Here is a 230,686-nt window from a genome sequence, read left to right on the forward strand (position 1 = left end):
CCTTATTTCTTTGCTGCTTTATCCGTTTCCTTGGCCACGACCGGCCGTTCGGCCAGTTTGTGTTCCAGATAGTGGATGTTGGTGCCGCCCTCGATGAAACGGGCGTCGATCATCAGTTCACGGTGCAGCTGGATGTTGGTCTGAATCCCTTCCACCACCATCTCGGACAGGGCGATCTGCATCCGCTTGATCGCCTGCTCACGGGTGGAACCGTAGGAAATCACCTTGCCGACCATCGAATCATAATGCGGCGGTACGAAATAACCGGCGTAGGCATGGGAATCGACCCGGATGCCAGGACCGCCAGGCGCATGCCACGACAGGATCTTGCCTGGCGACGGCGTGAACTTGAACGGGTCTTCGGCATTGATGCGGCATTCGATGGCGTGGCCGGAGAGCTGGATATCGCGCTGGCGGAAGCGCAGTTTTTCACCGGCGGCGATACGGATCTGTTCCTGCACGATGTCGATGCCGGTGATCATTTCGGTGATCGGGTGCTCAACCTGGACCCGGGTGTTCATCTCGATGAAGTAGAACTCGCCGTTTTCATACAGGAATTCAAACGTGCCGGCGCCGCGGTAATCCATCTTGCGGCAAGCTTCGGCGCAACGGTCACCGATTTTTTCGATGACCTTGCGCGGAATGCCTGGCGCCGGCGCTTCTTCGATCACCTTCTGGTGGCGGCGCTGCATGGAGCAATCGCGCTCGCCCAGCCAGACGGCATTCTTGAACTGGTCGGCCAGGATCTGGATTTCCACGTGGCGCGGATTTTCCAGGTACTTCTCCATATACACTTCCGGATTGCCGAACGCGGCGCCGGCTTCGGTCTTGGTCATGGTCACCGCATTGGCCAGCGCCGCTTCTGTGTGCACCACGCGCATGCCGCGTCCGCCGCCGCCGCCGGCCGCCTTGATGATGACCGGGTAGCCGATCTTGCGCGCAATCTTGACGATTTCCTTCGGATCATCCGGCAACGCGCCTTCCGAACCGGGCACGCAGGGCACGCCGGCGCGGATCATGGCTTGTTTGGCCGATACTTTATCGCCCATCAGGCGGATGTTCGCCGGCCGCGGGCCGATGAAAACAAAACCCGACTGTTCAACCCGCTCGGCGAAATCGGCGTTTTCGGACAGGAAGCCGTAACCCGGGTGAATGGCCTCGGCGTCGGTGACTTCAGCTGCGCTGATGATGGCCGGCATGTTGAGGTAGCTCAGGCTGGATGGCGCCGGCCCGATACAGACCGATTCGTCCGCCAGTTTCACATACTTGGCGTCACGGTCTGCCTCGGAATGGACCATGACGGTCTTGATGCCCATTTCACGGCAGGCGCGTTGGATGCGCAAGGCGATTTCGCCGCGGTTGGCGATAAGGATTTTTTCAAACATAGTAATTGGTATATGCGTCGCTAAGAGTTAAGCGTTATCAAGCATTGGGTTGACAATGCGGCCTTGAGACAAAGGCCCGCACTGGCAACCAGAACGGCGGACCCCGGATGAGCGGATGCCGCCGTGCAGGCTACTCGGTAGTTCTCTCGGTACAGATCGCTCGGTACAAATCTATCAACCAATGATGAACAGCGGCTGGCCGAATTCGACCGGCTGGCCGTTTTCCACCAGTATCTTCTTCACTACGCCGGAAGCGTCGGCTTCGATTTCATTGAGCAGCTTCATCGCTTCGATGATGCACAGCGTGCCGCCTTCTTTGATCTCCGAGCCGATTTCGACAAATGCCGGCGAGCCGGGCGCCGACGAGCGGTAGAAGGTGCCGACCATAGGCGATTTGACGATATGGCCTTCCGGCACGGCGGCCACTTCTACCGGCGCCGCGGCAGCCACTGGCGCCGGTGCGGCTACCTGGTATTGGGCTGGGTGCTGTTGTTGCGGTTGCATCATGACAACCTGGTTTTGCTGGGATGCAGACGACTTGACGATACGGACCTTGCTTTCGCCTTCCGTCACTTCCAGCTCTTCGATGTCTGATTCAGCGACGAGGTCGATCAGCGTTTTGAGTTTTCTCAAATCCATATGCAATCCTTCAGAATAAATAATGAAAAGCTATTTTCGTTTTTATGACACGCAATCCGGCGCTGCAAAGGGAGCTGCGAACGCCGAGTTGCTGCAAGAATATCAACTAGAGTTTCTTAATGGCAAAATCAATTGCTGCATGATAGCCGTCCACGCCTAAACCGCAAATGACTCCAACAGCGACATCCGATAAATAGGAATGATGTCGAAACGCTTCTCGCTGGTGGATATTCGAGATGTGGACCTCGACAAAACGGATTGCCACTCCGCTCAATGCGTCGCGCAGGGCGACGCTGGTGTGCGTGAGCCCGCCCGGGTTGATCACAATGGCGTCGACGCCTTCTGCCTTGGCCGCATGGATGCGGTCTATCAGGGCGCCTTCGTGATTGCTTTGGAAGTGCTCAAGCCGGGCCCCAGCAGCAGTTGCCTGGACCCGAGCTGCTTGTTCGATATCGCTCAGCGAGGTCGAACCGTAGACTTCTGGCTCTCTTGTACCCAGCAAATTCAGGTTGGGTCCGTTGAGTAGAAGTATATTTTTTGCCATGGAGATGGTGCTCCGTTTGACGACGATGGCCGCATTTTGCCGTCAAATGACGTTGACTGGCAAGGGGAAATTTGTTTCTGTGAAATTTCAGCCTGGCATTGTTAAATGTTTTTGCAGTAAGTTTTCATCTTATAGCAATGCCAAGTCTTTTCGCAATTCGTCGAATTTGATGCTGCCCAGGTACATTTTTTTCACTGCGCCATCGCGGCCGATCAAGACGGTGAACGGCAGGCCGCCGCTCTGGTTGCCGAACTGCCGCAATAGTGCGGTGGCGCCGGTACCGGCCAGATACAAGGGGTAGGAGATTTTATATTTATCGGCAAATTTTGCGATGTTGTCGGCAGAATCGATGCCGATGCCTACAACCTGGATGTTTTTGGCAGCTATCTCGGTTTGTAGGGCATTCAGTTCCGGCATCTCTTCCACGCAGGGCGCACACCAGGTTGCCCAGAAATTGACGACCAGGGGTTTGCCTTTCCACTGCGACAAGGCGCTGGCCTTGCCGCTGGCGTCAGGCATTTCCTGGGCCAGCAGGGCCGCTACCGCCACGCTTTCCGGCGCAGCCGGGGTATGGCGTTGCATGCCGAAATAAACGCCGATCGCGCAAAATAGGATGGCGATCGGCACAAATATCAATATGTTTCTTTTCATCAATCTTCTTCTTTATCGATCAAGGCGAGTACGGTATTCAGGTCGGCCCTTAATATACGCCCACCGGACGCGGCCCTGATACTACCGCGCAAATCGTCGGTTTCATATAGGGTCAGATGCAGGCCCTCTTTCTTATACATGAAACTCAGGGTTTCTACCGGGTCATTATTACCGCCGGTTTTAAGCGGCGGGCTGCTGGACACTTCGAATTGCACATTCTTGTTAAAAAGGAAAATTTCTACATCTTTGGGGCTGTCGACAAACAAGTGCAAATAGATGTCCGAGTGCTCGCCGGCAGTGCCGTTAAGGACTGCGCCGGTGAGATAGGGATGGAACTGCACCAGTTCGGCCATGATTTCCGCAGCAATCTTGCGTAAATGCAAAAGCCGTGCCGGTTGTGTGCCGGCAAAGAACAATTCGTTATATATACGCACTTCTTCTTCGATCTGCGCGTTATCGGGCAGGAAGTCGCCACGGGTTTTGCCCCCGCCACGTTTGCTGCCGACGCACAGTTCCACCGCCTTGCGTTTGGCGGTGCCGTAGTCGGCGCCATCTTCGGCAATCATGCGGGCCGCCGCTGCGGCAATTTCCGCGCGCAGCTGTTCTAGTTCAGGTGAGAGATTGGATGCCATGAGCGGCATGATAAATCGATTTCCCTGCCGGCGTCTTGCCGCTCTTCGAACACTGAACTAAGCCGAATCCGAAACTGCCGCCGGTTTTCCCGCATTTCACTTTTTCCAGGCGCGGCTACCGGGTGCGGCAGCCGCTCAGGTAAAATCACGGTAATCCTCTTTTCAGCATAGTGAAATTCAAGAATGCATATTCATATCCTTGGCATCTGCGGCACCTTTATGGGCGGTTTGGCGGTGCTGGCCAAACAGGCCGGACATAAAGTCACCGGCTGCGACGCCAATGTATACCCGCCGATGAGCACCCAGCTGGAAGCACAGGGGATCAGCCTGATCCAGGGTTTCGGCGTGGAACAGACGGGCTTGCAGCCGGATTTGTACGTGATCGGCAACGTGGTGGTGCGCGGCAACCCCTTGATGGAAGAAATCCTGAACCGCGGCCTGCCTTATGTCTCCGGGCCGCAATGGATAGGCGAGCACATCCTGCGTGACAAGTGGGTGCTGGCGGTGGCCGGCACCCACGGCAAGACCACCACCTCCGCCATGCTGGCCTGGATCCTGGAAGACGCCGGCTACGATCCGGGTTTCCTGATCGGCGGCGTGCCGATGAACTTCGGCATCTCGGCGCGTTTGTCGGGTAAAGAGGGCGCGGCGCCATCGTCGTTCTTTGTCATTGAAGCCGATGAGTACGACACGGCATTTTTCGATAAGCGCAGCAAATTTGTCCACTACCACGCCAAGACCGCGATCCTGAACAACCTGGAATACGACCACGCCGACATTTTCCCCGACCTGGCGGCGATCGAAACCCAGTTCCATCACCTGGTGCGCACCATTCCGGGCGTCGGCCGGCTGGTCGTCAATGCCCGCGAACCGGCATTGCAGCGGGTGCTGGACCGCGGCTGCTGGAGCGAAAAGGAATTTTTCGGCGGTGACCGGCAAGGCTGGTCACTGAGTACTCAGGACAACGGTCATTTTGAAGTCAGTTTCGATGGCCAGCCGCAGGGCACGGTGCAATGGGGGCTGAGCGGCGAACATAACCGCATGAACGCGCTGGCTGCGATTGCCGCCGCCCGCCATGTCGGCGTGCCGCCGGCCCAGGCCATCGAGACTTTGTCCCGTTTTGAAAATGTGAAGCGCCGCATGGAATTGCGCGGCACGGTGCGCGAAATTGCGGTGTACGACGATTTTGCCCACCATCCGACCGCCATCGCCACCACGGTTGCCGGCCTGCGCAAGAAAGTCGGCGCGGCGCGCATCCTGGCGGTGCTGGAACCGCGCTCCAATACGATGAAGCTGGGCGCCATGAAAGAAGCGCTGCCGGGCAGCCTGGACGAGGCCGACCTGGTGTTCGGCTACGGCGCCAGCGGAACCGGCAAGGATGCGCTGGACTGGGACCTGGCCGCCGCGCTGCAGCCCTTGGGCGCCAAAGCGAGCACTTACCACGAGCTCGACCAGCTGGTGGCGGCGATAGCCAAGGCCGCCAGGCCGGGCGACCAGGTGCTGGTGATGAGCAACGGCGGTTTCGGCGGTGTCCATCAAAAAATCCTTGCGGCCCTGTCTTTGCCTCCGTCGTTCCCCTTGCCTGGTGCACAATGATCCTGTACCTGCACGGCTTCCGCTCGTCGCCGCAATCGTTCAAGGCGCGCTTGCTGGCCGAGCGCATGCAGCAGCTGGGAAGGGCGGCTGAATACCAGTGTCCACAACTGCCCGCATCGCCGGCAGCGGCGATCGCCCTGGCGCAGGATGCCATCAAGGGTTGCGACCCGGCCGCGCTGACCCTGGTCGGTTCCTCGCTTGGCGGTTATTACGCCACCTGGCTGGCCGAGCAGCTCGGCTGCCGCGCGGTGCTGCTGAATCCGGCGGTCAAGCCGCCGCGCGACCTGGAAAAATATGTCGGCGTCAGCACCCAGTACCATTCCGACCAGCCGTTTGAATTCAAGCGCGAGTACATCGCCGAGCTGCAGGCATTGCAGGTCGACCGGATCACCAGGCCGCAGCGTTATTTCCTGATAGCCGCCACCGGCGACGAAGTGCTGGACTGGCAGGAAATGGTCGGCCATTACCCGCAAGCCAGGCAACAGGTGATCCAAGGCAGCGACCACGGCATCAGCGAATTTGCCGAATATGCCGATGCGGTGCTGGCATTTTGCGGAATTGCAGCCGCCCATGGATCGGCACCGGCAGCGGGCACCTGATGCCGCGCTCCCGCACTTACGCCAAATGGCATGACCACGCCAATGGCGTCCATCCCTCCGACAATCTGCGCGACTGGCTGACCGACCGCGTCTCGCTGACCTACAAGCTGATGGCGCACTGCCAGCAGTTCCGGGTCCAGCGCCTGCGCCAGCAGCGTGCGCTGTGCCTGGCGGACGAGTGGCAAAGGATAGAGCTGCCGCGCCGCCTGCAGGTGCAGGAGCGCGATGTCTTGCTGCGCTGCGACGACCGCCCGATGGTGCTGGGACACACGGTAGTGGCGCTGGACGCCACTACCACCGAATGGCCGTTCTTCAGTACACTGGGTGAGCGCTCACTAGGCACCACGCTGTTCGGCGATCCGCTGGTGGCGCGCGGACAGCTGCAGTTTGCCCGCCTCGATCACGATCATCCGCTGGTGCAGCGCATGCGCGCCGCCACCGGCGCCGACGGTTTTGCCTATCCTTTATGGGCCAGGCGTTCGACCTTCCGCCGCAAAACCGGCGTGATGCTGGTGACAGAAGTATTTTTCCCCGAAATCGAACAGCTGCAGAGGGTGCGGCCGGATTCGAAGGCGATGGCATCCCCGGCCGCTTCAGGTTTTTCCCGGCAGATTGTTCCGGCCTATCAACAACATTCATTTGACGCTACAGCACAGCTGGCAGCGGTATCATCAGGAATCCACACGTAAAGTATGCAATGAATCTATTTTTTGAAGAGTCCGGCGACTTTAAAGCAGGTGTTGTACTGTCGCAGCAAGGCGAGGCCTATCAGGTCGAACTGCAGTCGGGCAAACGCAGCAAGGTCAAATCCAAGGATGTGCTGTTGCAATTCACCTCACCGACGCCGCAACAGCTGCTGGAAGAAGCGCAGCAGATCGCGCAAGCGATAGAGCTCGATTTCCTGTGGGAAGTCGCGGGCCAGGAAGAATTCGGCTTTGCCGAGCTGGGCGCGGAATATTTCGGCCATGCGCCGTTGCCGGCTGAAGCTGCGGGTTTGCTGCTGAGCCTGCATACGGCGCCGATCTATTTTTATAAAAAGGGCAAGGGCCGCTACAAGGCAGCGCCGGAAGCTTCGTTGAAGGCCGCCCAGGCCGGCATCGAAAAGAAAAAGCAGCAAGCCTTGGTGCAAGCCGAATACGTTGCGCAGCTGAAGGCCGGACAACTGCCGGAAGCGATGAAGCCGCTGGCGCTGCAGCTGCTGTTCAAGCCGGACAAGAACAGCATCGAATACAAGGCGCTGGAAGCGGCATGCAACGAATTGCAGACATCGCCGCAGCGCCTGATGCTGACGGTAGGCGGCATCGCCTCGCCGAAGCAGTTGCATCTCTCCAAATTCCTGCTGGAATTTTTCCCCAAGGGTTCGGGTTTTCCCAAGATCGTCATTCCAGCGGTAGCGGATTTGCCGCTGGCGCCGGTGCAGGCATTTTCCATTGACGATGTCACTACTACCGAAATCGACGATGCCTTGTCGGTGCAGACGCTGGCAGACGGCAAGGTGCGGGTCGGGATCCATATCGCGGCGCCGGGCCTGGGCATCAAGCGCGGCGATGCGCTGGATGCGATCGCGCGCCAGCGCATGTCGACCGTATATATGCCGGGCGACAAGATCACCATGCTGCCGGACGAACTGGTGGAAGCCTTCACCCTGGCCGAAGGCAAGAACTGCCCGGCGCTGTCCCTGTACGCCACCCTCGATCCCGTCGACTGGAGCGTGGTCAGCACCGAGACCAAGGCGGAACTGGTGCCGATTTCAGCCAACCTGCGCCACAACACGCTGGACGAGCTGGTGACCGAGGACAATCTCGCCAACGACGCCGGCGAGTATCCGCACAAGGCCGACATCGCCTTGTTGTGGAAATGGATACAAGTCCTGGAGCAGGGCCGCATGGCCAAGCGCGAAAGCTTCGGCTTGCGGCCTGAACAGAACAACCGCGTCGATTTCAACTTCTACGTGGAAGACGAGGTAGTCACCATCGCCCGCCGCAAGCGCGGTGCGCCGCTCGACAAGATCGTGGCGGAGCTGATGATCTTCGCCAACAGCAGTTGGGGCAAGCTGATGTCCGACCATGGCGTGCCGGGCATATACCGGGCGCAGGGCGGCGGCAGCGGCGGCTGGGCCGCCAAGATGCAGGTGCGCATGGTGACCCACGCGGCGCCCCATCAGGGGCTGGGAGTCGACCAGTACGCCTGGAGCACCTCGCCCTTGCGCCGGTATACCGACCTGGTCAACCAGTGGCAGATCCTGGCTTGCGTCGAAGGCGGGGTCGCTGCACCGCTGGTAGCGCCATTCAAGCCGCGCGATGCCGACTTGTTCGCCATCGTGTCCGGCTTCGACGCCGCTTATTCCGGTTACGGCGACTTCCAGTCGAACATGGAGCGTTACTGGTGCTTGCGCTGGCTGGGCCAGGAACAGGCGCAGCATGGAACGCGCCAGGTCGAGGCGGCGGTGCTGAAGGATGAGATCCTGCGCCTGGCCGAGATCCCGCTGATCATCAAATTGCCAGGCATGCAACAGCTGGCGCGCGGCACCCAGGTCAAGCTGGACATCCTGCGCTGGGATGAGGTCGAGCTGACGGTCGAGGCGCGCTTGCTGGAAGTCTCTGCGGCGCCTAGCGCAGAGGCCGAGCAGCTGGAGCGGGAGGACGAAGAGGAAATTTCGGAAGAGCTGGATGCGGCAATGGACATGCCGCATGAGACGGTGGACGCGCCATCGGAGGATGCGGCGGGCGATGCGGCCGCCGAGCCTGGGAGCGCCATCGAGGAGATCAAGCCGCTAACGGAATGAACTCTGGCGGCAAGCGGAAGAAAGCAACGGTAAATTTCCCGTAGGCATCTCTCTTTGTCGTAGAATCCCTCTCTCGAATCTTTCTCTCGAATTTTTTCTTTTATAGCGACTTTTAGCTCACGCGTGAAATCCTTTTTCCAAAATCGAATCCTGGTCGGCGCCATTGCGGCGTCGGTATTGGCGCATGCGGGTCTGCTGGCGGTGCGTTTTGCCGCGCCGGAAGCGTTCAGGCTGAAACCTACCGACCCGTTGCTGGAAGTGATCCTGGTCAATGCCAAGCACAATACCAAACCGGTCAAGGCGGAGGCGCTGGCGCAAGCCAACCTGGACGGCGGCGGCAATGCCGATGCCGGCCGCGCCAAGTCGCCGCTGCCCGATATGCGCAAGTCGGAAGACGGCGACAACGTGCAGGCGACCAGGCGCCGGATCGAACAGCTGGAACAGCAGCAGCAGCAGATGCTGGCGCAGATGCGCAAGGAAACGCCGCTGAAGATGCCGGTCATGGACCTCAACGACAAGGCCAGCGACAACACGCCGCAGCCTAGCGGCCGCGACATGGTCGAGAGCGCCAAGGCGATTGCCCGCAAGGAAGCGGAAATCGCCAAGAATATCGACGATTACAACAAGCGGCCGAAAAAGACGCAGATTACGCCGAGCACCCGCGCCGTCGGTTACGCCGCCTATTACAAATCGTTCCAGGACAAGGTTGAAAAACTGGGCACGCTGAATTTCCCGAAAAAGAACGGCCGCAACCTGTATGGACGACTGGTGGTGTACATTCCGATTTACCAGGATGGTTCGTTATACACCAGGGAAGGCGGCCCCCGCGTCGAGCGCAGCTCGGGCAATCCCGAGCTGGATCGCGCCACCTTGAAAATCATTGAGCGCTCCGCCCCGTTCGGACGCTTCCCGGAGAACATGCGCAGCAGCGGCAAAGACGATGTGTGGGAAGTGATCTCCACTTTCGAGTTCACCCGCGAAGGTGTGCTCGAAGCGCAACTGATGGGGGGAGTTAACCAGTGACTGCGCAGATAGCAGCGGCTTATGTCGTGATCGGCAATCCGATTGCGCACAGCAAGTCGCCCGATATCCATGCCCATTTTGCCGCCGAGACCGGCCAAGACATGCGTTATGAGCGCTTGCTGGCGCCGCTCGACGGCTTTGTCGCGACAGTGCAGGAATTCATCGGGCAGGGCGGCCGCGGCGCTAACGTCACCGTGCCGTTCAAGCTGGAAGCATATGCGCTGGCGAACAGCCTGACCGCTCGGGCGCAGGCTGCCGGTGCGGTGAATACCTTGAAATTCGACGGCGGCGACATACTCGGCGATAACACCGATGGCGTCGGCCTGGTCACCGATATCGCGCACAATGCCGGCTTCGACCTGGCGCATAAAAAAATCCTGCTGCTGGGCGCCGGCGGTGCGGCGCGCGGCGTCTTGCTGCCGCTGCTGGAGCGCCAGCCGGCGCAACTGACGATTGCCAACCGCACCGCGGCCAAGGCGCAGCAGCTGGTGCAGCAGTTCCAGCCATACAGCGGCGCCGGCTGCATATTGAGCGCCTGCGGTTTTGCCGAAGCAACGCAGCAGTACGACCTGGTGATCAACGCCACCTCCGCCAGCCTGCAGGCAGAGCTGCCGCCGCTGGCCGCCAGCGTGTTCGGTCCGGCGACGCTGGCCTACGACATGATGTACGGCCCTCAGCCAACCATATTCATGCAGTTTGCCGCCAGCCATGGGGCCCGGGTGCGCGATGGCCTGGGCATGCTGGTAGAGCAGGCGGCCGAATCTTTTTTTATCTGGCGCGGGGTGCGGCCTCGTACCGATGCGGTATTTGCCGCCTTGCGCGCGCAGCTTTAAGCGTTGGTTAAGTTAATTATTTGCAGGGAACCGGGATGAAGTCAGTCGGCACGCTTTTGTTGCGCTTATGTATGCTGCTGATTGCGGCCGTCCTGCTGCTGCAGCTGTATTTTTTCCTGCAGATCGGCTGGTGGGTCGATCACAATCCGAGCTCCACCAGTTTCATGCGGCACCGCTTGTCGGAGTTGCATGAAACCGTGCCCGACGCCCAGCTGCAATTCAAATGGGTGCCGTACGCGCGCATCTCGAATAATCTGAAGCGCGCCATCATCGCTTCGGAAGACGCCAATTTCTCCGAGCATGACGGCGTCGACTGGGATGCCCTGCAACAGGCCTACGAAAAAAACACCAAGAAGGGCAAGGTGGTGCGCGGCGGTTCCACCATCACCCAGCAGCTCGCGAAAAACCTGTTCTTGTCCGGCGAGCGCAGTTACCTGCGCAAAGGGCAGGAGCTGGTCATTACCTACATGCTCGAGTTCTGGATGGACAAGGAACGCATATTCGAAATCTACCTGAACGTGGTGGAGTGGGGCAACGGCGTGTTCGGCGCCGAAGCCGCGGCCCAGCATTATTTCAGGACTTCCGCCAGCAACCTCGGCGCCAGCCAGGCCGCCCGGCTGGCGGTGATGCTGCCGAAGCCGCGTTTCTACGATAAGAATCGCGGTTCGGCTTACCTGTCGCAGCGCACCGGCCTGATTTTACGGCGCATGGGATCGGCTGAATTGCCTTAATATACACACTGTCAGAAGTTGTTCAATTTGCAGCGGATTCCCGTTGTCGGGGCGCAAGAAACAAGCAACTTCCCTGAAAATCAGTCGAGGTAAGCATGATCAATGTATTTGTTTTGCAAAACGGCCGCCTCAACCAGGTCAACATCGAGAGCCATAGCGACCTCGAGAAAGTACAGCCGGTATGGGTCGACCTGACCGAACCGAACGACCAGGAGCGGGCCTGGGTCAAGAGTATCTACGGCGTGACCTTGCCGGGTGAAGACGAGGTTAAGGATATCGAGGCGTCCGCCCGCTATTACGAAGCCGAAAACGGCGACCTGCACCTGCGCACCGATTTCCTGTTCGAAGAAGACGACGGCCCGTCATCGACCGTGACGGTCGCCTTTATCCTGGCGCGCAATATCCTGTTTTCAGTGCATGGGGAAGATTTGCCGGTGTTCCGCCTGGTGCGCATGCGTGCACGCTCGCGGCCGGGCTCTATCGGCGATTACAAGGACGTATTGCTGGACCTGTACCAGACCGATGCCGAGTACTCTGCCGACGCCCTGGAGGGCGTATACAAGCAGCTGGACGAGGTCAGTCAGCGCGTGCTGCAAAAAAAACTGACCGACCAGGCCGCGGCCGAAGCCTTGAGCGCCATGGCGCATGAGGAGGACTTGAACGGCCGCATCCGGCGCAACATGATGGATACGCGCCGCGCGGTGAGTTTCCTAATGCGCGGCCGCCTGCTGAGCGTCGACCAGTTCGAGGATGCGCGGCAGATCCTGCGCGATATCGAATCGCTGGACGGCCACACCGCTTTCCTGTTCGACAAGATCAACTTCCTGATGGATGCGACGGTCGGTTTCATCAACATCAACCAGAACAAGATCATCAAGATCTTCTCGGTAGCTTCGGTGGCGTTCTTGCCGCCGACGCTGATCGCCAGCATCTACGGCATGAATTTCCGTTTCATGCCAGAGTTTGAGTGGCATATGGGCTATCCACTGGCGCTGGTGCTGATGGTGTGCTCGGCAATCACGCCGTTCTGGTATTTCCGCCGGCGCGGCTGGCTGAACTGAGAATGGTTTGAAAAGCGAGGCGGGAAACCGCCTCGCATGCAGGGTTAAACCAGCTGTGCAAATGCGCCGCGCGCTGCGGCGATGGTGGCTTCGATCACTGCATCGTCGTGCTGCGCCGATACAAAACCTGCTTCGAACGCCGATGGGGCCAGGTACACGCCGGCGTCCAGCATGCCATGGAAGAATTTGTTGAACAGCTCCTTGTTGGACGCCATCACTGTCGCATAACTATCCGGCACCGCCGCCGCAAAATACAGGCCGAACATGCCGCCGATGGCGTCGCCGCTGAAGGTGACGCCGGCTTCTTTCGCCGCCGCGCTCAGGCCGTTGACCAGTTTGCCGGTCTGGGTTCCCAGCCTGGTGTAGAAGCCGGGTTCCTGGATCAGCTTGAGGGTGCTCATGCCGGCCGCTACCGCCACCGGGTTGCCGGACAGCGTGCCGGCCTGGTACACCGAACCGAGCGGCGCCATGTGGCTCATCAGGTCGGCGCGGCCGCCGAAGGCCGCCACCGGCAGGCCGCCGCCGATCACCTTGCCGAGCGCGGTGATGTCGGGTTTGATGTCGTACAGCGCTTGCGCGCCGCCCAGCGCCACGCGGAAACCGCACATGACTTCATCGAAAATCAGCACCGTGCCGTACTGCGTGCACAGGCGGCGCATGGTTTGCAGGAATTCCGGGGTGGCGCGCACCAGGTTCATGTTGCCGGCCACCGGCTCGACGATCACGCAGGCGATCTGGTCGCCCATGTCCTTGAAGGCGTCTTCCAGCTGCTGGGCGTTGTTGTAGTCGAGCACCAGGGTGTGCTTGACGAAATCTTCCGGCACCCCGGCCGAAGTCGGATTGCCGAAGGTCAGCAAACCGCTGCCCGCCTTGACCAGCAGCGAATCGGCATGGCCGTGGTAACAGCCTTCGAACTTGACGATCTTGTCGCGGCCGGTGGCGCCGCGCGCCAGGCGCAGCGCGCTCATGGTGGCTTCGGTGCCGCTCGAGACCAGGCGCACCTGCTCTATCGACGGCACCAGCTTGCAGATTTCTTCCGCGATTTCGATTTCACCCTGGGTCGGCGCGCCGAAACTCAGGCCGCGCGCGGCGGCGTCTTGCACTGCCTTGATCACGGTCGGGTGGGCGTGGCCGACAATCGCCGGGCCCCAGGAGCCGATGTAGTCGATATAGCGGCGGTCGTCGGCATCCCAGAAATACGGGCCTTCGGCGCGGGTGATGAAGCGCGGCGTGCCGCCTACCGAACGGAAGGCGCGCACCGGCGAGTTGACGCCGCCGGGAGTGGTCAGCTGGGCACGGGCAAACAGGGTGTCGTTGTTGGAAGTCATGTCTTGTTCGTCGAAAAATAAATGTGGAAAGATGCGGTCGCGCGCCGTGTTTGGCAAATGCACGAAAAAATCAGGAAGCCTCGCCGCCATCCTCTTCACGCCGCTCCAGGCCTTCTTCACGGGCCCAGAAATAACGGTCCGGGATCAGCTTGCCCATGCCCAGCCGTTGCGCGGCGGTGACTGCCGCCAGGGTGAATTCCTGCGCCTCGGATACCGCTTCCGGCACGTCCAGGCCATTGGCCAGCATCGCTGCGATCGCCGCCGACAAGGTGGTGCCGGCGCCGCTGAAAGAGCCGGAAATGCGCGGCCAGTTGTCCTGCCGCACCACGCCTGTGTCATTGAACAAGGTGTTGCCGATTTCGGCGGCCGGGGTCGGCGTGCCGGTCACGAACAGATATTCGCAGCCGAGTTCGATGATGCGCATGGCGTCGAGGCTCATCATGTCCTCGGACGAAGGTTCGCGCCAGGTTTCCGCCAGGCGCGCCAGTTCCACCGCCGACAGCAGCATCACCGTGGTTTGCGGGACCAGCAGTTCGCGGATCGCGGTCAGCAGGTCTTCGCTATCTTGTCCCTGATCTGGCATGGCCGATAAAAAAGGGTCTAGAATCAGCGGGATTTCAGGATAATCGGAGACAATCTCGGCGATCACCGAAACGCTTTCGATGCTGCCGACGGCGCCTACCTTGAAGGCGGCCACCGGCATGTCTTCCAGCAGCACGCGCGCCTGGTCGGCCACCCAGTCGGCGTCGATCTGCTGGGTGTCTTCGATGCGGGCGGTGTCGCCGATCAGGATCGACGTGATGACGGACAGGCCGTGGCAGCCCATGGCCGAAAAAGTGGCCAGGTCAGCCTGGATGCCGGTGGCGCCGACGGGATCGGCAACGCCGAAGGTCAATATAAGTGGAGAAGTTTGGTTTTGCACGGCGGGTAGATTAAGATATCCGACTTTGCATTTTACTTGATTGAAGGATCACCGCTGTGAGCAATAACGAAACTATCAAAACTGAATTCAAAACCTGGATGTGTCTGATTTGCGGCTGGGTCTATGACGAAGAGGCCGGTTTGCCGGAAGAAGGCATCGCTCCCGGCACGCTGTGGGACGATGTCCCGATGAACTGGACCTGCCCGGAATGCGGCGCGCGCAAGGAAGACTTTGAAATGGTTGCTATTTAATAAGCCAAATAGGCCAAATACCATATTTTCATTGCAGGAATATCAAGTTATCGTCTCAAGTTACAAAATAAATTGAACTTTAACGGCTGCCCTTCATAAACATTGTTCTAAGGAATGTCTTTATTTGTTACAGTGACGCCGTAGATTTATTTGGATTGATGAGACGATTTCATGACAACATCACTTGGCGGCGTCAACCTGAAGGTAATGGTGATTGACGATAGCAGCACAATCCGGCGTTCTGCGGAGATTTTCCTGAGCCAGGCTGGGTATCAGGTGGTACTTGCCGAAGACGGCTTCGATGCCTTGGCGAAAGTTAACGATCACAAGCCTGCGCTGATCTTCTGTGACATCCTGATGCCGCGCCTGGATGGTTATCAGACTTGCGCCTTGATCAAGAAGAGCGCCAAATTCCATGCTACGCCGGTGGTCATGTTGTCGTCCAAGGACGGCTTGTTTGACCGTGCGCGCGGCGCCATGGTCGGTTCCGACGAATATCTCACCAAGCCGTTTACCAAAGACAGTCTGCTGAAGGCGGTGCGCCAGCACACGCAGACGGCGGACGGTGCCATCCCGGTTACTGCCTGAAGCAGGATTTAGCAGCAGGCTGACTGATTTACATCATTTGAAGTACGAAGCAATTACGAAGCAAATAAAGGTTGAACATGCCCATACAGAAGATTCTCATTGTCGACGACTCGCCAACCGAGCGTTATGTCCTGACCGATATCCTGGCGAAGGCCGGCTACTCGGTGTCGACCTCCGAAAACGGCGAAGGCATCCTCGACAAGATCAAGGCTGACAAACCGCAACTGATCCTGATGGATGTGGTGATGCCGGGCCAGAACGGCTTCCAGGTGACGCGCTCGATCACGCGCGACGAAGATACCAAGGATATTCCCATCATCATTTGCAGCAGCAAGGGCCTGGAAACCGACCGTATCTGGGGTTTGCGGCAAGGTGCGCGCGACTACCTGGTGAAACCTATCGATCCCAAGGAGCTGCTGGCAAAAATAGCGGCGCTCGGTTAATCGAGCGCTGAATCCAATGTCCCCGGTTTAAATCAAGCTACGCCAAAAGAGCGCCCATTCGATATGACCCAATCAAGCTCGCATCTGCCGGCAGCGGCATCTTCGCCGTCATCGCTACCCGTCAACAAGGTAGCACTCGACGCTGACTCGCGCCGCAGCAGGCTGCGCGAATTCCAGTCGCACTTGCTGGAGCGGATGCAAGCCGCGCGCAGCGGCAGCGAAGCGCAGGAAAGCCAGCTGGGCCTGCTGATCGGGCAGAGCCGGTGGTTGCTGAATTTGCAAGAGGCGGGTGAAATCGTCGCCGTCGACCAGATCTCGCGGGTGCCGCTGACCCACGACTGGTACCTGGGATTGAGCAACGTGCGCGGCACGCTGATCAGCGTGATCGATTTTGCGCGTTTTCAGGGCCATGGAGTGACGCAAATTGACAAAGAGTGCCGGATTGTTGCTTTTGCACCGTCGTTTTCGTTCAACAGCGGCTTGCTGGTTTCGCGCGTCCTGGGCTTGCGCAACGTCGCCCAGATGACCCTTCAAACCCCGGATTCGCTGGACCAGGCAAGCGCCAAACGCTATCTCGACAGCGACTCGCAGCTCTGGACCGAGCTGAGCATGGCCCAGATCTTGCACGACCCCCGTTTTTTACAAGTAGGTTTATGAGTCCCAGGCGCCGTTGCAACAGCAGCGGTGCTCGGTGGCAGCGAATTGGCAATTAGGAGATTCTGTAATGGCATTCAAACTACCGTCTTTATCCAAGGCGGCCAAGGAAGAGCAGGGCGAAGCGGGCGATCGTTTCGTGCAGGAAGCATTGATGCATGATCCGGAGCAGACCGTAATGGAAGAGCGTTTCATGCCTGATCCGTCGCCTGCGGCGTTGTTGACGCCGACCATTGCACCGCAGCCGGCTGCCGTTGTGGCTCCTCCGGCTCCGGCTCCGGCGTTTACCGCCGCTCCACGGGAAGCCATCAAGGAACCCGCCGCTGCGCCGTCTTTCGCCGGTGCCGCTGCCAGCATCGCCAGCCCCGACTCGTCGCCATTGCCGCTGATCGGCAGACTGCCGCAGCAAAAGCAGATTCGTCTGCTGGTGACCGTGCTGGTCGGCGCCTTGCTGCTGACCATCCTGTTCCTGTGGCTGAGCGCCAAGAGTTCGGCGATGAGCTCGACCCAGACCCAGATCGCCGGCGACGCGCTGATGCACTCGCAGCGTATCGGTAAGGCGACGCCGAATGCGATTCAGGGTAACCCTGAAGCGTTCAAGCAGCTGGCCGACAGCCGCAAGGAATTCAACCAGGACCTGAGCATCTTGAGCAAGGGCGGCGACTACAAGGGGCACGATATCGGCACCCCTACCGCCACCATGGATTCCAAGCTGGCCGATGTCAGCAAGGTCTGGTCGAATACCGACAAGGCTGCGGACACCATCCTCAAGCTGCAAAAGGAATTGACCAGCTTCGGCGTGACGCTGCAAAAACTGAACGGCATCTCGCCTAACCTGCTCGACTTGTCGGAACAGATCGCGACGCTGAAAACACAGACTGGCGCTACCCCGCGCGAAATCGCTGCTTCCTCGCAGCTGGTCATGCTGACCCAGCGCCTGGGCCGTAGCGCGAATGAATTCCTGACCTCGGAAGGTGTGAACCCGGAAACCGCGTTCTTGCTGGGCAAGGACACCAATACTTTCCGCGACATCGTCAGCGGCTTCCTGAACGGCAGCGATGTATTGCGCCTGCCGGCCAGCAAGAGCGAAGAAGAGCGCAGCAAGCTGACCGAACTGGAAAAGAGCTTTGCCGAATACCAGGAATCGGTGGCATCGATCCTGGGCAACATGCAGAACTTCGTTTCGGCGAAACAATCGGAACAGCTGATCTTTACCGAGAACGAAAACCTCAAGCAACGCCTGGGCGCCTTGCAAGACACCTATCGCGACGCACAAGACTCGCAAAGCATCTGGTTCTGGCTGATGCTGCTGGCCGCCCTGACTACGCTGCTGGCAGCCGCCGGCATTGCATGGGTCCAGGTGCAGGATGGACGTCACCGTACCCACGAAGCCGACGTGCGCCGGATGGAAGCGGAAGCACAGCGCCTGCAGGCGATCAAGCAGGAAGAAGATGCAAGTAACGCCAACGACCAGAACCAGGCTGCGATTTTGCGTCTGATGAATGAATTGCAGGAAGTGGCGGACGGTGACTTGACGGTGCAGGCGACGGTGTCGGAAGACATTACCGGCGCGATCGCCGACTCGGTCAACTACACGGTGGAAGAGTTGCGCGGGCTGGTCGGCCGGGTTACCGCCACCGCCCAGCAGGTGACGGTTGCGTCGGACCAGGCGCAAAGCATTTCGATCGAACTGCTGGCGGCATCGCAACGGCAGTCGCGCGATATTCAGGAAACCACGCAAGCGGTCCTGGACATGGCGACCCAGATTACCGACGTTTCCAAATCGGCCAGCGAGTCGGCCGAAGTGGCGCGGCAGTCGGTTAGCGCGGCGGAAGAAGGTTCCAAGGCGGTGGAAAACGCGATCTCAGGCATGAATGAAATCCGCGAACACATCCAGGAAACTTCCAAGCGCATCAAGCGGCTGGGTGAATCGTCGCAGGAAATTGGTGAAATCACCGAACTGATTTCCGACATTACCGAACAGACCAACGTGCTGGCGCTGAATGCGGCGATCCAGGCGGCATCCGCCGGCGAAGCCGGACGCGGATTCTCGGTGGTGGCGGAAGAAGTTCAGCGCCTGGCGGAACGTTCCGGCGCGGCGACCAAGCAGATCGGCGCGCTGGTGCGTACGATTCAGACCGACACCCACGATGCGGTGGTGGCGATGGAGCGTTCGACGCAAGGGGTGGTCGAAGGGGCCAAGCTGTCAGATGCTGCCGGCGCGGCCTTGTCGGACATCCGGCGCGTTTCTAACCGGCTGGCGGAACTGATTCAAAGCATTTCTTCCACTACCGAGCAGCAGGCCAACTCGGCAAACGGCGTGGCTACCAACATTCAAAACATTCTTTCAGTGACTGAAAAAACACGGGAAGGTACACGACAGACAGCCTTGTCGATTCGTGAACTGTCCAAGCTGGCAGAAGATTTGAAGAGCTCGGTATCGCGCTTCCGCGTGACCAATTAATGTGTAGCACCGCGCTTGCTGTCCGGCCCGTTGTCATTGAGCCGGGACCGGCAGGCGCGGCGTCCTTGCCCGGGTTTGCGCTGCTGTCGCATGCCTGGGCGATGGATATGCATCGTGGTCGATTCTTTGACCACTCCCTGAATCCATGAGGCAGTCATGACCACCGATTTTTCCAGCACCGCTGCTCAGATACAAGATTCAGCGCGGACGCGCCTTGATACCGGACCGTTGTCATGGGTGATGAGCGAAATCCGCGAGGCGCTGAACCAGTCCGGCGCCGCCCTGGCGCAAGCCGGCGACGTTGCCAGTGACGATTATCTGACAGCTATCCGCCACGCCAAGACTTACCTGCACCAGGCGCACGGCGCGTTGCAGATGGTCGATATCGATGGCGTCACAATCATCACCGAAACGGTTGAAGACATACTCGAACGCGCAGAATCCGGCCATGCCGAGCTGAGCGCGCAACATGTGCAGATTATCGGTAATGCCTACCAGGCGCTGATCGAATACCTGGACGAAGTGCTGGCCGGCGGCAGCCACCAGCCGGTTCGGCTGTTTCCTTATTACCAGGCGCTGCTGGAGATCCGCGGCGCTGAACGCATCCATCCGGCCGACCTGTTTTTCCCTGACCTGACGATTCGTCCCCATTTTCCGGCGGCAGAGCTGGCCGCAGCGGTTGAGGCGGACGTTTACCTGCCATTGCGCAAGCGCTTCGAACGCGCGCTGTTGCCTTTCCTGAAAAGCGCCGACAAGGCGATCGAACTGGAAAACGCCAGCGCCATGCAAGGCGTGGTGACGGAAGTCGAGCAGATGCAGCGCAACCAGCAATCGCGCGCGTTCTGGTGGGTGATGCATGGTTTTGCCGAGGCAGTCGCCAGCGCGCAGATCTCGAACGAGCTTTACGTCAAGCAGCTGTTCGCTCGCATCAACCTGCAGCTGCGGCGCTTGAGCCAGGGTTCGTCGAGCATTTCGGAACGGTTGCTGCGCGATGCCTTGTTTTTTATCGCCGGCATCGAGCAGACATCAAAACTGGCGACACAGATCCGCGTCGCTTACCGCCTCAACGGCCTGGTGCCGGCCGACTACAGCACGCGCCACTACGGCCAGATCAGCCTGGACGCCTTGAGCACCGCCAAGGACCGCCTGGCGCAGGCCAAGAACATGTGGGACCGGCTGGCCAGCGGCGACGCCAGCCCGGCGTCCGCCTTCGAACAGGAAATGCATGGCTTGAGCGAAGCCGGCAGCCGGCTGAATGCGCCGTCGCTGTCCAAGCTGCTGCGTGAACTCAACGGCATTGCCCGCCATGCTGCACATTCGCGGCCGGGCGATGCGATCTGCATGGAGATCGCCACCAGCCTGCTGTTTATTGAAAACACGCTGAACCATATCAGCCGCCTGCCGGAGAATTTTTCCGAGCGCGCCGATGCGATGACGGCGCGCCTGCTGTCGGTCGTGTCCGGCGAGACGCTGGGCAAGCCGGCGCAATGGATCGACGATATCTACCGCGAAGCGCAGCAGCGCCAGACGGTCAAGATGCTGGCTTCCGAAATGCTGTCCAGCCTGCGCCAGGTCGAAAAGATGCTGGATGAATTTTTCAACGATCCGGACCGGCGCGAAGTGCTGGCCCAGATCGAGCAGGTATTGCACCAGATCCAGGGTGCGCTGGCGATCCAGGAGCAGAGCGACGCCATGCGCGTGGTCGAGCATACCCGCAGCACCCTGCAGCGTTTTGCCGCCGAAGGCAGCGACGTGGTGCCGGAGCAGAAAGAGTTCGAACGGATTGCGCAAAACATTGGCGCACTGAGCTTCTTTATTGAAACCCTGCAGCACCAGTCGGATACGCAGAACAACCACTTTACGTTCGATGAAGAAGCTGGGGTGTTCCGCATCAACTTGCTGGAACGGCGCGCCGTGGTTGCCGCTCCTCTGCCTGATCCGGTAGTGCCGTCGTCCGCCGCCGACAGCCATGCGCTTGCCGCCGCCGGCACAGTAACCAGCGACAGCTTGCCGTCCTTGCCTGAACTGGCGACAGTGGAAGAGGAGCTGTTGCAGCACCAGCAGGAATCGGCGGAACTGGCGCTGTCGTTGACCGCGCAGCCGCATGATCCGGAATTGCAGGAAAGGCTGAAAGAGTCGCTGGTGCAGATGCGGGTCGATGCCGCTTTGAGCGACAATCCCGAAGCGACGGACCGGGCCCAGGCCGCCATCGATATTCTCGATCATCCGGATTTCTCGGCACAATCGCTGGCGGGCATTGTCACCGCTATCGTGCCGTTGCACACGGCAGAAGCCGCAGCGCCGCTAGCGCCGGCTGCGGTAAGCGACGAGGAGGCTGATGCCGAACTGCGTGAGATTTTTTTGTCCGAAGCGGACGAGGTCCTGACGAACGCCAGGCTGACCTTGCCGCAATTGCAGCAGCACGACGCCCCGCATAAACAGGAACCCCTGACAGTACTGCGCCGTGCCTTTCATACGCTCAAGGGCAGCGGCCGCATGATCGGCCTGAACGCTTTCGGCGAAGCAGCCTGGAGCGTTGAGCAAGTGTTGAACCTGTGGCTGTCGGAATCGCGCGCAGTGAGCGCCGACCTGAACGCCTTGCTGGATCACGCCGTGACCCAGCTGGATGGCTGGGTCAAAGAGATACAGCAGCACGGCCATTCGCAACAGACGCCTGACGCCCTGGCTGAAATTGCGGCAAGAGTCCGTGAAGGCGGACCGTTTGCCGATCCGGCGGCGCTTGCCTTGGCCGAGACGGAGGAAACGCTGGAATTCGGCGACCTGCCGGAACTGCCGGCGCAGGCCGAAGAAATCCAGCTGACTGACGATGCCCTGGCTTTGTTTGCAGCGGCTTCACACCCTTCGGCTGTCGAAGAAACAAAGTTGCCAGAGATTCAGTTTGAGGAGCCGGCGCCAGCAGTTGCGGAACCCGCAGTTGCCAAGACGGAGCCAGTGGAGGCGCTGGCCAGTGCTGAAGTGATCGCTTTTCCCGGCATGCAGGAAATCCGCCATGACGACAGCACCAAGCAGATCGGCGACCTGACGATCAGCCTGCCGCTTTACAATATTTACCTGGCCGAGACCGACCAGCTGGTACGTCACCTGTCGCACGATTTTGCCGAATGGCGGCATGAGCCTGAACGGCCGGTAATGACGCAGTCGGTTCATGCTGCGCATTCGCTGGCCGGCAGTTCCGCCACGGTCGGTTTCAAGCCTTTGCAGGAAGTGGCGCATGCGCTGGAGATGGCTTTGCAGCGGATGGCGCTGCAGCCAGGCCCTCTGCACGGTGCAGACTACGATACGCTCCAGCTTAGCGTCGAACGGGTCAAATGGATGCTGCAACAGTTCTCGCAAGGCGACATGCCGTATTACGAACCGGCCCTGGTCAGCAGCCTGGATAGTATGTGGCAAGGCCAGGAATCGCGCGCCGCCGAAGTGGAAGAGGTGGCGGAAGCTGTCGACGAGACCATAGCTGTTGCCGATGTGGCGGAGGCGCCGCAACACGTGGCAGACGTCGTGGAACCAGTTGTCGAAAGCCATCTCCATGTGGTCCCGACTATTGCGGAAGAGATAAGTGCGAGCATCCCGGCCGAGGCAAGCGATATACAGCCGATAGCGGCCGTGCCGCAATTGTTCGATTCAGCCAAGGAAGAAATCGATCCTGCGCTGGTGGTGCGGGATGAGCTGGATGCCGACCTGTTACCGGTGTTCCTGGAAGAGGGCAGCGACATGCTGCCGCAAATCGGCAGCGCCTTGCGCAGCTGGCAGCAGCACCCGTCCGACGTCAAGCCGTCGCAAGCCATCCTGCGCCATTTGCATACCATCAAGGGCAGCGCCCGCATGGCCGGCGCGATGGTGCTGGGCCAGCACATGCATGAGATGGAAAGCCATATCGAAGTGATCCTGCAATCGGGCAGCTCTTCGCGGCAGACGATCGACGAGTTGCTGGCGCATTATGACCGCGGCGTGCACATGTTCGAGAACCTGCGCAATCCGCAGGCGCCGCAGCCGGTCGCAGCCGCTGTCGTTGCGCCGGCTCCGGAGGCGCACGACCCGGTCAACCTGCCGAGCGTGATGCCGTCGCTGGCGGCCGGCGTGGCGCCGGTGCCGGCGGTTGCCGCCACCACCGGCCTGGTGTCGCAGGTGCGTGTCAACGCCGAAGTGCTGGACCGGCTGGTGAACCAGGCCGGTGAAGTATCGATTACACGTTCGCGGCTGGAATCCGGCATCGGCACCTTGCAGATATCCTTGTCGGAACTGACCGAGAACGTCGACCGCCTGCGCGGCCAGTTGCGGGAAATCGAAATCCAGGCGGAAGCGCAGATCAGCTCACGCATGACGCTGGCCGGCGAACGCGAATTCGATCCGCTTGAATTCGACCGTTTTACCCGGCTGCAGGAACTGACGCGAATGATGGCGGAGAGCGTCAACGACGTCGCCTCGCTGCAAAAGAACCTGACCAATACAGTAGACGGCGCCAACGCCGACTTGCTGACCCAGCGCCGTTTGACGCGTGACCTGCAACAGGATCTGATGCACGTGCGCATGGTGCAGTTTGCCAGTATCGCCGAGCGCCTGTACCGGCTCACGCGCCAGGTCGCCAAGGAACTGGACAAGCGCGTCAACCTGGACATCCGCGGCGGCAACGTCGAAATCGACCGCAGCGTGCTGGAAAAAATGATTGCGCCGTTCGAGCATCTGCTGCGTAACGCCATCGTGCACGGCATCGAGTCGCGTGAAGCGCGGCGCGCCGCCGGCAAGAACGAAACCGGCGAACTGAAGATTGAAATCCGGCAGGACGGCAATGAAATCCTGATCCAGCTGTCGGATGACGGCCAGGGCTTGAACCTGCAGCGCATCCGCGACAAGGCGCGCACGATCGGCTTGCTGGAAAACGACGAACAGATATCCGACCTGGAAACCACGGACCTGATTTTCCGTCCCGGCTTTTCCACCGCGGCCGATATCACTGAACTGGCCGGCCGCGGCGTCGGCATGGATGTGGTGCGCTCCGAAGCGGCATCGCTGGGCGGCCGTGTCGCCGTCAGCAGCGATTCTGGCCAAGGCACGCATTTCACGATCCACCTGCCGCTGACGCTGGCTGTGACCCAGGTGGTGCTGTTGACCACCGGCGGCAGCACGTATGCGGTGCCGTCGGCACTGGTCGAGCAGGTGCAGCAATTGAAGGTAAAGGCGCTGGCCGCGGCCTACAACGACGGTTCGCTGATCTGGCAGGGGCATAAAGTGCCGCTGCAATATCTGTCGACCTTGCTGGGCGATACCGAGATGGTGCCGGTGGCGCAGCAATATTCGCCTATCATCATCCTGCGCAGCGGCAACGACCGGGTAGCGATACACGTCGACGAAATCGTCGGCAACCGAGAAGTCGTGGTCAAGAATATCGGCCCGCAGCTGTCACGCATGATCGGCATTGCCGGCGCTACCGTGCTGGGTTCGGGCGACATCGTGCTGATCTTGAATCCGGTGCCGGTGGCGATGCGGCAGTTATCCAATGCGGCCCACGAATTGCGGGCGCCGCGGCAATCGCACCTGGCTACCCACGAGACCTTGGGCGCGGTAGCGGAAATGAGCGTCAGCGCCGAATCCGATTTACCGCAAGCAGCCCAGGCAGTGCAGGGCCTGCGCAGCCAGAACGTGGTGATGGTGGTCGACGATTCGCTGACCGTGCGCCGGGTCACCCAACGCTTGCTGTCGCGTGAAGGTTACCAGGTAGTGCTGGCGAAAGACGGTGTCGATGCGCTGGAACAGCTACAGGCGATTACACCTGACGTGATGCTGGTGGATATTGAAATGCCGCGCATGGATGGCTTCGATCTGAGCCGCAACATCCGCAACGACGAACGCACCCGTCATATCCCGATCATCATGATCACCTCGCGTACCGCGGCCAAGCACCGCAGCTATGCGATGGAGCTGGGCGTCAACGAGTACCTGGGCAAGCCGTATCAGGAAGACGAGCTGATCAGCACCATCAAGTCTTTCATCAAGAAAGAAGCCAACACCCTGCAATAACACTTTATGCGCATGCATGGAAGACAGGTCTTCCATGCATGCGCATAATTTCCCTTACTCCGCATTCACTGTCTTCACCACCGCATAACGCTGCAAGGTTGCCTTGCGTGCCTCATCGTGCTGCACCAGCGGGAGCGGATAGTCCTGTCCCAGCCTGATTCCGGCTCGTTCCAGCTCTTGCGCGGGCGCCAGCCAAGGCGCGTGGATATGTCTGTCGCCGAGAGCGGACAATTGCGGCAGGTAGCGGCGGATGAACTTGCCGTCGGCATCGAATTTTTCAGACTGGGTAATGGGATTGAAAATGCGGAAATAGGGTTGCGCATCGCAACCCGACGAAGCAGCCCATTGCCAGCCGCCGTTATTGGCGGCGAGATCGAAATCGTTGAGGCGCTCGGCAAAGTAGCGTTCGCCCCAGCGCCAATCGATGCCGAGATCCTTGATCAGGAACGACGCCGTCACCATGCGCAGGCGATTGTGCATATAGCCGCTCTGATTGAGTTGCAGCATGGCGGCATCGACCAGCGGATAGCCGGTGCGGCCATCGCACCAAGCCAGGAACAGGCTGTGTGCTCGCTCACCGCTTTCCCATCGGATAGCGTCGTATTCCGGCTTGAAAGCAGCTCCTGCTACATGCGGATGATGATGCAGGATCATGAAGTAAAAGTCGCGCCAGATCAGTTCCGACAGCCATATTGCGGCGCCGCCGGCCGCCGCGCCCTGGTGTAGCGCCTGGTAAGCCAGGCGGGCCAGCGTACGAATCGAAATAGTGCCGAAGCGCAGGTGTATTGAAAGATACGATGGTCCCTTGACGGCCGGGAAATCGCGGCTCTGGCCGTATTGTCCTAGACGCGGCATGAAGTCCTCCAGCAGACCGCAGGCGCCAGACATGCCTGGCGCGATCTTCAGCTCTCTCAGGTTGGTTTTCTTGAAGCCTAGCGCGGCCAGGCTGGGTATCTTTTCGGGTGGCGAGGAAGGCGGCGGCGCAAGACGCGCCGCATATTTTTCTATCGGGTAGGGTTTCAGGAAAAACGAGCCATCTGCTGCAGCCAGCCTTTTCATCCAGGCATTCTTGTAGGGCGTGAATACAGAAAACGGCTGGCCGGCCATGGTCAACACTTCCTCGCATTCAAAAATCACCTGGTCCTTGTAACTGTGCCAGGCACGGCCATCGGCGGCCAGTGTTCTGGCGACGCCGGCATCGCGCTGCCGTGCCTGCGGTTCGTAATCGTGGTTGCTGAACACGGCATTGACGCCAAGCTGCCGTGCTAGCGCAGGGATGACATCGTGGGCGGGACCATGGCGCACCAGCAGTCCGCCGCCCAGTTTGCGCAGCTCGAGGTCGAGCTCGGTCACGCTGCCGCGGATGAATTCGACCCGGCGATCGGCGCCTAGGCCGGCATCCAGCAATGGCTGCAGGATATCGGTGTCGAACACGAATACGCAGAATACCGCCGCGCTGTTTTTTAATGCATGGTGCAGGGCCGCATGATCGGACATGCGTAAATCGCGACGAAACCAGACCAGGGATTTCTCAAATTGCGGCATGAGGGCAATGATGTATACAAAAAATGAATGATTGTGAGGCAACGCCGAGGCGGGCTTGCGAGGACTTTACCCGACAAGCAACACTATGCAAAGCGGCTTTAGCGTATTCAAAACTGATAAAATGCGGTCCATGGCCAAGCTAGACACAACTCCAGACGATTCTCCCGCGCGCAAGAGCAGCGCGAAGGCCGGCGCGGATTCCCCGCCCCTGAACCTGACAAATCATTTCCTTATTGCAATGCCTTCCATGCTGGATCCCGTTTTCGGCGGGACCGTGGTGTATTTGTGTGAGCACAATGCCAACGGCGCGCTGGGCGTGGTGATCAATAAGCCGACCGACATGACCATGCAGGTATTGTTCGACCGCATCGATCTGGAGCTTGAAATCAGCCCCGGATTGGGCAGCCTGGAATTCGGCGATCCGATTGCCGAACGGCCCGTGATGTTTGGCGGCCCGGTGCAGGTTGAGCGTGGGTTTGTGTTGCACGCGCCCATCAAGAACTATTCGTCGACCTTGAAAGTGACGGACCAGATTGCCATGACCACCTCCAAAGACGTGCTGGAAGAAGTAGCGCACGGCAGCGGGCCGCAGCGCATCCTGGTCAGCCTGGGCTGTTCGGGGTGGAGCGCCGGCCAGCTGGAAAGCGAGATTGTCCACAACGGCTGGCTGACTGTCGCCGCCGATCCTGCCATCATTTTCGAATTGCCGATTGCCGAGCGGTTTGCCGCCGCGGTCAACCTGTTGGGCATTTCGCCGTATATGCTGACTGCGGAATCCGGACGTGCGTGAGATGCAGGAAGATCTGTGTGGGAGCGGGGCATGACGGGGTTAACGGGTACCGTGCTGGCTTTTGATTTCGGCCTGAAGCGCATCGGCGTGGCGGTCGGCAATACCTTGCTGAAGCAGGCGCAGCCGCTGCAGGTCATCAGCGCTGCCACCAACGACGGCAAGTTTGCTGAAATCTCGGTCCTGATCAAAGAGTGGCAGCCGGTGTTGTGCGTGGTCGGACTGCCCCTGCATCCGGACGGCGCAACGCACGAGATGAGCGTCCGCTGCCAGCGCTTTGCCAACCAACTGCACGGCCGCTACGATGTCGCCACGGTGCTGGTCGATGAACGCTACTCGTCTGCGGTGATCAAGCAGCAGCGTGGAGAAGTGATCGACGACCGGGCCGCGGCGATCATTCTGCAGCAGTATTTTGATGACTTATTTGATGACTTAACCGAATGACTTTGACTTTGCGGTGAAGATGCAATGACTACTATTACTCCCCAATTCGCCCAATTCGATGCCGAAGCGCTGTACCAGGTGCTTGAGGCAAAAGTAAAGGCCGCCCTGGCGCAAGCCGACAATGTCGCTGTCATCGGTATCTACTCAGGCGGTGCCTGGATCGCCGAGCGGCTGGTCGCGGCCTTGAACCTGAATCCGGCAGAGCGCCTGGGATTTATCGATGTCTCGTTCTATCGCGACGACTTTTCCGAAAAGGGCCTGCGCGCCGACATCAAGCCGACCCAGATCCCGTTCGACGTCGACGACGCCACCATCCTGCTGGTGGACGACGTGCTGTACACCGGACGCACCACGCGCGCGGCGATCAACGAACTGTTCGACTACGGCCGTCCCAAGAAAATCATGCTGGCGGCGCTGATCGACCGTGGCGAGCGCGACTTGCCGGTGGCCGCCGATTTCATCGCCGATGCAGTCTCGCTGCAGCCGGGCCAGTCCCTGCAACTTCAACGCGCCGACGACGGCAGCTTCACTCTAATTATCCAATCCAATGCTTAATCCCCAACTCAATAAAAACGGCGAACTGCAACATCTGTTGACTATCGAGGGACTGCCGACTTCCGTCGTCACGCATATTCTGGACACCGCTTCTTCTTTTGTCGGCGTCAGCGACCGCGACGTCAAGAAAGTGCCGCTGATGCGCGGCAAGAGCGTATTCAACCTGTTCTTTGAAAACTCGACCCGCACCAGGACTACCTTCGAGATCGCTTCCAAGCGCCTGTCGGCCGATGTGATCAACCTGAATATCTCCGCCTCCAGCGCCAGCAAGGGCGAATCGCTGCTGGACACGATCGACAACCTGTCGGCCATGCACGCCGACATGTTCGTGGTGCGCCACGCCCAGTCCGGCGCGCCTTACCTGATCGCCAAGCACCTGACCGACACCCGGCAGCACCACGTCCATGTGGTGAACGCCGGCGACGGCCGCCATGCTCACCCGACCCAGGGGTTGCTGGACATGTACACCATCCGTCACTACAAGAAAGATTTCAGCAACCTGACGGTGGCGATTGTCGGCGACATCCTGCACAGCCGCGTGGCCCGTTCCGACATCCACGGACTGACTACCCTGGGCGTGCCGGAAGTGCGCGCCATCGGCCCGCGCACCTTGCTGCCCAGCGGCCTGGAGCAGATGGGCGTGCGCGTCTTCACCGACATGAACGAAGGATTGAAGGGCGTCGACGTGATCATCATGCTGCGCCTGCAGAATGAGCGCATGAGCGGCGCCTTGCTGCCGTCGGCGCAAGAATTCTTCAAGAGCTACGGCCTGACGCCAGAGCGCCTGGCGCTGGCCAAGCCGGATGCGATCGTGATGCATCCGGGGCCGATGAACCGCGGCGTGGAAATCGACTCGGCGGTTGCCGACGGCGCGCAGGCGGTGATCTTGCCGCAGGTGACATTCGGCATCGCGGTGCGGATGGCGGTCATGAGTATCCTGGCCGGGAACTGAAATTGCGTTGCCCGAACCTGAATCCAGCTAATTATTTATAGAATCGCCACCACATTTACAGATGAAACTTCACATCAAAAACGGCCGCCTGATCGACCCCGCAAACAATATCGATGCACAGCAGGATCTGTATATCGCCGCCGGCAAGATCGTCGGCGTCGGCAGCGCGCCGGCTGATTTCTCCGCCAACAAGACGATTGACGCCAGCGGCCTGGTGGTGGCGCCGGGCCTGGTCGACTTGAGCGTGCGCCTGCGCGAGCCCGGTTACGAATACAAGGCCACGCTGGAATCGGAAATGCAGGCAGCCATGCAAGGCGGCGTCACCAGCCTGGTGTGTCCGCCCGATACCGATCCGGTGCTGGACGAACCGGGCCTGGTGGAAATGCTGAAACATCGCGCCAAGAGCCTGAACCAGGCGCATGTCTATCCACTGGGGGCCTTGACGGTCGGCCTCAAGGGCAAGGAGCTGACGGAGATGGCCGAACTGACCGACGCCGGCTGCATCGGCTTCGCCCAGGCGGAAGAGCCGATCCTGGACACCACCGTGCTGCTGCGCGCCATGCAGTACGCCCGCACCTTCGACTACACGGTCTGGCTGCGCCCGCAAGACCCTTACCTCGGCCATGGCGGCATTGCCCACAGCGGCGCGGTTGCTTCGCGGCTCGGCCTGTCGGGTGTGCCGACCATGGCGGAAACAATCCGCCTGCAAACCATTTTCGAACTGGTGCGTGCGACCGGCGCCCGGGTGCATTTGTGCCGCATTTCGTCGGCCCCGGGACTGGAACTGATCCGGGCTGCCAAGAAAGAGGGTTTGCCGATCACTTGCGACGTCGGCGCCCATCATATCCACATGACGGATGTCGATATCGGCTTTTTCGATTCCAACGCCAGGATGACGCCGCCGTTCCGCTCGCAACGCGACCGCGATGCGATCCGGCAGGCGCTGCTGGATGGCACCGTCGACGCCATCTGCTCGGACCACACGCCAGTCGACGACGATGAGAAATTGCTGCCGTTCGGCGAAGCGACGCCCGGCGCCACCGGCCTCGAGCTGCTATTGTCGCTGGCCTTGAAATGGGCCGACGAGTGTGTCGCTCCGGAGCAGCAAGGCCTTAGCCGTGCGCTGGCGAAAATCACCACCGATGCTGCGCGCGTGGCAGGCCTGCCAGCTGGCCAGCTGACCATCGGCAGCGTCGCCGACATTTGCCTGTTCGATCCGGCCGTGCGCTGGAAAGTGGAAGCCAAGGAATTGGCAAGCCAGGGCAAGCACACGCCGTTCCTCGGATACGAACTGTGCGGCAGGGTCAAGACCACGATTGTGGCCGGTCATATAGCATTCGAACGCGCATGAGGCAGCTGCGGTTCGCCGCGCGCCTGGTGCGGGTGCTGCTGCACCTGCTGGTCGGCCTGTGGACTTGCGCCGTGGTGTTTCCGCTGGCCGACAACGCAGGGCGGCAACGGCGCATACGGCTGTGGTCGATCCAGCTGCTGGCGATCTGCCGGGTCCAGGTCACGCTGCGCAATCCGCACAACAGCGTAGCGGCGGCGCGCGCCCTGATCGTCGCCAACCATGTTTCGTGGCTCGATATCTTCGTCATTAACTCGATCCAGACCTGCCAGTTCGTGGCCAAGTCGGATATCCGCGACTGGCCCTTGATCGGCTGGCTGTGCGAAAAGGGCGGCACGATTTTCATCGCACGCGGCAAGCAGCGCGACGTACGGCGCATATTCCAGGGGCTGGTGACGAGCATCGAAGCAGGTGCGCGGGTCGCCTTTTTCCCCGAAGGCACCACGGCGGCGCAGGGTTCCATCCTGCCGTTCCATGCCAACCTGTTCGAGGCCGCGCTCGACGCCAAAGTACCGGTGCAGCCATACGCCTTGCGTTACCTGGATGCACAAGGAGCGCTGCATCCGGCCGCGGATTTTATCGGCGACATGACGTTTGCCGAAAGCATGCTGGCGATCCTGAAAGCCCCACCAATGAAAGCGGAACTGGTCCAGCTGGCGCCTATCGATACGACCGGATCGCACCGCCGCGACCTGGCTGTCCTCGCACATGCCGCGATTGCCGAGGCGTTGGAGATCACGGAAAAAGAAGCGACAGATATCTGATTTATCCCGGCCGCTGCGCTTGCGGGCAGCTGACCTGGAGCAGCAAACGATCGGACAGCCGCACCGCGGTGAGTTTGCCGCCCCATACGCAGCCGGTATCCAGTCCGATCAGGTTCGGCCTGAGCACCAGTCCCAGGGTCGACCAATGGCCGTACACCACCGTCACGTCCTGGGTCTGCCGCTGCGGCACGTCGAACCAGGGCAAGTAGCCGGGCATGGATATGCCGGTGCTTTCCTTGGCCGCCAGTTCCATGGTTCCGTCCGCAGTGCAAAACCGCAATCGCGTCAAGGCGTTGACGATACAACGCAAGCGCTCGTTGCCTTGCAGCGCATCGTCCCAGCGCAATGGCTGGTTGCCATACATTTCACGCAAAAAATCTACCCAATGCGGGCCGCGCAGCACAGTTTCGACTTCCTGCGCCAACGCTACCGTTTTGGCGGTGGACCATTGCGGCAATACGCCGGCGTGTAAGAACAGGTGATCTTGTTCCAGCAGCGCTAAGGGGCACTGCCTTAGCCAGTCGAGTAGTTCGTCACGATCGGGGGCGTCGAGAATTTCCTGTAGCGTATCGCCGCGGTGGAGCTTGCGGATGCCGTGTGCGGCGGCCAGCAGGTGTAGGTCGTGGTTGCCGAGTACTGCCTGGGCGCGGTCGCCCAGCGAGCGGACCAGGCGCAGTGTTGCCAGCGACTGTGGGCCGCGGTTGACCAGGTCGCCGACAAAAACCAGATGTGCATCAGGGGTGGTTGCGTCAATGCGCTTTAGTAAATCGAGCAGGCTTTGGTGGCAGCCTTGCAAGTCGCCGATGGCAAATAGCGTGGAACTGATAGGTGTCATGTTTCGCAGCGATTGCAGCAATTGAGGTTCGATATTGTAGATCGCCAGCCGGTTTCTTGAGACGCTCATTATGTTTAATGTGCGGGAAGTCGACATCGGAATCAGCTATGAGGGTCGATAGAGGGAAAGTGCGGCACTTCTCGTATTAATTACTGTCTGAAGTTGATTAAAAGTTCTGAATTATTGTTTAGTTGTTATTTTGCAACAGTTTGTTACATTGCTTACCAATATGCACGGAGTTAAACATCGTTAAATGATATTTAAGTAACTTATATTGGCCGGCAATAGTGGATAATTCAGGGTTACGCACGAATTTGGTGAATTGAAAGAAACGCGCAGTATTTAAAGCCGGCTGGCCAAATTCTTCAGAACTCAATTTTTAGGACAATTACATGATTTTCATTACTGGCGGGGCTGGTTTTATCGGGTCCAATTTCGTACTCGACTGGTTGGCGCAAAATGACGAGCCAGTGATTAACTTCGATAAGCTGACTTACGCCGGCAACATGAATAATCTGGCGAGCGTTCGCCAAGACCCGCGCCATATTTTTGTACAGGGCGATATCGGTGATACGGCTCAAGTTGCAGCCTTGTTCGCACAATACAAGCCGCGCGCAGTAGTCCACTTTGCCGCCGAAAGCCATGTTGACCGTTCGATCCACGGCCCCGCGGCTTTTGTCGAAACCAATGTCAACGGCACCTTCGGCCTGCTGGAAGCTACTCGTGCCTATTGGAGCGCGCTGCCGGATGCCGAAAAAACAGCATTCCGTTTCCTGCATGTCTCCACCGATGAAGTATATGGCACGCTAGGCCCCGCCGACGCCCCGTTCAGTGAAACTACCCAGTACGCGCCCAATAGCCCGTATTCAGCATCGAAAGCGGCTTCGGACCATCTGGTCCGCGCATATCACCATACCTATGGATTGCCGACGCTGACCACCAATTGCTCCAATAATTACGGCTCTTACCATTTCCCCGAGAAACTGATCCCGTTAATTATCACCAATGCGCGCGCCGGCAAGCCGCTGCCGATATATGGCGACGGGCAGCAAGTGCGTGACTGGCTTTATGTCAGCGACCACTGCGCCGCGATCCGTCGTGTGCTGGCAGCGGGCAAGCCAGGAGAGGTTTACAACGTTGGCGGCTGGAATGAGAAAGCCAACCTCGATGTGGTCCATACGCTATGCGACATTCTGGATGAGCTCGATCCGAAGGCAACGGGAAGCTATCGCGACCAGATTACCTACGTCACCGACCGTCCAGGCCATGACCGCCGCTATGCCATTGACGCAGGCAAGATTGAACGTGAATTGGGCTGGAAGCCGGTGGAAACTTTTGACACCGGCATCCGCAAGACAGTGCAGTGGTACCTGGCTAACCAGGATTGGGTAAAAAATGTCCAGTCTGGCGATTATCTGAAATGGGTTGAAAAAAATTACGAGCAGCGCCAAAGCTCGGGAGAGGGAGCGTAATGACTACAGCTCAGAACCGTAAAGGCATCATTCTCGCGGGAGGCTCTGGCACTCGCTTGTATCCGGTCACCATGGCAGTGTCGAAACAATTGCTGCCAGTGTATGACAAGCCGATGATCTACTATCCGCTGACCACGCTGATGCTGGCCGGGATACGGGAAATCCTGATCATTTCAACGCCTCAGGATACGCCCAGATTCAAGGAGTTGCTGGGCGACGGCCGGCAATGGGGGATTGAATTGAGCTATGCGGTGCAACCGACCCCTGACGGCTTGGCTCAGGCATTCATTATCGGCCGCGATTTTGTCGGCGATGCACCGTCGGCCCTGATCCTGGGCGACAACATCTATTACGGCCACGACTTCGAAAGCCAGTTACGTGCAGCTTCGGCCCGTACCGAAGGCTCCACTGTATTTGCTTATCATGTACACGATCCGGAGCGGTACGGCGTGGTCGAATTCGATGACCAGCGGCGCGCCGTCAGCATCGAAGAAAAACCTCTGCAACCCAAATCCAATTACGCTGTCACCGGGCTGTATTTTTATGACCGTGAGGTATGCGACATCGCTGCCGGCATCAAGCCGTCTCCACGCGGAGAATTGGAGATTACCGACGTGAATCGAGTATACCTGGAGCGGCAGCGCCTGAATGTCGAGCTGATGGGGCGCGGAATGGCATGGCTGGACACCGGTACCCACGAATCGTTGCTGGAAGCCGGGCAATTCATTGCCACCATTGAGAACCGCCAAGGCCTGAAAGTGGCTTGTCCGGAAGAAATAGCCTTTCGCACGGGATATATCAATGCCGACCAACTGGAGCAATTGGCGCAGCCGCTGAAGAAAAACGGATACGGCCAATATCTGCTGGGCCTATTAAAAGATAAGGTATTTTAAACATGCAAGTACAAACCACGAATATTCCTGAAGTACTGATTTTCGAGCCGAAGGTTTTCGGCGATGATCGCGGCTTTTTTTATGAGAGCTTCAACGAACGTCGTTTCAATGAGCTGACCGGCCTTAACGCCAGCTTCGTTCAGGACAATCACTCCAAATCCGCCAAAAATGTCCTACGCGGACTGCATTACCAGATTCGCCAGCCGCAAGGCAAACTGGTGCGCGTGGTTGCTGGAGAGGTATTTGACGTTGCCGTCGATGTACGCAAAAGCTCGCCGACTTTCGGGCATTGGGTGGGTGTAACGCTGTCGGCTGAAAACAAACGCCAATTGTGGATCCCGGAAGGATTTGCGCATGGTTTTGTGGTGACCAGCGAGTCGGCAGAGTTCTTGTACAAGACCACGGATTACTGGGCGCCGGAGTTCGAGCGCAGCATTCTCTGGAACGACCCCGCCATCGGCATCGACTGGCCGATCACAGGGGCACCGCTGCTATCTGGAAAAGACCAGGTCGGCAAGCTGCTGGCGGATGCCGAGGTGTTCGCGTGAAGATACTTGTTACCGGGAAAAGCGGCCAGGTTGGCTATGAACTGGAGCGCAGCTTGCAAGGCCTCGGCGAAATTATTGCCCTTGATCGTAGCCAAATGGATTTGTCTGACCTGATTCAGGTCCGGAATGTGATTCGTGAAATCAAGCCGGATCTGATCGTCAATCCCGCCGCCTACACGGCGGTGGACAAGGCCGAAACGGAAGTCGAACTTGCCATGCGCGTGAATGGCGAGGCGCCTGGCCTTATGGCTGAAGAAGCAAAGAAGCTCGGCGCAGCCATCATTCATTATTCTACCGATTACGTTTTTGATGGCAGCAAAACCAGCCCGTATGTCGAAACCGACCCTACCTGCCCAATCAACGTCTATGGTGCCAGCAAGCTCGCCGGCGAGCAAGCGATCCAGGCAATAGGCGTTCCGCATCTGATTCTGCGTACCAGCTGGGTGTATGGCATGCGTGGAAAAAATTTCTTGTTGACAGTATTGCGCCTGGCGCAGGATCGCGACGAGTTGCGTATCGTTGGCGACCAGCATGGTGCGCCGACCTGGTGCCGGACAATTTCGGATACCACTGCCCACATTGTTGCGCAGGCCGCTTCCGCATCGCATTCTCAGGACTGGTGGCAGGAAAAAAGAGGTTTATATCATCTAACGGCTCAAGGCCAGACAACTTGGGCTGGCTTTACGGAGGCGATACTTGCCAACGCCGTTTTACCTAAAAAGCCAACTGTAACTGCAATAAGCACGCAAGAATATCCGTTACCGGCAAAGCGGCCGGGAAATTCGGTTATATCGTGCGAAAAATTGATAAATGCGTTTTGCGGGTTGCCGACTTGGGACCAGGCCTTGAAGCTATGCCAAGACTGAGATGACATAAACGTCTCAGCGTACTCCCCTTCGGTTGATTTGATATCGCAATCATTGACTGCGAGAGATCGGGAGTCGAGTACTGAAAAGAGAAAGAATAAGGTGAAAACTTGGATCTAACAAATTCTGAATCCAACAAGAAGTCATATCGAACATTTATTCATAATATTGGATGGAATTTGGTAGGTCAGGTAGCTCCGTTGATTGCGGCGGTAGTATCTATTCCGCTATTGATCAAAGGCCTGGGAGTCGATCGTTTTGGAATATTGACCATCGCTTGGATGCTGATCGGTTATTTCAGCCTGTTTGATCTGGGGATAGGGCGCGCATTAACACAAATTATCTCCGAGAAGCTCGCCATAAATGATGAGGCCGCAATTCCGCCGTTAATGTGGACAGGGTTAACGGTCATGTTCGTACTCGGCTTGCTTGCCAGCTTGTTCATCGTTGGCCTTAGTGACTGGATTATTTACTCAGCTTTAAAAATACCTGTTTATTTACAAGCTGAAACGAAACGCAGTTTGAGCATGCTGGCACCATCCATTCCATTGGTGCTCATAGCTACAGGCTTGCGAGGAATCTTGGAAGCTAAGCATGAATTTAAATCGGTAAATCTAGTACGTATCCCTCTGGGGGTATTGATGTTTGTAGCGCCACTTTGTGTGCTGCCGTTTTCCAATAGTCTCGTTGCAATTTTCTTTTCTTTACTATTGGTGCGTGCCGCCACAGCGATAGCTTTCGTGTACCTGTGTCATCGTTCGCTGGATAATTTCACGGAATTCACTTTGTCAAAGGCAGTGATACCTGAATTGCTGAAATTTGGCGGATGGATGACGGTCAGCAATATCGTCAGTCCTATCATGGTCCAAATGGATCGTTTCGTAATTGGGATGATGCTGTCAATGGCGGCGGTAGCATATTACGCTACACCCTATGAAATGGTGACCAAGCTTTTGGTAGTTCCGGCAGCGATAGCTGGAGTATGTTTTCCACAATTTGCTAAATTAAATGCACAGAAAAATATCAAAGATGCTATGGCTTTATATTGGAAAAGCTGTAAGTACATATTTTATCTGACGTTTCCAGCAATAATTTTCCTAGTATTGTTTGCTGGATGGATACTTCACTTGTGGCTTGGAGGGAAGTTTTCGGATGAGAGTACCCGTGTATTCCAGATATTGGCTATCGGGGTCTTGGTAAATGGTTTAGCGGCTATTCCTTTTGCATTTTTGCAGGGAGCCGGGCGATCAGATGTGACTGCGAAAGTTCATGTTTGCGAACTACTTGTATATTTGCCTCTGTTATATTTTGCTGTAAGCAAATTTGGTATTGTGGGCGCCGCTACGATTTGGTCGCTGCGGGTGTTCTGTGACGGGGTGATATTGCACAAAATGGTAAATATAATTATTGCACGGGGTAATGAGCTTGTTCGACCTTCATCATCGTTGTGAATTTAGTCGTTTTATTCAATAGTGATCTGTTTTTTTGCATAGAAAATATTGATAACTGATTGCTACGATGGTTTGGTACCAGGATTATTGAAGATTTTATTGTTTTAGATATTTATGAAAGAATGAAAAACATCTGATTGTGGATAAATCCGACGTTCATATCTCAGCGCATTAGAGAATTCAATTTCTTGAGTATCTTATAGCGTAAATGGCAAATTCAAAATTGGGTTTAAGTGTGTGTTGATATTAATGATAAGAATTTACTAAATGAATGATTTAAATAAAATCAGTACCGCAGCAATAGTGGTTGGTTATTTTCCTGAGTACAAAATTGTAGTCAATCTCTTGAAATCTCTTTCTCCACAGGTCGACCATTTGATACTGGTTGATAATGGAGGCAGCAGGGAGGCCTACGATTTTGCACAAAAGGAAGGTTTGGCTATTGAATATATCGAATTCAAAAAAAACCTAGGTCTCGGACATGCTTTGAATATGGGGTTCGAGCGTGCTGTCAGCTTGGGAGTGAAGTATGTGGCCACTTTTGACCAGGATAGCGCCCCTGTTGCTGATTTGATTGCTAATCTAAGGAATGCTCATCAGATGTTCGAGGGGCAGGGTGTCAATTGCGCTGCCGTTGCTCCGGTTTTCTTTGACCGACGCGAGGCCACCAAGGTTTACTTCCCATTTTATCTGGAACGGGAGGGGCGGATTATTTCTAGAATGCCGAATAACTGTGCAGACAATTATGTCGAAACCGATGCCCTTATTACTTCAGGGATGCTGGTGCGAACAGACGTCTGGACTGGCGGCGTACACTACGACGACGGCCTATTTGTAGATTACACCGATACCGAATGGTGCTTTCGTGCGCGAGCTAAAGGCTACAAACTGTTTGGCTGCCTCAGAATAGAAATGGGACACGCGCCTTCAGATGCGCCTCCTGCGCGTATTTTTGGTTTGAGCTTCTTTAGATATTCTCCCCTGCGACGTTATTATTATTTCCGTAACACTGTCAGTTTTTGCCGGGCCGATTACGTTTCCTGGGCATGGAGGCGGCGTTTGACATATGGGCTTACTCTCAGATTCTTTATTAATTGCTTAATTGATAAAAAAAAGCTGCGTAGTTTGAAAATGATGCTTGCTGGCGTTTACGATGGTTTGCGCCGCAAGTCAGGTGAGTTTATCGGGTGAAGCATATTATGAATATTTTGATTACTGGCGGTGCCGGCTTTATTGGGCAGAACTTGGTGTATTCCTTACGCAAGCAGGGGTTTGGGATTCGTATTCTGGACAATTTCAGTCCACAGATCCATGTCACGCAGAGCTTGCCTGCCGATCTGGTTGATCAGGTTGAGCTGATCCGCGCCGATGTTCGTGACCGTGACGCACTGGAACAGGCGTTGGCTGGCGTGGACGGCGTGGTGCATCTGGCGACCGAAACCGGCACTGCGCAATCCATGTATCAGATTGCCCACTACAATAACGTGAATAGCCAGGCTACTGCCCAGTTATTGGATGTGCTGGCTAACGCCCCTCATTCGATCAAGAAGATTGTTCTCGCCTCATCTAGGTCAATCTATGGCGAAGGGGCCTATAACTGCGAAACTCATGGGCTTGTCTATCCTGGCGCTCGCAGCGCCGCGCAACTGAAAAGCCATCAGTGGGATCCCGTTTGTCCGCAATGCGGCGCTTCGATAGTTGCTGTGCCAACGCCGGAAGCAGCGCGGCCAAGTCCCGCATCTATCTATGCCGCTACAAAGTATGCGCAAGAAGACTTGATTCGCATCGCCGGAGATTCTCTGGGAATCGGAACAGCCATCCTGCGCTTCCAGAATGTGTACGGCGCAGGGCAGTCGCTGAACAACCCGTATACCGGAATTCTTTCGATTTTCTCCACGCGCATACGCCGTGGCATGTCGCTCCCGATCTTTGAGGATGGGCAGGAGAGCCGTGATTTTGTACATGTCAGCGATGTCGTCCAGGCAATCGAATTGGCGCTCCAGACAGACGCTGCAAATGGCGGCACTTTTAATGTTGGAGCCGGTGAACCTACTTCCGTATTGGAAATTGCCAATATGCTGGTGGATGCATTCGATGGCAAGGTGCGGCCTGAAGTCACTGGGCAATATCGCCTGGGTGATATCCGTCACTGCTACGCTGACTTGACTCAGATCAGGTCCAAGCTGAGATTCGAACCAAAAATGTCCCTGAAAAGCGGGATGGAGGAATTCGCCAGCTGGGTGCTGTCTCAACCGCTGCCCGAAGACGGACTGGATAAGGCTAACGAGGAACTAAAAAAACGCAAGATGATGTCATGAGCTTGAAAGCAATTTTAATTGCCGATTTAAAGCGGCAGTATCTGATTGCGGGTCAACTGCAGCGGCAAGCCACCCTCTTTGGCGTTCTGAAGAGCTCATTGTCGCCGCGATTCATGCCAGTCGTTCTCTTCCGTCTTTCGCACTGGCTTTTTCAGCGTCGGCTGTCGCCGCTTGCCAAGATATTCGGCCTCATGAATTTCGTCCTGTTTGGCCTTGAGATAGCGGCTCGATGCGAGATTGGTCCTGGACTATATTTCCCCCACACGCAAGGTACAGTCATCGGCGCCAACAAGATTGGAGAGAACGCGACGATTTATCACAACGTGACTTTTGGCGCGCGCGAAATCGATCTTGATTATTCAGCCTCTTCTCGACCAGATATTGGCGATAACGTGATCGTTGGCGCCGGTGCGAAAATTCTCGGGCCGGTAATGGTTGGTAATAATGCCCGGGTGGGGGCGAACGCCGTGGTTGTTGAAGATGTCCCCGCCGGTGCCACTGTTGTTGGCATTCCAGCGCGTATAGTCAAACAGGTTTAAATAATATGATGCAAACGGGCCAGCGCGTATTGTTTATCGCACCGCGTTTTTTTGGTTATGAAAAAGAGATTCAGGCTGAATTGGAAGCCGCCGGTTGCGAAGTTGATTGGTATGACGATAGACCTTCATCAACGCCGTTGATGAAAGCGGCGATTCGATTTCGTCCCGAACTGGTCAAGAAAATAGTCAATGACTATTTTGACGAGATCGTCAGACGAGCCGCGGTCGCTGCCTATGATGTCGTATTTGTCATCAAGGGAGAGGCACTTCCTGTCGGGAAAATTCAAGCATTGAAACAGGTTTTGCCACAGGCGAGATTTTTATACTATACCTGGGATTCTTTGAGGAATTTCAAGAATAGCCACGAAAAATTGCCTTATTTTGACAAGGTTTACAGTTTCGACCGATTTGATTCGATTGACAATGAGAATATCCGGCACCTGCCTTTATTTTATTCGCGTGCCTACGAAATCTTGGGGCAATCGGATAAATCAAAAGAGAGGCAGGATATCGATCTTTTATTTTTAGGGTCAATACATTCTGATCGTTACCCGGTTGTGCGAAAAATATGGGCTGCTGCAAAACAGGTTGCACCTGAAATTTCCGTTTATGCTCATTTTTTCTATCAAAGCAAATGGGTTTTTGCGATACGTAAAATCACGGATCGGCAATTCAGGAAGATTCCCTGGAGAGATGTGAAATGGAATTCATTAAATATTAAAAATACGCTGGAGCTGATAGGGCGAAGTAAAATATTGATTGATGTGCACCACCCGGGTCAAACTGGATTGACTATGCGGACTATAGAATGTCTTGGCGCTAAGATAAAATTAATCACTACAAATCCTGAGGTAAAGATTTATGATTTTTATAATCCAGATAACATTCTTGTAGTTGACCGGGAGAGACCAGTTATTCCTGAAAATTTTATGCATGCTGCATTTCATCCTCAAGCTGAGAATATCTATGGGAAATATAGTTTGCGAGAGTGGTTGGCTGAGATATTTTACTGAAGGATAGAAAAACGAATGAAAAGATCTTTTGATTTATTATTGGCGCTAGTTGCATCGATTGTGCTGATTGTTCCCATAATTCTCGTTTCTTTGTTCGTCAGGCTTACATCGGTGGGGCCGATTATTTATTGGTCCGATCGTGTAGGACGTCGTAATAAAATCTTCAAAATGCCAAAATTTCGTACTATGCGCATCGATACCCCGGCGGTTGCGACTCACTTATTGCCAGACCCAAAGAAATTTCTGACCCCCATAGGATCTTTTTTGCGTAAATCGAGTCTCGATGAATTACCGCAATTGTGGAGCATAATTACCGGGGATATGAGTTTTGTCGGCCCCCGACCAGCACTATTCAATCAGGATGACTTGATCGCATTAAGAACAGAGTACGGTGTGGACAGTTTGTTGCCGGGCTTGACCGGATGGGCGCAAATCAATGGCCGGGATGAGTTGCCAATAGCCGAGAAGGTGAAACTGGATGTTGACTACCTTCAACGGCAATCATTTTTTCTTGACATACAAATCATATTCCTTACCTTTCTCAAGGTTATTCGCAGAGATGGTATTACGCATTAATTGTCAGCCGAAATTGGAAAGCATCCTGGTTAAGATATGAATCCGATATGCTCTCACTTCACTGAATTGTCGACATGATTTCTTTCTTAAATTTATCTCGCCTTCATAAGCAGGTAATCGCCGCAACTGCGGATCTGATTCTGTTGCCTGTCACATTTTGCTTGGCAATATGGCTGCGCCACGATGGCCTCAGCAGTTGGTTGTTGCATCAGTATGGCCTGCTGATCGTGGCTGCGCCGTTTATTTCGATCCCTATTTTTATCAGACTGGGTTTGTATCGCGCCGTCATTCGATTCATCGACCATAAGATTGTCTATGTCGTGGTGCTTGGAGTTACTTTATCGGTAATCACTCTGGGTGCGATCGGGACATTTACGCAGACGGCGGGTTATTCCCGTGCGGTTTTCGGCATATATTGGGTTAGCGCAATTTTATATGTAGCAGCAAGTCGATTTTTGGCACGCGGATATCTGCTGCGCGTCAGCGGCATAGTGGGGGTGGTTCCGGTGGCGATTTATGGCGCGGGTCAAGCGGGAACACAATTGGCTAGTGCGCTTCGGGCAGGAAATGAATATTTGCCTGTGGCATTTATTGATGATAAAAAAGAACTACAAAAAGCAACTATTGCCGGAATCAAAGTCTTTGATGCAGAAGACCTGCCCAATTTAATTGCGCGATACAAAGTCAAGGAAATATTACTGGCCATGCCATCCTTGAGCAAATTACAGCAAAAACATATTCTCGATAAACTTGAGCCGCTTAAGGTAAAAATTAAAGTAACGCCCCCGATCAAAAGCTTGATTAATGGTGAGTTGAGGGTGCAGGACATTCGCGAAGTGGAAATTGAAGATCTGCTCGGACGTGATCCGGTGGAGCCTAATCCGGAATTGATTTCTGCCTGTATCGTGGATAAATCTGTAATGGTGACTGGTGCCGGCGGATCCATCGGTTCTGAGCTTTGCCGTCAGATCATTCGTCAGCGGCCTTCGCGTTTGATACTGCTTGAAATGTCAGAATACGGGTTGTACGCGATTGAGCAAGAATTGAGTGAATTGCAACGAAATATTGGCTTCAACATTGAATTGCTGCCATTCCTTGGCTCCGTGTTGGAAACTGAGAAATGTGCCCGTATCATGCGAACATTTTCGGTAGAAACGGTATATCACGCTGCAGCCTACAAGCACGTCCCATTGGTTGAGCACAATCCGATTGAAGGCATACGGAACAATGTGTTTGGTACGCTAAGTGTGGCGAAAGCCGCCATGGCCTCCGGCGTCAAATCATTTGTGCTGATTTCGACCGACAAGGCAGTACGGCCAACAAATGTAATGGGTTCTACCAAACGGTTTGCTGAGCTGATATTGCAGGCGTTTTCTCGAGTGCAAGGGAAAAGTCCATCGAAGACACGATTTTGCATGGTGCGGTTTGGTAATGTACTGGGTTCCTCCGGGTCAGTTGTGCCCTTGTTTCGCAAGCAAATCATGGCAGGTGGGCCTATAACATTGACGCATCCTGAGATCACTCGTTATTTCATGACGATTCCCGAAGCAGCGCAATTGGTGCTGCAGGCTGGCGCCATGGGACAGGGAGGGGATGTGTTCGTGCTGGATATGGGAGAACCGGTAAAGATTATCGACCTGGCGAAGCGCATGGTCCATTTGAGCGGACTTGAAGTATTGTCTGATTTAACACCGGATGGCACCATAGAAATTAATCATGTAGGTTTGCGGCCTGGTGAAAAATTGTACGAAGAATTATTGATTGGCGAGAATGTCGAGGGTACCGAACATCCGTTGATCATGCGTGCGCAAGAAGTTGAGATTCCGTGGGCAATCCTGGAAGATCTTCTGGCTAAACTGGAAGATGCATGTGCCGCATTCGAATATGAGGATATACGTGCTTTGCTATTGAGAACGGTTGCTGAATATTCACCGCAATGCGGGATTGAGGACTTTATCTGGCGAGCCAAGCATCGTATAACGGGTGCAGATGCTGGTGACGTGATGCTACATTGATTGCGAAAACAATATTTGATTGAATTTTATTGTATGGAGGTAACATGGATTTGTCAGGGCTATCAGTTGTCGAGTTGCGTGCATTGCAAGACCAGATCAAACAAGCTTTAAAAGATCGCGAACATCAGGAGTTGGCTAAAGCACGCGAACAAATTTTGGCTATCGCGCAAAATGCAGGAATCTCGCTGCAGGATCTGCTGGGTGCTCAGCCGCGCAGCAAGAACGCTGTGTCCAAGACAAAAGTAGCGGTCCGTTATCGTCATCCGTCGGATCCCTTGCTGCAATGGACAGGTCGTGGTCGCCAACCTAAATGGATTCAGGACTGGGTCGCTTCTGGCCAATCGCTGGATGCCATACGCGTATAACAATCGCCGTTTTTGCGAGTAGCGCCAATCTGATGATTGGCGCTTAAATCGTTGACGTGTGCCTGAAGCAGGTCACACATATCTCCGTTCGGCTTATTGCATCGGTCACGCCGGTAGTGGTATGCGAATTGTCTAGCGGCTGCGTTTTTTGCGGAATAAACGCCACATTTCATTACACAAAACTATGCTTCCACTTTCAAAATCCATATTCAAGGCTTACGATATCCGAGGCGTCGTCGGTAAAACTCTGGACATCGGCATCGCGCGCCAGATCGGCCAGGCCTTCGGCACCGCCGCCCGGGCCAAAGGTGAAAAGACCGTGATTATCGGCCGCGACGGCCGTTTATCCGGACCTGAACTTGCCACCGCCCTGGCTGCCGGCTTGCGCGATGCCGGTGTGGATGTGGTCGACCTGGGAGTAGTGGTGACGCCGATGGTGTATTTCGCGACCCATGTACTGAGCGCACAGTCCGGCATCATGGTCACCGGCAGCCATAATCCGCCTGATTACAACGGCTTCAAGATGGTGCTGGCGGGCGAGGCGATATATGGCGAGACCATCCAGCAGCTGTACCAGGCCATCGACGACGGCAGCGTCGAGGCAACCATATCTGTGCCAAGCGGCAGCTACCGCCAGCACGACATCAGGCAAGCTTATCTGCAGCGCATCGTCAGCGACACCAAGCTGGCGCGGCCGATGAAGATCGTGGTCGATTGCGGCAACGGCGTCGCTGGCGCCTTTGCCGGCGAGCTGTATCGCGCGCTCGGCTGTGAGGTGCAGGAGCTTTTCTGCGAAGTGGACGGCACTTTCCCCAACCACCATCCCGATCCGGCCCATCCGGAGAACCTGCAGGACGTGATCCGCGCCCTGCAGAATTCGGACGCCGAAATCGGCCTGGCCTTCGACGGCGATGGCGACCGCCTCGGCGTGGTCACCAAGGATGGCCAGATCATCTATCCGGACCGGCAGCTGATGCTGTTTGCCGCGGACGTGCTGACACGCCATCCGGGCCGCGAGATCCTGTACGACGTCAAATGCACGCGCCACCTGGCGCCGTGGATTACCGCGCATGGCGGCAAGCCGCTGATGTGGAAGACCGGCCATTCGCTGGTCAAGGCCAAGATGCGTGAAACCGGGGCGCCGCTGGGTGGTGAGATGAGCGGCCATGTGTTCTTCAAGGACCGCTGGTACGGTTTCGACGACGGCTTGTACGCTGGCGTGCGCTTGCTGGAACTGCTGAGCCGCGAAAGCGATCCGTCGGCGGTGTTGAACGCGTTGCCGCAATCGTCCAGCACGCCCGAGCTGCAGCTGAAACTGGAAGAAGGGGAGAACTTCAGCCTGATCGAAAAACTGCAAGGCGAGGCGAAATTCCCCGGCGCCGACGACATCATCAAGATCGACGGCCTGCGTGTCGAATATCCGGACGGCTTCGGCCTGGCGCGCTCATCCAATACCACCCCGGTCATTGTGATGCGCTTCGAAGCCGAGTCGCCATCGGCGCTGCTCCGTATCCAGTCTGAATTCAAGCGTGTGATCCTGGCTGCGAAGCCAGACGCAGCGTTATCCTTCTAACCCACTCGACGAATTGGCCGCGGCTTGAACATCTTGATCGTCCGCGTCTCCTCATTAGGCGACGTGGTCCACAACATGCCGATGGTGTCGGATATCCGGCGCCATTATCCCGATGCGAATATCGACTGGGTAGTCGAAGAGGGCTATGTCGGCCTGGTACGCATGAATCCCGACGTGCGCCGTATCATTCCGATTGCCTTGCGGCGCTGGCGCAAGAGTTTGTTTTCCGCCGCCACGCGGGCGGAAATCTCCCATTTCAGGCAACAGCTCAAGCTGGATGCCTATGATGTCGTGTTCGATACCCAGGGGCTGCTGAAAACCAGCGCGGTAATGCGCATGGCGCGGCTCGCTCCGAATGGCCAGCGGGTCGGGTTGGCGAATGCGACCGAGGGATCAGGCTATGAACCTCTGTCGCGCATATTTCACACCAGGAGCGTCGAGGTCGGCTTGCATACGCACGCTGTATTGCGTGCCCGCGAAGTCGCGGCAAAGGCGCTTGGCTACAGCGTCGAGGGCATCGCCGATTTCAACATGCATCCCCCCGCCATGGCGCCTGCCGACAATCCTGCATGGCTGCCGGATGCACCATATGCAGTTTTTTTTCACGGCACGGCACGTGCTGCCAAGCAGTGGCCGAACAGTAGCTGGATAAGCATTGCCGCGGTACTTGCCGAGCGCGGGTTGCTGGTGCTGCTGCCTTGGGGCAGCGATGCCGAGAAGGCCAATGCGGAGCAGTTGGCAAGCCAGATGAGCAATGCGCGGGTGCTGCCTAAATTGCCGCTGATGGAAGCGGTGCTGCTGGCCCAGCGTGCCGCGCTGGTGATTGGCGTCGATACCGGCCTGACTCATATTGCCGCAGCCTTCAAACGTCCAACCATCGAGCTGTATTGCGATTCGCCCCGCTGGAAAACCGAAGGCAACTGGTCGCCGCAAATCGTCAACCTGGGAGAACTCGGAGCGCCGCCCTCTGTGGAGCAAGTTGCGCAGGCAATTGGCCAGCTGACGGCATAAGCTGATTGGCGGAAGGCAGCAGGAGTCGAACCTACCCGGGAGCGACTGGCGCCCCCCACCGGGTTTGAAGCCCGGCCGCATCACCGGATACGTGTGCCTTCCTCGGTTATGGCGCTCTATCTTATCCTGATTCTGTATGCTCGCGCCATCCTGGCCAGGTAGCCTCGCCGTCGCGCAATGCATGCGCGTCGCGCACGCGACGGGTATAGCCTATGCGGTCAAAAAATTCCAGGATCTGGATGGCGCGCTTGCGTCCCAGTCCTGTAGCGTCGCGCCACTGTGCGGCGTTCACACCCGCAGTCGCGCTAGTGCCTTGTCCTGAATGTCGTCCAGTTGCCAGGTCCGCCAGCAGTGCGGCCAGCTCGCGCACGCGATCATGGTGATAAAACAGGTCACGCTCAATTTGATATACCAGCCCTTGCCGCAGCAATTTGCGTAGCAGCTGCCGCATCTGTTCCTCTGGAATCTTATGCGCCTGCGCCAGCTCACGCACCCAGGGCGGATCGAATCTTGCCGCTGCCAGCGTCGGCAACAGTTGCTGCGCTAGCGCCTGCTCGTCGTCCGACAGCGACACCGCATGTTGCGGCAGGTGCAGCCATGGTCCGCTACGCTGGATCGTCGCCTCGCCGATGAGTGAGCAGATGACTGCCTGCCATAGCGCATTGTCCAGCGCCGGCAGCGCCATGCGCCTCAGGCGCGCAGCATCCACACCCTGTTCATCGGGAAAGCGCGCATGAAAATCCGCGAGGGCGGTTACCGCCAGCGTTCTTAGAGACTGCCACTGCTCCGGCAGCATCACAAAATTATCCTGCTCTTGCGAATTGATCGCAATGGATCGCGCACCTTCCGGCAATTGCAACGCAGCCGATGGCAGGCCGCTGAGCTGCATCAGCGTGGACAGGCGCATGCCGCCGGGCGAAGCGGCTTGCAGCAGGGCGTTGATGCCGGCGCCATCCAGCATCTGCTGCATGGCGTCGAGCCAGGCCTGGCGTTCCGGCGCGCGGCGTTTGCGCGCCGGGGCGAGCGGGTCCAGCACGTGACCGCCGCCTATCGTCATGTTTGCCTGCGCATTGCGGACGATGAATCGATCGCCGGGAATGGCGCAGACGGGAGATTCGAATAGCAGCTGCACCCTGCTGCGGTTGCCGGCAGCCAGTGAACTCCCTTCCAGCAGCGTGACTTGGGCGACTTGATGCAGGGTGCCCAGATGCACATGCAGGGGAGAACGGTTGCGCAGCAATACGCCGGCATGGGCCGACAGCTGGAGTTCCACATCCATCCTGGTCGATGCGGTCATGGCGGATGGGGCAGCCAGCCAGTCGCCGCGTTTGATGGCGTCTTTGTCGATGCCGCTCAGGTTGAGCGCGCAACGCTGCCCGGCGTGGCCGCTGGCGGCTGGCTGGTTTTGCACATGCAGGCTGCGCACCCGCACGCTATCGCCGGCCGGCATCAATGCCAGGTGGTCGCCAACGTGGACCTGGCCGGAGAAAACGGTGCCGGTCACCACTGTACCGTGCCCGACGAGGGTAAATACGCGATCAATCGCCAGCCTGAACAGGCCGTCATCGCGGCGCGGCGGCATGCGCTGTGCGACCTGGTGCAAGTGGCGCTGCAGGGCGGCGGTTCCGGCATCTTGCGCATGATGCGCCGCGACGGCAAAGACCGGCACATCCGCCAGTTTGGTAGACGCCAGCAGCTCACGAATTTCTCTGGTGACTTCCGTTATACGCACCGCATCGACGCGGTCAGTCTTGGTCAATGCTACCGCGCCGGCGCTGATGCCCAGCCACTGCAGGATTTCCAGATGCTCGCGCGTCTGCGGCATGACGCCGTCATCGGCGGCGATCACCAGCAACGCGAAATCGATGCCGGACGCGCCGGCCACCATCGTATGCACCAGGCGTTCGTGGCCGGGCACGTCGATAAATCCCAGCACCTCGCCGTTCGGCAGCGCTGTGTAGGCATAGCCCAATTCAATCGAAATGCCCCGGGCCTGTTCCTCCTTGAGGCGGTCGGTGTTGACGCCGGTCAGCGCCTTGATGAGCGTGGTCTTGCCGTGATCGATATGCCCGGCGGTGCCGACGATCATATGGACAGGCCTTGCAGCTGCGTGCTGAACAGGGCTTCGTCCTGCTGTTCCAGGCAGCGGCAGTCCAGCCACAGCGCATCGCTGGCGATCCGTCCTATGACAGGACGCGGCAGCTGGCGCAGGGCTTTCTCCAGCTTGTCGAGCGCGCGGCCATGGCGCTTGCCGCCGTTGGCGGCATTCCCGGCACGAACCACCAGGCCATGGCTAGGCAATTGATCGACGGGCAGGGCGCCGCTGCCGATCTGGCTGAACATGGCTTCGGCGCTGACGGTATAGTGTGTTCCGAGTGCGTTCTGCAGCGTCGGCAGCAGGCGTTCGGCTTGCGCTTTGATCGCCGGCTGGCTGCGGGTAAGCAGGCGCAGCGTCGTCAGGCGTTCCGCCAGGAATTCCGGCGCCAGGTACAGCCGCAGCACTGGTTCCAGCGCGGCCAGGGTGAGCTTGCCGACGCGCAGGGCGCGCTTCAGCGGATTTTTCTTGATGCGGCGTATCAGGTCGGCGCGGCCGACGATCAACCCGGCCTGCGGCCCGCCCAGCAGCTTGTCGCCGCTGAAGGTGACCAGGTCGGCGCCTTGGCGCATGGTTTCCCGCACCGTGGTTTCTCCAGGCAAGCCCCACTGCGTCAGGTCCACCAGCGTGCCGCTGCCAAGGTCGACGGTCACAGGCAGCCCGTGCGGCCGCGCCAGTTCCGCCAGTGTGCTGACTTCCACGCTGCGGGTGAAGCCGCTGATGGCGTAATTGCTGCAATGGACTTTCATCAGCATCGCGCTGCGAGGCGTGATGGCGTTAGCGTAATCCGCTGGATGGGTGCGGTTGGTAGTGCCGATTTCCACCAGCTTTGCCCCTGCTCGCTGCATGATGTCGGGAATGCGGAATGCGCCGCCAATCTCGACCAGCTCGCCGCGCGAGACGATGACTTCCTTTCTTTGCGCCAGTGCATTGAGCATCAGCAGCACCGCGGCTGCGTTGTTGTTGACTACGGTGGCGGCCTCGGCGCCGGTCAGTTCGCATAGGACATCTTCAACCAGGCTGTCGCGGTCGCCGCGGCCGCCGGTTTCCAGGTCGAATTCGAGATTGGCGGGAGATGTCAGCGCACTGACTACCGCTTGCACTGCTTCGTCCGGCAACAGGGCGCGGCCGAGGTTGGTATGCAGCACGGTGCCGGTGAGGTTGAACAGCGCGCGCAGGTGCAGTCGGCTGGCGGCTGTCAGTTGTTTCTCAAGAATGGCGATCAGCTGCGAGTCATCGACGTCTGCCGGTATCAGTTTGCCAGCCAGCGCATCGGCTCTCAGCTTGTCCAGGTGCTTGCGCAGCGCCGCGGTCAGCTGCGTACGCCCATACAGCGCCAGCAATGGCTTGATATCTGCCAGGTTCAGGACCCGGTCCACCGAGGGAATATCGCTGGCGGAGGCTGTCGAAGTGGCGGCTGTCCCGGCCGGCGTGATTGCTGCAGCCATTCAATCCTCCATGGATTGCCAGAGCAAGGGGTTGCCGCGCCGGCGTGCATAAGCAGTTTCACCCATCAGCAGGTCCAGGGCTATGCTGGCCAGGTCATCGGCCAGCGGTTCGATATAGGGGTCTTTTTCCTGGTAGAAGATTTTAAGCCAGCTATGGCATTCGTCGCAGGTTTCCGCCTTGATGGCTGCCGGGCCGTCTTCTATGACCTGGTAAGCAATGCCCTTGGTGGAGTCGCAATGGCTGCACTTGATGCGCACCATATGCCATTCGGCGGCGCACATGCTGCATTGTAAATAACGGTGCCCCTGCGACTGCCCATCCATCCGCACCACGCTGGCTACCGGCAGCGAGCCGCAGCACGGGCACAGGCCGGGCGCATCGAGCAGCGGTACGTCGCGTTCGCTGAAACGGGTTACAAGATCGCAGCACACCACTTGCAAGGCCGCGGCGTAGAACGGCGCCGTGGCAGGATCGACAATCTCGTTGTTGCCGTGCAGGATGGCTTCGGCCTGGCTGTCGCGCTGGTTGGCGCTGCTTTGCCGGATACGCGCTATCAGTTGCGTTACGGCTAGCGGGACGCCGCCCGCTATCGCGACGTGCCCCAGCAATTGTTCAAGGACCACTTGCCAGTGTGGACTGCGCACCTGGTCCGTGGCCAGGATCAGCGGCATCAAATGCGTGTTTGCGAGATTGATGCGGGCCTGATCCCGGGCATGGTCATTCGGTTCGCCGGCCAGTTTGTCCAGGGCCAGTTGTTGCGCTCCTGCCAGCACCGCCATCAGGCTCAGGTATTCGCCGATGGCGTTGCCGGCCGCGAGTTGCTTCAGGCGCTGCGCGCGATTGCCGAATACGCTCGCACGCTCCGGCAGGCGAATACGTGGAATGGCGTTGTGATCGAGCGCTTCAATTTCACCTGGTTCGAGAATGCGTTGCAAAGTAATCCCTTTATTTAATCCCTTTATTCGCCAGTCATCTTCCGGTACCACGCCGGGTGGTGCTTGCGCGCCCAGGCGCGGCTGACCGTTCCGCGCGTCATGGCGCCTATCGTGCCCTTGATCCACAGCGCGGCATAGATATGCACGACGATGCCGACGATAAGCAGGAAACTGCACAACGCATGCAGCACGACTGCCGCCCGGATGACGAATATCGGGAATATCCATGAGAACCAGGCGCGCCAGATGACGATGCCGGACAGCAGCAATCCGATCATGCAAGCAATCATCATCCAGAATAACAGCTTCTGGCCGCCGTTGTAGCGGCCTACCGGCGGCAGGTTTTCTTCGCGGTTGTTGACTACGTCGCGTATGCTTTTCAGCCAGGCGATGTCGTTTTTTTCGATCAGGTTGTGCCGCCAGAAGCCCAGCGCCAATATCGCAAAGCAAAGGAACATCACCAGCCCGATGAACGGATGCAGGATCCGCGTCCATGGTCCGCCGCCCAACACGAAGCTGAGCCAGAACATGGCTGGATGAAACAGCGCCAGCCCGGATAGCGCCAGTATGACAAACGTGATGGCAACGATCCAATGGTTGATGCGTTCCTTGGCGTTATAGCGCTGGATGCTGTCTTTTTTTATATCGCGTTCGGAATTGTTCATGGTGGCGAATCCTGCGAGTTGACGTCGGGATTGTTCGCGTTGGCTTCGGGCGGAGCGAGCAGAGCGGCAGGTTTTGCCGCACTGGTTTCGTCCCGTTCCGCAGCCTCGTCTTCTTCCGTGACTTCGCTTGGTCCGACCTTGATATAGTGGAAAAATCCTGCCAGCGCGGTCAGGGCGATGCCCGCCAGCGCCAGCGGCTTGGCGGCGCCTTTCCACAAACCGACCAGCGGACTGATGCGCGGATTGTCCGGCAGGCCGTGATACAGCGACGGCCGGTCGGCGTGGTGCAGCACATACATGACATGGGTGCCGCCCACGCCTGGTGGGTCGTACAGCCCGGCCTTGTCGAACCCGCGTTCCTTGAGGTCGAGGATACGCTCTGCAGCATGCTCCTTCATGTCCTCCTTGGTGCCGAAGACGATGGCGCCGGTAGGGCAGGTCTTGACGCAGGCCGGTTCCTGGCCGACTGCCACGCGGTCCGAGCACAGCGTGCATTTATAGGCCTTGTTATCCTTCTTCGAAATGCGCGGCACGTCGAACGGGCAGCCGGTTACGCAATAGCCGCAGCCGATGCAGTTTTCTTCATGAAAATCGACAATACCGTTGTTGTACTGGACGATGGCGCCAGGCGAAGGACAAGCCTTGAGGCAACCCGGGTCTTCGCAGTGCATGCAGCCGTCCTTGCGGATCAGCCATTCGAGATTGCCGTCCGGGTTTTCATATTCCGAGAAACGCATGACGGTCCATGAATGCTCCGTCATGTCGGGCGGATTATCCAGTACACCGACATTGACGCCGACCTCGTCGCGCAGATCGTTCCATTCCATGCAAGCAGTCTGGCAGGCCTTGCAGCCTATGCATTTGGTGACGTCGATCAGCTTGGCCACAGTGCCCGTCACCGGCTCGCGCACGCCGGGCGGCGGCGTGGTGGTGGCGGACACCCGCTTTATATCTAATGATTGCAGCGCCATGGCTTCTCCTATGCTTTCTCGACCTTGACCAGGAACGACTTGAATTCCGGTGTTTGCGAATTGCCGTCCCCCACGCCAGGCGTCAGCGTGTTGGCAAGGTAGCCCGGTTTCGCCACGCCCTTGAAACCCCAGTGGATCGGGATGCCGACGTGGTGCACAGGTTTACCTTCAATCATCATTTTCTTGATGCGTTTCGTCACCACCGCGACGGCGACGATATAACCGCGCTTGGAGCTGACCCTGACGCGCTCGCCGGCGACCACGCCGACTTCCTTCGCCAGCTCTTCGCCGATTTCCACAAACTGCTCAGGCTGCAGGATGGCGTTGAGGCGTGCGTGTTTGGTCCAGTAATGGAAATGCTCGGTGAGCCGGTAGGTGGTGCCGACATGCGGGAAGGCATCGGCCTTGCCGAACATGGCGCGGTCGTCAGGGAATACCCGTGCGCCCGGGTTGCTGGTCGCCGCCGGATTTTTGGGAAACAGCGGGTTATAGCCGACCGGCGTTTCGAACGGTTCGTAATGCACCGGGAACGGTCCTTCGGCCATGCCGGCGCGGGCAAAGAAACGCGCCACGCCTTCCGGGTTCATGATGAATGGACCCATGCCGCCGGCGGGCGCTTCGTCGACCTTGAAATCGGGCACGTCGACGCCGCCCCATTTCTGGCCGTTCCAGCCGATCAGCTTGCGTTTCGCATCGAACGGCTTGCCGCTGATATCGCATGAGGCGCGGTTATACAGGATGCGGCGGTTGGCAGGCCACGCCCACGACCAGTTCAGGGTCTGGCCGATGCCGGTCGGATCGGAGTTGTCGCGGCGCGCCATCTGGTTGCCGGCCTCGGTCCAGCAGCCGGCGAAAATCCAGCAGCCGCAGGCCGTACTGCCATCGTCGCGCAGTTCGGCAAAACCGGCCACCTGCTCGTTTTTCTTGCGCACGATCTTGCTCGCATCCTTGGGATCGGCCAGGTCGCTCAGTGCACGGCCGTTGTATTCCTTGGCCAGCTCGTCCGCGGTCGGGCTTTCCGGATTGGCGTAGGGCCAGGCCAGGTTGACGATTGGATCCGGATATTTGCCGCCGTCCTTGACATACATCTTGCGGATCTTCAGGAACAGCTCCGACATGATCTCCAGGTCGCTGCGCGCTTCGCCCGGGGGCTCTGCGCCTTTCCAGTGCCATTGCAGCCAGCGGCCGGAATTGACCAGTGATCCGTCTTCTTCGGCAAAGCAGGTGGTCGGCAGGCGGAACACCTCGGTCTGGATCTGGCCCGGGTCGACGTTGTTGAACTCGCCGTGGTTTTGCCAGAACTCGGAAGTCTCGGTGGCCAGCGGATCCATGATGACCAGGAACTTCAGCTTGGCCAGGCTGGCGCCGATCTTGCCCTTGTCCGGCGCCGCCGCCAGCGGATTGAAACCCTGCGCGATATAGCCGTTGACCTTGCCTTGTTTCATCAGCTCGAACACCTGCAGCATGTCGTACGGCTTGTCCAGCTTGGGCAGGTAATCAAAGGCCCAGTTGTTGTCTGCCGTGGCGGCATCGCCCCACCATGATTTCATCAGGCTGACATGGAATTTGCCATAGTTCTGCCAGTAGCTCAGCTGGTTCGGACGCAGCGGTTTGCTGGCGCGCGCGGCGATGTACTTGCCGTAATCCTGTTCGGATTCAGAGGGCAGCGTCATGTAGCCAGGCAACAGGTTCGTCATCAGCCCCAAATCGGTCAGGCCCTGGATGTTCGAGTGGCCGCGCAGCGCATTCATGCCGCCGCCGGCAATGCCGATATTCCCGAGCAGCAGCTGCACCATGGCGCCGGTGCGGATGATTTGCGAACCGATCGAATGCTGGGTCCAGCCGAGTGCGTACAAGACAGTGCCGGCGCGCGTCGGCGACGCGGTCGATGCCAGCATTTCGCATACCTTCAGGAATTTCTCCTTGGGCGTGCCGCAGACGCTTTCCACCATTTCCGGCGTATAGCGCTCGTAATGCTTTTTCATCAGGTTGAAGACGCAGCGCGGATGGGCCAGGGTCGGGTCGGTCTTGACAAAACCGTCGTCGCCCAGCTCGTAGTCCCAGGTGGTCTTGCTGTAGTTGTGCTTCTCTGCGTTGTAGCCCGAGAAAATGCCGTCTTCGAACGTAAAATCTTCGCGCACGATGAACGTGAAATCGGTGTAGTTCTTGACGTATTCGTGCTGGATCTGGTCCTTTTCCAGCAGGTAGCGGATCACCCCGCCGAGGAAAATGATATCCGTGCCGGTACGGATAGGCGCGTAGAAATCCGCCACCGAGGCCGAACGCGTAAAGCGCGGATCAACCACGATCAGCTTCGCCTTGTTATGCGCCTTGGCTTCCGTCACCCATTTAAAACCGCAGGGATGGGCTTCGGCGGCATTGCCGCCCATGATAAGTATTACATCCGCATTCTTGATGTCGACCCAATGATTCGTCATCGCTCCACGGCCAAACGTCGGGGCAAGACCTGCCACCGTCGGACCGTGTCAGACACGCGCCTGGTTATCGAACGCCAGCAGCCCGAGGCTGCGCATGGTTTTATGCGTCAGGTAGCCGACTTCGTTGCTGCTGGCCGATGCCGCCAGCATGCCTGTAGTCAGCCAGCGGTTGACGGTCAGGCCCTGCGGCGTCTTTTCGACAAAATTGGCGTCGCGGTCCTGTTTCATCAGCGTTGCAATGCGGTTCAAGGCGTCATCCCAGGACATCCGTTTCCATTCCTTGGAGCCGGGCGCCCGGTATTCGGGATATTGCAGGCGGTTGGGGCTGTGGATGAAATCGAGCAGCGCCGCCCCTTTGGGACAGAGCGTGCCGCGATTGACCGGATGGTCGGGATCGCCTTCAATGTGGATGATGCTGGCCTTGGCATTTTTTGCGCCGTCGCCGAGGCTGTACATCAGGACGCCGCAGCTGACCGAGCAGTAGGGGCAGGTGTTGCGGGTTTCGGTAGTACGCGCCAGTTTATAGCTGCGTACCTCCGCCAATGCCGGCGCCGGCGAAAATCCCATCAGCGCCAGGCTCGAACCTGCCAGGGTAGCGCCAGTCGTTTTAAGGAACTGGCGTCTTGACATGTGAACCATGGGTAGACCTCTCTTTGTGCATTAATGCCAAATCGCGTCGGAGCATGCGGTTTTATTATAGGATGGATTATTGTTTGCCAACAGAGGGAAATATGTTTGTCCGGTTGGCATGGTGAATCGACCCGATCCAATTTGGCAAGGTGTCCGATTTATTGCTAATTTGGTAATTATAAGAGGATTTCAGGATTCCATCTGGAAGAGCTTATTTCCGAACTACGGCCACCAGATTTAGAGATGGCTGCACATTTGGCGCAATTGTGATGTGCGATTCATCAAAACTGAATTGTTGCGACGGGCCAGATGACTGGTGCTTACTTCTTAACGCATGAAGCACGTTCAACAGCTTCACTCTCAAGAACCTTGGTATGAAAGGCAGTGTGAAAGGGAGTGTTATCCATTTCACTTTTGCACAGCGCCGCAGTTCTATTCCAATCACATCCTGGCGGCCGCTCATGTGCTGTATCTGGACGTCCGTAAAAGTTCTGCTTAATGTTCTTCGGAGCGAGTTTGTGCTGTACTCCCGAATGTGCCAGCGATTCCACGGGGACTGGAAGGGCAGCAGACGGGTGCTGCGGTCCGGGGTTACCAGCAGCAGGTGTCCGCCGGGAGCCAGGACGCGGTGAATTTCCGACAGATAATGCGCGGTTTCTTGAATGTGTTCAAAAACCTGGAACGAAAGCACCGTATCAAATGACTGGTCCGGAAACGGCAGGCGGCTATCCGGCGGGCAGCAATGGAAGTCAAGGTTATCCGCTGCGTAGTGCTGGCTGGCGTACGCAATGGCGTCATCTGCCACATCGACAGCATGCACATGAGCAGCAGTTTTTGAAATGCGGGCCGAGCCATAACCGCTGCCGCAGCCATAGTCGAGAACACGTTTTCCCGTTGTGAACTGCTCGGCAAAATTGTAAGTGGCGATATGCATTACATAGATGACGTAGTCCTCGAGCGAAGAGTGGTAATGCTCAACGATCATTCTTTCGCCGGTAGGTTCGAGATTCATGGTGTGGATAGAGATTAAGAAGAATGCGCTGCGCGCCGTGAAAAAATCAGCATGGCATAACCGGCCAGGAAGCAAAGGCTGTCACCCAATATGGTTGCCAACCTGAAGGCGACAATGATGAGAAGAGCGCTTGGTCCTGGATAGCTGGCGCTGAGCATGCCTAGCATGATTACTTCGCGGACACCCAAGCCGGCGGGTGCGCCCGGTGTGAAAAAACCGGCGACCCAGGCGAGGGAAAAGCTGGCCAGCAGCAGCATGAAATCATGTTTTGTTGCTGGCAGCAATACTGTCGCCATCAGAAAAATCCCAATGCCGATCATGACGTAGTTCAAGCAGTAGGCCGCCAGGGCTTTCAGTAGTGTATTCGAATGGGGCAGCAATCCCGCCAGCGATGAATTGCCGTAGGCCGGGGCAAACCGTTTGAGTAAGCGTGGCATCAGGGGGCGATAAAGCAATAGCGCAGCGATTAACACCCCAACCAGCACCGGAATGAAAATGGCCTGGTTTGCGGATGTAAAGCTGGCGAGGCCGGTTTGTGAAAAAAAAGCGCCAGCCATCCCAATGATTAAGGCAGCGAGCAGGGCGAGCAATGTTTCTGAAAATACGGTCAACAAAAACGGCTGAATGGCGATACCGCGCGTCATCGACATCGCAGCTCGGCCAATATGCTGTCCGACGTTCCCTGGAAGATATTTCGCCATCTGGGTGACACCCATGATCATCGATAGCTCGTGCCATGAATGAGGGCAGCCGATATCCGCAAGCATGTTTTTCCAGGCCCATGCACTTACCGGGATAATGGTGGCGTAGAGCAGTGCGGCCATGAGTATGCCTCCCAGCGCCGGCGCCGTGAGGTAATGCGATATGTCGGCAATGGTCAAGGTCTTGACCGTATATCCCATGAAAGCAATCACGGCGGCCAAGCCAATCATCAAGCCCAACAGACGGTAGATCCGTTTCAGCATCGGCGTCTGGCCTTGAGGACATAGCCGCTGCCTAGATCGCGGTTGATGAAAATATTCTGTATCGCCGAGAATATTTGCAGCGTCCACTTTCCCGGAACTGAGCTTAACAATGGATAGAGCTTCATGTGAGGCTTGCGGTCGGTGCCGCTCCTGTCATTGTTTTGCTTACGGTTCGCACTGTCGTTCTGGGCATTGTCATATATGCGACGGGCATAGATAGGGGCGCTGATCCATTCGCTCAGATTCGTGAGTGGAAATCCATAGCACTCGAATATTTCCACTTCCAGTCCGGCATCCTGCAGCAGTGCTATCAAGGATTCGCGTTCATAACGTCGGAAATGTCCGGCCCATTTGTCGCCCGCGCGCCATAATTTCATGTGAGCCGGCACGGACAGCAACAGTTGTCCGCCTGGCTTGATCCACGATACCCACTGTGCCAATGCCTGCTGGTCGTCCTCGATGTGTTCCAGCACGTCAAAAGCGCATAACACATCAAAACGGTTCTGCCATTGCGTGCCGGGCAGCGCATGAAGCGGAATGTCCTGGCCGAATTTGTCGATTACCGATTGCGATAACTTGCGTGCTTCGACGGAAAGCTCTAGCGCTTCACACTGGAATCCATTGCTGGACAACTCAACCAGCAATGCCGCGGCGCCTGAACCGATCTCCAGCAGCCGTCCGGGCGCCATCTTGCGCATCAACTGCCGAATTCTCGCTCGCCGCATCAGATAACGTGGCGCGGGAACCCAGCCTAGTTCCGGTACTGCTGGTCCAAGTATGGGGTCAATTTTCATTGTTGATCTTGAAATTTTCTTTTGTGAGCAGCCATTTACGGAACTGGGCTCCGACAGCTGTGGCATCAATCCTGTCTGCAAGATTGATGTGACAACCAATCTTGCCGTCATTTGCCGGCATATTACCCGCATACGATTTCACTGCATGCGCCAGCGCAACTGCGTTGGCGGCAGGGATCAGAGAGACACATGGGGGACTGTGCTGCAGGAGTTCCCGGATAGCCTGAGAGTCTCGTGTAATCAATGGCTTTTGTGCTGCAATAATCTGGTAAACCTTGTTCGGTATGACATTGGCAGCCTTTTCCGAGTTGCCAAAAATGCCGAGGCAGATATCTGCTTGCTGAATCCAGGTGATTAGGTCCGGGTAATCAACCCAATCAAGCCAGCGCAGGCGAGGCAAGGGCGCTTTTGCAAGCATCTCACGAATGCGCAGCGTTTCTTGTCCCTTCCCGATCAATATCCAGTCTATTTCTTCATCGCACAGCAAACCGGCGGCTTCTACAATGTATTCGATCCCATGCAAGGGAATAAATTGGCCGTAGAACAGTACCTGCAAAGGTTTTTCTGGTTGGGGAGGAGCTGCCGGGAAGACTGGAAATTTTTCTGTTTCCGCGCCTACCCAGACCGTGCCGCATTCGCCGTCAGGTAAACGAAAGAGTCGTTCCAGGCGTCTGGCATGTGCTTCTGTATCCATGAAGATCCCGTCGGCGGCCCTGACGGCGAGCCACTCGAAGCCCCATAATATGCGGGAAACCGGGTGCCGGACACTGAACAGTCGGCGGTCATCAACCACCGTATCGTAGGCCGAGATAAATACATCCCATGCTACCGGCACGCGCCTCAGCCAGGCAAAACAGCGGATGACCAAGACATCGAACAAGCCTGGGTAGCTGACAAGGACAAGATCATGAGCCGGCAATTGCAGATATCGCCAGATCAGGGAGGGATAGCAGGAAAAAAGGCGGAGCATCAAGGCAAGCTTGCCGAAAATGCTGCTTACCTGGCTTTTGTCTTCAACCCCGCTCCAGATATCTGCATGGCATTCGATCAATTCAAAGCCGTTTTTCCTCATGCCATCGAGCAGTAGCCTCACCCGCGGCTTGCCGGTGTCATAGGTACCCCACAAGACGATTTTCATCGAATCTGCTTAAGCCGCGATGTCATCGGACGGCGGCACTGATTGCATATCATGATCAATCGAATGATCCAGTACTGCGTTCACGCCTTTGTCATCCCGTAGCCGAAAACGCACATCTTCTATCAGTTTGCGGTTAGCCGCCAGCAGATCTGCCAAAAAAGCTACCAGCAAGGTTTGAAATCCCATTACCAGCAAGACAGCGGCAAGGATCAGCGATTGTATGTGGCCGCCGCCTTCGCCGCCGACGTATTTCCACATGAAGCGCAAACCGATCAGCAGGCCAGCGCCGAATAATATGGCGCCAATTGTCCCGAAGAAGCGAAACGGACGATAGATGATGAAAATCCGTACGATGGTGACCACGCTCCGTGTTACATACGATGAGATGCTTTTGACCAGGCGCGATGGCCGCAAGTCTCCATTTACCCGAATCGGCACCGAAGTGATGCTCATGTTCTTCTGGCCGGCCTGGATGATGGTTTCCAGCGTGTAGGTGTAGCTGCTGAAAACGGTCAGGTTCTGGGCGGCAGTGCGGCTGATGGCGCGGAAGCCGCTGGTGGCGTCCGGTATGTCCGTCTTGCTGGCGACACGAACCACCCAGCTGCCTAATTTCTGCAGCATTTTTTTTACCGGCGAAAAGTGTTCGATTGCCTCAATCGGGCGTGCGCCGACGACGATATCGGCTTGATTGGCGACAATAGGCGCGGTAAGCGCAGGAATATCATTCGCATTGTATTGGTTGTCAGCGTCGGTATTGACGATGACGTCCGCTCTCAAATGCAGGCAGGCTTCCAGTCCGGTCATGAACGCACGTGCCAAGCCCTGATTGCGGGTATGGCGGACCACGTGGTCGACACCGTTTTCTCTTGCGACCTTGACAGTGTCGTCGCTGCTGCCGTCGTCAACGATCAACCATTCCACACTATCAAACCCTGAGACTTTTCTGGGTAATGCGGCAAGTGCAATGGCGAGGGTTCCTGCTTCGTTATAACAGGGGATTTGAATAATCAGTTTCACTTTGCTCCATTACTTCTATATTGATATCCGTAGGATAGGGCGAATTTATATCATCTGACTTCAACGCAATCCTGATCTTGTTGGCCAAAACAGTACTGAAATGCTTAAGCCACACAGTACCGTTAGCACGATTGCCCATATGGGTTTCTTGTTTGACTCTGTCATCACACTGATAGAAAACACCAGGCTCTTGTCCAGTTCCTGATTGCCACGGCGCGCGTGCCCTCGTGTGATATCCGATGTCATCCAGGCAGTAATGGCCTTACCCGGCGGGCTGTCGACTCCCTTAAGGGTCAGGGTGGTGGACTTATGTGCAATATCTCTCAGAGGAAGGGCGTTAAAACAAAAGCGCTGATAGTCGTTATCATGCACTGCGTTTGCATTAAGCAATATCTCTTGCGACATATGCCCTGCGCGCAAATCCATCGAAAAAGTACCGCTATTTTTTCGATCATTATAATTCGCCAGTATAAGATCAATACAAAGCGTACCTTTCTGATTCAATTTTGAATCGCTTATCAAATTCCAATCGACGGGTTGTTCAAGTTGAAAACCAGTTGTGATTTCACCTGCTGGGGTTGGCTTCAGAATTTCTGGCGGGGCGAGAATAATATATTCATATTTCTCTGAATATGCGTCTCCCAGAAAAAAGAAAATAAATATGCTAAAGCCAGTGATCCACAGAAAAAAAATGGAAAACGAATTTAAAAATTTCATGAGTAATATTTAAGATAAAACGGTAAGGCCTGTTTAACATAAACTGAAAGTTCTGCGCATGCTAACAGTGTAATTCCAATATTGATAACAATTTTTGGGATATGCAGGCGCAGCAATATAATGGAGGCAGATAAAATTACTAACGGAATGGCCGGGTAGAAATATCTGCCTTGGGCAGCTCTCAAGACCCCTTCTGTGAGGTAGGCATCATAAATATGATGTAGGAAAACAGAGCCAAAAAATAATGTCACAGCAAGACCATACAGAGCCAGTCTGTCAACTCTATCTTTGATGTAAAAAATCAAAGGAATCGATATAATTCCTAGGAATATTGATATTGGAATGCAGGAAAATAATATAAATGTAGAGTCCGTGAAACTCGTAATGTTAATGAAAATCGCAGCAGCGGATGCCATGAAATAAGCAGCCATCAGCGGTACGGATCGATATCGATAATTTTTTAAATGGAAGTTTGCCAGCGCTATGAAAGAATTGTCATTTAATGGAGCAGGGTTCTCCCTGGATACGTGCAAAAGAAGCATCCAGATATAAATTAAGCCGATGCACGACAAGGCGAACAGAATACCCAAAAATATATCATAGGGGACACCGCTTGCCGTAATGCTAATAAATTTTAGGGGGCGTGGCAGTACATCGTATTCAAGAAATATTTTTTCAGAAGATGGCGTTATATGTCCAAACATGCCATAAAATAAATGAGCTATTGAATCGAAGACAGGCTGCGACCTTATATAATCAGAAAAACTTTGCTGCAAGGGGATTTCTAGTCCCGGTTTTCTATGAGTTCCAGATGTATATAGAGGGAATTGAAAATACACAAAATTGCGTATCATCCATGCGGCAGGTATTGAGAAAGCAATGATAAGTATTTTTATTGCATGCTTCAGCCGATTTTCTCTTGGGAGTTCCAGTATCAGAATAAGTACCATTGGAACAAGCAAAACCAGAGGAGTCATCATTTTGGTTCCACCAGCAATGGCTAACCATATTGCGCAGCGATATGCATCTTTGATTTTTCGATTAATTATGTAATACGAAAAAAAAAGGGTCGCTAAAGCGCAAAACAGAAAAAGCGACATGTCATGATTGGTGCCTGAAGACAAATGCGAGACCATCGGGATGAAACCGATTGCTGCTGCGAGGGCGGTGGAGCGCGGTGGATCCAACCCGATTGCTGTGAAAGTACGGAACAGAACCAACAAAAGTAAAGCCCCAGACAATGCGGACGATATGCGTGGCAGGCGGACTAGAACATCCATATCAGTGCTTACCCAGCGTCCTATCTTCAGCGGTATAGCAGAAATAGCATAATACACAGGGGGATGTTGCGCAATCCAGTTATACGCTGGCTGGGAATCTGGAGTTCTTTCAAGGTACCCCATAACATCAGTACCTATTACCGATTTTCCGATTGCAGGAACACTCAGTACGGGTATCCCTTTTCCGTAGGCAATATCCTGAGTATATGCAAAATGTCCAATTTCATCCGGGACTGCTGAAAATGGCGTTATGAAGAAAGATAAAAATAACGCCTTTATCAGAAAAATTAGAGAAATTAAGAGTATAGGCAAGGGGTAATTCTTAAGGATATTTTTCATATTTGGCATGTATTGCCTACCTTTAAGAATATTAAAATCGTAGTTAAAAAAATGCTATTGATGGTTTTTTATCAACATGTAATTCGAAGGCCTTGCTAAGATGTAATTTTCAGGGAAGTAGCTGGAAGAAATATGACTTAACGTATCAATTTGTATTGTTTTATATTTTTTTGTATCTTTATGTATGTCGATGGATTGAGTATTTTTTAAATTTCTGAACGCTTAAACCGTGCGATTATCGCTCAAGACCAGTCGGGAAAATGTTAATTTGATATCGATGAAATGATCGCATGGGAGTAACTCAATCGTTCCGCCTGCAACGAATTGAATACTGGCCTCCGGCAGCGTTACGTGAGGGCTTCGGAGGTAATTATGGCAATGCAATTATGACAATGTCAGCGGCAGCGCCTGATACTTCATCACTCCGAACAAGCATTTCTCTCAATGAAATCTTTATTGCTGCTGATAATACGGTTTTTCTTCAGGTGATGACTTGTCGGGAGAGTTCACGTCATCATGGCAACGCGGCATAATACGGCCATGGAACAACAAATTCTCGAAATTGACATTACCGACTGGCAGATCAGCACGCCCAACTCGGCGTGGATTTCCGCGCTCGAAGCTGGAAAAGTGCTGTATTTTCCGCATCTCAGCTTTATCTTTACTGCCGACGAGCAGCGTTTCCTGACGCCGGCGATCCGCGACCCCAAAAGCCGCAATATCAGCCTGGACGCCAACGGCAAGCTGAAAGGCGCATTGGGCGATGCCGCCGACCACGCTGCATTGGCGAACATGATCGGACGCTTTCGAGCGCAAGCGCAGCAGCTGATCCACTCTTTGCTGCCGGCCTATGCGGACAGCCGCAGCGAATTGCGCATGGCGCCTACCAGCTACCGGCCGATGCAGGTGGAAACTCGGTCACAGTCCTGGCGCGCCGACGATCGCCGCCTGCACGTTGACGCCTTCCCGTCGCGCCCTAATTACGGTGAGCGCATCTTGCGCGTATTCGCCAACGTCAATCCGGACGGCGTGCCGCGCGTATGGCGGGTCGGCGAGCCTTTTGAAGATGTGGCGCAACGTTTCCTGCCGAGGGTGAAAGCCTATTCGCGCTGGCAGGCGCAGGTACTGCAGGCGTTGCATGTCACCAAGTCGCTGCGCAGCGAATACGATCACCTGATGCTGCAACTGCATGACGCCATGAAATCGGACCCGGAATATCAAAAGGATGGTCCCCAGGTGACCCAGCCGTTTGCCGCCGGCTCGGTATGGGTATGTTTTTCCGACCAGACGCCGCATGCGGTGATGGCTGGCCAGTACATGCTGGAGCAGACCCTGCACCTGCCGGCCGCCAAGCAGTACGATCCCGGCGCCAGCCCGCTGGCGATCTTGCGTCGCCTGACCGGCCGTGCGCTGACCGAATGAAGGCTGCACCCGGTTTTGATGCAGGACGAGCCTGGCGTATCCGCTTGCTGTATTCAGCAGTCTGGTGGCTGGCGATGCCATTGGTTTTGCTGCGTTTGTGGCGTCGGGGCAGCAAGGAACCGGGCTATCGCCAGCATGTGGCGGAGCGCATTGGCTTTTATCCGCCGATAGCCCCGTCGCTGGCGTCGCGCAGATTCCTTTGGGTGCATGCGGTTTCGGTGGGCGAGACGCGCGCTGCGGAGCCCTTGATCGCGGCCATGCTCGAGGCTTATCCGGAACATGCGATTTTGCTGACGCACATGACTGCGACCGGCCGCGCTACCGGGCAAGCTTTGTTTGGCAAGTCGCCGCGCGTGCTGCAGTGTTTTCTACCCTACGATACCGGCTGGATGGCCGGCCGCTTCCTGCGACATTTTTCGCCCCTCTTGTGTGTGCTGATGGAAACCGAAGTGTGGCCGAACCTGATTGCCCAGTGCGGGCATTATAAGGTGCCGGTGGCGCTGGTCAATGCCCGCTTGTCGGAGCGTTCCCTGCGTCGCGGCAAACGCTTTTCCACCTTGATGACCGAAGCGGCCGGCGGCATGTCTTGTGTCGGTGCGCAGACCGAAGCGGACGCCGGACGCTTGCGGCAGCTCGGCGGTGACAACGTGCAGGTGACCGGTAATCTTAAATTCGACGTTACGCCGGCGCCGGCCTTGCTGGCTATCGGCGCGGTAATGCGGGGCCAGATCGGCAGCCGTCCGGTGCTGCTGTGCGCCAGCACTCGCGATGGCGAAGAAGAACTGATTCTTGAGGCCTTGTCCAAGCGAAGCCAGGACACTGCCTATGCCGATCTTCTGACAATTATCGTGCCGCGCCATCCGCAACGTTTCGATGAAGTGGCCGAGATGGCGGCAGCAAAAGGATTGCTGCCATTGCGTCGCTCTGCCTTGGGCGATCAGGTTGTGCCGCAGAACGTGAAGGTGCTGCTCGGCGATTCGATGGGGGAAATGTTCGCCTACTACATGGCTTGCGATGTGGCGTTTATCGGCGGCAGTCTGCTGCCGATGGGCGGCCAAAACCTGATCGAGGCGTTTGCGGTCGGCAAACCGGTATTGATTGGTCCTCATACTTTCAATTTTTCAGATATCACCGAGCAAGCCATTGCCGCCGGCGCAGCGCAGCGCGTGAATGATGTCGGCATGATGCTGGATACGGCCCAGCACTTGTTGCGGACCGATCAGCAACGCCAGGAAATGGGTAAGCAAGCGCTCCATTTTGCGCAACAGCACCGCGGCGCCAGTGCGCGCACCATGGCCATGTTGGCACCCTTTATTTGATCGGGTCGCCATGCACGCAACTGTGATCGTCACCAAAGTACTGAGCACGCTGCTGCTTCTACCAACTAACCTGATCCTGACGTGTATTACCGGTTTGCTGCTGCGACGGGCTTATCCACGCACCGGCATGGCCATCAGCATGTCGTCGTTGCTGTTGCTGGCAATACTTAGCACCAAGGCGGGAGCCTTGCTGTTGGTGATGCCGATGGAGCAGCGTTCGCCGCCGCTGGCAGTAAGCGAGGTGGACGGCGCGCAGGCGATTGTCATATTGGGTGGCGGGCGGCAGGCAAACGCGCCGGAATATGGCGGCGACGACAGTCCGAATTACTGGACCCTGGCACGCTTGCGTTACGGCGCCAAACTGCAGCGCCAGACCGGGCTGCCGATATTGGTCTCAGGCGGCACGCCCGACGGCTCGAGGATATCGGAAGCGGCCATAATGGAAAACAGCTTGCGGGACGATTTTGCGACACCCGTAAGGTGGCTGGAAGGGGCATCCGACGATACCAAACAAAATGCGAGCTTCTCCGCTGAAATTTTAAGGCAGGCGCGGATACGAAAAATCATTCTGGTGACAGATGCAGTGCATATGCATCGCGCTCGACTGCTGTTCGCTCAGGCCGGGCTGACGGTGATCTCTGCTCCAACCGTGTTTTTTAGCCGGGAGCGGCTCACCTTGCTGAGTTTCCTGCCGTCTGGCGAGGGTTTGCGCCGTAGCGAATATGCGTTGCACGAATGGGTGGGTTTATTCTGGTAGCGGGCCGGAAGTGATTCGGAGCTGCATGGCTACAAGGCGGTTTTGATTTTGGCAAAGAGCCTAGTCAGACAATTTTGTAATTAATTGCTACATACAGAGCGTTTTTATGACATGGAGAACCCAAGTTTGTTATCCTTCGCTATTTCAAAAAAAGCTGTCTCAACGAGTCGTATTTCAGAATGTATGTTTTTACAAACTTCGATTGACTCAGTTTTTTATCCGTGAAGTCCGAGGACTCATACAATATAAGTTAGTAAGGATTACAATTGGGCGCAATATCATCTTGTAACTCTGCTTCAGATAATGTTCTCAACCCCAGCGCGGTGCACGTGGCTTTTGGTGTTGATACGAATTATTTTCGCGGCATGGGCGTCAATATAGTCTCTATTGTAAGAAATAATCCTGACATGGTGTTTATTTTTCATGTCTTTGCATTTTCAATCACAGATGATAGTCGCCATCGTTTAGAGCAGCTGGAAAGCAACTGCGGTACTTCCATAGTAATTCATATCCTGAACCCGGATATGTTGTCTGAGTTTTCTCAATTCCCTTGTTTTTCACAACATCCACTTGGTACTTTTGTTCGGATATTAATTCCTAATTTATTGCATGGAATAGCTGACAAAGTCTTGTATCTTGATGCCGATATCTTGTGCATGGGGAAAATCCAGGAATTATTGTCTGTCGACATGGGTAATTGTATCGCTGCGGTTGTTCATGATGAACTTGAAACTACGGTAAAAACCCAGGTCTCCGCATTAAATCTGCAGCATCATGAATATTTCAATGCCGGTGTGATGTACATCGATGTGAATAATTGGATAGCAAACGATACTCAAAATAAGGCACTCATTATTCTTTCAACGCAAGAATTGAGGTTTGCAGATCAAGATGCATTAAATGCCGTGCTCAATGGGCATACAAAATACATTGAAGATAAATGGAATTATCGTTACCACCTGGTGGATTTCCTCAGCAATGGTAGTACACAGCTAGATATTCCGGAGCCGTTCGTATTTATTCACTTTACAGGACCGGTAAAGCCTTGGCACGCATGGTGCCTGCATGAGGCAAAATCTATATTTTTTGACTATCAATCCATGTCATCTTGGGCTGACATGCCATTAGATAAGCCGAAAAATGCCAGAGAATTGAAATTGTTCTCAAAGTTCCTGATTAAACAGAATCGGATCACTGAAGGAGTCGGATGGCATATAAAATATTTATGGGTGAGATTTATTCACGGTATAAAAAAATATACCAAGTCATAAATATTCTATTTGCATTTTATTGATTTTATTTAAAAATTGAAAATAACATCAAGCATCAGATTGAATTCCGATGCTAGTTATTAGAAATAACAGAACCATATTTTTTATTCGAGTATTGGAATATTCGTAATTCGGAGAAACACTTGCGTTATACGAAATTTTTGATTACTGCCATAGTTGCAGCCTTTTATATATTGGCATTGGTTGTGGATCGTGCTGCCGGAGTGCTCTATGCTTTATTGTTGCTAATTAGCTTGATTTTACTTGTTGGCAGGAAATATCCAGCTGACAATTCATTCGCGCAGCTGGTGAAAGACTACTGGCCGCTTGGCCTGGCAATGTGCGCTCCTTTAATAGCCGTATTTGCGAATCAGGCTGCATCTGGCAATTTTCTCGGTAGGACATACGATCCGCCATTTCGGCTTGCGATGTTTGTCTTGGTTTTTTGGATCGTCTCGTTCTTGCCGATCAGATATATGAAGCATGTGCAATGGGCGATTGTCATAGGTGCATTTCTGTCGGCTATCAAAATCTATATTCTTACGGATGGCGGAGCTTCGCGCTATGGAACGGATTTTATTCCCATTATAATTTTTGCGGAAATGGCCTTGCTGTTGGGACTATTTTCGGTATTTTCGATCGCATGGAATAAGCCGGGAAATAAGCTAGCCATATTTATCAAGTTTGCGGCGCTATGCGCTGGTTTGTATGTAGCGTACTTGTCGCAATCTCGGGGTGTCTGGCTGACGATACCAGTTTTCATTATTCTTGCTTTTTTAATAACTAAAAATATACCTACCAGCTACAAGCTGTCCGTAATCGTTTTTTTTGTAATATTAATTGGAGGCGTCTCCCATTATGGCCAGATTGTAAAGGAGCGGGTATCTGTTGCTGAAAGCGACATGACTCAATATTCCGGAGGCGAAAATGTCGATACTTCTCTCGGAATCCGCCTTCAATTATGGCGAGGATCATGGGTGTTGTTCACTGAACATCCAGTTTTCGGGGTCGGTGTAGAAGGTTTTCCGAAGGCACTAGAGGGGTTGGCAGAGAGAAATATTATTACTCCGGTTGCGGCAACTTATCCACATTCACATAACGAAGTATTATTCATGATGTCCAGGCTGGGCCTGTTTGGCCTGTTTGCATTGTTGGCATTGTATTTCGTTCCGGCATATTATTTTTTACGTGATATACAAAATAGAGACCATGAGATTCGATATACAGCTGGAATGGGAGTAGCGCTCTGCCTTGGTTTTGTCGTCCTGGGGTTAGTGGACGTTGTATTTTTATGGTGGGAAATTTATCCGTATTATGTTCTAAGCATTGCGTTTTTCCTTACATATATCATGAAGAGCAAAAAGCTCCTGAAAGAGGACCCGCCACTTCATTCTTGATCCGTACCTAGAACATGGAACAGGGAGCCTTCCGGATTTATATGCCGTTGGGATTCATATTTTGCCAGCGCCATGAATCGCGGCAAATGATATCGAGTCCTCGGGTGGCTCGCCAATCAAGGATTTCAGCTGCAAGGGCAGGATCTGCGTAGTAGGCGGCAACGTCACCTAGGCGCCTTGCCACAATTTCATAGGGAATCGGGCGCCCGCATGCTTTCTCATAAGCGTGAATCACCTCAAGAACGCTGATGCCGCGTCCAGCGCCAAGATTGATTGTGAACGATGCATTATCGGGGCCCTCATCGAGCAAATGCGACAATGCTGACACGTGGCCTTCTGCCAAATCCATTACATGTATGTAGTCTCGTATGCCGGTCCCGTCCGGGGTAGGGTAGTCACCGCCGTATATGCGTAATTTGTCCAGTTTGCCGACGGCAACTTGCGCCACATAAGGCATCAGATTATTGGGCACCCCTCGCGGATTTTCCCCGATTAATCCACTCTCATGTGCGCCAACCGGGTTGAAGTAGCGCAAATAGCCTATTTTCCAGTCACGGTCTGAATATTCGAGATCACGCAAGATTTGCTCGCTCATCAATTTTGTTTGACCGTATGGACTGGTGGTGCGCAGAGCAGAATCCTCTTTAATTGGAACTGATTCGGGGTCGCCATAAACCGTTGCTGACGAGCTGAATACCAGGGTTTTTACGCTATGTTGTGCCATGGCCATGCACAAGTTCAACAAACCGTTCAAATTGGCATCGTAATAGGTCAAAGGCTTTTCTACTGATTCCCCTACTGCTTTCAATGCAGCAAAATGAATGACAGCATCTATTTTGTTCTTCAGGAATATGGAGTCAAGCAGGGATTTATCGCGTACGTCACCTTCGATAAAAATCAATTTTTCCTGCGTAATTGCAGAAATCCGCCCGATCACTTCGACGCTGCTGTTGCAGAAATTATCCAGGCCAATAACGTTGTATCCTGCTTCTATCAAAGCGCACCAGGTATGGGAGCCGATATATCCGGTGGCTCCGGTCAGGACAATGGTTTTCTTCATGGGGGATGTGATTCAATCCATATTGATGGCAGATACAAACTGTAATGGTAAAAAAAACGCCGCACAAGTGCGGCGTTTTGCTTGGTTCAAACATTCATGCTCAAGCGTAATGACTATTTCGCCGCCACAGCAGTATTTTCATTCAAGCCGCCACCGAGGGAACGGTACAAGTCAATCGCATTGTTCAGACGCAGCTGCCGTGTCTGGATCAAGGATTGCTGCGCCGAGAACAGGTCGCGCTGGGCATTCAGGCGGTCGGTCGAACTGGCGATGCCGTTCTTGTAGCGCAGTTCGGTCAGTTTCACCCGTTGTTCCTGCGCCTTGAGGAAGGCGTCCTGTGCTGCCAGTTGTTCCTCCAGTGTGCCACGCGCCACCAGTGCATCGGCAACTTCCCTGAATGCGCTCTGAATGGTTTTCTCGTAGCTGGCAATCGCCAGGTTCTTGCGGATTTCGCTCAGCGACAGGTTGGCGCGGTTGCGGCCGCCTTCAAAGATCGGCAGCGTCAGCTGTGGTACAAACGACCAGGTACGGCTGCCTGCCGAGAACAAGCTGCCCAGCGACGTGCTCGCATTGCCGATTCCCGCCGTCAGTGAGATAGTAGGGAAGAAGGCCGCGCGCGCTGCGCCGATATTGGCGTTGGCGGAACGCAGCTGCTGCTCCGCTTCACGGATATCGGGACGGCGGTTCAGCAGGTCGGAAGGCAGGCCGGCCGGGATGTCGGTAACGATCTGTTCATCCGACAGCGATTGCGGCGCCGGCAGGTCGCCTAACGGCTTGCCGACCAGCAGCACCAAGGCATTGGTGGCCTGGCCGCGCTGGCGCACCAGCGTCGTCAGCGAGACGCGGGCCGATTGCACCAGCGTTTCCGAATTGCGCAGGTCGAGTTCCGACGATGCGCCGACTTCAAAGCGCATCTTGTCCAGCTTGTAGTCGTCCAGGCGGCTGTCCAGGGTTTGCCGCGCCAGTCTTTCCTGCTCGGCATACGACTGTTCGGTCAGGTAAGCCTGGGCCACTTGCGAGATCAGACTGATCTGCGCCGATTGCCGCGCCTCTTCGGTCGCCAGGTAGCTCGCCAGTGCGGCATCTTTCAAGCTGCGCACGCGGCCGAAGAAATCCAGCTCGAACGAGGTCATGTTCAAACCGACCTGGTAAACATTGTTCACCGCGTTCTGGCCTGGCACTAGCTGGTACGTGGCTGTACGGCCGCGAGTGCGGCTGAAATTGCCGTCGAAGTTGGGCAAGGCATCGGCCGCCGTGATGTCGTACTGCGCGCGCGCCTGTTCTATGTTCAAGGCGGCGGTGCGCAGATCGCGGTTGTTTTCAAGCGCAGAGGCGATCAGCGCTTGCAGCCGCTGGTCCGGGAAAAACTGGCGCCAGCCGAGCGCCGCCGCATCCAGCTGCGCCTGGCCGTCGGCGGCGGCTGGATAGCTGCCGGCGACCGGCGCTTCCGGCCGCACGTAGGTCGGCGCCATGGTGCAACCCGAGAGGACGCCGGCCAGCAGCAGGGCGCCGGTCAGTTGCTTGGGTAATAAATTAAACATGCTGATTCTCCACATCTATTTTCTTGTTGGCCGCATGCAGCTTGCGTTGGCGCTCACTGCCCTTGAACAGCTTGCGCACCACCACGAAGAACACCGGTACCAGGAATACCGCCAAGGCTGTCGCGGTGATCATGCCGCCCATGACGCCGGTACCGATTGCGCGTTGGCTGCCAGAACCGGCGCCAGTCTTGATTGCCAGCGGCAGCACACCCAGGATGAACGCGAATGAAGTCATCAGGATCGGACGGAACCGCAAGTGCACCGCTTCCAGCGTCGCTTCGATCAAGCCCTTGCCCTCAGCCTGCAGGTCTTTGGCGAACTCGATAATCAGAATCGCGTTCTTCGCCGACAAGCCAACCACGGTAATCATCCCGACCTTGAAGTAGACGTCGTTAGGCATGCCGCGCAATGTTACGCCCAGCAATGCGCCGAGAATCCCCAACGGCACCACCAACATCACTGCCAGCGGGATGGAAGTACTTTCGTACAATGCTGCCAACACCAGGAACACCGCCAGCAGCGACAATGCATAAAGCATTGGCGCTTGCGAGCCTGAGGTCTTTTCTTCCAGCGACTGGCCAGTCCATTCAAAGCCGAAGCCGGGAGGGAGTTTCGCAGTCAATGCTTCCATCTCATCCATCGCTTCGCCAGTGCTGTGGCCAGGTGATGCACCACCGGAGATTTTCATCGCCGGATAGCCGTTATAGCGCGTCAGTTGTACCGGACCGTTAGTCCAGTGCGAGCTGGTGAATGACGAGAACGGCACCATGGTTCCTTGGGTGTTCTTGACATACAGCCTGGCCAGGTCTTCCGGTTGCAGCCGTTGAGGCGCATCGGCTTGCACGATTACACGTTGTTGACGGCCCTGGTTGGGGAAGTCATTTACATAGGAAGAGCCAAGTGCTGTCGACAGCACGCTGTTGATGGCGTTGAACGATACGCCCAAGGCATTGGCCTTGTCGCGGTCAATATCGAGTTGCAGCTGTGGCGCATCTTCCAGACCTTCAGGACGAACTCCAGCCAGGATTTTGCTTTGCGATGCCATGCCCAGCATTTGGTTGCGCGCTGCATTCAGTGCTGCATGTCCCTGTCCAGAGCGGTCCTGCAGACGGAAGGTAAAGCCGGTGGCGTTGCCCAGTTCCGGAATCGGTGGCGGATTCAACGGGTAGACAATGGCGTCCTTGATTTGCGAGAACACGCCAAATGCCTTGCCTGCGATCGCGTCGGCGGACTGATCCGGACCACGTTCACTCCAGTCCTTGAGCGGCGTGAATACCAGACCGGCATTCTGACCGTTGCCCGAGAAACTGAAGCCGGTAATAGCAACCACATGGGCGACACCAGGCAATTTCGAATAGTAGTCTTCAATCGTCTTGATGACTTCCAATGTGCGATTGCTGCTGGCGCCGGAAGGCAATTGCACGTTGGTGATGATGTAACCTTGATCTTCGGCCGGCAGGAACGACGCCGGCAAGCGTGCGTACAACAAGCCGACGCCGATCAGGATTGCGCCATATATCAGCAGGTAACGGCCAGTCTTGGTCAGCATCTTAGCGATCACACCCTGATAGCCGGTGGTGGTCGCGTTGAATTTGCGGTTGAACCAGCCGAAGAAGCCCTTCTTCTCATGGTGATGTCCTGCTTCCACCGGTTTCAGGATGGTGGCGCACAACGCCGGCGTGAGCGTAAATGCCATCAATACCGAGAACACCATCGAAGCCACCATCGACAGCGAGAATTGGCGATAGATGGCGCCAACCGCGCCGCTGAAGAACGCCATTGGGATGAACACCGCGATCAGCACCAGGGTGATACCGATCAGTGCGCCGGTAATCTGGCCCATCGCCTTGCGGGTTGCGTCGCGCGGCGACAAACCTTCTTCGCTCATGATGCGTTCGACGTTTTCCACCACCACGATCGCATCGTCGATCAGGATCCCGATCGCCAGCACCATGCCGAACATGGTCAGCACGTTGATCGAAAAACCAAACAGCAGCAAGGTGGCAAAAGTACCCATCAGCGCGACCGGTACGACCAATGTCGGAATCAAGGTGTAGCGGATGTTTTGCAGGAACAGATACATCACCAGGAACACCAGGATGATCGCCTCTACCAAGGTCTTGACCACTTCTTCAATCGAAATCTTGACGAATTTCGAGGTGTCGTAAGGAATAGTGTATGTGACGCCGGCTGGGAAATACTTCGACAGCTCCGCCATCTTGGCATGGACCGCAGTGGCGGTGCCCAGCGCATTGGCGGTTGGCGACAATTGCACGCCGACGAAGGAAGTCGGCTTGCCGTCCAGGCGGCCGGCGGTCGCATAAGACTGGCCACCGATTTCAATACGCGCAACGTCGCGCAAACGTACCATCGATCCATCCGCATTGGCGCGCAACTGGATATTGCCGAACTGTTCAACCGTATTCAGCTGGCCGGTGACAACCACGGTGGCGGAGATCTGCTGAGTGCCCGGGCTAGGCAAATCACCGATGGTGCCGCCTGCGACCAAAGCATTTTGCGCAGTGATTGCAGCCGTTACGTCGGCTGGCGTCAGGTTGAGCCCAACCAGTTTGGCTGGATCAATCCAAATCCGCATGGCGCGTTCAGTACCGAACAACTGGGCTTGGCCAACGCCTGGCACGCGCTTGATTTCGTTCAGCACGTTGCGCGACAGGTAATCGCCGAGCGCAATCGGGTCGAGCTTGCCGTCACTCGAAGATAGACCGATAAACATCAGGAAGTTACTGCGCGATTTGGTGACTTGTACGCCCTGTTGCGTGACTGCCGCCGGCAGGCGAGCTTCCACCCGCTTCAAGCGGTTTTGTACGTCCACTGCGGCCAGGTCTGCATTGGTTTCAGGCGAAAACGTCACGGTGATCGCTACCGTACCATTAGCCTGGCTTTGCGACTCGATATATTGCAAACCGTCGGCGCCATTCATTTCCTGTTCAATCAGGCTGGTAACGCTATCGTCGAGAGTCTGTGCTGTTGCGCCAGGATAGGTAGCGTTAACTACAATAGTCGGCGGTGCAATCGAAGGATACTGCGCCACCGGTAATTGCGTGATCGCCAAAGCACCCCCGAGCAGGATGAAGATGGCGAGCACCCACGCAAATACGGGGCGGTCGATGAAAAACTTGCCCATTAATAGGCTCCTTATTTAGCGGTAGATGTGGCAGCTGACGCAGCTGCGGCACTGGCGCTGGCGCCGGCTGCAGCAGGTGCGGCTGTAGCTGCCGGGGCAGCATTAGGCTTCCATGGCGACGGATTGACCGGCGCGCCTGGTTTTACCTTTTGCAAGCCATCAACGATTACCTTGTCGCCGGCTTTCAGGCCTTCTGTGACGATCCATTTATCGCCTTGTGCGACGTCGGCGGTCACCGATCGTACGGCCACTTTATTGTCAGCGCCGATCACGAACACCGAAGAGCCGTTGAGGTCGCGCTGGACCGCCTGTTGCGGCACGGTCAGGGCGGAAGCATTGACTGCCTGTTCGAGTTTGGCGCGCACATACATGCCAGGCAGCAAGTTGCGATCCGGATTAGGGAATTCAGCGCGCAGGGTGACCGAACCGGTGTTGGCATCGACCGTCAAGTCGGAAAACAACAGCTTGCCGCTTTGCGGATAGGTGCGGCCGTCTTCAGTCACCAGGGTGACCTTGGCCTGGCCCGGGCCGGCGCTTTCCAGCTGGCCGCTCTTCATCGCCTGCTGCAATTTGAGGATGTCGGTGCTGGACTGGGTCAGGTTGACGTAGATCGGATCGATCTGCTGCACTACTGCCAGTTGCGTTACTTCGCCCTGTCCGACCAGCGCGCCCTCGGTCACCAGCGCCTTGCCGATGCGGCCGGAAATCGGCGAGGTTACGGTGGCGTAGCCGAGATTGAGGCTAGCGGTCTGGCGCGCGGCCTTGGCGGATGCCACATCTGCCGCCGCTTGCTTCTGGGTGGCGACGGTGTCGTCGTAATCCTGCTTGCTGACCGCATTGACGTCCACCAGCGGCTTGTAGCGCTGTGCTTTCAGGGTCGCTGTAGTCAGGTTTGCTTCAGCCTTGGCCAAGGTTGCTTGCGCACTGTCGTAAGCGGCTTGCAGCGGCGCCGGGTCGATCTGGTACAAGGTTTGGCCAGCTTTTACGTCGCTGCCTTCACGGAAATTCCGCTTGAGCACGATGCCGGCTGCCCGGGCGCCGATCTGGGCGATACGGGTAGCTTCCAGCCGACCTGGCAATTCCGTGGTGAGGGCCAGGCGCTCCGGGGCGATAGTGATGAAGGAAACACCGGCTGGCGGCTGCGCTTGGGCTTCCGGCTTCTTGCCGCAGGCGGCAACTGCGGACAGGAGCGCGATAGCCAGGGTGATACGCGTGAGACGACTGATAGAGCTAACTGAATTCATAAAATTCTCGCACGGTAATTGAGGAAAGACTGCAAATCTGACAGGTGACTCTGTTTCTGGAATTGACATAGGATATATAAGTAATTGCTTTGTTGCACCGGATGCCTTGCCAGAAAGCGGGTGGAGCAGCCGGAATGCTGCTATTATACATACATGCACGAATGTATGTGGCATGTATGTATTGTCAATTAATTATTTGCTGCGAGCGCACAAAGTATCGTAACAGTTTGGAGGTCGGTTTAAATGGCTAGAAGTACAAAAGAAGAAGCACTGGAAACGCGGAGCCGCATCCTTGATGCGGCAGCGGAGGTGTTTCACCAGCACGGCGTGGCGCGCACCACGCTGGCCGACGTCGCCAGCGCCGCTGACGTGACGCGCGGAGCTATCTATTGGCACTTCAAGAACAAGAGCGACTTGTTCGATGCAATGTGCGAGCGGGTGCGCCTGCCGATGGAGGCGATGATAGAAAGAACCGCCGACGAAAATGCGCATGATCCTTTGAACCAGTTCCGCAACAGATGTTTGTTTACCCTGCAGGAGGCGACGCTGAATCCGGAGTCGCGCAAGATTTTTGAAATCGTCCTGCATAAATGTGAGCTGGTCGATCCGGAAGACCCGATCTATATCCGCCAGCACGAATGTTTTTTGCAAGGCCGCACCGATATAGAACGCTTGTTGCGATTTGCGATTGCGAAAGGGCAGTTGCCGCGCGAGCTCGATCCTATACTGGCTGCGGTCATGGTGCAAGGCTTGCTGTTCGGCATCCTGCACAACTGGACCTTCAGTCCGCAGAGTTTTGATCTGGCGGAAAACGTTTCGAAAGTGGTCGACAACTGCATCCACATGTTCAAGACTTCGCCGTTCATCCTGAAAAACAATGTGTAGTGTGAGAACCTGTGCCCACGCATGACCGCGATAACCGGAGGCTTAATACGCTGCCGGCGTCAGCAAGGCATTGATTTGCTGCAGGTCTTCTTCCTTCAGGGCGCCTACCGCTGACTTCAGCTTCAGGCTATTCATCAGCGTATCGTAACGCGCCTTGGCCAAATCCCTGCGGGTCGAGTACAGCTGCTGCTGCGCGTTCAGCACATCGATATTGATGCGCACGCCAACCTGATAACCGAGCCGGTTCGAGTCCAGCGACGACTGGCTGGAAATCTCCGCCGCTTCATACGCCTTGATCTGGGCCAGGCCGCTGTTGACCCCCAGATACGCCTGGCGCGCATTCAGCGCTGCATTCCTGCGCGCGCTCTCCAGGTCGGAGCGTGCCTTGTCTTCCAATGCCACCGCCTGCCGCACGCCGCTGTTGACGGCGCCGCCGGCGTATAGCGGGATCGTCCATTGCACGCCGATCGAGTTGCCCGTCTGCGAAATATTATAAAAAGGAATAGGGCTGCCGCTGACATCCGAATGCGCGCGGCTGGCTACCAGGTCGACCGTCGGCAGATGGCCGGCGCGGTTCCTCTTGATCTCGTATTTTGCGCTATTGAGCGCAATCTCCTGGCCCACCACGCCGAAATTCTGCTGTTCGGCGCTGCTGACCCAGTTCTCGATCGCAGCCGGCTGCGGCGCGCTCAGCTGGACGCCGGCGCGCAGAGTCGCCAGCGGCGCCGGGGGCTTGCCGATAATCTGCTGCAGCACATTGCGAGCGACTTCGAGGTTATTGCCGGCGGCGATTTCCTGCGCGATCACCAGGTCGTAGCTGGCCTGCGCCTCGTTGCTGTCGGTGATGGTGGCGGTGCCGACTTCGAAATTGCGCTTGGCCGAAGCCAGCTGCTCGGCAATCGCGCTTTTCTGAGCTTGCAGCGTCGCCAGCACGTCTTGCGCCGTCAGCGTGTCGAAATAAGCCTGGCTGACGCGCAGCATCAGGTCTTGTTCAGCCTGGGCAAACTTGACCTCGCCGGCGGCGACCGACAGCTTGCTTTCCTGGTACTGCTGCCAGTACGCCGGGCGGAACAGCGGCTGGGTCAGCTGCAGGCTGTAATTGTTGGTGATGGTTTTCCAGGATTCCCCGGCACGGCTGTAGTTGCCGCCGAAGCCGACTACCGGCAGCAGGGCGGCGCGTCCCTGGACGCTGGCTTCGTTGCTGGCGCTGAGCGCATAACGTGCGCTGGTGTATACCGGATCGTTGGCCAGCGCTTGCTGATAGGTCTGGACCAGGTCGACTGCATGCGCATTCACAGCCATAGTCAGCAATACGCTTGCGATCAACGAGGCCATCAGGGTATTGCGCATTACACTCTCCGGAACAGTGGCGGCAGGTGGGTATGGTCTGGCTCAATAAGGCCTAGTAGGTCGGCATGGCCGGATCCACCTGCTGCGCCCAGGCGTGGACGCCGCCGGTCAGGTTGCTGACCGCGGAGAATCCTTGACGCTCGAGAAACGCGGCGACCTGCATGCTGCGCGCGCCATGGTGGCAGATGCAGACGATCGCCTGGTCCTCTTCCAGGTCATTCAGGCGGGCCGGCACCGTTTGCATCGGCATCAGCTGAGCGGCGGCGATGTGGCAGGTCTCGTATTCCCACGGTTCGCGCACGTCCAGCAGCAACGGCGTCGGACGCTGCGGATCGGCGATCCAGGAGGCCAGTTCTGAGGCGGTGAGATGTTGCATGGGCAGGCTTAGAATTTGAATTGGGAGTGAACGGCAGCTTCGCGCAGCGGTTTGACGTTGGTTTCAAACAGGTGGACCGTGCTGTAGTTGCTGTCCGAAGTACGGGTAATGATCTGCGCCGACATCACCGGCGCTTCACCCAGGATGGCGACAATCCGGCCGCCGACATTGAGCTGCTTGAGGAAGGCGTCAGGCAGCGTCGACAGCGAGCCGGAAATCACGATCACGTCGTAGGTCTTGCTTGCGCCTTGGTCCCAGCCCTGGGCGCCGTTGCCAAGCACTACCTCGACATTGGTGATGCCGTAGGCCGCCAGATTCTTTTCGGCCAGCGCTTTCAGCTCGGGATCGATTTCTACCGTTGTCACATGCCTTGCCTTGTAGCACAACAAAGCCGCCATGTAGCCGGAACCGGCGCCGATTTCCAGCACCTGCTCATGTTTTTTCACGGCAGCTTGCTGCAGCAGGCGCGCTTCGACCTTGGGCGCCAGCATGCTTTCGCCGTTCGGGCCAGGCAGCGGGATTTCGGTATCGGAAAACGCCAGGCTCTTGTAAGCGGCAGGGACGAATTCCTCGCGCCGTACTACCGTCAGCAATTCCAGCACGTCCAGTTCCAGCACGTTCCAAGGGCGAATTTGCTGTTCGATCATGTTGAAGCGGGCTTGTTCGATATTCATGGTTAAGGCTCGGTAGTGAAAATAAAGGGCTCATTCTATCAAAGGCCACCCTCAAAACCTATTGCACGCTACGCTTTGCTGAGCAGGCCGTGCAGGCAAAGATCGATAAAACTGTCCAGGTAACTGCCGGCATCCACCGGCTCCACATGGCAGGGGTTGAGCGGCTGTTGCCACATCATCAGCATGATCACCGGCGCGATCAGCACGTTGGCGGTCTGCCGCACGTCGATCGCGCGAAACTCGCCGCGCTCTATGCCACGCTGCAGCAGGCGCACGATCATGGCTTCGCTGCGTTCGCTGACTTCTTCGCGATGAAAGGCCGCCAGCTCCGGGAAATTGCCCGACTCGGCCATCAGCAGCTTGGTGATGCCGGACAGCTTGGTGGCGCCGATCTGCTCCCACCAGCCCAGCAGGATTTCGCGGAACAGGTCGGCGCTAGGGCCCTGGTAGCCGTCGATGATATCTTCCGCTTCAGCCAGCGCCGGCAGTATGTTTTCGCGCACCACCGCCTTGAACAAATCTTCCTTGCTCTCGAAATACAGGTACAAGGTGCCCTTGGAGACGCCGGCCAGGGCTGCGACGTCGCCCAGCCTGGTGGCGGCAAATCCGCGTTCGACGAACAGGTCCAGCGCAGCCGCCAGCAGTTCCTGCGGGCGCGCTTCCTTGCGTCTTGCCCAGCGGGGTTTGGAGCTGAAAGGGCAGTTCATGAATACTGAGCATCTTTAATTAATGACTTGAGAGTCAGTAATGTAAGCGGCAACCGCGGGAGTGTCAAGAAAGGTTGGCGTGCGCGCTGGAACTTTGGGGTAGGCGCGGCGATTGCCGGTAGAATCTGGCCTTCGTTTAAACCGGTGTTGTCACAGGCTGCAGATGTTTTCAAAAAAACCATTAATTGGCGGGGGCTTGGCATGAGCGCGCAGGGCGTCGCTTGCCGCCCGGATTGCGGCGCCTGCTGCACGGCGCCGTCGATCTCGTCGCCTATCCCTGGCATGCCTGACGGTAAGCCGGCGGGTGTGCGCTGCATCCAGCTGGACCAGGCCAACCTCTGCCGGATTTTCGGCAGTCCCGACCGTCCCGCGGTATGCGCCAGCCTGCAGCCGGCGCCGGACATGTGCGGCAATTCCCGCGCACATGCCATGCATTATCTGGCGACGCTGGAACGATTGACTGCCATGTAAGGTCTGTCTGCAGACAGAATAAGGAAAATCCGAATGCAAATGAAAAATTACGTGCCTGTTACGAAAACGCCGGTGCTGCTGGTTTTGCTGGCGACGCTGCTGCTATCTTCCTGTGCGGCCCTGATCGGACCGCGCGATGTTGAATTCCCATTGACCAAGCTGCAGCAATCGGTAGACAAGCGCTTGCCGTTTTCCCAGCGTTATCTGGGCCTGTTTGAAATAACTGCGAACAAGGCTCAGCTCAGTTTGCCTCCTGAACAGAACCGCCTGGCCATGACAACCGACGTGATCCTGACCATGCCGCTGCTGGGCAAGTCGTGGAGCGGCAAGATGGCGATCTCGGGCGTGCTGTTCCTGGACAATCCGCATAACGCGGTGACCTTGCAGGAGCCGAAGCTGGACAGCCTGGTGCTTGACGGGCTGGATAACACCTACGCTGCGCAAGTCACGCAGATCGGCAATCTGCTGACGCATCAGCTGCTGACCAACCTGCCGCTGTATACCTTCAAACCTGAAGACCTGCGTTATGCCGGCGTCGCTTTCATGCCGACAAAAATCGGCACCCGGGCGGAAAATCTGGTGGTCACGTTTGAACCGGTAAAATAGCCGGCAGGTTTTAAGAAAACACTCGCAACAATACGATTGCCAGGGCGGTATCATTCGCCCCGGCGCTTGATTTCCTTTCTCTTACTACTCCCACACTACATGGATATTATTCTCGCGTTAAAAGTGCTCATCATGGGCCTGGTCGAGGGATTCACCGAATTCCTGCCTATCTCGTCAACCGGCCACCTGATCCTGGCCGGCAGCTTGCTGGATTTCACCGCTGACATCACGCGGGAAAAAGCGGAAGTGTTCGAGATTGCCATCCAGGCCGGCGCGATTTTCGCAGTGTGCTGGGAATACCGGGCCCGCATCGGCGCGGTGTTGCGCGGCCTGACCAGCGATCCCAAGGCTCGCAAGCTGGTTGTCAACCTGGTCATCGCCTTTGTGCCGGCTGCGCTGCTGGGACTTTTTTTCAGCAAGATGATCAAGGAAAAACTGTTTGCACCGTTGCCGGTGGCGATCGCGCTGATCGTCGGCGGTTTCATCATCCTCTGGGTCGAGCGCCGCAACAAGGGCGGCGACCGTGTCGCCCGGGTCGAGTCGGTGGACGACATGAGTGCGCTCGACGCCCTGAAGATCGGCATTGCCCAGGCGTTTGCGCTGATTCCCGGCACCAGCCGTTCGGGCGCCACGATCATCGGCGGCATGATGTTTGGCCTGTCGCGCAAGGCGGCTACCGAGTTTTCGTTTTTCCTGGCGATTCCCACCTTGTTTGCCGCCACCATCTATTCGCTGTACAAGGACCGCGCGCTGCTGTCGGCCGCCGACATCCCGCTGTTTTCGATCGGCACCATCGCCGCCTTCGTGTCAGCGTTCCTGTGCGTGCGCTGGTTGCTGCGTTATATCAGCAGTCATGATTTCACTGCATTTGCCTGGTACCGGATCGTGTTCGGCCTGGTGGTGATCGTGACCGGCTACACCGGCTGGGTCAACTGGACGCATTGAGCCGGAGGGTTGTCCACGCGAATTGCCCGCGTTTTAAACGATAGTTGTCTCACCCTGAACAGGAGAATGTTGTGGCAGGTGTATGTTCCGCTGGTACCGATATCGGGTTTGCATCGCTGGATTACGTGCAGGTCGCGATCCTTGGCGTAATTCAGGGCATCTCTGAGCTATTGCCGATTTCTTCCACTGCGCACATGCGCATCGTCCCGGCCATACTGGGCTGGCACGATCCCGGCTCGGCGTTTTCGGCGGCGATGCAGCTGGCGGCGCTGGCGGCCGTGGTCAGCTACTTCTGGCGCGATGTGCGCGAGGTGACCGTCGGCAGCATCAACGCGGTACGCGAGCGCAATTTCAGCAGCCCGTCATTCCGCCTAGGGATGGCGATCATCCTGGCGACGATTCCGATCGGGATCGCCGGGCTGGCGCTGGCGCCGGTGCTGAACGCCTGCGGCTCGCCGCTGCGCAGCCTGAGCGTGATCGGCTATGCCTGCATCGCCATGGGAGTGTTGCTGGCGATTGCCGAATTGAGTTGCCGCCATCGCCGCACGGTCGGCGAGATGCGCTTGCGTGACGCGTTGATAGTCGGCCTGGCGCAGGTAGGGGCGCTGATTCCGGGCGTGTCGCGTTCCGGTTCGACCCTGACTGCCGCCTTGTTCCTCAACTTCAAGCGTGAAGAAGCGGCGCGCTTCTCTTTCCTGCTCGGCTTGCCGGCGATCGCCTTGGCCGGCTTGAAAGAGCTGCTGGTGCTGTTCCATCTGCATATGCCGCTGGAGACCTGGATGCTGCTGATTTTCGGCCTGGTGGTCGCCAGCGTGTCGGCGTTCGGCGCGATCTGGGGATTGATGAAGTTCCTGGAGAAATTCTCCACCTGGCCGTTTATCGTGTATCGCATCGCCTTGGGGATTTTCCTTCTGGTGGCTGTGCACAACGGGTTCCTTAGCTAAATAAATATTTGATGTCACACTCGCCACATCCAGACGTATCCGCCGGTTCCGACCCGCAAGCACTCCACATACTGCAAACGGTATTCGGTTATCCCTCTTTCCGTGGCCAGCAGGCTGAGATTGTCAGCCACGTAGCCAACGGCGGCGATGCGCTGGTATTGATGCCGACCGGCGGCGGCAAATCGCTGTGCTACCAGATCCCGGCCTTGCTGCGGGATGGCGTCGGCGTGGTGGTGTCGCCGCTGATCGCGCTGATGCAGGACCAGGTCGATGCGCTGGCCGAAGTCGGCGTGCGCGCTGCCTTCCTGAATTCAACGCAGACCTACGAAGAAGCGTCGCAGATCGAACGCCGCGTGCGCAGCGGCGATCTCGACCTGGTGTATGTGGCGCCGGAGCGCCTGCTGACGCCGCGTTGCCTGGACTTGCTGGAATCGTCCAAGATCGCCCTGTTCGCGATCGACGAGGCGCACTGCGTTTCACAATGGGGCCATGATTTCCGGCCCGAATACATCAAGCTGTCGATCTTGCACGAGCGTTTCCCGCAAGTGCCGCGGATTGCGCTGACGGCGACCGCCGACCAGCAGACCCGCGAGGAAATCGCGCTGCGTCTGCAGCTGGAGCAGGGCGCGCGTTTCGTTTCCTCTTTTGACCGCCCCAATATCCGCTACCAGATTGTCGAGAAGGCCAACGGTCGCAAGCAGCTGCTCGACTTCATCCAGAGCGAGCACGCGGGCGACGCCGGCATCGTGTATTGCTTGTCGCGCAAGAAGGTTGAAGAGACCGCCGAATTCCTGGAGCAGCAGGGGATCCAGGCCTTGCCTTACCACGCCGGCATGGACTATGCGCAGCGGACCAGGAACCAGGGCCGTTTCCTGCGCGAAGACGGCATCGTGATGGTGGCTACCATCGCTTTCGGCATGGGAATCGACAAGCCGGACGTGCGTTTTGTCGCCCACTTGGACCTGCCGAAAAGCATAGAGGGCTATTACCAGGAAACCGGCCGTGCAGGCCGCGACGGCGGGCCCGCCAATGCCTGGATGGCGTATGGCTTGCAGGACGTGGTGCAGCAGCGACGCATGATCGACGAATCGGAAGCCGGCGAAGTCTTCAAGCGGGTGCTGGGCGTCAAGCTCGATGCGATGCTCGGCCTGTGCGAAACCTTGCATTGCCGGCGTGTGCGTTTGCTGGACTATTTCGGCCAGGGTTCGGAGCGTTGCGGCAATTGCGATACCTGCATGAGCCCGCCGGTGTCGTTCGACGCCACGGTGGTGGTGCAAAAGCTGCTATCGACGATCTACCGGGTCGACCAGCGTTTCGGCGCGATGCATGTGATGGATGTCCTGCGCGGCATCGATTCCGACAAGATCAAGCAATGGCGCCACGATCAGCTTTCCACCTTTGGCATCGGCAGCGATCGCAGCGAAGCGGAATGGCGGGCCATCTTGCGGCAGTCGATTGCGTTGGGCTTGATCACGGTCGACCATGAAGCGTACAGCGCGCTCAAGCTGACCGACGCCGCACGCCCGGTGCTGCGCGGCGAACAGCCGGTGCAGTTGCGGCAGTACCAGAAACCGGTCAAGCAGAAACGCAGCGGCAGCAAGCCCAAGGGTTATGTCGAAACCGACCTGTCGACGCTGGAGCAGGCGATTTTCGAGAAGCTGCGCTGGTGGCGGGTCGAGACTGCGCGCAAGCACAACGTACCGGCTTACGTCATCTTCCACGACGCCACCATGCGCGAAATCGCCAAGGCGCAACCGGCGTCACTGGGCGATCTACGCGGCGTCAGCGGCGTTGGCGAGAAGAAGCTGGAGACCTACGGCGCTGAAATTGTCGAGCTGATTGCCGAATTCACCTGACGTCTCGGCGGCGCTCGGCAGCAGCGCCGCCAAGCTATTTAAGCGGTAGTGCCCAAGGCCGCCATCAGGGCCTGCCTGATTTTCGCTTCTTGCGGCGCTACCCCAAAACCCACCATCACCCCCTGCGCATCAAAGAAGCGGCAGACGGTAGTCGCGCCATCCACTTCAGTTTCCCAGCGTCCGGCCGCCACCGCATGTGACGGCGGCGGCACCAGCGCCAGCGGGTAGCTCGGGGTCTTGACGATCACCGGTGAATGTTTCAGGTCGATCGCAGTATCTTCGCCCGTCAGGGTCTTGGCAATCGCACGTGCGGCGGTAAGGATAGGCGCGATGTATGGCAAGGGGCTGGTGCGGCCTTCGCTGTCGACGCGGTACTCGGCGCAGTCGCCCAGCGCATAGACATCTGGAGCGCTGGTGCGGCCATGGCTGTCAATCATGATGCCGCGGCCGGTAGCCAATTTGGCTGCCTGCGCCAGCGCCAGGTCAGGACGCAGGCCGACCGCGGACAGGACCACATCGGCGATCACTGTTTCGCCGTTCGACAAGGTGAGCTTGATTGCGCCGTCGGCACGATCGATGCTGGCGGCGGCGGTTCCGAGCTGGAGGCCGATGCCGCGAGCAGTCAGCGCTGCCTGCAAGCCTTGCGACAAAGCCGGCGCCGCCAGCGCTGCCAAAGGCAGGGAATTGGGATCGATCAGCGTCACCGTGTGGCCATGCGCCGCCAGGTCGTCGGCAAACTCGCAACCGATCAGGCCGGCGCCCAGGATTGCTACCCGCGCCGTTGCCTGTTGATCCGGCAGCAGCTTGGCGCGGAAGGTGGCGTAGTCTTCGATGTGATTGACCGACAGCACACGGTCGGCGGCGTCGCCGGCGATGTTCAGGCGGATAGGCTGGGCGCCGACGGCAATCACCAGCTGCGCATATTCGAAAGCGCCGCTGCTGGTGTCGACCACCTTGGCCGCGGTGTCGATGCCCTTGACCCGGGTCTTGGTCATGATGCTGGCGCCGATCTGTTCCGCCATCTGCACCGCGCTTTGCGAGATCAGCTGCGCCGCCAGTTTCTTTTGCGCGAAAGCATTGGACAGCATCGGCTTGGAATAGAAGCCGCCATCGTCGGCAGTAATGACCAGCAGCGCAGCTGTCTTGTCCAGCTTGCGCACCTCGCGCGCCAGAGAATATGCAGCCATGCCGGCGCCGATGATGATGATGGGTTTCATGAATGTCCTGAAGGATGGTTGGCGGTAGCGAGGAACGCGATGTGTGGCATGTTCGCCGCGGCAATATTTAAGGCGGCTAATTTTACAACAAGCGCTCGGATCCCCAATCATTTCAAAATCAGGCCCGGCGGCGTAATGCCGTTCAGTTAAGGCGGAAATAACTTCCGTCTAGGCGACCCGGGGCTTCTGCATAGGGATAATAGTTTTTAAGATTTAATTTCTGAAATTCAATAGTTTTTATAGATCGACCTATGAAATAGCTATTCACCATGCGAAATTCACATAGTTGGCCGCGACCAGTCTGATAAAATCAAAGACTTTCACTTGTTACGCTTGGGGACAGACGCATATGGATTCGATGATCGATAAAAAAGAAGAACTTCGTCAACAATTGCGTCAGGCGGCGCTTGAGTACCACGAGTTTCCGACCCCGGGGAAAATCAGCGTCACCCCGACCAAATTACTGACTAACCAGCGCGACCTGGCGCTGGCGTATTCGCCAGGCGTAGCTGCCGCCTGTGAAGAAATCGTGGCCGATCCGGCCAATGCCTTCCGCTACACGGCGCGCGGCAACCTGGTCGCCGTCATCACCAACGGCACCGCCGTGCTGGGCCTGGGCAACATCGGGCCGCTGGCGTCGAAGCCGGTGATGGAAGGCAAGGGCGTGCTGTTCAAGAAATTCGCCGGCATCGATGTTTTCGATATCGAAATCAACGAAACCGATCCGGCAAAGCTGTGCGATATCATCGCCTCGCTCGAGCCGACCTTCGGCGGCATCAACCTGGAAGACATCAAGGCGCCGGAATGCTTCGAGATTGAGCGCAAGCTGCGCGACCGCATGAAGATCCCGGTATTCCATGACGACCAGCACGGCACTGCGATCATCGTCGGCGCCGCGATCTTGAACGGCCTGAAAGTGGTCGGCAAAGACATCAAGAGCTGCAAGCTGGTGGTGTCCGGCGCCGGCGCCGCGGCGCTGGCCTGCCTTGACCTGATTGTCGACCTCGGTTTCCCGATCGAAAATATTTTCGTCACCGACCTGGCCGGTGTGGTCTACAAGGGCCGGGTCGAACTGATGGATCCGGACAAGGAACGTTTTGCCCGCGAGACCGATGCACGCACCTTGGCCGAGCTGATTCCCGGCGCCGATATTTTCCTCGGCCTGTCGGCCGGCGGCGTGCTCAAGCAAGACATGGTCAAGGCGATGGGTCCGCGGCCGCTGGTGCTGGCGCTGGCCAATCCGACTCCTGAAATCCTGCCGGAAGACGTCAAGGCTGTGCGCGACGACGCTGTCATGGCGACCGGCCGTTCGGATTATCCGAACCAGGTCAACAACGTGCTGTGCTTCCCCTACATTTTCCGTGGCGCCCTCGATTGCGGCGCCACTACCATCACGCGCGAGATGGAAATCGCGGTGGTGCATGCGATCGCCGAGCTGGCGCAAGCCGAGCAGTCGGACATCGTCGCCACTACCTACGGCATCACCAATTTGTCGTTCGGCCCTGAGTACATCATTCCAAAGCCGTTCGATCCGCGCCTGATGATCAAGATCGCGCCGGCAGTCGCCAAGGCCGCCGAAGCGTCCGGCGTCGCCAGCCGTCCGATCAAGGACATGGAAGCCTACATCGACAAGCTGCAGCAGTTCGTTTACCGCAGCGGCACGTTCATGCGGCCGCTGTTCCAGATCGCCAAGAAGACGGCAACGGAGAAGAAACGGATCGTGTACGCCGAAGGCGAAGAAGAACGCGTACTGCGCGCAGTACAGGTGGTGGTTGACGAAAACCTGGCGCGTCCGATCCTGGTCGGCCGGCCGGCGGTGCTGCAGCAGCGCATCGAGCGCTTCGGCCTGCGCCTGAAAGCCGATGTCGATTTTGAAGTCATCAACCCCGATTTCGACGAACGCTACCGCGATTACTGGCAGACTTTCCTGGCGATGACCAAGCGCCAGGGCGTGACCGAACAGTACGCAAAGCTGGAAATGCGCCGCCGCCATACGCTGATCGGTTCGATGGCGATCCACAAGGGCCATGCCGACGGCATGATCTGCGGCACCTACGGCACTACCAGCCTGCATTTAAACTATATCGACAAGGTGCTGGGCCGGCGCGACGGCGTCAACGTCTACGCCGCGATGAATGCGCTGATCCTGCCGAGCCGGCAGCTGGTGCTGGTCGATACCCATGTCAATGAAGATCCGACCGCCGAACAGCTGGCGGAAATCACGATCCTGGCTGCGGAAGAAATGCTGCGTTTCGGCATCAAGCCGCGTGCAGCCTTGCTCTCCCATTCCAATTTCGGCACCAGCAACAGCGCTTCGGCGCAAAAAATGCGCAATGCCCTGGCCATCATCAAGGAGCATGCGCCGGACCTGGAAGTCGACGGCGAAATGCACGGCGATACCGCGCTGGACACCGAACTGCTGCGGAAAGTGATGCCGGATTCGTCCCTGAAAGGCGACGCCAACCTGCTGGTGATGCCTAACATCGACGCTGCCAACATTGCCTACAACCTGCTCAAGAATACTTGCGGCAACGGCGTTGCGGTGGGCCCTATCCTGCTGGGCTGCGCCAAGCCGGTCCATATCCTGACGCCGTCGGCTACCGTGCGTCGCATCGTCAACATGACTGCGCTGTGCGTAGTGGATGCGATTTCGGCACGCTAAGACGGAAACAGCAGTAACAGACAAGTAGCAATAGAAGGACCCAGCTTTACCGCCAAGTGACCGGCGGCAAAGCTGGGTCTTTTTTTTGCGGCGGACATCTGCGGCGCGGATAAAACGTGTAAATTGCATTAAAAAAGAGGTATTACAACTTCAGGAGATGCGATGTCCCACTATCCCAAGAGCCCGCTGATGGGGCAGATGATGAGCCAGCCATTGCTCATCTCCAGCATTATCCAGCACGCCGACCGCTATTTCGGCCGCAATGAAATCGTGTCACGGCGGGTCGAGGGCGATCTGCACCGCTATACCTACAGCGATTGCCACCGGCGTGCACGCAAGCTCGCCAATGCCCTGGGGGCGCTAGGCGTGGGCATGGGCGAGCGGGTCGCTACGTTGGCCTGGAACGGCTACCGGCACATGGAGGCGTATTACGCCGTGTCCGGTTCCGGGGCGGTGCTGCATACCATCAATCCGCGCCTGCATCCGGAGCTGATCGCTTATATCGCCAACCACGCCGAAGACCAATACCTGCTGTTCGATATCTGCTTCCTGCCGCTGGTCGAGGCGGTAGCGCCGCTGGCCAAGACCATCAAGGGCTACATTGCCCTGTGTGATCCCGAACTGATGCCGCCAGACAGCAAGCTGCCGAACCTGCTGTGCTACGAAGCGCTGCTGGAGCACAGTCCGGATGACTATAGCTGGCCCTTGTTTGACGAGAATTCCGCCTCCAGCCTGTGTTATACCTCGGGCACCACCGGCAATCCCAAGGGCGCCTTGTATTCGCACCGATCGACCGTATTGCATTCGCTGGCCTCGATCATGCCCGACACCATGAACATATCGGGGCGCGACGCGGTGTTGCCGGTAGTGCCGATGTTCCATGTCAATGCCTGGGGTTTGCCGTACGCGGTGCCGATTACAGGCGCGAAGATGGTATTTCCGGGGCCGGCGCTGGACGGCAAATCCGTGTATGAATTATTTGAACAGGAACAGGTCACCATCTCCGCCGGCGTGCCGACTGTCTGGCTCGGTTTGCTGAATTACATGGAGCAGAACCAGCTGAAATTTTCCAGTTTCAAGCGCACCATCATCGGCGGTTCCGCCTGTCCGCCGGCCATGATGCAGGCTTTGCGCCATCGTTACGGAGTCGAGGTAGTGCATGCCTGGGGCATGACCGAGATGTCGCCGCTGGGCACATCTTGCTGCCTGCAGACCAGGCATCTGTCGTTGCCGGCCGAGCAGCAGGAATTGCTGCTGCAAAAGCAGGGCCATGTAATCTACGGCGTCGACATGAAGATTGTCGACGACGCCGGCGAGGAGTTGCCGTGGGATGGCGAAACCTACGGCAACCTGCTGGTCAAGGGACCCTGGGTTATCGATACCTATTTCAAGAATGAAGGCGGGGTGGTGTTGCAGGACGGCTGGTTTGCTACCGGCGATGTGGCGACCATCGATGCCGACGGCTACATGCAGATCACCGACCGCAGCAAGGATGTAATCAAGTCAGGCGGCGAATGGATCAGCAGCATCGACCTGGAAAACATCGTGATGGCGCACCCGGCCGTGCAGATGGCGGCCTGCATCGGCATCTTTCATCCGAAGTGGGATGAGCGGCCGTTGCTGGTGGTGGTCCGGAAGCCGGGCATGGAGGTGGACAGCGCGCAGCTGATCAAATTCTTCGAAGGCAAGGTCGCCAAATGGTGGACACCGGATGATGTGACGTTTGTCGACGCCTTGCCGCTTGGCGCCACCGGCAAGCTGCTGAAAAACAAACTGCGGGAACAGTTCAAGGAATATGTCTTGCCGACCGCATGAGGCCATGCGCCAGCCGGCTCATTCAAATTCGCCCGATTGTTTCCACGGCACGCGCCCGGTTTGTACTTTGCCGGCGGCGCGGTCGCAATGATCGGGATGGTCGTCAAAAAACATGTGCGGCTTGAAGGCCGCCAGCACATCCGACTTGACGATGCCGCCCATGAAAAAGGTTTCGTCGATGGCGACATTCCAGGCGCGCAGGGTACGGATCACACGCTCATGGGCCGGCGAGGAGCGCGCCGTAACCAGCGCGGTGCGGATAGGCGCCGCATGCCCGTCCGGATTCTTGAAGTTGTTCTGGATGTAGGACAGCGCCAGCAGCAGCCGTGCAAACGGACCTTGCGGCAATGGCAGCAGGGCGTTTTCGCGCTCGTGTTTTTCAAAGGCTTCAATCCCCTCGGTCTGGTAGATTTTTTCCGACTCATCCGAAAAAATCACAGCGTCGCCGTCAAAGGCGATGCGGATCTGTTCCAGCTCTTCCAGGGCATTCTCCGGTTTCTGGTACAGCAGCGCCGCTGCCACGCCGGAATTGACCGCGGCCTGGACGTCATCCTCATGCAAGGATAAAAACAGGCTGACATTGAAGGCATGCAGGTAAGGCGCCAGCGACGAGCCGCCTGACAATACCGCGCGGGTGATGTCGAGGCCATAGTGCTTGATCGAATTGAAGATGCGCATCGAGGTCTCGCTGGAATTGCGCGACATCACGACCACTTCGACGAAACGCTGGCCGGTCAGGCGATTCAGCTTCAGCAGCGCTTTCACCAAGGCGAAGCCGGCTCCCGGCTTGAGGATTTCATTTTCATTGCGCAGCTGGTGGCCGCGATATTCTTCCAGGCCATGCTGGCGAAAGATTGCCTCTTCGGTTTCCAGGTCAAATAGCGCACGGGATGAAATCCCGATCACCAGCAAATTATCTAAGGATTGCGGCATGGACGGCGGCCTTAAGGGCGGTAGCGAGAGCGCTCATTATAGGCGCTTGCGTGGGCCTCGACCGACTGCCGGGCAGTGCATTAATGATGCCGTTTTGCAACAATTATTGAAGCGTTGAAGGCGACTTGTTCCCTGCTGTTACGTTACATGTTACGTGTCAAGGGCCGTTGCTGAGTACCTGGCTGTCTTGTCGCTGGGTCATTCAAAATTGGTGTTAGTTATTGATTTTAATGGTTTTTCTTCTCGATTTATAAAAATGGATGTGGATCCGGAAGCACTGTTTCGAGAGCGTTTCTGGTTGGCACGCTCTTTGCGAAAAGACAGTAGGCAAAGCTTTATCCGATTCATCCAAAAGGGAGATAGACCATGAAAGCATCGAAAAAGAACGGCTTGCTGGCGGCATCGGTATTGCTGACGGCATTACTCGCAGGTTGCGGCAGCGGCGGCAGTTTGCTTAGCCATACTGGCGGCGCCGGCGGCACGACGACAACCGCCCCTACCACCCCAACCACTCCAACTACGCCAACCACACCGGACACCCCGACGACGCCTACTGCCAGTTCATCCAACCTGGTTTCGAACCTGGGCACCACCGTATCGAGTGTCGGCACGGCGGTTGACGGTATCGGCAACACGCTGATCAACCAGCTGCCGCTGGTAACGCCCGGCACCAAGACCGCATTGAATGGCGTGGTCGACAATGCCAGCGGCATCGTCACCGTGCTCGGCGGCGGTTTGACTAACGGCCTGGGCCAAATCGGCACGGCGCAGAATCCGGTCGGCATCACTGTCGGCACTGCCGGCGGAGTGGTGGCCCAGGTCGGTGCTACCGTCAACAGCGCCGGCCAGGTGGTGACCAGCCTCGGCGCCAGCGGCCCGCTTAGCGCCCTGGCGCCTGTAACAGCGCCGGTCGGCGGCCTGGTCAGCACCATCGGCAATACTATCTCTGGCACCGTGGCGCCGACGCTGACCACAGCGTTGACCACAGGCCCAGTACAGCAAGTAACGCAAACGGTGAGCACTGCGATCGTGCCTTTGACCAATACTGCAGCAACCTTGCTCCAGACCGTCGGCAATGTCACTGCGCTGAACCAGCCGGCTAATCTGTTGCTGGCCGTGGCCGGCGGCACTGTCGCTAGCGTCGGCAGCGGCCTGACCAGATCGGGTGTGCCTGTCGTCAGCAATATCGGTCCGGTGGTGAGCAATACCGGCAACCTGGTGGGCGGCCTGGCAGTCAACGGCTTGACCACCACTGGCCAGCCATTGCTGGGAAACCGGACCGGCGGCATCTTGCAACCGGTTGACAATGTGCTGATTGGCGCCCTTGCAGGGCCATTAGCGCCAGTGGTCGGTGTCGTCAACGGCTTGACCGGCAGCCTGAGCGGCGCAGCCGCCGGCAGCGGGGCCCTGGCTCCTGTCACTGGCCTGCTGGGCAGCTTGACTGGCGCTGTGGGCGGCGCCAGCGGTGGCAGCAATCCCTTGACTCCGATAACCGGTTTGCTGGGCAGCGTGGGTGGTGCGGCTGGCGCCGGCGGTACTGGCAACCTGCTGGCTCCTGTCACTGGCCTGTTGGGCAGCCTGAGCGGTACGGTAACTTCAGGTGCCGGCGGCAGCGCAAGCAATCCGCTGGCTCCGGTGACCAACCTGATCGCCGGCCTGACCACTACGGTTTCCTCTGGCACTACCGGCAGTACAGGCAGCGGGCAAACTACCGGCTTGCTTGGCGGCTTGCTGGGCGGCCTAGGCAAAAAATAGGCGGCAGCAGCGGTTTGCAAAAAGCCCTGGTTTTTACCGGGGCTTTTTTTCGCGTACGGCAAAACAGTCAAGTTGCTCAGAGGCGAAATGACAACGCCTGCAACAACAAAATAGTTGCATCAGATGAATTATTGCCGTAATTTAACAGTGACTTCAGGTCGCCGAATTTTAGGTCCCGACTAATAAACTGGTTTTGCCGTCGATAACGAACGAGAGCCGTAGCCGCATGCAATTATCCACATCGAAGTGCTACCGCCGCGCCGCGGTAATCATGATCAGCGGTGTTTATTGGCTCACCATGTCGTACCCTTTGCTGGCACATGCCGATGCGCGCAGTCCGGTGCAAGGCAACCCGGTCGACACCTTGCCTAAAGCCGAAGCGCCGCCAAGCGCGCCGGTGACCATCAATATCCAGACCCAGGCAGTCGATCCCGCGCTGCAAAACCTGCTGGCCAGCCATCTGACGCCGTCGCGTTTCCAGATCGCCGGCGTCAAGACCCTGCCGTTCGAGCAAGTGGCCGCGCTGTTCGCGCCGCTGGCCAACCGCGATACCACCGTCGCCGAATTGCTGGCTGCCGCCAACAAGGTCACGCAGATGTATCAGGACCAAGGGTATCCGCTTTCCTTTGCCTTCATCCCGGCCCAGAGTTTCGAGAACAACGTGGTGGTGGTCACGGTGGTCGAGGGTTACGTCAAGAATGTCAAGATCGAAGGCAATCCCGGCGGCAGCGAAGAGCGCCTGAAGCGGGTCGCGGAACAGCTGCAGCAGGAACGGCCGTTGCGGCGCGCCACGTTTGAACGGGTGGCCGGCATCCTCAGTCTGCAGCCGGGCGTCAAGATTGTCGCCAACGTGGCGCCGCCGACCACGACCGACGGCGCGGCCGACATGGTGCTGACGGTGACGCGGCGGCCGATTACGGCTGGAGTCGGCGTCGACTACCGGCAGCCCGGTATCCGCGGTTTGCTGACCGCCAGCACCAACGGCTTGACGCCGCTGGGCGAGCAGGTGACGGTCAGCACATTGCAGCCGAGCGGGCCGCAGGATGAAAAATATTATGCGATCAATTATGTCCAGCCGATCGGCACCGATGGCATGCTGGCCAGGCTGAACTGGTCTGACTATCGCGCCAAGCCGGAAAATTCGGCGTTGGAAAGTCAGCACTTTGAAGAGCAATATCAAACTAAAACAGTACGCACCGGCGGTTCCCTCAGTTATCCCGTGATCCTGGATAACACACATAATCTGACGGTTACAGGCGGCGCTTATGCTGCCGAAAATACTCAGGTCTTTACGCCTGCCGCTCCGTATGTGCCAACCCCCATCAAACTTAGTTCTCAAGTGAGGGTACTAAGCGCGGAAGCGGCCTGGACAGATGTCAAAACAAGTCCGGAAAAATTGCAGCAGACGCGCCAGCTGAATGTCGGCATATATAAAGGCGTAGACGCACTCGGCGCCAAACGCGAGAACAGCAATGTCGATCTCGGCTTCACCAGGGTCACGGTGCAAGCCTCGCAATCGAACCAGCTGCCAGGCGGCTTCGGCATGGCGGTGGCGGTCGGCACGCAGTACAGCAGAAATATCCTGCCGACCTCCGAGCAGATCGGCTTCGGCGGCAAGCTGTTTGGCCTTGCTTATCCGGCTGGCGAACTGGCAGGGGATAAAGGGTGGGGCATATCGGCAGAAATCAACCGAATGTTCCCGATGAGTTATACCTATCTGAAGTCGGTGCAGCCGTATTTTCTGGTGGATCACTCGCGTATCTACTCGAATGCGGGTCCTTTGATCCACGACACCTTGGGTTCTGTTGCGCTGGGGGTACGCTTTTCAGATGGCCGTTATTACACCCTGGACCTGTCGCTGGCGAAGCCGGTAGCGGACATTCCTGTCAATTCCAGCTCACGATCGCCGCGCGTGAATGCGAGCTATTCGTATCAGCTGGATTAAATTTCACGCCGTCTCGGCTGGATTGATTTTCGGATTGCATACCAGTGCCGGGTTTTTTGTCCGCTCCGAACGATTTTCTGTGCACCTCCGTACCGACTCCAACGTTAAGGAAGTATCGCGCATCTGCCGCTAAAAACGGTTGTCCATGCGTGCATCTGTGATGTCGGGCGATGTGTAAAACAGTAAGACCAGTCTGCATTTTTATGATGAATAAAACTATGGAAAGTGCATGTCGATAGTTGAAATTTTGTTTTGCCTAAAAGTAACTATTGCTTGCTTTGATGTAACTATTTTTTTCGCGATGCAAAATGCTATTTCAGGGTAAATCCATATTTCTCCTATGAAGAGCTAACTAGAGGAATCTCTCTAATAATGTGTTTCTTAAAGGAAAAATTTATCTTGAGGTAATTTTTAATCGGGGCTATGCTGATACCGCGTAGTCCGAATTCAGGGGGCTTGATTCACGGCTGAATGTGGAGTCGTTCGACCGGGGATTGTTGCGCAAAAAGGCTGCAGATTTAATGAGGTATGTGCTTTTTCAGGAGATCACAATGAACGCCAAATTAATGAAATTTCTTCGGGATGAAGATGGGGTTACCGCTATCGAATATGGCCTGATTGCGGGATTAATCGCGGTAGCCATTATCGTTGCGGTTACGCTCGTGGGCACTGATTTGGCAGCCTTGTTCAACAAGATAGCCGGGAAACTGCCCACCGGTACGTAACGCAAGCCAGACGCATGCCGGATACAAGCCTTATCTTGCCTCAGCTGTTTCTGCTGTTTTGCGTTGCAATCTTTTTATACGATTATTTGTTTCGCCGCGTCCCTAACAAATTTTTGCTGATTGCAATGGTTGTGCAGCTGGGATGTTTGCTGTGGCTTGGCAAAGGCCTGAACGAGATAGGCTGGCTGAATGCGTTATCCGGTTTTGCAGTTGGTCTGGCGTTTTTTTTGCCGCTATATGCATTGCGGGCGATGGCGGCAGGTGATGTCAAGTTTTTTGCTGTGCTGGGGTTTCTGCTTGGACCAGGTGCGCTTTTGCCGGCTTTCTTGATAGCTTCTTTGATTGCCGCGGTCCATGCAATAGTGATGTATGTCTCGCGTTTGGGAATGGTGCCTGGCTTGCAGTTGATTTCAATGCGCATCATGCGCTGGCCATTGTGCCAACGGGTATTGGAAAAACGCGGCAAGCGTGTAGGAATTCCTTATGCAGCCTACCTGGCATTGGCCGGGGCCTGGATAGGAATGCATGGCGCTGGGATAGTGCCAGGTTTTACCTGAGTTCTTGTTTGCATCATGCATGCCGGCATGACAGATGCCAGCATGCACTGATCGTATCAGCGGTAAAGATCGGGAGCAGGGATGTATAACAAATATAAAGATACGGCCCGTCCCGGGAGGGCATCGGGAGTACGACACACCGCTCAGGGTGGTGTTGCAGCGATAGAATTTGCTTTGGTCTTTCCAGTGCTTTTTGTACTGTTGTACGGAATCATTACCTATGTGCTGATTTTCCTGGCCCAGCAATCTTTGGCGCTGGCGGCGGAAGAAGGCGCGCGCGCTGCGTTGCGCTACACCACTGCGGATCGCGGCACGATTGCCTGCAACACCGCGACTCAACTTGTTAAATGGCTAGGCAGCAATGGCAATGGCAATCCGATTGCCACCTGCGTTCCGACCGGACCCGTCGCGTGTGCGTTCCCCGCGGGTACCAGTGCGCAATGCATCACGGTCAAGGTTACATACCCATATAGCACTCAGCCTCTGGTGCCGCTGCTGCTGGGATCACTAATGAATGTCGCGATACCCGCCACGCTGGCGAGCTCCGCCACGGTGCAAATTAATTGAGAAGGCCTTTGACCAGGACCATTTATTTGCTGCGCATCCTGTCGGTATTGAATCAATGGGTGGCTAACCCGGCCTTCTCATTGATTTGAGCCTGATATGGCATGAAACCACTTTGAACGATCTCTCTGTTCGGATAGGCATCGAATACACGCTATGAATAACCTCACAAAAATTGTTGCAGCAATATTGGTGGTGGCTGCCCTCGGTCTGGCGTTTGTAGCGTGGTGGCTGGGCAGCCGTCCGCCGCCGACGATTTCCGCGGTGCCGGCGCCGATCACCAAGAACGCCAGCCAGTACGAGGTGGTGGTGGCGGCGCGGGCGCTGGTTGCGGGCAAGGCGATCGCCACCGACGACATCAGCCTGGTGGCGCTGCCGATCAATCCGGCCGGCGCTTATAGCCAGGCCAGCTCGGTGGTCGGTAAGATTCCTTTGATTGATATCGGCGCTGGCACGCCGATCACCGAAAGCGGCCTGGCCAGCGGCCTGGCGGTAAAACTTGCGGATGGCGAGCGGGCGGTAGCGATCCCTGTCGATGAAATTGTCGGCGCCGGCAACCGCGTCCAGGCGGGTGACTACGTCGACGTTTTTTTCACTCTCAAGCAAGGCCAGGATAGCGAAAAGACGCAGTCGCGTTTGTTGATGTCGCGCCTGCATGTACTGTCTTACGGGGCGGCGGTGATTGGTGCTGCTCCCGCGGGCAGCAGCGGCGGAGTAGTGCCGTCTCAGCAAGCCTCGCAGCCAAGCCAGCCGGCGCAGCCGTCGCAGCAGGCTCAGCCAATTGCCCGCACCGCGGTGCTGGCGACGCCGGTCGCGGATGTAAACCGGCTGCTGCTGGCAACCCAGAACGGCAAGCTGATGCTGGCGCTGCGCAATCCCAGTGACGAAGCAATTCCGGATCTGGCGCTGTTTCCAACGCCGGCTACCGTACTTGCCGGTAAAAGAGACTTGACGCGCGACCAGCAAGAAGCACTGAAACAACCGGATAACCAGGCGTTTGCCGGCATGGAAATGAACGGGCTGGCTGGCGATTCCAGGTCGTCGGCGAGCTATAAACCGGCCGCCGCGCCAAGAGCAGCGACCGGACATAGCGCCAATAACCCTGGCACAGTTGAGGTAATCCGCGGCACTCAGCGGGAATCGGTAGCTTTCTGACGCGAGAAGTTTTTCAATGACGGGTTTATATCAATAACGGGATTGACCGCAACTCATGAAAATTCACGACCTAGCCCTGCCATTGCTGCTCAGCGCAAGCGCAATTCCAGTCTTTTCCATGGCCGCCGCCGCGGATATCACGCTCGCCATGCACGAACAGCAAAACCTGCCGGTTGCGGGGACGCTGGAGCGCATTGCCGTGGCCGATCCGGAAGTGGCGGATGTGTTGATGGTGCGTGGTTCCGGCGGCAAGAATGGCAGCGTGATCCTGGTCGGGAAAAAGGCCGGCGTCACTACCGTGACAGCCTGGGCCAAGGGCATGCCGGCCAATACCTGGCGGGTGACCGTGCAAGGCGACTTGCAGGCGGCCGTGGCAGGGCAGGGAGGGGCCGACGTCAAAGTGCGTGGCGCCGCCAGTGTGATCAGCGGGCAGGCGCCGTCATTGCTGGACCATACAAAAAGCAGCGCTGCCGCTGTAGACGCGGCGGGCAAGGGCAAGGTGCTGGATATCTCGACTATCGATGGCGGCAACGTGGTGCAGATCGATGTCAAGATCGTCGAATTCAGCAAATCGATATTGAAGGAAGTCGGTTTCGATTTCGGGCTGTTGGTGAACCGCGGCAATTTCAGTTTTAATCTGGGCAGCAATCTCGCTTCCAACGGCGGCTTAACGTCGGCATCATCGGCATTCGGTTTGTTGACCAAGTTCAGCCGGGGCAGCTACAGCTTGAGCAGCAACTTGCGTCTGATTGAAGGCAACGGCATGGCGCGCGTGCTGGCGGAGCCATCGTTGACCGCGCTTTCCGGCCAGAGTGCGAGTTTCCTGGCCGGCGGCGAACTGCCTGTCCCGCAGTCCGGCGGCCTCGGCACCACCACTATCGTCTACAAACCGTTTGGCATAGGCCTGACCGTTTCGCCGACCATCCTGGCAAAAAACAGGATTGCCTTGAAAGTAGCGCCGGAAGCTAGCGATGTCGACTATACCAAGGTTGTCGTCGCGGACGGCATATCGGTGCCTTCGATTAGCACCCGGCGTGCTGATACGACGGTCGAGTTGGGCGACGGCGAAAGCTTCATCATCGGCGGCCTGGTTTCACGCACGACGATATCGAACGTCAAAAAAATTCCCCTGCTGGGAGATCTGCCCATTATCGGCAGTTTCTTCCGCAACATGAGTTATACCCAGGACGACAAGGAACTGGTGATCATTGTCACCCCCCACATAGTCCAGCCTATCGCAAAAAATGTGCCGCTGCCGTTGCCGGGCGAAACCGAGGAACGTCGCAATACCGCTGGCACCGCATGGGGAAGTTATCTGCTGGGAGGAGTGAGTCGCGACGAATTGCCGGGATTTTCAAAGTAAGCGCCCAATTTTCTGGATCACATGATGAATGCTCGTAACAAGGCTTTGAATGAACTGACGGCGCTCAGCCGTTTCGTCTTCTGTTCGCGTAACAGCACGCAAGCAGAATGGCTGGGCGCTGCCCTTGGCAAATGGGGCACACTGCTGCAGGAAAAAGCCGATGTAGCCGACTTGTTGTCACGCATAGTAGAACTGAATCCCTTGCTGGTGTTGCTGGATTTTTCCGGCATCGAACACGCCAGCGACCAGGCCGGCGTCCTGGCAATCGATTCTCTTGGCACTACCGCGCATGCAACCGAACTGGCGCGCGCCCTGAGTAAAACATTGCCGGCCTTGCCTTTGGTGGCAGTCGGTTCCATGGCTTTTCCCGAAGGTACGATTGCAGCATTGCGCGCAGGCGTCAGCGATTTCATCGACGTCAGCGCTTCGGAAGACGAAGCGCGCGATGTAGTGCAACGGGTTCTGGCCAAGGCCGCGGCGCGAGCCCCGGCGCCGGTCAAGCGCGGCCAGCTGGTGACCTTGCTCGGCGTGCGTTCAGGCATCGGCACCAGCACGCTTGCCGCACACCTGGCCGACATGATCCAGCAACGCAACACCAGCCACGGAGGTAAACGCAACGCTGCGGACAGCCGGGTGGCGCTGCTCGATCTCGGCCTGCCGGCCGGCGACGGCAAGCTGTACCTGAGCGCCAACGGCAATTTCGATTTCGCCGAAGCCGTGCGCAACCTGCGCCGTTTTGACGAAACCCTGGTGCATACGGCGCTGCCGCGCAGTCCCGGCGGTGTCACCGTGATTTCCCTGCCGCACAGCCTGAGCGAGATGCGCACGGTGTCGCACCACGATGCGCTGGCTTTGCTGGATCGCCTGCGTTTGTACTTTGACGTGCTGATCGCCGATCTCGGCGGTTTCACCAATCATGAATTCATCGCCAACCTGACAGGCGCTGCCGACCAGGTATGGCTGGTGACTGACCAAAGCGTCGGCGCCCTGGTCTCCCTGGCGGGCACCTTGCAGGAACTGAACGGCCGCCATCCTGACGATGGCAAGCGGCACCTTGTGGTGAACCGTTACGACGACCGTTTCGGCATGGCGGCAAGCCAGATCGCCGAGCGTTTCAAATTGCCCTTGCTGGCGACTTTGCCCGAACGCACGCTGAAACTGACTTCCAGCGCCAACCGCGGCAAGCTGCTGCACGAAGTTGCTCCGCACGATACGTATGTCAAGGCGGTGGACGGCCTGATTGATGGCTTGCTCAGCCATGACGAGACGGCAGCGCACAAGCATGGAGTGGGACGCTGGTTACCAAAAATGTTATTGCGAAAGTAAGTAAACAAATAGGCAAGCAGATTTAGGCATGATGCACGCCGCTGTCTCAGAACCTGTCCACGAAAAGACGGGAAAAAGCGGCCCCTGATGAAAGACGGGAGAAACGAACGTGAGTAACCAGATTGAATTTGCCGACGACGATCAAGCGTTTACGAACACCCAGGAATTCCAGGATATCAAGACGGCGGCCTACGATCATCTGCTGACGCGGATTGAAGAACTGGGGGCGGAGTTCGGCCGCTGGTCGCGCAGCGCGATCCAGCAATTCGTCAATCTGGACGTCGACGGTTTTGTCCGCCTGCAGCGCATCCCCCTGAACGAAGCCGAAGTACGGCAGATTGCCGACGCCTTGACCAAGGAGTTGGCGGGCCTGGGACCGCTGGAAGATCTGCTGGCCGATATGACGGTCGAAGATATCCTGATCAACGGCTATAACGACGTGTTTGTTTCGCGCCACGGCATATTGCAGCGTGAAACCCTGCGCTTCACTGACAACGCCCATCTGTTGCGCATCGTCAGGCGTATCCTGGCGCCGCTAGGACGCCGGCTGGATGAGTCGAATCCGATGGTCGATGCGCGCTTGCCGGATGGCGGCCGGCTCAACGTGGTGATCGAGCCGCTGTCGGTAGACGGACCGATGGTGTCGATCCGGAAATTCCGCAAGGAACCGCTGAAGCCTACCGACCTGCTCAATCTCGGCACCATGAATGAGGAGATCTATTCGCTTCTGGATAACGCGGTCAAGGCCCGCTGCAATATCCTGGTCTCGGGCGGCACCAGTTCAGGTAAAACGTCTTTGTTGAATGCGCTGGCGTTTTTTATCCCGGAGAATGAGCGCGTAGTGACAGTGGAGGATACCGCCGAACTGTCGCTTAACCATCCGCACGTAGTGCGCCTGGAATCACGCCTGGGCGGCTTCGAAGGCAGCGGCGCGGTCAGTATCCGCGACCTGATCCGCAACAGCCTGCGGATGCGGCCGGACCGGATTATTGTCGGCGAGGTGCGCGGCGCCGAAGTACTGGAAATGCTGCAAGCCATGAATACCGGCCATGACGGATCGATGGGCACGATCCACGCCAATACGCCGCGCGAATGTCTGTACCGGATCGAAATGCTGGCCGGATTTGCCGGCTTCCAAGGCAGCGAAAGCAGCCTCCGGCGGCAGATCGCCGGCGCGCTCGATTTCATCGTGCAGATCGGCCGGCTTTCCAATGGCCGCCGCCGCATCGTCTCGATTACGGAAGTGACCGGCATGGGCGACAACATCATCACCCTGCAGGAGCTGTATCGGCATGAAAGTTTTATCGGACCGGATGGCGAAGAAGCCGATCGCTGGATATCGCTAGGCATCTTCCCGCATGCACCCAAATTGCAACGCCAACGCCAGCTGGGGCAGCAAAGCACCGGCAGTGCGAATACCGGTGGCCTCGGTCATGCTTCGACGGGCGGCCAGGCGGGGAGGCGCTAGCCATGCATATCGCTCTCTGGCTGCTTGCTGCGGCACTGCTATTGACCGGCACCGGTCTTTGGCTGTGGCAGCGCGCGCAACAGCGTTCTCAGCAGGATGTCAGCGCCGCATTCGTGAACCGGCAGCTGCAAGGGATGCAGCAGGCCCAGAAAGAGCCGCAGGACACGAACCAGGTTGCACCCCAGTTGCAAGTGTCGATAGAAGCATTGCGCCATTTCTTCCTGCGCGCAGGGATTCAACATCCAAGCGGCAAGCTGTATTTGCAGTTGCTGCTGCCCGGGATTGGCCTGACGCTGCTGGCATTGATATTGGGCGGCGGATTGTCGGCTATCGGAACGCTGCTGTTGTACACGATGCTGGTGTATTTTTATTTCTGGCTGCGGATCGCCAAATTGCAGCGGACCATGCTGCGGCAACTTCCGGGATTCCTCGATACCCTGGTGCGCCTGGTCACGATAGGCAACAGCATCGGCTCGGCCTTTCAGACCGGCATCTTGAGCACCGAGGGGCCGTTGCGGATGGTCCTGGACCGCGCAAACCGACAAGTGCAGGCCGGCGTTGAGCTGGAACATGCGCTGCGCTTGCAGGCAGCGATTTACCGATTCAAGGAGCTGGATCTTGTGGCTGCGGTGATTGGCGTTTCATCTCGCTTCGGCGGCCGCTCCGATCTTGTCCTGGAGCGCATGGCAGCTTTCATGCGCGACCTGGAGCATGCGCAGAATGAATTGGCTTCGTTGTCCGCAGAAATTCGTTTGTCAGCCTGGATCATGGGCATTTTGCCTATCGCTATCGGTATTTTCCTGATCATCTTTAATAACAATATGTTTGCAAACATGTGGCAAGACCCGGTTGGGAAAAACATGCTGATTGGTGCGGTTGTGCTGGAAGTAGTCGGCAGCTACGGCTTATATCGGCTGGCAAAAACGGTGTAGCAAACAATGGATTCCAAGCGTTACATGAAGCGGGGATAAAGTGAATTCGACACAACATACGTTGATCATCCTGGCGGTCCTGCTGCTGGCCAGCGCTTTGCTGCTGATGGGCGGAGCGTTGCTGGCGAGAGCCTGGCGGCTGAAACGCAACCTGGCCACCATTGATGAAAAGATCGCATCCCATGACCGCCCGGCTGCTACCGCCAATATCAGCGCCAAGCCGACATCCTGGCGCGACCAGTTGGTAGCGGCTGGCGCCGGTTGGCTTGATACGCCTTTAGGGCGTCAGCTGGTTGCGGAAGAAGATCGCCATCTGCTGGATCAATGCAATGTCAATGACATGCGCGGCAGATCTCTGTTTTTCCTGGCGCGAGTAGTGCTTGCCGTCAGTTTGCCCCTGCTTGGTTTTTTATTGTTTGATCGCGGAGGATGGCTTTCGCTACTGCTGATTCTTTTTTTCGGCATCGCCCTGGGATACATGCTGCCGAAATGGATCATGCGGAGCGTCGCGCACAAGCGCCAGCGGCTGGCGGCCGAGGAACTGCCTTTACTGATCGACTTGCTGCGCCTGTTGCAAGGCGTGGGTTTATCGGTCGACCAGAGCCTGCATGTGATTGAAAACGAATTCGGAAATGTGCTGACGGTGCTGGGCGAAGAACTGGCGATCGCCAGCCGCCAGTACAGTACAGGACGCAGCCGGGAACAATCGATGCGGCGATTTTCCACGGTATTCGATAATGAGGACTTGCATGCGGTTTCGCGCCTGCTGGTGCAGGTGGAGCACCACGGCGGCGCGGTGCAGGAACCGCTCAAGCAGTTTAGCGAACGGATCCGCGAGCAGCGCAAGCTAGACATGAGAGAAAAGATCGGAAAACTAACCGTGAAGATGACAGGGGTCATGGTGTTGACCTTGCTGCCGGGACTGCTGGTGATTACCGGCGGCGTAGGTTTCCTGGCGGTGATCAGGGCCCTGTCAAGAATGGGAGCAAGTGCATGAAGATTTTTGATATGCGCCCGAACACGGGTAGCCACAAGGCACGACACCGGGCCTGGTTCTCGTTGTCAGCCATCGCATTGGCCTCGGTGCTGGCGGCCGGTTGTGCAAGCAATTCGGCCAAGTTGTACGCGCAACAGAATGAAGCGGCACAGCTGCGGCAGCAGGCGGAAGAGAAGGCGCCTACACCCGACAACAAAGGCATGTATCTGGGTTTGATCCGGCAGATGCAGGAACAGGGCATGTATTTTGCGTCGCTGGCGCATATTGACGCCTACGAGCAGCAAAACGGCAGCACGCCGGAAGTCCAGCGTTTGCGCGCCGACGCTTTGCGCGAAACCAGGCAGGCAGCGGCAGCGGATGCGGCGTATCGCAAGCTGCTCAATTCGACTGAAGCGGGTGCAGCCTGGCACGGACTGGGTCTGCTGGCGGCGCAGAGCGGCGATTACAGGAATGCGGTTACATCGCTGCGGGAAGCGGTAAAACGCGAGCCGACCAATCCCGTGATGCTGAGCGATCTTGGTTATGCAATGCTGCGCAGCGGCGATGTCGCCAGCGCCCGCGTGCCATTGGCGCAAGCTGCGGAACTGGCGCCGGACAATCGCAAGATGATAGGTAACCTGGCGCTGTTGCTGCTGGTTTCCGGCGATGCAGAAAGGGCGCGTGCCGTGATGGACAAGGCAGCCCTGTCTGCGGACAGCCGCGCCGCAATCTATCGCCTGTCCGCGGAAATCGGCCAGCAGCAGCCTGTGGTGGTGGCGGTAAATGGTTCTGCCGACGGGACAAAAACCTTCAGCAGCGGATCTGCGGTTACACCCGTTAAAAAAACCAATCCGGCGCTGCCTCCTGCGACACCGTTCCAGTCGATGCTGGATCGATTTGGCAATGGCGGCTGAACGTCATGCAATTCAATTTTTGCCCAAGAGGTCGACAAATGAAAGCGCAAGGAATCTTCGGTCCATACATCCTGTTGCTGGTCGGCTCTGCATTGTTTGCAGGTGCTGGGATCGTGCATGCGCAGAATATGGCGCCGCTCACCGGCAAACTGCTGCAAGAGCCCGGCGTTGCCGCCAACACTGCACCGGCACCAGCGGCGCAGCCTGCAGTGGTCAGCGCGCCAGCAACGGTTCAACCGCCTGTTGCCGCGGCCCAGGCCGTTGCACCCGTACAGCCGTCGCAAACCTCGGCGCAGGCCGGCCCGGAAACCAGAATACGCATAGGCGATGTCACCCATACTTTATTGCAGGCGCAGGCCGACGGCCGTGTCGCAGGCCCCCGCCTGCCGATGCTGGGGGCGACAGCGGATGTCAGCTGGCAGCGTTACCTGGATAGCTTCAGGTATCCGCTGCCCGAATTCTTTAAAAAATCGGTATCGAAGGAAGGTTCAAATTGAACACTTCCATACGGATAACCATGACAAAGCAACGCTAACCCGCATGAATGCATTTCTTGCCACCATGGTTGATTATTCCTCAGCTGCGCTTCCGCGGCAGCGCGAGGTGCGTCGCCATGGCGGTTCGATAATAGTGATGGTGGCGATATTTTTATCCATTGTCTTCATTTTGGCATCGTCGATCGACATCGGCTATGTGTTTTACATGAAGCGCGATTTGCAAAAAACAGCCGACCTGGCGGCGCTGGCCGGAGCGCTGCAGCTGGCCACTACACCCCCGCTGGGCAATCCGGCAACATGTGTATCGACCGATAAGGCGGTGCTGGCGGCCATAGGCAACGCTCAGGCCAATGGCTTTGCGACAACCGCTCCTAACCAGATGTCAAATGCCATCACGGTAACCTGCGGCCGCTGGGATCCGGTCGCCAATGCGGCCCAGGCGCCAAACTATTTTGCTGCTCCGGTTGCCGGGACCAGCCTGAATGCGGTGAAGGTAGTGGTTGCACAGACCGTGCCTGCATTTTTTGGTTTGGGTTCACGCACCATCAGCGGCCAGGCGATTGCTTCCGGCAGCAATCCAACAGCGGCATTTTCTCTGGGGACAGGGCTGCTCTCTCTATGTACTCCTGACGGTTCGTTATCTGCGCTTCTGCTCAACGGTCTTCTAGGCAGCAATATCTGTTTGTCTTTGGTTTCGTACAACGGATTGCTTGGAGCGCAGGTTTCGTTATTGCAAGTGCTGGCAAACCTCAATGTGGATGTCGGCACGATTGATCAAGTGGCAAACGCCCAAGTAACCTTGGCGCAACTCGTCAATGCAACCATACAGGCTCTTTCGCCAACCCAGATAGGGAATATAGATTTGGCTGCTTTGCAGACGGAATTGCTGAAATTGACAACTGGAACATTAGGTAATGCGAAACTGACCATCGGTAGTATTTTGAACTTGGTTGCGGCTAATGGAGTTGCTGCATTGGATACGCAAATTAATGTTTTGGATTTGTTGAGTGTTGGCACTTTGCAGGTCGCCAACAAGAATAATTTTCTTGATTTAGGGGCAAGCATACCTGGAGTCGCTGGGCTGAGATTAAAATTGATTGAGCCGCCGCAGATGGCTATCGGTGGCAAAGGTGCGGTAGCAACTTCGGCCCAGTTGCGACTGAATCTCAACCTCAGTGTACCGGGATTGCTTAATCTCCCGCTTTACGTTGATCTTGCTCCGGGCAAAGCCACACTCAACAGTTTGCAGTGTAGTGCACCTCAAAGCGCTACATTTGATGTACAGACGGGTCTGGCCGAAGTTTGTTTGGCGAACGGGCAGACTGACACTAGTGTGCCATTAACGTCTTGTCCTGACGTATCTAAACCGGCAAATCAGGTCAACGTAATTAGTATTCTTGGTATTCCGACGGTGAGCCTCGGAATCAACGCTTCCTTGTCCAATTCCAGTACGCCGGTGACATTGAATGCGCCGTTTCCGAGTAGCAAAACTGTGAATTCTTCCTTGAGTAGCATATTAGGGGGAGTTCTCAAGCCTGGGAACTTTGTTTTTGGAGGACTCCTCAGTTTATTGAATCCGATTTTAAGCGCTCTGGATATTCTATTAAATCCTATTTTGTCCCTTGTTGGCGGCATTCTTGATTCGCTGTTCTCGTCATTGGGACTCGGCGTTGGGCAAAGCACACTCAAAGTCTCTTCTATCAGCTGCGGTAACGTGAAACTGGTTTATTGAATTGTATGATGAGAATGCTGTGATAACAAAATCGATGTATGTCAGATCGTCCTGCCTACGCGAATTTTGAGCGATAAAGACAGAAAAGAAATAACCATGCAAAACAAACCTTTGCAAGAAAGTCTCGATATATACATCTGGGAAGGCAAGTCCGATATTGCCGACCGGATTTCGCAATGCCTGGCGAGTTTCGATATCGAGGTGATCCGTGCCGACGGCATGGCGGTGACGCGCGACCAAGTAGCGTCGCGGCCGTCGCTGGCGGTGATTTCGGTGACGGTGATCGAGCAGGCCGAGTTTTCCGCAGACGCCTGGCAAAAATCGCATGGCATGCCGGTGATCTGGGTGGCTGAAGTAGGGCGCGCCGCCAATCCGCGCGTGTATCCGGTCGAGTATTCGCACATCCTGATGCTTGACTTTACCTGCGCCGAATTGCGCAAGCTGGTGTTCCGCCTGGCTTCCGAGCTGCATGCTAGCACCGGCGCCGATCGCGCGCCGCAGCCGCTGATCGCGCAATCGGAAAGCATGCAGGCCCTGGTGGCCGAGGCCGAGGCCTTTGCCGATTGTGAATCAAGCGTGCTGATCATTGGCGAGACCGGCGTCGGCAAGGAACGCATCGCCCAGCTTTTGCACCAGCGGCACGGCCGCTACCGCCATGGGCCGTTTGTCGCCGTCAACTGCGGCGCCATTCCGGACGGCTTGTTCGAGTCGCTGTTTTTCGGCCATGCCAAGGGCGCATTCACCGGCGCCTTGCTGGCGCACAAGGGCTATTTCGAGCAGGCCGACGGCGGCACCTTGTTCCTTGATGAAATCGGCGACTTGCCCTTGTACCAGCAGGTCAAGCTGTTGCGTGTGCTGGAACAGAGCACCGTCACCCGGCTCGGTTCGCAAACCGAGGTCAAGCTGGATTTCCGGCTGGTGGCGGCGACCAATCGCAACCTGCGCGAACAGGTGCAGCAAGACATGTTCCGCGCCGACCTGTATTACCGGCTGGCGGTGATCGAACTGCGCGTGCCTAACCTGGAAGAGCGCGGCAGGGTCGACAAGATTGCGATTTTCAGTACCTTGCTGGCGCAGACCTACGAGCAGATCCCGCAACCGCCGGACTGGCTATTGGAACTGGTGGCGGCGGCCAAGTTCGCGGGCAACGTGCGTGAACTGCGCAATGTGGCGGAGCGGGTCGGCATCATCTACCGTCAGCTGGGCGTCTGGGACCGGGTCCGCATCGACCGAGTGTTCGACAAGCTGGGCACCCTGGAGCGCGTCAACGAGGGCAGCGACCTGACGGCGGTGCGCAAGAAATGGGACCTGGCCGAGCGCAGCCGGATTCTCTCGGTGCTGGACGCCAACGGCTGGCGGCGCCAGGATACCGCACATGCGCTGGGCATCAGCCGCAAGGTGTTGTGGGAGAAGATGCGCAAGTTCCAGATTGCCGATACGGAGGCAGTGGGCGAGGCTGAGTAATCACAATAAGTACACAAATAGATGTGATAAATTGACAACGATGGTGGTTTAGGTAAAAACAATGCCCAGTAACAACAGGATTGCAGATAAAATTGCCTACATGCTGTCTAATATCGACTAAATTAATGTTAGCGAAGGGAATCAGGGGATGAATGTAAATGTACGCAATGCAGTCCGCGGTTTGGGGCTGGGGATGCTCATTGCCGGTTTATCGGTCAACGCCTTGGCGCAGCCGGCGCCCGCCAGTTCCGCGCCGACCGCCGTTTCACCTACTCCGCCCACTGCCCCTCAGCCTGCGGCCAACAGCACCATCAGCGAATTGCAGCAATTGATGCAGAGTCAAAGCATCAGCGAGATGCGCACTACCTACAACGGCAATTACGGCGCCAGCCTGCTGTTCAAGCCGGAGAGCCGTACTTATTATGTCGCCCTGTTCCAGCAAAAGAATTTCTGGCGTGTCGTAAAAACCCAGTCGGATGGGCAAGCCGAGCAGATCTACAAGAGTTTTGTCGGCCAGACCGAAAAGCTGGCCGAGGTGGATATCCGCCGCATCAAGCTGGAAGCGGAGAAGACCTACACCGAACAGCTGATTGCAGCCCAGGAAACCCGCCTCAACGCCTTGCAAAACGATCTCGTGGTGCAGCAGCAGCAGGAACAGAACGTTAGCGTCCAGCAGGACCAGGCGCGCCAGCAAGCGCAGCTGCTGAGCAACAAGCAACAAGCGGCTCGCAACGAGTTGCGCGGCTTGCAAAACCGTATCCGCACGCTGGAAGCCCAGCAGACCATACTGGATAACAGCAATTACGGCGACGCCAAGACCAGCAAGAAATAATCCGGCGGCGCATGCCGCGGCAGGAAATACATCGGGACGCGAACATTGGACGCATCCCGATTTTTTTTTGCCTGGCAGTTCTGTCTTCTTCCATCAGGCGCCCGGCGCGCATGGATTTGCGTTTGTCGTGTCTTTTATATTTCACGTCGCCTGCCTACAATCCGCGTCAAATCATCAATCCCACAATGCCTTGCCGACTCCGGTACGTCTTCGGACACGAATGCAGATCATTTGAGGGGGAATGGTATGGCGAACAACAAGGCAAGAATGTGGTGGGCTGGTCTTACACTATGCGCGGCGTCCTGCCTCGCTCAGGCGGAAATCGTACTGGACCACTGGCCCGCGGCAGCGGCCGAGAAACTCAAGACGGCCATCACAGCTAACGCCAACCAGGGCGCGTTCGCCGTGTTCGATATGGACAACACCAGCTATCGCTACGACCTGGAAGAGTCGCTGCTGCCCTTCATGGAAATGAAGGGCTTGATAACGCGAAACAAGCTGCCGGCGTCGCTCAGGCTGATTCCATTCAAGGACACGCCGCAGTTCAAGGAAAGCCTCTACAGCTACTACCAGCGCCTGTGCGAGATCGACGATCAGGTTTGCTACCCGTGGGTGGCGCAGGTGTTCGCGGGCTTCACATTGCGCGAACTGAAAGTGCAAGTCGACCAGCTGATGGCATATGGCAAACCGATCCCTGTCAGGTATTACGAAGGCGCCGAGCTCAAGTCGAGCGAGGTGAAAGCGCCCCGGCTGTTCACCGGCATGCGCGAGCTGTACCAGGCCTTGATGCAGAGCGGGATTGAGGTCTACGTGATCAGCGCCGCCAGCGAGGACCTGGCGCGCATGCTGCTGGCCGATCCCAAATACGGCTATAACGTCAAGCCGCAGAATGTGATCGGCGTCAGCATGCTGCTGAAGAATCGCAAGACGGCTGAAGTCACCACGGTGCGCAAGCTGGTGACCCAGGGAAAATACCAGCCCGATGCGCTGCTCGATTACGAGCTGACTCCGGCCTTGTGGGCGCCGCTCACCTGGTTCCAGGGCAAGCCGGCAGCGATCAGCACCTATATCGATGAATGGAAACGTCCGATCCTGGTGGCCGGCGACACGCCGGTCAGCGACGGTCCGATGCTGTTCCACAAGACCGATGTCGAGAAGGGTGGGGTAAGGGTCTGGGTCAACCGCAAGGACAAATACATGCAGCAGCTGAACGGCATGCAGCAGCAGAATGCCGCACGCCAGAAAGAGCTCGGCCTGCCGGTCACGGCCGACAAGAACTGGATCGTCGTCACCCCCGACGCCATTCAATAAATCCATCCCGGAGAACACATGAAACTACGCTTCCTGTTGGGCGGCTGCGTCGCCGCCCTGGCCAGCCAGACGACCTGCGCCCAGTCGTCGGTCACCTTTTACGGCCGTATCGATACCGCCATCCGTTACAGCACCAACCAGAATATCGCCGGCGATAAATTGCTCGAACTGACGTCCGGCGGCGCCAGCGGCAGCCGATGGGGCGTGAAGGGCAGCGAGGACCTGGGCGGCGGGATGAAGGCGGTTTTCACGCTGGAGAACGGCTTCGAGCCGGATACCGGCAAAGCTGCCCAGAGCGGGCGCCTGTTCGGCCGCCAGGCCTGGGTCGGCTTGTCGGGCAAGCTGGGGACATTGACCGTCGGGCGCCATTACAGTCCGGTGTATAACGTCGAGTTTGCCAATGAACCGTTCGGCTGGGCCAATGTCTACGAATCGGGTTTCATCTACGACAATTACACGGGCGGCAACCGCTGGGACAATTCGCTGTTTTACCAGTACAAGGTGGGGCCGGTGTCGGGTTCGCTGATGTACGGTTTCGGCGAACAGGCCGGCAGCAACCGCAACGGCAACAAGCTGGGCGGCAGCCTTGCCTATGAGTTCGGGCAGGCTGCCGTCAGCGCCGCCTACCAGCAGACCCACGATGCCCAGGGCGTGGCCGATCACAAGGTATGGACCGCCGGCGGTTATTATCCGATCGGTGCGTTGAAGCTGTTTCTCAGTTACCTGAACCACCGCAGCGACCTGACGCCGCAAAAGAACGATGTCTGGGCGACCGGCGCTTCATATGCGATGACGCCGGCGGTGGAGCTGTACGGGGGCTTTTATTACGATCGCCAGCGCGAGCAGGACGGCAATAAACGTACTGTGGTGGGCATGTTCAACTACAAGTTATCGAAGCGCACCAATGTCTACCTGCAGGCCGATTACAGCAAGGTCGACGCAGGCTATGCCAGCAATGTGTTTGACGTCTATGCTTTTCCAACGACCAAGGACGCCAGCGGCGCCGTCACCGATTTCATCAAGTCGCGCGCTAGTGTGATGGCGGGTGTGCGTCACCAGTTCTGACGATATTGTTGACGCAAAACAAAAAGGCCTCCATTTCTGGAAGCCTTATGTCTGTTGGTGCAGAGAACCGGAATCGAACCGGCACGCTGTCTCCAGTGCGGGATTTTGAGTCTATAGTTTCAACATTAATAATCAAAGGGTTGCGCTAAATATTGTTCCGCAATTTTAGATATATTGTCCTTCGAATAGCCAACATTGACGCGGGTGTTGATGGAATTGCGGAGCAATATATTCGCGTAAACGACTTGCGAAATATTTCGTTTCTTTTATTTATCGAAGCGTCATCCACTCCCTCATAATAGCTACTGATTGAGCCAAAGTGTTGCACTAGACAATCGGGATATGAGGCTAAAGATGAGCGAACTCGAGCAGAATGGTGGCGCAGCTAGGAACCCAGTAAAGTGTCGGCTATGTCTCGGCAACGTTTGCGATGTTGGTCCGTTGCGCCAATCTCACATCATTCCGCGTTTTATTTTCCTCAAATCTAAATCACCGAAAGGAAGAATGATTGTCCACGATGGTGGAGCGGATCCGGCCTATCAGTCACAGGAGGATTGGAAAGAACCGATGCTTTGTGCCAGCTGCGAACATAGAATAAAAATAAACTTCGAGGACTATTTAAAAGATATTTTATATCCCAGAAAGAAGAATTCAATTCTCGTCGATGGACCAGATTCGATCCGAATTGCGGCCAAGGCTGATCAATTAGCCCTTTCCCTTCTGAGTATTTTCTGGAGAGCAGTGGTGTCAACCCTACCCGAATTTACGTGGGCCGTCGTGCCGCACTACATTGAGGAGGGTCTTCGATTATGGATTTTTGGAAATACAATACCTGCCAATTGGCAAAAACTAGTATTGGTTAAAGTCGTACAAATTAAAGCCGACAATGATCAGGTCATTGCTTTTTTGATGAGACCATTTTCTCGTAAAAAGAATGATCAGACTTTTGATTTCGTCTATATTTGTGGCGGCTACTGCGTAGTTTTCACTATCCCGCCTCCACTAAATCACACTTTTCATCGGAGCGACGCGTTGCGGCCGGGATCCCGGATAGTCCGAATTCGGAAAGTTTCTTACAAGATGATCCCCGAACTGAAGAAGGCAGTTGACGAGATGCTTAAAGCCGGACTCCGAGGAAGCGTCTCAGTCGAGTGAGATGATCAGTGAGATGATCAATTGAATAGTGACGAAAATTGAAGGATGTTAAATGGCGAAAATCGGGCGTAATGATCCCTGCCCATGCAAGAGCGGGGAAAAGTACAAAAAATGCCATGGTTCCGTTGAACATCTTGATCGTATTGCCCGTGTGATGGAAAGTGTGCCTCACGTTCTGGCGCAAGCGGATGCTGCAAAGGTTCAACGGGAGCGTCAGCAGGGATTTGGCGCCCCCATCATATCGGCTGAATTGAATGGGACACGTATGGTGGCTGTGAGAAACCGGCTATTTCAGTCGAGAAACTGGAACACTTTTCATGATTTTTTAATTGAATACATCAAAGCAACAATGTCCCCTGATTGGTGGAAGGGGGAGGTCACAAAACCGTTAGAACAGCGGCACCCTATAACCCATTGGTACCAGAAGGTTTATGAGCATTCGCGAAAATTCATCACTGAACCTGGGAAGGTGTCTAGCGGCCCGTTGACCGGAGCTTACGCGGCCTTTTTACAGCTTGCATATGATCTCTATGCACTTGATCATAACGTCGAGCTTCAGGAGAAACTTTTAGGCCGTTTGAAGAACCTCGATAATTTCGAGGGTGCCAGATATGAGGTATCCGTCGCGGGAATGTTAATACGAGCTGGATTCCTGTTGGAGTTTGAGAACGAAGATGACCGTAGCTCAACACACTGCGAGTTTACGGCTACGTACAAGAAAACCGGTAAGAAATTCTCGGTCGAGGCGAAACGAAGAGGGGCGGAGATTCGACCCCGTTTGATTCGATTGCTACAAGGCGCGTTAAGAAAAAAGGCAAACTATCAACGGATTGTCTTCATTGATATCAATATGCCGGATGATGCAAGGGATGAATCCCTGCCCGCGTTTATGGCAAGCGCCCGCGACCGTCTGCGAATGTACGAACGAACCGATCCGGCATCGAAATTGCTTCCATCAGCGTATATCCTGGTTACGAATTCTCCTTTTCAGCATCATCTAGATCAAGATGCTCCACGGTCAATTGTGTTAACTACCTCGTTTCACATACCTGAACTAAGTGAAGGTTGGAAATTTGATACATTGCGCCAGGCGATTACCGTCAGGGACGCACACGTTGAAATGCTCGATTTGATTCAGTCAATGCAGGATCATTCAGAAATCCCCGCAACCTTTGATGGAGAAATCCCCGAATTTGCATTTGGAGAAAACAAGCACAGATTGATAGTTGGTGAGCGGTACGAATTGCCAAACAACGACGGAGGTCTTATTGTTGGAACTTTGTCTTCGGCTGAGGTGATCGAACAGGAAAAGACCGCGATGTGTGTGATGACTCTTGAAGAAGGCAGCGTTGCGCTCTGTAAAATGCCATTGTCAGATTTGGAGATGGCAGCGTGGCGCAGGCATCCGGATACCTTTTTTGGAGTTGTCGGACAGCGCAATACAAGAGTAAATAATGCGCTTGAGATGTATGATTTTTTATTCAGAACCTATCAAAAAACGTCAAAGGACAAGTTGATTGAATTCATGGCGCCTGTCATGGATAAGGCGATGCTGGTTGATTTAGATCAGCCGACGTTGGCAAGCATGTATTGCGAGCGAATGGCGATTTCAGCGATGGCAAACGTGTCCCAGCGCGAGTCGACAGTGAGTAATCGTGATGATGTCGTCTTATAAGGCGATGGCTCTTAAGTTCGAATTACGAAGTCTAGGCGCATATGACAACATGCAAATTGCGGAGCAAGCGCTGATTTGCGGAGCAAAACAAAAAGGCCTCCATTTCTGAAAGCCTTATGTCTGTTGGTGCCGAGAGCCGGAATCGAACCGGCACGCTGTCTCCAGCGCGGGATTTTGAGTCCCGTGCGTCTACCTATTCCGCCATCTCGGCAACGCGTCCGCTATTATGACTGGTTTCCGCGGTCCGATCAATAGTTGCATCAATCAATTTTCCCGCAGGCAGGCTGTTGGGCGGGGACTAGTTGCTGACCCGCTGGTACAGGCGGAACCGCTCATCACGGTCCGATGGCCGGCGGCCGGTCCACAGCAGTTTCCAGTTGCCCTGGAATTCACGCCAGATCGCATCGTCCGATTTGACCGAGATATTGTCCTGGTACAGCAGGAAATCGCAGTGCGGCTGGCCGTATTCGCCGAACGGGATGTCGCCGAAATAGGCGAACGATGCGCGCTGCGCCGGGCCGACGTTGGTATCCACGCATTGCTTGACGGCCGGCAGGTGCTCGTCGATCTGGGCCGCCACGCCGGCGTAGCTCTTGCTGTAGTTGATCCATGGCAGCCACAAGGTGGTGAGCAGCAGCCAGCACAGGATCACGCCGCCCGAAGATAGCACCACCGCGCGCCACAGGACCGCCGGCCGGCGCGACAGGCGCCAGTTCACCAGCAGGATCCAGAACACCGAACCGAGCAGGGCGATCGCCAGCGCGATCAGGTTGAATTCCGGTTTAAAGCCGGGCGCCAGCTTGTAGACATTCTTGGCGATTTGCGCCGGCCAGCCGCTTTCCTTGGCGATCCAGGCCAGCCAGATGAATGCTGCGCAGGCGGTCAGGGTCATCACCGAGAACCAGTCCACGGCGTTGATGGCGCCGCGTTTCATGGTCGGCAGGCCGAATGCGGCCAGGATCACCAGCGGCGGCAGCAGCGGCAGCAGGATGCCTTCTTCCGGATGCGGATTGAGCAGCAGTATGATCGTCAGGCTGATGAAAAACGCCAGCGGCAAGGCGATATGCAAGGTCGAGCGCTGCTGGCGCCAGGCATACACCGCCCAGCCGGCAAACGGCCAGGCCGGCCAGGCGAACCAGATGCCGTATTTAAAGTAATACGATAAGGCGGTCCAGGTCGGCCAGCTCAGCTGGCGCAGGTTGATGACTTCCCAAACGGCGAAGCGGGCCGACGCGCCTGGCAGCAGCGCCCAGCTGACGATGAACCAGAGCGCAGCAACCAGCAGCGTGACCGGCACGGTCGCCAGCAGCATGTCGCGGGCGATGGCTTTTTCTCGCATCAGCGCCAGCGTCAGCAAGCCGCACAGCATGGCTAGCGGCAGCAGCCAGCCGCGGGTCAGGATCAGCAGGCCGAAGCTGAGCCCGAGCACGGCAGCGCTGCGCAGGCTGCGCGCTTCGAACAGGCGCACCGCAACATAGATTGAAAAGGCGACCAGCGCGACCTGCAAGCTCTTGGCGGTAGGTTCGTGGCTCTGCAGCAGCAGGCCCAGGCTGCCGAGATAAATCAGGAAAGCGCCGTCGGCCAGGGTGCGACCGAAATCCTGGGGTTCAGGCTGGCCGCCGAAGGCCAGGCGCAGCGGTTGTGCTTCGCTGCGGCGCCCCAGCAGGTAGGTGGCGTACCAGACCGACAGCGAGCCGACCAGGAAGAAGCCCACGGCCGGCAGGCGGCCTGCCAGCGGATCGCCCAGCAGCCAGCCGAACAGCTTGATGAAAACGGCGCCGATCCAGTAAGTCAGCGGACTTTCGCCGGGCATCGGCAAACCGACGATATTCGGCATCAGCCAGTCGGCGATGCTGCCGTGGGCCATGGTCCAGGCGATGCCGAAGCTCGAGGCATCTTCATTTTTCCACGGATCGCGACCGATCAGGCCGGGCAGTATGTATAGCAATCCCAGCGCCCACAGGCCCCAGCGTGGCAGTGCGCTGGTGGCGGAGGCGGGAAGGCGGACGGGCTTCATCACAATGGCGTCTGATCAATGTTGAATTGCTGGGTATTGTGCCGGATAGCGGATTACTGCGCTATTACTGAGCGTAGTTTTTGTTCTTGCTGTTCTCAAGAAGACATACACTTCTTTACGATTTCTTCAAGAGTTAGCTGCAGTGCAGCAGGCGGCGTCGACTCTTGCCCTCTTGCCTGTCTCGATAAACAAAAAAAGGCAGCCGCAGCTGCCTTTTTGAACAAGCGATCGAATTAAGTATTTGCGATCGAAGTCTTGGAACCGACAGCGCCGAATTTCTTGCGGAACTTGTCAACACGGCCAGCGGTGTCGACGATTTTGTGTTGACCGGTGTAGAACGGGTGCGATTCCGACGAAACTTCAATCTTCACCAAAGGATATTCTTTACCTTCGTGAGTGATGTTTTCGCGAGTCTGGATAGTCGAACGGGTAACGAACTTGAAATCGTTCGAAACGTCGTGGAACAGGACTTCGCGGTAATTTGGGTGAATGCCGTCTTTCATAATTGCCTCAATTGTGTGGTAGCCAATCAATCACTTCGTCGGTCGTCTTGCTTCTTGACCCGATTGTCGATCACTTGCCGGGGGTGGAAAACCGCAGATTATACAATAAATCCAGGCGCGGACTGGAAAAAATGAATGAAATCAGTGCCTTGGGGACAATTGGCGGCTATTCTGAAGTATTGTCTCTTTGGTATTTATCCTGGGCGAACATGGCGTCCGCCCAAGGCGGCCTTAGTTTTTGACAGCGGCAGGGGTCTGGTTGCCGTTTTTGCGATACAAATACAATGTTGCAAACAAGCCACATATCGCTGCGGCAGTCATCCACATGCCAGGCGCGCCCTTGTCGCCGGTGTATTCGATCAGGCCGGTTGCAATTGCCGGGGTAAAGCCGCCGAAAATCGCGGTCGCCAGGCTGTAGGCCAGGGAAAAGCCGGCGGTGCGCACTTCAACCGGCATGACTTCGGTCAGCGCCACCACCATCGCGCCGTTGTAGCTGGCGTACAGGAAAGACAGCCACAATTCGACCATCAGCATCTTCTGGAAGGTCGGGTCGGCCACCAGCCACGACAGGGCCGGATAGGCGGTGAGGATGGTCAGGACGGTGAACACCAGCAGCAGCGGCTTGCGGCCGATGCGGTCGGACAGGGCGCCCATCACCGGCAGCCAGATGAAATTCGAAATGCCGACGCAGAAGGTCACGACCAGCGCGTCGATGGTGGTCAGCTTGAGCACGCTCTTGCCGAAAGTCGGCGTGTAGACCGTGATCAGGTAAAACGAAACGGTGGTCATCGACACCAGCATCATGCCGGCCACCACCAGGCCCCAGTTGTCGACCATGGAGCGCAGGATCTCGCGCATGGCGGGTTTGTGCTTGCGCGCCATGAACTCCTCGGTTTCCTGCAGCGAGCGGCGGATCACGAACAGCACCGGCACGATCATGCAGCCGACAAAGAACGGGATGCGCCAGCCCCAGTCAGCGATTTGCGCCGGCTGCAGCCACACTTGCAGGCCGAAGCCGAGGGCCGCGGCGACGATGATCGCTACTTGCTGGCTGGCCGACTGCCAGCTGACGTAAAAGCCCTTGTGGCCCGGGGTTGCCATTTCAGACAGGTAAACCGAGACGCCGCCCAGTTCGACGCCAGCCGAGAATCCTTGCAGCAGGCGGCCGATCAGCACCAGCAGTGGCGCTGCATAGCCGATGCTGGCGTAGCCGGGCACGAAGGCGATCAGCATGGTGCCGAGCGCCATCAGCGCCAGGGTGGTGATCAGGCCCTTGCGGCGGCCGACCCGGTCGACATAGGCGCCGAGGATGATGGCGCCCAGCGGACGCATCAGAAAGCCGGCGCCGAAAGTCATGAAGGTCAGCATCAGCGAAGCAAATTCGTCGCCGGCCGGGAAAAAGGTCTTGGAGATGTAGGTTGCGTAGAAGCCGAACAGGAAGAAATCGAACATCTCCATGAAGTTACCGCTGGTAACCCGCAGGACTGTGCCGAATTTCGATTGGCTGGATTGAGTTGTCGCCATGATGTGCCGTTGCGAAATAGGAGGTTCGCAAGCATAGCATTTAGCGTGTTGTGGCGCTCTCCCTTGTAAATAAATTATAGTTTTCTTAATGCAACATTTTGCAGCCTCGGTTTGCCGCCTAAGTTCACGGATCAGCCGCTTCACATGGCAACGCCAGCTTTTGAGCGCCCGATCTTGGCCGCAGCCTGCATATGAAAAAAGCCTGGTCCATTTGCATGGACCAGGCTTTTACGATGACTGATTCTGATTAGCCGCCGCGGCGCATCATGTCGAAGAACTCGGCGTTGTTCTTGGTCGACTTCATCTTGTCGAGGATGAACTCCATCGCTTCGATTTCATCCATGCTGTACAGCAGCTTGCGCAGCACCCAGATCTTTTGCAGCTGGTCAGGCTTGATCAGCAATTCTTCACGGCGGGTGCCGGACTTGTTCAGGTTGATCGACGGGTACACGCGTTTCTCGGCGAGGCGGCGTTCCAGGTGGACTTCCATGTTGCCGGTACCCTTGAATTCTTCGTAGATCACGTCATCCATGCGGCTGCCGGTTTCGATCAGGGCAGTGGCGATGATGGTCAGCGAACCGCCTTCTTCGATGTTGCGGGCGGCGCCGAAGAAACGCTTCGGACGCTGCAGCGCATTGGCGTCGACACCACCGGTCAGCACCTTGCCGGAGGCAGGGATCACGGTATTGTAGGCGCGCGCCAGGCGGGTGATCGAGTCCAGCAGGATCACTACGTCTTTTTTCATTTCGACCAGGCGCTTGGCTTTTTCCAGCACCATTTCGGCGACTTGCACGTGGCGCGTGGCCGGTTCGTCGAAAGTGGAGGCAACCACTTCGCCGCGCACCGAGCGCTGCATTTCGGTCACTTCTTCCGGACGTTCGTCGATCAGCAGGACGATCATCACGGTGTCTGGATGGTTGGTGGTGATCGCATGCGCAATGTGCTGCAGCATGACCGATTTACCGGACTTTGGCGACGCTACCAGCAGGCCGCGCTGGCCCTTGCCGATAGGCGCGATCATGTCGATGATGCGGCCGGTGATGTTTTCTTCGCCGCGCATGTCGCGTTCCAGCGGCAGCGGCTTGTTCGGGTGCAGCGGCGTCAGGTTTTCAAACAGGATGCGGTGCTTCGACGCTTCCGGCGATTCGCCGTTGACCTTGTCGACCTTGACCAGTGCGAAATAGCGCTCGCCGTCTTTCGGTGTCCGCACTTCGCCTTCGATCGAATCGCCGGTGTGCAGGTTGAAGCGGCGGATCTGCGAAGGCGAGATATAAATGTCGTCGGTGGACGCCATGTAGCTGGCGTCGGGCGAGCGCAGGAAGCCAAAGCCGTCAGGCAGGACTTCGAGGGCGCCGTCGCCGAAAATCTGTTCTCCTGATTTCGCGCGCTTTTTCAGGATCGCGAACATCAGTTCTTGTTTGCGCAAACGCGCTGCGTTATCGATGTCGAGGCCGATTGCCATTTCTAGCAGGGCGGAGACATGTAACGCCTTTAATTCAGATAAATGCATAGGTATGAGTGTCCCGGGATGGGAAATATTGGGTGGGGGAGGGAACTGCGTGGTGTAGTTAGTAAAACACTAGTGGCGGTGCGGGCGCACCGCCACGGTTCTTATTATATATTCGAATCGATGAAGGAGGTCAACTGGCCCTTGGCCAGCGCGCCAACCTTCTGTGCCGCCGGAACGCCGTTCTTGAACAGGATCAAGGTCGGGATGCCGCGGATGCCGTGCTTGGCAGGCACTGCCTGGTTGGAATCGACGTCCAGCTTGACGATTTGCAGCTTGTCGCCGTATTCCTTGGCGACTTCTTCCAGGATCGGGGCGATCATCTTGCAAGGACCGCACCACTCAGCCCAGAAATCGACCAGGACCGGCTTGTCGGATTTGAGTACGTCTGCTTCAAAAGTTGCGTCGGAAGTATGTTTAATATGTTCGCTCATGGTTTCCTCAGTGTGAGGGAAAAAGAATCAATGTGTGCCAAGACGACTTACCATTCCTGCTTGGTGGCTGCCATCGGCGTTCCCTATTCTATTGAATAAGTGGGGATGCCGTGCGCGAATTCAAGTTTTTGTGGGTGCGGTAAGAGGTATTGCGGCGGGATATTCGCTAAATCATAACCGATTTTATGAAAATGTGTGGCTTATGTAATTGATTATGTAATTATTTGAGGCTTGTTTTTCCGGAGGCTCGCATAAAATGATAGCTAATTGTTGCAAAAATGCGAGAGCATCCATACTAGTAGCAAGGCGGCGCTGGCCGTCCTTTCAGTGAGCCACATGCCCTTAGAATCCATAAAAACCGTGCCCTCCGCCAACTTCTGGCCGGATGCTGCACGTGCTCTGCTGGCAGCCTGCCGCCAGGCCAGCGGCGACCAGGGCCAGCGCGATTTCGCCCAATGGCGCGTGGTGCTGCCCACCTTTGCCCACGCCCAGCCGCTGAAAGCGGCCTTGAGCGCGCAGCTGGGCGGGACTTTCGTGCCGCCGCAATTCTTTACCCTGTCCGGCTGGCTGGCGACCTTGCCGCCGCTGCCCAATGTGCTGCCTGCCAGCGAGCGGCTGATGCGGCTATATGCCGAACTGCGCCAGCACGGCTGGCTGAAAAAATTATTTACAGCGCGCCGTAATACCGACCTGCTGCCGCTGGCGCAGACATTGTTAGCGTTATCAGACGAGCTTACGCAAGCCTTGCTGCCCGCTTTGCACATCGATGCAGCAAACGATCCGGAGCAGCGCTGGCAACATGCGCTGGAACAGCTGTCGCCGGATGCGCGCAAGCTGCTGTCGGATGAAACGCAGCTGGTGTGGTCGATCTGGAAAAGCCAGCTGGACGCCGACGATGCGATCGCCGCGCGTTTCGCGCAAATGCTGCAGATCGCGGAAAACGCCAGCCAGCCGATGGCCTGGATCAGTTCGGTAGCGCCGGAACCGCTGGAGCAGGCTTTTCTCGACGCCTACGCCAGGCGCCAGCAAGTGCTGACTATCACTCTCGACTGGCGCGCGCCAGCACTGCTGCCGACCTATGCCCAGGCTTGGCCGGAAATGGTGGAGGCGGCGGCAGACGAAGAAAATCCTGAGGGGAAAATCGGTGGCCATGCAGTGTCGGCCGCGCTGGCATTGTGCGCTGCGCGCAGCGTCGAAGATGAGGCGGTGCAAGGCGCACAGATGGTGATCGACTGGCTGCGGGAGGGTAAGTCTAGCGTGGCGATCGTGGCGCAGGATCGTGTCGTGGCGCGGCGCATCCGCGCCTTGCTGGAACGGGCGCAGATCCATGTGGCCGACGAAACCGGCTGGAAGCTGTCCACCACGCGCGCCGCATCCGCGATTTCAGCCTGGTTCGATGTCGTCACCGCACGCGGTGAAACCACTGCCTTGCTGGATTTGCTGAAATCGCCGTTTGTGCTGAATGAAGCGCCCAGCGGCCTGCTGCACGATGCGCAGGATGGCGTCGCCAACAAGTCGGCGCTGGTGATGAAGATAGAGTTGCTGCTGCGGCGCGCCAACGTGCTCGGCGAGTGGCGCGCGGTGATCAATGCCTTGACCGCAGCGCCGGCGGAACAAAAGACGGTAGCTTTGCTGGCGCAGCAAGCCGCATTGTTCAGCGGCCGCAAGAATCTGCGCGACTGGATAGCTGCTACCGCAGCGGCGCTCGACGCCCTGGGCATCTCAGCGGCGCTCAGCGCGGATTCGGCCGGCCAGCAGATCTTGCAGCTGCTGCAGAACATTGCTCCGCCGGGGAACGATTTTGCGGCTCTGTTTTCCTTTCCCGAATGGCGTGCGCTGGTCAACCTGCAGCTCGACGACACCAGCTTCATCAGCGCCATCAATGACCGCCGGGTGGTGATGCTGCCGCTGAACGGCGCCCGCCTGCGTACCTTCGACGCCGTGCTGGTGGTGGGCGCCGACGCCGATCACCTGCCGTCGCAGCCGCAGGAGACGCTGTTTTTTGCCAATACCGTACGGCGCGAGCTGGGCCTGGCGACACGCGAAAGCCGGCAGCGCCAGCAATTGCGCGACGTGGTCGAGCTGCTGGCGATGAATCCGCAAGTGGTGTTGTCGTGGCAGGCGCACAAGGACGGTGAACCGAATCCGGTCAGCCCCTGGATCCAGCGCCTGCAGCTGACCCTGGCGCGCAGCGAGGCGCCGGCGCTGCCTGAACGGCGGGCGGCGATTGCATCGCAAAGCTTGCTGGCCACGCCTACGACCATGCCGGCGCCGGCAGCGCCGCAGCTGACGCCGAGCCGACTGACGGCCAGCGCCTACAACAGCTTTATCGCCTGTCCATATCAATTTTTCGCCAGGCGCATGCTGGGCCTGGCATCGCTGGACGAGCTGTCCGACTTGCCGGAAAAACGCGACTACGGCGGCTGGCTGCATGAAATCCTGGAGACTTACCACGAAACCCTGCGCGACCAGCCATGCCCGCTGGACCAGCGCGAATCCTTGCTGGTCGATATCTCAAAAAAACTGTTCGACAGCGTCATCGCCAAAAACGCAGCAGCCCTGGGTTATTACTCGCGCTGGCAAAAAGTCATTTCGGCCTATGTCGTCTGGGCCAATGAGCATGAAGCGCAAGGCTGGTCTTTCGTATTTGGCGAGCAGGCCTATGAAAAACCGATGGCGCTGCCGGACCGCGAACTGATGCTGCACGGCCGGATTGACCGGGTCGACGAGAACGACGCCGGCGAGCGTGCGGTGCTGGATTACAAGACCAACAACCTGGGCGTGCTGAATAAAAAACTGAAAGACCATGAAGATCATCAACTGGCGTTCTACGGCTTGCTGTCGGACCGTCCGGTTGCGGCGGCGCACTACGTTGCGCTGGAAACCACTAAAGACAAGGTCGGCGATGTCAGCGCTCCCGACTATGACGAAGCGCAACGCGCTTTGGCCGCGCAGATTTCGGTCAATGTGCAGGCGATTGCGCGCGGCGTCGGCCTGCCGGCCAACGGCGTGGCATCGGTTTGCCAGTATTGCGATGTGCGCGGTTTGTGTCGCAAGGGAGCTTGGGAATGAGCGAATCTGTGCACGCTGAGCTGCCCAGCGCCTATCGAATGAACGGCGTAGTAGTCGCGGCCCAGGACTTCACCAATGCCGCCTGCGATCCGCAACATTCGGTGGTGGTGGAAGCCTGCGCCGGCAGCGGCAAGACCTGGCTGCTGGTGGCGCGCATGCTGCGGCTGCTGCTGGCCGGCGCCGCGCCGTCGGAACTGCTGGCGATCACCTTTACCCGCAAGGCCGCGCAGGAAATGCGCGAGCGTCTGCTGGAGCTGCTGCACGACCTGGCTTTGCAGCCGGACGCCAAGGTGCGCCAGCTGCTGCTGGAACGCGGCATCGCCCAGCACGACCTGGCGCAAGTGCTGCCTGCGGCGCGCGATCTGTATGAGCGCGTGCTGGCCAGTCCGCAAAGCCTGTCGATCGATACTTTCCACAGCTGGTTCGCGCGCTTGCTGCAAATTGCGCCGCTGGCGTCCGGCGTGCCGCATGGTTATGCCTTGACCGAGAAAACCGGTGAATTGCTGGCCGACGCTTACCTGCGTTTCATGCAGTCGCTGAACGATGAGGAAAACAGCCAGGTCAGGCAGGATCTGCTGGCGCTGTACCAGCTGGTGGGCGATTTCAGCACCAGGAAATTGCTGAACGCGTTCATCGATAAACGCGCCGAATGGTGGGCCGTGATCCAGCAGGGCGTGGATGCGCCGCTGCAGTGGCTGCGCGAGCTGTGCGGCGAAGATGCTGAAATCGATGCGCGCCTGTCATTATGGGACGACGAAAAACTCCTGTCGCAGGTCAAGCAGATTGCGTGGTTGCTGGGGCAGGGTTCTGCCACCAACCAGAAACGCGCTACCGCGATTGAAATGGCGCTGACGGCGGGCGCCGCAGTAGTGAATTTCGACGCCTTGTGCCACCAGTTTTTCGACGATGCCGGCAAGCCGCGCAGCAACGGCAAGGCCAAGGATTTGTTGAAGGCGCTGGAAAACAGCCTGGGCGGCAATGCCCTCGATGCTTTCGATGCGCAATTCGACGCCACCGGCGACACTCTCAAGCTACTGCGCAAACGCAGCCACGAGCGCACTGTGCTCAGCTTGAACCAGCACCTGTTCAGCGTCGGCAACGCCTATCTGGAATGTTACCAGGCGCTGAAGGCGGAACAGCGGGTGTTCGATTTCGCCGACCTCGAATGGCAAGCCTACCGCTTGCTGACCAATCCGGAAAGCGCGGCTTACCTGCAAAGCCGGCTCGATACACGCTACAAGCACATCCTGCTGGACGAATTCCAGGACACCAACCCACTACAATGGAGCATCGTGCGCGCCTGGCTGAGCGCCTACGGCGAAGACGCCGGCCAGCCCAGCGTGTTTGTGGTCGGCGATCCAAAACAATCGATTTACCGTTTCCGCCGCGCCGAACCAAGGGTGTTCGAGGCCGCGCGCACGCTGTTGCAGCAGCAGGGCGCCACGGTATTGCAAGCCAACCAGACCCGGCGCAATGCTACGGCGATCGTGGATGTGCTGAACGCCAGTTTCTACGCCAATCCCCTGTTTTCGGCGCAAACCACGCTAGGCGAAGTCGGCGGCGAGGTCTGGCGGTTGCCCTTGATCCAGCAAGCGGACGATGAGACGGAACAACAGCCGCAAGGCTTGCGCAATCCGCTGACAACCGCGCGCGAAGAATCGGAAGACGCGCGCCGCCGCGACGAGGGCAGGCAGCTGGCGCAAGCGCTGTGGCGCGCCAGGCAAGAACTGACGGTGCGCCAGGAGCACGGCGATCGTTCGCTGCGCTGGTCGGACGTGATGCTGCTGGTGAAAAAACGCAGCCATCTGGGCGCCTACGAAAGCGCGCTGCGCGCGGCTGGCATACCGTTCATGTCGGACAAGCGTGGCGGCTTGCTGGAATCGCTGGAGATTTCCGATCTGATCGCCTTGCTGACTTTCCTGATCACGCCGGACGATGCGCGCGCGCTCGGCCATGTGCTGAAATCGCCGATCTTCGGCGCCAGCGACGACGACCTGATCGCGCTGGCGCAGCGCGGCGAGCGCGGCTGGTGGGCGCGCCTGCGGGCTGCCTCGGCAAACGCGGACGCGGCGCCGGCGCTGCAGCGCGCCACCGCCTTGCTGGAACAATGGCTGCAGGCGGCGCCGCGTTTGCCGGTGCACGACCTGCTCGACGTGATTTTGCACCAGGGCCAATTGCTGGCGCGCTATGCGCAGGCGGCTTCGCCTTTATCGCGCAGCCAGGCCATAGGCAACATCGAAACCTTTGTCGAACTGGCGCTGAACATGGATGCCGGCCGTTATCCCAGCCTGCCGAAATTCATCGATGCCCTGCGCGGCCTGCAAAACGCCGCCGGCGGCGATGCGCCTGATGAAGCCAGCATCGATGCCGCCACCGATGCCGTGCGCATCCTGACGGTGCACAGCGCCAAGGGACTGGAAGCGCCGGTAGTAGTGCTGCTGGACGCCAATCACAGCAAACCGGCGCGCGACGACTACGGCATCCTGTGCGACTGGCCGCAGGACGCGGAGGCGCCGCTGCATTTTTCCGCGTTCGGCAGCAGTGCCGAACGCGGTGCCGCGCGCGATCCGCTGTTTGCGGCGGAAGAGGGTTTCAAGACGCAGGAAGACTGGAACTTGCTGTACGTCGCCACCACCCGCGCCAAGCAGCTGCTGATCGTCAGCGGTGTCGCCGGCAGGAGCGGCGGCGTGACGGAGGACAGCTGGTATGCGCGGCTGGAACATGTACTTGAGACCAGTTTCGACGCCGTCGCGGAACACGCTTCGGCCACCGGCAGCGTACAAAGATTTGAGCAGGAAATATTCGATCCGCCGCAAATGCCGCCGGCCGAATCCGTCATCGCTGCCACCTTTGACAGCGAGGCAATCGCCGAGGGTATCGCTTTGCACGGTTTGCTGGAAAGAGTCACCCAGCACGGACATTGGCCGATAGTGCTGCCTGAGGCGGCAACGATTGCGCGCTGGCTGCCATGCCCTCCGGCGCTGGCAAAGCAGGTGCGGCGGCAGGCCCAGACCATCCTGGGACAAGCCGAGCTGGAGCATTTCTTTAATCCGGCCATGCACCTGCATGCGCGCAATGAAATGGAAATCATCGCCGACAATGCCGTGCTGCGTTTCGACCGTGTGGTGATCTTCGAGGAAGAGGTATGGATCCTGGACTACAAGCGCAATCTGCTCGACAGCGAGCGCGCGGCGTACGCAGCACAGTTGCGCAGCTACCGGCAGGCGGCGCAGGGAGTGTTCGGCGACAAGCGTTTGCGTACCGCCTTGCTGACTGTCGATGGACGTTTGTCGGAAATCGACTAGCCATTAAAAAACCCTTATTTTCGTTGAAAAAATAAGGGTTTTCCGAATCGGGCCGCCGGCTTGCAATCAACGATGGTGAGGCGCCGCGTATTTTCGTTCCAGCCGCCCAACCAGCGTCGCCAGTATCATGGTCATGGCGAAATAGACCACGGAAATCGTGATGTACGGTTCCCAATAACGCGAGTAGGCGCCGGCAACAGTCCTAGCCGCATAAGCCAGCTCGGCCAGGCCGATGGCCGATACCAGCGACGAATCCTTGAGCAGGGTGATGGCTTCATTGCCGAGCGGCGGCAGCATGCGGCGGAACGCCTGCGGCAGCACTACGTAGCGCATGGTCAGCTTGTAGCCCATGCCGAGGCTGGACGCCGCATAAGACTGGCCGCGGTCGATAGACTGGATGCCGGCCCGGAAAATCTCTGAAATATAAGCACCGGCATTGAGCGACAGGGCGACGATGCCGGAAATGAATGCGCCGTAGTCTTGCTTGATGGTGCGCGCCAGCTCGCCGGAGATCAGCAGGCCGTTGTCCTGGTGGATCAGCACCGGCATTACCGCAAAGTGGATCAGCAGGATCTGCACGAACAGCGGCGTGCCGCGGAAGAAGGCGACATAAAAGCTGGCCAGCCCTTTCAACAGGCGGAACGGCCATTTCCAGGGACCGTGCTTGACTTCGGCCAGACGCAGCATGCCCAGCAACAGACCGAGGATGGTGCCGATGATGATACTGATCACGGCGACCTGGACCGTCATGAAGAAGCCCTTGACGAATAGCGGCGCGTAGCCTTGTATGATGCTCCAGCGAAAATCCATAAGTGTTATTGAGAAGAAACGGTGCGACGGGCTGAGAGGACGCGTAACCTGGCTGGCTGCTGATCCGGGCTAAACATGAAGATAATAAAAAATTAGCGCAAAATTATACCGTAGATGCCGCAGACCGCCAAAAACAGCGGGTCTGCAGGCAGGCTACAGCTAATTACTTACCGTTGCCGAAGTACTTTTCATTGATTTTTGCGAAACTGCCGTCTGCCTTGACATCAGCCAGGCCCTGGTTGATCTTGGCCAGCAGTTCGGTATTGCCTTTGCGTACCGCAATGCCATAGTACTCTTTCGGAAAGCCGCCATCGGTGACGACATGGAAGCTGGCCGACGGATTGTTGGTAATGTAGTTCCTGACCACAGGGTCGTCCGCCACCACGGCATCGACGCCGCCGCTTTCCAGTTCTTTCAGGGCCAGCGTGGTGGAGTCGAAGCGCTTGATGCTGGGGTTGTTCTTGCCTACCAGGTTTTGCACCACTTCGTCGCCGGTAGTGGCGCTTTGGACGCCGATCTTCATGGTCTTCAGGTCATTGAACTGTTTCACTGAAGTATTGCCTTGCGGGACGGCGATCAGCTGGCTGGCTTCGAAATAAGGCTCGGAAAAATCGACCGTCTGCTTGCGCTCGTCGGTAATCGTGATGGCGGAAATCAGCAGGTCGCGGTCGCCCTGCGCCAGGAAGTTGAAGATGCCTTCGAATGGGGTCGGGATGAATTTCACTTCGATGCCGATTTTGGCAGCAATCGCCTTCATCAGGTCGATATCGAAGCCGACCACTTCCTTCTTTTCGTTTTCGGCGGAAAATGGTGCGTAAGCCGATTCAACGCCGACCACGTACAGGGTTTGCTTGGCCGCTGCCGCCGGCGTTTCTTCTTTTTTGCTGCAGGCGCCCACTGCCAGCAGGCTCATGCTGAGAGCGCACAGCGGCAGGTAGCGGCTTAACATTTTTTTCATGGTGTTCTCGTAAAAACAAGTCGGATTTATAACTTCTCGTCGGCGAAATATTTCTTGTAGATCCGGTCCTGCGTGCCATCGGCCTTGATCTGTTCCAAGCCATGGTTGAGCTTGGCCAGCAGTTCGGCGTTGCCCTTCTTGACCGCGATGCCGTAGTATTCCTTGGGGAAAGTCGGATCGTTGACGATGCGGAAGCTCTTGCCCGGATTGTTCTTGACGAAATTGGTGACCACGCCGTTGTCGCCGATCACGGCATCGACGCCGCCGCCTTCCAGCTCCTGGAACGCCAGCGGCATCGATTCGAAGCGTTTGACGCTGGGACTGTTCTTGCCGACCAGGTTCTGTGCCGCTTCATCCGCGGTGGTGGCGCTCTGGACGCCGATCTTCAATGCTTTCAGGTCTTCGAACTTGGCTACTTTCGAGCTCGACGGCAGCACGATCAGCTGTTTCGCCACGAAATAGGGCTCCGAGAAATCCATGGTCTGGCGGCGCTGGTCGTTGATCGTGATGGTGGAAATCAGGATATCGCGGTCGCCCTGGGCCAGGGCGTTGAACAGGCCGTCGAACGGAGTGTTGACGATCCTGATCTTGAGGCCGGCCTTGTCGGCCACGGCTTTCATGATGTCGATATCGAAGCCGACCAGTTCCTTTTGTTCATTCTCGGAAGCGAAGGGCGCGTACGCGCCATCGGCGCCGACCACGTATTCGGTATTGGCGGCGGTCGCCGCCGGGTTGCTGTCCTTCTTGCCGCAGCCTGCCAGGACGGCCAGCGAACACAGCAATGCCAAGGTAAGAGCCGGCAGATATCGTTGTTTCATGTTTTTCCCCGGCGGTTATTTGGCAGAGTCGGTGGCAGAGTCGGCAAAATACTTGGCGTAGATCTTGTCGTAAGTGCCGTCAGCCCTGATTGCCGCCAGTCCTTTGTTGACCTTGGCCAGCAGCTCGGTATTGCCCTTCTTGACCGCGATGCCGTAATACTCTTTGGAGAAGGCAGGGTCGGAAATCAGGCGGAAGCCTTCGGACGGATTGTTCTTGATATAGTTCTTGACCACGCCGTTGTCGGACACCACGGCTTCAACGCCGCCGCCTTCCAGCTCCTTCATGACCAAGGTCGCCGATTCCAGGCGCTTGATGTTGGGATTATTCTTGCCCAGTTCTTTTTGCACGATCTCGTCGCCAGTGGTAGCGCTTTGCACGCCCACTTTCATGTTCTTGAGGTCGGCGAATTTCGTCACCTTGGAATTCTTCGGCACCACGATCAGCTGGTTGGCTTCGAAGTAGGGCTCGGAAAAATCGACAGTCTGCTTGCGTTCGTCGGTAATCGTGATGGCCGAGGCCAGCAGGTCGCGGTCGCCCTGCGCCAGGAAATTGAAGATGCCTTCAAACGGCGTGTTGACGAACTTGATCTTGAAACCGCCCTTGTCGGCGATGGCGTTCATGACGTCGACGTCAAAGCCGACGATTTCCTTTTGTTCATTCTGGTATTCGAACGGCGCAAAAGTTGCTTCGGCGCCGACCAGGTATTCGGTTGGCGCAGGCGCTGCCGCCGTTTTCGGTTCCTGCTTGCCGCAAGCCGCTAGCGACAGAGCGAGTACGCATAGGCCCAGGTTGAAAATGCGATTCATTGAGTAGCTCCTGTAAGGTCGGTAGAGTGTTCCAGCCACGAAATTGGCATATTAACAATATTGTCCAGAATAAGCCGCTATTTTAGATTCATCTATGCAAATAACAATGATTTATATAGAGAGATTGCAGATATGTGCGGCCGGCGAGGTGCGGCCGGCTAGGTGCGGCCGGCGGGTGCCGCTGGCTTGCTGCGCGCGGCGCAGCTTTATTGCAGGCTCTCGAATGCTTCCGCCAGCGACAGTATCTCGCCGGTGGCGCTGCCGTCGTAGCCGTTGAGCTGGTTGACTATGTCGCGGAAGGAGGCCGATTGCAGGATGGCGATGACCTGCTGCATCAGCGGGTCTTTCATGGCGGCGCTGGAGACGGCGAAAAAATAGCGCTCGCGCACCAGCGGGATAAAATCGAGGCCGAAACGATGGGCGGCGGTCTGCACGCCGAAGCCGACGTCGGCCATGCCGCTGGCGATAAAAGCGGCAATCGCCGAGTGGGTGAATTCGGCGGTCTCGAAACCTTCGATGGCGGTCGGCGACAGCGCTTGCCGCGACAGCATCAGTTCCAGCAGCATGCGGGTGCCGGAACCGGTCTGGCGATTGACGAACAGCACGCCCTCGCGGCTCAGGTCAGGCAGGCCGGCGATATTTTTCGGATTACCCGGCGCCACCATCAAGCCCTGGTTGCGGACCGCCAGGTGGATCAGGCAGTGCTTGTCTTTATCCAGCCAATGGCTATAGCTGGCCACCGACGCATCTTCAAATTCTCCCAAAGGCACGTGAAAACCGGCCAGGTCGCATTCTTGCCGCGCCAGCGCCGCCACGGCATCGGCGCTGTTGCGATAGCGCAGCTCTACCGGCAAGCGGCGGTCATTGAGCTGGTTCAGCAGCGCGGCGACGGCAAAACCGTGGCTGGCGTTGAGCCGGATCACCTGCGGCTGGCCGCTCACCGTCTTGCTCAGCTCGCCTTCCAGTTCGGAGGCCAGGGTTTCCAGCGTCGGCGACAAACGCGCGGCGATGCGGCGGTCAGCCCAGATCAGTTTTTCCGCCAGCGGCAGCAAGCGGCTGCCGCGGCCGCGGCCGGTGCTGATCAGCGGATGGCCGAACATCCGCTCGGCATCGCGCAGCAAGCCCCAGGCATGGCGATAGGAGCTGCCTGTCTGCTTGGCGGCATTGGCGATAGAACCGGTCTCCTGGATGGCGGTGAGCAGGGCCAGCAAGACGGCGGTATCCAGGGGCGGTTCGGCGTCGCGCGAGATTTCCCAGTGCGGTTTGATTTTGACTTTATACATTATGCAAAATATAGCCTATTGAGCGCCTTCGCTGCCAGTGATATTTTTCATATATACAGATGAAAATATAGGGGAAAATACGCATAACAAAAATATTTTTCATATAAAACTATATGTAAGTAATTACCTATGGTACATATAAGCCTTTTTAATTTCCGGGGGGAAAAGTGGGATTTTTAGATAAAGAGCGGACCATTGCAGGTCCCGGTTTCAATCGTTGGCTGGTGCCGCCTGCGGCGCTGGCAATTCATCTGTGTATCGGCATGGCTTACGGCTTTTCCGTGTTCTGGCTGCCGCTGTCGAAGGCGATCGGAATCAAGGAGTCGCTGGCCTGTTCCAAGGATATGAGTTTCTTTGCCGAAATATTTGCCAGTACCTGCGACTGGAAGATTTCGATGCTGGGCTGGATCTACACCATGTTCTTTGTCCTGTTGGGAACATCGGCAGCGATCTGGGGCGGCTGGCTGGAACACGTCGGTCCGCGCAAGGCAGGTTTTGTGGCGGCCTTGTGCTGGTGCGGCGGTTTGCTGATTTCGGCATTCGGCGTCTACCACCACCAGATCTGGCTGATGTGGATAGGCTCCGGCCTGATCGGCGGTGTCGGCCTCGGGCTGGGTTATATCTCGCCGGTGTCGACCCTGATCAAGTGGTTCCCTGACCGCCGCGGCATGGCGACCGGCATGGCGATCATGGGCTTCGGCGGCGGTGCGCTGATCGGCAGCCCGCTGGCGGACAAGCTGATGAAGTATTTCGCTTCCGATGTGTCGGTCGGCGTCTGGCAGACCTTCGTCGTCATGGCCCTGATCTACTTCGTGTTCATGATGGCTGGCGCTTTCGGCTACCGGATCCCGCCTAGCGGCTGGAAACCGGCCGGCTGGACGCCGCCTGCCGCCAACGGCAATGCGATGATCACCCAGCACCACGTGCACGTCAGCAAGGTGTGGGGCATCCCGCAGTTCTGGCTGGTTTGGCTGGTGCTGTGCCTGAACGTCTCGGCCGGCATCGGCGTGATCGGCATGGCTTCGCCTATGCTGCAGGAAGTGTTCGGCGGCCATCTGCTCGGCGTCGGCACCAAGTTTACCGAATTGTCGCTGGAGCAAAAAGGCGCGATTGCAGCGATTGCCGCCGGCTTTACCGGCCTGATCAGCCTGTTCAATATCGGCGGCCGTTTCGTCTGGGCTTCCTGCTCGGACTACATCGGACGCAAGATGACTTATGTGGTGTTCTTTGTGCTCGGCTTCATCCTGTATGTGAGCCTGCCTTGGTCGGGTGCGGCCGGCAGCGTGGCCTTGTTCGTGACTGCGGTGTGCCTGATCCTGTCGATGTATGGCGGCGGTTTCGCTACCGTGCCGGCCTACCTCGCTGACCTGTTCGGCACCCAGATGGTGGGCGCGATCCATGGCCGCCTGCTGACTGCATGGGCGACTGCCGGCATTCTCGGCCCGGTGGTGGTGAACTACATGCGTGAATACCAGATCTCGCTGGGCATGCCGCGCGAATCGGTCTACAACACCACGATGTATATCCTGGCTGGCTTCCTGGTCGTCGGCTTGCTATGCAACCTGATGATCAAGCCGATTGCCGAAAAGCACTTCATGACGCCGGAAGAACTGGCGCGTGAAAAGAAACTGGCGCATGAACAGGCTTCGGCCAATCCGGATGTGACGGTTTCAGCCGAAGACATGGCGCGTATTGGCAGCGGCGGCAGCCCGCTGGTGTTATGGTTGTCGTGGGCGGCAGTGGTTATTCCGCTGGTATGGGGGATCTCGATCACCCTGCAGAAATCTGCAGTATTGTTTAAGTAATGGAGTGAAGTAGGGTGGGCACGGATGCCCACCCTACGCAGCAAGACGTTTTAGAAAAAAGTAACAGAGATGCAGGACGCACCGTAGTGCGCCGATCAAGGTGCATGGTTTCATAACAAGAACATCCAATCTGCGCACCTTTTGTAGTACCGAATACCGGTAGGAGACTGTCGTGAAGATGCAAATCGAGCCAAGTTCCCAAATTTCAAAAGCAGTTCCGTCGGAACCGCGCGTCGACCTGGACCAGGTCAAATCCATTATCCAGAAATACCAGGCCTTGCCCGGTGCCATGCTGCCGGTCCTGCATGCCATCCAGGATGCGCTCGGCTACGTACCGTCGTCGGCGGTGCCCTTGATCGCCGAGCAGTTGAACCTGTCGCGCGCCGAAGTGCATGGCGTGATCAGCTTTTACCATCATTTCCGCCAGCAGCCGGCGGGGCGCCATGTCGTGCAGCTGTGCCGCGCCGAGGCCTGCCAGGCAGTCGGCGCGGACGCGCTGGCGGCGCACGCCAAGGCAGCCCTCGGCTGCGATTTCCACGGCACCAGCAGCGACGGCCAGTTCACGCTGGAGCCGGTGTACTGCCTGGGCCAGTGCGCCTGCGGCCCGAGCATGCTGATCGACGACGACCTGCATGCGCGCGTCAGCAGCGATAAATTCAACAGGCTGGTGCGCGCCAAGCGAGGTGTGGCGTGAGCATAACCATCTACGTACCACGCGACTCCACTGCACTGGCCTTGGGCGCGAATGAGGTTGCTGCGGCAATCGTCGCCGAGGCGGCGAAGCGGGGCCAGGAAATCACCCTGGTGCGGAATGGTTCGCGCGGCATGTTCTGGCTGGAGCCGCTGGTCGAGGTAGCTACGGCCGCCGGCCGTGTCGGCTACGGGCCGGTCGAACCGGAGGATGTTGCGGGCTTGTTCGATGCCGATTTCATGGCTGGCGGCCAGCATCCCCTGGCTTTGGGGCTGGTCGACGAAATTCCCTATTTGAAGAAGCAGGAACGTCTGACTTTTGCGCGCGTCGGCATTACCGATCCGGTATCGCTGGACGATTACCTGGCGCATGAAGGCTACCAGGGCTTGCAAAAAGCCCTGGCCATGCAGAGCGCCGATATCGTGCAGGAAGTGCTGGATTCCGGCCTGCGCGGACGAGGCGGCGCGGCTTTCCCGACCGGCATCAAATGGAAGACGGTGCTGGGCGCCCAGAGCGCGCAGAAATACATAGTCTGCAACGCCGACGAAGGCGACTCCGGCACATTTTCCGACCGCATGATCATGGAAGACGATCCCTTCGTGCTGATCGAAGGCATGACGATTGCGGCGCTGGCGGTTGGCGCGACCCGCGGTTATATCTATGTCCGCTCGGAATATCCGCATGCGATTGCGGCGCTGGATCAGGCGATCGTTACGGCGAACAGCTGCAATTACCTGGGCGAGAATATCCTCGGCTCGGGCCGCGCCTTCCATCTGGAAGTGCGCAAAGGCGCCGGCGCCTATATCTGCGGTGAAGAAACCGCCCTGCTGGAGAGCCTGGAAGGCAAGCGCGGCGTGGTGCGCGCCAAGCCGCCGCTGCCGGCGATCGAAGGCCTGTTCGGCAAACCGACGGTCATCAACAATGTGATCTCGCTGGCCTCGGTGCCGATCATCCTGGCGCGCGGCGCCGCCTTTTATAAAAATTACGGCATGGGACGTTCGCTCGGCACCTTGCCGATGCAGCTCGCTGGCAATATCCGCCATGGCGGCCTGGTTGAAAAAGCGTTTGGCGTCACCTTGCGTGAATTGCTGTTCGATTTCGGCGGCGGCACCGCCAGCGGCAAGCCGATACGCGCGGTGCAGGTCGGCGGTCCGCTAGGACCGTACCTGCCGGCATCGCTGTTCGACACCAAGCTCGATTACGAAGCCTTCGCCGCGGTCGGCGGCATGCTGGGCCACGGTGGCATCGTGGTGTTCGACGACAGCGTCGACATGGCGAAGCAGGCGCGTTACGCGATGGAGTTTTGCGCGGTCGAATCCTGCGGTAAATGCACGCCTTGCCGCATCGGCTCGACCCGCGGCGTGGAAGTGATCGACAAGATCGTCGCCGGCGCCGATACACGCAGCCAGCAGATTCATCTGCTGCGCGACCTGTGCGACACCATGGTCAACGGCTCACTGTGCGCGATGGGCAGCATGACGCCGCTGCCGGTGTTGTCGGCGCTCGATCATTTTCCCGAAGATTTCACCGGCGGCGCACTAGACAAGGCCGCCTGACCGCCATTCAGATAAACACCACCCACGTTCCACCGGAACCAGGAGCATGTGATGAATCAGCTTAATGACCTCGACTACGGCACGCCTGCCAAGCAATCCGAAAAATCGGTAACCCTGGAAATCGACGGCGTCAGCGTCGAAGTGGCCGCCGGCACCTCGGTGATGCGCGCGGCAGTGGAAGCCGGCATCAACGTTCCCAAATTGTGCGCTACCGACAGCCTGGAGCCGTTCGGTTCCTGCCGCCTGTGCCTGGTCGAAATCGACGGCAAGAAAGGTTATCCGGCGTCTTGCACCACGCCGTGCGAGCCGGGCATGAAAGTCAAGACGCAGACATCCAAGCTGGCCGACATCCGGCGCGGCGTGATGGAGCTATACATTTCCGACCATCCGCTCGATTGCCTGACTTGCCCGACCAACGGCAATTGCGAACTGCAGGACATGGCAGGCGTGACCGGGTTGCGTGAAGTCCGCTACGGTTATGAAGGCGATAACCACCTGAAAATGAAGAAGGATGAATCGAATCCTTACTTCACCTACGATCCGTCCAAATGCATCGTCTGCAATCGCTGCGTGCGCGCCTGCGAAGAAACACAGGGCACATTTGCGCTGACGATTGACGGCCGCGGTTTCGAATCGCGCGTGTCGGCCGGGCAGATGGACAGTTTCATGGAATCGGAATGCGTGTCCTGCGGCGCTTGCGTGCAAGCCTGCCCGACGGCGACGCTGACCGAAAAGACCGTGATCATGATGGGCCAGGCCGAGCACAGCAAGATCACCACTTGCGCCTATTGCGGCGTCGGCTGCTCGTTCAAGGCCGAGATGAAGGGTAATGAAGTGGTGCGCATGGTGCCGCACAAGGATGGCAAGGCCAACCACGGTCACTCCTGCGTCAAGGGCCGTTTTGCCTGGGGTTACGCGACCCATAAGGACCGCATTACCAAGCCGATGATACGCAGCAAGATCACCGATCCATGGCGCGAAGTGTCCTGGGATGAAGCGCTGACCTACGCCGCCAGCGAATTCCGCCGCATCCAGGCCAAGCATGGCAAGGATTCGATCGGCGGCATCACTTCCTCCCGCTGCACCAATGAAGAAACCTATCTGGTGCAAAAACTGGTGCGCGCCGCTTTCGGCAACAACAACGTTGATACCTGTGCGCGCGTCTGCCATTCGCCGACTGGCTACGGCTTGAAACAAACGCTGGGCGAATCGGCCGGCACCCAGACTTTCGATTCGGTCATGAAATCGGACGTGATCATGGTCATCGGCGCCAATCCGGTCGCCGCGCATCCGGTGTTCGCTTCGCAGATGAAACGCCGCCTGCGCCAGGGCGCCAAGCTGATCGTGGTCGATCCGCGCACTACCGAAATGGTGAAGTCGCCACACGTGCAAGCGGATTTCCACCTCAAGCTGCGCCCGGGCACCAATGTCGCCCTGATCACCGCGCTGGCGCATGTGATCCTGTCCGAAGGTTTGCAGAAAGAAGATTTTGTTGCCGAACGCTGTGACCAGAAGTCGTACGCGGACTGGAAGGAATTTGTCCTGCGGCCGGACAATTCGCCGGAGATGATGGCTGACGTCACCGGCGTGCCTGCCGAGCAATTGCGCGGCGCGGCGCGTTTGTTCGCCGCCGCCGGCAACGGCGCGATCTACTACGGCCTCGGCGTGACCGAACATGCGCAGGGTTCAACCATGGTGATCGGCATCGCCAACCTGGCCATGGCGACCGGCAATGTCGGCCGCGAAGGCGTCGGCGTCAATCCGCTGCGCGGACAGAACAATGTCCAGGGTTCTTGCGACATGGGTTCCTTCCCGCATGAATTGCCGGGTTACCGCCATGTCTCGGACAGCACCGTGCGTGGTGAATTCGAACAAGCCTGGGGTGTTACCCTGAGCCCGGAGCCGGGTTTGCGTATCCCCAACATGTTCGATGCCGCCATGGACGGCAGTTTCATGGGCCTGTATTGCGAAGGCGAGGACATCGTGCAGTCCGATCCGAATACCCAGCACGTGACAGCGGCGCTATCGAACATGGAATGCATCGTGGTGCAGGATTTGTTCCTGAACGAGACCGCCAAATATGCCCACGTATTCCTGCCGGGTTCGTCGTTCCTGGAAAAGGACGGCACCTTCACCAATGCCGAGCGGCGGATTTCGCGTGTGCGCAAGGTAATGCCTGCCAAGGCCGGCCTGTCCGACTGGGAAGTCACGGTGGCCCTGGCCAAGGCGCTGGGTTACGACATGCCATATACGCACCCATCGGAAATCATGGATGAAATCGCGGCCTTGACGCCGACTTTCCATGGCGTCAGCTACGCCAAGCTGGAGCAGGCCGGCAGCCTGCAATGGCCGTGCAACGATGCGGCGCCGGACGGCACGCCTATCATGCACATCAAGGAATTCGTGCGCGGCAAGGGCAAGTTCATCAATACTCAGTATTTCGCCACCGATGAAAAGGTGACGCTGAAATTCCCGCTGATACTGACTACCGGCCGCATCCTGTCGCAATACAATGTCGGCGCCCAGACCCGGCGCACCGAGAATGTCGAATGGCATAGCGAGGACCGGCTGGAAATCCATCCGCATGATGCCGAGGACCGCGGCATCAAGGATGACGACTGGGTCGGCATCGAGTCGCGTGCAGGACAGACGGTATTGCGGGCGACGGTGACGGAACGGGTGCAGCCGGGCGTGGTGTACACCACCTTCCATTTCCCGGAATCGGGCGCGAACGTGATCACCACCGATAATTCGGACTGGGCCACCAACTGTCCGGAGTATAAAGTGACGGCGGTGCAGGTGATGCCGGTCAGCCAGCCGTCGACATGGCAGAAGCAGTTCAGCCGTTTCACCGAGCAGCAGCTGAAGCTGCTGCAGGGGCAGTCCGGGCATGCGGCTGAAACAGCGGTCAGTAAATAACGGTACAAAGGAAACGCATGGTCTCACCCGAATACGCCAGCAGCACCGAAGTCGAGGTAGAGCAGTGGCGTAACGGCGCTGTCGGCAAGAGTCGCGACGTGGTTGCGGAAGAGGTGCCGGTGGCGCTGGAATACAACGGCATTTCGCACGCCGTGATGATGGCGTCGCCTGCCGACCTGGAAGATTTTGCGCTGGGTTTTTCCTTGACCGAGGGCATCTTGCAGGATCGCAGCGAGCTGTTCGATTGTGAAGTCGTCACGGCGGCCGACGGCATCCAGGTGCAGATGCAGATCGCCACCGAGCGTTTTGTCGCGCTCAAGGAAAAACGACGCAACTTGACCGGCCGCACCGGCTGCGGCTTATGCGGCGCGGAAACCTTGCAGCAGGCGGTGCGCAAGCCGGCGCCGGTGCTGTCCGCTGCGCGCTTTTCAGCGGCCGGCATTTATGCAGCGATGGCCGAGATGCAACAGCAGCAGCATTTGCAGAAAGTGACTGGCGCTACCCATGCCGCCGCATGGCTGCAGGCGGACGGCAAGATCGCGCTGGTGCGAGAAGACGTGGGCCGGCATAACGCCCTCGATAAATTGATTGGAGCCCTGTCGCAAGAAAATCCGCGGCGGGATTTTTCCAGCGGCGCGGTGCTGATCACCAGCCGTGCCAGTTATGAAATGGTGCAGAAGGCAGCCAGCATGAGCTGCGGTTTCATCGTCGCGGTGTCGGCGCCGACCGCGCTGGCGATCCGGCTGGCGGAGCAGGCTAACGTGACCTTGCTCGGTTTCGTGCGGCAGCCCGGACACGTGGTATACGCCCACCCGCAACGGCTATTGCCGTGAATGCAGCAGAAAGGTAGACATATGAATCTGGAACACCTGGTGAAGATGGCGAATCAGATCGGCGCCTTCTTCGAGACCATGCCCGACCGCTCGCAAGCCATGGCGGATTTCGCTAGCCACCTGAAGCGCAGCTGGGAGCCGCGCATGCGGCGCGAATTGCTGGCGTATATCGAAACGCAAGGCGGTCCGGAGCTCAATCCGATGGTGCTGGAGGCGGTGCGCCTGCACGCCGCCACCTTGCAATAACCTTCAATCGCCTTAGGGCAGAAACACCATCTGCGAAGGGCTGCCCAGCCCGGTATACCTGTCGATGAATTCCAGCTTGCCGCTGCGCTTGTCGATGGCGAACTGGGTGATATTGTCGCTGCGCTGGTTCAGTGCGTAGATATAGCGGCCTTGCGGCTCGATCACGAGGCCGCGCGGATAGTCGCCGCGGGTCCAGGTTTCTCCTACCCAGCTCAGTTTTCCTTCGGCGCCGACGGCGAACTGGGCGATGCTGTTGTGCAGGCGGTTCGCGACGTACAGGAAGCGGCCGTCATGGCTCAAGGTCAAGCCCGAGGCAAAACTGGTGCCCTGATAATTTTCCGGCAGGCTTGAGATGGTTTGCTGTTCCTGCAAAGTTCCGCTGGCCTGGTCGAAGTGGTACAGCGTCAGCGTCGAGGCTTCCTCGTTGATCAGGTACACGTATTTACCGTTGGGGTGGAACACGAAATGGCGCGGGCCGGCGCCTGCCGACGATGCCTTGATGAAGGGCGGCGTATTGGGCGTCAGGCTGCCGCTGCTTCGGTCAAAGCGCCATTGATAGATACGGTCCAGCCCGAGATCGGTCGAAAAGACAAACTTGCCACTGGGATCGCTGGCGATCATGTGGGCGTGCGGACCATTGTGGTCGCTGGCGGCAAAGCTGCCGACGGTTGCGGCTTCCGGCCGCGCCGCTCCGGCCGGGCCGGTGCTTTGCTGGACCGACACCGCCGGCCGCAGGCTGCCGTCCTGGGCCAGCGGGAAGGCAGCCACCGAGCCGCTGCCGTAGTTGGCGGCGAGCAGGTAGTCCTGCTTTGGCGTCAGCGACACATATACCGGGTTCTTGCCTTGCGCATCGTGCTGGTTCAGCAGCGTCAGCGAACCATCGGTCCGGTTTATCGCATAGGCAGCAAGTACGCCGTGCTGGCTGTCGTTATAGTTGGCTACCTCGCTAGCTACATACAGCGTCTTGCCGGCGGCATCGAGATTGAGCTGGGCCGCATTCGGCAGCGTGCTGACTACTTTCACCCGGCTCAGCGCACCGGACCGGCCATCCACTTTAAACAGGTAAACGCCTTCGCCATTAGGGTTGTAAGTGCCGACATAGGCGAAAAGGGCGGGCGGCGGGGTTTCGGCTCTCAGGGGCATGCTGGTCATGGTAAGTAGTGCGATGGAAAGCGCCATCCATTTGGAGCGGCGAATGAATGTTCTCTGATTTTGCATCTTTTCTCCAATACTACTAAAAATCAAAGCGGCCCCTGATTGGACCAGGCTGGCCGATGCAAGTCATTTTTGCATCACGGAATTGAACAACGACGATTCAAGGAGCAGGTCCAGCCAGGCTCTCAGGCTTTTGTATTCGCTGGCATGAAACCACTCTTTGTCAACGTGCGCGAATTGCCGTACGAAAGGAAAAATGGCCATGTCGGCCAGGCCCGGTTTTTCACCGCACAGGAATCCGTGCAGCGCAATGCGGGCATCCAGCTGCGCCAGGACGGCTGCTCCCTGGGCGCGGTAATAGCTTGCAGGGTGTTCCGGAAAACGCTCGGCATACTTGTAGCGGTCCAGGTGGCCCTTGAATGGGCCGTCATTCTGCTGAATCAGTTCTTGCACCTGCTGCTGCACGGCAGGGTCCGGGCTTAGCCATTGTTCGGGATCGTGCTGCCGGAGCGCCCAGTGCATGATGTCCAGGCTTTGTTCAAGCGGCGCGCCGTGCGGCAGCTTCAAGACCGGAACCGTGCCCTTGGGCGAACAGTCCAGCATGGCTTGCGGTTTGTTCCTCAAGCTGACTTCAAACATGTCGACGTCGACGCCGCTGACCTTGATCGCAAGGCGGGCGCGGATTGCATACGGACAGCGGCGGAAGGTGAATAAAATCGGTTTCAAGTTAGTGTATCTATAACAATTCAACGCTCATAAAATAGCAGAAATTCCGCTTCCCCGGCATTTTTGCCGGATTGCCGCGCGAGCAGGGCAGCATCGAAACCGGATCGCAATATGGGGATCCACAATGGCAAGCATCGAACCTTGGATGATGTCCGCTGTCAGAGCGCAGGGTACTGAAATCTCGGGGTACGCCATGTTCTCGGCTAAAATGGCGCTCGCATCGTGATTTTAAAAGGCCGGGATGGACTTCCAATTCATTAGCCCCAGAAAAAACGCCCTGGTTTACCTGATCAAGATCCTGACGGGCGCGTTGATCACCTGGTACGGATTGCGCGCCCTGGGTTTGCAAGAGCCGTATTGGGCCATGATTTCCCTGATTATCGTGACCGAGCCGGATGTCAACCTGGCCAAGGCGAATTTCCGGGCCCGTTTGATCAACACCCTGAACGGCTGCGTTGTTGCTTGCCTGGCGCTGGTGCTGTTCGGCCCGGGATTCCTGTCCTTGCTGGTCGCTTTGGCAACATCGGTGCTGGTGGCCATGCTGTTGCAGAACTATCCGGCCAACTGGCGTCTGGGGCCGGCGACCGTGGTGATCCTGATGTCTGCCGCGATCGGCGGCAAGGGCCTGCACCAGGAGCTGGAGTATGCTTTGTTGCGGGTCGGGGAGGTGATTGCCGGCAGTACCGTGGCATTATTGCAGTCGCTGGTCTATTCCTATGCGCTCAAACGCTTGGCGCCCAGCACGAATTGATGGCCGGCCGCAAGATTCATTGGTCGAATCTATTGACGTAATTTCCTTAGCAACACTATAGTGACAAAATGATTTCAGAATTCCATCAATTATCAGAAAAAATCGGCCAGCTGGCTGAGTTGACGCACATCTTGCGCCGGGAAAATGCCCAGCTGCGCCTGCGTACAGCCGGTTTGCAGAGTGAAAACGAAGAATTGAAGCAACGCATCAGCGAAGCGCACCAGCGCGTCGCGGCCCTGCTCGAGAAATTTCCGGCATTGCCGCAAGAGTTATCGCAAGAGCCGCAAGATCGGGAGCTTACATGAGCCAGTTAAGCGTTAACATCATGGGCCAGCCTTATACACTGGCGTGCAAGGAAGGCGAAGAGAAGGCGCTGCAGGAAGCCGTGAGCTACCTGGACGGTAAAATGAGCGCTATCCGCGATGCCGGGAAAATTCGCGGCAACGACCGCATCGCCGTCATCGCCGCGCTTGGCATCGCCGCTGAATTATTGGGCAGCAAAGCGCCCGCCGGCCCGTTGTCCGACCTCACCATGTCGGAAGTAAAGCAGAATATCAGCGCAATGCATACAGTACTGGATGAAGCCCTGGCGGCACAGGAAGACCTGTTCTGACCTTGCGGCCAGCCATGCTGCGGGCCGTACTCTGGGAAAAACGGCAGGAAAAACTTTCGGCAAAAGGGGTTTGACTTGGGAATCGTTTGGAGTAGACTAACGTCTCCTGCCGTGTTCGCGATTGTCATAAAATCCTTGAACCATTTATACGCAACGGCTGCGGAATTTTGTTCGATAGGTGTGAGCGTCGCTAGTCCGATGAACCCGAAATTGAACTAACTGCGGCCAACTTGAACTGCTTTGGTTCAGGATGCCGACATAGCGGCACAGGCGGGACTTGATTCTGAAGCGGTTGCATATATGTGTGCAGCCGCTTTTTTTATTTCTGGTTTTATTTATTTCTTAGAGATGAAATGAATTACTGGCTAATGAAATCCGAGCCGGACGACGCCAGCATCGACGACGTCCTGGCCATGTCCGGACAGACCATCGCCTGGTACGGCGTGCGCAATTATCAAGCGCGTAACTTCATGCGCGATGCGATGCAGGTCGGCGACGGCGTGCTGTTCTATCATTCCGGCTGTGCCGTGCCGGGGATAGCCGGCCTGGCCGAGGTGGCGAGCACGCCTTACCCCGACGACACGCAGTTTGATCCCAAGAGCAAATATTTCGATCCCAAGGCCGAGCGTGAAAACCCGCGCTGGATGCTGGTCGATGTGCGTGCCTTGCGCAAAACCCGGCTGATTGGCTTGCCCGAACTGCGCCAGCAGGAAGCGCTGGCCGAGATGCAGATCCTGCGCCGCGGCAACCGCCTTTCCATCACTCCGGTCAGCGCCGCCGAATGGCGCCATATCGCCAAGCTTATGAAGGCGTGAGGCTGCCCGCGGCTGGCAATGCATACTGCTCGCGCAATACATTCTTTTGCACCTTGCCCATGGCGTTGCGCGGCAGTTCATCGGCGAAGAATACCTGCTTGGGCACCTTGAAGTTGGCGATCGAGGTTTTCATCAGGGCGATCACATCCGCGGTTGTCAGCTTGGCTTCCGGCCGTTTCACGATCACCGCGGTCACCGCTTCGCCGAAATCGATGTGCGGAACGCCGATCACCGCGGATTCCAGCACGCCGTCGATTTCATCGAGCACACTTTCGATTTCCTTCGGATAGACGTTATAGCCGCCGGAGATGATCAGGTCCTTGCTGCGGCCGACGATAGACAGGTAACCCTGGTTGTCGAAGCGGCCGACGTCGCCGGTCTTGAAATAACCGTCGGCGGTGAATTCCTCCGCCGTCTTTTCCGGCATGCGCCAGTAACCGTGGAATACATTTGGCCCCTTGACCTGGATATCGCCGATTTCACCGGCGCCGCAAACCGCGCTGCGGCCTTCGCTGTCGGTCCCCATCAGGCGCAGCGAAACGCCAGGCAGCGGCTGGCCGACGGTGCCGCCGCGCCGCTCCTGCGCATACGGGTTGGAGGTCAGCATGGCGGTTTCGCTCATGCCGTAGCGCTCCAGTATGGTATGGTCGGTGCGCTCGGCGAATTCGGCAAAGGTATCGGCCAGCAATGGCGCGGAACCCGATACGAACAGGCGGATATTGCGGCAGGTGCCGCGGTCGAAGCCGCCGCTTGCCAGCAGCCGCACGTAATAGGTCGGCACGCCCATGAAGACCGTGCTGCGCGGCAGCTGGCGGCAGACTTCGGCGGCCTCGAACTTCGGCAGGAAAATCATCTTGCTGCCGTTCAGCAGCGCGCCGTTGGCCGCCACCAGCAAACCGTGGATGTGGAACAGCGGCAGCGCGTGCAGCAGCACGTCACCGGCTTGCCAGTGCCAGTATTGCTGCAGCACCTGGGCATTCGAGCCGATGTTGCCGTGCGAAAGCATGGCGCCCTTGCTGCGGCCGGTGGTGCCCGAGGTATACAGGATGACGGCGAGGTCGTCGGCCTGTTTTTCAACTGTATCGAACGAGTCCGGATGATGCATGGCGCGCGCCAGCAACGATCCGGAATTCCTGCGGCCGTTGCCGCCTTCATCCAGGGTAAACAGGTGACGGGTGCCGGCCTTGAAGGCAATCTGCGCCACCCAGCCGAAATTCTGCGGCGTGCAGACGAACACCGCCGGTTCCGCATCGCCGATGAAATATTCGATCTCGGCGGCGCGATATGCCGTGTTCAGCGGCAGGTAGACAAAACCGGCGCGCAGGGTCGCCAGGTAAAGTATCAGCGCCTCGGGCGATTTTTCCACCTGCGCCGCGATGCGGGCGCCGCTCGGCAGATCCAGGCTGCCGAGCAGATTGGCGATGCGGGCCGAAGCGCGTTCGATGTCGCCCCAGCTGTAGTACTGGCCATCGTGGGTTTCGATGCAGCATGCGGTGCTGTCGGCAGGAAAGCGGGACGCAAAAAGGGCGTAAAGATTGGCTGTCATGTTCAGTATCGGGAAGGCGCGGGGAAACGTGTTCCTGGCTGTTGCCAGGCATGCGTTTCCCTTCGCTGGTTCAGGTAGGTGAGTTGCTTGCGGCCTTGGCCGGCGGTACATCGGCGGGGCCGGCGTACTGGCGCGGATTCCTGTAGGCGATCACCAGCAGCACGATGCCCAGCACGATCATCGGCACCGACAGCATCTGGCCGGCGGAAATGGTAATGCCGCCGAAGGTCACGTTATAGTCCGGCACGCGGAAATATTCGGTGAAGAAACGGGCGCAGCCGTACAGCAGCGAAAACATCCCCGCCACCGCCATGCGCGGCCGCGGTTTGCGCGAGAATATCCAGAGAATGATGAACAGCAGGATGCCGTCGACCAGCATCTGGTAGATCGGCGACGGATGGCGCGGCAGGTTGTCGACATTCGGCCAGATCATGGCCCATGGCAGCGACGGATCGGAAACCACCCGGCCCGGCAGTTCGCCGTTGATGAAGTTGCCGAGGCGGCCGGCGGCGTAGCCGAGCGGCACCATGGGCGCGATGAAATCCATGATGTCCATCAGCTTGCGGCCAGCCTTGCGGCCCCACCATGCCATGGCGATCAGGACGCCGAGAAAACCGCCGTGGAACGACATGCCGCCTTTCCAGACCGCGATGATTTCAGACGGATGCGAAAAATAATAGGCCGGATCGTAAAATAGCACCTGGCCCAGGCGGCCGCCGATCACTACCCCCAGCACGCCGTAAAACAGCATGTCGTCGATATCCTCTTTTTTCCAGCCGGCGGCGGCAACATGCGGCTGCTTGATCCTGATCCTGCCGATCCAGATGAACAGGATGAACGCCAGCAGGTACATCAGGCCGTACCAGCGTACGTGGAGCGGGCCGAGGGAGAAGGCGATCGGGTCGGGCAGGGGATGAATCAGCATATTCTTTATTTCTTTCGTAACAATTCCAAAAAGGCTTGCAGTACCGGCGAAACATTATCGCGGCGCCAGGCCAGGCCGGTTTCAACCAGCGGCGTCTGGTCCTGCAATTCACGATAGTCGACCCCCGGGCGTTGCAGGTTCGACACCGATTGTGGCACAAGCGCGATCCCCATGCCAGCCGACACCAGGCCGACGATGGTTTGCATCTGGATCGCTTCCTGGCCGATATGCGGGGTGACGCCGGCGGCGCGGAAGCAGCCGAGGATGGTGTCGTGGAAGCCGGGCGAGATGCGGCGCGGGAAAATGATCAAGGGCATGTCGGCCAGGTCGCTCAGCGCGATCTTGCCTTTTTTTGTCCGCAAGGCCTTGAGACCGCTGGGCGCCGCCAGGATCAGCGGTTCCGCCAGCACCGGCTGGTATTCCAGCGCCAGCTTGGCCTTGTCAGGCAAAGGCGGGATCAGCAGGCCGGCATCGATCCGCCCCTCCATCAGCTGCGCCAGCTGCAGGTCGCTGGTGGCTTCCTGCAGGTCGATCTGCACCAGCGGATAAGCTTCGCGAAAAGCGCGCAGCAGCGGCGGCAGGATGCTGTAATCGGCGGTCGAGACAAACGATAGAGTAAGCAGGCCGGATTCGCCGGAAGCCGCGCGCCGCGCCAGGTCGGGCAGGGTGGCGGCCTGCTGCAGCAGGCGCTGCGCCTCCGGCAGCAGCGCCTGCCCGGCCGGGGTCAGCGCCACGCTGCGTTTGGTGCGGGCGAACAGCGACGTGCCAAGGTTAGCTTCCAGCGCCTGGATCGCTTGCGACAGCGGCGGCTGCGTCATGTGCAGGCGCAGCGCGGCGCGGCCGAAATGCCTTTCTTCGGCAACCGCGACGAAATAGCGCAGCTGGCGCAGCTCTATGTTCATGGATTCAAGTCTATATGGCTAATAAAAAAGCCGGAGAGAAACCGGCTTTTGTGTTGCGTAACAGTGCGCTCGAACGCTTCAGCGCCGTTTATGGCTGTCGAAGGTCTTCTTGACGCGTTCTTTCCTGGTTTTTTCGATTTCCTCGTGGGCTTTGCGCTTGTCCAGGCCGAACATCCGTTCCAGGAACTCGAACCAGATAAAGGCAACGCCCATCAAACCGGCGATCCACCACCATGAAATGCCGGCAAACGGACCGATTTCGAAGTATTTTAACGCTATTAACGAAACGATAATGATAATCAGTGGCATGGCATTCCCTTTTCTTTGCGGAAAGGATAGGGCGAAAGATGCTCGTGGTCAACGGATGTCGGTCTGATATGTCGGATTCCAGATGTATGTAGGTGTTTCAGGGATATGAGACAATGCAAACGGGCAGGTAGAATGGTGTCACATTTTTTTGACGGAGATAAGAATGAAACGTTTGTTGATCTGTGCACTGCTGGGCGCAATGGCCTCGGGATCCGCCCTCGCGGACGCCGGCCTGGACCTGGCAAAGAGCAAGAACTGTATGGCATGCCACGCGGTAGCCAACAAGGTGGTCGGCCCGGCATACAAGGACGTTGCGGCAAAATATGCTGGTCAAAAAGATGCGGAAGACAAGCTGGTGGCGAAAGTCATGAAGGGCGGATCAGGCACCTGGGGCGCAATCCCGATGCCGGCCAATCCGCAAGTCAGCGAAGCCGAAGCGCATACCCTGGTGAAATGGGTTTTGTCGCAGAAGTAATGCCGCCGGCCATGCCGCAACAAGGCGCTCCAGTGAGCGCCTTTTTTTACGGCCATATCCCTTGTGTTGTCAGTAGCGGGCTGTGCTTTCTCTGCTGGGACGGAGCGTTATCTGATCAGTAAACAAAAAAAGCGCCGCGGATGCCGAGGCGCTTTTCAACTACAGGCAAGAACTGTTATTTAGTCACCGCCAGCTGCGAGCGTTGCGCGCCCCTGTAGGTGTACAAGGTGATGGTGCCGTCCTTGATGTCGCCTTTGGCGTCGAATGCGATCATGCCGGTCACACCCTTGTGCTGGATCTTGGCCAGTTCCGGCAGGTATTTTTTCGGATCGGCCGACTTGGCTTTTTGCATGGCGTCCGCCATGGTCATCAAGGCATCGTAGGTATACGGCGCATAGATCACGACATCCTTGCCGTACTTGATCTTGTAGGCGGTCTTGTAGGCGTCCAGCCCTTTCCGGGCCGATTCTTCGACGCCGCCGGCTTCGGCGCAGATCACCTGGTCGTTGCTGATGCCGTCGCCTGCCAGCTTGGGCAGGTCGGAAGTGCAGATGGCGTCGCCACCCATGAACTTGGCCTGGATGCCCAGCTGCTTCATCTGGCGCAGCATGGGGCCGGCGCCGGCATCCAGTCCGCCGAAGAATACGACGTCGGGTTTCTTGGCCTTGAACGAGGTCAGGATCGCGTTGAAGTCGGTCGCCTTGTCGTTGGTGTACTGGGTCGCCACGATGGTCATGCCGGCGGCTTTGGCGGCCTTGGTGAATTCTTCCGCCAGGCCCTGGCCGTAGGCGGTGCGGTCGTCGATCACCGCTGCGGTCTTGGCATGCAGGGTCTTGGCTGCATAACGGCCGAGGGCGCCGCCCAGCTGGCTGTCGTTGGCCACCACGCGGAAGGTGGTGTTGAAACCTTGCTGGGTGTATTTGGCGCTGGTGGTCGACGGCGAGATTTGCGGGATGCCGGCGTCGTAGTAGATTTTCGATGCAGGAATCGAGGTGCCCGAATTGACGTGGCCGATGACGCCGGCGACTTTGGCGTCGACCAGTTTCTGCGCTACCGCGGTTGCCTGCTTGGGATCGGATGCGTCGTCTTCCGCCATCAGGACGAACCTGGTTTTTTTGCCGTCCAGCGTCAGGCCCTGCTTGTTCAGTTCTTCGATCGCCATCCTGGCGCCGTTTTCATTGTCTTTGCCGATGTGGGCGATGGGGCCGGTGATCGGGCCGACGTGGGCGATCTTGACCACTTGTTCCTGTGCATGGGCGCTGGCGGACAGGGACAAGGCGATAGCCGCGGCCAGCGGGATCATTTTGGTGGTGTGCACTGGATTTTCTCCTAAGGATTTTTAATGTAATTGATGGTAAGTTTTTTCAGCCATCCGACTTCGATTTCAGTATGGTCAGGGACTTAAACGTTACAACAATACAAAAGCCAGGCAAAGCGCTTTTATATGTTTTTTTATCAATCCGGCAGAATGAAATGCGTAAACGCATGACAGCGCGCATGACAGCGCCCGCGCAAATAAAAAAGCGCCCCGGCGCTGAGGCCGGGACGCTTCGATAACACAGTTGCTGAATGTAATTTACTTGGTGACGGTCAGCAAGGTACGCTTGCCGTCCTTGTAGGTGTACAGGGTCAGCGTGCCGTCCTTGATGTCGCCTTTGGCGTCGAAGGCGATCATGCCGGTCACACCCTTGTGATGGATCTTGACCAGTTCCGGCAGGTATTTCTTCGGATCGGCCGAGTTGGCTTTCTGCATGGCTTCCACCATGGTCATCACGGAGTCGTAAGAGTAGGGCGCGTACAGTTTGACTTCGGCGTTGAACTTCTTCTGGAACGCTGCCTTGAAATCCTCCAGGCCCTTCTTGCCCGATTCCTCGACGCCGCCGGCTTCGGCGCAAACCACCTGGTCGTTGATCAGGCCGTCGCCGGCCAGCTTGCCCAGTTCGGCCGTGCACATGCCGTCGCCGCCCATGAACTTGGCCTTGATGCCGAGCGCCTTCATTTGGCGCAGCATCGGACCGGCCACCGCATCCATGCCGCCGAAGAAAATCACGTCCGGATTCTTGGCCTTGATCGAGGTCAGGATGGCGTTGAAGTCGGTTGCCTTGTCGTTGGTGAACTGGGTGGCGACGATATTGACGCCGGCGCTTTTGGCGCCCTTGGCGAATTCCTGCGCGACGCCCTGGCCGTAGGCGGTGCGGTCGTCGATCACGGCGATGTTCTTGGCTTTCAGCGTGGTGGCTGCGTAACGTCCCAGCGTGCCGCCCAGCTGACCGTCGTTGGCGACTACGCGGAATACGCTGTTAAAACCTTGCTGCGTATATTTCGGGCTGGTGGCGGCAGGCGAGATCTGCGGGATGCCGGCATCGTAGTAAATCTTCGAAGCGGGAATCGTGGTGCCCGAATTCAGGTGGCCGATGACGCCGTCGATCTTGGCGTCCACCAGTTTTTGCGCTGCCGCCGTGCCTTGCTTGGGATCGGAGGCGTCGTCTTCCGCCAGCAGCACGAACTTGATTTTCTTGCCGCCCAGGGTAATGCCCTTGGCGTTCAATTCTTCGACCGCCATCTTGGCGCCGTTTTCCATGTCCTTGCCGAGGTGAGCGGAAGGGCCGGTCACCGGGCCGACATGGCCGATCTTGACGATTTGTTCTTCAGCGTGAGCCGAGCCTGCAGCGCCCAGCGCCAACGCGATTGCTGCAGCCAGCGGCAACATTTTGTTCTTCATCTGCACGTGTTTCCTCCTAAGGGTCTATACAAGGTAAGTGAAAGCAGTTTCCGCTGACCAATGAGCGGAACATGCAAACGTTACAACAGAACAAAATCCTCGTATAGGTTTTTTCCTGCATTTTAGGCAATACCCTTGCGGTCCGTACGGGGATTGATGCCGGCGGCAGGATGGGAGAGATGGCGTGCAGATTTTCGGCAGGCGAAAAAAAACGCCCCGGCTTCCCGAGGCGTTTTTATCAGAGACGCGCGACGATTATTTTGTCACGGTCAGCAGAGTGCGTTTGCCATCCTTGTAGGTGTACAAGGTCAGCGAACCGTCCTTGATGTCGCCCTTTGGATCAAAAGCGATATCGCCAGTCACGCCCTTGTAGTGGATCTTGGCCAGTTCAGGCAGGTATTTCTTCGGATCGGAGGAACCGGCTTTTTGCATTGCCGACACCATCGCCATCAGCGCATCGTACTCGTACGGTGCGTAGATCACGACTTCCTGGTTGAACTTCTTCTGGTAAGCCACCTTGAAGGCTTCCAGCGCGGCCTTGCCTGCATCCGGCACACCGCCGGCTTCAGCGCAGACTACCTGGTCGTCTTTCAAGCCAGCGCCAGCGAGCTTGGCCAGCTCGGTGGTGCACAGGCCGTCGCCGCCCATGAACTTGGCCTTGATGCCCAGCTGGTCCATCTGACGCAGCATCGGACCGCCGACAGCATCCATGCCGCCGAAGAAGATCACGTCCGGATTCTTGGCCTTGATCGAAGTCAGGATGGCGTTGAAGTCAGTCGCTTTATCGTTGGTGAATTGCGTCGCCACGATAGTAGCGCCGGCCTTCTTGGCGCTCTTGGTGAACTCTTCTGCAACACCTTGGCCGTAGGCGGTACGGTCATCGATCACGGCAATATTCTTGCCCTTCAGGGTGTTGACCGCATAGCGGCCCAGGGTGCCGCCCAGCTGGCCATCGTTGGCGACCACGCGGAAGGCCGTGTTGAAGCCTTGCTGGGTGTATTTCGGATTGGTGGCGGAAGGCGAGATTTGCGGAATGCCGGCGTCGAAATAGATCTTCGATGCAGGAATCGTGGTGCCGGAATTCATGTGGCCGATAACACCCTTGACCTTGGCGTCCACCAGTTTCTGCGCAGCTGCCGTACCTTGTTTCGGATCGGAAGCGTCATCTTCGGAAGCCAATACGAAAGTCACTTTTTTGCCGCCGATCAGGGTGCCCTTGGCATTCAATTCATCGATTGCCATTTTGGCGCCGTTTTCATTGTCCTTGCCGATGTGGGCGTTAGGACCTGTGAGCGGGCTGACCTGGCCGATGGTGACTACTTCTTGTGCCGAAGCCGAGCCAGCAAAGGCGAAAGCCATGGCAATTGCACCTGCCAACGGAATCAATTTGATCTTGTTCTGCATGAATGTCCTCCTGAGGATTTAAAATAAAACAATCTAATTACAGTCTCACCGTCCGCTGCTTGTTTGTTATTAATTCGAACTTATTCTATGAATTTGTCCGAATTCAGCAACGTTACAACATAAAAAACGCTTCGCATAGAGGTTTTTGCGAATTCTTAACACACCATATGTGTCCCCACTGCAGCCCTTAATCCCTTGGCATGAGCAAACATCACACCCTAGATAAAGTCGACCGCAAGCTGCTTAACTTGCTGCAGCGCGACAATCAAATGCCGACCCGCACCTTGGCCGACAAAGCCCACATTTCCCAGCCGACCTGCCTGCGCCGCCTGCGCGACCTGCGCGACGCCGGCATCATCAGCGCCGACGTCTCGCTGGTCGATCCTTTTGCGCTCGGCTACGGCATGCTGGCCTTCCTCGAAATCTCGCTGAACCACCAGTCGGACGAGCACATGCAGGAATTCGAGCTGCGCATGAACAAGGAAGCCGAAGTCATGCAATGTTATTTCGTGTCAGGCGATTACGATTATTTCCTGGTCGTGCATGTGATCGATATGGATGCCTATTATCAGTTCGTGCGCCGGGTCATTTCAGGCTCCGGCAATGTCCGCCATTTCCAGTCTCGTTTCCCCATGAAGCGCGCCAAGTTCGTGACCCGCGTCGCCTTCGACGAAAAGCCGGCCACGGTCGAGGTGCGCATCGCCAAGTGATGCACTCCAACAGTGCGCCCGGACAATAAAAAGGCAGCGCTGCCGATTCCCGCGGATACATACGCAAAAACCGCGCCATGTCTCACCGGGCGAAAAAAAAGACCGATGCTGTCGCCAGCACCGGTCTTTTTTATCGCCTTGCTACAGCAGGCCTGGTGGTAATCATGCTTGCACCGGACGCGGCAGGATCAGCGGCTGCGGCGCTTGCCGCGGCATGCCGGTAAATGCGAAGTCGACTTCCGGCCGGCGGCCCGAGATGATCTCGGCGATGGCGCGGCCTGAGCCGCAGCCCATGGTCCAGCCGAGCGTACCGTGGCCGGTGTTGAGGAACAGGTTGCTGATCCTGGTCTTGCCGATATACGGCACATTGGATGGCGTCATCGGCCGCAAGCCGGTCCAGTAAACCGGATCGTCGTAATCGCAACCGTCGGGGAACAGCTCGCGAGTGCGGCGCGTGATCGCTTCGCAGCGGGTGGTGTTGAGTTCGCGCGTGTAGCCGTTCAGTTCGCAGGTGCCGGCCACCCGCAGGCGGTCGCCCAGGCGCGACACCACCAGCTTGTAGCCGTCGTCGGTGAGCGAAACGCTGGGCGCCGCCTCCGGGTTGGTGATGCGGTAGGTGGCGGAGTAACCCTTGCCCGGATAGATCATCAGCTCGATGCCGAGCGGCTTCAGCAGCGGCGTCGAGAAGCTGCCCATGGCGACCACGAACGCATCGGCATGCAGCACTTCATGGCGGCCGTCGGCATTGATGACCTCGACGCCGGTGATCTTGGCGCCGGCGCCGCTGCCTTCGGTGATCAGGCGAGTGACGCTGGTGTTGTACTGGAACTTGACGCCGGCTTCGGCAGCCTTGTCGGCCAGGCCGGAGGTGAATTTGTAGACGTCGCCCGATTCATCGGTGGCGGTAAAGTCGCCGCCGACGATCTTGTCGCGGATGCGCGCCAGCGCCGGTTCGATCCGGACCACTTCGTCGGCGCTGATGGAATCGCGCGGGCAGCCCAGGTCGCGCATCAGTTGCGCGGCAGGCAGCGAAATGTCGAATTCTTTTTGTTCGGTATAGAAATGCAGGATGCCGCGCGTCAGGCAATCGTAGTCGACGCCGGTTTCGGCGCGCACGGCTTGCAAGGTCTGGCGGCTGTATTCGCAGATGGCGACGATCTGGCGGATATTGTCGTTGGTGCGGGCCGGGGTGCACTCGCGCAAGAAATTCAGCGCCCACTTCCATTGCAGCCATTCCGGGCGGAAGCGGTACAGCAGCGGCGCATCTTCCTGCCCCAGCCATTTCAGCACCTTCAGCGGCGCCTGCGGATTGGCCCAGGGTTCGGCATGCGATACCGAAATCTGGCACCCGTTGGCAAAACTGGTCTCTTGCGCCGCGCCGGGCTGGCGTTCGATCACTGTCACATCGTGACCTTCCTTGTTCAGGAACCATGCAGAACTGGTTCCGATAACGCCAGCGCCCAATACAATTACTTTCATCTCATCTCCAAAAACCACTGTTTAATTACTCGCTGACGGCTGTCGAGCCACCATTTCAATAGCGCTATTGTAAGAAAACAGAGATTTTTTAGGCGATCAAAATGAGATCTGTTTTTTTTACTTTTATCTACCGCATTGCTAAATGTGATTGGAAAACAAAAAAATTAGGCTAAATGTTTGTTTTTTTTAATTTGACTAATTCCAGGCTTACGGCGCGGGAAATTACTTCGTCCAGGGTCTGGTGCAAACCTTCCCTGATTTGCGCCGCCATGCCTTCCACCGCGGTCTGCAAGACATCGGCCAGGCCGTCGCGCACCCTTTGCTCGATGACAAAATCGATGCGGTCCTGCAGCTGCTGCAGCACTTTTTCCCGGACTTCCGCTTCCAGCCGCTCCCAGTCATGCTGGCTCAGGGTGCGCACCGCGGTTTCTTCCTGCCGTATCCTGGGCAGGTCAAAACTGCCGTCGTCGTCCACCGCGGCGGGCGCAGCAGCCGCGCTTGCCGCGGCAGCTTGCGGCGTTTCTATAATGTCGGTCAAAGTCGGCAGCGGGACAATGACCTCGGTCAATAAAGGAATATTGGCGTCGAGATTGCTCATTACGGATTCCTCTATGGCTATACGTTGTCGGCGACGAAATGGGTCAGGGGGTAACCGCGTTGCTGGTAGAAGCGGTAGCGATCGCGGCCGCCGGCCTTGTCGTCGTCGGCCAGCGAGATGATTTCGAACATTCTTTCGAAGCGGGCGAAATGCTGCGGCGCCTTGCCGGACAGGTTGATCAGGATCTGGTGATGCGGCCATCCGGTTTCTTCGTCGGCGGCCAGGATCACCGGGGTTTGCGCCGCCAGCGGGTCGCCGGCCCTGACGTGAGGCAGAAAGTCGTGCTCTGAGAAGGTCCAGAGCGCGCGGTCGAGCGTCGCCAGATCCTCGGCGCTGCTGCTTAATATGACGATCTGGCGTTGTGCCGCGCGCGCTTTACGCACCAGTCGGCAGGTGTACAGGAACTTGTCCGAGATATTGGTGTGAAAGTCGATTTGCGTCATGAATAGTATGGGTAGGGCGGTCGCGTCTTAAAAACGGAATCCGGGCGGCGCGTTGCCGGCTGCCGGCGGAGTGTCGCCATTGCTGGCGCTGCCGGCGGCCGCTGGGGCGATCTTGCCGGGCTCGACAACGGTTGGCGCAGCGGCGACCGGAGCGGCATTGCGATAGGTTTTTGGCAAGCGGCTGGTTTCCGGATAACCGGCGGCTGTCAGCGCCGCGCCCCAGGCGGGGGAAGAAAAGCCGCTTTCCTTGTTGCGGCCGACTGTCAGTATCGGCAGCTGGTTTTCACTGGTGACCTTGCGCAAGGCGGCAATATCTTCATTGCTCTTGACGGTCTTTTCACTGAACGGGATGCCGCGCTCGTTCAGCATTTTGCGGCCATCGTCGCACGGAATGCATTTCTCCGAGCTGTACAGAGTGACCGGACTATTCTTGACCGCCTGCGCCAGTTCATAAGGCAAGCCGTCGTTGACGTCGCTGATGCCGGCGCCGGTTTTCTGTTGCGTCACGTTACCCTTGGCAGGCGGGATGTCGCTATAGGTAACTTTGCCGTCGGGGCCGGTCGATTTGTACAGTTGCGCTTGCGCGCCGGCGGCCAGCGTCAGCAGAAAAACCGTTGCAGCGAATTTAGTCCCAGCTTTCATCCTTTTCCCCTATTGTAAGAATCGCCGTTGTACAGCGAAGGTTTGGTAGTGGTATTGCATCGATCCAGTTGCTTCCTGCTTCTTTGATTACTTATGCCGCCATGCCGCTATGGCGCAGCAAGGCGTCTATGTTTGGTTCGCGTCCGCGGAAGGCCTTGAACGATTCCAGCGCCGGGCGCGAGCCGCCGACGGCCAGGATTTCGGCGTGGAACTTCTTTCCGGTCTCTGCCGACACCACGTTGCCGCCGCGCGAGGCGGCCTCTTCAAACGCGCTGTAGGCATCGGCCGACAGCACTTCGGCCCATTTGTAGCTGTAATAGCCGGCAGCATAACCGCCGGCGAAAATGTGGCCGAACGAATGCTGGAAGCGATTGAAGGGTGGCGGGCTGATGACCGCGATCTTGCTGCGCACCTGGTTGATCACATCCTGCACGCTTTGGCTGCCATACGGATCATAGTCGTCGTGCAAGCGCATGTCGAACAGGGAAAACTCGACCTGGCGCAAAGCCTGCAGCCCGGACTGGAAATTCTTGGCGGCGGTCATCTTGTCGAACAGCGCGCGCGGCAAAGGCGCGCCGCTTTCCGCTTCCGATGTCATGTGCTGCAAGACATCCCACTCCCAGCAGAAGTTCTCCATGAACTGCGAAGGCAGTTCGACCGCATCCCACTCGACGCCCGAAATGCCGGACACGCCGATTTCGTCGACCTGGGTCAGCATGTGGTGCAAGCCGTGGCCGAACTCATGGAACAGGGTGATCACTTCGTCATGGGTAAACAAGGCCGGTTTGGCCGCGCCGTCGACTATCGCCGGCGCCGTGAAATTGCAGGTCAGGTAAGCGATCGGGGTCTGGATTTCGCTGCCGAGGCGGCGCCGGGCGCGCGCGTCGTCCATCCATGCGCCGCCGCGCTTGCCGTTGCGGGCATACAGGTCGAGGTAAAACTGGCCGATCAGCTTGCCGTCTTTCTGGATCCGGAAAAACTTGACGTCGGGGTGCCACACCGCGGCCCGGTCGGCGCTGATGTCGACGGAAAACAGTTTCTGCACCAGCTGGAACAAGCCTGCGACTACCACCGGCTCAGGAAAATACTGTTTCACTTCCTGTTCCGAGAAAGCATAGCGCTGTTCGCGCAGCTTTTCCGCGGCATACGCCAGGTCCCAGGCTTCCAGCGCGGCCAGGTCCAGCTGTTCCGCGGCGAACGCGCGCAGTTCGGCCAGATCTTGCTCGGCAAACGGACGAGCGCGCTGGCCCAGGTCTTCCAGGAAAAGCATCACTTCAGCCGGGGTCTTGGCCATCTTGCGCACCAGCGACAGCTCGGCGTAATTCTTGAAACCCAGCAGCTTTGCTTCTTCATTGCGCAAGCGCAGGATCTCAACGATATTCGCGCTGTTGTCCCATTCCGGCTTTTCGCCCAGTTCGGAAGCCTTGGTGGCATTGGCGCGATAGATCTTTTCGCGCAGGGCGCGGTTGTCCGCGTATTGCAGGATAGGGAAATAGGATGGGAAATGCAGCGTGAATTTGTAACCCGGCTTGCCGTCCTGCTCGGCGGCGGCGCGCGCGGCCTGGCGTACATCGTCCGGCAGCCCGGCCAGTTCGGCTTCGTCGTCGACGAACAGGCCGTAGGCGTTGGTGGCGTCGAGGATGTTTTCCGAGAACTTGGTGGTCAGCGCTGCGTGTTTTTCCTGGATTTCGGCGAAGCGGGCCTTTTTGGCCGGCGCCAGTTCGGCGCCGCCCAGCCTGAAATCGCGCAGGGCGTTGTTGACGATCTTGCGGCGCGCCTCCGACAGCTCGGCAAAATCGAGATTGTTCTTGATGGCTTTATATTTGTCGAACAGGGCCAGGTTTTGCGCCAGCGCGGTCCAGAATTCGATCAGTTTCGGCTGGTTTTCGTTATACGCGGCGCGCAGGTCCGGCGTGTCGGCTACCGCATTCAGATGGCTGACAATGCCCCAGGCGCGGCCCAGCTTCTCCGTCACGTGTTCCAGCGGGACTACAAAATTGTCCCAGGTCACGGCGTCGGTCGAGGCTTCCAGCAAGGTCACCACGGTATGCGCCTGCTGCAGCAGCGCCGCGATCGCCGGGCTGATGTCGGCCGGCTTGATCTGGTCGAATTTGGCCAGGCCGGTAAAGTCGAGCAGGGGATTGCTGGTTTGAATAGTGGTCATTGCAATTACATTCTTTCTGCGGCTTCGATGGTATTGACCAGCAGCATGGTGATGGTCATCGGCCCGACGCCGCCCGGCACCGGGGTGATGTAACCCGCCACTTCCTTGGCGTTGGCAAAATCGACATCGCCGCACAGCTTGCCGTTATCGTCGCGGTTCATGCCGACATCGATCACGGCAGCGCCCGGCTTGACCATGTCGGCGGTGACGATATTGCGCTTGCCGGTAGCCACCACCAGGATGTCGGCCATGCGCGTGTGCAGGCCAAGGTCGCGGGTCTTTGAATTACAGATGGTGACGGTGGCGCCAGCCTGCAAGAGCAGCATGGCTTGCGGCTTGCCGACGATATTCGAGGCGCCGACGATCACCGCATGGGCGCCGCGCACCGGGAAATTCACCGATTCCAGCATTTTCATCACGCCGTAAGGGGTGCAAGGGCGAAACAGCGGCTGGCCGGTCATCAGCAGGCCAGCGTTGCTGATATGGAAACCGTCGACGTCTTTTTCGGCGGCGATGGCTTCGATCACCTTATGCGCGTCGATATGCGCCGGCAACGGCAGCTGCACCAGGATGCCGTTGATCTTCGGGTCGTGGTTCAAGGCATCGATACGCGCCAGCAGGGCCGCTTCGGTCAGGTCGGCATCATATTTTTCCAGCACTGAATGCAAGCCGTTGTCTTCGCAAGCCTTGACCTTGTTGCGCACATACACCTGCGAAGCCGGGCTATCGCCGACCAGGATCACCGCCAGGCCGGGCTGTTTGCCCTGCGCGGTCAACGCGGCGGCGCGTTTGGCGACGTCGGCGCGGAGTTGTTGGGAGAGGAGGTTTCCGTCGATCAGTTGGGCTGGCATAGTAGAGGCAATGAAAATTGAAAGCAAAGCAGGATTATAAGGGGTGCGCGCGCCGAAGGCTCTGCCGGTGATGCGTTGCCGTGTGGAAATTTGCGAATATTTGCCGTTTTTTTGCCGACCCGTTCTTGCCGGCCTGCGCGAATCCGCTGGAAATTGCCGATTTGATAAAGCCAGGCCTCGCCCAGCGTACTTCCTGAGCGCGCGGCCGATTGTAATTTGCGGTCCAGGCGGCATCCGACGCGTTCTTTCATTTTCGGCTATTCTCGCCTTCTACGACATCTGCATGTCACTAATCATGGCCGCAATCATGCAACCGGCGGCTGCATGGCCAGAGCTGACAAATTTGAAAAAAAGGATGCTGAATTGACCGATCATTACACTCGCCGGCTGGCGCTGCTAGGGCAAGAGCAGCACCGCGGCTTGCTGGGCCAGGGCCTGCGCGGCATCGAAAGAGAAACCCTGCGCGTCGAGGACGACGGCCGGCTGGCCCTGACGCCGCACCCGCGCGCGCTGGGCTCGGCGCTGACCCATCCGCAGATCACCACCGACTATTCGGAATCGCTGCTGGAATTCATTACCCCGGCCGAGCACGACATTGCGACCGCGCTGACCGAACTGGACGCGATCCACCGTTTCGTCTACACCAAGCTGGGCGACGAACTGCTGTGGAGCCAGTCGATGCCGGCCCATTTGCCGGCGGAAGAGCAGATTCCGATCGCCTGGTATGGCACGTCCCACATGGGGACCCTGAAACACGTCTACCGGCGCGGCCTGGCGCTGCGTTACGGCAAGCGCATGCAATGCATCGCCGGCATCCATTACAACTATTCGCTGGCCGAAGGCGTATGGCAGGCTTTGCAGCAGGCCGAAGGCGCGAGCGGCACGGCAGTGCATTTTCAGTCGGAAAGCTATATTGCACTGGTGCGCAATTTTCGCCGCTACAGCTGGCTGCTGATGTACTTGTTCGGCGCTTCACCGGCCTTGTCCAAGTGTTTCCTGGACGGCCGCGACCATCGGCTGGAAGAACTGGACAAAGACACCCTGTACCTGCCGTACGCCACCAGCCTGCGCATGAGCGACCTCGGCTACACCAGCGAAGCCCAGGCCCGCCTGACGCCGCAGTTCAACAGCCTCGACAGCTATATCAAGAGCCTGGCGCGTGCGGTTAGCCAGCCTTACCCGCCGTACGCAGAAATCGGCACCCATCGCAACGGCGAGTGGGTGCAGATCAACACCAACATCCTGCAGATCGAAAACGAGTACTACTCGACCATCCGGCCGAAACGCGTGATCAATTCCGGCGAACGGCCGATCCAGGCGCTTTCCGCGCGCGGCGTGCAATACATTGAAGTGCGCTGCATGGACATCGACCCGTTCGAACCGATGGGCATCAACCTGGAAACCTCGCGTTTCCTCGATGCCTTCCTGTTGTTCTGCGCACTCGACGACAGCCCGTTGACCAGCGATGAAGAAAGCCTGGAAAACACCGAGAATTTCTCGCGTGCAGTGAAGGAAGGGCGGCGTCCCGGTTTGCAGTTGCGGCGCGACGGCAATCCGGTCGGCCTGCAAACCTGGGGCAAGGAACTGATGCAGCGCATCGGTTCGGCGGCAGCCCTGCTCGATGCCCAGCGCAGCGACGGCGCCCATGCGGCATCGCTGGCGAAACAAAACCTCAAGCTGGAATCGGTTGAATTGACGCCGTCGGCGAAGGTATTGGCGATCCTGCGCGACAACCAGGAATCGTTCGCCAGCTTTGCGCTGCGCCAGAGCAAGGCGCATGCGGCATATTTCCTGGCGCATCCTCCGAGCCCGGAACAACGCAATTATTTCGAAACGCTGGCGGCGACGTCCTTGTCGGAGCAGGAAAGCCTGGAGCGCAGCCAGACCGGGGATTTCGATACTTTTGTCGCGGCTTATCGCGCCAGTACGCTGGGCAACATGAGCGTTTAGGAAGTATAAGCAACTCTTGCAGGCGCCGGCGGCTTACGCCGCCGGCTGAGCCTATAGGCATGCAGTGGCCAAGGGCAATTTTTCAGCCAATCCCTGGCGTGCGTCCTGCACTGCCAGCGCCACGGCTTCCGAGCCGAAGACCAATCCTTGTAGCGGGAAAAAATGCACATCGCTGATGCCGATCGATGCCAGCGCATAGCGCAGGTACGGCGTCAGGAAGTCAGCCTGTTTCGCCCGTTCTCCCACATGAAAACCGCCAGAGCTGACCAGTACAAAGGTCGGGCGGTCTTTGATCAGTCCGACCTTGCCTTGCGGCGTCGCATGGAAACTGCGATTGATGCGGATCACATGGTCGAGCCACAGTTTGAGCGCGGCGGGGACGGTGAAGTTGTGCATCGGCGTGACGATGAACAGCATGTCGTGCTGTTCCAGTTCGGCGATCAGGCGTTCCGACCATTCGAATGCCTTTGCATCGGCCGCCGTTTGCGAAGTGAGGGCAATTGCATAATCGCGCCCGATTGGCGGAATGGGCGTTTTCACCAGGTCGCGTTCGGTGATCTGTACGTTGTCGATGCCCGATGCGGCAATCGCTTCCTTTGCGAGTTGATAACCATGGCTGGCATCGCTGTGCGGGCCGCTGTTCAATAGCAGAGTACGTGTCATGTGGTGGCTTCCTGTGTAAGCGGTTCGACGAAATGCATGCCCTTGGCAAGCAGTCCCTGGCGGAAGTAAAAGCGCTGCGCCAGCGCCATGTGCAAGCCGGTATCCAGTACAAAATGCTTGCAGCGCAATGCGACGGCTTGTTGCCGTGCTGCCTGCAACAGGCGTTCGCCGAGCCCGGAGCGATGCAAGGAAGCTGTTACCACCAGGTCATCGACGTAAACGAAACGGCCGTATATCAGATTGTCTTGCAGACGGTAGCCGGCAAGTCCGACGATGGCGCCGTCGGACCATGCCGCAAGCAAGCGATATCCTTGGGTGCGTTGCCGCGCGACCTGCGCGCCGTATGTTGCGCGATCGCTCAGATGCGGCCGCAATTCCTTCATCACGGAAAACGACGCTTCCAGGTCGGTGTCGCTTTCGATGTGTTTTATTTCTACCTGGGACTGCATGCATTTCTCCAGAAAATTGGCGCCGCTCTAACGTTGTGCCGGCAGAGCGGGGCGAATCGATACTCCCGTTCCGGTTTGTCGAGCCGGCTGCGACTTGCTGAACCAGGCGGCAAACCCTGTGTCGCCGAGGCGCGCGGCGCCGGCCGGCGTCAGCGATTGATCGTTGATTTGCGCGCCGAAGTAGGCCGCGTTGGCATCCGGCACGACGATGCGTTTGTCGCCGCGGGCGTTCAGGTAGCGCTGCATCAGGTCGGCAAGCCCGATCTTTTCCGGACCGGCCGCATCGAATGTGCCGTTGATCGCTTGCACCAGCGCTGTGTCCGATACGATCGCCGCGATGTCGTCCGATGAAATCGGTTGCACATGCGCCGGCGACAAGCGGATTTCGTTGCCGACCGTGCCGGACTGCGCAATGCTGCCGAGGAATTCGAAGAACTGCGTCGAGCGCACGATGGTGTACGGCAGCGTCGATGCCTTGACCAGGTTTTCCTGCGCCATCTTGGCGCGGAAGTAGCCGCTGTCGAGCATGCGCTCGGTGCCGACCACCGACAGCGCAATGTGATGCTTGACGCCGGCTGCCTGTTCCGCGGCAAGCAGGTTGCGGCCGGAGGTTTCAAAGAATTCGAGCACGGCCTTGTCTTCGAACGAAGGCGAGTTGCTCAAATCGATGACGACCTGTGCGCCTTTGACTGCATCCGCCAAGCCTTCGCCGGTCATTGTATTGATGCCGGTGCTCGGCGAGCCGGCGACGACGTCGTAACCGAGCTGACGCAGATTGGCGGCGACTTTCGATCCGATCAGGCCGCTGCCGCCGATGATGAGGATTTTCATGGAATGCCTTTCAATGTGTCCCCGTCAATGGGCGATGGACTTGTGAACCAGATTGCGGAAGCTGCCGGCAATTACACTGGCATCTTGCGGAACGCGATGGCAAACCGGTTCCAGGTGTTGATCGACGTGATGAGTAGTGTCAGTTCAACCAGTTCGGCGTCGGTGAAATGCGGGCGGACTGTTTCCCACACTGCGTCCGGCACATGGTTTTGCGAAACCAGCGTCAGCGATTCGGTCCATGCCAGCGCCGCGCGCTCACGGTCGCTGAAGAACGGAGTTTCGCGCCAGGCCGAGACGGTAGCCATGCGGCGTTCCGATTCGCCGGCCTTGCGGGCGTCGGCCACATGCATGTCGAGGCAGAATGCACAGCCGTTGATTTGCGACGCACGCAGGCGGACCAGTTCCTTGAGCAGGATGTCCAGCGTGCCTTTGTTGATCTGGTTTTCAACACCCATCAAGGCCTTGATGGCGTCTTTGTCGGCAGTGTAGAAGTCGAGGCGAGTTTGCATTTGAAGCTCCTTGGTTAGGTAAATCGAAGTAAATTGGCGTTTGCTTGAGGTGTAGTATGCGAGAATCATGGCCATGTTAGAAGGGCCAAGAAATAACAAAAGGACTAGTCCATGAAGTTTGCCAAGCCCGTTGCCAAGCCCGAGCTGGACCTGCACATCGATCGCGCGCTGGAATTGCCCATGTATCAACAGATATGCCAGCGTTTCAAGACCGCGATCGAGCGGGGCAACCTGCATGCGGGCGATCGCGTGCCGGCGGTACGGGCGCTGGCGACCGAACTGAATCTGGCGCGCGGCACGGTCGAAATGGCTTATCGCATCCTGGCGGACGAGGGCTATCTGCAGGTCAGGGGCGCCGCCGGCACCGTGGTATCGCCGTCTTTGCCGCCGCCGGCAGTCCTCAAGCCGCAAACCGCAATGGCCGGACAGGGCCATGCAGTCATCGTCGACCACGACGGCAAGGCGCCGAAGCCGCTGCAGATGGGTTTGCCTGCGCTCGACGCATTCCCGCGCAAGGTATGGAACCGGCTGGTCGGCCATCGCCTGCGCAGCAGCGAAGCGGCGCGGCTGGCCTATCCCGATCCTGCCGGTTATGACCGTTTGCGTGAAAGGATTGCGACTTACCTGGGCGTCTCGCGCGGCGTGACCTGCCTGCCGGAACAGGTGTTCATCACGACCGGCTTGCGCAATACGCTGGAACTGACCTTCAGCAGCCTTTCCACTGCCGGCGATGCGTTCTGGTTGGAAGATCCCGGCTATATTTTTGCCCGCCTGTTCCTGCAAAATACCGCGGTCAAGGTGGTGCCGGTGCCGGTCGATGAACATGGCTTGATGGTGGAAGAAGGCAAGCGGCTCAGTCCGTACGCAAAATTCGCCATGGTCACGCCGTCGCACCAAAGCCCGCTTGGCGTGACGCTGTCGCTGGAACGCCGGATGGCGCTTCTGGAGTGGGCCAGCAAAGCCGGCAGCTGGATTGTCGAAGACGACTACGATAGCGAGTTTCGTTACCAGGGGCGGCCGCTGCCGGCACTGAAAAGCCTGGACCGCAATGACCGCGTCATTTACAGCGGCACCTTCAGCAAGGCGATGTTTCCGGGATTAAGGCTGGCTTATGCCGTGGCGCCGGTCAGCGCGGTTGCACGCTTCCAGGCTGCCTCCCACAACCTGAACGCGGGCTGTCCCTACCTGTTCCAGGCAGGCATTGCCGACTTTATCGCCGAAGGGCATTTCTCAAGGCATCTGAAAAAAATGCGCCTGTTGTACGCCGAACGGCGAGCGGTGACCTCACGCGTTTTCCAGGAAGTATTGGGCGACCGGATAAGGATCGATCTGCAGCCGGGCGGTTTGCATGTACTGGCGAAGCTGGCTGATCACGAAGACGATGTCATGCTGGCCGGCCGTGCGCGGACTGCAGGTCTGGCCGTGCATCCTTTGTCGCGCTGGTACATCAATGCAAAGCCGCAGCAGGGATTGTTGCTGGGTTTTGCCAATATTGTCGATGAGAAGGATGCTATGCGCCTGGCGCTGAGGCTGAAACAAGCATTGGTATAGCGTCGGGCGCGGGCCATGGGTGTTTGATAGCGCCCGGTGAGCACCCGCGACGCGTTCGCATCCCGTAGGAGATTTTTGACTACATCAACGCTGCCACCGGATAGCGTCGCCATTCCGGCTCGGCATGGCGCCGGCCGTGGGTGAACAGAAACCAGAGCACCGCTTGCGGATCGGACAATTGCGCCGGATGCGCGGACTTCCATTCGTCGAACGCCTGCCGCAGCGCCGGCTCGTCGGCCAGCATCTGCAAGGCCGTGTCCTCGAAGACATAGGCTGAGATGGAGGCCTGCTTCCTCTCCAGCACGCTGTTGAAGAACCCCCAGCGGAAGAAGCTGTCGTGCGCTTCGGGCTCCAGGGTCTCGACCGCGTAGCGGGCCTGGGGCTGGTCGAGAGGCACCAGCATGTCACCCGCGCGCGCCTGGATGGTCTCGGAGTGCGTGCTCAGCAGCACCCGGTCATGGAACATATGGCCTTCGTAGGCGGTCGCGCGCGTGCCGACCTCCAGCACCCGGTACACCCGGGCCGCATCGAACAGCCGGTCGGCGTCCAGACGCTGCAGCGCGACGCCGTTCCACTCCAGCCGTTCGATCACCTCGCGCCAGGCCTGGGGCACCAGGTAGGCCTTCGGCGCCGTCACCACCTGTTCCTCGACACAGCGGTCGAAGTGGACGATGTCCTTCTCCCACGGCTGGCTGCGGTCGTAGGCGAGCCGTTGATAGTCGCCCAGCAGGCTCGGCGTACGCATCGCCGCGTAGCCCTTGAAGCGAAGGCGCGCCGGCCGCTGGTGGTCGTTGCGCCAGCGCAGCGGCCACTGCGTGCGGCGCGCGGCGTCGGCCCGCGCATCGCGCCGCAGTTGCTGAATGCGCCGCGCCTGCGCCACGCTGAAGTCCAGCACCACCTCGACCAGCGTGCGCGTCGCCGCCACGCGGTCGACGAAGGGCTTGAGCATGTGGGTCTCGGGCATGAAGCCGATGGTGTGGTGCAGCGCGGCGTAGCCAGTGGAGAAGCGCGGCAGATCGAGAAAATCTTCGATGCCGTCGTCCGGCGTCTCGGCCAGCAGGTTGACGTAAGGGCAGGTCGGCCAGCCGCGCCTCTGCATGTCGCCATAGATCGCGGGCAGCATGCGCTCGCGCAGGAACTCTCCCAGGCCGCCGCCTAGCTTGTCGGGCTGGGTCGGGATCAGGGTCATGGCGTAGGCGTAGTCGGCGCCGTTGGAGGTGTGGGTGTCGACCATCACATCCGGGTCCCAGGCGTTGAAGAAGCGGTTGAACACTTGGGCGGCCAGGCTGTCGCACTTGATGAAGTCGCGGTTCAGGTCGAGGTGGCGGCCGTTGCCCCGAAAGCCGAACGCCTCGGGACCGAGCTGGTTCGCCCGCGAGCTGGACTGACGGTTCACGCAGCCGTCGACATTGTAGACCGGGATGAAAAGGAACACCGTGTCGCCGAGCGCCGCCAGCCGCTCGGGCTCAAGGCAGAAGTCGCGCACCAGCGCCATGCAGACATCGATGCCTTCGGGCTCGCCGGGATGGATGCCGTTGTTGTTGAAGAACACCGGGCGCCCCTGCTCGCGCAAGTTGTCGCGGTCGAACACGCCGTCGGCCGTGATCAGGCCGGCATGCATCGGCAGGCCGGTGTCGGACGTGCCGATCCGCCACCATCGCAGCACACCCGGGAATCGCTCGGCTAGCCGCTCGTAGAAGGCGATGCATTCGGCCCAGGTGGAGGTCTGGTTGCCATTGCCGAGTTCGAAGGGGGTGGGATAGGCAACGCTGGTCGGGGACGTCATGCATGACTCCTTTTTTTTCGTGGTGTCGAGAATACGCCAATTTGACGGTCCGCATCTACAGTGCGGAATATGGAGCAGGGGTGGCACATCGGAAAACCGTCGGTCGCGACGGACCGCTCTTGGCCGTTTCGAGCCAGCCACGACAGGTTGATTTCAATCAGCAAGAGACATTCGCAAATCTTGGAAGCGGTCATTCAACGCCCCAAGTTCAAGGGCTAATTCGGTAAATGTTCACTGACGACTTCTGGTCGATTCCATATATTGGTGAGTTACGGTTTATTATGCTTAGCATCGGAACTGTCGCGGGTTCAAATATTCCAATCTCTAGGTTGGGCGGGGAGGCTATCGACTGAGAGAGGTTATGGCAAGTGGCTCTTGAAATCTAACTTTCATCCGTCGGTTAATTTCCCTATCAGACCCTGACTGATTGTTATTCCACCACTCAAAAACAAGGTAGCCATCCTGTGATCTCAAAGTTGGGTTCAATATCCCACCATGGTACCAGCCGATCTCCGAGGGCTCATCGAATTTGACCATATAGAGCAGTTCCCCTTCGGGGGTGTATTTTTCAAGTTCGACTTTGCCCTTTCCGAATTCTCCAGCATAGGTACCTGTCCAGATTCCCTCGCTGTCACATAACATAAATCCTTGGCGGTTTACCATACGCTTCGTACCTGTTGAATCAGAAGCGAATCGTCGCTGCAGCGAGCCCCTCGATACCTGTGGTGCCATTTTCTGGCAAAGATCGGTCCGTCTCGCATCCCACGCCAAATTTTGCCATTCGTCGCCACTAATTTTTCGAACCGGCAAGTAAGTTTCTGTCTCTAACACTTCCAAAGCTACGTCACGTATAAGAGGCAGCTGCCGCGGGCTGGCATTTTGACCTTGAAATACGGTGGCTTGTCTTAAAAATTCACCCAAATCAATGGTGTTTTTTGTGTTTGCACCACAGGCCTGCCTCTTAGCCATGTCTACAGCAAACGTCATTGTCGCGAGTTTTATCCCGTCTCGCCGATCTGTAGCGGTTAACGTATATACAATTAGCTTCTGGTAGCGTGGCGCCATCTTTTCTTCTTCCGGATCCGACGCTTGATGACTAACTAGTACATCGGCGATCGACGAATCAACGATCATCTCCTGAAATGGGATAGAGTTTTCAAAACTATCGAGTTGCCGGCCGGATCCCATTCTATATACGGTCTTCGGTACTGATCCCGAACCTGGCCCCCAGTCGAGTCCAATGGACGTCACCCTAGTCATTGGAGTGTGCAATATCTGAATACCAGTGTGTTCGCATGCGGCCAAGAATTGTGGATCTGACGCGTCAGCTTTTAAGAGATTTTGCGACGTCGCGAAGGCAGTAAGACAAGCAAGCGCCAGGAACGCCGGAGACACCAGAGAAAGCACTGCAAGTCCTATATTTTTTTTATGAGCCATTTTTACGGAAAATATAATTGTTACGAGATGAGCCAGTCCAAGAAATACGCCAACGTACGTTGCAAAGCGTTCACCGCTGAGCAGTGAGAAGCCAAAAATCATATACGAAAAAAGTCCACCAACGACTATTGCAATCACATAGAAAACTATCTGCATATGGGCAAACTTTCAGCGGATAACGATGCGAGCAGCGATGCTCAACACGGCTTCATATATTGCAAATGGAAATAAGCGGGGAATCTCCAAGGAGGAGCCAGAAAGAAATCCCAAACGGGTTCTTGTTCATCTGCTCAATAGCAGCAAAACCACGAATGAATGTTGACACATGGTAACTATAGAAGCAACAACGGATTTATGGAGTACACAAAGGCCCGTTTCCGGCCCAGGATGTATAAAAACATAAATTTAAAAAATATGGGGTAGAGGCACCCTTGCCGACGACATGCAAGCGGCCGATAACCGCCTATCGCCTTGCGACCCGTTGCGGTTATTCGAACTTCTACATTGCGGACACTCGTTACGACGTTATATGTCCGGATTCGACCTACGCGCTCGCATGAGATATTTATATTATTCGACTTTGAACTTTCTCATGTCTTCAGAAAGGTCGATATGTCCTTGTCTTTCCAGTGTGCCCACATCCCAGACACGTAGAGGAAAAAATCATCGGATTCTTCGTCCAATGAATCGTAAGTCGGGTCAATATTTGCCAAGAACGCACCGGCGAACAAGTATTTGACGGTGAAGGTGGCCTGGCCAGCTTCACGAATTTTAAACCGCCTAAGAAAACCTCGAGTGACACTGAATTCATGGTTATTCCGTAAGCGCCATTGCTTAGTCCCGTGTTGAAAAATCAGCGACTCGTGGTCCTTTCTGATTGCAAACCATTTTCCGCGCTGTCGCCATAAATACCCCCAATCGGCGCTTTCGCGCGACGCCGGTATTTTAGGACCGACAACTCCTGTCAGTTCGTCGAACTGTCTAACGCCGCCGGCGTGCCAATAATATGCAAGTAGCATTTCTTAACTTCTAAAGTGAAGGGTCTCAAGATTGTTGATGCTTATTTTGCTCGATGCATTTTGTCGCAAGTTCGTCTATACGAAGTAAAGCAGGTTGAAGGTTTCTCCAGCAATCTGATAGGGTATGCCTACCCACTTATCAAAGTGAAATCCTTATTAATGGCCGCTTGTGGCCGAATTGCCTCATCGGCAAGCTCAAATATCGTACTCATATCTTTGCCGAATAGGTATAGGACTCGCCATCGGAATCTATATAACTCCCGTTGAAAGTGGTCCCATCTGGAGAAATACTGTGCGCCTCTGCTGATTTTCCACTCAGTGCGCCAAGTTTTTTAACTCCCTCTGTTTTTGTATAAATAAAGGCATGGTTGTAGTACGAATATAGATGGAAGTTAAATGCTCCAAAATACTTGCCAACAATCACAGAACCATTATTTGAAATGCCGGTGGCGAAAGCCGCTACCCCTCCTATTGCACCAATGTCTCGCACACCATCGGCACGAGAATATACAAAAGCATGGTCACTACCGCCTGTAACATGGAAATTTCCCACAATTAGTGAACCGTTAGCCGAAACACCTTGGGCGAAAGCGGACTCCGCACCAAAGCTACCAAGGTCTTCAAATCCCTTTGATTGAGAATATCTGAAGGCATGGTAACGCGAAGCATTTTCTGGAGTTAGTGAATATAGAAAGCTTCCAACGATCACTGAACCATCTGCGGAAACTCCATTTACTGATATTGATTTTTGACCCATTGTACCGAGGTCTTGAAATTCATTTGAATGCGTATAGCGGAAGATATGACTACCATCATTTTTATTATAAAAGCTTCCCGCAATCACTAAGCCATCAGCAGAAATACATATATTTGCAATGTCTTTCCCAGCCATTGTTCCGAGATTTTCAATTCCATTGGATCGCGTGTAGCGGAAGATTTGCCAATTGTGCGGCGCTTGATTATTTCTGAATTGGCCAACAACCACAGACCCATCGTCCGAAATACCTTTGATATGAACTGATTTTGGCAATCCGCCAATTGCAGCGACTTTAGATGAGATGTTGGTGGCATTTGTTACAAGTGGCCCAGTCCCCACGCATCCTGTAACGAGAAAGGAAGTGAAGATTGTCAACAGTATTATTTTCAACAATGAATGCTCCTAGATGAAAAATCGGCGCCATTAACCGCACTATATTCGGTTCCGTCGCTATGACTTATGCCAGTGTGCAAGAACAACAAATCCAGTAAATGCGTCAATCCATCGCTTCATTCAACGCACCTGCTCAATCAAGCCCATGGCACAGGGAATGGCCGATTTGGAGCAGAAGTTTGACAGCCGGCCTTTGGCCGATAGGTGACTTTTGCATTCAACGCCATTCACGGCAGCTTCCAGGAAATCGGGCGACTTCCACCTATATTGGCGCCCGTTGAAGTCAGGCGCGGATGGTGGTCCACTAACACCCCAACCAACGGTTCCTGTCGGGCGAACGCGCTGCGAATATCGTTCCATGTGATGCCGCTAAGTGGGAGCTTGAGACGTTGCACAAGTGTACCGTGTGCCTCACACCAGGCGAGATATAGAAACCGCCCGCTAGGCGGTCCATGCGCGAAGGAACCAAATAATATAGGCGCGTCGGACTTCCCCAGCTTCACTTGAAGCGTCAGGTCGAATGAAATCGTCCCATTTGCTCCTCGGACACCTGTATGTAAGAGCCCCTCCTTGTCCTGCATTCCGAACGTGCCTGGCTTCCCACTCCAATTAAGTGGCCCATTGCCGTCGTAGACTAGCCTGAGACATACTGATTCCATCATTGAAGCCCCATAAATTCATTGACAGTCGACTTCTGACCGCTACCAGGAGTTAACTGCCCGATTTCATAGAAATTAGACTCGCACAATCCAAAACCAATAACGAATATGCAGCGTGTAAGCGTCCGCTCTAGGCCACATGCGCTATCAACGACCGCTTGTGGCCGTGTTGAGCCGGTTGCGATAAGATAATTTGGACCCGAAGCTGTCGTTCTGTTTATTAGAGAGCAGTCATTCAAACATTTTTTGCGGGTGTGCCAGTCCACCATCCCAACTTTGTTGATAGGTCGGAATATCTGCATTGCAGAAATAATTTTCGTAAATGATTTGCGTCTGTGCATGCGCATTGAGAATCGCGATTGCAGCGAACAGTAAAATAAACAAACTACAGATTTTCCGATAAGACTTCATCGGTGCTTTCGAGGTTGTGGACGATTTTCCGCATGAAATTTTCACCGCACGCTGTCTACTCAATTCGAAGCCACGGCCAGCGAGCCTGGTACGACGCCGCTTTGCGCTCGAACAAATTGCGGTGCGGTGTCAAGGGATTCATGGTCAGTACACCTTCGCGCAACATTGCAAGTCCGTTTGGTGCATAGATCGAACCCGGGCGAACGCCGACACAGGTAGCTGGAATAAGGAAGCGGTCAATGCCGTCGCATGTGCTACGCAGCGCCTCGCACGGATGACCGAAGTACGACTCGTACCAGAGATGCACCCGCGCCTGGTTCGATGCTTCAATCTTCACTCCCAAGTCGGCCAGCGCATCATCAACACGTGCCTGCACATTCCGTTCGGCCGCCTCGCTCAGATCGTTGGCATCGAAGTAAAACAGATCATAGTCTTTGATATCCGCTTCTGGTGCACGGCCGGCCTGCAGATTCCAGACCGTCTGGAAGAGGCACCCCGCGACCAACCACGCATCCGGGAGCGCCAGGGCATTCCAGCGATCGAGGATAACGCGATTGCTGTGGTTGGCCAGGATAGCGGCGAGAAAATGGTCTTGCATCACAACTGACGCTCCGTTATCTGGTGAGAACAATACCCGACTTTAAAACAATTCCTTCTGCCTGCCCACCAAAGCCGCAAAATTATCGTCCAGGAACGGCAATATCGCGTCCGCCAGCGGCTGCAGCTGCCGGGTCAGATAATGGTCGTAGTCAATCGCCGAGCGCTGCGTTTCCAGCGGCTCGGGGCCGGACGTGGTCATCACGTAGCTGATCCAGCCGCCGTTCTGGTACTGCAACGGCCGGCCTTGCTCGCGATTGAATTCATCGGCCACGCGCGCGGCGCGCACGTGCGGCGGCACATTGCGCTCGTAGGCATCCAAAGGTCGCCTTAGCCGCTTGCGGTAGACCAGCAACTCGTCGAATTCGCCGTTCAGCGTGCGGCTGACGTAATCGCGCACATAAGCCTGGTAGGGCTCGCGCTTGAATATGTGCTGGTAAAGCTGCTGCTGGAATTCCTTGGCCAGCGGGGTCCAGTCGGAGCGCACCGACTCCAGTCCGCGGTACACCATTTCGTCCGCGCCGTCGGCGTTGACGATCAAGCCTGCGTAGCGCTTCTTGCTGCCCAGTTCGGTGCCGCGGATGGTCGGCATCAGGAAGCGGCGGTAGTGGGTGTCGAACTCCAGTTCCAGCGCGCTTTCGATACCCAGGGTTTGCCGCAGATGCAGGCGCCACCATTGGTTGACGTCCTGCGCCAGGGTATTGCCGATCTTGGCGGCCTGTTCCTCGGTATGCGGCTGCTTCAGCCAGACGAAAGTGGAATCGGTATCGCCATAGATGACCTGGTAGCCTTTGGCCTCGATCAGTTCGCGCGTCTTGTGCATGATTTCATGGCCGCGCATGGTGACCGACGACGCCAGGCGGGGATCGAAGAAACGGCAGCCGGTCGATCCCAGTACACCGCAGAAGGCGTTCATGATGATCTTCAAGGCTTGCGACAGGGGCTGGTTGCGCTGGCGTTTTGCCGTTTCGCGCCCTTGCCAGATCTGGCTGACGATGCCTGGCAGGCAGTGCTTGCTGCGCGAGAAGCGGCCGCCGCGGAAGCCCGGCACGGAATCGCTGTCGCCGGGATGCTGCATGCCTTCGATCAGCCCGACCGGATCGATCAGGAAAGTGCGGATGATGGAGGGATACAGGCTTTTATAGTCCAGCACCAGGACCGAATCGTACAGGCCCGATTGCGAATCCATCACAAAACCGCCGGGGCTGGAATCGCCTGCCACTTCACCCAGGTTCGGCGCGACGTAACCCTGGCGATGCATGTGAGGAAGATACAAATGGCTGAAAGCAGCCACCGAGCCGCCGCTGCGGTCTGCCGGCAAGCCGGTGACGGCGGCGCGTTCCAGCAGGAATTCCAGCAGTTCGGTCTTGGCGAAGATGCGCGTGACCAGCTCGCAGTCTTTCAGGTTGTAGGTCGCCAGCGCCGGTTTGTCTTCGGCGAAGCGGCGGTCGATTTCCGCCATGCGCTGGTAGGGGTTGGTGATGGATTTGCCTTCGCCCAGCAGGGTTTGGGCGACATGCTCCAGGCTGAAGGAAGGGAAATTCCAGGTCGCCGATTTCAGCGCTTCGATGCCGTCGATGATCAGGCGGCCGGCCGCGGAGGCGAAATGGTGGTTCGGCTTGAAGCCGTGTTCGCGCCACTCCATCAGGCTGCCGCCGCGGCCGATCAGCAGCGGTACTTGGTATTCCTGGGCATGTTTTTGCAGGACGCGCAGGTCGAACTGCACCAGGTTCCAGCCGATGATGGCGTCGGGATCATGCCGCTCCAGCCATTGATTCAGTTTCTCCAGCAGGAGCGGGCGGCTGGCGCAATACTCCAGGTCAAAGTCGATTTCGCTGGCGTCGCCGTTGGGCGGCCCCAGCATGTACACCTGGCGCTGGCCGCAGCCTTCGAGGGCGATCGAATACAAGTCGCCATGCGCCGTGGTTTCGATATCGAGCGATACCAGCTTCAGCTGCGGACGGTATTCGGGCGCGGGTTTCATGGTGCTGTTGAGCATGGGGCCGCTGCCATTTTTTTCGCCTGCAAACCAGACCGGGGCGGTGATGAAGCGCTCCATCAGGTAGCGTTCTGGCGGGCGGATATCTGCCTCGTAGACGTCGACGCCGTCATCCCTCAGCAGCTTGTCCAGCTTGATCAACTGACGATGCTGCTGCAAATACAGGCCCAGCACTGGCCGGTACTGGAAATCCTTCAGGAGCAGCGGACGCAGCTCGAACCGGCGTTCGTTGCGCAATACGCTTTCAGCCTGCTGCTGTTGCTCGACGGGTATGAAGGCCACCGATTCCTGGGGAGCCAGGCGGATCTGCTGCGGGCCATCGTCAGTCGCCAGCCAGAACTCGACTTCTGTACCATTGGGAGTGTCGCGCCAGTGTCTGGTGAGGATGAAGCCTTGTTGTGCCACGCTACTGCCTTATAGAGCTGCTTATATATACGCCTCGCCTGCGCATCGGCACGAGGGATGCCGGGGAAAGACCGGGTCTTGCAATGATACATTTCATGATTGCATTTTGCTTCGGTCGCCGGCCCGCAAGAATGCAATTATTTCGAAACTCTGGCCGTCGCCTCGTTGTCGGAGCAGAGGAGCCTGGGATGAGATCGCGCAAGGATGGTGTCATAGTTATTCGCAATCCCGGTGATAGATTTAAATGCAAACTAGATTGCTTGCAATTTAATTTTTAGCGATATATTATTCAAGCCATGGACACCAGCAAACAATCGACTGCAAATCTCGCACCGGAATCATTCGGGCCGGACAGCTTGCTGCTGGACAATCAGCTGTGCTTTGCGCTGTATTCGGCATCGCTGACCATGACCAAGCTTTACAAACCGCTGCTGCAAAAAATGGGGTTGACCTATCCGCAGTACCTGGTGCTGCTGACCTTGTGGGAGCGTGACGAGCTGACTGTGTCGGCCCTGGGCGAGCGTCTGTTCCTGGATTCCGGCACGCTGACGCCTTTGCTCAAGCGCCTGGAAAGCAGCGGGTTTTTGCGGCGCCAGCGCTCGCCGCACGATGAGCGCCAGGTCATCGTCAGCCTGACTGCGGCAGGCAACAACCTGCGCCAGCAAGCGCTGGAGATACCGCAGCAGGTGAGTTGCAGCGTCGAATGCTCGCTGGACGAAGTGAAAGCGCTGACCCAGGAGTTGCGGCGTTTGCGTGCCGCGATGGCTGGCAATATCGCTTAAAGACAGAGGGCCTGATTTTGTATAGAAAATATATTGCGAGCAATATAATTGTGTAATTAAGAATCACCTTATGGCGCGTTTCATTCTTGCGTCATTTAAATGTTGTACCTTTGATCCGGATCATCAGTACGGCCGACTGTATCGATCCAAAGGATTTTCCAACCGGCCAATAAAGGAAACCATCATGTCAGTCGAAAAAGTTCTGTACCGCGCCCAAGCCACTGCAACCGGAGGCCGTGACGGCCGCGCCGTGTCATCCGATAACGTGCTGGACGTCAAGTTGACCACACCGAAAGAACTGGGCGGCGCCGGCGGCGAAGGCACCAATCCTGAACAACTGTTTGCAGCCGGTTATTCCGCCTGCTTCATCGGCGCCATGAAATTCGTCGCCTCGCAAGAAAAAATCAGCCTGCCTGCAGACGTGTCGATCACCGGCCTGGTAGGCATCGGCCAGATTCCCGGCGGCTTCGGCATCGAAGTCGAATTGCGCATTTCCCTGCCTGGCATGGACGCCGGCGCTGCAGAAGACCTGGTCAACAAGGCGCACAAGGTCTGCCCTTATTCCAACGCAACCCGCGGCAACATCGACGTTACCCTGACCCTGGTGTAATCAACGGGGCGGATCGCGATCTGTATCCGCCCAGCCTGGCTTGCCAGGCTTTTTTTTTAAGCCAGGCTGTCAGCCGAGCTTGAAAACGGCGGCGGTCCGCGCCAGCTGCGCGGCCTGGTCCTGCAGGCTCTGGGCGGCGGCCGCGGCCTGTTCGACCAGCGCGGCATTCTGCTGGGTGATGTCGTCTATGTGACCCATGGCGCGGTTGATCTCTTCGATGCCGCTGCTTTGCTCGCCGGTCGCCGCCGTGATTTCATGCATCATGTCGGCCACCCGCTTGACCGCAGCGACTATACCCTGCATGGTCTGGCCGGCAGCATCCGCCAGCTTGCCGCCGGCATCCACCTGTTCTACCGAATCGCTGATCAAGCCCTTGATTTCCTTGGCGGCTGTAGCTGAACGCTGCGCCAGGTTGCGCACTTCCGCCGCCACCACGGCAAAACCGCGTCCCTGTTCGCCGGCCCGCGCTGCTTCCACCGCGGCATTCAGCGCCAGGATATTGGTCTGGAAAGCGATGCCGTCGATCACGCCGATGATGTCATGGATCTTGCGCGAACTGTCCTTGATCGCATGCATCGTCTCCACTACCTGGCCGACCGCCTGGCCGCCTTCGATCGCTTGCCCCGATGCGCTGATCACCAGCTGGTTGGCATGCTGGGCGCTGTCGGCGCTCTGTTTCACCGCCGCCGTCAGCTGCTCCAGCGAGCTACTGGTCTGTTCCAGCGAAGCCGCTTGCGATTCGGTGCGGGCCGACAGGTTGGCGTTGCCTTCGGCGATCTCCTGCGACGCGCGCGCCATCTCGCCGGTGCCTTGCCGCACGTTGCCGATGACGCCGGCCAGGCCCTGGCTGATGCCGTTGATGGCTTGTTCAAGCTGGCCGATTTCATCGCCGCGGTCGCTCGCCAGGGTGGCGCTCAGGTCGCCCGCCGCCAGTTGCTGCGCAGCCTGCTTGACTCTTTCCAGCGGCTGGCTGATGGTGTTGCGGATCAGCCAGTACAGCGCCGCCACCATGATCAGCACCGCCGCCAGGCCGAACAGAGCATTGCGGTTGCGCAGGGTGGTGATCTCTTGCGTCAGCTCGGCGGCATCCTCGTTGCCGACAATCAGCCAGTTCCAGTTCTTGTACAGCGCGAAGGCGGCGATTTTTTCCGCACCGGCGCCTTCCTGCAAGGCGTAACGCATGCTGCCTTCCTTGCGTTCCAGGATGTCCTTGATGAATTCGCGGCCATCGGTGTCCTTCTGCGCCAGCACATTCTTGCCTTCGTCGGCCGGCGCCACCAGCAGCTTGCCCAGGTCCTTGCCCTGGGCAGCGTTGAGCACGTAGAAATAACCGGACTCGCCCAGCTTGACCGAGCGGATGCGAGCCTTCAGCGTTTCGATATCGGCGGTGATGTCGACGCCGACAAACAATGCGCCGACGATGGCGCCGGCCTCGTCCTTGACCGGGTTGTAGGCGGTCATGTACTCCTTGCCGAACAGGGTGGCGCGACCGATATACGACAAGCCGCCCTGCAGGCGGGCGTATCCGGGATGGCCGTGGTCAAGCACGGTGCCGATGGCGCGTTCGCCGTTTTCTTTCTTGAGCGAGGTCGAGATGCGGATGAAGTCCTCGCCGTTCTTGACGAAGATTGTCGCCACTGCGCGGCTGGCTGAGGTAAAGCTGTCGGCCACCGAAAAATTCATGTTGATGGCGTCATTGCCGTTCTTCAGCAACGGCACCGGCTTGCCGGCGACATCGACGGTCTTGCTGCCGTCGATAGAAAATTTTGCGGGGAAATAACTCGCCAGCAGCAATGCGAAACGCTCGGCTTCGCTTTTATGGCTGGTATCGAATGTATCGAGCATCTGGATCATGGTGCCGGTCCTGCCGGAAATGTCGCGCGCTCCGCGCTGTTCCAGCAATTGCGAGGTGGAGCGGGCGCTGGCCCAGCCGTAGACCAGGAAGATCACGGCGGCCAGCAAAAAGGTAAACAAGCTGAGCTTGATGCCTACGTTGAGGCTGTTGAAGAATTTATTGTTCATTGACTATCCTTTTCTTGTTAGGCGGAGTGAAGCGGCGCGTTGCATCCTGCCGAATTCCTGGCAATCAAAGTCAATAACGACAACTTTCGCGAAAGTTGAAGGGTTGGAAGCGGGACCGGCTGTTTTGGGGCCTGAAGAAACGGCGCAGCCTGCCGTTAACACGAACAGGAAAGCGGCTGGCCAAAATCCGCTTTCCCGAACCAACGGCTCGCGTGCAACTGAAACCCCATCTGAAAAGAAAACCATGACCTGGTTCTACAACTTAAAAATTGCGACCAAGCTGCTGCTGTCGTTCGCCTTGATATTGATGCTGACGCTGGTGCTGGGCGTAGCTTCGATCACGCAACTGGGGCAAGTCAACGCCACCACCAACGAAATCAACAGCAACTGGCTGCCGAGCGTACGGATGCTGCTGACCCTGAAGAGCAACCTGGCGCTGCTGCGCAATGTCGAAATGCAGCACGTCATGTCGAACGATGCGGCGGACATGGACAAGAGCGCCCAGTTCATCGGCGATATCCGGGGCGACGTGCAAAAGACCCTGAGCGAATATGCGCCGCTGGTTTCCGAGGAGGAGCGGGCCGTATACGATCAGCTCAAGGATAAGATCCCGCGTTACCTGGAGATGGACAAGAAAATCGTCGACATCTCGCGCGCCTTCAGGAAAGACGATGCGATAAAAGAAATACGCGGCGATTCTCTGGCTGCCATCGTCGAACTGGACAAGCAGGTTGAACGCCTGGTGAAAATCAATAGCGACGGCAGCGCCGCCTCTGCCAAGGACGGCGAAGCCATCTACAACAAGGCGCGGTTCTGGATGATAGGGCTGATGATCGCGATGCTGCTGCTAGGTTTCGCCCTGGCGCTGTGGATTGCGCGCGTGGTTGCCCAGCCGCTGGAGTTTGCGGTAGACGTGGCGCGCCGGGTTGCCGGCGGCGATTTGACGGCAGATATCGAAGTCAGGTCGAGCGACGAGACCGGGCAGCTGATGCAGGCGCTGAAAGACATGAACCACAGCTTGCAGAAGATCGTCGGCGAAGTCCGCAGCGGCACCGATACCATCGCTACCGCCTCCGGCCAGATCGCGGCCGGCAACCAGAACCTGTCGCAGCGCACGGAACAGCAAGCCAGTTCGCTGGAAGAAACCGCGGCCTCGATGGAGCAGCTGACTTCCACCGTCAAGCAGAATGCCGACAACGCCAGCCAGGCCAACCAGCTGGCGGTGTCCGCCTCGGAAGTGGCGCTGCATGGCGGCACCGTGGTGACCCAGGTGGTCAGCACCATGGGCGCCATCAATACCTCTTCGAAAAAGATCGTCGACATCATCGGCGTGATTGACGGCATCGCTTTCCAGACCAATATCCTGGCGCTGAATGCCGCGGTGGAAGCAGCGCGCGCCGGCGAACAAGGCCGCGGTTTTGCGGTGGTGGCGGCGGAAGTGCGCAGCCTGGCGCAACGTTCGGCGGCCGCGGCCAAGGAAATCAAGGGACTGATCGACGATTCGGTCGAAAAAGTCGGGCTCGGCACGCGCCTGGTGGACCAGGCCGGCAGCACCATGGAGGAAATCGTGGCCAGCGTGCGCCGCGTGACCGACATCATGGGCGAAATCACCGCCGCCAGCCAGGAGCAGACCGCCGGCATCGAGCAGATCAACCAGGCCATCAGCCAAATGGACCAGGTGACCCAGCAAAACGCCGCTCTGGTGGAAGAGGCAGCGGCCGCCGCCGCCAGCCTGCAGGACCAGGCCGGCGCCCTGGCCGGAGTAGTCGGCGCCTTCAAGCTGGAGCGTGCGCACAATGCGGCCCAGGCAAACAGGATGATCGATATCACGCCGCACGCGCAGATGTTGCGCGGCGCCGCGGCTTGACACCGTCATGGCCGGAGCAAGCGGGGTTTCAGGCGCTTGTTTGCGGCATCGGCATGGGGCCGCCATGTTTATATTGCAATACGGGCAGTTGCCGCGGCAGGCGGCCCTGCCAACCATGTTAAGGCGCACTGAATGACTATCAAACCGAGCACCAGGTCTGCTGCTTCAGCTCGGGATTTTTTGCTGACCGACGGCGATTTTTCCCGGGTCCGCGCGCTGATCCACCAGCGCGCCGGCATCGCGCTGGGCGAGCAAAAGCGCGAGATGGTCTACAGCCGCCTGTCGCGCCGCTTGCGCGAACTGGGCATGAACGACTTCACTTCCTATCTGGCCTTGCTGGAAGCCGAGAAGGACAGCGCCGAATGGCAAGCTTTCACCAATGCCCTGACCACCAACCTGACGGCGTTTTTCCGCGAGGCGCATCATTTTCCGCTGCTGGCGGAGCATGTAAAAAAATGCGCGGCGCCGGTGACAGTCTGGTGCTCGGCCGCGTCCACCGGCGAAGAGCCGTATTCGATCGCGATGACGCTGATCGAAGCGCTTGGCAGCCGCGCCGCCACGGCCAGCGTGATCGCCACCGACATCGATACCCAGGTGCTGGAGAAAGCTGCAGCGGGTGTCTACACCATGGAGCAGGTCAGCAAGCTGCCGCTGGAACGCCTCAAGCGGTTTTTCCTGAAAGGCAGCGGCGCCCGCGCCGGGCAGGTGCGGATACGGCCGGAAGTGGCGGCCATGGTGAAGTTCGGCCAGGTCAACCTGCTCGATACGCAGTGGGGCTTGAAGGAACCGTTCGACGCCATCTTTTGCCGCAACGTGATGATCTATTTCGACAAGCCGACGCAGAACAGGATCCTGCAGCGCTTTGCCCCCCTAATGAAAGCGCAAGGCTTGCTGTTTGCCGGGCATTCCGAGAATTTTTCCTACGCCAGCCAGCCGTTCCGGCTGCGCGGCCAGACCGTGTATGAGCTCGATCCAAGGCAGGCCAAAGGCGGCGCATGATTTCAGCGGCGCAAGAGTCGATGGCGACCCATCATTATTTTGACCGCGAATTCGACAGCGCGGCGGTCAAGCTGCTGCCGAACGAATACTACGTCACGCCCGACGACATGGTGCTGAGCACCGTGCTCGGTTCTTGCGTGGCCGCCTGCGTGCGCGACAGCACCGCAGGAGTCGGCGGCATGAACCATTTCATGCTGCCCAATGACGGCAATCCTGGCAGTTCTGGCAGTAGCGCTTCGGCTTCCATGCGCTACGGCGCTTATGCCATGGAAATGCTGCTGAACGAACTGCTGAAGGCAGGCGCGCGCCGGGAACGGCTGGAAGCCAAGGTGTTCGGCGGCGGCGCGGTGCTGGCCAACATGACGATGCTCAACATCGGCGACCGCAATGCCGATTTTGTCTTGCGCTACCTGCAGATGGAGCAGGTACGGGTGGCGGCGCAGGATTTGCGCGGCAACCTGCCGCGCCGGATCAGTTATTTCCCCAGGAGCGGCAAGGTCATGGTGCGCAGGCTGCACCGTATCAACGATGCCGAACAAGTCCAGCGCGACGAACAGCAGCTGGTGCAGACGCTGGCGCAGCAGCCGGTGCGCAGCAAGGTGGAATTATTCAATACGGTCGTTGGCAAGAGAGCCGTAAAACAAGGTGGAGGCAGCGCATGAGCGATAAAAAAATCAAGGTATTGTGTGTCGACGATTCAGCGCTGATACGCAGCCTGATGACGGAAATCATCAATAGCCAGGCGGATATGACGGTGGTGGCGACAGCGCCCGATCCGCTGGTGGCGCGCGACCTGATCAAGCAGCTCAATCCGGACGTGCTGACGCTGGACGTCGAAATGCCGCGCATGGACGGCCTGGATTTCCTGGAAAAACTGATGCGCCTGCGGCCGATGCCGGTGCTGATGGTGTCCTCGCTGACCGAACGCGGATCCGAAATCACGCTGCGGGCGCTGGAACTGGGGGCGGTCGATTTTGTCACCAAGCCGCGCCTCGGCATACGCGAAGGCCTGCTGGAATATACCGACCTGATCGCCGACAAGATCCGTGCGGCGGCCCGCGCCCGCCTGCAGTCAGTGCGCCGCTCCGACGCCGATGCGGCGGCAGCGGCCGGATTGACGCCGATGCTGCGCAGCCCTTTGCTGAGTACCGAGAAGCTGATCATCATCGGCGCTTCCACCGGCGGCACCGAAGCGATCCGGGAAGTCTTGCAGCCGCTGCCGCCGGATTGCCCGGGCATCATGATCGCGCAACACATGCCACCCGGGTTTACCCGCTCCTTTGCGCAGCGCCTGGACGGCCTGTGCCGCATCACCGTCAAGGAAGCGGAGCACGGCGAGCGGGTGTTGCCGGGCCACGCTTATATCGCACCCGGCGGCTTCCATCTGTCGCTGGCGCGCAGCGGCGCCAATTATGTCGCGCATCTGGACCAGGAAGATCCGGTAAACCGCCATCGGCCATCGATCGATGTGTTGTTCGATTCGGTCGCCCAGCATGCCGGCAAGAACGCCATCGGCGTGATCCTGACCGGCATGGGGCGGGATGGCGCAGCCGGCTTGCTGCGCATGCGCCAGGCCGGCGCCTATACCCTGGCGCAAGACGAAGCCAGCTGCGTGGTGTTCGGCATGCCGCGTGAAGCCATCGCCATGGGTGCGGCCAGCGAAGTGGCCGGTATAGCCGAAATGAGCACCCGTCTGATGGCGCGCCTGATGTCGTACGGCGAACGCTCAAACCGGGTGTGAAACGGGTGTGAAACGGGTGTGAAAATTATCTGCCCTGCATTTTTTGACATTTGTGACGTTATACAGGCATGGCGTCAGGAATTCATGCAGGCCCTATTTATAGTGTGGAGTAATCATGGTTGATAAAAGCATCAAAATTCTAGTGGTGGACGATTTTCCCACCATGCGGCGGATTGTGAGAAATCTGTTGAAGGAACTCGATTTCGTCAATGTCGACGAAGCCGAAGACGGCGCGGCAGGGCTGGCCAAGCTCAAGGACGGCAACTTCGGGTTTGTCGTGTCCGACTGGAACATGCCGAACATGGATGGCTTGACCATGCTGCAATCGATACGCGCCGATCCTACCCTGGCCAGGCTGCCGGTGCTGATGGTGACGGCCGAAGCGAAGAAGGAAAACATCATCGCCGCCGCCCAGGCCGGCGCCAACGGCTATGTGGTCAAGCCGTTTACCGCGGCCACGCTGGAGGAAAAGATCACCAAGATATTCGAAAAAATTGCGAAAGAGAGTGCTTGATATGAGCCTCGCCTTACAGATGCCGGTCGCCGGCGATTCCGCCGAACAGCTGGTCAACCGCATCGGCCACCTGACTCGCCTGCTGCGCGAAAGCATGCGCGAACTCGGCCTGGACCAGGAAATCGCCAAGGCAGCGCAGGCGATTCCGGATGCCCGCGACCGCTTGAACTATGTGGCGGCGATGACTGAACGCGCGGCCGAGAGAGCCCTGAACGCGATTGACGTCGCGCAGCCGATCCAGGAAACGCTCAGCAAGCAGGCCAAGACGCTCAACCAGCGCTGGGACGAGTGGTTCGTCAGCCCGGTCGAGCTGGACGATGCGCGGGTGCTGGTGCTGGATACCCGCAATTACTTGAAAGACGTGCCGCGGCAGGCCTCGGCCATCAATGAGCAGCTGATGGAAATCATGATGGCGCAGGATTTCCAGGACCTGACCGGCCAGGTCATCAAGAAAATGATGGAAGTCGTGCAGGAAATGGAAAAGCAGCTGCTGCAGGTGCTGATCGACAATACGCCGCTGGAAAAACGCAGCGACGGCAACGGCCTGCTGAACGGTCCGCAAATGAAAGCCGAAGAGAACCCCGATGCGGTTTCCGACCAGGAGCAGGTTGACGACCTGTTGTCCAGCCTGGGTTTCTGAAGCTGGCAATTGTGAATCCGCATCATGTCTGAAAACGGCCAGGGTGATGGCAGACACGCCCTGGCCGCAGCGATTGCCTGAGCAGCAGCGCTATCCCCGCCTTGTTTGCCCGATTGCATCTGCGTGCTTGCATCAATAATCGACATTGATAGGGCGCTGTTCGTCCCTTCTGGTTCGGAGCATGCATGGCGGAAGAAAGCGATCTCGAAAAAACGGAACCCGGTTCTCCCCGGCGCCTGGAAAAGGCGCGCGAAGAAGGCCAGGTTGCCCGTTCGCGCGAGCTGAGCACGTTTGTCATGCTGAGCACCGGCATCGGCGGCTTGTGGCTGACGGCGGCGCCGATGGCTGAGCACATCGGCCATGCCTTGCGGCAGGGCATGCAATTCAAGCGCGCCGCCGCCTTCGACTCCGCTTACATGCTGACCCAGGCCGCCGCTGCCGGACAGGAAGCGCTGCAGGCCTTGCTGCCCTTGCTGGCCATGCTGGCGCTGGCGGCACTGACAGCGCCGCTGATGCTGGGCGGCTGGCTGTTTTCTCCTGATGCGCTGGCGCCGAAATTCTCCAAGCTGAACCCTGCGACCGGCATCGCCCGCATCTTCTCCAGCCAGTCGCTGGCGGAACTGTTCAAGGCATGCACCAAGTCGGTGCTGGTGGGCGGCATCGCCTACTGGGTCATGTCGCGCAACCTGGATACATTGCTCGGGCTGCTGAGCGAGCCGGTGCATGGCGCGCTGGCGCATACGGTGCGGCTGGTGGCCAACTGCTGCGGCCTGATCATCGCTTCCTTGCTGCTGGTGGCAGCGATCGACGTGCCGTATCAGTTATGGAGTTATTACCGCAAGCTGCGCATGACGCGCGAAGAGCTGAAGCAGGAACACAAGGAAAGCGAAGGCGATCCGCACGTCAAGGGCCAGATCCGGCGCCAGCAGCAACAGATGGCGCGGCGGCGCATGATGGCCGAGGTGGCGACCGCCGATGTGGTGGTGACCAATCCGACCCACTTTGCGGTCGCGCTCAAATACAGCGACAAGGAAATGCGCGCGCCGCGCGTGGTGGCAAAAGGCACCGACCTTGTGGCGCTGCGCATCCGCGCCATCGGCGCCGAACACAAGATTCCCATGCTGGAAGCGCCGCCGCTGACGCGGGCGCTGTATCGCCATACCAGCCTCGGCGAAGAAATCCCGGCCGCCCTGTACACCGCGGTAGCTGAAGTGCTGGCCTGGGTTTACCAGCTGCAGCGCTGGCGCAGCGAGGGCGGCATTGCGCCGCGCGCTCCGGCCGACCTGGCGGTTCCCGATTCATTAGACACTTTAGCGAGCCCGGCATGAAGCCTGCAGGATCAGCTTTTTCATTCAGTTCCTTGCCCCGCCTGGGGGCCGCCATATTGGCCGGCAACAGCGTCAAGGGCATGGCTGGTCCGGTGCTGATCATCATGATCCTGGGCATGATGATATTGCCCTTGCCGCCTTTCCTGCTCGATTTGCTGTTCACCTTCAATATCGCGCTGTCGGTGATGGTGCTGCTGGTCAGCATGTACACCATGAAGGCGCTGGACTTTGCCGCTTTTCCCACGGTCCTGCTGTTTTCGACTTTGCTGCGCCTGTCGCTCAACGTCGCTTCTACCCGGGTAGTGCTGCTGGAAGGCCATACCGGTCCGGATGCCGCCGGCAAGGTGATCGAAGCCTTCGGCCATTTCCTGGTGGGCGGCAATTTTGCGGTCGGCATCGTGGTTTTCGTGATCCTGGTGGTGATCAATTTCATGGTCATCACCAAGGGCGCAGGACGGATTGCCGAAGTCGGCGCGCGTTTCACGCTGGATGCGATGCCGGGCAAGCAGATGGCGATCGACGCTGACCTCAACGCTGGCCTGATCGGCGAAGACGTGGCGCGCAAACGCCGCGCAGAAGTCGCGCAGGAAGCGGATTTCTACGGTTCCATGGACGGCGCCAGCAAGTTCGTGCGCGGCGACGCCGTGGCCGGTTTGCTGATCATGGTGATCAACGTGGTCGGCGGCCTGATCGTCGGCGTCGCCCAGCATGGCCTGGATATTTCGGTGGCGGCCAAGAACTACACTTTGCTGACCATCGGCGACGGCCTGGTGGCGCAGATCCCGGCGCTGGTGATTTCCACCGCGGCCGGCGTCATCGTCTCGCGCGTGACGACCGATGAGGACGTCGGCCAGCAGCTGATGGGGCAATTGTTTTCGAATCCGCAGGTGCTGTTCCTGACCGCCGGCATCATCGGCCTGATGGGACTGGTGCCGGGCATGCCGCATGTGGCGTTCCTGATCATTGCCGGCGGCCTGGTCTATCTCGGCCGGCGCTTGCTGCAGAAAACCGCTGCGGCGGAATATGCGGCCAAGGCGCCGCCGCCTTCCGCCGCGGCTGCAGAGCCGGCAGACGCCAGCTGGGACGACGTGGCGCTGGTCGATCCGCTCGGGCTGGAAGTCGGCTACCGGCTGATTTCGCTGGTGGACCGCAGCCAGAACGGCGAGCTGCTGGGGCGCATCAAGAGCATCCGCAAGAAATTCGCGCAGGACATCGGTTTCCTGGTGCCGGTGGTGCATATCCGCGACAACCTTGAACTCAAGCCGAATTCCTATGTGATCACGCTGAAGGGCGTGGAGATCGCCAACGGCGAAGCCTGGCCCGGGCAATGGATGGCGATCAACCCGGGCCAGGTCAGCGCCACCTTGCCCGGCGTGCAGACGGTCGATCCTGCCTTCGGCCTGCCGGCGGTATGGATCGAAAGCCATATGCGGGAACAGGCGCAGATCTACGGCTATACCGTGGTCGACGCCAGCACCGTGATCGCCACCCACCTGAACCACCTGATCCATGCCCATTCGGCGGAACTGTTGGGGCGGCAGGAAGTGCAGCAGCTGCTGGACCGGGTCGGCAAGGATGCGCCGAAGCTGATCGAGGACCTGGTGCCGAAGCTGCTGTCGCTGACGACATTGCAGAAAGTACTGCAAAACCTGCTGGACGAAAGCGTCTCGATACGCGACATGCGCACCATCCTCGATGTCCTGCTGGAACACGGAGCCGCAGTCAGCGACGCCACCGAGCTGACCTCGCTGGTGCGGCTGGCGCTGGGCCGGGCCATCACCCAGCTGCTGTTCCCCGGCAACGGCGAACTGCAGGTGATCGGCCTCGACAGTTCGCTGGACCGGGTCCTGCTGCAGGCGCTGAGCAATGGCAGCGGCCTGGAGCCGGGACTGGCCGACAGCCTGCTGGCGCAGACCCAGGCGGCGATTACGCGCCAGGAGCAGTTCGGCCTGGCGCCGGTGCTGGTGGTGCAGCATCCGCTGCGGGTCTTGCTGGCGCGGTTTTTACGGCGCAGCCTGCCGCAGCTCAAAGTGCTGTCGCATGCCGAAATCCCTGACACCCGCACCATCAAAGTAACCGCCACTATCGGAGGCAAAGCTTGAACATGAGCTTGAATTTGAACACAAGCATGAGCACTGACAGCGTCACCATCGTCGCGCCGTCCAGCCGCGAAGCGCTGCGCCTGGTGCGCGAGCAGCTGGGGCCGGACGCCATCATCGTTTCCAGCCGCGTGACTGCCGCCGGCGCCGAAATCGTCGCCATGCTGGAATCTGCGGGCGATGCGCGTACGGCGCCGGCATCAACCCCCGCTGTTGCTGCACCGGCGGCGCAGCCGGCAGCAAGCGCCGCCGCGTCATTCGGCATGGACAGCAACGGTAGCGTTATCAGTGAAATTCATTCGATGCGCGGCATGATCGAAGAGCAGCTGGCCGGCCTGGTGTGGAACGACAAGCAGCGCCGCGATCCGGTGCGCGGCCACCTGCTGCGCACCTTGCTGGGCGCCGGCTTCAGCGCCAGCCTGGCGAAAGCGATGCTGGATCATTTGCCGACCGGCCAGAATTTTTCCTCCGGCATGGCTTGGGTCAAGGCTGAACTGGCGCGCAACCTGCCCTTGATGGAAAACGAAGATGCGCTGATGGATGGCGGCGGCGTCTACGCCCTGATGGGCCCGACCGGAGTAGGCAAGACCACCACCACCGCCAAGCTGGCGGCGCGCTGCGTGATGCGCTTCGGCGCCGACAAGCTGGCGCTGCTGACTACCGACAGCTACCGCATCGGCGCATTTGAACAGCTGCGCATTTACGGCAAGATCCTGGGTGTGTCGGTGCACGCGGTGAAAGACGCTGCCGACCTGCGGCTGGTGCTGGAGGATTTGCGCGACAAGCACATGGTTCTGATCGACACGGTCGGCAAGAGCCAGCGCGACCGCAGCGTGTCCGACCAGGTCGCCATGCTGTGCGGCGCCGGCCGTCCGGTCAAGCGCCTGCTGCTGCTGAACGCCGCCAGCCATGGCGACACCCTGAATGAAGTGGCGCACGCCTATAAGGACAGCGCCGGCGGCAACCAGCTGGCGGGCTGCATCTTTACCAAGACCGACGAAGCCACCCATCCCGGCGCATTGCTGGATACCGTGATCCGTCACCGGCTGCCGGTGCATTACGTCTCTTGCGGCCAGAAAGTGCCGGAAAACCTGCTGCTGGCCGAGCGTACGCAACTGGTCGACAGCGTGTTCCAGAACGCCAGCCGCAGCGCCTTGTTTGTTCCGGGCGAAGCCGGTCTGGGCGAACTGCCGGCGGCATTGAACAACGATATCGAACTGGCTGCCGCAGCGGCCGCCACGGAACGTTTGCGCAGCCAGTGCCAGCAACTGATCCGGGTGCTGGCGCACGATGCCGAAGAACTGGCCGCCAACGCCCGTGCGCTGGCCGATGGCGGAATCGGCTTCGAGACCAGCAGCGGATTGTGGCGATGCCTGGCAGACGACAGCGCAGGCAGCCAGGCGGTAGCGCACACACTGATGGCGCACGCAAAAACGGAAATAGGCCTTGCCTGCACCACCCATGTGCTGGCAATCAGCGGCAAGACCGAACTGGTCGCCAGCCGCAGCGGCGACGCTTATGCCTTGCAGTCCAGTCTATTGCTGTCGGATCGCGACGGCGTGCCGCTGGCGGCGCCCCATCAATTGCTGTCGACCGCGCTTGCCGCCAATGCAAGCAACGTCATGCCGACACCGGCGCTGCGCCAGCTAGCCTGGATGCATGGCCAGGATTTCGGCAAGCCGGTGGTGCACCTGCTCGACAGGATGCCGGCGCCAGGCCTGATCGATTCCTGGCAGGCCGGCGGCCTGTCATGGCTGGCCCGGGCTCGCAGCACGACGCGCGTAGAGTGCGACGGCGTCGGGACAACCGTGGCGCGACTGACCGCGCAACTGGTCTTCACTGCGCCGCAGATGATTACTTACAAAGGCAGGCCGGCGCAGCAGACACTGGCGGAAACGGCAGTCACCCTGGATGGCGATTTGCGTTGCGTTGCCGTGCGTATCACCGATCAGCCCAACGGCAAGCTGCTGGCCAGCTGGCATTTGCTGACCAATCTGGGGCCGGCGGCGACGGCATCGCAGCTGGCCGCATGGAGCTGCTGGAAACAGGCCGCCGATCCCTATTACAAATTGCTCAAGCAAGCCATCCTGCAGCTCGGCGCCTGCACCGAACCGGGCGACAGCCATATGCAAAAGCGCTTGCTAGTTGCCGCCCAGGTCAGCACCACCGTCTGGCGCCTGGCCCAGAGCCGGAACGACTGGGCCGCTCCGGCGCGCACATTGCTGGCGCAACTGGCCGGACACCGGATCCGTTCCGGCTCGGTCACCGTCGCCTCCGCTGCGGCGCTGTTTGAAGGTTTCGGCAAGCTGATCGCGCTGCTGGATGCCCTGGCGCTGGACGCCGATAACGTTGCCGCCGTGGCGCCGGCGCACGGCGCGGCGGCGTTGCCCGGATGAGGAGGCGCGTTTGAACAAGGTGGTCAGCGACCAGGCGGACGGTTTGCGCTGCCTGATGGCACAGCATTCAGGCAAGCAGGTGGCGCATGTCATCGCCTTGGTCGGCAGCAGTCCAAGGGTAGGCGTGACCAGCGTGGCCCTGAACCTGGCCGCGGCGCTGGTGCAGCAGGGCAAAGAAGTGTTGCTGCTGGACGAACAGAGCGGGGCGCGGTCGGCAGCTGCGATGTGGGCAGGCGCTGCGGCGGGCAGCTGGTCCGATGTTGCAGGCGGCTTGCCGCTGTCGGCTGCAGCTTCGCGCCTGGCTTGCGGCGCGCTGCTGCTGGCGGTGCGAAAAGACGATGCGACTGCAGCGGCCGAGGTGCGCAATGCGTTCCAGGGACAGGTAATCCTGATCGACGCCAGCCTCGGCCAGGATGGCGCCTTGTCGCCGCTGGCGGCGCAAGCCGACGATGTGGTGGTGGTGTTGCGGCCACAGGCGGCGTCGATTACCGCTGCCTATGCTTGCGTCAAGCAGCTGCATTACGCGCATGCGTTGCAGCGCCTGAGGATCATGGTCAATCTGGCGGCCGGCGTGCCGGCGGCGCAGCACGTGCTGAACAACCTGGCCGGCGCCGGCAGCCGTTACCTGGGCCTGGCGCTGGAACCTGCCGGTTGCGTGGCGGAGGATCCGCAGCTGGTGCGCGCGCAAGGACTCAAGTTGAGCGTGGTGGAGGCATTCCAGACTAGCGCCGCGGCAATCGATTTTCGCCGCATCGCCGGCCAGCTGCTGCAATGGCCGCGCCCTGTTGTTAACCGAAATCTGGACACTGTGTGAGTAGAGCAGGAAGAGGAATCCATCATGTATACGGCTCAGGGAAAAATCGACAAATCCGACACGCTGGCGCAATACGCGCCGCTGGTGCGGCGCCTGGCTTTGCAGTTGATCGCGAAATTGCCGGCCAGCGTGGAGCTGGACGACATGATCCAGGCCGGCATGCTGGGTTTGCTGGATGCCGCCAACCGCTACCAGGACGACCAGGGTGCGCAATTCGAAACCTACGCCAGCCAGCGTATCCGCGGCGCGATGCTGGACGAACTGCGTGCCAACGACTGGCTGTCGCGCGGCCTGCGCCAGTCGTCGCGCAAGGTCGACGCCGCGGTGCAGGCATTGGAGCAGAAACTGGCGCGCCCGCCCAGCGAGCGTGAGATCGCGCAGTCCATGCAGCTGTCGCTGCAAGACTACCAGCACCTGCTGCAGGAGATCCATGGTTCGCAGCTGGTGTATTACGAAGACTGCGAAGGCGGCAGCAATGAAAATTCCTTTCTTGACCGTCAGCATGACGATGGCCATCGCAGCGGCGCCGGCGATCCGCTGCAACGTCTGCTGGACAGCGGTATGCGCCATATGCTGGTGGAGGCGATCGCCCTGATGCCGGAACGTGAGCGTTTGCTGCTCAGCCTGTACTACGAACAGGAACTGAATTTGCGCGAAATCGGCGCCGTGCTGGAAGTCAGCCAGTCGCGCGTCTGCCAGCTGCATAGTCAGGCTATCAGCCGCTTGCGGGTGCGCCTGAACGAAACCAGCCGGAGCGAAATTGCCTGAGATGATGAGACTGGCCTGTCGTGAGTCCTGGATGCTGTTTTTCGGCGTAGCTGGATTGTTGATGGCGACCAGTGTTTTTGCCGGCGGGCAGCCGGCGGCGGCGATTGACCTGAATACCTATATGGGGCGCAACCAGAGTTTGCCAGCCGGGCCCGGCGCTGTTCAACTTGACAGCAGGGCCGCCGCAGGCGGGCAGGCCAGGGTCGCGGGTTCCTGGAGCGCTTCAACTTCCATGCCCGCAATGTACTACCGTGGTGTGGCTTATCAGTCGGCCCAGATCGCTCCGGTCGGCAGCGGTATCTCCTCAAGTTCGAAGACACGCCGGGTCGGCTGGCGCTACAGTTTCCTGACAGCGCCGCCGGCAGGGGTCCATGCTTATCTGTGCAACTACGCCAGATGTGCCGGCCTCGGCGGCGTCAGCGGCAGCACCGGCGCTTTTGAAGGCGACAACGGCTTGTCGAATTTCGTGTTTGCTTTTGTGATCGACGGGCGCGGAGCCTTGACTCCGGCCTTGCAGGGAGCTGCAGGCCAGGTCATGGTCAGCTACGAATAGCCGGGCTGCGGACAGTCGGGCTGCGGACAGCCGGGGTTCAGCTCGACGCCAGGCTGTGGCCGTTGCCGAGCCCGACCTGGTGCTTGCCGTCGGCGCCGTACAGCGATTGCCCGTGGGCGCGCAGGAAATTGATCGAGCGGCGTACAAAGTCCAGGTGGGTATGGATCATGATGCCGTTGCGATGATTGTTGTCGCGGGCCTGGGCCGCATGCACCAACAGCTCTTGCCAAACCTGCTGCAGGCCGCCGGCCGCTGCCGCAGCGTCGCCGCCGGTCCGTCCCGCGGCAAAACCGACTGCCTGCTGCCGCCGTTCCCGTTCCTGCTCAAGCGCGGTGATGCGTTCCGCCAGCTGTGCCTTGCGCTCGGTGATGAGCGGCAATTCATCAAAGCGGCTCTTGATCAGCGCCTCTGCTTCCTGGTCCAGCAATTCCAGAAAAGCATCCATCACGGCGCGCTCCTGCTGCAGGTGCTTGAGCAGTGCGCTGCTCATGACGGTTTCTTGCCTAGCAGGTCGCGTACCGTATCGAGCAAGCCGTCGGCGATTTTTCCGGGATTTATCTGGTAGCGGCCTTCGCTGATGGCCTGGCGGATCTCGGCGACCTTGGCGGCGTCGAAATCGCCGGCGCCGGGTTGCAGCAACTGGGTTTGCAGCTGGCGCACTTGCGCCGACAGTGAATTCAGGGCGGCGGGCATAGGCGGGCTGGCGCTGGTGGCGGTGCCGGCTGCAGCGGCGTCGGCGGATGCGGCGCGCACCGCGTTATCCTTGCTGGACGCCGCATTGGCTGGGCTCGACACGCTATTGAGCGGCTTTGTAGGTTGATCGATTTTCAAGATGTTTCCTCTAAGGGATCTGTTCGTTATAACGGCAGCTGGCGCAGGAAGTTTAGGGTTGCGGCGGAAAATGTCGATATTGTTATGGAAAAAGAACTAATTCGGCAATTCGACCGAACCGTCGGCACGCGCAATGCCGCTCAGCATCTGCCCCGCCTGCGTCTTGACCTGGATTGCCGCACCGGCCGTGGCATTCGTCATCGCCCGTCCTTCGGTGCTGACTACGAAACCCGAGCCTTGCGACTGCACTTTGACGCTTTGTCCCTGCTGTATCACGGTTGCGCCGCGCAGCAGCTCCAGCCGCAGCGGTGCGCCCAGGGCAATCCGGTTCGAGGCTACCATGCCGGCCGCTTGCTGCGGATTGGTGACCACGCCGCGCGGCAGGGCGCTGAGATCGCCTTGCCGCGGCTGGATATCGGCTGCGCCCAAGGTGTCGCCGGCACTGATGGGACGGCCGGCTACATAATAATTCGCCACCACCGCCACATAGGCCGGCACGTAGCGCGTCCATGCCGGCCTGGCGGAGCCGTTGTCGTTGCAGCGCAGCCCGACCGAGACGCGGCCCCAGACACGGGCGCCGCTCGGCAGGAACGGCTCCAGCGCATCGCAGGCGGGCAGGGCGCCTGACATCGGCGTATCGATGCGGATGCTGACCTTTCCTGGCAAGCCGCCGGCCTGGGCCAGCAGGAATTGTTCAATCACGGGTTTCGCGCCGCCGCTCAGTTCCGTTGCCCTGGCGGATGCGGCCTGGCTGCCGATGACCAGTGCTGTCGCCGCAAGGAAGTTCAGGCAGGCAAGTGCAGGCCGCCGGCGCCGGAATAATGTTGCATGCATGTGGAATCTTCCTCCCGATCGGTATGCGTTGCGACGGATTGTCCGCCATCAGATTCTAGACAACCGCGGGACATCGCCAAGCGCCGAACTGGGCGGCGTTTCGCTTGCTGTTTGGCGCATTGGATTGTCATGCTGTACCTATAATGGTTTGCGGGAGCTTGCCGCGCGGTGCAACCATCTGCCGGCAGGCGCTTCGAAAATTAAGGATATCCAATGGCGAACGTGAGCGAATTCGATGAAGAAGTCCCGGCTACCCTGGCGGATTTCCTGCGGCAGATGCGTTTGAAGCAAACCGGCGAGAACGGCAAGCAATTGTCGTTGACGGCGATGCACCGGCGTTGCGGTTTGTCGGTGCCGGTGCTGAGCAAACTCGAAACCGGCAGGGTGACCGATCCCAGCGGTTCGACCATCAAGCGCGTGCTGGACGGTTACCGCTTGAGCTTCGACGATGTCGCAAAATATTTTCCCGGCCCTAAATGAGGACGGCGTTGTGTATCTTGAATTGAGGCCCAATCAGCCGCCTGTTCCGATGATTGCCGCCAGTTGCCGCTACCTATAATCGTTTTCATCAAAAGGTCTGTTGAGGGCAGGTACAAGATGGTAGACAAACTGGATGCGGCACTGCGCTTTCAACAGGAAGCGCTGAATCTGCGGGCGCGTCGGCAAGAAGTGCTGTCGTCGAACATCGCGCACGCCGATACGCCGAATTACAAGGCGCGCGATTTCGATTTCAGCAGCAGCCTGGCGCAAGCGATGGAGCACGGCCGGCAAGCGCAGTCGGTGACGATGGCGACTACTTCCGCCCGCCACATTCAAGGCGAAGCCATGGCGATCAGCGAACCGGACCTGATGTACCGGGTGCCGACCCAGTCCAGCATCGACGGCAATACCGTCGAGATGGATGTCGAGCGCGTCAATTTCACCGACAACGCAGTCCACTACGAATCCGGCCTGACCGTCATCGGCGCCCAGATCAAGTCGCTGCTGTCGGCGGTGCAGCAATGAACTTTCCGTCTTAGCCAGCGAGGATCAAGCCATGCCATCCATGAATATTTTCGACGTTGCCGGTTCCGCCATGAGCGCGCAATCGCAGCGCATGAACGTTACTGCCAGCAACCTGGCCAATGCTGACAGCGTGTCCGGTCCCGACGGCCAGCCGTATCGCGCCAAGCAGGTGGTGTTCGCGGTGGCGGCGGGCGAGCAGCAGGACCAGGTCGGCGGCGTGCAGGTGGCGGGCGTGGTGGAAGACCAGTCGCCGCTGCGCATGGTGTACGACCCCAAGCATCCGCTGGCCAACGCCGGCGGCTACGTCGCCATGCCTAACGTCAACGTGGTGGAAGAAATGGTCAACATGATTTCCGCTTCGCGCTCGTACCAGGCCAATGTCGAGGTGCTCAGTACCGCCAAGAACATGATGCTCAAGACGCTGACCATTGGCCAATAACGCAGCGTCGATTGCAGTTCCGATTTGAACGATTAATCCGCGGCCGCCGTACCGGCGCCGCCTCAGGAGAAAACCATCATGGCAGTATCTGGAGTTTCAACCGACAACAGCGCAGCAGGGGCGCTGGCCGGGGCTGCATCCAGCAGTTCCGACCAGGAACAGCGCTTTCTCAAATTGCTGGTTACCCAGCTGAATAACCAGGATCCGCTGAATCCACTGAACAATGCGGAGCTGACGTCGCAACTGGCGCAGATGAGCACCGTCAGCGGCATCGAGAACCTGAACAGCACGCTGACCTCGCTGGTGGCGCAGACCGGCGCCAGCCAGACCTTGCAGGCGGCGTCGCTGATCGGCCACACGGTGCTGACGCCGGGCAGCAGCGTCGCGCTCAAGGACAGCGCTGCTACCTCTTTCGGGCTGGACATGCAAGGTGCGGCCGATACGGTCAAGGTCACCATCACCGACGCCGCCGGCAATACCGTGCGCACCATCGACGTCGGCGCGCTGCCGCAAGGCACCAAGACCTTGTCTTGGGACGGCAAGAACGATACCGGCAGCGCGATGGGCGACGGCGCCTACAAAATCAGCGTGGCCGCTTCCGTCGGCGGCAGCGCAGTCGCCGCCAACACGCTGACGTATTCGCAGGTCGCCAGCGTGGCGCAGACAGCCAGCGGCGTGACGTTGAACCTGGGCGCGGCCGGTACGACGGCATTGAGCGACGTTAAGCAATTTCTATAAATCCGGCTTTTTCATTATTTTTCCGCAACCCGGAAGCTGAAAAAATTGCCGCAAATTGATTTCAAAAGGAGTGGACCATGGGTTTTCAACAAGGCGTAAGCGGTTTGAATGCAAGTTCCAGCAATCTCGATGTGATCGGCAATAATGTCGCCAACTCGGGCACCGTGGGCTTCAAGGCGGGCAGTGTCCTGTTTGCCGATGTGTACGCGGGTTCGCGGGTCGGCCTTGGCACCCAGGTGGCCGGCGTTTCGCAGAATTTCACCCAGGGCGCGGTGCAGACCAGCACCCGTGCACTGGATGTGGCGATCACCAACGGCGACGGTTTTTTCCGCCTGGCCAGCCCATCCGGCGAAGTGTCCTATTCGCGCAACGGCCAGTTCACTATCGACAAGGACAACTACATTGTCAATTCCGGCGGCCTGCGCGTGACCGGTTATCAGGTCGGCGCCAATGGCAGCATCGCCGGCGGCACGCCGGCTGCCTTGCAGCTGCCGGCTGCCGCGATGACGCCGAACGCTACCACCAAGATCAATGCGCAATACAACATAGATTCGCGCAGCACGGTGCCCGTCACGACGCCGTTCAATGCGACCGATTCCACCAGTTTCAACTACCAGAATGCGGTGACCGGCTACGATTCGCTGGGCAATCCGCATGAAATCACGAATTTCTTCGTAAAGACCGCGGCGAATGCCTGGGATGTCTACCAGACCGTCGATGGCGGCGCCAGCAGCAATATCGGCTCGTTGACCTTCGATACGGCCGGCAAGATGCTGACGCCTGCCGCCGGCACCCTGGCTCCTGCCGCAGTACCACTGGCAAACGGCGCGGCGCCGATGAACTTCACGATCAACCTGACCGGCACCACCCAATTCGGCAACGACAACGCGGTCGCCAAGCAGACCCAGGACGGTTATACCTCCGGCAGCCTGACCGCGTTCGCCATCAACCCGGACGGCACGGTCACCGGCAAGTATTCGAACGAACAGACCAAGACCCTGGGCCAGATCGTCCTCACTTCCTTTGCCAATCCGGACGGCTTGCAATCGAAGGGCGGCAATGTCTGGGCTGAAACGGCAGCGTCAGGCCAGCCGCTGGTCGGGACGGCGGGCGCCGGCACCAAGGTTGGCTCCTTGACTTCGGGCGCGCTGGAGTCGTCCAACGTCGACCTCACCGCCGAACTGGTCAACATGATCATTGCGCAGCGTACCTACCAGGCCAATGCACAGACCGTGAAAACCCAGGACCAGGTCATGCAGACCCTGGTGAGCATGCGCTGATGATGGATTCTTCCATCATTAATGCAACGGCAGCAGACCGGGAGAGCACATGGACCGCATGATCTACATCGCCATGAGCGGCGCCAAGCAGGCCATGGAGCAGCAAGCTTCGGTGGCCAGCAACATGGCCAACGTCTCGACTCCCGGTTTCCGCGCGCAACTGAACAATTTCCGCGCCGTGCCGGTAGTCGGCGAGGAAGCGGCGACCCGGGCTTTCGTGGTGGCTTCGACGCCCGGCGCTGACATGAGTACAGGACCCTTGACCGAAACCGGGCGGCCGATGGATGTCGCGGTGCGCGGCGATGGCTGGCTGACGGTACAGACCGCGGACGGCGGCGAGGCGTATACCCGGGTCGGCAACCTGCAGGTGGGCGCCGACGGCCAGCTGATGACGATGAACAAGCTGCCGGTGATCGGCGACGCCGGACCGATGGCGGTGCCGCCCGGCGCCGCGGTGATGATATCCGCCGATGGACTGGTGAGCGCCATCGGCGCCGGCGATCCGGCCACCAACGTGGCCCAGGTGGGCCGCTTGAAACTGGTCAATCCGGCAGCCAGCGATTTGCTGCGTGGCGACGATGGTTTGTTCCGGATGCGCGCCGGGGCTGCCGCGCCGGATGCCGATCCGGCAGTAACGCTGCAGACCGGCGCGGTGGAAGGCAGCAATGTCAATCCGGTGTCGGCGATGGTGGAAATGATCGCCAATGCGCGCAGTTTCGAAATGCAGATGAAGGCGGTCAAGAGCGCCGACGAAAACGACCAGCGGGCCAATCAGCTGCTGAGCATGAGCAGCTAATTTTTAGACAGGAATTTCACCATGATACGTTCACTTTCCATCGCCAAAAGCGGCCTCGACGCGCAACAGCAGCAGCTCGACGTGATATCGAACAACCTGGCCAACGTCGGCACCACCGGCTTCAAGCGCAGCCGCGCGGTGTTCGAAGACTTGATGTACCAGAACCTGCGCCAGGTGGGCGGCCAGACTTCGGACCAGACCAATCTGCCGTCCGGCTTGCAGATCGGCACCGGCGTGCGGCTGGTGGCAACGGAACGGATCCATACCCAGGGCAATCCGACCAAGACCGACAATACCAAGGATGTGGCGATCACCGGCGACGGTTTTTTCCAGGTGCAGATGCCGGACGGCACCACTGCCTACACCCGCGACGGCTCGTTCCAGTCCGATTCCACCGGCCAGCTGGTCACCGCCAGCGGCTATCCGGTGCAGCCGGCCATCACCATTCCGCAAAACGCCACCAGCATGACCATCGCCAAGGACGGCACGGTATCGGTGACCCAGGCCGGCAGCACCGCCAGCGTGCAGGTCGGCCAGATCCAGCTGGCTACCTTCCTGAATTCGACCGGTCTGCAAAGCAACGGCGAGAACCTGTACACGGAAACCAATGCTTCTGGCACCGCCAACCAGACTACGCCAGGCCAGAACGGCGCCGGCACGCTGAGCCAGGGTTATGTCGAATCGTCGAACGTGAATGTGGTGGAGGAGCTGGTAAACATGATCCAGACCCAGCGCTCCTACGAAATCAACAGCAAGGCGGTCACTACTTCAGACCAGATGTTGCAGCGCCTGACGCAGTTGTGATGACGGCGGTTATCAAATATTGCGCCAGGGGCTTGGTGCTGGCGCCGGTGCTGATCCCCATGCTGCTGGGCGGCTGCGCGCAGCTGCCGCGCGAGCCGCTGGTGCAGCAGCCGATGACCGCGCGCGCCGAAGTACGGCCGGCAGTCGCGGTGAACGGCGCCATCTACCAGTCCGGCTATAGCAGCCAGGCCTTGTTCGAGGACCGGCGGCCGCGCAATGTCGGCGATATCCTGACCATCATCGTCAGCGAAAACGTCAACGCCAGCAAGAACTCGGCGGCCAACGCCAGCCGCAACGGCAGCACCAGCAGCGGCCTGACAGCAATACCAAAGATTTTCGGCGGCCTGTTCGGCAACCTCGATACCGACGCCAAAGCCACCAACGCACTGACTGCCAAGGGCGGCGCCAATGCCGCTAATACTTTCAACGGCGTGATCACCGTCACCGTCACCGAGGTGCTGGGCAACGGCAATCTGATGGTCAGCGGCGAGAAGCAGATGATGATCAATCAGGGCACCGAATTCATCCGCTTCTCCGGCGTGGTCAATCCGCGTACGGTAAGCGGCAACAACAGCGTGGCCTCAACCCAGGTGGCGGACGCCAGGATCGAATACAGCGCCAAGGGCTACATCGACGAAGCACAGACCATGGGCTGGTTGCAGCGCTTCTTCCTCAACGTCTTACCGTTCTGACCATGCGATCAATATTCCAGCGGTTTTTGCCATTTTCCGGACACGGTTGCAGCGCTGCCTTTCTGGCGTTCTGTTTCCTCTGCGGCGCGCCCTCGGCGCAAGCGGAACGGCTCAAGGAACTGGCCAGCATCCAGGGCGTGCGCGACAATCCGCTGATCGGCTACGGCCTGATGGTCGGCCTGGACGGCAGCGGCGACCAGACCATGCAGACGCCGTTCACCACCCAGACCTTGAACAACATGCTGTCGCAGCTCGGCATCTCGATGGCGCCGGGCACCAACATGCAGCTGAAGAACGTGGCGGCGGTAATGGTGACGGCTACCTTGCCGTCGTTCGCCCGGCCCGGCCAGAACATCGACGTCACCGTATCTTCCATGGGCAACGCCAAGAGCCTGCGCGGCGGCACCTTGCTGATGACGCCGCTCAAGGGCGCCGACGGCATGGTGTACGCGATCGCCCAGGGCAACATGGTGGTCGGCGGCGCCGGCGCCTCGGCCAACGGCAGCAAGGTGCAGATCAACCAGCTCAGTTCCGGCCGCATTCCTGCCGGCGCCATCGTCGAGCGTGCGGTCAGTTCGCCGCTGGGCGAGGCCAACACCTTGACCCTGGAATTGAATGCCTCGGATTTCGGCACGGCGCAAAAGGCAGTCGATGCGATCAATCGCAGTTTCGGCGCCGGCACCGCCAGCGCCCTCGATGCACGCGTGATCCAGGTGGCGGCTCCGGCACTGGCGGAAGCGCGAGTCAGTTTCCTGGCGCGTTTGGAAAACCTCGACATCACGCCGGCGCAGGCGGTGGCGCGGGTAGTCATCAATGCCCGCACCGGTTCGGTGGTGATGAACCAGACCGTGCGGGTGCTGGATTGTGCGGTGGCGCATGGCAATCTGTCGGTGGTGATCAATACGCAGCCGGTGATCAGCCAGCCGGGGCCATTTTCAGGCGGCAGCACAGTGGTGACGCAAACTTCTCAAATCCAGCTGAACCAGGCCGGCGGCGCCTTGCAGGTGGTCAAGAACGGCGCTTCGCTGGCCGATGTGGTGAAGGGCTTGAATACGCTGGGCGCCAATCCGCAGGACCTGGTTTCCATCCTGCAGGCGATGAAAGCCGCTGGCGCCTTGCGCGCCGAACTTGAAGTCATCTGAAATGAGCGCATCCGGTCCTGTCAGCAACAGCCGCAGCGGCGACCTCGACCAGCGCTTTGCGCTGGACGTGCAGGGCGTGGACGCCTTGCGCCGCACTACCAGGAATTCGCCGCAAGACGGCTTGAAGCAGGTGTCGCGCCAGTTCGAAGCGATGTTCATGCAGATGGTGCTGAAGAGCATGCGCGAAGCGACGCCTTCGGATGGCATGTTCGACAGCCAGCAGGAAAAAATGTATACCTCGATGCTGGACCAGCAGCTGGCGCAGAACCTGTCCGGGCGCGGCCTGGGCCTGGCCGAAGCGATGCAGGCCCAGCTCAGCCGCGCCGTCGACCAGTCGCAGCAGCAGCCGTCGCCGCTCGGCAAGATGCCGCCATCGGCTGCCGATCAGAATCGCGGCCAGCCGGCAGCTGCGGCGCCGGCGAATCCCGGCAGCGTGCAAAACCTTTCCTTGTATGACGCAGCTTCCGGTTCCGGACGGAATGCAGGAACTGGTCCGCAAGCCTATGTCGACCAGTTCCTGTCGCGCATGACTGCGCCGGCGCAGGCCGCCAGCCGCGCCAGCGGCGTGCCGTCGCAACTGATCCTGGCGCAGGCCGCACTGGAGTCGGGCTGGGGCAAGCGCGAAATCAAGGGCGCGGACGGTAGCGGCAGTCACAACCTGTTCGGCATCAAGGCCGGCAAGGGTTGGAAAGGGCCGGTAGTACAGGCGGCCACCACCGAATATGTGGACGGCCTGCCGCAGCAGACCACGGCCTCGTTCCGCGCTTATGCATCGTATGAGGAAGCGTTTTCCGATTACGCCCGTTTCCTGGCCGGCAATCCGCGTTATGCGCAGGTGCTGGCCACGCGCGATCCGGCCGAAGCGGCGCACGGCCTGCAGCGCGCCGGTTACGCCACCGATCCGCAGTATGGCGAGAAGCTGGTGCGCATCCTCAAGCAGATCCTCTGATTTTTTTCCGTGGAATCGGACATTTCCCTCAAATTTCCGTGGCTGCTGCCGTTATACCTCAGGTGAGCCTGGCAGCAACGCCGGGCGCTTGCCTTCTAAAAGGAAGAATGTATGTCGAACAGCATGTTTTTCACCGGACTCAGCGGACTCAACGCGGCGCAAGCGGCATTGATGACCACCGGCCACAATACAGCCAATGTGAATACGCCCGGTTATAGCCGGCAGATGGCGCAGGTGGTCTCCGCCGGCGGCACCTACAGGCCCAGCGTCGGCTTCTTCGGTAACGGCGCCCAGGTGGTCGACATCACCCGCAGCTACGACCAGTTCCTGAGTGCGCAGCTGAACCAGGCGCAATCGACCAACCAGGCGCTGTCGGCTTACTCGACCCAGATCAACCAGATCAATAACCTGCTGGCCAACCAGACCACCGGCCTGGCGCCGATGCTGCAGACCATGTTCAAAGGTGTGCAGGCGGTCGCCAATACGCCGGCCGATGCAGCGGCGCGGCAGCAGCTGATCAGCTCCGGCCAGGCCCTGGCCAACCAGTTCCGCACCATGAGCCAGGTGCTGACCGGCCTGAACGCCAACGTCAACGACCAGGTCGCCGGTTCGGTCGACCAGATCAACACCTACGCCACCCAGATCGCCAATATCAACAAGCAGATCGCCCTGCTCAGCAATGCTGCCGGCGGCCAGGCCCCGAACGATTTGCTGGACCAGCGCGACAGCCTGGTCAACAGCTTGGGACAGCTGGTGGCGACCAAGGTGGTGGTGCAGGATGGCGGCCAGTACAATGTGTTCATCGGCAGCGGCCAGACCCTGGTGCTGGGCGACAAGGCATCGACCCTGAAGGCAGTCACCTCTGCCGCCGATCCAAGCCATACTTCGGTGGCCCTGGTGAACGCCGCCGGGGTTGCGGTGGAAATGCAGGACAGCGTGCTCAGCGGCGGTTCGCTGGGCGGCCTGATGCAGTTCCGCAACCAGACCCTGGGCGACGCCCAGAACGCGCTGGGACGGATGGCAATCGGCCTGGCCGATACCTTCAATGCGCAGCATAAGCTGGGCATAGACCTGAACGGCGCCGCCGGCCAGGATTTCTTTTCGCAAGCCAGCCCGGCGGCGATCGCCAATTCCCGTAACACCGGCAACCTGCAGGTCACGCCGTCGTTCAGCGACACCAGCCAGCTGACCACCAGCGATTACCGGGTCGACTATGTCAATGTGGCCGGCACGCCGCAATATTCCGTGACTCGCCTGTCCGACAACAAAGTGCTGGGCAGCTACGCCAGCCTACCGCTCACTTTCGACGGCGTATCGCTGCAAGCCGCCAGCGGCACGCCGCAAATCGGCGATTCCTTCCTGGTGCAGCCGACCCGCACCGGCGCCCGCGACCTGACGGTGACGGTGACCGATCCGGCCAAGATAGCAGCGGCGTCGCCCATCGTCACCGGCAAGGCCGCAACCAACCAGGGCAGCGCCGGCATCAGCGCCGGCAAGGTCGATGCTTCATACCTGGGAGCGCCGCTGAGCAGCCCGCTGACGCTGAAATACGACAGCACCACCACGCCGGCCAGCTTGTCCGGTTTCCCTGCCGGCGCGGCAGTCAAGGTCACCAATCCAGACGGCACGGTGGTCAACTATGCGGCCGGCGCGGCGGTCAGTTATACCGATGGCGCGTCATACAGCTTCAACGGCATCGCCGCCACCGTCAGCGGCAAGCCGGTGAACGGCGACAGCTTCACCATCGGACCGAATACCGGCGGCGTATCGGACGGCAGCAACGCCTTGCTGCTGGGCGCCCTGCAAAACAAGAAAACCCTGGCCGGCGGCACCGCTAGCTATACCGACGCTTATGGCCAGCTGGTCAGCAGCATCGGCAACAAGGCCAGCCAGCTGACCATCGCCAATACCGCGCAAACCAGCCTGGCGGCGCAAATCAAGTCGGCCCAGCAATCGGTGTCGGGTGTGAACCAGGATGAGGAAACGGCCAACCTGCTGATGTACCAGCAAATGTACCAGGCCAATGCCAAGGTGATCCAGACGGCGTCGACCATGTTCGACGCGATCCTGGGGATCGCCAGTTAATTGGCCCGCCCGGATCTGCAGGCAGGACGATAGTCAAGGAAAACAAGTCAAGGAAAACAAGATGCGTATCAGTACCCAGTCGTTTTATGACCAAAGCCTGTCCGCGATGGGCTCCCAGCAAACCAGCCTGTTGCGTGTGCAACAGCAGATAGGTGCCATGTCAAAAATCCTGACGCCGTCCGATGATCCGCTGGGCGCGACCCGAGCGCTGAGCGCATCGCAATCGATTTCCCTCAACGACCAGTATTCGACCAGCCGCGCCCAGGCGTCGCGCACGCTGGGCCTGGAAGACAATGCGCTGCAAAGCGTCACCACGCTACTGCAAAATATCAAAGGGCTGGTGGTGCAAGCCGGCAACGGCACCATGACCGATGCCGACCGCGCATCGATCGCCACCACCTTGCAAAGCAATTACGACCAGCTGCTGGGCCTGGCGAATACCGACGACGGCAACGGCCAGTTCCTGTTTGCCGGTTTCAAGAGCGGCAGTGCGCCTTTTGTGCAGCAGAACGGCGGCGGCGTGCAATATGTCGGCGACCAGGGCCAGCAGCTGCTGCAGGTCGATATCTCGCGGCAAATGGCAGGCACCGACGACGGCCGCAGCATTTTCCAGACTGCGCAGAACAGCTCCGGTTATGTAGCGACTTCTGCTGCCGCCAACAGCGGCGACGGCGTATATGGCGCCACCTCGGTGATCGACGCCACCAATCCCGATTTCGGCAAGAATTTCTCCATCAGCTTTACCTCGGCCACCACGTTCAGCGTGACCAATTCGGATACGCCGCCGGTGGCGACGACGGGCACTTACACATCCGGTTCGCCGATCCAGTTTGGCGGCCTGCAAATCGTCTTGACCGGCGCCCCCGCCAGCGGCGACAGCTTCAACGTCAACACCGCAAAGAACGCCAATCCCGACATGTTCGGCGCGCTCAGCGACCTGATCGGCGCGCTCAAGACGCCGGTAGATAACGGCACCCTGGCCGCCAAGGCGCAATTGCAGAATTCCCTGAGCACGGCGAACGTCAAGCTGTCCAACTCTCTCGACAATGTATTGACGGTGCGCTCTTCGGTAGGCTCGCGCATGCAGGAGCTCGATACTCTCAACACCAATGGCGACGCCCGCAACCTGTCGGACAAGAGTTATCTGTCGGATATCCAGGACCTGGATTACACCAGTGCGATTACCGAACTGTACCAGCGGCAGATGGCGTTGCAGGCGACCCAGCAGACCTTTGTCCAGATCCGCAAGATTTCGCTGTTGAATTACCTGTAAGTCTTTCCGCCAGGATTAAAAGACCTTGATTTTCAATTGAAAGGACAGGGCGCCGTACAGCCTGTCTTTATAACTGGGAATCACCGCCAGGTTCAAGCCGACGTTCTTGTATTCGTAGCTGGCGACAGGAATGGCGGCCAGGAACCAGTCGCCGCGCCGCATTTTCGGGTAACCGTTGAATCCGCCGGCGACGAATCCCAGGCGCACCGGCCCGACATGCACCGGCTGGTAATACACGCCGATGTAATTAGAGTACTCGCGGTCGCTATTGTAGAACCTGCCGGCGGTGGCGGAAGCCACGGTCGAGAACCGGTATTCGGCGCCGAACCCCAGGTTGCTGTTGTTGAGCCCCTTGTCGCGGTTGAAATGATAGGAATAGAAACCGGCATTGAGCCATGTCTCGCTGATCGGCTGGTTCTCTATCCAGCCAAACAGCTCGCCTTGTTCCGCATGCGAACTGACAGGAATTAAAGCAGTACAGGCCAAAAGGATGGTGGTTTCTCGCCAGCGGGTTAACGTACGCATCGGTTTCCTGTGAATGAAGATTCTGTTGTCATGGTTCAATTCCGAAGCTATTTTGACATAAGCATCTGCCCAGTTGGCATGGACCTGCACGGAATTTGATGCAGTCTTGGTTTTCCCTATGGATGCAAGGCCTGCGCCAGGTGCAGCATGTTAGCAAGTCCAAGCGCAAATTCCTGTTCCAGGAACGGCGCCAGATGCGGCATCAGCTGCTGCAGCATCAGGATCCCGCCCAGCAGGGTCAGGGGAAAGCCGACGGCAAATATGCTCAGCTGGGGCGAGGCCCGGTTGAGGATGCCCATCGCCAGGTTCAGGGTCAGCAGGGCGGCAACCAGGGGAAGCGCCAGCATCAGGCCGGCGGAAAAGACATTGGCGCCGGCCAGCGCCAGGAAATGCCAGCCCTCTGCCGCCAGCGGCGCATCCGAGACAGGCAGGACGTGGAAGCTTTCGACCAGGGTGCTGATCACCATCAGGTGGCCATCCACCGCCAGGAAGATCAGCATCGCCAGCATGTTCAGCAGGCTGGCCAGCACCATGGTGTTGCCGCCGCTGCTGGGGTCGAAAAAGGACGCGAACGACAATCCCATCTGCAGGCCGGCATAGTCGCCGGCGGCTTGTACCGCGGCAAACACTAGTCGTATCGAAAATCCCATGGCGGAACCGATCAGCACTTGCTGGATCAGGATCCAGACGCCGCCGGCCGAGACCAGCGGCACGGACGGCATGGCGCCCAGGGCAGGGGCGATGGCGATCGCCAGCAACGCAGCCAGGCCGACCTTGACCTGGCGCGCCACGTTTTTTTCACCGAAGACGGGAGCGGCGCTGATCAGGGCCAGCATCCGGACAAAGGGCCACACAAACGCTACTATCCAGGCGCTCAGTTGCGCGGACGTGACCGACAAGACCGGCGACATCAGCCAACCAGCTGCGGAATGCTGGAAAACAGCTGGCGCATGTAGTCCAGGATGGAGTTCAGCATCCACGGCCCGGCGATGACCATGGTGGCGCATACCGCCAGCAGCTTGGGAATGAACGACAAGGTCATCTCATTGATCTGGGTGGCGGCCTGGAACAGGCTGATGATCAAGCCGCTGACCAGGGCCACCAGCAGCAGCGGCGCGCCCAGCAGGAGAGTCATTTTCATCGCCTGGTAGCCCAAGGCCATTACCGATTCGGGAGTCATTTTGTGCAACCTCAGGTATAGAAACTTTGGGCCAGGGCGCCGATCAGCAGCTGCCAGCCGTCGACCAGCACGAACAGCATCAGCTTGAACGGCAGTGAAATGGTGGCGGGCGGAACCATCATCATCCCCATCGACATCAGAACGCTGGCCACCACCAGGTCGACGATCAGGAACGGGATAAAGATGGTGAAGCCGATCTGGAACGCCGTCTTCAGTTCGCTGATGACAAACGCTGGCACCAGTATCCTAAGCGGCACTTCTTCCGGTCCTTGCATCTGCGGCGCCTGGGCCAGCCTGGCGAACAGCGCCAGATCGCCTTCGCGGGTCTGCTTCAGCATGAACTGCTTGAACGGCTGGATGCCGCGCTCCAGCGCCTGTTCGGCGCTGATCTTGTTGTCGGAAAAGGGTTTGTAGGCGTCGCTGTAGGCTTTGTCGAATACCGGCGACATCACAAAAAAAGTCAGGAACAGCGCCAGTCCGACCAGGATCTGGTTGGGCGGCGAACTCTGGGCGCCGATCGCGGTGCGCAGCAGACCGAGCACGATGATGATGCGGGTGAAGCTGGTCATCGCCAGCAGCAGCGCCGGCAGGAATGAGAGCGAAGTCAGCAGCAGCATGGTCTGGACGCTGAGCGACCAGGTCTGGCTGCCGCCGGGGCCGGTGGTGCTGGTGATGCCGGGCAGCGCCTGGGAGGCGGCGATGGTGGGCAGCAGCGTCAGCAATAGCGCTGTCAGCAGTTTGCGGTGTTGCGCGAGGAAGGAAAGAGGACGCATTCTGCCGATCGGTTCTAATGGGTAAATGGTGTGCGGCTGGGTGCAATATTGAGATGGACCTATTTGCGGCCTAGCGACTCTCGCAGCTTTTGCGCAAAGGCGCTGGCGGCATTGCCGGCAGCGATAGCGCCTTGCCTGATCGGCAGCTTGGGATCTTCCGGCATTTCCTGCGCCGGCATGGCGTGCAACGATTGAATCCGTCCTGGAGTCACTCCCAGCGCCAGCCAGATGCCGCCGATTTCGACTACCACCACCCGTTCGCGCTGGCCGATGGCGGTGCTGGCTACGACCTTGACCAGGCGGCCGCTGTTGTGCTTTTGCAGTCCCAGCCGGCGCGCCGCCCAGGCGCAGAGGAAAATCAGCGCAAGCACCACCGCCAGGCCGGAAGCCGCCTGCAACAGCCCGGCCGCACCCCATGACGGCGTGGACGGCACTGCGGTTGCGGCAGGCGCGGCGATCATGGCAGAGGCGGGCAGGGCCACGCATGCCAACAGCAGCAGCGCGCGCCGCGCCAGGGACAGGGATTTCATCGGTTCAGCTTGTGTATGCGTTCGGACGGCGTGATGATGTCTGTCAGCCGGATGCCGAACTTGTCGTTGACTACCACCACTTCGCCTTGGGCAATCAGGTAGCCGTTGATCAGCACATCCATCGGTTCGCCGGCCAGGCCGTCCAGCTCGACTACCGAACCTTGCGCCAGCTGCAGCAGGTTCTTGATGGTGATCCTGGTACGCCCCAGTTCGGCGGTCATCTGCACCGGGATGTCGAGGATCATGTCGATATCGGTCTTGGCGACTTCGGCGGTGTCGCCGCTGAGCGGCTGGAACACCTTGGCGGCCGGCGCCGGTTCCGGCTGCGAAGCGGCGGTCTGGGCAGCGAGCGCGCTGGCCCAGTCGTCGGCGGCTTCGGCATTCGGATCCGGCTTGTTTTCGTCACTCATGTTCATTCCCCTTTAAATCACCTTCGCGGTGATTGATCATTTTTTCTACCCGCAGCGCGTAACGGCCGTTTGAGGTGCCGTAGCCGCATTCCATCACCGGCACGCCATCGACCTTGGCCACGATTGTTTCGGGCATTTCTATCGGCAGGACGTCGCCGACTTTCAGTTTCAGCAGCTGGCCGATGGTCGACGGGATGTTCATGAAATCCACTTTCAACTGCACGTCGGCGCTTTGCACCTGCTGCGACAGTTGCTTGACCCAGCGCTTGTCGACTTCGACCTCGTCCTGCACCGGATTGGAGAGCAGGTCGCGTATCGGCTCTATCATCGAATACGGGATGCAGATATGCAGGGCGCCGCCGATGGGACCGAACTCGATGTGGAAAGTGGTGTTGACCACCACTTCGTTGGGCGTAGCGATATTGGCGAACTTGGTATGCATCTCCGCCCGCACGTATTCGAATTCGAGCGGATAGATCGGATTCCAGGCGCTGCCGTAGCTATCCAGCGCCAGGTTCAGCAGCCGGGTGATGATGCGCTGTTCGGTCTGGGTAAAATCGCGGCCTTCGACCCGCATGTGGAAACGGCCGTCGCCGCCGAACAGGTTGTCGACCACCAGGAACACCAGGTTCGGATCGAACACGAACAGCGCCGTGCCGCGCAAGGGTTTCATGTGCAGCAGGTTGATATTGGCCGGCACCGGCAGGTGGCGGATGAATTCGCTGTACTTCTGGACATGGACCGCGCCTACCGAAATGTCGGCGCTGCGGCGCATGAAATTGAACAGGGAACTGCGCAACTGGCGCGCAAAACGCTCATTGATGATTTCCAGCGTATGCATGCGGCCGCGCACGATACGTTCCTGGGTGCCGAGATTGTAGGCTTGCACGCCTTCCGGATTCGGCGCCGGCGCTGCGGCGGCATCGGTCTCGCCGGTAACGCCTTGCAACAATGCATCTACTTCGTCCTGAGACAGTAGCTGTTCATAAGCCATGGCTGGGTCTCGGTTTTACTGCACCACGAAGGCGGTAAACAGCACATTGATGATGTGCTGCGGCGGCTGGCTGCTGGCCAGGGGTTTGTTCAATGCCTTGAGGATTTCGGCGGCGAGCTTGCTCTTGTCGTCGGCGGTGATCAGTGAATTCGGATCGCGGTTCGACAACAGGCTGAGGATGCGGCTGCGCGTCTCCGGCAGGTATTCGACGATCTGCGCCTGGCTTTTGGCGTCCGCCACTTTCAAGGTCAGGCCGATATGCAGGAAACGATCGCGGTCGTCTGCCTGCAGGTTGACGGTAAACGGATCGAGGGCGACAAAGATCGGCGTTTCCGGGACCGGTGCGGCGACGCTCTTGCTGGCTGGCTGCATGATGGTGAAATAATAGGCAGCTCCGGCCGCGGCCAGGGCGGCGGTGAGCATGATCAAGATCAGTCCAAGCTTGTTTTTTTTAGGTGCTGCCACTGCTTCGTTGGTGATGGTTGCCATGGGTTTTTCCTGCATCAGATTCCAGCGTCCATTCTTTGCCAAAAAGGCCTCGAACCATCTGCTGATATAAAGGGAGAAAGCGCTTCAGATCCTGCATTTGTTGCGCCCGGAAATTCTGTTTTTTTTCTGTCAGGCAAAAATATCCACCTTGCCGTTGCTGTTCCTGCCGGCGGCGGCAGCGCTGCGTTCCGCTTTTGCATTCAGTTCGCTGGCCGTTGGACCGGCCTGGAGCTGGCTGCCCGATCCCCTGTGGCTGCCTTGGTGCTGGGTAAATGCCCCTTGCTGCTGTTGCTGCGGTTGCTGGGCATCGGCGCTGACCGAGGTGTTGCCCAGGCTGATGCCGTTTTCAGCCAGGCTGTTGCGCAGCTGCGGCAGGGCCGCTTCCAGCGCCGTGCGCACCGACTGGTGGGTGGAAACAAACATGGCTTGCGCCTGGTTGTCGCTGATGGTCAGCGTGACTTTCAGCGGTCCCAGGTCGGGCGGGTTGAGGTGCAGTTCCGCGCTCTGGTTGTTGCTGTTGCCCATCCATACGATTTGTTTGCCAAGCGCCGCGCCCCAGCCGTCGCTGTCGACAGTCGGCAACAGCGCCAGCTTGACGGCGGCCGGCGGCGACGGACTGGCGGCGGCAACGGTTGCCGCCGCCAGATTGTGCGCTATCGCCGGATTCGCCTGCGCTATGACAGTGAGATCCGGCTGGCCGACGCTGCCGGCGACTGCCTTGGCCGTGCCGATCTCATTGGTATTCGCATTGGCGCTGACGCCTGCTGGTCCGGCCGGGGACTTGACCGCCGTCAGGCTGTCCTGGCGTTCCGGTTTTTCCAGCTGCTCGTGTTTGTTCGCGTGCGCATCATCTTGCGATGCTTGCTGGCCGGTGTTGCTGGCTGCCCCAGCCTGGCCGGCCAACTGCGGCGCAGTTTGCGTCACATTAGTGTATTCGCCGCTGACGGCTTCCTTGCGCGCCGCGGTGTTTGGCCTGGATGGCGCAGCATCAGCCGGCCCGGTTTGCGTCACCGGCTGGGCTACGGCAGGCAGGGTTGTCCCAGCCGTGGCAATGTCTGCATCAGCGGTCTCTGCGGCCGGTGCGGCGACGGCAGCCGAGGCAGCGGGTTTGCCGCCGGCGGCGGCGATTGCCGCGTTGAGCTGGCCCTCTGCCGCCGATGGTGGCGGACTATCGCTGCCGGATTGCTGATTGGCCTCAATCGCTTTCGCCCCAGCCTGTGACAAGACCAGGAAAGCCAGAGCCGGCACGGCGGCCGGATCTGGCTCCTTGTCGCTGCTCGCTTGGCGCCGTGGCGCTGCGCGGTCGGCTGGCTTGGCGCTGCTTGCCGCCTTTTCAGCCGGCTTGTCGGCGCTGGCCAGTGAACGGTCCAGGACCTTGCCAAAATTATCGGCGCCGTCCTGCTGTGCATTTGAATTCGCATTATTGACGGCACTGCCGGCTGACGGCGCAGCTTGCAGGGCGGCAGGGCTGGATGAAACAAGTAAAGGCATGGCGATTCCTTGATTGATTATTCTGCCGCGGCGAGCATGCGTTGCCGGAACTGGCGGGCTGCGTGTTCGTCGCTGCTGCGCTGTTCGCGCTTGTTGGCCAGTTGCGCCTGTTGCTGCCGGGCGCGCTCGGCCAGCGTGTCGAAGGAACTCAGGCGGCGCTTGTTCTGCTGCCAGTCGCTGCGCCCATGCGCCAGCCGCGAATCGGCCTGGCTGGCGACCGCGCGTTGCTGCTCGATGGCGCTGTCCAGCGTGGCGATGAAGTGCTGGAAATTGCGCCAGCTTGAAGACGGCAATCCGTCCTGCATCTGGCTTTGCAGCTGGTCGTAGTATTCCTGGCGATAGCGGATCAGCATTTCCAGTTTTTCGGCGGCGCCGATCTGGGCGCGCTGCAGCTGTCCCAGGCGCCGACTGGCTTCATCGGTCTTGTTCTGGGCCAGTTCGATCAACATGGCGAGCGGTAACGTGGTTGACATGATTTCCTTTCAGGCTTTGCGGCTTATCGTTGTCTTATTTTTGTATTAACGGCGGCTTTCAAGAAAAATGTAGAAGCAACGTCGATGCAATCCGTTTAGTCAGCTTGAAACAGTTGTTCCAGTTGCGCGACTGCTTCCAGGTAACCGGCGCGTTCGGCCATTCCTTGCTGCAAAAAGGCTTCGATTTTCGGATACAGCGCAATCGCCTTGTCCAGCTGCAGGTCGTGTCCGGCGGCATAGGCGCCGACGCTGATCAGGTCGCGGTTGCGCTGGTAGCGCGACAACATCTGCTTGAAGCGCCGCACCGCATCGAACTGGCCCGGCTCGATCAGCGAAGTCATGGCGCGGCTGATCGAGGCTTCGATGTCGATGGCCGGGTAGTGGCCGGATTCGGCCAGGCTGCGCGACAGCACCACGTGGCCGTCGAGGATCGCGCGGGCGGCGTCTGCAATCGGGTCCTGCTGGTCGTCGCCCTCGGTCAGCACGGTATAGAAGGCGGTGATCGCGCCACCCTTGCCGCTGGCGTCGCGGGCGCCGTTGCCGGCGCGTTCCACCAGTGCCGGCAGCTTGGCGAACACCGAGGGCGGATATCCTTTGGTGGCCGGCGGCTCGCCCACCGCCAGCGCGATCTCGCGCTGGGCCATGGCGTAACGCGTGAGCGAATCCATGATCAGCAAGACATCCTTGCCCTGGTCGCGGAAGTATTCCGCCAGCGAGGTGGCATAGGCGGCGCCCTGCAAGCGCAGCAGTGGCGAGGTGTCGGCCGGGGCGGCGACCACCACCGCACGCGCCAGTCCTTCCACGCCCAGGGTGTTTTCGATGAAATCCTTGACTTCGCGGCCGCGTTCGCCGATCAGGCCGACGATGATCACTTCGGCGCTGGTGTAGCGCGCCATCATGCCGAGCAGCACGCTCTTGCCGACGCCGGAGCCGGCGAACAGGCCCATGCGCTGGCCGCGGCCGACAGTGAGCAGGGCGTTGATGGCGCGCACGCCGACGTCCAGCACGCTGTCGATAGGCGCACGCGCCAGCGGATTGATGGGAGCCGCCGAGAGCGGCACTTCGCGGCTGAAATCCAAAGGACCGAGGCCGTCCAGCGGCCGGCCGGCGGCGTCCACCACCCGTCCCAGCATGCCGGCGCCGGCCGGCAGGCGCTTGCTGCCAGGTTCGGCCGGTGCGCCGCCGTTACCGGCCGCGGAGGCGGTTTCGAGCGGGTAGACGCGCGCTCCGGGCAGCAGGCCTGCGACTTCGGTTTGCGGCATCAGGAACAGGCGGTCGCCGGCAAAACCGACGACTTCCGCTTCGGTGGTGCGTTGCGCATAACCCGGCGGCAGTTCGATCAGGCAGTCGCTGCCCACCGGCAGCCGCAAACCGACCGCTTCCAGCACCAGGCCGACGGCCCGGGTCAGGCGTCCGTAGGTGCGGATCGGGATGCTGCGGCCGACGCCTAAGCTGGCGTTGCCAAGCGTGGTGCGCCAGGCTTGCAGATGGCGGTTGATGGCGGGCGGCTCGGCGCCGGCCAGGTCGCGGCTGTCGCTCATGGATGAACCTGGTTGCGGCCCAGTGCAGCCGCCACCCGCTGCCAGCGGGTTTCCAGGGTGGCATCCAGCTCGCCGCTGCTGGCTTGCACCCGGCAGCCGCCGCGCATGATGGCAGGGTCGCTGCGCAGCAGCCAGCCGGCGGCTTGCAGGTCTTCCGCCAGGTACTGCTGCACCAGCGCCATATCGTCGGCATGCAATAACAGGCGCGGCGTACCGCTCAGCGCCGGTTCGGTCTGCAGCAGCTCGCGCACCGCGGCCAGGATCAGCTGCGGTTCTAGCGCCAACGCCTGGCGCACCACCTGCTGCGCAATATCCAGCGCCAGCGTCAGTAAATCGTCGGCCAGTTCCTTTTCCGCCTGGCGCAGGGCGTCAGGCATGGCCAGGCTCAATGCGCGCAAGCATGTGGCTTCGTTTTGTGCGATTTCCAGCCCGGCCCGGTAACCGTCCTGCCAGCCTTCGGCGTGGCCTTGCCGCAGGCCTTCGCTGGCGCCGTCCTCTTGCGCCTGTTGGCGCAGGCGCTGCAATTCGGTTTCGTCGATCAGCAGTTTCGGTTCCAGTTCGGCCAGCGCCGGCTCGGCCGCAAGCGTTGCCGTTGCTGCTGGCGCTTCTGCATCGGCAGCGTCAGCCGCCAGCTGCATGTCCGCCATTTCCCAGCGCTGCCAGGCGCTCATCTGCGGTTTTGGCTGGCGCCGGCGGCTATCGGCATGAGCGGAATCAGACATAAGCATCGTTGCCCTGGCCGCCGATCACGATTTCGCCGGAATCGGCCAGGCGCCTGACGATCTGCAGGATGTTTTTCTGCTCGCCCTCGACTTGCGAGACCCTGACCGGGCCGCGCACTTCCAGGTCTTCGCGCAGCATTTCGGCGGCGCGCTGCGACATGTTGCGCAGGAATTTTTCGCGCAGTTCCGGCGCCGCTCCCTTGAGCGCGATGATGAGGGATTCCGATTCGACTTCCTTGAGCAGCAGCTGGATGCCGCGGTCTTCGATTTCCAGCAGGTTCTCGAACAGGAACATTTCGTCGATGATCCGCTGCGCCAGGTCGCCGTCGTGCTCGCGCACATGCTGGATCACGCTTTCTTCCTGGGTGCTGCTCATCAGGTTGAGGATTTCCGCCGCCGCCCTGACGCCGCCCAGGCGGCTGCGTTTGACGCCCTGGCCGGACAGCAGGCCGGACAGCACGTCGGTCAGTTCGCTGAGCGCCGCCGGCTGTACGCCGCCGAAGGTGGCGACGCGCAGGATCACGTCGTGCCGCAGGCGTTCGGTGAACAGCTCCAGCACCTCGGACGCCTTGCTGCGGTCCAGGTGCACCAGCAGGGTAGCGATGATCTGCGGATGTTCGTCGCGGATCAGCTCGGCCACTTCATTGGCTTCCAGCCAGTTCAGGGTATCGATGCCGTTGGTGGAATTGTTGCCGGATTCGAGGATGTCTTCGATCAGGCTGGCGGCGCGGTCGCTGCCCAGAGCCTTGTTGAGGACGGCCCGTATGTAGCCGCTGGAATCCAGGTTGAGCGCAGAGAACTGCTCTGTTTCAAGGCGGAATTCTTCCATCACTTCGGCGATTTGTTCGCGCGTCACCTGGCGCAGCTTGGACATTGCCATGCCGAGCTTCTGCACATCCTGCGGGCTCAGGTGCTGGAACACGGCGGCGGCGCCGTCTTCGCCCAGCGACATCAGCAGGATGGCGCTTTTTCTGGTTCCGTCGTCACTCATTGTTGCCCATCCAGTTCTTGATTACCATGGCGACCAGGCGCGGATCTTTCTCGGCCAGGCTCTGTGCATGCTGCAGGTTGTCCTGATGGCGGTCAGCCTGGCGCTGCCTTGCTTCTTCGCTCAGTTTGAGCTGCTCTGGCGACTGGTCTGCGGCGGCCTTGACGGCTGCCGCGGCTTGCGCCGATCCGGCCCGTTGCGGTCCCTGCAGGTGTTTGCGCAGCAGCGGCCGCAGCAGGCCGAACCAGAGCCACAGGGCGGCGATCGCCAGCAGCAGATACTTGCCGACGCTCTTGGCCAACTCGATGTTGTCGGCCTGACGCCATAGCGGTAGTTCCGGCTCCGGCGCATCGCCGGCAAACTGGCTGTTCACCACATTCACCGAGTCGCCGCGGTCGGCGCTGTAGCCCATTGCTTGCTTGACCAGGTTTTTTACCTGTTCCATTTCGGCCGCCGGCAGCGCCTGCGCGGCTACCTTGCCCTGGGCATTGGTCGTGCCGCGGTAATTCACCACCACCGCAACCGACAGCCGTTTGACGGCGCCGGCGGCTTGCTGCACATGGCTGATCGAACGGTCCACCTCATAGTTGGTGGTGACGTCGCGCCGCACGCTGCTGGAGCCGCCGCTGCGCGCAGTGTTGCTGGCAGCATTTGCGCCGGCGGCTGCCGCAGCCGGATTGGCCTGTGTGGCGGCCGTTCCCGGCTGGTTGGCCTGAGCCGTGCTGAGAGGCGCGGTCGGATTGATTGGCGGCTGGTTCGACAAGGCTCCCGGAACGCCGCCCGGCGGGCTTGCTCCCTGCTGGTTGGCGTCGCTTGATTGCTGGCTGCGGATCGCGGCTTTGCCAGGATCCTGGTTGGGACTGTATTTTTCGTCGGTATGTTCGACCGTCGAAAAATCGATGTCCGCCGCCACCTGGGCGCGCACATTGCTGGCGCCGACGATCGGCTGCAGGATGGCTTCGATACGGCGGATATAGCTCTGTTCGATTTCCTGCGCATACTTGAGCTGGCTCGCATCCAGGCCGCGGTTGCCGGTGGCCGGCGTGGAGAGCAGGTTGCCGCTCTGGTCGACTATCGTGACGTTCTTGGCGTTCAGTTCCGGCACGCTGCTTGACACCAGGTGGGCGATGGCGCTGACCTGGCCATCGTCGATGGAGCGTCCGCGATGCAGGGTGAGCACTACCGAGGCGCTGGGTTTCTGCTGGTCGCGCACAAACAGCGAAGGTTTAGGCAGGGCCAGGTGGACCCGCGCCGCTTCTACCGCCGAAATCGATTCTATCGAACGCGCCAGCTCGCCTTCCAGCGCGCGCTGGTAGTTGACCTGCTCGGCAAACTGGCTGACGCCGAATTTCTGGTTATCCATCAGCTCAAAACCGACCGAGCCGCCCTTGGGCAAACCTTGCGAGGCCAGCCGCAAGCGCGCTTCGTGCACCTGGTCGGCGCCGACCAGCACCGCGCCGCCGCCATCGGCGAACTTGTAGGGGATGTTCATCTGCTGCAGCGAAGCGATGATGGCGCCGCCGTCGCGGTCCGACAGATTGCTGTACAGGACGCGATAGTCAGGCGCTCGGCTCCATAGCCAGAATGCGGCGATGGCCGCCAGCGCAAACGAGGCGCCGATGATCAGCGGCAGCTTCGGATTGGCGCGCAGCTGCTCCAGCAGCGGCGGTTTCCTGTCGCCGGCGAGGTTGGCGCCGGTTACGGCAGCATTCATGTGGCCACCCCGGATGACCACAGGCTGTAACCGTTGTTGGTGTTCGCTATGCGCTTCTGTATATCTGACACAAGCTTTCCTTAGAATGGATAACAGATGTCAACAAAGGTAAGCCGGACCAATCGAGGACGGCCTGTGTCGACGCTAATGATTGTCAACGGCTGGCGCTCATTTCGATCGCTTGAATAGCCGGGGTTTTCCCCATCATTTGCCGCTATGTAAAAAAAACATTGCTGTTACGCTGCCTGACAGCAGTACAACGTTATCGGCAGGAACGGACAGCGCATGGTCCGGATTCCAGAGCGGCGGCGAGAATTCAAAAAACGGAAAAGAGGTGGAATATGGCGATATCGGCGATCGAATCGGTATTACAGCAATTGACGGCGACGGCGCAAATCGCCGGCAGCGGCGCCGCGGCAAGCAGCGGCATCGCCGGCGGCGGTTTCGCCGACGAGATGAAAAAGTCGCTGGAGCGCATCAGCAACAGCCAGCAGCATGCAGCCGGCCAGGCTGAAGCATTCGAGCTGGGCAAGCCCGGCGTGTCGCTGAATGACGTGATGATTGATTTGCAAAAGGCGAACGTCGGTTTCCAGATGGGACTGCAAGTGCGTAACCGGGTGGTTGCCGCTTATCAGGAAATCATGAACATGCCTGCTTGAAAGTCGGTTTTGGAACAAGCATGTTTGGAACAAGGCGCTAGTTATCTGTTGCAGGATGCGGCTGATATCGAAAGTATTTTGCGCGAACTGGAGCGTCAGAACAGCAGCATGAGCATGCGCCGGCTGGGCGGCGGCGAGAGCGTCGCCACGCGTCTGGTGGCGGTGGCGCTGGCGCATGACATCTTTATCCACGCCGGCGACGCCGACGGCAGCGGCGCGCATTACATGCCGGGCGACCTGCTGTGTTTTGACGGCGCATTGGATGGGGCGGGAGTGCGTTTCGTGACCAGCGCCGCGCGCAACAGCGTCAGTCCGTGGCCGACGGCGCTGGCGGCGGCGCTGCCGACCTGCATTGCGTATTTCCCGCACCAGAAGTTTATCCGCATCGGCGTGCAGCCGGTGGAAGCCTGCGTAGTGCGCGCCAAGCGGCGCGACGGCAACGATTTTGTGCTCGATGTCCATGATTTGAGTGCACGCGGCATCGGCCTGCGCTCGGCTTATGTGTCGCTGCAGGCGCTGCCGGTAGGCACGGTGTTGCCGGCGGCGGTGCTGGATTTCCGTTCTTCCGGCCGGTTGCTGGTGGACCTGAGAGTGGTGTTCAGCCGCAGCGTGCAGGCGCCGGATGGCGTCATCAACCATTTCGGCTGTTATTACGTCGACCTCGACCAGGCCCGGCAGAGCCTGGGCGGCCTGTTGAGCGCCTAGGGTCTGCTAAGCACCCAAGGCGGCGCTGCTTTATTTTGCGGCAGGCCCTAAATGTTTTCCAGGCAACTGCCGATAACCTGAATAACGGTGGCTTGCTTATCCCGGTTGTTGTTTGGCCGGGAGCGAGTCCAGCGTTACGGCGGCTTAGCCGGAACCCATAAACTTTAGCAACAGGAGTCATGCCATGTCTGTCATCAATACCAATATTCTTTCGCTGGTAGCGCAAAACAACCTCACCAAATCGGCATCTTCGCTGAGCTCGGCCATCCAGCGCCTGTCTTCCGGCATGCGCATCAACAGCGCCAAGGACGACGCTGCTGGCCAGGCTATTGCGAATCGTTTCACCGCCAACATCACCGGCCTGACACAGGCATCGCGCAACGCCAACGACGGCATCTCGCTGGCGCAAACCACTGAAGGCGCGCTGACTGAAGTCAACAACAACCTGCAGCGTATCCGTGAACTGTCGGTGCAAGCCGCCAGCGGCACCAACTCTTCCAGCGACCTGCAATCGATCCAGGACGAAGTCACCCAGCGCCTGAAAGAAATCGACCGCATCTCGTCGCAAACCGACTTCAACGGCGTCAAGGTCCTCGCGGCCAACCAGACCCTGAACATCCAGGTCGGCGCCAACGACGGCCAGACCATCGGCATCGATTTGCAAAAGATCGATTCGACTGCGCTGAAGCTGAACACGCTGAACCTGGCTGGTCCTTCCGGCGCGACAGCTGCCATGACGCCTACCGGCAAGGACAACACCGGTGCTTCGGTCGCCGTGGCCGCCGGCGGCTTCACTGCCGTCAACCGTGACGCTGCCGCCGGCTTCACCGCGACAGTCGCCGACCTGGTGACCGATGCGCGTGGCAATACTTACGTCAAGAACGGCGCCAACTTCTACGCCGCCACTGTGACCGTGGCTGATGCGACTCAAGGCGCAACTGCAGCGACGCCGACAGCCACCGTGACTTATGACTCGTCGAAATCGCTGACAGCCGCCAGCGGCAGCCCGCTGACAGCAATGGACAGCGCCTTGTCGCAAGTTGACAGCCTGCGCAGCTCGCTGGGCGCTGTGCAAAACCGTTTTGCCTCGACTATCGCCAACCTGGGCACGACAGTCACCAACCTGTCTTCCTCGCGTTCCGGTATCCAGGATGCAGACTACGCGACTGAAGTGTCGAACATGACGCGTTCGCAGATCCTGCAACAGGCAGGCACTTCGGTGCTGGCGAAAGCGAACCAGTCGACACAAAGCGTTTTGACATTGCTGCAATAAGCCATGAGCCGGTTCCGCAGGCGCCTGCTTGAGGCGTTTGCGGGATTTGCCGATCCGGGGCTGGCCGTTGTTGCGGCCGCCCACGGGTCCATGATGTTTTGTCCAGTCGGGTTTGGGCTGCCAGACTCGAGCGGACAAGGTACAGCCGGAAGGGGACGTGATGTCGAATGCAATCAACATGGATGCTGCCAGCAGGACCATACCGGCCGAGAGCGCAGCTGCCGCCGCGAATGACAAGGCGGTCAAGGATACTGGCGCGGCTACGCGGAAGCCGCTAGAAAGCGGAGACGGCAAGGTGCCCGAGCGCTCCCGGATCCAGAGCAAGATTGACGAGATCAATCGCCAGTTGCAGCTGAAGGCGGTGAGCGTGCAGTTCCAGATCGATCCCGGCTACAAGGATGTGATACTGAAAGTGGTAGACCAGCAGGACGGCAAGGTGGTCTTGCAGATCCCCAGCGAAGAAGTGGTGCGGATCGCCAAGGTGATGGACCAGATGAAGGGTGTATTGCTTGAAAAGACCGCATAGCGGCTGCGCGTAGTTCAGCCGACCGAAAACGATATTCAATGCAAAGGAATTGACATGACTTTAGTTACCAACCTGGGAGCGGCATCCGGGCTGCCGCTGGCAACTTTACTGAGCAGCATCACAGTCTCCGAAAACATGCCGCTCACAGCCATGAGCAACCAGCAAAGCGCGTACAACGCCAAGCTGTCGGCATACGGTGTCATACAGAACGCGCTGAGCACATTGCAGGCGGCGGCAGCTCAGCTGGGAAATCCAACCCTGTTCCAGAATGTGACGGCGACCTCGAGCGCTACCTCGGTGCTGAGCGCAACCGCGACTGCCACCGCCGGCGCGGGAAGCTACGCAATCAACGTCAGCCAGCTGGCGCAAGCGCAGTCGCTGGCAACCGGCGGCGTCGCCAGCACCACTGCCGGCATTGGCAGCGGCACCGTCACCCTGCAGTTCGGCAGCATCTCGGGCGGCACGCTGGATCCGGCGTCCGGCAAATACAGCGGAGCGACGTTTACTGCAGACAGCACGCGCGCGGCGGCGTCGGTCACTATCGATTCCAGCAACAACACGCTGACAGGCATCCGTGACGCGATCAATAAAAACAAGGATCTTGGCGTCACGGCCACCATTGTCAACGACGGCAGCAACACGCCGAACCGCCTGGTGCTGACTTCGACCCAGACCGGTGCGGCTTCCACCATGAAGATCAGCGTGAGCGGCGATGCGGCGCTGTCGAACCTGCTGGCCAACGATCCTGCCGGCACGCAGAACCTGCAGCAGACCGTGGAAGGAAAGAATGCGCAGATGACAGTCAACGGCATTGCTGTCACCAGCGCCAGCAACACCGTCAAGGAAGCAGTGCAGGGCGTGACCATGACGCTGACCGGCATCGGCGCCAGCAGCTTGTCGTTGCAAAGCAATACCGCGACCGTGCAGGCTGCGATTTCGAATTTTGTCACTACCTATAACAGCCTGCAGACCCTCACCAAGCAATACACGGCTTTCAATACGGCGGCGCAGACGCAGGCGCCGCTGACCGGCGACGCGACCTTGCGCAATATCCAGACCCGCATCCGCGACACCATGAACACCCCGCAACCGCCCAGCGGCAGCGGCGCACCCTTGACCATGCTGGCGCAGATCGGCGTGACGTTCCAGGCCGACGGCACCATGGCGATCGATTCGACCAAGCTGACCAGCGCCCTCAGTACCAATCTGAGCGGCGTGCAGAACCTGTTTTCCAGCACTTCCGGCGCCACCGGCTTCGGTTCCACCATGTCGACCCTGCTTACCGGTTTCACGTCCAGCAACGGGCCGCTGAAGTCAGCCACCGACGGTCTGAACAGTTCCTTGAAAACGCTGGCGACGCAGATGACCAGCACGCAGTCGTTGATCAGCACGACGATTGCGCGCTATACCAAGCAATTTACCGATCTTGACACGCTGATCGCCGGCATGAACCAGACCAGCAGCTACCTGACCCAGCAATTTGCCGCCATCAACGGCACTACTACTTCCAAATAAGGCGAGGTTTCATGTATACATCTTCAGCCGCCGCGCCAATACCCAACCCAGGCGCCCGCGCCTATGCCAGGATCGGCATCGAGAGCGCAGTCATGAGCGCTTCACCGCAGCAGCTGCTGACCATGCTGTTCGACGGCGCCAAGGCTGCCATCAGCATGGCGCGCCACCATATGGCGAGCGGCGATGTTGTCGCCAAGGGCAACGCCATTTCGAAAGCGGTCAGCATCATCGACAGCGGCCTCAAGGCCAGCCTGGATGCCGAGGCCGGCGGCAGCGCCGGCGCCGAGCTGGCGGCCAACCTGTCGGCGCTGTACGACTATATCAACCAGCGCCTGCTGTACGCCAACCTGCGTAACGATCCTGCATTGCTGGAGGAGGCCGACCGGCTGCTGGAAAACATCGCTTCGGCCTGGCGCGAGATCAGCGACGGCTCAAACGGCGCGCGGATCAACGATCTTCCGGCAAGGGGATGAGATGACGCCCCAACATGAAGTGATGGAATGCTACGAAAAGATCGCGCCGCTGACCGGCCGCATGCTGGAATCGGCGCGGGCCGGCGATTGGGATGGCCTGGTGCAGCTGGGGCAGCAGTTCCGTTCCTGGGTTGAACGCTTGAAGGGCATCGAGTTGGTGGAACCCCTGGAGCCGCTGCAGCTGGTGCGCAAGCACAGCCTGCTGAGCCGGATCCTGGCCGACGATGCAAAAATCCGCGATATCCTGACGCCGGAGCTGGCGCAGTTGAGCAGCCTGCTGGGCAATATGCATCGGCAGCAGCATCTCAACCATGCTTACGGCCAGTAACGCTGGCCATGCATCATGAACGGCGGCACGCCCCTGATCACCGACATCGAAGCGATTGCTAACGATACCCGGTTGCCGTCGCGCGCAGCAGTCGAGCGCCAGCTCGGGATCGATCCCGGCCAGCCGGCCCAGCCGGGCAATCCCAGGCTGGCGCCGGGCGCTGCTGACGGCGCCAGCTTGAGCGCGGTTGCGCGCGTCATCAGCGAACTGCTGGGAACGACGCCGGCCAAGGGCGAGGCGGTAAACGGCAGCACGCCGCTGTGGCCGGCTGTCGCCGCACCGATATCGGGTCCGGATCCACAGCAACTGGCGGCTGCCCTGGCGCGCAGCGTTGCCGGCAGCGGCCTGTTTTACGAATCCCACCTGTTGCAATTTTTCACCGGCGAGCGCTCGCTGGCCCAGTTGCTGCACGAGCCGCAGGCGCAGCTGATGCTGTCGCCGGCGGCGGCCGATGCAGACGCTGCCGCCGCTCCCGTCCTCGCTCCTAGCCATGCCACGGCCAGCATCGCCGTCGAAGCGATTCCCCTGGTGCGCCAGCAGCTTGAGCTGTTGGCGCTGTCGCAATTCCGCTGGAGCGGCGAAGCCTGGCCGGGCGCCGGCATGGAATGGGAAATTACAGAGCAGGGGCGGCGCCAGCCCGACGACAGCGCGCCGCGCAGCTGGAGCACCTCCCTGAGCATGACCTTGCCCCGGCTCGGCCGCATCGAATTGCGCCTGAGCCTGGCGGGCCATAGCTGGCGTGCCGAACTGGGCGCGGCTGAGGCGGCGACACTCGGCTCCATGCAGGCCGGCAGCGCGCAACTGCTGCAGCGATTCTCTGTGGCCGGCCTGCATTTGAGCGGTTTGCAAGTGGCGCAATTGCCACAAGCCGGCTTGGATAATCCATTGGATACAAAAAATGACAACAAAAACAAATAATTGTATTAGAGTAATGTTTTTTGTCTGCAGGACAGCGCGCCAAACTGGCGCGGGACCGGCAACCGGCGACGGCAAGCAGGCGGGCAGCAGTGGAAACTGAGGGCTCAGGCCGTAAAAGCGTGGTAGCGTTATCACATGCGCATCAGGACCGGGCGCCGCTGGTGGTGGCAAAAGGTTACGGCGCCGTGGCCGAGGCCATCATGCAAAAGGCGCGCGAGCACGGCTTGTATGTGCATGCGTCGCCCGACCTGGTGAAGCTGCTGATGCACGTCGACCTCGACCAGCAGGTGCCGCCGCAGCTTTATCTGGCGGTAGCCGAGTTGCTGGCCTGGGTGTACAGCTTGGAAAATGAGCAGGAGCGGTCGGCGCCTGCGTGAATGTCGCGATAGTGCATGCAGATATTGATTATTTAGTATCGCTCATCTGCACCGGAGCAAAATGTGTGCATATTATTGATATAGTCGTGCTCCCGTATTGTGCGGACCTGGCCGCAGATCGATAATGCACAGTCCTCGGTTGTGAAATGAGATTGTTCAAAGAGTCATGGAAATGAAAGTTGCATCACCGATTCGGGTATTGATCGCTGATGATCATCGTATTGTCAGGCGCGGGCTGCAGCACATCCTGAACGCCAGTCCAGGCATCGTCGTGATCGGCGAAGCCAGCGACTACAACGGCATCACCGATATCCTGAGGGAGCAGCCGTGCGATGTACTGCTGCTGGATATATCGATGCCGGGCAAGGACGGCATCGAAATCCTGCATCTGCTCAAGAAGCGCGAACCCATGCTGCGCATCATGGTGCTGAGCAGCCATGGTCCGGAACAGTTTGCGGTGCGCGCCTTGAAGGCCGGCGCGGCTTCCTACCTGACCAAGGACGGTGCGCCGGATGAACTGGTAGAAGCGGTGCGGGTAGTCGCGCGCGGCCGCAAGTACATCAGCAAGAGTTTGGCGGAATCATTGGCCAACCATGTCATCGAAGAAGATGACCTGATGCCGCATGAACAATTGTCCAACCGCGAATTCCAGACAGTGCGCATGATCGCCTCGGGCCAGACCCGTACCGAGATTGCAAAAAACCTCTCCATCAGCCCCAAGACCGTCAGCGTCTATCGTTCCCGCGTGTTCGAGAAAATGGGCGTGCGCACCAATGCTGAACTGACCCGCTACGCCATCGAGCACGGTTTGCTCGAATAGAGGGCTGTTTCGAGCCCTTTTCGCTATATCGATAGCGCTTGCTCCTGTTTATATTGAGTCACCAAAGTGCTGCGCAAGCCGGATTCTTTCTGTCCGGCGCGACAGGTGCATTTCAATTCTCAAGGATCAAGTCCATGACGCTTGCCGCTCAAACACCTACCCAGATACGCCGTTCCACTGTCCAGCATGAGGTCGCCGGCCAGGAATTCCTGACTTTCACCTTGGGCAAGGAGGAGTACGGCATCGATATCCTCAAGGTGCAGGAACTGCGCGGTTACGACAATGTCACCCAGATCGCCAACGCGCCCGATTTCCTGAAAGGCGTGGTCAACCTGCGCGGGGTGATCACGCCCATCATCGACATGCGCATCAAGTTCAGCCTGGCAGCCTCCAGCTATGACCAGTTTACCGTGGTCGTCATCCTCCATCTTGGCCAGCGCACGGTGGGCATGGTGGTCGACGGCGTGTCCGATGTCATTACGCTGTCGAGCCAGCAGATCAAGCCGGCGCCGGAAATGGGCACGGTGCTCAACACCGATTACCTGATCGGCCTTGGCACGCTCGACGACCGCATGCTGATCCTGCTGGATATCGACAAGCTGATGTCCAGCGATGAGATCGGCCTGATCAACAAGCTGACCGCCTGACTGCCTGGCCGTCAGGACCGCCGGATCGCCGGACCGCTGAACATGGAGGGGACATGACTTTTACAAATACAAGAATAGGAGTCCGGCTGGGCGTTGGATTTACAGCCATATTGCTGCTGGTGGTGGCCATTACGGGGATAGGCATCTGGCGCTTGCAGCAGACCGGCGCCGCGGTCGACACCATGGTGTCGCAATTCCTGGTGCGGGAACGGCTGGCGGCGGAATGGCAGGATGCGGTGGCAGTCAATGCCGTGCGCACGATGGCGGTGGTGCGCAGCGACGACAGTAAAACCCAGAAAATATTCCAATCGGAAATGAGCGCGACATCCGAGCGCGCATCGGAACTGCAAACCAAGCTGCATGGATTGTCCGACGACCAGGGCCGGCAAGCCCTGGGAGAGATCGCCGCGGCGCGCGCCGCCTATACCGAAATGCGGGATACCGTGCTGACCACGCGCCAGTACGGCAGCGCCGAAAGCGCGGTGGCCATGATAGAAAAGGATCTAGACCCGGCGCGCAAGGAGTACCTGGGCAAACTGCAGAAATTCGTCGATGGACAACGCCAGGCAATCGATGGCGCCGCGCTGGATATCGCCGCCAACTATCGCTCCGGCCGCAACCTGCTGGTGATATTCGGCGCCCTGGCGATCCTGCTCGGCGCGGCGTTTGCCTGGCGCCTGACCGGCGGCATCGTCAAGCCGCTGCACGCGGCAGTCGCGGTGGCGCAACGAGTGGCGCAAGGCGACCTGAGCGCCAGCATCGAGGTCAAGGGCAAGGATGAAACCGGGCAGCTGCTGCAAGGCATCAAGGAGATGATCCTTGCCTTGCGCGACACGGTCAGCCGGGTGCGCAACGGCACCGAAAGCATCGTCACCGCCTCGCGCCAGATCGCCGCTGGCAATCAGGACCTGTCCAGCCGCACCGAACAGCAGGCCGCCAGCCTGGAGCAGACCGCGGCGTCGATGGAGCAGCTGACTTCAACCGTCAGGCAAAACGCCGACAATGCGCGGCAAGCCAACCAGCTGGCTGAAAATGCCGCATCGGTGGCGCTAAGCGGCGGCCAGATGGTGTCCGAGGTGGTTGCCACCATGGCGCTGATCAGGGACAGCTCGCACCAGATCAGCGACATCATCGGCGTCATCGACGGCATTGCATTCCAGACAAATATATTGGCGCTGAACGCCGCCGTGGAAGCGGCGCGCGCCGGTGAACAGGGGCGGGGTTTTGCGGTGGTGGCTGCCGAGGTGCGCAACCTGGCGCAGCGTTCGGCTGTCGCCGCCAAGGATATCAAGGTTTTGATCGGCGCTTCGGTCGACAAGGTGGACGCCGGCGGCAGGCAGGTTGACGCCGCCGGCGCCGCGATGAGCGAGATTGTCGCCTCGATCCGGCGCGTGGTCGACATCATGGCCGAAATCGCCGCCGCCAGCGAGCAGCAGAGCGGCGGCATCGACCAGGTCAACCAGGCAGTGGGACAAATGGACCAGGCCACGCAACAAAATGCTGCGCTGGTGGAGCAGGCCGCCGCCGCCGCACACAGCTTGCAGCAGCAGGCTGGGGAGCTGTTGCAGGCGGTCAGCATCTTTCAGCTGGCGGAGGAGGCCGGGCAAGCCTATCCAGGCATGCAGGAAAGACAAGATTTTGCCGAAGCGGCAGCATTGCCAGACATGCCAGAAGAGCATCATGCCGACGGCCGGTCTGTCTTGGTCAGCATAAATTGACAGGTGACGGCGAGGTACGATGCTGGATAATAGCGGATACGTCAAGTTGCGCCGGCGCTGACACCATGGCCGCCAGCGGGCTTCACGTATTGTGGCGGTAATATCTGTCACAGTTTCCAATAGATTGTATGCCCATCGTAATGCAAAGATTTACCTCTGCCTGGCGCCGCCTGCTAGCCGCTTCAAAGACGGACAGCATTTTCTACGGCTCGCGTTTCATGCGCCTCGTCTACGCAATCATAGTTACAGCCATCCTGGTCATCGGCTACGTCTGGCTGTACGCCGGTTACCAGATCGGTTCCGACTACGAGCGCGATGTCAAAACCATACAGCACAGCCATACCATCGTGGTGTGCAACTTTACCCAGCGGTTGCTGCGTTCGATTGACGAACGCGACCGCTTGCTGCGGCTGGTGCGCGACGATTTCCAGATGGCCGACGGGAAAATCGACCTGCTGCGCTATACAAAGATATTCGGCGGCTTATATACGCAGCTGAACATCGTGGACCAGGGCGGACGCCTGCTCGCATCGACCAAGCCGGCGGCAGCCGCCGACTGGAGCGGCAACGAACTGTATGTCGCCCAGCGCGACCACTTGGATGACGCCTTGCGTTTTGCCCGTCCGCGCAAATTGCCTGGCAACGGCCAATGGGTGATGCATATGGCGCGCCGCATCTTTTCTTCCAAGGGGGATTTCGCCGGCATCGTCGAACTGGAATTCGCGGTAGACCGGCTGCCGGCCTTGTATGCGCGCCTGGACCGGATCCGCGCCGGCGAACGGCAGGTGGTTGGCAGCGATGGCATTGCCGTCGACGGACCGCCGGCCAACGAAAGAATGATCTTGCGCCGGATCGATGAAACGGTGATGGAGCTGGACGATGGCGAACTGAGCAAGAGCCGGCCTTTCGCCGACCAGAAGGCTCTTGACGATCAGCATTCATGGGTGTCGCGCAAGCTGGAGCCTTATCCGCTGCTGCTGTCGGTGAAACTGCCTGACCCGGAACCGTTGCCGGGACAGGAGAGCCCCAAGCTGCTGGGATATATCATGTACGCCTGCGTGCCGACCCTGCTGATCCTGCTGCTGATGAGCCTGGCCTATCGCACCATCAAGCGGCAATATGAAGTGGTGCGCAAATACGATACCTTGCGCCGCCGCGCCAGCGATGCCAACAAGCGGAAATCGCGTTTCCTGGCGACGGTGGTGCATGAGCTGCGCACGCCCTTGAGCGGCGTCCACGGCTATTCCGAGCTGGTGCGGGACACCAGCAGCGATCCGCAAAGCCGCGAGTTCGGCGACCTGATCCACCAGAGTGCGATCTACCTGCACGGCTTGCTGAACACCTTGTTTGACCTGGCGCGCATCGAAGCCGGCAGGGTCGTGATATTCCACGAGAATATCGAGACGCTGAGCTATTTCGAATACGTCGGCTCCATGCACAGAATCAATGCCGACAAGAAGGGCCTGAGTTTCCAGATGCGGCTGGCGCCGGATTTGCCCGGCAATTTCCTGTGCGATCGCGTCAGGTTGTCGCAGATACTCAACAACATGCTGGATAACGCCGTCAAATTCACCGTCACCGGCGGCGTTACGATAGAAGTCACTACCTTCAGGGACAAGCTCAAGATCAGGGTGCTCGATACCGGCCCCGGCATCTCCAAAGGCGAACTGAAACATCTGTTCGAATATTTCTACCAGGCCGAATCGGTGCGCGCCGGCCGCAGCCGCGGCCTGGGCCTGGGTTTGTCGCTGGCCAAAGAGTTTACCGACCTGATCCGCGGCAGCATCCGCATCGACTCCGAGGTGGGTGTCGGCACCGTGGTCAATCTCAGCATTCCGCTGAATGCGCGCTGAGCGCGTCCCACCCATGGCGGATCGCGGGTTTGCTACACTAGGCGCCGATGAAGCTGTTACGGCGCCTGGACCTGGCGCGGCAATGCCGGAGGCTACCGCCAATATTGCAGCCGGCGCATTTCCGGCCTGCTTGCTGTTCCCCATGGTCTATGCCAAAACAGGATATCTTCTCCTTGTCTAGGAGGCGACGATGCGTTCCGCTTTAATTCTTGTGGTTGAAGACCATCCAATCAACCGTCGCATGCTGCAGGCGCAGCTGGCGGCCGAAGGCTGGCAGAGCGAACTGGTCGCCACCGGCGCCGAAGCCTTGCTGTGGCTGACGCATACCAGGCCGGTGGCGGTCATTACCGATTATGTGCTGGAAGACATGACCGGCGTCGAACTGCTGCACCGGGTCAGGCGCTGGGAAGCCGACGCATCGGCCTTGCCGGCGATCCCGATGATCCTCTACAGCGGCATGTCGCTCGACTACCTGCAGCGCGAATCGAGGGGCCTGGATTGCACCGCCATCCTGACCAAGCCGATCAGTCGCGCGCAGCTGCGGCAAACGCTGGCGCCGATAGTTGCGCAAAAATTGCCCGCCGCTACACCCGCCGCGCCCGACGATTTGCTGACCGACCTGCTGCAGTTCGGTTACCTGCAGTTGGCCAGCCTCAAGCTCAGCATAAAAAACCAGCGGTGGGCGGAGACGGCGAGCATCGCGCATGGCTTGCGCGGCGCGGCGGCGGTATTGCAGCTGAAAGAAATTTCGCAAGCCGCTGCAGAAATCGAGAACCAATCGCGCACTAACCCGTCTGAGACTATGGAAGACGCTTTCAGCCGTTTGCAAAATGCGCTGGAACGGCTAGCTTTGCAGCTCAATGCAAGCCGTGCAAAGCCGCTGTAGCGCGCGCTTCTTCATCGCTTTTCCCTGGCTGCCGTGCAATGCGGTGCTGACGTAGGAACAATGCCTACATCGATTCAGCCAAATATTTCATCCATATCGGGAACCTTACCGACTTATTTTCTTTTTTGAAACATTTCATAATTGCTCAGAAGCAGCGGACAAGACAAAAACTAAAAGATTGCTCACCAATTGCCGTAAACATTCATAAGTAGTTTCAGTCTGGGGGAAAGCATGGACAGTAATGGATTTGTAAACGAGATAAGCGAAGTCAACCTGTCTTATCTGCTGCTGGCACAGCGTCTGTTGCGCGAGGATAAAGCGACAGCCATGTTTCGTATGGGATTGAGCCGCGAACTGGCCGAGCTGCTCGGCAACCTCTCTTTATCGCAGGTGGTGAAGCTGGCCGCATCCAGCCTCTTGTTGTGCCGTTTCCGGTTCGACGACCACGCGATCCTTTCATCTTTGACGCATACCGACAAAGACCATGCATTGCAACAGGCGCATGCCTCGATCCTGCTGGCCGGGCAACCGCTGGAAGGCATCCGATGAAGCGGCCTGATTCTCGGCCTGACTCTGGCGCCGCAACGGCTTTCATCCGCGAGGCCGGCAACCATGGCTACTAACAAAAGCGTGATCCTGGAAGCCCAGGAAATCCAGCTCGCCATCGACCTGATCAAGCTCGGCGCGCGGCTGCAGTTCCTGGAAGCGGAAACCTCCTTGAGCCGCGACCGCCTGATCAAGCTGTACAAGGAAATCAAAGGCATGTCGCCGCCCAAGGGATTGCTGCCGTTTTCCACCGACTGGTTCATGACCTGGCTGTCGAATATCCATTCGTCGATGTTCTACAACATCTACCGTTTCATGCTGGCGCATGGCGACGGCCAGCAGATCGTTGCGGTGGTCAAGAGCTACCGGCTCTACCTGGAACAAGTCGAGCG

General features: G+C 58.5%; 213 protein-coding genes, 2 tRNA genes and 1 other RNA gene (1 of these 216 running past the window's edge). 127 read left to right on the forward strand and 89 right to left on the reverse strand.

Translation table 11 applies throughout. The features are described from left to right. Positions 1-2: 2 nt before the first annotated feature. From accC to CFU_RS04035, 5 genes are all read right to left on the reverse strand, one after another. Positions 3-1,385: an acetyl-CoA carboxylase biotin carboxylase subunit gene (gene accC, locus CFU_RS04015; RefSeq protein ID WP_014004766.1), complete on the reverse strand. Its 1,383-nt coding sequence runs from the start codon at positions 1,383-1,385 to the stop codon at positions 3-5. Between the two features lie 174 nt (positions 1,386-1,559). Further along, positions 1,560-2,024: an acetyl-CoA carboxylase biotin carboxyl carrier protein gene (accB, locus tag CFU_RS04020; protein WP_041741235.1), complete on the reverse strand. Its 465-nt coding sequence runs from the start codon at positions 2,022-2,024 to the stop codon at positions 1,560-1,562. Positions 2,025-2,130: 106 nt separating this feature from the next. Further along, positions 2,131-2,568 carry a type II 3-dehydroquinate dehydratase gene (gene aroQ / locus CFU_RS04025; protein ID WP_014004768.1) on the reverse strand — a complete coding sequence of 146 codons (438 nt, stop codon included), beginning with the start codon at positions 2,566-2,568 and terminating at the stop codon, positions 2,131-2,133. A gap of 129 nt (positions 2,569-2,697) precedes the next feature. Next, complete coding sequence (locus CFU_RS04030) at positions 2,698-3,219, reverse strand: TlpA disulfide reductase family protein (protein ID WP_041741237.1); 522 nt, start codon at positions 3,217-3,219, stop codon at positions 2,698-2,700. Beyond that, a complete protein-coding gene (locus CFU_RS04035) occupies positions 3,219-3,860 on the reverse strand; it encodes a hypothetical protein (protein ID WP_014004770.1) in 642 nt (213 codons plus the stop codon). Before CFU_RS04035 ends, CFU_RS04030 begins: the two co-directional genes overlap by 1 nt. A 174-nt stretch (positions 3,861-4,034) precedes the next feature. On the opposite strand from CFU_RS04035, the gene mpl reads away from it, so the two are divergent. The 8 genes from mpl to corA all read left to right on the forward strand — a co-directional run bounded on the left by mpl (position 4,035) and on the right by corA (position 12,479). Then, on the forward strand, positions 4,035-5,447 hold the full coding sequence (gene mpl / locus CFU_RS04040) for a UDP-N-acetylmuramate:L-alanyl-gamma-D-glutamyl-meso-diaminopimelate ligase (RefSeq protein ID WP_014004771.1): 1,413 nt from the start codon (positions 4,035-4,037) through the stop codon (positions 5,445-5,447). Next, positions 5,444-6,046 carry a YqiA/YcfP family alpha/beta fold hydrolase gene (locus tag CFU_RS04045; RefSeq protein WP_014004772.1) on the forward strand — a complete coding sequence of 201 codons (603 nt, stop codon included), beginning with the start codon at positions 5,444-5,446 and terminating at the stop codon, positions 6,044-6,046. The genes mpl and CFU_RS04045 overlap by 4 nt, the downstream gene beginning before the upstream one ends. Continuing rightward, positions 6,046-6,735, forward strand: a complete 690-nt coding sequence (locus tag CFU_RS04050; RefSeq protein ID WP_081466400.1) for a chorismate--pyruvate lyase family protein — start codon at positions 6,046-6,048, stop codon at positions 6,733-6,735. Before CFU_RS04045 ends, CFU_RS04050 begins: the two co-directional genes overlap by 1 nt. 8 nt (positions 6,736-6,743) lie before the next feature. Next, complete coding sequence (locus tag CFU_RS04055) at positions 6,744-8,831, forward strand: ribonuclease catalytic domain-containing protein (protein ID WP_014004774.1); 2,088 nt, start codon at positions 6,744-6,746, stop codon at positions 8,829-8,831. 123 nt (positions 8,832-8,954) lie between these two features. Further along, complete coding sequence (locus CFU_RS04060; RefSeq protein ID WP_014004775.1) at positions 8,955-9,854, forward strand: TonB C-terminal domain-containing protein; 900 nt, start codon at positions 8,955-8,957, stop codon at positions 9,852-9,854. Then, positions 9,851-10,687, forward strand: coding sequence for a shikimate dehydrogenase (aroE, locus tag CFU_RS04065; RefSeq protein WP_014004776.1), 837 nt, complete (start codon positions 9,851-9,853; stop codon positions 10,685-10,687). The genes CFU_RS04060 and aroE overlap by 4 nt, the downstream gene beginning before the upstream one ends. A 35-nt stretch (positions 10,688-10,722) precedes the next feature. Continuing rightward, on the forward strand, positions 10,723-11,418 hold the full coding sequence (mtgA, locus tag CFU_RS04070) for a monofunctional biosynthetic peptidoglycan transglycosylase (RefSeq protein ID WP_041741239.1): 696 nt from the start codon (positions 10,723-10,725) through the stop codon (positions 11,416-11,418). 95 nt (positions 11,419-11,513) lie between these two features. After that, positions 11,514-12,479: a magnesium/cobalt transporter CorA gene (corA, locus tag CFU_RS04075; RefSeq protein WP_014004778.1), complete on the forward strand. Its 966-nt coding sequence runs from the start codon at positions 11,514-11,516 to the stop codon at positions 12,477-12,479. A gap of 44 nt (positions 12,480-12,523) precedes the next feature. Here corA and hemL read toward each other — a convergent pair whose 3' ends face one another. Together hemL and thiD are read right to left on the reverse strand one after the other, a co-directional pair. Beyond that, a complete protein-coding gene (hemL, locus tag CFU_RS04080) occupies positions 12,524-13,807 on the reverse strand; it encodes a glutamate-1-semialdehyde 2,1-aminomutase (protein WP_014004779.1) in 1,284 nt (427 codons plus the stop codon). A 70-nt stretch (positions 13,808-13,877) separates the two neighbouring features. After that, positions 13,878-14,729, reverse strand: a complete 852-nt coding sequence (thiD, locus tag CFU_RS04085) for a bifunctional hydroxymethylpyrimidine kinase/phosphomethylpyrimidine kinase (protein ID WP_014004780.1) — start codon at positions 14,727-14,729, stop codon at positions 13,878-13,880. A 98-nt stretch (positions 14,730-14,827) separates the two neighbouring features. Between thiD and CFU_RS04090 the strand changes: the two genes are divergently transcribed. The 6 genes from CFU_RS04090 to CFU_RS04115 all read left to right on the forward strand — a co-directional run bounded on the left by CFU_RS04090 (position 14,828) and on the right by CFU_RS04115 (position 25,162). Beyond that, positions 14,828-14,980, forward strand: coding sequence for a rubredoxin (locus tag CFU_RS04090; RefSeq protein ID WP_038495022.1), 153 nt, complete (start codon positions 14,828-14,830; stop codon positions 14,978-14,980). Positions 14,981-15,151: 171 nt separating this feature from the next. Then, positions 15,152-15,568 (forward strand): response regulator, encoded by a 417-nt coding sequence (locus tag CFU_RS04095; protein WP_014004782.1) that lies wholly within the window; start codon positions 15,152-15,154, stop codon positions 15,566-15,568. Between the two features lie 77 nt (positions 15,569-15,645). Then, positions 15,646-16,011, forward strand: a complete 366-nt coding sequence (locus CFU_RS04100; RefSeq protein ID WP_041742982.1) for a response regulator — start codon at positions 15,646-15,648, stop codon at positions 16,009-16,011. Positions 16,012-16,074: 63 nt separating this feature from the next. Further along, entirely contained in the window at positions 16,075-16,668 is a 594-nt protein-coding gene (locus CFU_RS04105) for a chemotaxis protein CheW (RefSeq protein WP_014004784.1), read from the forward strand. Between the two features lie 67 nt (positions 16,669-16,735). Continuing rightward, entirely contained in the window at positions 16,736-19,129 is a 2,394-nt protein-coding gene (locus CFU_RS04110) for a methyl-accepting chemotaxis protein (RefSeq protein WP_050808467.1), read from the forward strand. 156 nt (positions 19,130-19,285) lie between these two features. Then, positions 19,286-25,162 carry an Hpt domain-containing protein gene (locus tag CFU_RS04115; protein WP_014004786.1) on the forward strand — a complete coding sequence of 1,959 codons (5,877 nt, stop codon included), beginning with the start codon at positions 19,286-19,288 and terminating at the stop codon, positions 25,160-25,162. Positions 25,163-25,216: 54 nt separating this feature from the next. Here CFU_RS04115 and CFU_RS04120 read toward each other — a convergent pair whose 3' ends face one another. Continuing rightward, positions 25,217-26,707, reverse strand: a complete 1,491-nt coding sequence (locus tag CFU_RS04120) for a cryptochrome/photolyase family protein (RefSeq protein ID WP_041741240.1) — start codon at positions 26,705-26,707, stop codon at positions 25,217-25,219. 130 nt (positions 26,708-26,837) lie between these two features. Here CFU_RS04120 and CFU_RS04125 point away from each other — a divergent pair, with 130 nt between their 5' ends. The 6 genes from CFU_RS04125 (at position 26,838) to CFU_RS04150 (ending at position 31,557) form a co-directional block, all read left to right on the forward strand. After that, positions 26,838-27,497 (forward strand): YqgE/AlgH family protein, encoded by a 660-nt coding sequence (locus CFU_RS04125; RefSeq protein ID WP_050808717.1) that lies wholly within the window; start codon positions 26,838-26,840, stop codon positions 27,495-27,497. 30 nt (positions 27,498-27,527) lie between these two features. Then, positions 27,528-27,938, forward strand: a complete 411-nt coding sequence (gene ruvX, locus CFU_RS04130; protein ID WP_014004789.1) for a Holliday junction resolvase RuvX — start codon at positions 27,528-27,530, stop codon at positions 27,936-27,938. 24 nt (positions 27,939-27,962) lie between these two features. After that, complete coding sequence (gene pyrR, locus CFU_RS04135; RefSeq protein WP_014004790.1) at positions 27,963-28,493, forward strand: bifunctional pyr operon transcriptional regulator/uracil phosphoribosyltransferase PyrR; 531 nt, start codon at positions 27,963-27,965, stop codon at positions 28,491-28,493. After that, positions 28,486-29,445: an aspartate carbamoyltransferase catalytic subunit gene (locus CFU_RS04140; RefSeq protein ID WP_014004791.1), complete on the forward strand. Its 960-nt coding sequence runs from the start codon at positions 28,486-28,488 to the stop codon at positions 29,443-29,445. Before pyrR ends, CFU_RS04140 begins: the two co-directional genes overlap by 8 nt. Positions 29,446-29,506: 61 nt before the next feature. Beyond that, positions 29,507-30,796, forward strand: a complete 1,290-nt coding sequence (locus CFU_RS04145) for a dihydroorotase (protein WP_014004792.1) — start codon at positions 29,507-29,509, stop codon at positions 30,794-30,796. Continuing rightward, positions 30,793-31,557 carry a lysophospholipid acyltransferase family protein gene (locus CFU_RS04150; RefSeq protein WP_041741242.1) on the forward strand — a complete coding sequence of 255 codons (765 nt, stop codon included), beginning with the start codon at positions 30,793-30,795 and terminating at the stop codon, positions 31,555-31,557. Before CFU_RS04145 ends, CFU_RS04150 begins: the two co-directional genes overlap by 4 nt. 1 nt (position 31,558) lies before the next feature. Here CFU_RS04150 and CFU_RS04155 read toward each other — a convergent pair whose 3' ends face one another. Next, positions 31,559-32,392, reverse strand: a complete 834-nt coding sequence (locus CFU_RS04155; protein WP_041742984.1) for a symmetrical bis(5'-nucleosyl)-tetraphosphatase — start codon at positions 32,390-32,392, stop codon at positions 31,559-31,561. A 392-nt stretch (positions 32,393-32,784) separates the two neighbouring features. On the opposite strand from CFU_RS04155, the gene rfbB reads away from it, so the two are divergent. The 14 genes from rfbB (at position 32,785) to waaC (ending at position 47,032) form a co-directional block, all read left to right on the forward strand. Then, positions 32,785-33,864 (forward strand): dTDP-glucose 4,6-dehydratase, encoded by a 1,080-nt coding sequence (gene rfbB / locus CFU_RS04160; protein ID WP_014004795.1) that lies wholly within the window; start codon positions 32,785-32,787, stop codon positions 33,862-33,864. Next, on the forward strand, positions 33,864-34,757 hold the full coding sequence (gene rfbA, locus CFU_RS04165) for a glucose-1-phosphate thymidylyltransferase RfbA (RefSeq protein WP_014004796.1): 894 nt from the start codon (positions 33,864-33,866) through the stop codon (positions 34,755-34,757). The genes rfbB and rfbA overlap by 1 nt, the downstream gene beginning before the upstream one ends. A 2-nt stretch (positions 34,758-34,759) precedes the next feature. Beyond that, positions 34,760-35,305 (forward strand): dTDP-4-dehydrorhamnose 3,5-epimerase, encoded by a 546-nt coding sequence (gene rfbC, locus CFU_RS04170; protein WP_014004797.1) that lies wholly within the window; start codon positions 34,760-34,762, stop codon positions 35,303-35,305. Further along, positions 35,302-36,171 (forward strand): dTDP-4-dehydrorhamnose reductase, encoded by an 870-nt coding sequence (rfbD, locus tag CFU_RS04175; RefSeq protein WP_014004798.1) that lies wholly within the window; start codon positions 35,302-35,304, stop codon positions 36,169-36,171. Before rfbC ends, rfbD begins: the two co-directional genes overlap by 4 nt. Before the next feature lie 110 nt (positions 36,172-36,281). After that, on the forward strand, positions 36,282-37,622 hold the full coding sequence (locus CFU_RS04180) for a flippase (RefSeq protein WP_014004799.1): 1,341 nt from the start codon (positions 36,282-36,284) through the stop codon (positions 37,620-37,622). 267 nt (positions 37,623-37,889) lie between these two features. Beyond that, positions 37,890-38,813 carry a glycosyltransferase family 2 protein gene (locus CFU_RS04185; RefSeq protein WP_041741244.1) on the forward strand — a complete coding sequence of 308 codons (924 nt, stop codon included), beginning with the start codon at positions 37,890-37,892 and terminating at the stop codon, positions 38,811-38,813. A gap of 8 nt (positions 38,814-38,821) precedes the next feature. Then, the gene (locus tag CFU_RS04190) at positions 38,822-39,940 is read left to right on the forward strand and encodes an NAD-dependent epimerase/dehydratase family protein (protein ID WP_041741246.1); all 1,119 of its coding nucleotides are present in this window, start codon (positions 38,822-38,824) and stop codon (positions 39,938-39,940) included. Continuing rightward, positions 39,937-40,479: a serine O-acetyltransferase gene (locus tag CFU_RS04195; protein WP_041741248.1), complete on the forward strand. Its 543-nt coding sequence runs from the start codon at positions 39,937-39,939 to the stop codon at positions 40,477-40,479. Before CFU_RS04190 ends, CFU_RS04195 begins: the two co-directional genes overlap by 4 nt. A 5-nt stretch (positions 40,480-40,484) precedes the next feature. Next, the gene (locus CFU_RS04200) at positions 40,485-41,492 is read left to right on the forward strand and encodes a hypothetical protein (protein WP_014004801.1); all 1,008 of its coding nucleotides are present in this window, start codon (positions 40,485-40,487) and stop codon (positions 41,490-41,492) included. 15 nt (positions 41,493-41,507) lie between these two features. After that, positions 41,508-42,068: a sugar transferase gene (locus CFU_RS04205; protein ID WP_041741250.1), complete on the forward strand. Its 561-nt coding sequence runs from the start codon at positions 41,508-41,510 to the stop codon at positions 42,066-42,068. 74 nt (positions 42,069-42,142) lie between these two features. Next, entirely contained in the window at positions 42,143-44,083 is a 1,941-nt protein-coding gene (locus CFU_RS04210; RefSeq protein ID WP_014004802.1) for a polysaccharide biosynthesis protein, read from the forward strand. Between the two features lie 44 nt (positions 44,084-44,127). Further along, positions 44,128-44,448 (forward strand): H-NS family nucleoid-associated regulatory protein, encoded by a 321-nt coding sequence (locus CFU_RS23650; protein WP_081466402.1) that lies wholly within the window; start codon positions 44,128-44,130, stop codon positions 44,446-44,448. 184 nt (positions 44,449-44,632) lie between these two features. Then, positions 44,633-46,021, forward strand: a complete 1,389-nt coding sequence (locus tag CFU_RS04215) for a phosphomannomutase/phosphoglucomutase (RefSeq protein ID WP_014004803.1) — start codon at positions 44,633-44,635, stop codon at positions 46,019-46,021. Between the two features lie 24 nt (positions 46,022-46,045). Further along, complete coding sequence (gene waaC / locus CFU_RS04220; RefSeq protein WP_014004804.1) at positions 46,046-47,032, forward strand: lipopolysaccharide heptosyltransferase I; 987 nt, start codon at positions 46,046-46,048, stop codon at positions 47,030-47,032. A 6-nt stretch (positions 47,033-47,038) separates the two neighbouring features. On the opposite strand, the gene CFU_RS04225 is transcribed toward waaC, so the two are convergent. The 14 genes from CFU_RS04225 to CFU_RS23660 form a co-directional block, all read right to left on the reverse strand. Beyond that, positions 47,039-47,134, reverse strand: a tRNA-Sec gene (locus tag CFU_RS04225). A 19-nt stretch (positions 47,135-47,153) separates the two neighbouring features. Then, positions 47,154-49,121: a selenocysteine-specific translation elongation factor gene (gene selB, locus CFU_RS04230; RefSeq protein ID WP_041741252.1), complete on the reverse strand. Its 1,968-nt coding sequence runs from the start codon at positions 49,119-49,121 to the stop codon at positions 47,154-47,156. Further along, on the reverse strand, positions 49,118-50,575 hold the full coding sequence (gene selA / locus CFU_RS04235) for an L-seryl-tRNA(Sec) selenium transferase (RefSeq protein ID WP_014004806.1): 1,458 nt from the start codon (positions 50,573-50,575) through the stop codon (positions 49,118-49,120). Before selA ends, selB begins: the two co-directional genes overlap by 4 nt. Then, positions 50,576-51,511, reverse strand: a complete 936-nt coding sequence (fdhE, locus tag CFU_RS04240; RefSeq protein ID WP_148264755.1) for a formate dehydrogenase accessory protein FdhE — start codon at positions 51,509-51,511, stop codon at positions 50,576-50,578. 23 nt (positions 51,512-51,534) lie between these two features. Beyond that, complete coding sequence (locus CFU_RS04245; RefSeq protein WP_014004808.1) at positions 51,535-52,176, reverse strand: formate dehydrogenase subunit gamma; 642 nt, start codon at positions 52,174-52,176, stop codon at positions 51,535-51,537. Further along, a complete protein-coding gene (fdxH, locus tag CFU_RS04250) occupies positions 52,173-53,147 on the reverse strand; it encodes a formate dehydrogenase subunit beta (RefSeq protein ID WP_014004809.1) in 975 nt (324 codons plus the stop codon). Before fdxH ends, CFU_RS04245 begins: the two co-directional genes overlap by 4 nt. A gap of 8 nt (positions 53,148-53,155) precedes the next feature. Then, entirely contained in the window at positions 53,156-56,224 is a 3,069-nt protein-coding gene (fdnG, locus tag CFU_RS04255; protein ID WP_014004810.1) for a formate dehydrogenase-N subunit alpha, read from the reverse strand. Between the two features lie 202 nt (positions 56,225-56,426). Beyond that, the gene (locus CFU_RS04265; RefSeq protein ID WP_081466404.1) at positions 56,427-57,227 is read right to left on the reverse strand and encodes a class I SAM-dependent methyltransferase; all 801 of its coding nucleotides are present in this window, start codon (positions 57,225-57,227) and stop codon (positions 56,427-56,429) included. Between the two features lie 14 nt (positions 57,228-57,241). Continuing rightward, positions 57,242-58,192 carry a lysylphosphatidylglycerol synthase domain-containing protein gene (locus CFU_RS04270; protein WP_041741260.1) on the reverse strand — a complete coding sequence of 317 codons (951 nt, stop codon included), beginning with the start codon at positions 58,190-58,192 and terminating at the stop codon, positions 57,242-57,244. Further along, complete coding sequence (locus CFU_RS04275) at positions 58,186-58,986, reverse strand: class I SAM-dependent methyltransferase (protein ID WP_041741262.1); 801 nt, start codon at positions 58,984-58,986, stop codon at positions 58,186-58,188. Before CFU_RS04275 ends, CFU_RS04270 begins: the two co-directional genes overlap by 7 nt. Continuing rightward, positions 58,976-60,124 (reverse strand): glycosyltransferase, encoded by a 1,149-nt coding sequence (locus CFU_RS04280; protein WP_014004813.1) that lies wholly within the window; start codon positions 60,122-60,124, stop codon positions 58,976-58,978. The genes CFU_RS04275 and CFU_RS04280 overlap by 11 nt, the downstream gene beginning before the upstream one ends. 9 nt (positions 60,125-60,133) lie before the next feature. Beyond that, on the reverse strand, positions 60,134-61,141 hold the full coding sequence (locus tag CFU_RS04285; RefSeq protein WP_014004814.1) for a glycosyltransferase family 2 protein: 1,008 nt from the start codon (positions 61,139-61,141) through the stop codon (positions 60,134-60,136). Positions 61,142-61,201: 60 nt separating this feature from the next. Continuing rightward, positions 61,202-61,858, reverse strand: a complete 657-nt coding sequence (locus CFU_RS23655) for a hypothetical protein (protein ID WP_081466406.1) — start codon at positions 61,856-61,858, stop codon at positions 61,202-61,204. Continuing rightward, complete coding sequence (locus tag CFU_RS23660) at positions 61,855-63,486, reverse strand: glycosyltransferase family 39 protein (RefSeq protein WP_014004815.1); 1,632 nt, start codon at positions 63,484-63,486, stop codon at positions 61,855-61,857. Before CFU_RS23660 ends, CFU_RS23655 begins: the two co-directional genes overlap by 4 nt. A gap of 281 nt (positions 63,487-63,767) precedes the next feature. Here CFU_RS23660 and CFU_RS24350 point away from each other — a divergent pair, with 281 nt between their 5' ends. The 6 genes from CFU_RS24350 (at position 63,768) to CFU_RS04310 (ending at position 69,643) form a co-directional block, all read left to right on the forward strand. Beyond that, positions 63,768-64,010 carry a hypothetical protein gene (locus CFU_RS24350; protein ID WP_148264756.1) on the forward strand — a complete coding sequence of 81 codons (243 nt, stop codon included), beginning with the start codon at positions 63,768-63,770 and terminating at the stop codon, positions 64,008-64,010. A 7-nt stretch (positions 64,011-64,017) separates the two neighbouring features. Beyond that, positions 64,018-64,899, forward strand: a complete 882-nt coding sequence (locus tag CFU_RS04290) for a Kdo hydroxylase family protein (RefSeq protein ID WP_041741264.1) — start codon at positions 64,018-64,020, stop codon at positions 64,897-64,899. Further along, the gene (gene waaA, locus CFU_RS04295; protein ID WP_014004817.1) at positions 64,896-66,218 is read left to right on the forward strand and encodes a lipid IV(A) 3-deoxy-D-manno-octulosonic acid transferase; all 1,323 of its coding nucleotides are present in this window, start codon (positions 64,896-64,898) and stop codon (positions 66,216-66,218) included. Before CFU_RS04290 ends, waaA begins: the two co-directional genes overlap by 4 nt. A gap of 22 nt (positions 66,219-66,240) precedes the next feature. Then, positions 66,241-66,975 carry a YdcF family protein gene (locus CFU_RS04300; RefSeq protein WP_238531399.1) on the forward strand — a complete coding sequence of 245 codons (735 nt, stop codon included), beginning with the start codon at positions 66,241-66,243 and terminating at the stop codon, positions 66,973-66,975. A 266-nt stretch (positions 66,976-67,241) separates the two neighbouring features. Next, positions 67,242-68,246: a glycosyltransferase family 8 protein gene (locus CFU_RS04305; protein WP_041741268.1), complete on the forward strand. Its 1,005-nt coding sequence runs from the start codon at positions 67,242-67,244 to the stop codon at positions 68,244-68,246. A gap of 143 nt (positions 68,247-68,389) precedes the next feature. Continuing rightward, positions 68,390-69,643: an O-antigen ligase family protein gene (locus CFU_RS04310; protein ID WP_014004819.1), complete on the forward strand. Its 1,254-nt coding sequence runs from the start codon at positions 68,390-68,392 to the stop codon at positions 69,641-69,643. A 37-nt stretch (positions 69,644-69,680) separates the two neighbouring features. On the opposite strand, the gene galE is transcribed toward CFU_RS04310, so the two are convergent. From galE to CFU_RS04330, 4 genes are all read right to left on the reverse strand, one after another. Beyond that, entirely contained in the window at positions 69,681-70,703 is a 1,023-nt protein-coding gene (gene galE, locus CFU_RS04315; RefSeq protein ID WP_014004820.1) for a UDP-glucose 4-epimerase GalE, read from the reverse strand. Positions 70,704-70,816: 113 nt separating this feature from the next. Beyond that, positions 70,817-72,244: an efflux transporter outer membrane subunit gene (locus tag CFU_RS04320; RefSeq protein WP_041741271.1), complete on the reverse strand. Its 1,428-nt coding sequence runs from the start codon at positions 72,242-72,244 to the stop codon at positions 70,817-70,819. Continuing rightward, positions 72,237-75,389 carry an efflux RND transporter permease subunit gene (locus CFU_RS04325; protein ID WP_014004822.1) on the reverse strand — a complete coding sequence of 1,051 codons (3,153 nt, stop codon included), beginning with the start codon at positions 75,387-75,389 and terminating at the stop codon, positions 72,237-72,239. The genes CFU_RS04320 and CFU_RS04325 overlap by 8 nt, the downstream gene beginning before the upstream one ends. Before the next feature lie 11 nt (positions 75,390-75,400). Continuing rightward, complete coding sequence (locus CFU_RS04330) at positions 75,401-76,633, reverse strand: efflux RND transporter periplasmic adaptor subunit (protein ID WP_041741273.1); 1,233 nt, start codon at positions 76,631-76,633, stop codon at positions 75,401-75,403. Between the two features lie 243 nt (positions 76,634-76,876). Here CFU_RS04330 and CFU_RS04335 point away from each other — a divergent pair, with 243 nt between their 5' ends. After that, positions 76,877-77,518, forward strand: a complete 642-nt coding sequence (locus CFU_RS04335) for a TetR family transcriptional regulator (RefSeq protein WP_014004824.1) — start codon at positions 76,877-76,879, stop codon at positions 77,516-77,518. 42 nt (positions 77,519-77,560) lie between these two features. On the opposite strand, the gene CFU_RS04340 is transcribed toward CFU_RS04335, so the two are convergent. From CFU_RS04340 to CFU_RS04355, 4 genes are all read right to left on the reverse strand, one after another. Next, positions 77,561-78,868, reverse strand: a complete 1,308-nt coding sequence (locus CFU_RS04340) for a TolC family outer membrane protein (protein ID WP_014004825.1) — start codon at positions 78,866-78,868, stop codon at positions 77,561-77,563. Between the two features lie 52 nt (positions 78,869-78,920). Then, positions 78,921-79,244, reverse strand: coding sequence for a rhodanese-like domain-containing protein (locus CFU_RS04345; protein WP_014004826.1), 324 nt, complete (start codon positions 79,242-79,244; stop codon positions 78,921-78,923). Positions 79,245-79,252: 8 nt separating this feature from the next. Beyond that, positions 79,253-79,918, reverse strand: a complete 666-nt coding sequence (locus CFU_RS04350; protein ID WP_014004827.1) for a protein-L-isoaspartate O-methyltransferase family protein — start codon at positions 79,916-79,918, stop codon at positions 79,253-79,255. Positions 79,919-79,986: 68 nt separating this feature from the next. Further along, the gene (locus CFU_RS04355) at positions 79,987-80,625 is read right to left on the reverse strand and encodes a TetR/AcrR family transcriptional regulator (protein ID WP_014004828.1); all 639 of its coding nucleotides are present in this window, start codon (positions 80,623-80,625) and stop codon (positions 79,987-79,989) included. Between the two features lie 201 nt (positions 80,626-80,826). On the opposite strand from CFU_RS04355, the gene CFU_RS04360 reads away from it, so the two are divergent. The 5 genes from CFU_RS04360 (at position 80,827) to recQ (ending at position 85,447) form a co-directional block, all read left to right on the forward strand. After that, complete coding sequence (locus tag CFU_RS04360; RefSeq protein WP_041741275.1) at positions 80,827-81,096, forward strand: YkgJ family cysteine cluster protein; 270 nt, start codon at positions 80,827-80,829, stop codon at positions 81,094-81,096. Positions 81,097-81,129: 33 nt separating this feature from the next. After that, positions 81,130-81,702 carry a DUF1439 domain-containing protein gene (locus tag CFU_RS04365; RefSeq protein WP_014004830.1) on the forward strand — a complete coding sequence of 191 codons (573 nt, stop codon included), beginning with the start codon at positions 81,130-81,132 and terminating at the stop codon, positions 81,700-81,702. A gap of 99 nt (positions 81,703-81,801) precedes the next feature. Further along, positions 81,802-82,647 (forward strand): undecaprenyl-diphosphate phosphatase, encoded by an 846-nt coding sequence (locus tag CFU_RS04370; protein ID WP_041741276.1) that lies wholly within the window; start codon positions 81,802-81,804, stop codon positions 82,645-82,647. Between the two features lie 71 nt (positions 82,648-82,718). Further along, positions 82,719-83,591 carry an undecaprenyl-diphosphate phosphatase gene (locus tag CFU_RS04375; RefSeq protein ID WP_041741277.1) on the forward strand — a complete coding sequence of 291 codons (873 nt, stop codon included), beginning with the start codon at positions 82,719-82,721 and terminating at the stop codon, positions 83,589-83,591. An 11-nt stretch (positions 83,592-83,602) separates the two neighbouring features. Beyond that, a complete protein-coding gene (gene recQ / locus CFU_RS04380) occupies positions 83,603-85,447 on the forward strand; it encodes a DNA helicase RecQ (protein ID WP_014004833.1) in 1,845 nt (614 codons plus the stop codon). A gap of 38 nt (positions 85,448-85,485) precedes the next feature. Here recQ and CFU_RS04385 read toward each other — a convergent pair whose 3' ends face one another. After that, positions 85,486-86,664, reverse strand: a complete 1,179-nt coding sequence (locus CFU_RS04385; protein ID WP_041741278.1) for an FAD-dependent oxidoreductase — start codon at positions 86,662-86,664, stop codon at positions 85,486-85,488. Between the two features lie 349 nt (positions 86,665-87,013). On the opposite strand from CFU_RS04385, the gene CFU_RS04390 reads away from it, so the two are divergent. Then, on the forward strand, positions 87,014-89,326 hold the full coding sequence (locus CFU_RS04390; RefSeq protein ID WP_014004835.1) for an NADP-dependent malic enzyme: 2,313 nt from the start codon (positions 87,014-87,016) through the stop codon (positions 89,324-89,326). A 162-nt stretch (positions 89,327-89,488) separates the two neighbouring features. After that, complete coding sequence (locus CFU_RS04395; RefSeq protein ID WP_014004836.1) at positions 89,489-91,141, forward strand: 3-(methylthio)propionyl-CoA ligase; 1,653 nt, start codon at positions 89,489-89,491, stop codon at positions 91,139-91,141. A gap of 18 nt (positions 91,142-91,159) precedes the next feature. Here CFU_RS04395 and CFU_RS04400 read toward each other — a convergent pair whose 3' ends face one another. Further along, complete coding sequence (locus CFU_RS04400; protein WP_014004837.1) at positions 91,160-92,074, reverse strand: 5'-nucleotidase; 915 nt, start codon at positions 92,072-92,074, stop codon at positions 91,160-91,162. Between the two features lie 366 nt (positions 92,075-92,440). Here CFU_RS04400 and CFU_RS04405 point away from each other — a divergent pair, with 366 nt between their 5' ends. The 20 genes from CFU_RS04405 to CFU_RS04500 all read left to right on the forward strand — a co-directional run bounded on the left by CFU_RS04405 (position 92,441) and on the right by CFU_RS04500 (position 115,485). After that, positions 92,441-93,829, forward strand: a complete 1,389-nt coding sequence (locus CFU_RS04405; protein WP_041741279.1) for a collagen-like triple helix repeat-containing protein — start codon at positions 92,441-92,443, stop codon at positions 93,827-93,829. Between the two features lie 271 nt (positions 93,830-94,100). Beyond that, on the forward strand, positions 94,101-95,774 hold the full coding sequence (locus CFU_RS04410; protein ID WP_041741281.1) for a ShlB/FhaC/HecB family hemolysin secretion/activation protein: 1,674 nt from the start codon (positions 94,101-94,103) through the stop codon (positions 95,772-95,774). Between the two features lie 551 nt (positions 95,775-96,325). Continuing rightward, positions 96,326-96,499, forward strand: a complete 174-nt coding sequence (locus CFU_RS04415; RefSeq protein ID WP_081466550.1) for a Flp family type IVb pilin — start codon at positions 96,326-96,328, stop codon at positions 96,497-96,499. Positions 96,500-96,513: 14 nt separating this feature from the next. Further along, entirely contained in the window at positions 96,514-97,056 is a 543-nt protein-coding gene (locus CFU_RS04420) for an A24 family peptidase (protein ID WP_014004841.1), read from the forward strand. A gap of 81 nt (positions 97,057-97,137) precedes the next feature. Continuing rightward, complete coding sequence (locus CFU_RS04425; protein ID WP_041741285.1) at positions 97,138-97,623, forward strand: TadE/TadG family type IV pilus assembly protein; 486 nt, start codon at positions 97,138-97,140, stop codon at positions 97,621-97,623. A 153-nt stretch (positions 97,624-97,776) separates the two neighbouring features. Further along, positions 97,777-98,775 carry a Flp pilus assembly protein CpaB gene (gene cpaB, locus CFU_RS04430; protein ID WP_014004842.1) on the forward strand — a complete coding sequence of 333 codons (999 nt, stop codon included), beginning with the start codon at positions 97,777-97,779 and terminating at the stop codon, positions 98,773-98,775. Between the two features lie 55 nt (positions 98,776-98,830). Next, positions 98,831-100,138: a type II and III secretion system protein family protein gene (locus tag CFU_RS04435; RefSeq protein WP_014004843.1), complete on the forward strand. Its 1,308-nt coding sequence runs from the start codon at positions 98,831-98,833 to the stop codon at positions 100,136-100,138. Positions 100,139-100,159: 21 nt separating this feature from the next. Continuing rightward, complete coding sequence (locus CFU_RS04440; protein WP_014004844.1) at positions 100,160-101,464, forward strand: AAA family ATPase; 1,305 nt, start codon at positions 100,160-100,162, stop codon at positions 101,462-101,464. A gap of 109 nt (positions 101,465-101,573) precedes the next feature. Continuing rightward, positions 101,574-102,932 carry a CpaF family protein gene (locus CFU_RS04445; RefSeq protein WP_014004845.1) on the forward strand — a complete coding sequence of 453 codons (1,359 nt, stop codon included), beginning with the start codon at positions 101,574-101,576 and terminating at the stop codon, positions 102,930-102,932. Between the two features lie 2 nt (positions 102,933-102,934). Beyond that, positions 102,935-103,864 carry a type II secretion system F family protein gene (locus CFU_RS04450; RefSeq protein ID WP_014004846.1) on the forward strand — a complete coding sequence of 310 codons (930 nt, stop codon included), beginning with the start codon at positions 102,935-102,937 and terminating at the stop codon, positions 103,862-103,864. Positions 103,865-103,904: 40 nt separating this feature from the next. Next, positions 103,905-104,861, forward strand: coding sequence for a type II secretion system F family protein (locus tag CFU_RS04455; protein ID WP_014004847.1), 957 nt, complete (start codon positions 103,905-103,907; stop codon positions 104,859-104,861). Continuing rightward, entirely contained in the window at positions 104,858-105,754 is an 897-nt protein-coding gene (locus tag CFU_RS23175) for a tetratricopeptide repeat protein (protein ID WP_014004848.1), read from the forward strand. The genes CFU_RS04455 and CFU_RS23175 overlap by 4 nt, the downstream gene beginning before the upstream one ends. Positions 105,755-105,792: 38 nt before the next feature. Continuing rightward, positions 105,793-106,251 (forward strand): DUF3613 domain-containing protein, encoded by a 459-nt coding sequence (locus tag CFU_RS04465; protein WP_041741287.1) that lies wholly within the window; start codon positions 105,793-105,795, stop codon positions 106,249-106,251. 43 nt (positions 106,252-106,294) lie between these two features. Further along, positions 106,295-107,983, forward strand: a complete 1,689-nt coding sequence (locus CFU_RS04470) for a TadG family pilus assembly protein (RefSeq protein WP_014004850.1) — start codon at positions 106,295-106,297, stop codon at positions 107,981-107,983. Between the two features lie 96 nt (positions 107,984-108,079). Further along, a complete protein-coding gene (locus CFU_RS04475) occupies positions 108,080-109,447 on the forward strand; it encodes a sigma 54-interacting transcriptional regulator (protein ID WP_041741289.1) in 1,368 nt (455 codons plus the stop codon). Positions 109,448-109,595: 148 nt separating this feature from the next. Beyond that, positions 109,596-110,279, forward strand: coding sequence for a DUF2968 domain-containing protein (locus tag CFU_RS04480; protein WP_014004852.1), 684 nt, complete (start codon positions 109,596-109,598; stop codon positions 110,277-110,279). Between the two features lie 246 nt (positions 110,280-110,525). Then, on the forward strand, positions 110,526-111,590 hold the full coding sequence (locus CFU_RS25110) for a haloacid dehalogenase-like hydrolase (protein ID WP_274377024.1): 1,065 nt from the start codon (positions 110,526-110,528) through the stop codon (positions 111,588-111,590). Positions 111,591-111,608: 18 nt separating this feature from the next. Beyond that, positions 111,609-112,655, forward strand: a complete 1,047-nt coding sequence (locus tag CFU_RS04490; protein WP_014004854.1) for a porin — start codon at positions 111,609-111,611, stop codon at positions 112,653-112,655. Between the two features lie 354 nt (positions 112,656-113,009). Beyond that, positions 113,010-113,810, forward strand: coding sequence for a hypothetical protein (locus CFU_RS04495; protein ID WP_148264758.1), 801 nt, complete (start codon positions 113,010-113,012; stop codon positions 113,808-113,810). A 52-nt stretch (positions 113,811-113,862) separates the two neighbouring features. After that, positions 113,863-115,485, forward strand: coding sequence for a YecA family protein (locus CFU_RS04500; RefSeq protein WP_014004856.1), 1,623 nt, complete (start codon positions 113,863-113,865; stop codon positions 115,483-115,485). A gap of 124 nt (positions 115,486-115,609) precedes the next feature. Here the strand turns inward: CFU_RS04500 and CFU_RS04505 are convergent. The 6 genes from CFU_RS04505 to trxA all read right to left on the reverse strand — a co-directional run bounded on the left by CFU_RS04505 (position 115,610) and on the right by trxA (position 121,470). Further along, positions 115,610-115,696, reverse strand: a tRNA-Leu gene (locus tag CFU_RS04505). 87 nt (positions 115,697-115,783) lie between these two features. Beyond that, positions 115,784-117,502 carry an ArnT family glycosyltransferase gene (locus CFU_RS04510; protein WP_041741295.1) on the reverse strand — a complete coding sequence of 573 codons (1,719 nt, stop codon included), beginning with the start codon at positions 117,500-117,502 and terminating at the stop codon, positions 115,784-115,786. A 233-nt stretch (positions 117,503-117,735) separates the two neighbouring features. Continuing rightward, positions 117,736-118,005, reverse strand: coding sequence for a type B 50S ribosomal protein L31 (locus CFU_RS04515; RefSeq protein WP_014004858.1), 270 nt, complete (start codon positions 118,003-118,005; stop codon positions 117,736-117,738). A 231-nt stretch (positions 118,006-118,236) separates the two neighbouring features. Continuing rightward, positions 118,237-119,529 carry an MFS transporter gene (locus CFU_RS04520; RefSeq protein ID WP_050808470.1) on the reverse strand — a complete coding sequence of 431 codons (1,293 nt, stop codon included), beginning with the start codon at positions 119,527-119,529 and terminating at the stop codon, positions 118,237-118,239. Between the two features lie 247 nt (positions 119,530-119,776). Next, the gene (gene rho / locus CFU_RS04525) at positions 119,777-121,039 is read right to left on the reverse strand and encodes a transcription termination factor Rho (protein ID WP_014004861.1); all 1,263 of its coding nucleotides are present in this window, start codon (positions 121,037-121,039) and stop codon (positions 119,777-119,779) included. Between the two features lie 104 nt (positions 121,040-121,143). Next, entirely contained in the window at positions 121,144-121,470 is a 327-nt protein-coding gene (gene trxA / locus CFU_RS04530) for a thioredoxin TrxA (RefSeq protein ID WP_014004862.1), read from the reverse strand. Between the two features lie 336 nt (positions 121,471-121,806). Between trxA and CFU_RS04535 the strand changes: the two genes are divergently transcribed. Both CFU_RS04535 and CFU_RS04540 read left to right on the forward strand, forming a co-directional pair. Continuing rightward, entirely contained in the window at positions 121,807-124,542 is a 2,736-nt protein-coding gene (locus tag CFU_RS04535; RefSeq protein ID WP_041741297.1) for a PD-(D/E)XK nuclease family protein, read from the forward strand. Then, the gene (locus CFU_RS04540; protein ID WP_081466408.1) at positions 124,539-127,847 is read left to right on the forward strand and encodes a UvrD-helicase domain-containing protein; all 3,309 of its coding nucleotides are present in this window, start codon (positions 124,539-124,541) and stop codon (positions 127,845-127,847) included. The genes CFU_RS04535 and CFU_RS04540 overlap by 4 nt, the downstream gene beginning before the upstream one ends. Before the next feature lie 66 nt (positions 127,848-127,913). Here the strand turns inward: CFU_RS04540 and CFU_RS04545 are convergent, their stop codons facing one another. From CFU_RS04545 to CFU_RS04565, 5 genes are all read right to left on the reverse strand, one after another. Further along, positions 127,914-128,657 carry an amino acid ABC transporter permease gene (locus tag CFU_RS04545; protein WP_014004865.1) on the reverse strand — a complete coding sequence of 248 codons (744 nt, stop codon included), beginning with the start codon at positions 128,655-128,657 and terminating at the stop codon, positions 127,914-127,916. Between the two features lie 163 nt (positions 128,658-128,820). Next, entirely contained in the window at positions 128,821-129,615 is a 795-nt protein-coding gene (locus CFU_RS04550) for a basic amino acid ABC transporter substrate-binding protein (protein ID WP_014004866.1), read from the reverse strand. 26 nt (positions 129,616-129,641) lie between these two features. After that, positions 129,642-130,433, reverse strand: coding sequence for a basic amino acid ABC transporter substrate-binding protein (locus tag CFU_RS04555; protein ID WP_014004867.1), 792 nt, complete (start codon positions 130,431-130,433; stop codon positions 129,642-129,644). A gap of 15 nt (positions 130,434-130,448) precedes the next feature. Then, positions 130,449-131,240, reverse strand: coding sequence for a basic amino acid ABC transporter substrate-binding protein (locus CFU_RS04560; protein ID WP_041741301.1), 792 nt, complete (start codon positions 131,238-131,240; stop codon positions 130,449-130,451). Positions 131,241-131,446: 206 nt separating this feature from the next. Next, positions 131,447-132,523, reverse strand: coding sequence for a substrate-binding domain-containing protein (locus tag CFU_RS04565; protein WP_014004869.1), 1,077 nt, complete (start codon positions 132,521-132,523; stop codon positions 131,447-131,449). A gap of 167 nt (positions 132,524-132,690) precedes the next feature. On the opposite strand from CFU_RS04565, the gene CFU_RS04570 reads away from it, so the two are divergent. The 6 genes from CFU_RS04570 to CFU_RS04595 all read left to right on the forward strand — a co-directional run bounded on the left by CFU_RS04570 (position 132,691) and on the right by CFU_RS04595 (position 140,573). Then, complete coding sequence (locus tag CFU_RS04570; protein ID WP_014004870.1) at positions 132,691-134,328, forward strand: OFA family MFS transporter; 1,638 nt, start codon at positions 132,691-132,693, stop codon at positions 134,326-134,328. A 178-nt stretch (positions 134,329-134,506) separates the two neighbouring features. After that, entirely contained in the window at positions 134,507-135,022 is a 516-nt protein-coding gene (locus tag CFU_RS04575; protein ID WP_081466552.1) for a formate dehydrogenase subunit gamma, read from the forward strand. After that, positions 135,019-136,575 (forward strand): formate dehydrogenase beta subunit, encoded by a 1,557-nt coding sequence (locus tag CFU_RS04580; protein WP_014004872.1) that lies wholly within the window; start codon positions 135,019-135,021, stop codon positions 136,573-136,575. Before CFU_RS04575 ends, CFU_RS04580 begins: the two co-directional genes overlap by 4 nt. Before the next feature lie 51 nt (positions 136,576-136,626). Then, the gene (gene fdhF, locus CFU_RS04585) at positions 136,627-139,494 is read left to right on the forward strand and encodes a formate dehydrogenase subunit alpha (protein ID WP_041741303.1); all 2,868 of its coding nucleotides are present in this window, start codon (positions 136,627-136,629) and stop codon (positions 139,492-139,494) included. A 17-nt stretch (positions 139,495-139,511) separates the two neighbouring features. Continuing rightward, the gene (gene fdhD, locus CFU_RS04590; RefSeq protein ID WP_014004874.1) at positions 139,512-140,327 is read left to right on the forward strand and encodes a formate dehydrogenase accessory sulfurtransferase FdhD; all 816 of its coding nucleotides are present in this window, start codon (positions 139,512-139,514) and stop codon (positions 140,325-140,327) included. 21 nt (positions 140,328-140,348) lie between these two features. Beyond that, positions 140,349-140,573: a formate dehydrogenase subunit delta gene (locus CFU_RS04595; protein ID WP_041741307.1), complete on the forward strand. Its 225-nt coding sequence runs from the start codon at positions 140,349-140,351 to the stop codon at positions 140,571-140,573. A 12-nt stretch (positions 140,574-140,585) separates the two neighbouring features. On the opposite strand, the gene CFU_RS04600 is transcribed toward CFU_RS04595, so the two are convergent. After that, on the reverse strand, positions 140,586-141,791 hold the full coding sequence (locus CFU_RS04600) for a lactonase family protein (RefSeq protein ID WP_041741309.1): 1,206 nt from the start codon (positions 141,789-141,791) through the stop codon (positions 140,586-140,588). 63 nt (positions 141,792-141,854) lie between these two features. Further along, positions 141,855-142,454 (reverse strand): glutathione S-transferase, encoded by a 600-nt coding sequence (locus CFU_RS04605; protein ID WP_041741310.1) that lies wholly within the window; start codon positions 142,452-142,454, stop codon positions 141,855-141,857. Between the two features lie 241 nt (positions 142,455-142,695). On the opposite strand from CFU_RS04605, the gene CFU_RS04610 reads away from it, so the two are divergent. The 5 genes from CFU_RS04610 (at position 142,696) to CFU_RS04625 (ending at position 144,633) form a co-directional block, all read left to right on the forward strand. Beyond that, positions 142,696-143,205, forward strand: coding sequence for an FUSC family protein (locus CFU_RS04610; RefSeq protein ID WP_014004878.1), 510 nt, complete (start codon positions 142,696-142,698; stop codon positions 143,203-143,205). 68 nt (positions 143,206-143,273) lie between these two features. Next, positions 143,274-143,510: a hypothetical protein gene (locus CFU_RS04615; protein WP_014004879.1), complete on the forward strand. Its 237-nt coding sequence runs from the start codon at positions 143,274-143,276 to the stop codon at positions 143,508-143,510. Next, positions 143,507-143,818 (forward strand): cell division protein ZapA, encoded by a 312-nt coding sequence (locus tag CFU_RS04620; protein ID WP_014004880.1) that lies wholly within the window; start codon positions 143,507-143,509, stop codon positions 143,816-143,818. The genes CFU_RS04615 and CFU_RS04620 overlap by 4 nt, the downstream gene beginning before the upstream one ends. A 100-nt stretch (positions 143,819-143,918) precedes the next feature. After that, a non-coding RNA gene (gene ssrS / locus CFU_RS23665) (6S RNA) lies at positions 143,919-144,099 on the forward strand. A 72-nt stretch (positions 144,100-144,171) separates the two neighbouring features. Next, positions 144,172-144,633: an EVE domain-containing protein gene (locus tag CFU_RS04625; protein WP_041741312.1), complete on the forward strand. Its 462-nt coding sequence runs from the start codon at positions 144,172-144,174 to the stop codon at positions 144,631-144,633. On the opposite strand, the gene CFU_RS04630 is transcribed toward CFU_RS04625, so the two are convergent. The 4 genes from CFU_RS04630 to CFU_RS04645 form a co-directional block, all read right to left on the reverse strand. Continuing rightward, complete coding sequence (locus CFU_RS04630) at positions 144,620-146,179, reverse strand: malonate--CoA ligase (protein ID WP_041741314.1); 1,560 nt, start codon at positions 146,177-146,179, stop codon at positions 144,620-144,622. The genes CFU_RS04625 and CFU_RS04630 overlap by 14 nt on opposite strands. Before the next feature lie 70 nt (positions 146,180-146,249). Further along, positions 146,250-147,104, reverse strand: a complete 855-nt coding sequence (lgt, locus tag CFU_RS04635) for a prolipoprotein diacylglyceryl transferase (RefSeq protein ID WP_014004883.1) — start codon at positions 147,102-147,104, stop codon at positions 146,250-146,252. Positions 147,105-147,109: 5 nt separating this feature from the next. After that, positions 147,110-148,006 (reverse strand): LysR substrate-binding domain-containing protein, encoded by an 897-nt coding sequence (locus CFU_RS04640; RefSeq protein WP_014004884.1) that lies wholly within the window; start codon positions 148,004-148,006, stop codon positions 147,110-147,112. A 78-nt stretch (positions 148,007-148,084) separates the two neighbouring features. Then, positions 148,085-148,315 (reverse strand): TIGR04438 family Trp-rich protein, encoded by a 231-nt coding sequence (locus tag CFU_RS04645; protein WP_014004885.1) that lies wholly within the window; start codon positions 148,313-148,315, stop codon positions 148,085-148,087. Between the two features lie 163 nt (positions 148,316-148,478). On the opposite strand from CFU_RS04645, the gene CFU_RS04650 reads away from it, so the two are divergent. Beyond that, positions 148,479-148,790, forward strand: a complete 312-nt coding sequence (locus CFU_RS04650; protein WP_041741315.1) for a c-type cytochrome — start codon at positions 148,479-148,481, stop codon at positions 148,788-148,790. 175 nt (positions 148,791-148,965) lie between these two features. Here CFU_RS04650 and CFU_RS04655 read toward each other — a convergent pair whose 3' ends face one another. From CFU_RS04655 to CFU_RS04665, 3 genes are all read right to left on the reverse strand, one after another. Next, a complete protein-coding gene (locus CFU_RS04655; RefSeq protein ID WP_041742997.1) occupies positions 148,966-150,093 on the reverse strand; it encodes a branched-chain amino acid ABC transporter substrate-binding protein in 1,128 nt (375 codons plus the stop codon). A gap of 273 nt (positions 150,094-150,366) precedes the next feature. Continuing rightward, entirely contained in the window at positions 150,367-151,512 is a 1,146-nt protein-coding gene (locus CFU_RS04660; protein ID WP_425304685.1) for a branched-chain amino acid ABC transporter substrate-binding protein, read from the reverse strand. A 255-nt stretch (positions 151,513-151,767) separates the two neighbouring features. Continuing rightward, positions 151,768-152,916 (reverse strand): branched-chain amino acid ABC transporter substrate-binding protein, encoded by a 1,149-nt coding sequence (locus CFU_RS04665; RefSeq protein ID WP_041741316.1) that lies wholly within the window; start codon positions 152,914-152,916, stop codon positions 151,768-151,770. A 200-nt stretch (positions 152,917-153,116) separates the two neighbouring features. On the opposite strand from CFU_RS04665, the gene CFU_RS04670 reads away from it, so the two are divergent. Then, positions 153,117-153,626, forward strand: a complete 510-nt coding sequence (locus tag CFU_RS04670; RefSeq protein ID WP_014004890.1) for an Lrp/AsnC family transcriptional regulator — start codon at positions 153,117-153,119, stop codon at positions 153,624-153,626. A gap of 162 nt (positions 153,627-153,788) precedes the next feature. Here CFU_RS04670 and CFU_RS04675 read toward each other — a convergent pair whose 3' ends face one another. The 7 genes from CFU_RS04675 to CFU_RS24355 all read right to left on the reverse strand — a co-directional run bounded on the left by CFU_RS04675 (position 153,789) and on the right by CFU_RS24355 (position 160,054). Next, a complete protein-coding gene (locus tag CFU_RS04675; protein WP_041741317.1) occupies positions 153,789-155,105 on the reverse strand; it encodes a D-amino acid dehydrogenase in 1,317 nt (438 codons plus the stop codon). A 169-nt stretch (positions 155,106-155,274) separates the two neighbouring features. After that, complete coding sequence (locus CFU_RS04680; protein ID WP_041741318.1) at positions 155,275-155,703, reverse strand: hypothetical protein; 429 nt, start codon at positions 155,701-155,703, stop codon at positions 155,275-155,277. Positions 155,704-155,720: 17 nt separating this feature from the next. Next, positions 155,721-156,146, reverse strand: a complete 426-nt coding sequence (locus CFU_RS04685) for a DNA polymerase III subunit chi (protein ID WP_014004892.1) — start codon at positions 156,144-156,146, stop codon at positions 155,721-155,723. A gap of 27 nt (positions 156,147-156,173) precedes the next feature. Then, positions 156,174-156,788 carry a glutaredoxin family protein gene (locus CFU_RS04690; RefSeq protein ID WP_014004893.1) on the reverse strand — a complete coding sequence of 205 codons (615 nt, stop codon included), beginning with the start codon at positions 156,786-156,788 and terminating at the stop codon, positions 156,174-156,176. Between the two features lie 91 nt (positions 156,789-156,879). Beyond that, entirely contained in the window at positions 156,880-158,952 is a 2,073-nt protein-coding gene (locus CFU_RS04695) for a M3 family metallopeptidase (protein ID WP_014004894.1), read from the reverse strand. 5 nt (positions 158,953-158,957) lie between these two features. Then, positions 158,958-159,803 (reverse strand): bifunctional methylenetetrahydrofolate dehydrogenase/methenyltetrahydrofolate cyclohydrolase FolD, encoded by an 846-nt coding sequence (folD, locus tag CFU_RS04700; protein WP_041741319.1) that lies wholly within the window; start codon positions 159,801-159,803, stop codon positions 158,958-158,960. Continuing rightward, complete coding sequence (locus CFU_RS24355) at positions 159,788-160,054, reverse strand: hypothetical protein (RefSeq protein ID WP_148264759.1); 267 nt, start codon at positions 160,052-160,054, stop codon at positions 159,788-159,790. Before CFU_RS24355 ends, folD begins: the two co-directional genes overlap by 16 nt. A gap of 112 nt (positions 160,055-160,166) precedes the next feature. On the opposite strand from CFU_RS24355, the gene gshA reads away from it, so the two are divergent. Next, positions 160,167-161,753: a glutamate--cysteine ligase gene (gshA, locus tag CFU_RS04705; protein WP_041742998.1), complete on the forward strand. Its 1,587-nt coding sequence runs from the start codon at positions 160,167-160,169 to the stop codon at positions 161,751-161,753. 51 nt (positions 161,754-161,804) lie between these two features. On the opposite strand, the gene CFU_RS04710 is transcribed toward gshA, so the two are convergent. The 4 genes from CFU_RS04710 to CFU_RS04725 form a co-directional block, all read right to left on the reverse strand. Further along, the gene (locus CFU_RS04710; RefSeq protein WP_014004898.1) at positions 161,805-162,416 is read right to left on the reverse strand and encodes an FMN-dependent NADH-azoreductase; all 612 of its coding nucleotides are present in this window, start codon (positions 162,414-162,416) and stop codon (positions 161,805-161,807) included. Then, the gene (locus tag CFU_RS04715; RefSeq protein WP_014004899.1) at positions 162,413-162,865 is read right to left on the reverse strand and encodes a GNAT family N-acetyltransferase; all 453 of its coding nucleotides are present in this window, start codon (positions 162,863-162,865) and stop codon (positions 162,413-162,415) included. The genes CFU_RS04710 and CFU_RS04715 overlap by 4 nt, the downstream gene beginning before the upstream one ends. A gap of 27 nt (positions 162,866-162,892) precedes the next feature. Next, entirely contained in the window at positions 162,893-163,696 is an 804-nt protein-coding gene (locus CFU_RS04720; protein ID WP_014004900.1) for an SDR family oxidoreductase, read from the reverse strand. Positions 163,697-163,767: 71 nt separating this feature from the next. After that, the gene (locus CFU_RS04725) at positions 163,768-164,205 is read right to left on the reverse strand and encodes a carboxymuconolactone decarboxylase family protein (RefSeq protein WP_041741320.1); all 438 of its coding nucleotides are present in this window, start codon (positions 164,203-164,205) and stop codon (positions 163,768-163,770) included. 111 nt (positions 164,206-164,316) lie between these two features. Between CFU_RS04725 and CFU_RS04730 the strand changes: the two genes are divergently transcribed. Next, entirely contained in the window at positions 164,317-165,756 is a 1,440-nt protein-coding gene (locus CFU_RS04730) for a PLP-dependent aminotransferase family protein (RefSeq protein ID WP_014004902.1), read from the forward strand. A gap of 79 nt (positions 165,757-165,835) precedes the next feature. On the opposite strand, the gene CFU_RS04735 is transcribed toward CFU_RS04730, so the two are convergent. From CFU_RS04735 to CFU_RS04755, 7 genes are all read right to left on the reverse strand, one after another. Then, entirely contained in the window at positions 165,836-167,542 is a 1,707-nt protein-coding gene (locus tag CFU_RS04735; RefSeq protein WP_041741321.1) for a M14 family zinc carboxypeptidase, read from the reverse strand. A gap of 342 nt (positions 167,543-167,884) precedes the next feature. Then, positions 167,885-169,135 (reverse strand): hypothetical protein, encoded by a 1,251-nt coding sequence (locus CFU_RS04740; protein ID WP_014004904.1) that lies wholly within the window; start codon positions 169,133-169,135, stop codon positions 167,885-167,887. A 434-nt stretch (positions 169,136-169,569) separates the two neighbouring features. Next, positions 169,570-169,998, reverse strand: coding sequence for a hypothetical protein (locus CFU_RS04745; RefSeq protein ID WP_041741322.1), 429 nt, complete (start codon positions 169,996-169,998; stop codon positions 169,570-169,572). Positions 169,999-170,206: 208 nt separating this feature from the next. Further along, the gene (locus CFU_RS24360; protein WP_148264760.1) at positions 170,207-171,145 is read right to left on the reverse strand and encodes a hypothetical protein; all 939 of its coding nucleotides are present in this window, start codon (positions 171,143-171,145) and stop codon (positions 170,207-170,209) included. Positions 171,146-171,375: 230 nt separating this feature from the next. Then, positions 171,376-171,810, reverse strand: coding sequence for a DUF5990 family protein (locus CFU_RS25485; RefSeq protein ID WP_425304686.1), 435 nt, complete (start codon positions 171,808-171,810; stop codon positions 171,376-171,378). A 463-nt stretch (positions 171,811-172,273) separates the two neighbouring features. Further along, on the reverse strand, positions 172,274-172,816 hold the full coding sequence (locus CFU_RS04750) for a nucleotidyltransferase family protein (RefSeq protein WP_041741323.1): 543 nt from the start codon (positions 172,814-172,816) through the stop codon (positions 172,274-172,276). Positions 172,817-172,858: 42 nt separating this feature from the next. Next, on the reverse strand, positions 172,859-175,219 hold the full coding sequence (locus tag CFU_RS04755) for a DNA polymerase II (RefSeq protein ID WP_014004906.1): 2,361 nt from the start codon (positions 175,217-175,219) through the stop codon (positions 172,859-172,861). Positions 175,220-175,515: 296 nt separating this feature from the next. Between CFU_RS04755 and CFU_RS04760 the strand changes: the two genes are divergently transcribed. Both CFU_RS04760 and CFU_RS04765 read left to right on the forward strand, forming a co-directional pair. Further along, positions 175,516-176,001: a MarR family winged helix-turn-helix transcriptional regulator gene (locus CFU_RS04760; protein WP_014004908.1), complete on the forward strand. Its 486-nt coding sequence runs from the start codon at positions 175,516-175,518 to the stop codon at positions 175,999-176,001. A 184-nt stretch (positions 176,002-176,185) separates the two neighbouring features. Beyond that, positions 176,186-176,611 carry an organic hydroperoxide resistance protein gene (locus CFU_RS04765; RefSeq protein ID WP_014004909.1) on the forward strand — a complete coding sequence of 142 codons (426 nt, stop codon included), beginning with the start codon at positions 176,186-176,188 and terminating at the stop codon, positions 176,609-176,611. A gap of 69 nt (positions 176,612-176,680) precedes the next feature. Here CFU_RS04765 and CFU_RS25360 read toward each other — a convergent pair whose 3' ends face one another. Beyond that, positions 176,681-178,633 carry a methyl-accepting chemotaxis protein gene (locus tag CFU_RS25360; RefSeq protein ID WP_014004910.1) on the reverse strand — a complete coding sequence of 651 codons (1,953 nt, stop codon included), beginning with the start codon at positions 178,631-178,633 and terminating at the stop codon, positions 176,681-176,683. A 244-nt stretch (positions 178,634-178,877) separates the two neighbouring features. Here CFU_RS25360 and CFU_RS04775 point away from each other — a divergent pair, with 244 nt between their 5' ends. The 12 genes from CFU_RS04775 to CFU_RS04830 all read left to right on the forward strand — a co-directional run bounded on the left by CFU_RS04775 (position 178,878) and on the right by CFU_RS04830 (position 192,352). After that, positions 178,878-180,500, forward strand: a complete 1,623-nt coding sequence (locus tag CFU_RS04775) for a methyl-accepting chemotaxis protein (protein ID WP_148264761.1) — start codon at positions 178,878-178,880, stop codon at positions 180,498-180,500. 132 nt (positions 180,501-180,632) lie between these two features. Next, on the forward strand, positions 180,633-181,499 hold the full coding sequence (locus CFU_RS04780; protein WP_014004912.1) for a CheR family methyltransferase: 867 nt from the start codon (positions 180,633-180,635) through the stop codon (positions 181,497-181,499). Beyond that, the gene (gene cheD, locus CFU_RS04785) at positions 181,496-182,161 is read left to right on the forward strand and encodes a chemoreceptor glutamine deamidase CheD (protein ID WP_014004913.1); all 666 of its coding nucleotides are present in this window, start codon (positions 181,496-181,498) and stop codon (positions 182,159-182,161) included. The genes CFU_RS04780 and cheD overlap by 4 nt, the downstream gene beginning before the upstream one ends. Next, the gene (locus CFU_RS04790) at positions 182,158-183,240 is read left to right on the forward strand and encodes a protein-glutamate methylesterase/protein-glutamine glutaminase (protein ID WP_014004914.1); all 1,083 of its coding nucleotides are present in this window, start codon (positions 182,158-182,160) and stop codon (positions 183,238-183,240) included. The genes cheD and CFU_RS04790 overlap by 4 nt, the downstream gene beginning before the upstream one ends. 115 nt (positions 183,241-183,355) lie before the next feature. Then, entirely contained in the window at positions 183,356-183,754 is a 399-nt protein-coding gene (gene cheY / locus CFU_RS04795; protein ID WP_014004915.1) for a chemotaxis response regulator CheY, read from the forward strand. Between the two features lies 1 nt (position 183,755). Further along, entirely contained in the window at positions 183,756-184,394 is a 639-nt protein-coding gene (gene cheZ, locus CFU_RS04800) for a protein phosphatase CheZ (RefSeq protein ID WP_041741324.1), read from the forward strand. A 185-nt stretch (positions 184,395-184,579) separates the two neighbouring features. Then, a complete protein-coding gene (flhB, locus tag CFU_RS04805; RefSeq protein WP_014004917.1) occupies positions 184,580-185,722 on the forward strand; it encodes a flagellar biosynthesis protein FlhB in 1,143 nt (380 codons plus the stop codon). After that, complete coding sequence (gene flhA / locus CFU_RS04810; RefSeq protein WP_014004918.1) at positions 185,719-187,824, forward strand: flagellar biosynthesis protein FlhA; 2,106 nt, start codon at positions 185,719-185,721, stop codon at positions 187,822-187,824. Before flhB ends, flhA begins: the two co-directional genes overlap by 4 nt. A gap of 26 nt (positions 187,825-187,850) precedes the next feature. After that, positions 187,851-190,217: a flagellar biosynthesis protein FlhF gene (gene flhF / locus CFU_RS04815; protein WP_041743003.1), complete on the forward strand. Its 2,367-nt coding sequence runs from the start codon at positions 187,851-187,853 to the stop codon at positions 190,215-190,217. A 10-nt stretch (positions 190,218-190,227) separates the two neighbouring features. Then, the gene (locus tag CFU_RS04820; RefSeq protein WP_041743004.1) at positions 190,228-191,031 is read left to right on the forward strand and encodes a hypothetical protein; all 804 of its coding nucleotides are present in this window, start codon (positions 190,228-190,230) and stop codon (positions 191,029-191,031) included. A 24-nt stretch (positions 191,032-191,055) separates the two neighbouring features. After that, a complete protein-coding gene (locus CFU_RS04825; protein WP_014004921.1) occupies positions 191,056-191,799 on the forward strand; it encodes an RNA polymerase sigma factor FliA in 744 nt (247 codons plus the stop codon). 61 nt (positions 191,800-191,860) lie between these two features. After that, positions 191,861-192,352: a flagellar protein FlhE gene (locus tag CFU_RS04830; RefSeq protein ID WP_190275222.1), complete on the forward strand. Its 492-nt coding sequence runs from the start codon at positions 191,861-191,863 to the stop codon at positions 192,350-192,352. A gap of 37 nt (positions 192,353-192,389) precedes the next feature. Here the strand turns inward: CFU_RS04830 and CFU_RS04835 are convergent, their stop codons facing one another. The 3 genes from CFU_RS04835 to flgA form a co-directional block, all read right to left on the reverse strand. Further along, entirely contained in the window at positions 192,390-192,842 is a 453-nt protein-coding gene (locus CFU_RS04835) for a flagella synthesis protein FlgN (RefSeq protein ID WP_014004923.1), read from the reverse strand. Next, on the reverse strand, positions 192,839-193,183 hold the full coding sequence (flgM, locus tag CFU_RS04840; protein WP_014004924.1) for a flagellar biosynthesis anti-sigma factor FlgM: 345 nt from the start codon (positions 193,181-193,183) through the stop codon (positions 192,839-192,841). Before flgM ends, CFU_RS04835 begins: the two co-directional genes overlap by 4 nt. Positions 193,184-193,279: 96 nt before the next feature. Beyond that, a complete protein-coding gene (flgA, locus tag CFU_RS04845; RefSeq protein ID WP_014004925.1) occupies positions 193,280-194,017 on the reverse strand; it encodes a flagellar basal body P-ring formation chaperone FlgA in 738 nt (245 codons plus the stop codon). A 213-nt stretch (positions 194,018-194,230) separates the two neighbouring features. Here flgA and CFU_RS04850 point away from each other — a divergent pair, with 213 nt between their 5' ends. From CFU_RS04850 to flgL, 12 genes are all read left to right on the forward strand, one after another. Beyond that, positions 194,231-194,497 (forward strand): helix-turn-helix domain-containing protein, encoded by a 267-nt coding sequence (locus tag CFU_RS04850; protein WP_014004926.1) that lies wholly within the window; start codon positions 194,231-194,233, stop codon positions 194,495-194,497. A 117-nt stretch (positions 194,498-194,614) separates the two neighbouring features. After that, positions 194,615-195,022 (forward strand): flagellar basal body rod protein FlgB, encoded by a 408-nt coding sequence (flgB, locus tag CFU_RS04855; RefSeq protein WP_041741325.1) that lies wholly within the window; start codon positions 194,615-194,617, stop codon positions 195,020-195,022. A gap of 31 nt (positions 195,023-195,053) precedes the next feature. After that, positions 195,054-195,461 (forward strand): flagellar basal body rod protein FlgC, encoded by a 408-nt coding sequence (gene flgC / locus CFU_RS04860; protein WP_014004928.1) that lies wholly within the window; start codon positions 195,054-195,056, stop codon positions 195,459-195,461. Between the two features lie 78 nt (positions 195,462-195,539). Further along, positions 195,540-196,199, forward strand: coding sequence for a flagellar hook assembly protein FlgD (locus tag CFU_RS04865; RefSeq protein WP_014004929.1), 660 nt, complete (start codon positions 195,540-195,542; stop codon positions 196,197-196,199). A gap of 77 nt (positions 196,200-196,276) precedes the next feature. Next, positions 196,277-197,479 (forward strand): flagellar hook protein FlgE, encoded by a 1,203-nt coding sequence (flgE, locus tag CFU_RS04870; protein WP_014004930.1) that lies wholly within the window; start codon positions 196,277-196,279, stop codon positions 197,477-197,479. Positions 197,480-197,528: 49 nt separating this feature from the next. Next, positions 197,529-198,275: a flagellar basal body rod protein FlgF gene (locus tag CFU_RS04875; RefSeq protein WP_014004931.1), complete on the forward strand. Its 747-nt coding sequence runs from the start codon at positions 197,529-197,531 to the stop codon at positions 198,273-198,275. A gap of 21 nt (positions 198,276-198,296) precedes the next feature. After that, complete coding sequence (flgG, locus tag CFU_RS04880) at positions 198,297-199,079, forward strand: flagellar basal-body rod protein FlgG (RefSeq protein ID WP_014004932.1); 783 nt, start codon at positions 198,297-198,299, stop codon at positions 199,077-199,079. Then, positions 199,079-199,771: a flagellar basal body L-ring protein FlgH gene (locus CFU_RS04885; RefSeq protein ID WP_041741326.1), complete on the forward strand. Its 693-nt coding sequence runs from the start codon at positions 199,079-199,081 to the stop codon at positions 199,769-199,771. Before flgG ends, CFU_RS04885 begins: the two co-directional genes overlap by 1 nt. Before the next feature lie 2 nt (positions 199,772-199,773). Then, positions 199,774-200,913 carry a flagellar basal body P-ring protein FlgI gene (locus CFU_RS04890; protein WP_014004934.1) on the forward strand — a complete coding sequence of 380 codons (1,140 nt, stop codon included), beginning with the start codon at positions 199,774-199,776 and terminating at the stop codon, positions 200,911-200,913. A gap of 1 nt (position 200,914) precedes the next feature. Further along, complete coding sequence (gene flgJ / locus CFU_RS04895) at positions 200,915-201,862, forward strand: flagellar assembly peptidoglycan hydrolase FlgJ (protein WP_041741327.1); 948 nt, start codon at positions 200,915-200,917, stop codon at positions 201,860-201,862. A 111-nt stretch (positions 201,863-201,973) separates the two neighbouring features. Further along, positions 201,974-203,947, forward strand: coding sequence for a flagellar hook-associated protein FlgK (flgK, locus tag CFU_RS04900; RefSeq protein ID WP_014004936.1), 1,974 nt, complete (start codon positions 201,974-201,976; stop codon positions 203,945-203,947). Between the two features lie 61 nt (positions 203,948-204,008). Next, on the forward strand, positions 204,009-205,220 hold the full coding sequence (gene flgL, locus CFU_RS04905) for a flagellar hook-associated protein FlgL (RefSeq protein ID WP_014004937.1): 1,212 nt from the start codon (positions 204,009-204,011) through the stop codon (positions 205,218-205,220). 15 nt (positions 205,221-205,235) lie between these two features. On the opposite strand, the gene CFU_RS04910 is transcribed toward flgL, so the two are convergent. The 14 genes from CFU_RS04910 to fliF all read right to left on the reverse strand — a co-directional run bounded on the left by CFU_RS04910 (position 205,236) and on the right by fliF (position 217,050). Continuing rightward, a complete protein-coding gene (locus tag CFU_RS04910; protein ID WP_041743010.1) occupies positions 205,236-205,745 on the reverse strand; it encodes a hypothetical protein in 510 nt (169 codons plus the stop codon). Positions 205,746-205,861: 116 nt separating this feature from the next. Then, complete coding sequence (gene fliR, locus CFU_RS04915) at positions 205,862-206,656, reverse strand: flagellar biosynthetic protein FliR (RefSeq protein ID WP_014004939.1); 795 nt, start codon at positions 206,654-206,656, stop codon at positions 205,862-205,864. Then, positions 206,656-206,925: a flagellar biosynthesis protein FliQ gene (gene fliQ, locus CFU_RS04920; RefSeq protein WP_041743011.1), complete on the reverse strand. Its 270-nt coding sequence runs from the start codon at positions 206,923-206,925 to the stop codon at positions 206,656-206,658. The genes fliR and fliQ overlap by 1 nt, the downstream gene beginning before the upstream one ends. An 11-nt stretch (positions 206,926-206,936) precedes the next feature. Further along, positions 206,937-207,698 carry a flagellar type III secretion system pore protein FliP gene (fliP, locus tag CFU_RS04925; RefSeq protein WP_014004941.1) on the reverse strand — a complete coding sequence of 254 codons (762 nt, stop codon included), beginning with the start codon at positions 207,696-207,698 and terminating at the stop codon, positions 206,937-206,939. A gap of 59 nt (positions 207,699-207,757) precedes the next feature. Next, positions 207,758-208,228: a flagellar biosynthetic protein FliO gene (gene fliO, locus CFU_RS04930; protein WP_014004942.1), complete on the reverse strand. Its 471-nt coding sequence runs from the start codon at positions 208,226-208,228 to the stop codon at positions 207,758-207,760. Continuing rightward, positions 208,225-208,638: a flagellar motor switch protein FliN gene (gene fliN / locus CFU_RS04935; protein ID WP_041741328.1), complete on the reverse strand. Its 414-nt coding sequence runs from the start codon at positions 208,636-208,638 to the stop codon at positions 208,225-208,227. Before fliN ends, fliO begins: the two co-directional genes overlap by 4 nt. Further along, positions 208,631-209,632 (reverse strand): flagellar motor switch protein FliM, encoded by a 1,002-nt coding sequence (gene fliM / locus CFU_RS04940; RefSeq protein WP_014004944.1) that lies wholly within the window; start codon positions 209,630-209,632, stop codon positions 208,631-208,633. Before fliM ends, fliN begins: the two co-directional genes overlap by 8 nt. A 15-nt stretch (positions 209,633-209,647) precedes the next feature. Continuing rightward, positions 209,648-210,121: a flagellar basal body-associated protein FliL gene (gene fliL, locus CFU_RS04945; RefSeq protein ID WP_050808722.1), complete on the reverse strand. Its 474-nt coding sequence runs from the start codon at positions 210,119-210,121 to the stop codon at positions 209,648-209,650. A gap of 129 nt (positions 210,122-210,250) precedes the next feature. After that, positions 210,251-211,612: a flagellar hook-length control protein FliK gene (locus CFU_RS04950; protein ID WP_014004946.1), complete on the reverse strand. Its 1,362-nt coding sequence runs from the start codon at positions 211,610-211,612 to the stop codon at positions 210,251-210,253. Positions 211,613-211,629: 17 nt separating this feature from the next. Next, a complete protein-coding gene (gene fliJ / locus CFU_RS04955; RefSeq protein ID WP_014004947.1) occupies positions 211,630-212,085 on the reverse strand; it encodes a flagellar export protein FliJ in 456 nt (151 codons plus the stop codon). 95 nt (positions 212,086-212,180) lie between these two features. Next, complete coding sequence (fliI, locus tag CFU_RS04960; protein WP_014004948.1) at positions 212,181-213,626, reverse strand: flagellar protein export ATPase FliI; 1,446 nt, start codon at positions 213,624-213,626, stop codon at positions 212,181-212,183. Beyond that, positions 213,623-214,348, reverse strand: coding sequence for a flagellar assembly protein FliH (gene fliH, locus CFU_RS04965; RefSeq protein ID WP_238531400.1), 726 nt, complete (start codon positions 214,346-214,348; stop codon positions 213,623-213,625). Before fliH ends, fliI begins: the two co-directional genes overlap by 4 nt. Further along, a complete protein-coding gene (gene fliG, locus CFU_RS04970; protein ID WP_014004950.1) occupies positions 214,341-215,339 on the reverse strand; it encodes a flagellar motor switch protein FliG in 999 nt (332 codons plus the stop codon). Before fliG ends, fliH begins: the two co-directional genes overlap by 8 nt. Next, entirely contained in the window at positions 215,332-217,050 is a 1,719-nt protein-coding gene (gene fliF, locus CFU_RS04975) for a flagellar basal-body MS-ring/collar protein FliF (protein WP_041741329.1), read from the reverse strand. The genes fliG and fliF overlap by 8 nt, the downstream gene beginning before the upstream one ends. A gap of 341 nt (positions 217,051-217,391) precedes the next feature. On the opposite strand from fliF, the gene fliE reads away from it, so the two are divergent. The 16 genes from fliE to flhC all read left to right on the forward strand — a co-directional run. Beyond that, complete coding sequence (gene fliE, locus CFU_RS04980; protein ID WP_041741330.1) at positions 217,392-217,709, forward strand: flagellar hook-basal body complex protein FliE; 318 nt, start codon at positions 217,392-217,394, stop codon at positions 217,707-217,709. A 24-nt stretch (positions 217,710-217,733) separates the two neighbouring features. Beyond that, on the forward strand, positions 217,734-218,414 hold the full coding sequence (locus CFU_RS04985) for a flagellar brake protein (RefSeq protein ID WP_190275223.1): 681 nt from the start codon (positions 217,734-217,736) through the stop codon (positions 218,412-218,414). 184 nt (positions 218,415-218,598) lie between these two features. After that, entirely contained in the window at positions 218,599-219,687 is a 1,089-nt protein-coding gene (locus CFU_RS04990; RefSeq protein WP_014004954.1) for a FliC/FljB family flagellin, read from the forward strand. 160 nt (positions 219,688-219,847) lie between these two features. Then, positions 219,848-220,213 (forward strand): flagellar protein FlaG, encoded by a 366-nt coding sequence (locus CFU_RS23180; protein WP_050808474.1) that lies wholly within the window; start codon positions 219,848-219,850, stop codon positions 220,211-220,213. A gap of 54 nt (positions 220,214-220,267) precedes the next feature. Further along, positions 220,268-221,728, forward strand: coding sequence for a flagellar filament capping protein FliD (gene fliD, locus CFU_RS05000; protein WP_014004956.1), 1,461 nt, complete (start codon positions 220,268-220,270; stop codon positions 221,726-221,728). A gap of 11 nt (positions 221,729-221,739) precedes the next feature. Beyond that, the gene (gene fliS, locus CFU_RS05005) at positions 221,740-222,201 is read left to right on the forward strand and encodes a flagellar export chaperone FliS (RefSeq protein ID WP_014004957.1); all 462 of its coding nucleotides are present in this window, start codon (positions 221,740-221,742) and stop codon (positions 222,199-222,201) included. Between the two features lies 1 nt (position 222,202). Continuing rightward, a complete protein-coding gene (locus tag CFU_RS05010; protein ID WP_041741331.1) occupies positions 222,203-222,529 on the forward strand; it encodes a flagellar protein FliT in 327 nt (108 codons plus the stop codon). Positions 222,530-222,544: 15 nt separating this feature from the next. Further along, positions 222,545-223,447, forward strand: a complete 903-nt coding sequence (locus CFU_RS23185) for a flagellar hook-length control protein FliK (protein WP_014004958.1) — start codon at positions 222,545-222,547, stop codon at positions 223,445-223,447. Between the two features lie 89 nt (positions 223,448-223,536). Beyond that, entirely contained in the window at positions 223,537-223,824 is a 288-nt protein-coding gene (locus CFU_RS05020; protein WP_014004959.1) for an EscU/YscU/HrcU family type III secretion system export apparatus switch protein, read from the forward strand. A 172-nt stretch (positions 223,825-223,996) separates the two neighbouring features. Continuing rightward, positions 223,997-224,644, forward strand: coding sequence for a response regulator (locus CFU_RS05025; protein ID WP_041743016.1), 648 nt, complete (start codon positions 223,997-223,999; stop codon positions 224,642-224,644). Between the two features lie 134 nt (positions 224,645-224,778). After that, a complete protein-coding gene (locus tag CFU_RS05030; protein ID WP_014004961.1) occupies positions 224,779-225,291 on the forward strand; it encodes a chemotaxis protein CheW in 513 nt (170 codons plus the stop codon). A gap of 53 nt (positions 225,292-225,344) precedes the next feature. After that, positions 225,345-227,009, forward strand: coding sequence for a methyl-accepting chemotaxis protein (locus CFU_RS05035; protein ID WP_014004962.1), 1,665 nt, complete (start codon positions 225,345-225,347; stop codon positions 227,007-227,009). 140 nt (positions 227,010-227,149) lie between these two features. Next, positions 227,150-228,862 (forward strand): sensor histidine kinase, encoded by a 1,713-nt coding sequence (locus CFU_RS05040; protein WP_041741332.1) that lies wholly within the window; start codon positions 227,150-227,152, stop codon positions 228,860-228,862. Between the two features lie 190 nt (positions 228,863-229,052). After that, positions 229,053-229,748: an Hpt domain-containing response regulator gene (locus CFU_RS05045; protein WP_014004964.1), complete on the forward strand. Its 696-nt coding sequence runs from the start codon at positions 229,053-229,055 to the stop codon at positions 229,746-229,748. A 231-nt stretch (positions 229,749-229,979) separates the two neighbouring features. Next, positions 229,980-230,297: a flagellar transcriptional regulator FlhD gene (flhD, locus tag CFU_RS05050; RefSeq protein WP_014004965.1), complete on the forward strand. Its 318-nt coding sequence runs from the start codon at positions 229,980-229,982 to the stop codon at positions 230,295-230,297. Between the two features lie 63 nt (positions 230,298-230,360). Then, positions 230,361-230,686: the 5' portion of a flagellar transcriptional regulator FlhC gene (flhC, locus tag CFU_RS05055; RefSeq protein ID WP_014004966.1), read on the forward strand. Its footprint extends 298 nt past the window's final position; the window shows 326 of its 624 coding nt (coding positions 1-326); its start codon is at positions 230,361-230,363; its stop codon lies off the right edge, out of view.

Origin of the sequence: Collimonas fungivorans Ter331, assembly GCF_000221045.1 — a bacterium.
GTDB classification, from domain to species: Bacteria; Pseudomonadota; Gammaproteobacteria; order Burkholderiales; family Burkholderiaceae_D; genus Collimonas; species Collimonas fungivorans_A.

Excerpts from the sequence above, each read along its gene's own strand:
- accC (WP_014004766.1), bottom strand. The coding sequence starts at position 1,385 with ATGTTTGAAAAAATCCTTATCGCCAACCGCGGCGAAATCGCCTTGCGC.
- accB (WP_041741235.1), bottom strand. The coding sequence starts at position 2,024 with ATGGATTTGAGAAAACTCAAAACGCTGATCGACCTCGTCGCTGAATCA.
- aroQ (WP_014004768.1), bottom strand. The coding sequence starts at position 2,568 with ATGGCAAAAAATATACTTCTACTCAACGGACCCAACCTGAATTTGCTG.
- CFU_RS04030 (WP_041741237.1), bottom strand. The coding sequence starts at position 3,219 with ATGAAAAGAAACATATTGATATTTGTGCCGATCGCCATCCTATTTTGC.
- CFU_RS04035 (WP_014004770.1), bottom strand. The coding sequence starts at position 3,860 with ATGCCGCTCATGGCATCCAATCTCTCACCTGAACTAGAACAGCTGCGC.
- mpl (WP_014004771.1), top strand. The coding sequence starts at position 4,035 with ATGCATATTCATATCCTTGGCATCTGCGGCACCTTTATGGGCGGTTTG.
- CFU_RS04045 (WP_014004772.1), top strand. The coding sequence starts at position 5,444 with ATGATCCTGTACCTGCACGGCTTCCGCTCGTCGCCGCAATCGTTCAAG.
- CFU_RS04050 (WP_081466400.1), top strand. The coding sequence starts at position 6,046 with ATGCCGCGCTCCCGCACTTACGCCAAATGGCATGACCACGCCAATGGC.
- CFU_RS04055 (WP_014004774.1), top strand. The coding sequence starts at position 6,744 with ATGAATCTATTTTTTGAAGAGTCCGGCGACTTTAAAGCAGGTGTTGTA.
- mtgA (WP_041741239.1), top strand. The coding sequence starts at position 10,723 with ATGAAGTCAGTCGGCACGCTTTTGTTGCGCTTATGTATGCTGCTGATT.
- corA (WP_014004778.1), top strand. The coding sequence starts at position 11,514 with ATGATCAATGTATTTGTTTTGCAAAACGGCCGCCTCAACCAGGTCAAC.
- hemL (WP_014004779.1), bottom strand. The coding sequence starts at position 13,807 with ATGACTTCCAACAACGACACCCTGTTTGCCCGTGCCCAGCTGACCACT.
- CFU_RS04090 (WP_038495022.1), top strand. The coding sequence starts at position 14,828 with ATGTGTCTGATTTGCGGCTGGGTCTATGACGAAGAGGCCGGTTTGCCG.
- CFU_RS04095 (WP_014004782.1), top strand. The coding sequence starts at position 15,152 with ATGACAACATCACTTGGCGGCGTCAACCTGAAGGTAATGGTGATTGAC.
- CFU_RS04100 (WP_041742982.1), top strand. The coding sequence starts at position 15,646 with ATGCCCATACAGAAGATTCTCATTGTCGACGACTCGCCAACCGAGCGT.
- CFU_RS04105 (WP_014004784.1), top strand. The coding sequence starts at position 16,075 with ATGACCCAATCAAGCTCGCATCTGCCGGCAGCGGCATCTTCGCCGTCA.
- CFU_RS04110 (WP_050808467.1), top strand. The coding sequence starts at position 16,736 with ATGGCATTCAAACTACCGTCTTTATCCAAGGCGGCCAAGGAAGAGCAG.
- CFU_RS04115 (WP_014004786.1), top strand. The coding sequence starts at position 19,286 with ATGACCACCGATTTTTCCAGCACCGCTGCTCAGATACAAGATTCAGCG.
- CFU_RS04120 (WP_041741240.1), bottom strand. The coding sequence starts at position 26,707 with ATGCCGCAATTTGAGAAATCCCTGGTCTGGTTTCGTCGCGATTTACGC.
- CFU_RS04125 (WP_050808717.1), top strand. The coding sequence starts at position 26,838 with ATGGCCAAGCTAGACACAACTCCAGACGATTCTCCCGCGCGCAAGAGC.
- ruvX (WP_014004789.1), top strand. The coding sequence starts at position 27,528 with ATGACGGGGTTAACGGGTACCGTGCTGGCTTTTGATTTCGGCCTGAAG.
- pyrR (WP_014004790.1), top strand. The coding sequence starts at position 27,963 with ATGACTACTATTACTCCCCAATTCGCCCAATTCGATGCCGAAGCGCTG.
- CFU_RS04140 (WP_014004791.1), top strand. The coding sequence starts at position 28,486 with ATGCTTAATCCCCAACTCAATAAAAACGGCGAACTGCAACATCTGTTG.
- CFU_RS04145 (WP_014004792.1), top strand. The coding sequence starts at position 29,507 with ATGAAACTTCACATCAAAAACGGCCGCCTGATCGACCCCGCAAACAAT.
- CFU_RS04150 (WP_041741242.1), top strand. The coding sequence starts at position 30,793 with ATGAGGCAGCTGCGGTTCGCCGCGCGCCTGGTGCGGGTGCTGCTGCAC.
- CFU_RS04155 (WP_041742984.1), bottom strand. The coding sequence starts at position 32,392 with ATGACACCTATCAGTTCCACGCTATTTGCCATCGGCGACTTGCAAGGC.
- rfbB (WP_014004795.1), top strand. The coding sequence starts at position 32,785 with ATGATTTTCATTACTGGCGGGGCTGGTTTTATCGGGTCCAATTTCGTA.
- rfbA (WP_014004796.1), top strand. The coding sequence starts at position 33,864 with ATGACTACAGCTCAGAACCGTAAAGGCATCATTCTCGCGGGAGGCTCT.
- rfbC (WP_014004797.1), top strand. The coding sequence starts at position 34,760 with ATGCAAGTACAAACCACGAATATTCCTGAAGTACTGATTTTCGAGCCG.
- CFU_RS04185 (WP_041741244.1), top strand. The coding sequence starts at position 37,890 with ATGAATGATTTAAATAAAATCAGTACCGCAGCAATAGTGGTTGGTTAT.
- CFU_RS04190 (WP_041741246.1), top strand. The coding sequence starts at position 38,822 with ATGAATATTTTGATTACTGGCGGTGCCGGCTTTATTGGGCAGAACTTG.
- CFU_RS04195 (WP_041741248.1), top strand. The coding sequence starts at position 39,937 with ATGAGCTTGAAAGCAATTTTAATTGCCGATTTAAAGCGGCAGTATCTG.
- CFU_RS04200 (WP_014004801.1), top strand. The coding sequence starts at position 40,485 with ATGATGCAAACGGGCCAGCGCGTATTGTTTATCGCACCGCGTTTTTTT.
- CFU_RS04205 (WP_041741250.1), top strand. The coding sequence starts at position 41,508 with ATGAAAAGATCTTTTGATTTATTATTGGCGCTAGTTGCATCGATTGTG.
- CFU_RS04210 (WP_014004802.1), top strand. The coding sequence starts at position 42,143 with ATGATTTCTTTCTTAAATTTATCTCGCCTTCATAAGCAGGTAATCGCC.
- CFU_RS23650 (WP_081466402.1), top strand. The coding sequence starts at position 44,128 with ATGGATTTGTCAGGGCTATCAGTTGTCGAGTTGCGTGCATTGCAAGAC.
- CFU_RS04215 (WP_014004803.1), top strand. The coding sequence starts at position 44,633 with ATGCTTCCACTTTCAAAATCCATATTCAAGGCTTACGATATCCGAGGC.
- selB (WP_041741252.1), bottom strand. The coding sequence starts at position 49,121 with ATGATCGTCGGCACCGCCGGGCATATCGATCACGGCAAGACCACGCTC.
- selA (WP_014004806.1), bottom strand. The coding sequence starts at position 50,575 with ATGGCTGCAGCAATCACGCCGGCCGGGACAGCCGCCACTTCGACAGCC.
- CFU_RS04245 (WP_014004808.1), bottom strand. The coding sequence starts at position 52,176 with ATGAACAATTCCGAACGCGATATAAAAAAAGACAGCATCCAGCGCTAT.
- fdxH (WP_014004809.1), bottom strand. The coding sequence starts at position 53,147 with ATGGCGCTGCAATCATTAGATATAAAGCGGGTGTCCGCCACCACCACG.
- CFU_RS04265 (WP_081466404.1), bottom strand. The coding sequence starts at position 57,227 with ATGAATCTCGAACCTACCGGCGAAAGAATGATCGTTGAGCATTACCAC.
- CFU_RS04270 (WP_041741260.1), bottom strand. The coding sequence starts at position 58,192 with ATGCTGAAACGGATCTACCGTCTGTTGGGCTTGATGATTGGCTTGGCC.
- CFU_RS04275 (WP_041741262.1), bottom strand. The coding sequence starts at position 58,986 with ATGAAAATTGACCCCATACTTGGACCAGCAGTACCGGAACTAGGCTGG.
- CFU_RS04280 (WP_014004813.1), bottom strand. The coding sequence starts at position 60,124 with ATGAAAATCGTCTTGTGGGGTACCTATGACACCGGCAAGCCGCGGGTG.
- CFU_RS23655 (WP_081466406.1), bottom strand. The coding sequence starts at position 61,858 with ATGAAATTTTTAAATTCGTTTTCCATTTTTTTTCTGTGGATCACTGGC.
- CFU_RS23660 (WP_014004815.1), bottom strand. The coding sequence starts at position 63,486 with ATGCCAAATATGAAAAATATCCTTAAGAATTACCCCTTGCCTATACTC.
- CFU_RS24350 (WP_148264756.1), top strand. The coding sequence starts at position 63,768 with ATGGGAGTAACTCAATCGTTCCGCCTGCAACGAATTGAATACTGGCCT.
- CFU_RS04290 (WP_041741264.1), top strand. The coding sequence starts at position 64,018 with ATGGAACAACAAATTCTCGAAATTGACATTACCGACTGGCAGATCAGC.
- waaA (WP_014004817.1), top strand. The coding sequence starts at position 64,896 with ATGAAGGCTGCACCCGGTTTTGATGCAGGACGAGCCTGGCGTATCCGC.
- galE (WP_014004820.1), bottom strand. The coding sequence starts at position 70,703 with ATGAAGAAAACCATTGTCCTGACCGGAGCCACCGGATATATCGGCTCC.
- CFU_RS04320 (WP_041741271.1), bottom strand. The coding sequence starts at position 72,244 with ATGTTTAATTTATTACCCAAGCAACTGACCGGCGCCCTGCTGCTGGCC.
- CFU_RS04325 (WP_014004822.1), bottom strand. The coding sequence starts at position 75,389 with ATGGGCAAGTTTTTCATCGACCGCCCCGTATTTGCGTGGGTGCTCGCC.
- CFU_RS04330 (WP_041741273.1), bottom strand. The coding sequence starts at position 76,633 with ATGAATTCAGTTAGCTCTATCAGTCGTCTCACGCGTATCACCCTGGCT.
- CFU_RS04335 (WP_014004824.1), top strand. The coding sequence starts at position 76,877 with ATGGCTAGAAGTACAAAAGAAGAAGCACTGGAAACGCGGAGCCGCATC.
- CFU_RS04340 (WP_014004825.1), bottom strand. The coding sequence starts at position 78,868 with ATGCGCAATACCCTGATGGCCTCGTTGATCGCAAGCGTATTGCTGACT.
- CFU_RS04345 (WP_014004826.1), bottom strand. The coding sequence starts at position 79,244 with ATGCAACATCTCACCGCCTCAGAACTGGCCTCCTGGATCGCCGATCCG.
- CFU_RS04350 (WP_014004827.1), bottom strand. The coding sequence starts at position 79,918 with ATGAATATCGAACAAGCCCGCTTCAACATGATCGAACAGCAAATTCGC.
- CFU_RS04355 (WP_014004828.1), bottom strand. The coding sequence starts at position 80,625 with ATGAACTGCCCTTTCAGCTCCAAACCCCGCTGGGCAAGACGCAAGGAA.
- CFU_RS04360 (WP_041741275.1), top strand. The coding sequence starts at position 80,827 with ATGAGCGCGCAGGGCGTCGCTTGCCGCCCGGATTGCGGCGCCTGCTGC.
- CFU_RS04365 (WP_014004830.1), top strand. The coding sequence starts at position 81,130 with ATGCAAATGAAAAATTACGTGCCTGTTACGAAAACGCCGGTGCTGCTG.
- CFU_RS04370 (WP_041741276.1), top strand. The coding sequence starts at position 81,802 with ATGGATATTATTCTCGCGTTAAAAGTGCTCATCATGGGCCTGGTCGAG.
- recQ (WP_014004833.1), top strand. The coding sequence starts at position 83,603 with ATGTCACACTCGCCACATCCAGACGTATCCGCCGGTTCCGACCCGCAA.
- CFU_RS04385 (WP_041741278.1), bottom strand. The coding sequence starts at position 86,664 with ATGAAACCCATCATCATCATCGGCGCCGGCATGGCTGCATATTCTCTG.
- CFU_RS04390 (WP_014004835.1), top strand. The coding sequence starts at position 87,014 with ATGGATTCGATGATCGATAAAAAAGAAGAACTTCGTCAACAATTGCGT.
- CFU_RS04395 (WP_014004836.1), top strand. The coding sequence starts at position 89,489 with ATGTCCCACTATCCCAAGAGCCCGCTGATGGGGCAGATGATGAGCCAG.
- CFU_RS04400 (WP_014004837.1), bottom strand. The coding sequence starts at position 92,074 with ATGCCGCAATCCTTAGATAATTTGCTGGTGATCGGGATTTCATCCCGT.
- CFU_RS04405 (WP_041741279.1), top strand. The coding sequence starts at position 92,441 with ATGAAAGCATCGAAAAAGAACGGCTTGCTGGCGGCATCGGTATTGCTG.
- CFU_RS04410 (WP_041741281.1), top strand. The coding sequence starts at position 94,101 with ATGATCAGCGGTGTTTATTGGCTCACCATGTCGTACCCTTTGCTGGCA.
- CFU_RS04415 (WP_081466550.1), top strand. The coding sequence starts at position 96,326 with ATGAACGCCAAATTAATGAAATTTCTTCGGGATGAAGATGGGGTTACC.
- CFU_RS04420 (WP_014004841.1), top strand. The coding sequence starts at position 96,514 with ATGCCGGATACAAGCCTTATCTTGCCTCAGCTGTTTCTGCTGTTTTGC.
- CFU_RS04425 (WP_041741285.1), top strand. The coding sequence starts at position 97,138 with ATGTATAACAAATATAAAGATACGGCCCGTCCCGGGAGGGCATCGGGA.
- cpaB (WP_014004842.1), top strand. The coding sequence starts at position 97,777 with ATGAATAACCTCACAAAAATTGTTGCAGCAATATTGGTGGTGGCTGCC.
- CFU_RS04435 (WP_014004843.1), top strand. The coding sequence starts at position 98,831 with ATGAAAATTCACGACCTAGCCCTGCCATTGCTGCTCAGCGCAAGCGCA.
- CFU_RS04440 (WP_014004844.1), top strand. The coding sequence starts at position 100,160 with ATGATGAATGCTCGTAACAAGGCTTTGAATGAACTGACGGCGCTCAGC.
- CFU_RS04450 (WP_014004846.1), top strand. The coding sequence starts at position 102,935 with ATGCATATCGCTCTCTGGCTGCTTGCTGCGGCACTGCTATTGACCGGC.
- CFU_RS23175 (WP_014004848.1), top strand. The coding sequence starts at position 104,858 with ATGAAGATTTTTGATATGCGCCCGAACACGGGTAGCCACAAGGCACGA.
- CFU_RS04465 (WP_041741287.1), top strand. The coding sequence starts at position 105,793 with ATGAAAGCGCAAGGAATCTTCGGTCCATACATCCTGTTGCTGGTCGGC.
- CFU_RS04470 (WP_014004850.1), top strand. The coding sequence starts at position 106,295 with ATGAATGCATTTCTTGCCACCATGGTTGATTATTCCTCAGCTGCGCTT.
- CFU_RS04475 (WP_041741289.1), top strand. The coding sequence starts at position 108,080 with ATGCAAAACAAACCTTTGCAAGAAAGTCTCGATATATACATCTGGGAA.
- CFU_RS04480 (WP_014004852.1), top strand. The coding sequence starts at position 109,596 with ATGAATGTAAATGTACGCAATGCAGTCCGCGGTTTGGGGCTGGGGATG.
- CFU_RS25110 (WP_274377024.1), top strand. The coding sequence starts at position 110,526 with ATGGCGAACAACAAGGCAAGAATGTGGTGGGCTGGTCTTACACTATGC.
- CFU_RS04490 (WP_014004854.1), top strand. The coding sequence starts at position 111,609 with ATGAAACTACGCTTCCTGTTGGGCGGCTGCGTCGCCGCCCTGGCCAGC.
- CFU_RS04495 (WP_148264758.1), top strand. The coding sequence starts at position 113,010 with ATGAGCGAACTCGAGCAGAATGGTGGCGCAGCTAGGAACCCAGTAAAG.
- CFU_RS04500 (WP_014004856.1), top strand. The coding sequence starts at position 113,863 with ATGGCGAAAATCGGGCGTAATGATCCCTGCCCATGCAAGAGCGGGGAA.
- CFU_RS04510 (WP_041741295.1), bottom strand. The coding sequence starts at position 117,502 with ATGAAGCCCGTCCGCCTTCCCGCCTCCGCCACCAGCGCACTGCCACGC.
- CFU_RS04515 (WP_014004858.1), bottom strand. The coding sequence starts at position 118,005 with ATGAAAGACGGCATTCACCCAAATTACCGCGAAGTCCTGTTCCACGAC.
- CFU_RS04520 (WP_050808470.1), bottom strand. The coding sequence starts at position 119,529 with ATGGCGACAACTCAATCCAGCCAATCGAAATTCGGCACAGTCCTGCGG.
- rho (WP_014004861.1), bottom strand. The coding sequence starts at position 121,039 with ATGCATTTATCTGAATTAAAGGCGTTACATGTCTCCGCCCTGCTAGAA.
- trxA (WP_014004862.1), bottom strand. The coding sequence starts at position 121,470 with ATGAGCGAACATATTAAACATACTTCCGACGCAACTTTTGAAGCAGAC.
- CFU_RS04535 (WP_041741297.1), top strand. The coding sequence starts at position 121,807 with ATGCCCTTAGAATCCATAAAAACCGTGCCCTCCGCCAACTTCTGGCCG.
- CFU_RS04540 (WP_081466408.1), top strand. The coding sequence starts at position 124,539 with ATGAGCGAATCTGTGCACGCTGAGCTGCCCAGCGCCTATCGAATGAAC.
- CFU_RS04545 (WP_014004865.1), bottom strand. The coding sequence starts at position 128,657 with ATGGATTTTCGCTGGAGCATCATACAAGGCTACGCGCCGCTATTCGTC.
- CFU_RS04550 (WP_014004866.1), bottom strand. The coding sequence starts at position 129,615 with ATGAAAAAAATGTTAAGCCGCTACCTGCCGCTGTGCGCTCTCAGCATG.
- CFU_RS04555 (WP_014004867.1), bottom strand. The coding sequence starts at position 130,433 with ATGAAACAACGATATCTGCCGGCTCTTACCTTGGCATTGCTGTGTTCG.
- CFU_RS04560 (WP_041741301.1), bottom strand. The coding sequence starts at position 131,240 with ATGAATCGCATTTTCAACCTGGGCCTATGCGTACTCGCTCTGTCGCTA.
- CFU_RS04565 (WP_014004869.1), bottom strand. The coding sequence starts at position 132,523 with ATGTATAAAGTCAAAATCAAACCGCACTGGGAAATCTCGCGCGACGCC.
- CFU_RS04575 (WP_081466552.1), top strand. The coding sequence starts at position 134,507 with ATGCAAATCGAGCCAAGTTCCCAAATTTCAAAAGCAGTTCCGTCGGAA.
- fdhF (WP_041741303.1), top strand. The coding sequence starts at position 136,627 with ATGAATCAGCTTAATGACCTCGACTACGGCACGCCTGCCAAGCAATCC.
- fdhD (WP_014004874.1), top strand. The coding sequence starts at position 139,512 with ATGGTCTCACCCGAATACGCCAGCAGCACCGAAGTCGAGGTAGAGCAG.
- CFU_RS04595 (WP_041741307.1), top strand. The coding sequence starts at position 140,349 with ATGAATCTGGAACACCTGGTGAAGATGGCGAATCAGATCGGCGCCTTC.
- CFU_RS04600 (WP_041741309.1), bottom strand. The coding sequence starts at position 141,791 with ATGCAAAATCAGAGAACATTCATTCGCCGCTCCAAATGGATGGCGCTT.
- CFU_RS04610 (WP_014004878.1), top strand. The coding sequence starts at position 142,696 with ATGGACTTCCAATTCATTAGCCCCAGAAAAAACGCCCTGGTTTACCTG.
- CFU_RS04615 (WP_014004879.1), top strand. The coding sequence starts at position 143,274 with ATGATTTCAGAATTCCATCAATTATCAGAAAAAATCGGCCAGCTGGCT.
- CFU_RS04620 (WP_014004880.1), top strand. The coding sequence starts at position 143,507 with ATGAGCCAGTTAAGCGTTAACATCATGGGCCAGCCTTATACACTGGCG.
- CFU_RS04625 (WP_041741312.1), top strand. The coding sequence starts at position 144,172 with ATGAATTACTGGCTAATGAAATCCGAGCCGGACGACGCCAGCATCGAC.
- CFU_RS04630 (WP_041741314.1), bottom strand. The coding sequence starts at position 146,179 with ATGACAGCCAATCTTTACGCCCTTTTTGCGTCCCGCTTTCCTGCCGAC.
- lgt (WP_014004883.1), bottom strand. The coding sequence starts at position 147,104 with ATGCTGATTCATCCCCTGCCCGACCCGATCGCCTTCTCCCTCGGCCCG.
- CFU_RS04640 (WP_014004884.1), bottom strand. The coding sequence starts at position 148,006 with ATGAACATAGAGCTGCGCCAGCTGCGCTATTTCGTCGCGGTTGCCGAA.
- CFU_RS04645 (WP_014004885.1), bottom strand. The coding sequence starts at position 148,315 with ATGCCACTGATTATCATTATCGTTTCGTTAATAGCGTTAAAATACTTC.
- CFU_RS04650 (WP_041741315.1), top strand. The coding sequence starts at position 148,479 with ATGAAACGTTTGTTGATCTGTGCACTGCTGGGCGCAATGGCCTCGGGA.
- CFU_RS04655 (WP_041742997.1), bottom strand. The coding sequence starts at position 150,093 with ATGATCCCGCTGGCCGCGGCTATCGCCTTGTCCCTGTCCGCCAGCGCC.
- CFU_RS04660 (WP_425304685.1), bottom strand. The coding sequence starts at position 151,512 with ATGAAGAACAAAATGTTGCCGCTGGCTGCAGCAATCGCGTTGGCGCTG.
- CFU_RS04665 (WP_041741316.1), bottom strand. The coding sequence starts at position 152,916 with ATGCAGAACAAGATCAAATTGATTCCGTTGGCAGGTGCAATTGCCATG.
- CFU_RS04670 (WP_014004890.1), top strand. The coding sequence starts at position 153,117 with ATGAGCAAACATCACACCCTAGATAAAGTCGACCGCAAGCTGCTTAAC.
- CFU_RS04675 (WP_041741317.1), bottom strand. The coding sequence starts at position 155,105 with ATGAAAGTAATTGTATTGGGCGCTGGCGTTATCGGAACCAGTTCTGCA.
- CFU_RS04680 (WP_041741318.1), bottom strand. The coding sequence starts at position 155,703 with ATGAGCAATCTCGACGCCAATATTCCTTTATTGACCGAGGTCATTGTC.
- CFU_RS04685 (WP_014004892.1), bottom strand. The coding sequence starts at position 156,146 with ATGACGCAAATCGACTTTCACACCAATATCTCGGACAAGTTCCTGTAC.
- CFU_RS04690 (WP_014004893.1), bottom strand. The coding sequence starts at position 156,788 with ATGAAAGCTGGGACTAAATTCGCTGCAACGGTTTTTCTGCTGACGCTG.
- CFU_RS04695 (WP_014004894.1), bottom strand. The coding sequence starts at position 158,952 with ATGACCACTATTCAAACCAGCAATCCCCTGCTCGACTTTACCGGCCTG.
- folD (WP_041741319.1), bottom strand. The coding sequence starts at position 159,803 with ATGCCAGCCCAACTGATCGACGGAAACCTCCTCTCCCAACAACTCCGC.
- CFU_RS24355 (WP_148264759.1), bottom strand. The coding sequence starts at position 160,054 with ATGAAAGAACGCGTCGGATGCCGCCTGGACCGCAAATTACAATCGGCC.
- CFU_RS04710 (WP_014004898.1), bottom strand. The coding sequence starts at position 162,416 with ATGACACGTACTCTGCTATTGAACAGCGGCCCGCACAGCGATGCCAGC.
- CFU_RS04715 (WP_014004899.1), bottom strand. The coding sequence starts at position 162,865 with ATGCAGTCCCAGGTAGAAATAAAACACATCGAAAGCGACACCGACCTG.
- CFU_RS04720 (WP_014004900.1), bottom strand. The coding sequence starts at position 163,696 with ATGAAAATCCTCATCATCGGCGGCAGCGGCCTGATCGGATCGAAAGTC.
- CFU_RS04725 (WP_041741320.1), bottom strand. The coding sequence starts at position 164,205 with ATGCAAACTCGCCTCGACTTCTACACTGCCGACAAAGACGCCATCAAG.
- CFU_RS04730 (WP_014004902.1), top strand. The coding sequence starts at position 164,317 with ATGAAGTTTGCCAAGCCCGTTGCCAAGCCCGAGCTGGACCTGCACATC.
- CFU_RS04735 (WP_041741321.1), bottom strand. The coding sequence starts at position 167,542 with ATGACGTCCCCGACCAGCGTTGCCTATCCCACCCCCTTCGAACTCGGC.
- CFU_RS04740 (WP_014004904.1), bottom strand. The coding sequence starts at position 169,135 with ATGCAGATAGTTTTCTATGTGATTGCAATAGTCGTTGGTGGACTTTTT.
- CFU_RS04745 (WP_041741322.1), bottom strand. The coding sequence starts at position 169,998 with ATGCTACTTGCATATTATTGGCACGCCGGCGGCGTTAGACAGTTCGAC.
- CFU_RS25485 (WP_425304686.1), bottom strand. The coding sequence starts at position 171,810 with ATGATGGAATCAGTATGTCTCAGGCTAGTCTACGACGGCAATGGGCCA.
- CFU_RS04750 (WP_041741323.1), bottom strand. The coding sequence starts at position 172,816 with ATGCAAGACCATTTTCTCGCCGCTATCCTGGCCAACCACAGCAATCGC.
- CFU_RS04760 (WP_014004908.1), top strand. The coding sequence starts at position 175,516 with ATGGACACCAGCAAACAATCGACTGCAAATCTCGCACCGGAATCATTC.
- CFU_RS04765 (WP_014004909.1), top strand. The coding sequence starts at position 176,186 with ATGTCAGTCGAAAAAGTTCTGTACCGCGCCCAAGCCACTGCAACCGGA.
- CFU_RS25360 (WP_014004910.1), bottom strand. The coding sequence starts at position 178,633 with ATGAACAATAAATTCTTCAACAGCCTCAACGTAGGCATCAAGCTCAGC.
- CFU_RS04775 (WP_148264761.1), top strand. The coding sequence starts at position 178,878 with ATGACCTGGTTCTACAACTTAAAAATTGCGACCAAGCTGCTGCTGTCG.
- CFU_RS04780 (WP_014004912.1), top strand. The coding sequence starts at position 180,633 with ATGACTATCAAACCGAGCACCAGGTCTGCTGCTTCAGCTCGGGATTTT.
- cheD (WP_014004913.1), top strand. The coding sequence starts at position 181,496 with ATGATTTCAGCGGCGCAAGAGTCGATGGCGACCCATCATTATTTTGAC.
- CFU_RS04790 (WP_014004914.1), top strand. The coding sequence starts at position 182,158 with ATGAGCGATAAAAAAATCAAGGTATTGTGTGTCGACGATTCAGCGCTG.
- cheY (WP_014004915.1), top strand. The coding sequence starts at position 183,356 with ATGGTTGATAAAAGCATCAAAATTCTAGTGGTGGACGATTTTCCCACC.
- cheZ (WP_041741324.1), top strand. The coding sequence starts at position 183,756 with ATGAGCCTCGCCTTACAGATGCCGGTCGCCGGCGATTCCGCCGAACAG.
- flhB (WP_014004917.1), top strand. The coding sequence starts at position 184,580 with ATGGCGGAAGAAAGCGATCTCGAAAAAACGGAACCCGGTTCTCCCCGG.
- flhA (WP_014004918.1), top strand. The coding sequence starts at position 185,719 with ATGAAGCCTGCAGGATCAGCTTTTTCATTCAGTTCCTTGCCCCGCCTG.
- flhF (WP_041743003.1), top strand. The coding sequence starts at position 187,851 with ATGAGCACTGACAGCGTCACCATCGTCGCGCCGTCCAGCCGCGAAGCG.
- CFU_RS04825 (WP_014004921.1), top strand. The coding sequence starts at position 191,056 with ATGTATACGGCTCAGGGAAAAATCGACAAATCCGACACGCTGGCGCAA.
- CFU_RS04830 (WP_190275222.1), top strand. The coding sequence starts at position 191,861 with ATGGCGACCAGTGTTTTTGCCGGCGGGCAGCCGGCGGCGGCGATTGAC.
- CFU_RS04835 (WP_014004923.1), bottom strand. The coding sequence starts at position 192,842 with ATGAGCAGCGCACTGCTCAAGCACCTGCAGCAGGAGCGCGCCGTGATG.
- flgA (WP_014004925.1), bottom strand. The coding sequence starts at position 194,017 with ATGCATGCAACATTATTCCGGCGCCGGCGGCCTGCACTTGCCTGCCTG.
- CFU_RS04850 (WP_014004926.1), top strand. The coding sequence starts at position 194,231 with ATGGCGAACGTGAGCGAATTCGATGAAGAAGTCCCGGCTACCCTGGCG.
- flgB (WP_041741325.1), top strand. The coding sequence starts at position 194,615 with ATGGTAGACAAACTGGATGCGGCACTGCGCTTTCAACAGGAAGCGCTG.
- flgC (WP_014004928.1), top strand. The coding sequence starts at position 195,054 with ATGCCATCCATGAATATTTTCGACGTTGCCGGTTCCGCCATGAGCGCG.
- CFU_RS04865 (WP_014004929.1), top strand. The coding sequence starts at position 195,540 with ATGGCAGTATCTGGAGTTTCAACCGACAACAGCGCAGCAGGGGCGCTG.
- flgE (WP_014004930.1), top strand. The coding sequence starts at position 196,277 with ATGGGTTTTCAACAAGGCGTAAGCGGTTTGAATGCAAGTTCCAGCAAT.
- CFU_RS04875 (WP_014004931.1), top strand. The coding sequence starts at position 197,529 with ATGGACCGCATGATCTACATCGCCATGAGCGGCGCCAAGCAGGCCATG.
- flgG (WP_014004932.1), top strand. The coding sequence starts at position 198,297 with ATGATACGTTCACTTTCCATCGCCAAAAGCGGCCTCGACGCGCAACAG.
- CFU_RS04885 (WP_041741326.1), top strand. The coding sequence starts at position 199,079 with ATGACGGCGGTTATCAAATATTGCGCCAGGGGCTTGGTGCTGGCGCCG.
- CFU_RS04890 (WP_014004934.1), top strand. The coding sequence starts at position 199,774 with ATGCGATCAATATTCCAGCGGTTTTTGCCATTTTCCGGACACGGTTGC.
- flgJ (WP_041741327.1), top strand. The coding sequence starts at position 200,915 with ATGAGCGCATCCGGTCCTGTCAGCAACAGCCGCAGCGGCGACCTCGAC.
- flgK (WP_014004936.1), top strand. The coding sequence starts at position 201,974 with ATGTCGAACAGCATGTTTTTCACCGGACTCAGCGGACTCAACGCGGCG.
- flgL (WP_014004937.1), top strand. The coding sequence starts at position 204,009 with ATGCGTATCAGTACCCAGTCGTTTTATGACCAAAGCCTGTCCGCGATG.
- CFU_RS04910 (WP_041743010.1), bottom strand. The coding sequence starts at position 205,745 with ATGCGTACGTTAACCCGCTGGCGAGAAACCACCATCCTTTTGGCCTGT.
- fliR (WP_014004939.1), bottom strand. The coding sequence starts at position 206,656 with ATGTCGCCGGTCTTGTCGGTCACGTCCGCGCAACTGAGCGCCTGGATA.
- fliQ (WP_041743011.1), bottom strand. The coding sequence starts at position 206,925 with ATGACTCCCGAATCGGTAATGGCCTTGGGCTACCAGGCGATGAAAATG.
- fliP (WP_014004941.1), bottom strand. The coding sequence starts at position 207,698 with ATGCGTCCTCTTTCCTTCCTCGCGCAACACCGCAAACTGCTGACAGCG.
- fliO (WP_014004942.1), bottom strand. The coding sequence starts at position 208,228 with ATGAAATCCCTGTCCCTGGCGCGGCGCGCGCTGCTGCTGTTGGCATGC.
- fliN (WP_041741328.1), bottom strand. The coding sequence starts at position 208,638 with ATGAGTGACGAAAACAAGCCGGATCCGAATGCCGAAGCCGCCGACGAC.
- fliM (WP_014004944.1), bottom strand. The coding sequence starts at position 209,632 with ATGGCTTATGAACAGCTACTGTCTCAGGACGAAGTAGATGCATTGTTG.
- fliL (WP_050808722.1), bottom strand. The coding sequence starts at position 210,121 with ATGGCAACCATCACCAACGAAGCAGTGGCAGCACCTAAAAAAAACAAG.
- CFU_RS04950 (WP_014004946.1), bottom strand. The coding sequence starts at position 211,612 with ATGCCTTTACTTGTTTCATCCAGCCCTGCCGCCCTGCAAGCTGCGCCG.
- fliJ (WP_014004947.1), bottom strand. The coding sequence starts at position 212,085 with ATGTCAACCACGTTACCGCTCGCCATGTTGATCGAACTGGCCCAGAAC.
- fliI (WP_014004948.1), bottom strand. The coding sequence starts at position 213,626 with ATGAGCGACAGCCGCGACCTGGCCGGCGCCGAGCCGCCCGCCATCAAC.
- fliH (WP_238531400.1), bottom strand. The coding sequence starts at position 214,348 with ATGTCTGATTCCGCTCATGCCGATAGCCGCCGGCGCCAGCCAAAACCG.
- fliG (WP_014004950.1), bottom strand. The coding sequence starts at position 215,339 with ATGAGTGACGACGGAACCAGAAAAAGCGCCATCCTGCTGATGTCGCTG.
- fliF (WP_041741329.1), bottom strand. The coding sequence starts at position 217,050 with ATGAATGCTGCCGTAACCGGCGCCAACCTCGCCGGCGACAGGAAACCG.
- fliE (WP_041741330.1), top strand. The coding sequence starts at position 217,392 with ATGGCGATATCGGCGATCGAATCGGTATTACAGCAATTGACGGCGACG.
- CFU_RS04990 (WP_014004954.1), top strand. The coding sequence starts at position 218,599 with ATGTCTGTCATCAATACCAATATTCTTTCGCTGGTAGCGCAAAACAAC.
- CFU_RS23180 (WP_050808474.1), top strand. The coding sequence starts at position 219,848 with ATGTCGAATGCAATCAACATGGATGCTGCCAGCAGGACCATACCGGCC.
- fliD (WP_014004956.1), top strand. The coding sequence starts at position 220,268 with ATGACTTTAGTTACCAACCTGGGAGCGGCATCCGGGCTGCCGCTGGCA.
- fliS (WP_014004957.1), top strand. The coding sequence starts at position 221,740 with ATGTATACATCTTCAGCCGCCGCGCCAATACCCAACCCAGGCGCCCGC.
- CFU_RS05010 (WP_041741331.1), top strand. The coding sequence starts at position 222,203 with ATGACGCCCCAACATGAAGTGATGGAATGCTACGAAAAGATCGCGCCG.
- CFU_RS23185 (WP_014004958.1), top strand. The coding sequence starts at position 222,545 with ATGAACGGCGGCACGCCCCTGATCACCGACATCGAAGCGATTGCTAAC.
- CFU_RS05025 (WP_041743016.1), top strand. The coding sequence starts at position 223,997 with ATGAAAGTTGCATCACCGATTCGGGTATTGATCGCTGATGATCATCGT.
- CFU_RS05030 (WP_014004961.1), top strand. The coding sequence starts at position 224,779 with ATGACGCTTGCCGCTCAAACACCTACCCAGATACGCCGTTCCACTGTC.
- CFU_RS05035 (WP_014004962.1), top strand. The coding sequence starts at position 225,345 with ATGACTTTTACAAATACAAGAATAGGAGTCCGGCTGGGCGTTGGATTT.
- CFU_RS05040 (WP_041741332.1), top strand. The coding sequence starts at position 227,150 with ATGCAAAGATTTACCTCTGCCTGGCGCCGCCTGCTAGCCGCTTCAAAG.
- CFU_RS05045 (WP_014004964.1), top strand. The coding sequence starts at position 229,053 with ATGCGTTCCGCTTTAATTCTTGTGGTTGAAGACCATCCAATCAACCGT.
- flhD (WP_014004965.1), top strand. The coding sequence starts at position 229,980 with ATGGACAGTAATGGATTTGTAAACGAGATAAGCGAAGTCAACCTGTCT.